Below are 172,397 nucleotides of genomic sequence, written 5' to 3'. Positions count from 1 at the left end.
CGAAGTACATTTCGGCGTGATGAGGCGGGTGTGCTCTGGGGGTTTCTGAGGCGCGAAAAAGTTACAGGCTTTTGCGCACTATAGAATCCTATTAGAACGCCCGCTTTCTGCTAACCACCAGGCGTTGAAGATCGTGAATATTTTTTACAATAATTCTGTCGTGCATGATTTCGATCCGATGCTGACTAGAGAAGTGATTCAACACCTCTTGGGTTTTATCGGGGGACATTCCGGCCCAGTGGGCAATATCCTCAGGACTTGTTTGAAATGTCCGGGTCTCGGACAGGGCCTGCTCAGCACTTTGCCCCTCGGCGAGCATGCAGAATACATCGGCGACCTTGGCATGTGGATCATCCAGGGTTAGGATTTGAAACCTCCTACGCTGGTCATAAATCCGCTTGGTGAAGAGTTTGAGCAGTTTCATAGCAATCTGGGGATTCCCCTGCATGAGTAGCTCAAAATTTGCCCGGTTAAATGCCAGAGCCTTTACCTTGTCCAGGGCCTGGGCATTGGCGGATCGGGGTGCCTCCTCGAGGATGGCCATCTCACCGAAAATTTCCCCGGGATATAGAACATCAATAGTTTTTTCCAGGCCGCTCATAATCTTTGAAATCCGAACCCTTCCTTCTTGAATAAGGTAAAAACTATCGCCAGGCTCGAACTCCACAAAGAGCAGATCCCCCTTCTGATAGGTAACTGCGAAGCGCTCAAAGGCAGGGTTATTCATGAGGGTGAGCTTGTCATCTGATTTCATTCAACGCCTTCCTTGCCTTCCGTCGTGTTACTTCATCAAGTTCATTGGATTGGACAATTTTCTGAAACACCGCACTAGCCTTTGCCGTATTCCCACTCTTCTCATAGCTCTGCCCGATAAGCAGCAAGGCCTCGGCGAAATCATCCATCTTTGGATACTTCTGAATGGTCCCTGTTAGGTGTTTAATAGCCTTATCGTACAGCTCCTGGCCGAAAAAACACCGGCCAATCTGGAACAGGGCCGGCACATAGTACTCTCCCGATTCACCCTTATCAATCATCGGCTTCAGTAGCCCCAAAGCTTCGGAATAGGAGCCGGTTCCCACCAGATTTAGTACCTGGTAATAACTCTGATCATCGGGACTCTCCTCCGGCAGGTCAGCTGAGGTTGAGCTTACCGCTACACCGCCCTTGGGCGCCCGAGGGCTGGCGGGTTCAGGGTGATTCTCATGCCCGGACATCCCCGAGGTAAAGGCCGGACCCCTACCCTGGCCGTATTTCTGAGCGTACTGCTCTGCCTGAGCCTGGTACTTTCGAACCGAATCAATAAAGCGGCCCTGGGGGTAGTACTGAATATAGCGGTTTATGGTGTACAACGCTTCCTTGTAGCTCTTCCGCCCCAGATAGTACTCGATGATATTGTATAAACCATCTTCCGGATTGACCGCCTCACCCTCACCGATGAGGTTACGAACCTTTCCATGGATGCGGCGAAGCTGGTTGGAGAAGACCTTGAGCATCTTCATAATAACCCTGGTATTATTACTGACCACCTGCTCAAATTCAGGAACCGTGAATACCACGACCAGAGAATCGGAGATTACCATGGCGTCATCCTCCCGGGGATACCGTCCCAGAGCAGACTTAACGCCGAAGAATTCACCGGTTTGTATGAGATCGGACACCTCCTCGCCGGTCTCAATATCTCTGGTGCGAAGTACCACCTTGCCCTGCTGGAGAATAAAAATCTTATCGCCTGTATCACCAGCAAAATAGATGACTGAGTCTGCCTTATATTGAACTGCACGGGGCACTGATGTTCTCCTTCTGGCTGGTTATCTACCAATACGTAGTATTCTAATGGACAGAACACATTCTGTACAATAGTACTTTTTTCTTGACCTTGTAATTCCTCACCGTTAATGTCAAATTTATGATGATTGATCTGCACAGCCATACTACCGCATCGGATGGAAGTCTCAGTCCCGGAGAGTTGGTCAGCCTCGCAAAGGAACTGGGCATTACCCACCTGGCTGTTACCGACCACGATACCGTTGCAGGGTTACCCGAGGCTATGAGGGAGGCCGAACGCCTGGGAATCACCCTCATACCCGGTATAGAAATAGAAATTGCATACGCGAAGGGAGCGTTCCACCTCCTGGGGCTGGGAATCTATGACTATCACCATACCATGGAACTCCTGATCGACCAGGCTCAGGCCGAGCGCACCAGACGAAATCTTCGGATCGTCAAAAGAATGAACGCCGCCGGAATTCCCGGGGATTATGGGAGTATTCAGGCCCAGACCCAAGGCACCGTAATCGGCAGGCCCCACTTCGCCCAGTACCTGGTGCAAAAGGGATGGGCAAAAACCGTTCAGGATGCCTTTGACAGGTTTCTTGGCCAGGGGAAACCGCTCTTTGAACCGCGCCAGGGAATTGATCTGGCTGCGGGTATCCAAGCCATCCACATGGCAGGAGGAAAAGCTATCATCGCCCATCCGCTATCCCTGCATCTAAACTGGTCACCTCTCAAGCGTTCTCTCCAGGAGTGGAAGGAACTGGGCTTGGACGGAATCGAGGCCTACCATTCACGGATGTCCTCCCGGGATTCCGGGAAGGTTCTCAGGATTGCCCGGGAGCTCGGGTTATTAGTCTCCGGGGGTTCAGACTTTCATACCCCCGACGACCCGCTGCGACGACTCGGGTTTACCAGCCTGGAGAACAAACGGGTTCCCCCGGAACTTGCAGCTCCCTTCATGGTACCAATGCTATGAACGTACGGGTTCGAAGCCGAGGGGATGCAGGCATGGCGGCTCTGGTTTGGTTCCTCGCGATAGGGATATCCCTTTCCTATTCCCAGGAACCTCCGAGTTTTCCCCGCCTTTCCCTGCAGCCCGGATCGGGGAGTTATACCTTTCTCCAGGAAAGTATATCCCGGTTTTACCAGGCGGAGGTAAGTGTCCAGGATCCCCCGGAACTCTCCCTCCTGCTCTATAATCCCCAGTGGGCAGACATCCCAAATCCTCCCTCTACCCTTCTTGCCATCGCCTCCCGGACCAATATCCCTGTAGATACCTTGGCCAGTTTGAACCGACTAGAATCGATCAATCAGCCGGTGGCCTTCCCTATCCTCATTCCGAACCAACCGGGACTGTTCGTATCTCCTTCGCCAAAAAATGACTTGGAGGACATGATCCATGGGCGTTTAGCGGGTGACGATCGGAGGAGCGAAGGTGTGGAGCTCCATATCGGGCCGGGTACGAATTCCGATTACGAGGGTGCTTGGCTTTTTTTCCCTGGTGCAAGACTGACATCCTCGGAACGGCTGTTGCTATATCAGGTATATTTTTCCATCCCCCTTCGTAATTACCGTATAACCGCTCCCTTCGGCATGGATGTAAATCCCTTCGGGGAGGGAACACGGTACCACCATGGCATCGATTTGGCTTCGGATACCGATGATTTATATGTTCGGGCCAGTGCGGGCGGCCGGGTTTCCCATGTGGGGGTTGATCCGATTTATGGGTTGTACCTGGAGATTGAGCATGATGGGGTCTTTACAACCCGGTACGCCCACTTAGAACAGGTTCTGGTTAAAAAAGGCCAGGATGTCCGTACAGGAGATGGTGTAGGGATTATGGGAAATACCGGATTATCCACGGGACGGCATCTTCATTTTGAAATTCATAAGAATGGAGAGGTTGTCAACCCTGCACACTTCATCAGAGCTCTGCGGTACTAGGATTCTACCGGTTTTTACCTCCTCAACCCCAGCATAATCGCCAGCATAATCAAGGGATCTGTAACATTGCAGCATTTCAGTGGTTTTTTCTAGGAATTTCGGTAAGAAAGTGTTAACGGATCCTCCGGAATTTACGATAATAGGGTTGTCGGGTAAATATAGTTCCCCTCCCAGTTTACTATATTTACTTCGGCACCCTTCGGGGTAAAGGCCGGTTCTGCAGACCGGCCTTTTTTTATATTTGGAAGTGCAGCGGTCGGAAACTCCGGCTCCGGGCATCGGGACATACGCCCCTCGATGTCCCTGGGTGGGGGTCGATGAGCATAGTAACCGTAGATAATAAGGAGACGAGAAAAGCGTTAGGCAGATCCCTGGGATAAACCTTCAACGGGGTTGCGCCCTGGATTGACAAAGGCATGGGCATTGCCTAATCTTGGCAGTTATGGGTACTTGGACAAACCGCATGATTCTAGGGTTACGAATTGTCGCCGCTCTAGTGATTTTTTTTACAGTAACTATAGGAATCCTCCTGGGCATCAGCATTTCAGAGATGCGGAATCTCGGTTCGATTGAATCCATTAATCAGACCCAAGCCGCCCTACCGACACGGTTGTTGGACAGAAATGGACGATTAATCACCCAGTTTTTCTCCGATGAAAAGCGGGAGCTTATTTCTATTGAGGAGCTGCCCAAGGCCTTGATCTACGCCATTCTCAGTCGGGAAGACAAGGAATTTTTCTCCCACAACGGTTTCAGCATAACCGGCATCGGTCGTGCGGCAATCGGAATACTCACAAACAACTACCAGGGAGGCGGTTCGACCATTACTCAGCAGTTGGCTGGGTTGATTTTTGCGGATCGAAGTGATTTCTCCCTCAGAAGAAAACTCATTGAGCTCTGGTACGCCTTTCAATTGGAGCGGAAGTGGACCAAAAATGAAATACTCCAGGAATACCTGAATTATTCGTATTTCGGGCACGGGACCTACGGCGTTGAGGCTGCGAGTAAACTCTACTTCGGTCACTCCGCTCGGGACCTGACCCTGGCAGAATCAGCGATTTTGGTCATTCAACTTGCAAGCCCCGGAGGGCGTTATTCTCCAATCCTCAATCCTAACACTGCCCAAGGGCTGCAGAGAACTGTTCTCAATGAAATGGTAACCAACGGATTTGCAACCCAGGAGGAAGTTGATCAATCCTTTGAGGAGTACTGGGCCAACTATGATTACAGTAGGAGCAACCGACCGAGTGCGTACCTTCAACGGGATGATCAGGCTCCCTACTTCAGCGATTATGTTTTTCAAACCCTACAAAATGAGATTCTTCTGGGCAGCTATGACATCTACCGTGACGGCTTTACGGTGTATACCACCCTGGATCTCGATTTTCAGAGAGAGGCCGAATCTCGGCTCTACTCCGGACTTTCCAGTGCAAATGCAATCTATGAGAATAATGTCGCCCAGCGCAGCAGTTACGCCGCGGAGATTTTCGCCCCGACGGTGGATGCACTCTCCCTAGCATTTAATATTCCCCAGTTACGTGTTGCAGGACAGAAACAGCTTCAGCTAGCTAAACAGTATTTTCTGCAGATGCTAAATCCCGGTCTCAACGCCCTTCTGTATCAATTCCAACCCACAGCCCAGGATCCCCTAAGGCGCAGCTCGTTGACCGCTTTGTTGGATAGCCAAGGGAAATCCGATACTACCACCGTTGAGGGAGCACTCATCACCCTGCAGAACGATACCGGTCATATTGTGGCAATGGTAGGAGGTTCCCCCTTTGATCCCGAGACTAACAGCTTCAACCGGGCCACACGGGCGCGAAAGCAACCAGGATCCTCGTTCAAACCGCTGTACTATGCCGCAGCCATTGAGACAGAGGCAATAACACCCGCTACCATGATCTACGATTCACCGGTAGTATTCTGGAACGATGACGGCACCCCCTACAGACCGGAAAACTACCGTGGTGAATGGGTAGGACCAGTGCTGGCCCGTACAGCCCTGGCCCGTTCGATGAACGTACCCTCAATCAGAATCCTAAGCCGTTTGGGGTTCGATGCCGCAATCGACTATTCCTCCAGAATGTTGGGAATACCCGAACGGGAGCTCATCCAAAGAAATTTCGCCCGTTCCTATCCCCTCGGTCTAGGAATCATTTCAACCTCACCAATTGAAATGGCAAAGGCCTTCGCCGTTTTCCCGAATCAAGGGCGGGAGGTAGTTCCAATAGCCATTCAGTACGTTGAGGATAGATTTGGAAGGGTCATTGCGGAGCCGGAAAAAGAGATCAGACTCGCTCAGTCAAGAAAGGGACAGGCTGCCCAGATCATCAGTCCGCAGACCGCCTATATAATGACTGACATCCTCCAGGATACCGTCGAATACGGTACCCTGCGCTATCCTCGTACTTTGGTTGGCGACTTTGATCTACCGACCGCAGGAAAAACCGGAACAACCCAGAACTGGACTAATGCTTGGACCCTGGGATTTACCCCCTACTATACTACCGCCATTTGGATTGGATTTGATAGTGGAAACCAGAGTTTAGGTGTTAATCAAACCGGCGCCATCACCTCCGGCCCTATCTGGGCGCGATACATGAAGGCCATTCATGAGGGCCTTCCGTGGCGCGATTTTGTAAAGCCGGGATCCGGCATTACTGAAATGGAGGTTACCTCCGCCAACGGGCTTATTCCCCCGGCGGGCTACACGGGTTCCACCTACACGGAGGTTTTCCGTACCGGTACCCAACCAACCGCATTTGATTTCTCTCAGGAATACCAGGCCGAACAGCAGGAGGCCGTAGTCACCCAGCTGCAGAGTAAATTGATTGGCGGATCCGCAGGAACCAGTCCCCTGGTTACATATACCAGTACCTCAGGATCTACCCTTATCGGTACGGTCGATGTTTCACTGACCCTTGATCCGGAATTGGACAGACTCCTTGATGACATCACCACCGGTACGGTAACCTCCGGGGATGATTCAGCCGGGAATACCGAATCTTCCCAATCAACCCCTGGCAGCTCCGATGATCCCACTATGTTTGACGGAAATCCATTATTGAATGATGATACCAGTGGGAGTATTCTAGGTAATCCATACCTGGATTAATGCGGGAGGTAAATTACTATGCAGCTACAAGTCTCAGAGATAATAATTCGTGATCGAATAAGAAAGAACCTCGGCGACCTCTCCGGACTAATGGAAAGCATCAGCAAACACGGATTGATGAATCCCATCGTGGTGAATAGTAAAAAAGAGCTTATCGCTGGCCACCGGCGGCTGGAATCTGTCCGCCGTCTAGGATGGGAAACCATTCAGGTTCGAGTAATTACCAACCTCGATTCTGCCACTAACCTTGAAATGGAGATCGAAGAGAATCTCCACAGAAAAAGTCTTGCCCCCGAGGAACTCGCCGATGCATATGTTCTTCTGGATAAGCTTAAGCGGCCTTCCTTGGTCACCCGGATTCTCCTGTGGGTAAAAAACCTGTTTTCCCGTCTGTTTAAGAAACATCCCCGTTGAGGGTAGGTTCCAACGCCCACCCATGTATTGCGTACGGATAGCGGTGCAGTCCTGAAGCATTCTCGGGGGGGGGTGCCGGCTTGGATGGTGACATTTTGGATGGTGACTTTGCTTCACCCCGGCTGGGAGATTGTCCTTGATACCCCCGAAATGCAGTACTGCATGAACCCGTTAGGACGGGTTTGGTATCCCCTTACCCGTCTCAGAACTGCTCACCAGCCCAACTACTACCCCAGATCTCGTTGAAGGAGTGGGGTGTTTCACAGAATCGGCAGATGAGTAGATTCTCACCGGATCGGTAGAAATCGGGTAAGATCGGCTCATGTAGTTCAGGAGAAGAAACACAGTCCTCGTTTTTACACCGGGTTCCGGTTAGTCCTTGCACCCTGGGCGGCAAGCCGATGCGAAGCTTTTGCACAACCTGAGCAACCTGAATTCGGTTGAGGGTACATCCCGGAGCCGCCGCCCCCAAGGTCTCCATGGCCTGCTGTTCAAAATCCCGCTGACCGGGAAGAGAAATGATACCCTTAAATACCCCTTCTCCCTCGGATCGGTATACCCCGTGGCTACTAACCACATTGAGATTCAATAACCTTCGAATCGTACTAATATGTTCCCATATCACTTGAGGACTCTTGCCCTTGCCAATATGATCGATAACCATGCCGTTCTCTACCGGCCTGATACCGATCTTATACTCCCGCTTCTTCCTGTGTACCACCGGAGCCTCAAAAATGAAACTGCCGTCGAAACTCTGGGGTACAATGCTGGTGCCGGAGAAATCTGCGCCAAGCGTCCCGCCTAGGAGCCCAATCTCGATTATCCGGGTGAGGTAGCCATTCCTGCTCTGAGCATCCCAACCGTTGAGGGGTGTGGTATCCAAAAAACTCGGGATGGTCGGTGTCTCGCTATGTCGGGGAAGGGGATGGAAGAAGCGGGTTCCGGGGGGCAGGCGGTTCATCCAATCATGTTGGAATGTAACGGCCTTTCGCAATTCTCCTGCCCTGTTTTGCAACCGTTCCCCCATACGCTCTAATTGGAGCCTGGTAAAATACCAGATCGACGCGACCTGATGCTGATCAAGATACTCCTGTATGGATTCAAAGATCCTCACCTCGAATCCTCGCTCCTTCATGGCGTTGATATAGTACCCGGGCATCATAATGTCCGGGGGGGCGATCAAATCAACCCGAACCTCGGAAAAGATTCCCAACCCGTCAACCTTGGAGTGAATAGTGCGTCCATGGAAGAGATCTCCTACCAGGGCAATATGGATCTGTGAGCGGTCCCAGGACAGATGTTCCAGAAAACTAAACTCATCAAGAAATTCCTGGGTGGGGTGTTCATGCCGGCCATCCCCAGCATTGATAAAAGATGGTTTTGGAAACCCCATGGTCTCAGCATACTGGCCCATAGCAGTTTCCAACCACCGGCATACCCCCTCTATCCTGCTGCGAATAATGAAGAGGCTCGCGGGGTTATATCCCAGGAGCATTTTAACGGTATCGGTGATGCTTTCCTTCTTTTGGAAGGATGAGCTTTTTGCGTCAAAGTCATTTACCGTTATGCCATGGAATTTTGCTGCGTTCCGGAAACTCTCCTTGGTTCGGGTGGAATCCTCCATGAAGAAAAGATACGCAGCTAGATCGGGATCCTTTATACGGAAATCCTCTCCCCTGCCTCCCTGGGACAGTTCATCCTTCAAGCGCCTGGTTTGTTCGTATAGGTAGATTTGCTCATCCGTGCTGAGGTCCCGCACTAACTGGATCGTCCGCCCGTGGAATTTGTTCACCTCACCGACCCTCCCCAGAAGGACTATTTACTCGCAAATCATCCAATAAAAGCCGTGAAATACGGCCGTCCTTCCGGGATACCAGGAGTACCGAATCCTTTATAATAAGGCTTGTTTCCGGACGCACCGTTACCACTGAGATCATCTGTAGGCTCAGAGCTTCGTCAAAACCACCCACATACCAGTCGCCGTCCCGATACACCACCGCATAGAGGACCGCACCTTCTTGATGGTATGCCAAGTCGCTGTAGGTGTAGATGATGTTCTCCGACTCTTGGACAACCTGCCCCTCTTCCAGATTTACAAGAAGCAGCCTGGCGAAATCCCCGGAGAGACTGAGGCCAAGATATCCAGCTGGGGTGCTCACTAACCGGCGGCCAAGAAATTCGGTATCCAACCCCCGGTGCATCGTCTCTCCCGTATTGGCATCCAGGATGCTGTACCGTGAACGCAGGCTCCCGTCTACCATCCTGGTGTCGCTGAAAACCACCGGCACCGGAGGAACCTGTCTGGCGGGTTGTTCCAAATCCGCGATATCCTGGGCGGTCTCCTGCCGGATCTCATCGCTCCGCTCCTGGGCTTGCCGAAGCTCCTCCTCGCGCTGATCAAGTTGTTCCTGGGTAACCGGTGTTTGGGTTTCAGGCTCGGGGCTCTCCTCGGAGGGCTGCTCGGAAGGCGTTACTTCAGGGGCCGCGGGGCTGTCTGCGGGAGAATCGGTCTGGGGCTGTTGTTCCGGACTTGACGGGGATTGGGCTTCCGGTGTTTCCCGCGGCTGAGCTGCATCACCCGGTGTTTGAGCTGGCGATCTTGCATCCTCCGAGGCTGCCGAGGGTTCGGAGCCCGGGGTTTCTTCTGCAGGTTGGGCTGGTTCCTGCTGAGTTGATTCCAGGATTCTGCGTTGCTCTTGAATCTGATCGGTTTCCTGTTCCACCGATCGGTCAATGAGATCAACTACCTGCTGACGCTCCTCAATCCCACGATCGGGCTGATCTCTGAGGGTCTCCACGACCTCGGGTGAGGCTAGTTCATCCGCAGGAACGGTAGATAGCTGCCCGGGCGGACTATCTACGGCCAAGGGGATGACAAGCTGGGTAGCTCCCGGCCATTCACGGTAGGAAAGGGCAATTCCAAGATGTTCGGGCCTTAGAATCCCCATGACCTCCCCATTGTACCGCTCCTGAAACCGGGGATAGGCTCCCCGGTGTATGGCGTTATACAGGGTTACAAATACTCCCAGGGTTTGGGCATCCTCAGGGGAGTATCCGTAGGCTGACTCGAGATATGCAGATAGTATCCGACGCAGGTTATCAATATGATCGACCTGGGCGTTGGGAAGGAGTTCCAGGATATCCGCACCCCGACCCGGTTGCCCTGGAACAGGGGGAATGTGGAATAGCCGGTACTTTCCGAAATAGCCGGCATTCCCTGCGGCCAAGCGTCCATCCTCGGTACGACCCAACTGGTTCACGAAGGCAGTTCCGATGGAACGAATCTCCTGAGCCGTCTCAAACTTTTCTACCGGGCCCGCGTAGTTTTCAAATTGTATTGTACGATCCAGACTGGAAGTTAATTCTTCCTCATCAACTTCTAAAGAAATAACCGGAGCACCCAAGACACCGAGGAATCCAAGTAGTAACCACAACTTCTTCATACTGCCACTCCTGATCGTGTATACTCTCTACTATACTCTAGGTGGAAAAAATTATACACCTAGTTTCACCGTTCCATTACCATCCTACGTGTACTATTCAGTCGGGCGACCATGATACTCAGTTCCCAGAACTCCCGGGGAAAGAGACGGTTCAGGACCTGGGCAGCGAGTTTACTTCTCATAATACCGTACACCCCTACAATACTGCGGATCTCGGAATCCAGGCTTAAATTCTCATTCCGGATGCCTTGAGCCACAAAACTATGGAGTCTTTCCGTGAAAGACTCCTGATAAAGTGCAATCAGGGGCCACCAATCCCTGGAAAGCTCCTCCAACAACCGTATAAACACGATGAAATCATATTCATAGGCCACCATATTCACCAGCCCTTCCACTGTCCTCCAGTCAGCCCTCCTGAGCAGTTCCCCAAGCACTTCCAGCCGTGCTGAGGAATCCAGCCCGGGACTTCCTGATACTATCCCGTACCAGAACACTGGCAATGCGAGATCAACAAAGCGCTGCATGTCTATCCTGCCGGCATCCGCCTCCTGGCCACGCGTAACGATCGTCCTCAGTACGGCTTCACCCGAGGGATCCTCTTGTATTAAGGATTCAAGATAACGCCATCCCGTGGAACGCCGATCAACCGAGGCCCCCATCCCTTGAGAAGTTCCGGGGATTTTTCCGGGGACCATACCCCTGGGCCCATTCTGCAGCAGAATTATTCTCCAGCCCCGGTGGATGACAGCCAGAATTTGCTTATTAATCTGATAACCGATTATATTACCCCGGACATCCAATGGCAGTTCCGCTGACCCAAGGACTTCCTCAAGGGTCTCGCCATCCACGGGATTTGCAGGATCCTCATCCAAGTCCTGATGAAATTCTCTCCAATTCGTCCCTGGCTCTCCAGAACGCCGCTGGGAAATAACACCTCTGTTACCTACCAGATACCAGGTTCTGTCACTAAGCTCCAACAATGCCAGTTGGGAATTTAATTTCATCAGACCCGCACCTCGCCGGGGCAAGGCTATCGGTTCATCGAGGTTCCACTCCCCGGGTGTCTGAAAGAACCGGTGGAGCTGTCTGTCTCCGGTGAGTACGTAGAGGGAATCCCCGACCAGGATGGGCTGCCCCACCACCTGGCCGGTAAACACCTCATCACTCATGACCCTCCAGTCCTGGGCAGTCCCGGGAGTGAATAGTCCCGTTCCGAGGAGGGCACAAATCCCTACTACCAACCGGATATGCGTCATCCCAGCGACTGAGCTGAATGAATAAAAGAAAGTCAGGACTACCTGCCGGATTTGCGTCATTCCTGTCTCCGAGAGAGAAATGCGAGAGTCTCAAAGTGGCTTGTTTGGGGGTAGAAATCAAATAGTTGAAGGTGTTCTATGCGATACCCCAGTTTCCTCATACCTGCAATATCTCTCGCAGCACTTACGGGATCACAGAACACCAGCAGGGCATAGGGGGGGGGGGACTGTATCTCTGCCAGGGTATTCATCAGACTCTTGTCCAGCCCTCTACGGGAGGGATCTGCAACGAGAAGATCTCGACGGTTGAGGGCTTCTCTCCCCTCAGGGCTTAGACAGAAGTTCTTTACACTCTTCCGTACAACCCTGCCACGAGGCTCAAGATTTCCTCTTGCCATCGCCACAGTCTCGGTATCTATTTCGACCCCCAACATATCTGTAATACTCTCGGGTAGCATGGTCCCGATAACCCCAATCCCACAATACAACTCGAGGGCTGAGGAGATTCCTTCCCGATCTGCCAACAATTCTTGGATAACCCTAAGCATGGCCTCCAGTCCCTGATGGTTACTCTGGAAGAACCCCGCAGCATCGGCATCCAGCCCCCTGCCAAGGATGTCTACCGATCCGGTTCTGGGGGCCAGGATCCCCCTGGTACGGAGAGCGGCTGCCCCTGATTCCTCAGAACGTTTACCGGGCTGATTTTGGTGAAGCAACCCTTCCAAACAGCCTCCACCAGCCTGGCTATCTACAATCTGCAACAAGAATTCCGACTCAGGGTTATTTTCTGAGAATTCGATTACCCCGTTTCCGGTTTGCCGATGATACTCTAACCGATCCTGTATCTCCTGGGAGGCAACCTCGCAGGCTTTTATGGGCAATACGGTCTTGCCCCCTCTTTCCCGAAAACCCAGGGCTCCGTTTACAAGATGGAACTGTACTCTAGTTCGGTACCGAAACGCCGAACCGGACCACGTCTGTATTTCCGGCAAGTCTTCCTTGGGCCATTTGCCGACGCGAAGAAGTGAGTCCCTGAGAATGGCTGTTTTAATCCCTATCTGATGCCGGGACTGGATGTGCATAAGATCACATCCCCCGCAAACCCCGAAATAGTCACACCGCGGACCTTCTTCACGTTGGGGAGAAGGGGTTTGAATCAGGATGTTCCTTGCCCACTTGGTTCCTCCAGAACCTGACTCGATGCTGAATTCAACCGATTCCCCGGGTAATACCCCCTGGGCAAACACCACGCCTTGGTCTGTCCGGATGATTCCGAATCCGCCGGCGACAATTTTTTCTACTGTTCCAGTTACTTGTTGTTTCATATATATATAAATATACTGATAAGATTCCCAAAAACCTTCTTACAAGGTATACTGCTTAACGAGCTTGTTCAATGTCTTTTCCAAGGAGTAGCCATGGCTGGTGTTAAACTTTCTAGTCTACCAACAATTAAGAGACTTCCCTCGTATCTCCATATTATAGAAGCCGCACAACGAGAAGGTAAGGAATACATATCCGGTACCGTTATCGCGGATGAACTCGAATTGGAACCTATACAGGTGAGAAAAGATCTCGCGATAACCGGTATTGTTGGCAAACCCCGAATTGGTTTCCCCGTTGGTGAATTGATTGATGCAATTACACATTTTCTGGATTGGCATCATAACCATAGGGCTGTCCTTATAGGCGCGGGAAATCTTGGTACGGCCCTCATGGGCTACTCTGAGTTTACCCGCCACGGACTCACTATTCTTGCAGCCTTCGATGTGGACACCGCAAAATTCGACAAGAGCATCAACGACATCACGGTTCACCCCTTCGATGATATTCCGAAGATGATCCCTGAACTCGGGGTGGAGTTAGCCATCCTAACCGTTCCAAGTGATTTTGCTCAGCAGACCGCTGAGATCCTGATACAATCCGGTATAAAAGCAATTTGGAATTTCACCAATGTAAAATTAAAGGTTCCATCAGGAATTATTGTTCAGAAAGAAGATCTTTCATCCGGATATGCGGTGTTATCGGTGAAAATGGCTCGCAGCAGGTCCTAGGCATCATGGTTTCAGATCAATTAACCTCAGAAGAACACCTCCCAGAAAAATGGGTTGAACAACAAACCATTTTTATGAACCGAATCAAAAAGCGTCATGCCCATTTGCGTAAGTGGGCTAAGCGCTCAGGGGTTCAGTGTTTCAGAATATATGATCGAGACATTCCAGAATTGCCCTTTACCGTAGATCTCTATGATAAGTACCTTCATATTACTGAGATTTTGAGATTTAACGAAATGGATGATGACGAGCATGATCGATGGACTAACCTTATGGCCTACACCGCAGGTCGAGCCCTGGGACTTCCGATAGAATACATCTTTGTAAAGTACCGCCGTCGGCAGAAAAAAAGCGAACAGTATGAACGGATTTCCCAGGAGGGTACGATCCATGTCGTGCAAGAGGGTGGACTACAATTTGAGGTCAATCTTTCTGATTATCTGGACACCGGTCTTTTTTTAGATCACCGAGTAACCCGTCAAATGGTAGGGGATATCGCTCTCCATGCCAGAATGCTGAATCTCTTCAGCTACACAGGCTCTTTTTCGGTATATGCTGCGGCCGGGGGTGCCCAGAGCACGCTCTCCATTGATCTTTCCAACACCTACACCGCCTGGGCTCAGCGAAACCTAGAGCAAAACGGTTTTTTCGGAGAAACCCATCAATGCGTCGCCATGGATGTTTTTCAATTTCTACACAAGGCGCAAAAAGATGGAAGACAGTTCGATCTCATAGTCCTAGATCCCCCGACCTTTTCGAACAGCAAGAAGATGGACCGGGTACTGGATATACAACGTGACCATCCCGAGCTTATTCGGAAGGCGCTGGCTATATTGGCAAAAAACGGCATAATACTTTTTTCCAATAACTTTAAAAAGTTCAAATTAGCAGAGAAGGACCTGGCAAGCTCTTGTACAATAAAAGAGATTACAAACCAGACAATTCCTGAGGATTTCCAGAAAAAACGACCCCACCGAAGCTACATAATCCAGCATCGGTAATTTGCCTCTCGGGACAGCGCACCGCACCCCGCAAGATTGACAGCGCACCGGGAGCACACATCAGTTTGACTACATACGGGTTGATTTCATGCGAAACCGCCGCGCGAATCGAGAGAACACCCCTTGTTTTTACAGCGTAGCACCGGGTCGGTAGTTCAGTCTCCTAGGGTACCAGGATGATTCTGAAAAAACGCTTTTTTCCGGCCTTTAAAATAAGCTGTCCGTCCTGGATGAACTGCTCTTGAACAATAGTTTCAGGGTCGTGTATCACCTGATCTTGGATTCTGGCTCCACCCTGGGTAACCAACCGACGTGCTTCGCTGCGGCTGGCACATAACGATGTCCTGGCAAAAAGATCAAGGACACCGATACCCTTCTGGAATTCCTCCCTGGAAATCTCCAAAGATGGCATGGCCGAGATGTCAGCCCCCGCGGATGAACCGAAGGCGGAACGAGCGGTTTCCAGTGCTTTCTGGGCTTCCACTTCACCGTGGATCAACCGTGTAAACTCCAACGCCAGACGTTCCTTTGCCTCGTTTATGGCTTGTCCCTCTAGGTGACTCAGTTGCTCAATCTCAGCCAAATCCATAAATGTAAACACCTTGAGAAAGGATCCAACATCCTGATCAGGAATATTTCGCCAATATTGGAAAAAATCATAGGGCGAGGTTAGAGCAGGATCCAGGAACACTGCCCCCTTCTCGGTTTTTCCCATTTTTTTACCATCGGTACGGGTAATGAGGGGATAGGTTAGCCCGAAACACTGCTTACCCCCGGTTCGCCGGATGAGATCAATTCCCGCTACAATATTCCCCCATTGATCATCTCCTCCTGCCTGAAGTTGAACCCCATGATCCCGGTTTAACACCATAAAATCATAGCTCTGCAGCAGCTGGTAGTTGAATTCAATAAAGGAGAGACCGGTCTCCATGCGCATTTTATAGGTTTCAAAACTGAGCATCCGGTTAACCGAAAAGTGTTTCCCGATATCCCGGAGGAACTCAATGTACCGCAGTCCGTCAAGCCATTCTGAGTTATTTACGATCCGCACCCGGTCGGGAGATACCCCAGCTTTTTGAAAAAACTGCATGATCTGTCGCCCGATACTCTCCCCATTGCTCGCAATTTGTTCAGGGGTAAGCATCTTTCGCATCTCTGATTTACCAGAAGGATCGCCGATCTTTGCTGTACCGCCGCCAATAAGGGCATATACAGTATGACCACAACGGGCCATGTGCGCCATGGCAAAGAGAGGAACCACGTGGCCAACATGTAAGCTCGGCCCCGTGGGGTCAAACCCGGTGTACATCCCAACAGATCCCTTATTGAACAGCTCATCAAGTATCTGAATATCCGTACACTGTTGCAGGAATCCACGCTCCTGAAGTACCCCAAGGGCAGAACTTGTTACTGCCGCGTTGGTGACTTGGGTAGGTGAATCATTCATGAGCTCACCCGCTTGTAAGATTTAATATGACTACGGATCAATGCGCTGAGTTCCGATCGGGAAACCCGAATCTGCTCCATACTATCCCGGAATCGCAGGGTCACCGTATTATCATCCTTTGTCTGATAGTCTATGGTTACGCAGAAGGGGGTACCGATCTCATCCTGCCGGCGGTACCGTCGGCCGATTGCCCCGCTTTGATCGTAGAAGGTTGCATAATCCTCCCGCAACTCCATCTCAATTTCTTTCGCTAATTCGGCGAGTCCATCCTTCTTAACCAGGGGAAATACACCGACGGTGATGGGAGCCAGTTCTGGATGGAAACGCAGGACCGTTCTTACATCCCCCTCTCCTACCTGTTCTTCTTCATAAGCATCACAGAGTACCATGAGGAGGCTACGGGTTAAGCCTGCACTAGTTTCTACGATGTACGGGAGAAAACGCTCCCGGGTTTCTTCGTCAAGGTAGGTTAAATCTTTTTTGCTGTATTCACTATGGCGCGAAAGGTCGAAGTCGGTACGGTTATGGATTCCTTCCAATTCCTTCCAGCCGAAGGGGAACTTGTATTCAATGTCGTAGGCATCCTTTGCGTAATGCGCAAGTTCATCGGGACCATGCTGGTGAAAATGAAGGTTTTCCATGCGAATACCGATTTTTTCATAGTACGCCATCCGCTTTTTCATCCAGTACTCAAACCAGGTCTCATCATCCCCGGGTTTTACAAAGAATTGCATCTCCATCTGTTCAAATTCACAGGTTCTGAAAATGAAGTTTTTTGTTACAATCTCATTCCGGAAGGCTTTACCAACCTGGGCGATACCAAAGGGAATTTTAACTCGGCTGGTTTGCACGACATTCTTGTAGTTAACATAGATGCCCTGGGCTGTCTCTGGACGCAGGTACACCACCGAATTTTCATCATGGATGGGACCCATATTGGTCTTAAACATGAGATTAAACTCCCGGGGCTCAGTAAACTGTCCACTCACACCGCAGACAGGACAACCGGCGTCCAAATCAATATGATCCGCTCTAAACCTATTCTTACAGTTTTTACAATCCACCATGGGATCATGAAAGTTTTCTACATGGCCGGAGGCCTCCCAGACCCTGGGATGCATCATAATTGCGGCGTCGAGACCGACAATATTGTCGTGAAGCTGAGTCATCTCCCTCCACCAGAACCGTTGTATCCGGTTCTTCAGTTCAACACCCATGGGACCGTAATCCCATGCTGAGGAGAGGCCCCCGTATATCTCGGAAGATTGAAAGATGAATCCCCGACGCTTCGCTAAAGAAACAATTTTATCCATTGTTTTGTCTTGATTGTTATCAGCCATGTGATTTACTCCATGTATTACTACGCAGTTTCAGTAGTTACGTTATGATTATCTCAGGCGATCTGTTCTAACAGAATGATCGCTCTGGCAATACGTTCCTCAGTTTTCTTCTGTCCCAGAAGATGTAGGGAGGGAATCAGGGGAGGCGAAGCCTTCGTACCGGTTACGGCGATCCGAATCGGCATCATAACCTGACCAACCTTTTTCCCTAGGTCCTCTGCGAGACGATGCAAGAGATCCTCCCCCTCCTCGGTCCCTTCGCCTGAAAAGATTGACTCCAACTTGGGTTGTACTGCCTCAAGTACCTCCTTGGTCTGAGCAGCATCTAAGCCCTTGGGAACCAACATCAGCGGATCAAAACTCAATTCGTCTCGGAATAAAAATCCCAGAACATCAGGCGCATCCGATAAGAGCCGCAGACGTTCCTGAGCCAGGGGAATGGCTCCGTGGAGAATAGTCTTCTCTCCTTCAGAAATAGGATCTTCAACGAGACATGCTTCCTGAAGATAGGGAATCACCATCCTCTCAAGGGATTCTCCATCCAGCTCACGAATGTACTGCCCGTTAAACCATTCCAATTTTTTATAATCAAAGACTGCTGGAGATTTATTAATTCTGGTAATGTCAAATAGGGCTTCCAGATCCTGACGAGAAAAGAACTCCCTGCTGTCATCCAAGCTCCAACCTAGCAAGCTGATATAGTTCATCAAGGCCTCGGGCAGATACCCAAGGCGCCGAAACTCGGCTACCGCCGTGGACCCATGCCGCTTTGATAGCTTCTGACCATCCTTACCCATTACCATGGGTAGATGTACATAAACCGGAGGCTCCCACCCAAAAGCATTGTATAATAGGACGTGTAGGGGCCCCGAGGGAATCCATTCCTGAGCTCGAAGAATATGACTAATTCCCATCAGATGGTCATCAACAACATTCGCTAAGTGATAGGTTGGAAATCCGTCTGACTTTAACAGCACCGGGTCTGGACTAATATCCTCGTTTTTTCTCCGAACTGGACCCAATACCAAATCCTCTACAATCGTATCACCTTCCAGGGGTATTTTGAACCGGATGACCGAGGTCTCCCCTCTTTCCAAACGCTCCTGAACCATCTGAGGAGAGAGGCTTCGACAATGACGGTCGTACCCTTGAGCCCCCTGTTTTGTCTGTGTCTGCTCATGTCGAAGCTGCTCCAGACGCTCAGATGTACAAAAACAGTGGTAGGCACACCCTGTATCAATCAGCTGTTGGGCGTATTGTTGATACAACCCTTTGCGCTCGCTCTGAATATAGGGGCCGTAGCTACCGCCGTTCCGTGGTCCCTCATCCTCTTGAATCCCAAGCCAGTCAAAGGTTCGATAGATATCCTCCAGCGCTTCCGGAGTGAATCGCTCCTGATCGGTATCCTCGACGCGGAGGATGAAGCGTCCCCCCTGGGATCGCGCGAAAAAGTAGTTAAAGAGAGCTGTTCGTAAACCGCCGATATGCTGTAACCCCGTCGGCGAAGGGGCATAGCGTACTCGTACACTCATAGATTATCCTTTTATTAGGCTGGAGGGCCATTATAATCATGGCTATGAATACGGGTCAAGCAAGGGGAAGATCGTTCCACCCTACTCTGCAATATCCGGTGTCGCTTACAACCCTTTACGCACTATGGAACTATTTCATAGCTCATTGACACCCGGGAGTGCCTGCTCGATGAACATCCCGCCCTATCCCTATTGTTTGTACCAGGAAAAAAAATCTCTCATGCGCGCCACCGACTCCCGGATAGTCTCCACATCCGGAAGAAACACCACGCGGAAGTGATTTTTATCAATCCAGTTAAATCCCGAGCCCTGTACAATGAGCATCTTCTTATCCAACAACAGATCCAGCACCATCCTCTGGTCATCAATAATAGAAAATCGTTTCGGATCCAACCGCGGAAATAAATACAAAGCCCCTTCTGGCTTAACACAGCTTACCCCGGGGATGTCGTTAATCCCCTGCCACGCCGCATCACGCTGCTCCCTCAGCCGTCCCCCGGGGAGCACCAGATCATGGATACTCTGATACCCACCCAAGGCGGCTTGTACAGCGAACTGTGCCGGAACATTCGCACATAGCCGCATATTCGCCAGCATGTTTATCCCATCCCGGTAGCCGGCTGCCAGCTGTTTTCTACCGGTAATAACCATCCATCCGCTTCTAAACCCTGCCGCCCTATACGCCTTGGAGAGGCCATTAAAGGTAATACAGACCACATTGGCAGCAAGCCCCGCCAGGGGCACATGAACCGCCTCATCGTATACGATTTTCTCATAAATCTCATCGGCAAACAGAATAAGCCCGTGTTTCTCCGCTAATTCAACAATTTGTTCAAGAATCTCCCGGGGATACACGGCACCTGTCGGATTATTTGGATTGATAACCACTATTCCTTTGGTTTTCGGGGTGATTTTATTGGCCATGTCCTCCAAATCCGGATACCACCCTGACTGTTCATCACAGATGTAGTGAACTGGTTTCCCCCCTGCGAGAGTCACGGCTGCTGTCCACAGAGGATAATCAGGCGCCGGGACGAGAATTTCATCACCAGAATTTAACAGCCCTTGCATGGCCATAACAATGAGCTCGCTCACCCCGTTACCCATATAGATATCATCTATATCAATCCCCATGATTTGTTTGGTCTGGTAGTACTGCATGATAGCCTTCCGGGCAGAGAACAGCCCTTGACTATCGCAATACCCTTGGGCATCTCGGAGGTTCACAATGACATCATGGATCAATTCGTCAGGGGCATCAAACCCGAAGGGTGCAGGATTTCCGATATTCAACTTTAAGATCTTAAATCCTTCCTCCTCTAGCCGTTTCGATTCCTGCATCACCGGTCCACGTATGTCGTAGCAAACATCATCCAGTTTGTGGGATTTAAGAAACTGGCGCCCCAGGCTCATGGGCTCAAGTCGTTCATTCACGCGATGCTCCTTCATCGATCCTTCCCGTTTGATCTTCGAAAGCCCAACGGGAAGCCTCGGTTACAATCCGTTGTATGATAAATAACTGGAGGTTGTCTCTGGTCTTTTTGGTCTTTTCTATCCACTGCTCCAGGGAATACCGTCCGGTTAACCAGTCAAGAAAATCCCCTACCAAGGTATTCACCTCCGGATCGTCCTGCCGGAAGGAATCAAGCATGTAGACAGAGAGGAGTTTTAAGACAGCGTCCCGGCCTGCCTGTTGATAGGCCCTACGCAGATGCGCCTTGGCCTGATCTCGCTCTCCCTTCATCAATAATCCAAAAGAATAGTTCCACAAGATCCAAGGGTCGCTTACATCCCCTGAATCAGAAATAAACTGCCCATAGTAGTGAATGATCTCATCTGTCTTATTACGCAACAGCACTGGTAATCCCAGAGATACCGCATTTTTATTCAGATACCGGGGATGGTGTTCGGTGATGTGTTTGGCCAAAACCTGGACATCATCAAGGCGATTTTGCATTAAATAGCTATTTATAAGCAGGGTTATGCCTTGATGAGAAACCTTCCCCTGGCGAATAATGCGGTTCTCTAGGTGGTCGGATAAATTTTTCCAATCTTCGGATTCAAGGTACTGGAAAACCTTCCAATTCTTTATAAAGTAGAAATCCAAAGCGGATAGGACACCGAGAAACAGGATCAATAGGTACCAACTCTGGGCCCAAAAACTGCGGGCGTACTCAACCCCCAAGACAAATAGCGGCATAAAGAAGATCAGGAGGAAAGAAAGAACAATAATTGTGTTAAAGATGATAAAAATTGACTTAAATTTCATAGCAAATCCTCCTATAATCTATACAGGGAGTTTACACGATAGCGATAGATTCGACCAGATAGATCGCATGGAGCCGAGAGGTATGATGACATCATGAAAGAACACCTAATAACCACTTTGCAGCCTGGGAAGCACTTTTCTCAACCGGCTTATCTCGATGAAAAATATATCCTTCTAAGTCCCGAGGTTCCTATAACCGACGATCTTATTTCTCTGCTTGCCGAGTGGGACTACGACTATGTGTACTGTGACGGCGACCAAACCGATAAAGACAGCATCAACACAGCGAATGCCGGTGAAGGCTTAGCCGGGAATACCCTGGAGCACAAGCTAAAAGACCAGGCACTATTTGAGGAAGCAGCGCAGGAGTTCCGTAGCCTTGCCGATTTTACCGAAAAGCTCTTTACAAGTTTTGTAACCAGGAACGAACTCCCCGTAAAGGATGTCAGCTCTCGGGTGCGCGATGCCATTGAGGTTATCCGGGAGAACCGTTCATACATTGTACGAATTACCGAGATGGACTACCCTGGGAAAAATTACCTGGTACTCCACTCAGTAAAATCCCTTATTATCGGGACGACCATCGGCTTGAGTCTAAAACTGCCAAACCATCGTCTCATCGAACTGGGCTCCGCTCTCCTGCTACATGAAATCGGTATGGTAAAACTTCCCCCGAAAATATACATGTCCGATAAGCCCCTGACTCCAGAGGAACGTAAGGCTATCACGGCTCACACGCTTCTGGGTTTTAAGGTGCTCAAGGCTGAGGGCTACCCCATGAGCGTCTGCCTCGGTGTTCTGGAAAGTCATGAGAATATGGATGGAAGCGGATATCCCCGGGGCCTCACAGGAGATAAAATCTCCCTGTATGCTAAAATCATCGGGGTGGTCAGCTCCTATGCCGCCCTCAGCTCCGAACGGCCCTTCCGTCAGGCCGTTGATGGACATAGCAGCATTCTCGAGTTGTTAAAAAACCGTGGCAAACGCTACGATGAGCTTGTTCTCCGGGCACTCATTCAGAATCTATCTATCTATCCCCTCGGCACCTTCGTGGAAATAAACGGCGGAGCAAAGGGAATGGTTGTTCAGACCAATCCTGAACGACCTAAGGCACCGGTGGTCAAGCTGCTCATCTCCGGAAGCAACGAGGTATTCGCAGAAATGCCCCTGGTAGACACAGCAAAGGAGGGGGCTGGAATAGTCCGCTCCTTAAATGTCGAAGAAGCGCGTGTTCTGAAAACCAAAATTTCCTAGTGTCATGGATAGTGTTACTCACACCCTTCGTTGGCAGGATACTGATGTTCAGGTGCCTCACGGCACCACCCTGGATGAGTTTATAACCTCTCAAACCGCAGCTATACCCACACCGGCCCCACCGATCCTGGCAGCAAAATACGACAGCGAGCTTGTCGATCTTCGAACCCATGTTGATCATTCGGGTGTGGTTGAAGGAATCTCTATTCTCCATGATGATGGATATCGGATCAATCAACAGGCTTCCAGCTTCTTGGTATTTCATTGCTTAGATACTCATTACCCTCGTGCTAAGTACCGGCTTAGCCATAGCATAGGAAGCAGTCTTTTTTTCACTGCGGTACAACACCCCCTGTCTGTACAAGAAATCAAAGACCTGGAAGGTCAGGTACACCGACTCATTGGGGAACAACGACCATTTCAAAAAAAGGATCTTCCCTACCAGCAAGCCATCAAAGAGTTTAAAACCAGGGGCAGGGATGAAACAGTACTCCTGTTGGATTATATCAATGAGCCTTCGGTGAGTATCATGGTCTTGGGTGATTATCTTGAACTCTCCTTAGGTCCAATCCCCTTACACACCGGACAAGTAAGCGCTGTCAGTCTGTCTCCGTATAATAACGGATTTCTCCTTCACCTCCCTCCTCAGGAATCTCCCGGTCGGCTTCCTCGGTTCGAGGATATCCCGTTTCTCACCGATATTTTCACAGAATATCAACAGTGGGGTCGTATCCTGGAGGTACATACTGCCGGACGGCTGAACGCATTAATTAAAAAACGGGGGATAAAGGAATTTATTTGGGTTGTCGAAACTCTTCAGAATAATAAGATTGCCGCTATTGCCCGGGACATAGCCCAGGCACAAGATGGGGTGCGGGTAGTACTCATCGCTGGCCCATCCTCCTCGGGCAAAACCACCTTTGCGAAAAAACTCTTCATTCAACTACGGTCCCAAGGACTGCAGCCCCAGACCATTGGTCTTGATGACTTTTTTGTGAATCGGGAGGATACCCCCCTGGATAGCCATGGGAACCCTGACTTTGAAAGTGTACATGCTATTGATCTACCGCTGTTAAATACCTCTCTACTGGCATTACTTGCAGGGGAACAAGTCTTTTTACCAACCTTCGATTTCAAGGTAGGAAAGCAAATCCTCAAACAGCGTCCGCTGCAACTTTCTGAATCCGGGATCCTCATTATCGAAGGGATCCATGGACTCAATGATGAGCTCACTTCCCAGATTCCACGGGATCAGAAGTTCAAAATCTATGTCTCAGCCCTCACGCAGATTAATCTAGATGAGGAACATCGTATTTCCACCACCGATAATCGCTTGATTAGACGGCTCGTCCGTGACTACCGCTATAGGTCTCATGATGCAGAGGCCACCCTTGGGATGTGGCCTTCAGTCAGGCGGGGCGAAAATAGGAATATTTTTCCCTTTCAAAACTCTGCAGATCGTGTTTTTAACTCTGCAGCCGATTATGAATTAGGGGCGCTCAAACCTATGGCCGAGGCCCTGCTCCGTGAGGTGAAACCAGGATCCGTACACTATGCCCAAGCGCGACGTCTGTTGGCAATTCTCGCATTTTTCCTGCCTGTTCAACGGGAGTTCGTACCCGATCAAGCCATCCTTCGGGAGTTCATCGGTGGATCGGTATTCAAATACTGATTAATAGAGAGCGCAAAAGATTGTAACCTGCACCAGATATAGTGTAGCAACCAAGAATTCCACCCATGGGTGGTGTCGCCCGGGTGCAATGTTACAATCTTTTGCGCACTAAGTTAACAGTTCAGGAACAGTAATTTCTCGATCCTCCCAGTATGACCAATCCTCCCCGGGTAATTCAGCTGATCTATTGATAGCCCCCCCGCTGCCATGGACAGTAGATTCGGTATGGACCAATCCCAAGAACGTTTTCCTAGAAATATACTCCCCCCCCAGGGCTCGTATATGGGGTGTTTCCATTTGGGCGTCTATCACTACACCTCCCAATCTTGGGAGGATTCTGGTTAGGTATACCAGGGAAAACTTTGAACTGTTCGGTTTCAACGAGACCATAGACTCTCCAGAGAAAACCCTTCCGGTATGAACCCCGTATAAACCTCCCACCAGGCTACCACCCTCCCAAACCTCAATACTATGCGCAACCCCGAGGGTATGTAGATGAACGTAGGCATCGAGCATCTCATCGGTTATCCATGTACCGGTATGGGTACGCGTACTCCGACAAAGACGTATGATCTGCTCGAAGCTATGATCCACGGTAATTCGCCAGGAAGATGACTTCATGTAACGCCTTAGTCTGGATGAGATTCGAAGACTCTCCGGGAAGAGGACAAACCGTGGGTCAGGGCACCACCATAGGAGAGGATCCCCCTGAGAAAACCACGGAAATAATCCTTGTTCGTAGGCAGACAAGAGCACCCCGGGAGAGAGGTTAGCGCCGTAACAAACCGGTGCATCCCTGGACGCAGGCCCGGGATCCGGGAACTGAATTCGTTGATCGGCGGTGAGATAGGGGAAACTATTGTCCATTATAGTCTGCTACCAGGCTATTCTCCCTCACAGATATGGTCACACTTCCGCCATTTTGAAGGTCGCCGTATAAAATCTCATCAATAAACTTTCCACGGATTTCTTCGTCCACTAACCTCTCAACTTCCCGGGCACCGTATTCCCTACTTTTTGTCTTATCAGCGAGAAAATCAAATACCTCATCATCTACGGTTAGAGCAATTTCTTTTGATGCAAGGAGATCGGAGAATTCCTGAACCTCTTTTCGTATAATCCGCAGTAAAATATCGCGATTCAAGTGGGAAAACTGTACAATCTTGTCCAGACGGTTCCTGAATTCCGGACTAAAGGTTAGCTGTACGGCCGAATCAATAGCCTGGGAATCAACCTGCCTATCGCCGAAGCCGATGAGATTCTTACCAATATCCCGGGCTCCGGCATTGGAGGTAAATATGATTGTAATATTTCTAAAATCCGCTTTATGCCCACTGTTATCTGTAAGGGTAGCGTAATCCATTACCTGAAGAAGGACATTAAATATGTCCGGGTGGGCTTTTTCAATCTCATCCAGAAGTAATACTGCATGGGGGTTCCGGCGTATACTCTCGGTTAGCAGGCCGCCCTCATCGTATCCGACATATCCCGGGGGAGAACCAATGAGCCTGCTCACGGTGTGTTTTTCCTGATATTCACTCATATCGAAGCGGATGAGTTCTACGCCCATCTCACCAGCAAGGGCTCGTGCCAACTCGGTTTTTCCGACACCCGTAGGCCCTACAAATAAGAAATTTCCTACCGGTTTGCTTCCCTTTCTAAACCCTGCACGTGACCGCTTCACAGCCTCTGCGACCTGGTGCACTGCATTATCCTGTCCGAAAACCCGTGACAAAAGTCGAGACTCGAGGGTTTTCAACTGTTGCTTTTCAGCTACTGTGACCGATTTTTGTGGGACCTTGGCAATTCTGGCCACTACTTCTTCAACGTCTCCGGTAGAAACCTCAACCCGTCCCAGGCGCTCCCGGGCATTCTCGGATGCTATGGAGTCTTCGGAGTCTGTATCTGCCCCGGGTTCATCTTGACCCTCCGAGGCATTCTTCTTGAAATGCAGTAGGTTTATCCGCGCACCGCATTCATCAATCACATCAATTGCTTTATCCGGCAGATACCGTTCGTTAATGAACTGAGCTGATAGCCGGACTGCCAATTCAAGAGACTGATCCGGATAGGTAACATTATGGTAGTCTTCATATTTTTCACGCAGCCCCTTTAGAATCTCGATGGTCTCCGCTTGGCTTGGTTCTAGCACCTCTATGGCTTGAAATCGCCGGGCAAGAGCATGATCCTTTTCGATGAACTTACGGTACTCCTCCCGGGTTGTAGCGCCAATGATTCGAACCTGCCCGGACGCCAGGGCCGGTTTTAGGAGGTTCCCTGCATCCATTGCACCGCCGCTACCCGCTCCGGCTCCAACAAGCATATGCAACTCATCAATAAACAGTATGACCTTCTTTTTTTTCTCAACAGCCTGCAATACCTTCTTTATTCTCTCCTCAAAATCTCCTCGGTAGCGTGTTCCCGCCACCAATGCTCCAAGATCCAAGGACCAGAGTTCATATTCTTTTAACAGGTCCGGCACCATCTCTCCAGCTATCGCCTGGGCCAACCCCTCGGTTATTGCCGTTTTACCAACCCCAGGGGGGCCAACATGTACCGGGTTATTCTTTAACCGGCGGCACAGCACCTGCATTGTTCGTTCTAAAATATCCGATCTGCCGATGAGGGGTTCATAGGTGCCTTCCGAGGCCCTGTGAACCATATCGGTTGCATACTTACGCAATAATTTCTCAGCTTTGGAAGGGGTGGTTGTGGTCGTCTGACCAGCGTCAAGATCATCCTCCCCGTTCTCGGAGAATTCATCGTCATCACCCTCCAAGAAGTCCTCTTCGGATTCCAAATCATCACCGATTTCACCCGAGTCCCGGTCCTCCATCTCCTGTTCGCTTCTTCCGAGGATATGGGAAATTACATCCAATAAATCTACCCGCTTCACCCCTACCTTTTTCATGTAATACGAGGCGTAACTCTCCTCTTCCTCGAAGAGCGACACGAGGATATCTCCAGTCTCGATGGAATCCTTAGCGCTATGATCAACCCGGAGGAGTGTCCGGTTCATAACCCGTTGGAACGAGAAGGACTGTTCCGGATCGGCACCCTCGGCAATAGGCACCTCTTTCTCAAGGTAATCTTTCAGCAGAATGAGCAACTCGTCAGAATTGCCCCCCGAATAGGTAATTACCTTCCGTGCATAGGGGAAGTGCACCGCAGCATAAAGAATATGCTCCGGGGTCATATACTCATGTTTTTTAATTTTTGCTTCCTGGTAGGCAGCCAGGAGGATATCATTAACTTCTTTGCTAATCTGCATTCCTAAACCTTCTCCACCCTGCATCTCAGGGGGTATTCATGTTCTCGTGCTAACTCTTCAACCTTCTTGGCTCGGCTATAGGCAACATCGTAACTATAGATGCCCACCACACCCTGGCCCTGTTCATGAACAGCTAGCATAATTTTGGTGGCTTCCACTGCATTTTTTTGGAATATCTGTACTAAAACCTGGATTACAAATTCCATGGTAGTAAAATCATCGTTTAATAGAATCACCCGGTATTGATCAGGCGTTTTAATGCGATGTTCTGTTTTCTCTTTTGTTATGTGTTGATCCTGATGCTCCGTACTCACCAAATTCTCCTAAAAAATCAGAGGCGAGAAATACCCAGCCTCATCCCGCCCGGATTTTGTAAGATACCGCACCTCCACCTCAACAGGAAGATACCTTCGTCCGAAATCACTATTCAACCGGCTCCTGTATTCATAAATGTATCGCCCTGGATAGTCATCGGCAAGGATATTTCTAACTCGATTTGCATCCATTATCTCACTCGGCGTAAAAAAGGATCCTCCGGTCTCCCGAACAAGGTAGGCTAATGCGGGGTCGATAGCATTTTCATCACCACTGACCACGGAGAAGGCGACCTCATTGTTGACCATGTATCCTCGGAGTTCTTCGATACCGTAGGTTGAAAAAGCATCCTCCGGGAAGGCTGTGTCCGTGTTCAGATATATGAGGTGGCGAATCCCATCCTGTCGTATGAGGCGGTTTACAGCTAACCGTACCCCAAGATCGAAGGCATCTCGCCCCTGGTATACCAGGGAATCGATCCTTTGCAGCCGGGCTGACCGATCAGAATCCGAGGACTCTAAAACAACCGTAGGTGTTTCTCCTCCGAGAATGAGATCCATGGAGTCCGATCCCTGGAGTGTGGAGAATAAAGACTGTACCTGGCTTTCTATATAGGATTTTACAGGCTCACCCTGGGGATCTTGAAGGGGGGGAAGGATTATTTGAGTACTGATGTACGGCAATTGATACCCCCGACTGATTAATTCCGGATTCTCCACCGGTGAATCGGCCTCGGTTAGGAAAAAGTTGGCTGTATCCAAACCTAACACAGGCCTACCGAGACGATCTTGCACAGAAAAATCAATGGTCACCCTAGGAAAATTATCAGCATTGATCTTATTAATCTGTACATGAATCCCCGAGTAGAGGCCGGAAAGCCGGCTTACAATAGAGACCTGCCGGGAATATGAGTCAGTTATCAGAATATTACCATTGGGATCTATTCCCGACTTAAAAAAGCGTGCATCCTCATCCTGAGCACGGTACACCTCCGAGAGCAGCCGGTTTACCGGATCCCAGCGGTAGATGGTGGTCCTCGTTGTTATTAAAAAGGCAGGTTCCTCTCCAGGGAAGACGGATAATCCCTCCCCATGCTGTAGCCGATCGTCCCGGAAGGTACTTAACACATTTCCGCTTCCGTCTATTTCATATAACACGCCGGTAGACCCTTCTCGGTCGAGGACCCATAACGAATCCTCATACCATAATACGCCATGGAGGCGATTAAATCGTAAAGAAGAAACATCTAACCCGGGAACACCGCCTATACTGAATAAAAATTCACCTTCCAGGGAAAATTTTTGAATTCGTTGGTTTCCGTAGTCGCTTACAAAAATATACCCCTCAGGATCATAGGCTAAAAACTGGGGCCCCATGAGCTGACCCGGTCCGATACCCGGCTCTCCCATTCGCATGATCTCCGCCCCGGAATCGCTATTTATCAGCACAATCTCATCACTTCGAAAACTTGTCACACCAAGAATAGGTTCACTTAGGGAGATTATATCCAGCGGCCCTTGCAGCCCCTGTAGCCCCCCGGTGATACTTCTCCGCAAGGTGCCGTTTGCATCATAGAGCTGGATTGAATTACCGGTAACATTGGCAACCCAGTACCACCCATCGGTACGAATTGCTATCCCGCCAGGAAGCGGCAGCGTCCTTGGTTGTTGGGAGTCTCCCTGGGGTGAACCCAGCTGCGCCGTCCCCCCACCCCCGGGTAATCTAAGGGAAAAACTTGCCAAGGGAAAGAACGCCGTATCCTCGGGTACCTCCCGAACAAAACCTCTCCGTAACTCTAGGGTTTCAATAAGGGATTCTAACGCAATCCCACCGGAACCGGCATCTGAAACCTGTTGCAACTCCCTAAGGGCGGCTTCGTTATATCCTCCCAGGAGATATCCCCTCCCTAACCATGTCCGAGCTAAGGTATCAGCGGAATCAAAACTCAGTGCCTGCTGGAATGAGAGGATGGCGTCATTCACCCTTCCTCGGTGTAACCATAAAACGCCATCCCGGAAGGCACTATCTGCCTGGATTCGATCATAATTAAGATCGGGGAGATTTTGTTCACCTGGAGTATCCTGGGAATATCCGGGAAAGACCACAGCAGCCCATAGAAGGGAAATCTGGAGGAAGAGCATCCCCTTTCTTGAGTACGAAGACCTTGCCTTGGAGTTAACGTTGGGTTTCATTATTACGTTCCATCACTTTCCTAATGTGGTCCCTAATTTCCTGATTTTCCGGCCAAGCCTTCCTGGCGCGACGTAGATGCTCCAGAGCCTCCTTGAAATCACCCATCCGAAAGAGCACCCATCCCAGGGTATCCAGATACGCGGGGTGATCAGGTTTCGCTACCAAAGCCCTGCGAACATAACTGAGGGCGGCCCCAGGCCTAATATTCTCCTCGGCCATTATGAAAGCCAGGGTGTTTAGCACGGTGGGATTTGCGGGATCGATGGCCAACCCTGATTCAAGTTGTTTTATTGCAGCTGCATGTTTTTTTTCTCTATACAAAACATAGCCAAGGGCAGCATGTACCTGAACCGAATCATACCCGTCCTCTATGAGCCGTTGAAGCTCAAATTCAGCCAGTCTATGCCGTTCGGTTAGTGCATAGATATAGGCCAGTATCATCCTGGCTTGGTATACCTGGGCGAAGCCGAGTTCGGAGGTTACGACCTGTTCAAGATACAGCAGGGCTTCCTCGAACTGCTCTAGTTTTGTATAGCATAACCCCAGAAAATAAGAAAGTTCGGCATAATCCCGCTCAGCCACCTTAACGGACCGTAGATTTTCCAATGCCTCCCGGTATTTACCTAACTTGTAAAGCCGTATTCCTTCTCTCATGGAGCCTCCGGGGTTAGCCAATCACCTCTTTTTTTAATGCAAAGGTTGATTCGTAATCCTTATCAATTTCATTGTTGAGAGGATGAAGATGAATCGGACTTATAGAGAGAGCCCCCCGCTTTACCGCATCCCAATCCGAACCGGGATCATCAATATCCTCAATGGGAGAGCCATCAAGGAACCAGTACGTGTCCCCCCGAGGAGCCTTATAGCTTATCATCTTATCATTATACATTCTCCGACAGGGATGGGTTACCTCAAGGGAGGTGAACTCATGAGGAGTATTCGGTCCGTTGATATTCAAAAAATGCTGCTCATCGGCGTGTTTTATAAACACTTCCAGATTCTTCGCTGCGAATTCCGCAATCCCATCAAAATGAAAGGGTTCCCGGTAGCTTACTAACGATAATGCAACCCCGGGGATTCCCATGTAGGCCGCTTGCCGTGCTGCAGCTGCGGTCCCGCTGTAGGTAATGTCAGTACCTAGATTTGGTCCGAGATTTATTCCGGAGAATACGATATCGGGAGGTTGGGGCAATATTCCCAAAACTGCGGTAATTACACAGTCAGCAGGAGAACCCGAAATAGCATATTCCTGGAAAGAAAGTTCCTTTGCTTTGATCGGATCCTTCAGCGTAATGGAATGGGACATACCACTACGCTCTCCATCCGGAGCTATAATCCAAATATCAGATTCTGCTATTCCTGGCCGGGATAACAATGCCTGCTTCATTGCTTTTAGGCCGGGACTAAAGAACCCATCGTCGTTTGTTAATAAAATGGTCATTTCCCCTCCCTGAAATGGTCACTACGCCCCCGGGAATGGGCAGGTCCCACCCTAACCCCAAGGGGAGCATTCAGCGGTCACCCACCAGGAGACCGGTGCACTATCAGTCCCATACTCGGATAGATGGTATGTAATTCCGGATGAAAACCGAAAATACGCTCGTACTCCTCTAGTCTGGTGATAAGCTCCTGGTGAACCTTTGAATCGTAAATGGTTATTGCACAACTGGCAATACCGACCCCGGTCAACCGAGTACAATAGACACCGGGCAGTTCAATGGTATGCTTTGATATCCAGTCCACCTCCGGACAAGATACTTCAAACAGGTCCCGAAGGTCTTCTTGGGATCTGTTTAGAATCTTCCCAGCAAGAGTAAGATTCTGTTCACCGATCATGTGGGACAGTTCGACGAACCGAGCATGCTCATTACTGCCATGAATCGATACCCTTCGTACAGATTCTGAAACAGCCCCAAGGGAAACACGAAAGTCCCGGGTTGTCACGCTCCTCAAATCACCCCCGGGAATTCGTTCTTTTATTACCCGGGTTGCTTCCTGACAGACCTCTATTCTCTCTTCAAGATCCTCTTCGAAATCGCTTTGTGGCACCTGGGTATCTATGAGAAGCATCTGAGTTCCGTTGAACTCGTAGGGAACATAGGTTCTGCTAAAGTTCCGTTGATCAAGTACTAAAAGTTCATGATTTTTTGCGTATAAACTTGTATAGATCTCCAACGGTGAAACATAATTCGAGGAAAAGTTTTTTTGGGCAAATACGACAGCCTGGATCAATTGCTGGTCGGAGATATCAAACCCCATAGCATCAGAAACGGCCCTAGCCAGTGATAGGCAAAGCGCTCCGGAACTAAACAGCCCCTTGTTCTGGGGAATTGTACCCAAAAAGGATATGTTTAGACCCTGAATCGGGCAGCCTGCATTGCTTAACCCCAGCAGCACACCCTTCAGATGATTAGCCCAACGATCCTCTCGCTTGTATTTGAGATTGCTGGTGCTGCTTCTTTTTCGTTCTCCGGGTCCCGGAGAATAAAAACGCAAACTGGAATCATTCCTCAGGCTCACCGCCACCCATGAACGCAGAGGCAGTCCGAACCCAATTGCCATACCAGAGCAAAACTCGGTATGCTCACCTAAGAGAAAGGCGACCCCCGGCGCAGATGCCACAGCAGATGGCTCCTCTCCGAATTCCTCGCGATGTAACTCTATCAACTGGCGCTCCAAAGCGGTCCCCCTGGGAATTTCCTTTCAACTATACTATCTGAAAAGGATCAAGTTAGCAATAAAAACCCTTTTTTCTCATCATCTCTCAGTGTATGATTAGCCAATGCATAGACACATCCTTTCTATTGTTGCATCAGTTATCGTATATGCAGCTTCGATGCCGAATCCGTTGCTACCCTATGGATCTACCCTTATCGGACTCGTCTCCTTAATCCCACTCTTTTTTTCTATACAGGAAATTGATTCGGAACATCTTCCGGGTATGGGAGCTGTTTTCGGTTTTTTATGGAGTATAACCCATTATTATTGGCTCTCGAATTTTGGAAGTTTCAGTATTTGGACCCTCGGCGGAGTCTCGTTGGTGTATACCGCCTATTATGCCGTTTTTTTTCCTCTTCTTGGGAATGCTATAAAGACCAAATCACCCTTTAGAATTTTCTTCATTCCCGCTGTATGGGTATCCTTCGAGTTCCTCCGCTCTATCGGGTACCTTGCGTTTCCTTGGAATCTTACTGGATATTCATTAGCTCCAATCCTTCCCATCATCCAAATAGCCGATGTAGGCGGGGTATTTTTAGTAAGTTATTTCATTGTTCTACTTCAGAGCCTGATATTCTCCACTCTTGATTCATATTATACAAAGCAGGTTGTATCCACCGTGGCCGCACATACCTCAAATCAGAATTCAAGAGCACTACATCTTCGCACATGGATTTTCTGGGTAATACTAGGGGTACTGTTTTGGGGGTACGGTCTGTATCGTATCAATCAACAAAGGGGTATAGAATCAACACAGTTTCTTGATGCAGTACTCATTCAACAGAATCAAGACTCATGGCAACGAGGAAGCGGGGCTGCTGCACTGGAGGATATTCAGAATCTTACCCTCGAATCCCTCCAAAAGCGACCCATGAATTTTTCGTCCTTCCCCTTCCCTGAATACCCATGGAATCCCCATGTTATCACCTGGAGTGAAACGAGCATCCCCTATGTCCTCAACACACTGCTTCGTCATGCGGATGATATCCCCGCTTCAAAACCCTTCAGCCAATTTATCCAGGAGCTCCCCGCCCCATTATTGACCGGAGCACCCCTCAATGCTCCTAATAGCCTAACTGGTCCAAGATACATGAACGGCGCAACCATTCTCTCCACTACGAATGATAAAGGCATAGTATCAGAGGGGCAATACGGCAAACGCCGGCTTATTCCTTTTGCAGAGCATATTCCCTTGGCCGAACTACCTTTCATTTCCAATTTCCTGAAGGACGTAGTAGGCCTTCCATCCTCGGGGTGGGCACACGGCCCGGATTATCAGCCCCTTTCCATCAGGCACAGCAGCGGCCGGATCCTGGCTGGTACACCCATCTGTTTTGAAGATTCATTTTCTCCTGTTACTCGAATACAGACCATTCTCGGCGCGGACTTGTTTATTAATCTAACCAATAATAGTTGGTCAAAAACGATAGCCGCACAAACGCAACACCTAGCCGCCGCCCGGTTCCGCACTATTGAAACACGACGGCCGATGCTCCGCTCCACCAATTCGGGGGTCACAAGCTACATCGATACCACAGGTGACATCAGGTTCACGGCCCCTATGTTTGAGGCACGAGGTGATTCTCTGCGTATAGATATTCAGGACGACCCTGTCATGACATTGCACACCAGATACGGGGATGTATTCTCCATGGTACTCATCTATGTCGTCTGGATTAGCATCCTTCTGCGAAGAGAGCCCACCGTCTCCGTAGATAACCCTTGAGATGCAGTCCTCCACCGCCCACCCCATCTCAGGGCAATAAAAAAACCGCCGGTTTTTCCCGACGGTTTCCCTGAATCCCAGTGATTCTTGTACGGCGTATGACTGAGTAACTCAGCCGTACCGCTGGTATTATTTGATATTGTATTTTTTCTTAAATCGCTCTACACGTCCAGCGGTGTCTACCAGCTGTTGCTTCCCGGTAAAGAATGGGTGGGAAGCACTGGAGATTTCCACCTCAAAAACAGGGTATTCGTTTCCATCTTCGTACTTAACTGTCTTATTACTTGGTACGGTGGACTTGGTTAAAAACATATGTCCTGACGCAAGATCCTTAAATACAACAAAACGATACTCGGGATGTATTCCTTCTTTCATACTCTTCTCCTTGCTCCCCTCCGTACTCGATGAAACCATGCCGGGAAAGAGCGTTTTTTTCATTACTCTCCTGCACCAGTATTCATGGAACGCAGGAAGGCCTCATTATTCTTAGTTTTTTTCATTCTGTCAATCAGAAGTTCCAGTATTTCTATATCGTCCATGGGGTTAATTGCCTTACGGAGAACCCACATTTTGTTAATCTCTTCTTCGGTTAAGAGAAGATCCTCACGTCTGGTACCGGATCGCTTAATATTAATTGCGGGGAACAATCGCCGTTCGGCAAGTTTCCTATCCAAATTAATCTCCATATTACCGGTACCCTTGAACTCTTCAAAAATGACCTCGTCCATTCTACTTCCGGTTTCCACCAGGGCGGTTGCCATTATCGTTAAACTCCCGCCGCCCTCGATATTACGAGCAGCACCAAAAAACCGTTTTGGTTTATGTAAGGCGTTGGAATCAACCCCTCCGGAGAGGATCTTTCCTGATGTGGGAACGGTCTGGTTGTAGGCACGTGCTAATCGGGTAATAGAATCAAGTAATATTACAACATCCCGTCCATGCTCAACCAAACGCCTTGCTTTCTCCAGTACCATCTCTGCTACTTGTACGTGACGTGTTGCCTGCTCATCAAAGGTTGAAGAAATCACCTCGGCATTTACGTTCCGTTGCATATCGGTAACTTCTTCAGGCCGTTCATCGATAAGTAATACGATTAAATAAACTTCGGGCTGATTTTCGGTTATCGCGTTGGCGATTTTTTGCAGAAGAACGGTCTTTCCTGTTCTTGGAGGTGCAACAATTAATCCACGTTGCCCCTTACCGATGGGGCAGAACAGGTTAATCATGCGTGTTGAAGGTTCACCTGATTTTGTTTCCATGTTCAATCTAACATCCGGGTATAGGGGTGTTAGGTTATCAAAGGGGATCCGGCTCTGTGCCACCGAGGGATTATCGTAGTTTACCGATTCCACCCGGAGCATGGCGAAGAATCGTTCGCCCTCCTTCGGAGGCCTTATCTGGCCATACACCGTGTCACCGGTTTTAAGATTAAATAACCGAATCTGACTTGGAGAAATATAAATATCATCCTGGCCGGGTAAGTAGCTGTTCTGGGGCGAGCGCAAAAACCCATATCCATCGGGAAGTATTTCTAAGGAACCATAGGCATAAATAGTGCCGTTTCGTTCCGTATGAGCCTTGAGGATGGCAAAAACAATTTCTTGTTTCTTCAGTATCATCAGGTTATCGTGGCTTATTCCCATCTGGGTAGCTACATTCCTGAGTTCCTTCATACTCATCCAAATCAGCTCATTGATACTAATGGCCTTGCTGTTCGAGGAACCTTGATCTTGATCGAAACCGCCATATTCATTAGCCGTACCGCTAATAATCTGTGAAGCATCGGGGCCCTCATTGGCAGATTCAGATGACTCTTTTAATTCTACCTTTATCTTCTTTTTCCGGCTTTTCTTTCTATGCGAGTCGGAGCCCCTGTTTTGCTTATTGTCATGGTTACCATTGTTCCCATTATCAGAACTAGACTCTGATGAATCAGAACCTTCAGTTGAAGTGTTCCTCTTGGTTGCATAAATCCGTTTCTTGGCAGGTTTTTCCTGATCCTCATCGGATTGCCGATTATTCTGAATATCTTGGTTTCCGGTTAGTTCATCTCCTGATGAAGTATCCTGCTCTTCAGAATCATTCACTACTTCCCCCTCCGGGTCTTTTTCTTGTTGTTCGTCAACATTTCGCTTTCTGCGAATTATAGGCATGGGCTAACTCCACTGAAGTAATTTGCTGATTTGTATTTGGAAGCTTTGATTAGGACTCTCATGTGAGTGGTTTCCTAATACTACTCCTACGGGAACTCCAGGTCAAGATCACCTTTCTACAGCATGGTGAGTAGCTGCTTCATCCCTTCAATTACGGCTTGAGCTTGAATTTCCACTCGTTCTCCCTCAAACCTACAGCGTTGTATGTATTTTTTTTCATCGAGCCACCGGCAGATGGACCCGATATAAACCGTGCCAACAGGTTTTTCCGGCGTTCCGCCGCCAGGACCTGCAATTCCGCTAACAGCCAAGGCTGCATCAATAGGGAATCGCTGTAACAGTCCATGTAATAAAGCATCCACAGTCTCCTCAGAGACAGCACCAGATCCTTGAATAATTTCTGGATCCACTCCTGCAAGAATCTGCTTAGCTGAATTCGAATATACGATCAATCCACCCCAAAAGATTTTTGATGCCCCAGGGGTCCTGGCAATACTGTGCCCGAGAAGTCCGGCAGTACAGGATTCGGCTACCATTAGGGATTTATCAATCTGGCCAAGCCGAATCACTACATCCCTTGAAAGCTCATCAATCTGTTTTTCAAATCGAGCCTTCATACCTACCTGATTATTCTCTTGGTTTTAATGACTGCTTTAAATCTTCCACAGGTGTAGCGAAAATATCAACCGAATCACTACGGTCGATCATCTCACACCTACCTTCAAACACCACTCCATCCAAGATTCGGATTTTGGCAGCCCTAATATTTCCCTGCATGGATGCGGTCTCCAGCAATTCTACCCTTTCAGTAGCTGAAATATTTCCTCGGACCGTACCCGCGACTACTATATTCGTCCCTAGGATTTCTGCCTCAACAACAGCTCCCTGGGCGATATACAAAAAGCCATCAGCCACCACAGTACCGCTTACAGTACCCTCAATTCTCATGGAAGAAGAAAATCGTAGGGTGCCGGATAACACGGCATTTTTTCCAATTCTCGTGACGGTATGTTGTAATGCTGAAGTATCAAAGGATGTTGCCATAAAATTCCATATGTTTTAGTACTCTAAGGGCTTTCATAACGCGTAATTATAGGGAAGCACAGCTATTTTGTTTTCATAACAAACACACCATCCCAATCTTCAGGTGGTGGATTATCAATATAATGCTTACAGCGGGCATAATACACCTTGGAAGGCCCATCCTCCGGGTCAACCTCCAGGGCGCGTGCAAACAATTTTTTTGCATCCTCGAATTGCATAAGCTTATAAAAACGCCTGCCTTGTGCGAAAAAATCTAAAACCTGGCGCTTTTCTTCGCTTATCATTTAGTAACCTCGTTGAGATTCCTCGCTTTTTCTTTGTAGGCTTTGAAATGCTTTTCGTATTTCCGCTCGAGACTCTCTACGCTCAACTCATCTTCTTTCATCTGGTCACCCTGAGCCAATAAATCACTAATTTGTTCCTCAAGGCCGCTGATGGTAGCAAGAGTCTCCTCAGATTCTGATTTTACCATATCGACAAAGGCTTCAACCGCCTTCTCATCATCAGTCTTAAGGGTTTTTGCTGCGTCAAGCAGGTCCTGCACCGGCTGTTTAACATGTTTGGTAAAAAACACCAGGGACTTGTTCAAACTTTCAACCAGAGAAATTCTCTTTTCCCGCTTCAACACCTGCTGGGTTAGGTCTCTACTGCGCAAAACAGCCTTAATCCGGGCTAATACCTCAGAGAAGTTAAAGGGCTTGGTGATGTAATCCTCAACCCCGAGTTCGAACCCCTCGATCTTGTCTTTGACATCATCCATGGCAGAAAACATAATAACCGGTACATCTCTGAAATCCTCGTATCCCGGATCAGTTTTCAATGCTTTGGTTACTTCCCATCCCGAAAGTCGGGGCATGATATTGTCCAAAATTATCAGATCGGGATGAACGGTTTTTACCATCTGTAAGGCTTCTTCACCGTCCTCGGCTCGCTCAACCTGGAACCCAAGCTTAGAAAGCATAACATCAAAAAAATCGAGGTTTATCTGTTCATCGTCAACAATTAAGATTTTTTCTTTTTGCACCCGTATATCCCTCAGATTTTATTTTCACCCACATCCGTACGGATGTCAACGTGGTTATTGTAACTCGGAGTATAATCCTCCGACTAGTTAGGAGTTCCTGTATAATCGCTACAATACCTTATAGCATCATAGAGCTTAATCTCTCAGGCTCCATACGGCATCCTTCAGATCTTTACCGGGGCGGAAATTTACAACACCATGGTTTTCTACACTCACTGTTTGTCCGGTCTTTGGATTTCGAGCCCTATCACGGCCTTTTCTGGTTTTCACTTCAAAGGTTCCGAAACCGCGAAATTCTATTATTTTATCTTGTCCCAATGAATCTTTTAGCTGTTGGAGAAAAAGGTCGATTATGGAGTGTATTTGCTTTTTTGTCAGACCTGAGGTCTCCGAAATTGATTCAACTATTTCTGCTTTGGTTAGCTTACCGCCATGCACCGAGCACCTCCTTAGCGAAAGAAACGTACGATATCACCGCCACTGGCACGCATAATACGCACCAGTGGTGATACCATTACGCTAAAGAGTTCAGCTTTTTTGCTAAACGCGACTTTTTCCGAGCGACAGTATTTTTATGGAGAATACCGCGCTGACATGCTGTATCGAGAAATTTTTTGACTGAATCGAATTCTTTTTCAGCCTCATCCTTCTTTTTCGAATCTACCAATGAAGTAAATCTCCGGACAACAGTACGGATTTCACTTTTTGCCTTTCTGTTACGCATCCGCCGTTCAATACTCTGGCGATGCCGTTTCTCAGCTGATTTTTTGTTAGCCAAGGATCAACCTCCGTGGTCATTTGATCTAAGATAGTGGCCAACGCTACCAGATAAGTCTTTTACTGTCAATACTTAAGAGACTTAACTAGGGGTACCTACTTTTCATTTTTTACAAGAATGTTTAGAGTAGTCGTCATTCTAATCTCTTTCAAAGGAGCCAATCGTGGGTGTTTTATTTCTGACACTGGTGGTGTTCCGTCTTTGTATTTGGCAGCTTCAACTCATGGTGCTAAAGGTATTTGCTAACCGTTCGCTCAAAAAAAATATACATAATCTAACCGTAGGCTACGCCCAAAATTTGTTAAAACTCGCTGAATGTTATCTCGGATTAAAACTTGTATTCAACTACAATGGACATAGACGAAATTTGAATTCCTTTGTAGCTGATCATGAATCAGAAATCGGAACACAATTCATGGTGATTTCAAATCACCAAAGTCTCATAGACATTATAGCAGTAATCGTAGCCTTCCCGAGAATTCAAACCCGCTTCGTGGCAAAAAAGGAGCTGGGCAAATGGTTTCCCGCTGCGAGCTTCGTGTTACGGGAAGGGGGACATGCCCTTATCGATCGGAAAAAAAATCTTCAGAAGACTGCTGCAGATCTTAAATCCTTCGCCCGTAGATCATACACCCAAGGGTATTCCCCTATTATCTTCCCTGAAGGGACCCGAAGCACGACCGGAGAACTTGGGGCATTTAATGCAGGCGCCGCGCGGATACTCATGAACAGTATTTCACTTCCCGTGGTTGTGCTCGCGGTAGATGGTGGCAGCCAGGCTTCCCATCTCCTCAAATTACGGCGCGGTTCCAAGATTATTTACACCGTTACCCCGGTATCAACCCATCCCCCCGTGTCCGGAAAAAAAGAGATTACAAGGCTGCTAACCTCAGCCAGAGACAAGATCAGTGAACAGCTCTCCAGCAGGACTCATGGATGCTAAAGACCTATTCTGCCCTTGCCCCCTATCTAAAGCGTCATCGACTCAGCTACCTCTTCGGCCTCATAAGCCTCATCATTACCAGTGGGGGCCAACTTTTTATTCCTCAGTACATAAAGCGCATGGTTGATACAATAGCCCAGGGCTCATTCTCACCCGCCGACCTCATGAGGCCCCTGGTGTTCATGGTACTACTTGCCTTAGTTATCGGTATCGGCCGGTTTGGCTGGAGGTTCTGGCTTCATGGTGCAGCCCGTCGTATTGAAACCGAACTACGTGCCGACCTTTTCTCACACATGACGCTGTTGGGCGATTCTTATTACCAAAATCATAACACCGGCGACTTGATGGCCCGGGGCACCCATGATCTTCACCAGATCAGAATGGCTACCAGTATGGGTTTGGTTGCGTTTTTCGACGGGGTATTCATGACCATTGCGATTCTCGTGATCATGCTTGAGCAGAACAGCGAATTGGCATTATTTACCATCATTCCGCTTCCTTTTATAACGGTTTTAGTTCTCGGACTAGGCAAGGCTATTGGTTCTCTATTCAGAGCAGTACAAGAGAGTTTTTCTCGACTAAGCGGTCAAAGTCAGGAGACCTTTGCAAACCTCAAGCTGATTCAAGGCTTTGTAAAAGAGCAGTACTTTATAAAACGATTTGCCGATGCAAACGATCAATACCAGATTCAGAATCTCCGTCTTATTCAGGTATGGGGATTCTTATTCCCCTTGGTAACATTTTTATCCGGGTTAACTACCCTCATCCTCCTTTGGGTAGGTGGAGGAAAGGTGATTTCCGGCTCCCTGTCACCAGGAGAATTTGTCGCCACCCTGAATTACCTTCAGATGCTCATCTGGCCGATGTTAGGGGCTGGTTTTACCGTTAATCTTCTTCAAAGGGGGAAGACAAGCCTCATACGAGTGCAAGAAATCATGAATGCAGCCCCCGAGTTCACAACCGATGAGGGATTGCTTGACGAATGCAAACCATTTTCCCAGAGCATGGTGTTGTCCAAGGTCTGTGCAGAGTACAACGAGACGCGGGTACTCTCGGATATTTCAGTGTCGATTAACGCTGGTGAAACCCTCGGGGTTCTCGGACCGACAGGATCTGGAAAGACCACCCTCATCCGCCTGCTTCTCAGATTGGTAGAACCATGTGATGGCGAGATTACGATAGATTCGACTCCTTACGGCAATGTTGAGCCCCGCTCCCTCCGAAAACGCTTTGGGTATGTTTCCCAGGATAGTTTTTTATTCTCAGATAGCATTCGCAATAATATACTCTTTTCCCTGGGTGAAGAACGTGGTTCGGTGAGTGAAGAGCATATCAATAAGATCATAGCGATCTCCGGGCTTCAACAGGATCTTGACCAGTTTCCGGAGGGTATTGAAACCCAAATCGGTGAACGCGGCATTTCCGTCTCCGGGGGGCAAAAACAACGCATAGCCATAGCCCGAGGGCTCATGAGCAACCCCGACATCCTCATACTAGATGATAGCCTCAGTGCGGTAGACGCCCAGACAGAAGAACATATTCTTTCCCACATAATGGCTATCCGCAGAGGAAAAACAACCATTATGATCAGTCATCGTGTAAACGCCTTGCGCCTCAGCGATACAATCATCGTGCTTGAGCAGGGTACCATTACTCACCAGGGGTCACATGCTGAACTCCTCAGGAAGGATTGTTACTATCGAGATATTTATAATCTCCAGCAGTCAGAAGATGATACCGAGGCTCAGCTATGAAGGATTCCGCTCTCTTTACCCGACTACTATCCTATCTTAGGCCCTACTGGAAGATAGCTACTCTAGCTCTTGTTTCATTGATCATCGCGACCGTGGCGGAACTGTTTATCCCGGTCCTCCTTCAGTCCGCTATTGATGAGGATTTATATCCACAATACGATGCTCTTACGGTACCCAGTGAAAGAAATGCCGAAGATATTCTTAGAAAAATAGAGAATGCCGGTCGTACTTCTCAACAGAAAATGTACAATCTAGGGTCCCACATCCTTATACCCAGAAAAGATGTAGAATTACTGGCCGGTTGGGGTGATTTTTCTCTGGCCCCAGACCTCTCAGATGGCGACCAAATTCTGCGGCAGGTAATTCCTATTACATTATCCGAGGAAACCGAGGAAATAATAGAGCTGTATGGGTTACAAACAATTGGAACCGTCTCAGATAACCGTGGAATCTTGCTTGAAGCATTGGAATCCCTTCCGGAAGAAGCTGTAACACTATTACGGCGTCAGGACCATATAAATCTGAGGTCAAAGGTCTTCCTGTTATTGGGATTATTGGTAATCAATTTACTATTTACCTTCGGGCAGGTCTATTTTACCGCAAAGTCCGGGCAGTACGTCATGAAAGACCTCCGGATTCAGCTCTTTTCACATGTTACTAAACAACGCCTGGGGGCACTTCAAACCATCCCTGTGGGCACTCTTGTCAGCCGGGTTACCAATGATGTCGAGACGATCAATGAATTATTCACCTCGGTCCTGACCAGTCTGCTAAAGGATATTTCGTTGATGGTGGGGGTTGTTACGACCCTACTCCTTATGGACCGAGAGCTTGGCCTTATTACAATTGCTACTCTGCCACCGGTTCTGGTATTAACCCTACTTTTTCGTCGGAAGGCTCGATCCGCCTACCGGAATGTTCGACATTGGGTCTCCGAGGTCACCCGGTTTTTATCGGAGCATATCGCCGGAATGTCCGTAATTCACGCGTTCGTACAGGAGCAATGGGCACGGTCAATCTTTAATAAAAAGAACAACTCCCTGCTTGGTGCAAACCTGTCAGAGATGTATGTATTTTCAGTATTCCGTCCATCGGTAGATTTTCTTTCAACCCTCTCCACTGGTGCCAGCATCTTTTTTGGAGCGCTGCTATTTCTCAACGGCATGGTCAGCCTGGGAATATTAGTCGCCTTTGTTAATCTTGTTGGCCGGTTTTACCAGCCCGTGATGGATATGTCAGAAAAATTCACCATTCTTCAATCAGCGTTATCCGGGGGAGAACGGGTATTCAGCTTCCTGGATCAAAAAGATGAGATTCAGGACTCCGGTACACCCATAAACCCTTCAGGAATCGCGGGGGCAATACGCTTCGAAAACGTCTGCTTCTCCTATAAGCCTGATGAACCTGTGCTGAAAAACCTAAGCTTTTCCGTATCCCCCGGTCAACGGATTGCAGTGGTGGGGCACACCGGTGCGGGAAAAACCACCATTGCAAACCTGATGACCAGGATGTGGGATATAGATTCCGGAACAATCTGGCTTGACGGTGTTCCTCTGCAAAACTACCAACTTTCATCGCTACGCAGAGCCATCCAGCCGATTCAGCAAGATATCAGCCTGTTTAACGATACCATTAGAAATAATCTCCTACTGGGAAATACGGTGGACGACGCGACCCTCTGGAACATCCTTGAGACGGTACAAGCAAAGGATTTCATCGAAAGGCTCCCTCATGGACTCGACACGGTTCTCAGCGAAGGAGCAACAAATCTCTCAACCGGTCAGCGGCAACTCCTGGCATTCGGCCGTATCCTGGTTCAGGATCCACGAGTGATTATCCTAGACGAAGCCACTGCTAACATTGATTCAGAGACCGAACTCCGCATCCAACAGGCCCTGAACTCCCTTTTGCAGAACCGAACCAGCATACTCATCGCTCACCGGCTATCAACTATTAAGGATGCTGATCATATTCTTGTTCTCGCCAAGGGCTCCATAGCCGAGGAAGGAACGCATGAGTCGCTTCTGAACCAAAAAGGCCTATACAGTAATTTGTATAAACTACAGTTTAAGGAGTAACTAGTGGGCAAAAGCGTTGTACCCTTGCCCATTGGTATGCCAGATCCGGTGCCGCCCCAGGGTAACCCCGCCATATCGGTGTAGTTTGCAGCATATTCCAGACTATCTCAGGAGTAACCATCCTCATGCTACTCCAATAAACCGATGCTCATCCATTGTCTCTTTTGTGTATCATACTTCACCTCCGAAGTTGGTACAGAAATACATCTTCCATCTCCGCTAAATACGAGTAATCGTTTTGCAAGGATGTTCACCTCACCTATTCGGTAACGAAACTCCCCGGAGTATAACCACTGCCCTTCATTCGGCAATCCTCGACGCTCTTCTTGATAAACATCGTATTCGTAGGCTAGACAGCATAACAATCTGCCACAGGGGCCGGAAATTTTGGTTGAGTTGAGGGACAAGCTTTGAATCTTTGCCATCTTGATAGATACAGGCTGCAAATTATCCGAGACCTGATTACAGCAGAGACAGCGCCCGCACACTCCGCGCCCCCCCACCATCCTGGACTCATCACGGACTCCAATCTGACGAAGTTCAATTCTCGCATGGAAAATACCAACGAGGTCACGCACCAAATTCCTGAAATCAACTCTCCGTTCAGAGGTAAAAAAGAATAAGATTTTATGCTCACCCAACAAATAATGCGCGGAGACGAGCTTCATTTCTAGATTATGTTCTTCAACCTTCTTTCGAAATACCTCTTCTGCATTCTCCTCTTTCTCTTGGAAAGACTCATACTCTTTAATATCCTGTTCACTAGCAATCCGTACAAAGGTTAGGGATTCTTCGTTGTTTCGGTCACAGTAAGCCGGGCCGAGAATCGTACCGATATCTAGACCATATTTACTTTGCACAACTATTCTAACACCCCGGGAAAACTCTATCCCATCCTCGGGGCGCAATACGAACCCTTCACTTGTATGATCAAGCTTTGCAAGCCAACAGTTGACTGCTTTTTGCTGATTCTCTGATAGTGAAGCACATGGACCACATCGTTCTTCCATCCGCTTCTCCTGGTTTGGTTTCTGTAAATTTGATTATAGAGGATTGTTGATAAAAATCAATGTTTCACTGGAGAAGATCAAAGAGCATTCCGTTTATCTCTTCGATCTGAGCTAATATCTGAAGATTCCCACGCTGTTCTTGGAGAATACCAAGTGCAAGTTTTTCTAGCCTCTGATCAACGAGCTTAATAACGGTGTATTTTTTTTGGTCGACCAAGGATCGATGACCAAGATTATCTTCCGCACGGTAGGTACGTTTTGCAATTACCTTCAAAAAATCGGAGACTGCCCTCCGGTACAGGGCGAGATTTTCTCTGCTTGGATATTTTGCCAAGGCATCGCCATGGGTATGAATGGTATCGATTGTCCCAGAAAGCCAAGCATCAAGAGAAGGAGCTGCCTGTATGGAAGCTTTTAATTCCGAAGGTAATAAATCAAAGGATTCTAATTCATGCTCGTCCGGACGAGAAACGAGGGAAAAAAAACCCGACTTTTTCCGCGTCTCACCCTTCTTTTTTGTCTTCTTTTCCGTCTCATGGGGTACATCTGGCCGGAATAAAAACTGCCCAGGACCCCCATCAATTCTCTCCATGACAAACACCCTCCCGGAAAACCGGTTATAGCACGCAAAAGGTTGTAACTCTTCACCCCGACGACACCACCCATGGGTCGAATTCTCGGTTGCTCCGCTATATCTGGCGTAGTTTACAACCTTTTGCGCACTAAGAAAAGTTTTTGATCACTAAGCCAATTGAAAATTTATATGCAAGTGGAATGCGCAAGAGTGGGAAAAGTACGCCCCCCAGAACCCGTCGGCTCAATCGATGCATGGTTACATCTTTCGACCGCGGGACCCGGTTGAACGCGGAACCCCTTACCAGACTTGGTAATTACTTCTACTCCCGGGGTGAAAAAACCTTCCACCGCCGTTTTTCAGCATGCTTTTTTTCTTCAGATGTTGCCATTGACCGGCTTTTTTTATTGGCATCGGATTGAGCCTTGCTTTTAGGATACGCCGGTGTATCAGACCTACGGACACCCGAGATGACCAAATGACCATGCAGTATGCCTGTCTCTTCCACAACGATTCTGGGGGAATGGATATTTCCGATCACTACAGAGTCAGCGAGAATAATTACCTTCCCTTCAGCGTAAATATTACCCCGTACTATACCACCAACCACCACAATACGTCCCGACAGGGCGCCATCCACTCTCCCGTACTGGCCCACCAGAATCTTACCCTTGGTTTTTATGGTACCGCTAAAATCACCATCAATCCGTATGAGTCCATGGACAACTATATCGCCCTTGAACTTACTACCGGGTCCGATAATCGAATTTACAATCTGTTCTTCGGGAATAACATCAGACATGTGGGGGACTTACCTGTTACCGAGCCATCGGGCAAAATCATTTTTAATACTAAGGAAGGTTGTGGGATCTAGAACCTCAGTTCCAAGCATAACCTGAAAGTCCAGATGCGGTCCCGAAGATAATCCCGTGTTGCCAAGCAGACCAATCTGCTGCCCCTGGTACACCTCCTGACCTTCACTTACCAACCTTCTACTCATATGGCTATACCGGGTACGGAACCCGTACTTATGTTCAATGATTATCATATTTCCGTAACCGGAAATCTGATCCAATCTAGACTCCACGACCTTGCCGTTTGCCGCTGCCACGATGGGAAGACCTATTGGTCCCGCAATATCCGCCCCCTTATGAAGGTACCATTCATCACGGATGGGATGCTCATTTGGACCGAATTCCATGGTAAGTGCGTTTCTACCACCGACCACCGGCCAAAGGGTAGGAATATCTGAGAGGAGTTGCTTCTCGGCAGACAAAATATCCGCGATCTGATTGACAGGCTCAATGGCATCGGAGAGTGAACTTCTGAGGCGTCGTACATCAAACACCTCCCGAGGGGTGCTACCCTGCACCTCTTCTAAATCCAGAATACTCGAAATATCACCGGATCCAGAAAAACCTTCATCCTCTCGGGTTGCGATGTTTAATTCCCCTAGGGTTGACTGCATTGCATTTTCAAAAACCCTATATACCTTTATCAACTCTGAAACCTCATCTACCACAGAATCCAGGTTAGCTTGAGCAGTTTCAAAGTTCACGGTTTCCACCAGGGTCTCCTGCTGAGATGCCGCGTAATCTGTAGAAAGAACTACGAATCCGATGATGAGGGATACAAGGGTCAGGCAGGAAAAAGTAAAGAAGAGGGTATTAATCTGAAGATTTACAACCTTTTTTTCTGAGTGGGGAATGACCATCACGGTAAATTTATGAGAAAACAGCTTTCCCAGTGCCTCCTTGAGGCTGAGAAATACGTGTCGTTTCTTACTGGAAGATTTCCCTCTTTTTCCGGCCATTCTGTAAAACCCTACCATGAATAAATTAAAATTGTCAAATGGAACATTCTGTTGACGTTATAGTATCGGCATGCTAATGTCTTTTGTATATCCTTTCAGATTTGGAAAAAGCCATGAAACTATTTGATACTCACGCCCATATCGGGTTGATTCACGAAGACCCGATTGAACAGTTAATTATTACTCAAGAAGCCCGGCAGCAAGGGGTAGAGGGTATAATAAGCATTTGCAATAACCTCCACGATTTCTTCGTGGTGTATGAAAATCTACGTACTGCGACGCATGTCTATCACGCCGTGGGAGTCTCTCCTTCGGAGGTTCAAAATCCCGGGATTGACTGGGAAGCGAAAATTGATTCCGGTGTGAAGCAGGAACGTGTTGTTGCCATCGGTGAAACAGGCCTGGACTACTACCGTAAGTTTGGTAATAAAAACTCCCAGATCGAATTATTTATTCGCCAACTCGAAATTGCTGATAAGTACAATCTGCCTGTTATTATCCATAACCGTGATGCAGGCAAGGATATCTTGGATATTCTTTCCACCCGGAGACCGACTAGAGGTGGGGTTCTGCACTGTTATTCCGAGGACTGGGAGTTTGCGAAGAAAGCAATTGATCTTGGTATGTACATTTCTTTTGCCGGAAATGCCACCTATAGAAATGCTAGAAATCTCCACGAAACTGCTAAGAACATTCCCATTGAACAGCTTGTTATTGAGTCCGAGAGCCCCTTCATGGTACCGGCTGAGTACCGGGGCAAGAGAAACCGGCCGAGCTATCTTCATTCCACCGCAGAATACCTAGCATCCCTTCGCGGGCTGGATCCCGAGGAATTCGCTGAACAGACCTTCCTCAACGCAAAACGGCTCTTCCAACTCTAGCAGAGCTTAGATCGGTACCAGCTCTGGGGTCGTCATGGGACAGCACACCATGCCCAAGCAGTACGGTTCCGACAAGTTAATCCCTCGGAGCTCCATCTGGCATCCCCTGAGGGTAGTTACATTCCTGGGGTGCCGGTCCTTTTCCTGATCAACTTGGGTAAACACTCCCGAGATAGCCTTGACCTCTGGCTATCTCGGGTGCTATACACTCCCCGAGACCTATTAACCAGGAAATCCAAATCATGATACATGAAGAAAAGCTTGGCCATTACTGCGGTGTAGCGGGTGTTTTTTCGGAATCCCTTACAAATATACCGGTTAAACTCTTTTTTCCCCTGTTTAGTCTACAACACCGGGGCCAGGAGAGTGCCGGCATCGCATACCGCAAGGAAGATAAAACCGTTTCTTATAGAGATTTAGGGATGGTATCTCAGGTCCTATCAAAATACCTTGACGGAGAACGGATGAGTCATTGTGGTATCGGGCATGTGCGCTATTCCACCCATGGGGGAAATAAACTTGAAAATGCTCAGCCGCTCCTTGTTTCCTGCAATAAGGGGGATATTGCCCTGGCGCACAACGGCAATCTGACCAATACGCAACCCTTGAAAGAGGAACTGGTCTCAGCCGGAGCGATTTTTCAAACGACTTCTGACTCTGAACTCATTTTGCATATGATCAGCCACTCCCGGAAACCCACCTTTCAGGAAGCGTTGGTTGAGTCGTTACAAAAAATTGAGGGTGCATATTCCTTGGTGCTCCTCCACGATGACACTATGATAACGGTGAGGGATCCCTGGGGTTTCCGGCCGTTGTACATAGGGAAAAAGGATGGAATGACCGTAGTTGGCTCTGAAACCTGTGCATTGGATATTTTACAAATCACTGATTACCGTGAGGTTGAACCCGGAGAGATAATAATCACCGATCAATACGGGAGCAGGAGTAGTTTTCTGACCCCGAAAAAACGGAACCACTGTGCATTCGAGTTAATCTATTTTGCCAGACCGGATTCAGATGTGTATAACATCAATGTGTATCACCAGCGCAAAAAACTAGGGAAAGAACTTGCTATTCGGGACGAAGAATTTTTTGCCCAAACAGGGAAGGAAGACACCATCGTCGTACCCGTACCTGATTCAGGAAATTCCGCCGCCCTCGGCTATGCAGAGCAAGCTGGACTCCCCTTTGAACTCGGTATGACGAGGAATCACTACACCGGGAGAAGCTTTATCATGCCAACCACCGCTGAACGTGAATTAGTTGTACGCATGAAGCTACATCCGGTTAGAAAGACAATTGCCGGAAAACGAATTATTTTAGTAGATGATTCTCTTGTACGGGGAACAACCGCAAAGATCCTTGTAAAACTAATGAAGGAAGCTGGGGCACGGGAGGTCCATCTCCGATTGTCATCCCCAGAAATTCGATGGCCCTGTTTCTTCGGTATCGATATCCCGACCAGACAGGAACTCATTTCAAATACCCTTACCCCCGATGAAATAGCGAATTTCATCGATGCTGATAGCGTAACATTTCTTACCATCGAAGATTTGCAGCATAGCCTCGATAGCCCCGAAAGCTATTGTTTCGCCTGTTTTACCGGGGAGTACCCCATCCGCGTCCCCTTGAAACAAACAGAAAGAGAACGTACCCTACGAGACACAAAGGAACATCAATGAAACCAAAAAGTTACCAAGAAGCCGGTGTTGATATCGAGAAGGGCGATGCCTTTGCACGGTACATTGGCTCCGTTAAGTCCCCTGCTGTATCCCGGGGTATTGGCGGGTTTGCCGGCGGCATTGAAATTGATACCACGAAATATAAACGACCGGTACTTCTTTCGGCCACGGATGGTGTAGGAACAAAACTGCTGGTCGCCCAGCGGCTCAATCGCTTCGACACCCTTGGAATTGACCTTGTGGCTATGTGTGTGAACGATCTTATCGTGTGCGGTGCAGAACCCCTGGTATTTCTCGACTACATCGCAACCGGTGCAATACAAGAGGACCAATTAAAGCAAATAATTGACGGTATCATTAAGGGCTGCGAGGATGCGCAATGCGTTCTCGCCGGGGGTGAGACAGCCGAGATGCCGGATCTTTACCAGCATAGTGATTTTGACCTAGCAGGATTTTCAACCGGTATAGTTGATGCAGATAAGATGCTTCCTAACCTCAATGCAATGAATCCTGGAGACAGTCTCTTTTCACTCCCCTCTTCGGGAATTCATTCCAATGGCCTTTCCCTGGCAAGGAAGATTATCCCTGAATCGCGGGATGACCTGTGGGAACAGCTTCTTGTACCAACCATCATCTACGTTCGCCAACTCAAAAAAATTATCTCCGAAGGTTTAATTTCTGGAGCCGCCCACATCACTGGCGGCGGTTTGGTAGCCAACACCCAACGGATTCTTCCCCAAGGACTAATACCATCCTTTTTATGGGATTGGCCGGTGCCGCACATATTCTCTGAATTGCAGAACCTGGGCAACATTGAAACGACAGAAATGCGGAAAGTCTTTAATATGGGGATTGGAATGGTTCTGGTCGTACCCAAAGCGAAGACCCAGGATTTTCAGAGCTTTTGCGAACGCACCCAGATAGAAACACGTTGTATTGGGGAACTGGTACATGGCTAAATTAGCAGTATTTGCTTCAGGTCGCGGGAGCAATCTTAATGCTATATATGATTACTTAGACTCATACCGCCATGAACTCGCTCTCATCGTTACTGATATCCCGAATTCCGGAGCTGCCCAACTGGCCCATGAATGGGACGTTCCACTTCATGTCGTAGATTATAGTAAGCTCTCAAAATCCCAGGCAGAGGCGCAGCTTCAAACTGCATTATCATCCCAAGGTATACAGTTTATTGCCTTAGCAGGGTTCATGCGGATTTTAAGTCCCGGATTTACTAAGTCCTGGGAGGGTAAACTCATAAATATCCATCCGAGTCTGTTGCCTAAATATCCCGGCGCCCACGGTATCCGAGACAGCTATGCGTCGACTGACTCAGAACTTGGCATCACAATTCACTTTGTAGATGCCGGAATTGATACCGGCGCCATCATCTTCCAAGAACGTTTTACGCGCCGGGGGACAGAGTCCAGGGAAGATATAGAATCACGCATTCACCAGATAGAGCATGCATCATATCCGGTCATTATAAAATCATTTTTAGACCGAATTGACCCAGAGGAGGAACAGAGTTGAAGGTACTTGTGGTTGGCAACGGAGCGAGAGAGCATGCCATAGCCTGGCAATTTGCCAGAAGTAAACGTAATACTGGTCTTTTTGTGGCTCCAGGAAACGCAGGAACGGAAAGCTTCGCGATGAACCTACCGGAAGTGTCCGGAGAGGATTCATCAGCGGTCATTCAGGCCTGTAAGAAACATGAAATTGATCTTGTCTTTGTTGGACCGGAGGTTCCCCTATCGAATGGGCTTGTCGATGATCTCCAGGTGGAGGGGATTCCCGCGGTGGGTCCTCGAAAATTAGCCGCCCAGCTCGAGTCTAGTAAAGCCTTCAGTAAGCGGTTCATGGAGAAGTACGGAATCCCCACAGCAAAGGCGGAAATTGTAGAAAACGAACAGGATCTTCGTTCTATTATTAATGGGATTGATTCGAAGGTAGTACTAAAAAAGAGCGGATTAGCGGCAGGAAAGGGCGTTTTTGAATCCGAAAACAAGGAAGCACTGTTAGAATTCGGCATTCCTGCCCTGGAGGACGGCCCCCTGCTGGTAGAAGAGTTTCTTTCAGGATATGAGGTTTCGGTATTCGCCCTTACCGACGGCGTCTCATATAAGCTCCTCCCTCCCTGCACCGATTATAAAAAAGCAGGGGATGGAAATACTGGTTTAAACACCGGCGGCATGGGAGCCATCTGCCCGGTACCCTGGATCGAACCCGGAGGCATGGATGCTATACAGGAACAGCTTGTAGAGCCCACCTTTCATGGTTTTACCCAGGAAGGCTTTGATTACCGGGGCGTGGTGTATTTTGGGGTCATGATGACCCAAGATGGGCCAAAACTCCTGGAGTACAACGTCCGATTCGGCGATCCCGAGGCCCAGGTACTCTTACCACTCATAGAGAATGATTTTTGCAATCTAGCAGAGGCGATGGTTGAACAGAACCTGGATCAGCTGGATCTGCGGTTGTCCGATAAAACAGCCCTCTGCGTTGTTGTAGCGAGTCCCGGCTATCCCGAATCGTATAAAAAGGATCTCCCTGTGAGCCTTCCAAAGATCAATCAGCAACAGTTAATCTTCCATGCATCAACCTATAAAGCGAATGAAACGGTGTATACCAAGGGAGGAAGGTGTTTTTCAGCCGTCGGCCTCGGAAGAGAACTATTAGAAGCACGGTCTACAGCATACCCGGCGGCAGCGGGCATCACCTTTCCCGGCGCATGGTTTCGGCACGATATTGGAGATCGAATTTTCGGCACCGTGTGATTCGGCTTTGGGATATATACAACCTACCAATCAGCACCGGCAACTCTATCCCTGGGGTTGCCGGGGTACTATCCTCTTCTAACCGTATTTTCCACAGTTACACACCCAGACTGGTTCTCTGACCTTAGGTGGTGCGTAAAAACCTAGTAACAGTTGAACCTGACAACCCTGCCCGTGGTTTCGTTTTAGACGGAAACACTTATCCGGTGTTCTTCTGCTATTTACGCCCTACCCGGTTATTTCGGTTCCAGCAAAAAACGGTTATACCCGTTTTTGCTGGAACCTGTCCTAGGTACCCCGAAGGTATTAGCGCTTATCCTTGACGAATGGCTCTCCAACAGCCTTAGGAGCCTGGGATGACCGAGAGAAGATGATGAGCGCAATTAACGTTGCAACATAAGGAAAGGTCTTTAGGAGAACCGGCGGAATAACGGCCAAGGAAGGGATAACCTGACTGACATTTGCCATGGTTGTGGCAAACCCAAAAAACAGGGTTGCCCCGAGAATCCCCAGGGGCTTCCACTGACCGAATATCAGGGATGCCAGGGCAAGAAAGCCGAGTCCGGCAACAGAACCGTTAAATTGCCCGGAATAGGTTACAATCATAACCCCTCCACCTAGTCCTGCGAAGGTTCCAGACAATCCAACACCGATGTATCTAGTCCGCTGGACATTGATCCCAGCAGCATCGGCAGCATGGGGGTGTTCGCCGCATGAACGTAGCCGGAGACCAGAGGGCGTGTAATAGAGAACAAAGTATGCTGCCCCAAGAATTGCAAGTACAAACCAAGTGGTTGCATAGGTATTTGTAAAAAACAAGGGGCCGATTATCGGGATGCGGCTGAGAAGCGGTACATTGAATCGGCTTAACGTATTGATTATCTGAATATTTCCGCTGCCTAACAGGTTGCGGGCAAAGAATACCGTTACAGCTGTGGCAATCATATTTATAGCAGTTCCGGAGATTACCTGATTGGCATGGAGGGAAACGCTGGCTATGGCGTGAAGCATAGAAAATAACGCACCACCGATCATGGCCGCCAACAAGCCGAACCATATGGCATTCGCTCCCATGGTTGGTTCCAGAAAATTAATCACCAGGGCAGTAAAAAAAGAACCAACAACCATAAGTCCTTCAAGTCCGATATTCACCACCCCGGAACGCTCGCTAAACAATCCCCCCAGGGAGGTAATGAGAAGGGGAATAGTGTAGGCTACCGCATAGGGAAAAATCTGTACAATGGTATTCATTTCTTATTCCTCCCTCGCTGAAAGTAGGTCAACAATCTGTCAAAAAGTACACTGGTGGCGGAACCATAGATAATTACACCTATGATTATGTCTCCAATCTCAGGAGGAACCCCCGTCACCGATTGCATGAACCCCTTCCCATTCAGTAACAACCCAAAGAAAACCGCCGAGAGTAGCACGCCAATAGGGGTATTCGCACCTAATAAGGCTACAGCGATACCGTCAAATCCTTGGGTTGGAAGTTTTCCGATCTCTAAATGACTTGAGTATCCGGCGTAGTAGGTGAACCCGGCTATTCCCGCCAACATGCCGGCAATCACCATAGAGAGCACGATGTTCCGATTCACGTTCATACCCGCATACTCTGAGGCGAACCTATTGTAACCTGCAGCCTTTAACTCATAGCCCAATACCGATTTATTAATGATCACACCGATAATGACCACGAGAATTAGGGCGAGAAACAGCCCGAGGTTTAAAAAAGACCGGTCAGTAATCTGCCTAAGCCAATCCACCTGAAGACTCGCTCCACTTGGCAAGGTGGCTGATTGGGTTTCCTGCTCTGCAGTGAAGTAGTTCTGAATGGTATAGTAGGTGGTCCACAGGGCAACGAAGTTCATCATAATGGTTGCTACAACCTCATGAACATTAAACCTCGCCTTGAGAATACCGGGAATAAACCCCCAGAGGGCGCCGGCAGCAGCAGCCCCCACCAGCATCACTGTCAGTAACAAGGGCTTCGGCAGATCCAGGCTGAGCCCAAGGACTGTGGCTACCATTCCGCCGATGAGCATCTGGCCGGATGCTCCGATATTGAACAGCCCGGTTCTGAACGCAAAGGCCACCGAAAGCCCGGTGAGGATCAGGGTTGTGCTGTTGGCCAGGGTGTTGGCGATGCGCCGGATACTCATGAGCCCGCCTTGGAACAAGGCTGTGTAGGCTGCAAAGGGGTTATACCCCGTGAACAGGATCAACAATGCTCCGATGAGCAAACCAAAGGCTATGGCCATAAGAGCAAGTTTCAATTGATGTGGAATGCGTATCTTCACCCTATGCTCCTTGTTTGATGCCAGCCATCATGAGGCCGACTTCATTTTCGTTTGTCTCCGCTGCATTCACCTCTCCTACACAAACCCCGGAGTTGATTATAGCAATTCGGTCCGACAGGTCTAGTATTTCATCCAATTCAAGGCTCACCAGTAGTACAGCCTTTCCCTTATCCCGCTGCTCTACCAAGCGTTTATGAATGTACTCGATTGAACCGACGTCAAGCCCCCGGGTAGGTTGAACGGCAATGAGAACCTCGGGGTCGTGGCTGATCTCTCGGCCGACAATCGCCTTCTGTTGATTCCCCCCTGATAATGCCCGGGCCTTTGCTTTGGCGCCTTCCCCGGATCGAACATCGAATTCCTGGATCAGGCGCTCTGTATAAGAAGCGATTGCGGGAAATTGGAGCAGTCCCCGTTTCGAAAACGGCGGATTACTTACGATCTCCAGCACCATATTCTCGGCTATGGAATAGTCCAGCACCAATCCGCGTTTTTGCCGATCCTCCGGAATATGGGCAATCCCTGCATGAAACCGGTCTTTTATACTAAATTTACTGACATCCGTACCGTTGAGCAGAATGGCTCCGGATTCCACATTCCGCAACCCAGTGATAGCCTCTACCAGCTCACTCTGACCGTTTCCATCTACCCCGGCAATTCCGAGAATCTCCCCCTTTCGAAGGGAAATACTGAAGGAGTTAACCGCTGGCAGTCCCCGATTATCTTTTACAACCAGATCCTTCACCTCCAAGACAGTCTCTCCCGGAGGATTATCAGCCTTGTCCACGTTAAAGGAAACCTCACGTCCCACCATCATTTTAGCCATCTCTGCTTCAGAGGTCTCATTCACCTGCACGGTACCTATGACCTTTCCGCGCCTGATTACCGTACACCGATCAGCAACCTCCTTAATCTCCTTTAGTTTATGGGTGATTAGGATGATGGATTTACCCTCTTCGAGGAGATTTCGCATGATCTTCATCAACTCACGAATCTCCTGGGGGGTTAATACGGCGGTAGGTTCATCAAAAATTAACACCTCGGCATCCCGGTAGAGCATTTTCAAGATCTCTACCCGTTGCTGCATTCCCACCGAAATATCCTCGATTTTCGCATAGGGATCTACGTTTAATCCGTAGTATTCAGAGAGTTCCTTAATCTTCTTGGCTGCACCGTCCCGGTTAATGATGAGTCCTTTCTTGGGCTCCATGCCGAGGATAATATTTTCAGTAACCGTAAAATTATGTACAAGTTTGAAGTGCTGGTGGACCATCCCAATCCCGAGGTTATTCGCCTGGGTCGGATTTTTAATCTCGACCTCCTGATTTCTTACCCTGATTGTGCCGGCATCAGGATTATACAGGCCGAATAGTATACTCATGAGGGTTGATTTACCGGCGCCGTTTTCTCCGAGGAGGGCTAGAACCTCGCCCTTTCGCAGAGAAATCGAGACATCGTCATTGGCGACGATCCCCGGGAATTCCTTCCGTATATTCAGCATTTCTATGATATGGTCCATGGCTCTTCCTTCTCTTAGCAAAGGTATTACGGGTGAGGTTCGATCAAAACGCCGTTTTAAACGAACCATGCGCTGGACGGATAAAAATAATTCATTTCTTTGAAATGATTTATTTTTATTCATTATTACGCACGCCAATTGCAGGCTTCTTATGCAATCGGATCGGGTGTCAGAAAAAAAAACAGGGGCACGATGCCCCTGCTTATACAATACCCTGATTATTTGATGAGGTTACCCTGAACATCGTTAACGGTTACCGAGCCGCTTACGATGGAGTCAAACACTTCTGCTACCTGGGTTTCAACAGCATCACTCAGGTTGGGATTCTCTTCAGGAATGCCAACCCCGTTATTGCTGGCATCAAAGGTCAGAATCTGTCCACCGGGGAAGCTATCATTCAGATAGGCCTTGATCATATCATAGGATGCCTGATCAATCCTTTTCACTGCACTGGTAAGAATGACAGATTTCTCACCCTCGTAGATGCCGTCTGCATATTGATCTACATCAACACCCACAACCCAGACTTCTTCACCTGCCCTGGCTCGGCTCTTGGCTTCATTTATAACCCCAACACCTACACCACCGGCAGCGGCGAAAATAGCATCTACACCCTTCTCATACATCTGGGCGGCAATCTGCTGACCCGCTGCAACATTATCGAAGGAGCCTTGATAGATAACATTCTCTGCATTAATGGCAATCTCGGTACCGAAATTGGCATTAGCATAGGCGATTCCCTGTTGGAATCCCCAGTTGAATTTCTGTACAGCGGGGATCTCCATTCCGCCGATAAATCCGACCTCTCCCTCATTGAGCTGTAAAGCAGTGGCAACACCGGCAAGGAATCCGGACTCGTGCTCAGCAAAAAAGATGGAAACGGTTTTGGGACCGACTACCGGATTGAAATCTCCAGCATGGGGGGATCCGTCGAGCAATACAAAATAGGCATCCTCATACTCATCCTGAGCTTTGAAGATGGTGGTTTCAAATTTGAATCCCGGGGTAACAATGAACTTGTATCCAGCATCATAGAGGTTGCTGATTTCTTGGATATAATCGGCTTCTGTGGTGCCTACAGGTTTAAGGTAGCGTACATCAAGATCAAAGTCCTCCTGAGCCGCTAAAATTCCTTCCCATGTTCCCTGGTTAAAGGACTTGTCATCAATGGTACCGGCATCAGTTACCATTCCGACCTTCGTTTTGGATTCTTCCTGGGCGCACCCTACAAGCGCAAGCCCGGCAATGAGAATCACAACTGTGATTAATGCAATCTTCCTCACCTTAACTCTCCTTCTCGTTTAAACGAATTGGTGTTGTCTATCTTCAAAGTATTACACAAAATTCCCTTGAATGGAACAGAAATTTGATCTCAAATTATCTGCCCTCCTGGGTTTAACCGGAAATCTGTAAAGAAATGCTTCGGCCGTTATCGGCTATGGTACGTTTCATGTAATCCTTGTCCAGATCGAGCTCTTCGATGAGAGAACGTACCTGTTGTTCGGAGACCAGGTTTTGCTCAATAAATAGGTACATGAGAGCCTTTTCCGCAATACAGGGTACCTTGAGGGCATTCATACAAGTGGCATTACCCGAGGAATCCTCCCTTCCGAATTTTTCCTGAAAGTGGTTCGCCAGGGCCGAGGATGTAATATCCTCGTTCATAAGCCTAAGCTCACCCTTCAAGGGTTCGGTGTTACCCTTTGCGGCTTCGATCCCCAGGGGCTTGAGGATGAGGAAGGTGTACTCTTTTCCAGGCAAGTAGTGATGCGCCTCGCATCGGGTAGCATAGTTGGGTTGACGAGGATCGTCCTTTATTCGGTCCCCGCCTACTACTATAAGGGGATCAAAAAACAGGGCCGGACATTCTTGACCGTGGATACGGTAGTAGCGGTAGGTGTAAAAGCTATCCTCCATACAATCGGAATGCTCACAGTACGCAGTTAGGGGAAAGACATCGGTGGCGGTTTCGAGAAGTAACCGGGCTGTGGGGTTAAAAATATCCTTTCGGAAGTTTAGGATGAGGGTCGGAAAAATAAACACCCTGCCATGCTGTTTTGATTCCCGGGAAATCACATAGGCGATCCGTTCATCGTAGAAGCTTGCTTCGTCAATTATCCAGGTGCCGCATTCTGGATGGTCGGCAATCACGGTTTCCAACTCGAAGCTGTCGCGGATCCTGGCGATGCGATCTCCCAGTAGTTCATACCCTCCTCGGTAGGCCAGGGCATTGTCCGGATAGTCTGGAAACCGCTCAGCATCCAGGATGGAGCGGATGAAAAATACATTTCTTCTGTCACTGATACCTGTCTTCGTCTGCCGGGCGAATTGGGTGCTTTTCTGCATGGCGATCTTGGCATCCCGCCACACCCTGGCCGAATACTCGGTCTTACCGCTTCCCATGGGGCCAATAACAAGAATCCGCCGGTCCGGTCGGGTAAAATCGAAATGGCTCACAGCATGATGAATGGTAACATCGGGCATCCCAAGACTTTTAAACAACTCCGCTGCATCCGAACTATGGCTATTAGTTAACATTCGACCTCGATTGAATGGTACGTATTTTCCAGGAACTGTAGCCCCTTTCATACGCGGTGTAAAGCAGAAACCTCATCAAACTGCTGTGAAAGACCTATCCTACTGGGAATGGTCTGCCCTCAGGGGATACCACCGTAAGATGCCGCTGCATGCAACCGCCCCGGGTTTCGCCTGGCCTCCTGGGTTTTCCGAATCAGTGCGGTGGAGGATCTGGAAATAATCCTCTAAAACAGGCCCGTCCTGCTCGGTACAGGCATTCGAATCCCCTCCGGGACAACACATCTGAGTGATCAACCGATCGCCCCAGCCTGCCTCGGCGGTATAATTTATCGTCCACTCTCTCAGAGCATACTGCTCAAACCGGGTCCGGGGATAACTTTGGAGAAACCACTCCATGTACCTGACATTGTTTACATGCTTATGTAGATCTACCTCGTTATATCCACAAATATGTTCCGCCAGGCTCTCCCAACACAGATCGTTCGGTTGGGTGATTTTCTTAGCAGTTTCTTGAAAGAGGGGTGCCACATCGGGCAATACGATATCCTTAATGAGGGGCTGCGGTTTTTGAATGCGCCTTGTGTCCGCATCGATAATTACCCAGCTGGAAGTTGCTCGGGCAAATTCGCGCCCATCTTGGGTGGTCAGCAGGTACTCCCGGATGGCAAACAGCCTGTCAACTCCCGTCGGTTGGGTATGGACCAACACTAAATCCTCCCAGACCGGCAGGGGACCGGTGATTTGCACGTAGAGTCTGGTGAGCACCCAGTGGATGGAGGCAAATTGGGGATTGGAGTAGTCTATTTTCAGGTGTTTTGCGTGGTTCCAGGCGGTTTCCTGGAGAAGCCGCGGTATTGCCCCAGGGCGGAGGGTCTGCCAACAATCGACATCGGCCGAAAGCAGCCGATACTGGTCGACCCAGGGGAAGGTATAGGATTCTGGTGGTACTGTCATGAAGGGGATTTTAATCATTTCTAGCAATATTGCCAAGGCAGTGAGATTCTAATGATTCACCTTCGCTGGACTACCAGGGCTTGTACGACAGAATCCTTTTCAATCCTTCCCCGGGAATAATCACCGAAGCGGTGTTCCACCTGAAAACCATTTGTCCTGAGAATGTATTCCAGATCCTGGGGAAAGAACATCCGTAACTGGAGGTGTTGAATGACCGGATCATCCTGACCCTCCCGGAAAAAATACCAGGTAATGTGGTTAATCTGGTTCCATGGATCGTAGCGCATGGACTCAAACAACTCCACAGGAACACCTTCCTGGCTATCCCGAAAGGTCCCCAGGGGATAGAGGGCTTGGGGATCCCTGGTTAACAGCCCCAGAAGGGGGAGAAATACCGAAAAGACAAAGCGCCCCCGGGGTTCCAGGTGCTGCAATACCCCTTGAAGACATCGGTCCAGATCTTCATTCGATACCAGGTGACTGAGGGAGTTATAGGGAAAGATGATCAATGGGAAGGTAGTATGTAAACGAAAGTCTCTGATGTCAGCTCTGTGAAATTCGCAGGTTCCGGCCTCGGAGCCGAGGCCCTGGGCAATCTTTTTTTTTGCCAGGGCGATCATATGAGGACTTAGATCCAATCCTATGGTGGAGTATCCGAGTTCTGCAAGATTAATGCTGACCCTTCCGGAACCGGATCCCAGCTCCAGGATCGGATAGCCGGGTCTCCCATAACTGCGAGCAGCCCAGGCCCAGAATTCGAGATCCTCAGTTACATCGCTGTTTTGGTCATCATAGAGCTGTGCATCCCGGTAGAGTTCCTCAATTTTTTCAATCATCCTGCCGTACCCCCGTTTTGAAGTAGAACATATCCTGCCTAGTAGTTTATGATGATTCTTGGAGAAGGAGTATACACCATGAATTCGGATTTGGAGTTGCAAAAGAATAATTTATTGGATCGATTAAGCTCACTGTACGCAGAAGATCAAATCTCCCTGGAGGAATATGAACAGTGGACTGAGCAGGTTACCGCCCTGCAGACCCTGGGTGATTTGCAGGGTGTTCAACGAAACATGCCCGGACTTCCTTCACTGGCAAGAGGCAATCAGGCCATGGAGGTGTACCAGGGATCTCCGAGTCAGACCAGTGTAGCGATTTTTTCGGGAACATCGGTGGCTGGCCGGTTTCATGCCGCCCAATCCCACCAGGCTATCGCTGTTTTCGGAGGGGTGGATATCGACCTCCGCCAGGCAGTAATTCCCCCCGAGGGCATGACCATCCATGTTGTGGCTGTGTTCGGGGGAGTGGACGTTATTATTCCCGAAGATGTGAATCTCGAAATATCCGGAATCGGCATTTTTGGCGGTTTTTCTGGCAAACGCCACCGGGCCCACAATCCGGATGCACCCACCGTGCGTATTGATGGAATCGCCCTGTTCGGCGGTATGGATGTAAAGGTACGGTAGGTATTTCAGGCTAGAGGGGCGGTTTTTCCGTGCGGAGAAATGAACTCCCCGCCCCCTCCTTTCTGGCGATCAGGGTGTAGGCAAGAATTGACCCGCTAAAAAAGAAACTGGAAAAGCCGGTTTGCGCAAGTTTCCGCCGTGGAATCTGGGGAAGGTTGAAAAAACGATTGGGCAGATAGTCGTTCACTGAGAGTATCCCCCCTTTTTTAAGCACCCGGTAGGAGTCAATGAGAAAATGCTCAGATCTGCGAATAGATGACAGACTCTTAAGGATAAAAACCACATCGAAGGACTCCGGAGGAAAGGGAAGATCACTGGTATCTTGAACATGGTAGATCTCCCAGGATGCACAGCTACTCGGGTCAACCCTCTCTGTGAGAGCGGATTCAAGGGACCGAATCGTCTGGTGATTGCCTTCAATTCCCACAAAGACCCCATCCCTGCCGAGATGCTTTAGGATGGTGTGGACCTGATCGCCGGTTTCAAGCCCAAGGGCCAGAACTGTTAATCCCGGTTCGATGTGGCTAAGGGTTAGGCATTGAGTCAATGGCTGAATGGTATTCCGGGCCTTGGGTTGATTCAGAGGGCAGAACCACGGTGTGGGATCAGTACCGGTTTTTTTCGTAAAGAACCGTAGAAGGCATTCCACTAAAAAGAGAGAAGCACATACCGCGGTAACTATCCATAGGGGCGTCATAGAGGCCAGGGCTCCTTTATACTCAACCGGTCCCACCATACCAGTAGCTGTTGAAGTACCTCTCCGGGCACATCCAGGGTTTGAGAATCCGGGGTTTGTCGGCTTCCGGGATATCGAACCCCCGGTGAGGCATCTGCAAGGGATTCCATCATAGATGAAAAGCGTTGGGGAGCCTGCTTCATTGAGGAGTTTGCCCCAAGGGAAACCGCAATGACCGTCTGGCTATGTCCCGAGATACCCCCCCCCTGGGGAATATCCAGTCCCATATGTCCTCCGGAAAGGCCACCGGTTACCATTTCCACTAACAGCGCCAAACCGAATCCTTTATGGCCGGCCATGGGGGATAATGCTCCGCCTTCCAGGATCTCCTGGGGACTCGAGGTTGGTTCCCCCTGGGCGTTATAGCCGTAGGAAGAGGGCACCTGTTCCCCGTATTTTACCTTCTTATGCAGGGTACCCAAACTCGCATACGCCATACACATATCTAGTATAAAGGGCTGGGCCGTCGTTGGAAAGCCGGCTGCGAATGGATTATTCCCAATGACAGGTTGGGTGTCCCCCCTCCCCGGTGGGCCGGCCATAGTGGCATCGGTGGACGAAAAAACCAGGAGTAGGCATTGATTCTCACTACCCATCTCCGCGTAGGGCGCACCAGCCAAGAAATGATTGCTGTTCTTCACCGTCGAGAGGGCGATCCCATACTTCTGTGCATCCGTGATAGCCCGGGATGCAATGGAAGAGCAGCACAATTCACCCAGGGCATTATGCCCATCATACCAGGAAAGACTTCCCTGGCTCCCCAGGAGCTCGGGCTGGGCATTCCCTGCAACCTTCCCCTGGAACAGCCAATCAAGGCGGCCGGGCAGGTAGCTCAGGTCATGGTGTTCCATTCCCCGACGCTGGGATCGAATAAACACATCGCCAGCCTGCCTGGCATGAGCTTTTGTGAGCCCGGATGCGGACAACAGTGTTTCTGTTATATATCGAATGTCGGTAGTTTTATAATCCATGGGCTTAGGTTATACCATCTTGATAACTCATTGCACAGGGTATATCGTCCTGGGTGTGGTACGGCGTAAACGTTTTTCAGCGTTCATCAAATTATTGTTAACCGGTCTTGTCGGATTGGGCATCGGCTTGTTTATTGCGAGGGGTACCCAGGAATCCGCGCCTGCGGCGGGGAGGGCCTCCGGGGTTGAGCAGAATGGGTACCTAGATCTGGAGACCATCGGTTTTGTGACACCCCAGCATAATGGACTTGAGGCGGTAGATTCTCATCCCATTGATGTCTTTCTACCCCGAGAAGATGAACCGGAATTACTGACCCGAATACGTGAACGGGCGACCCTGGGATTTATAATCCATGACCTCAGCCCCGTTTGGTCGAATCAACAAAACAAAACCCTGGTGACCCGATTAAACCAGGGAGAATTAGTAACCATAATCCAACTTCTACCCTGGTCGAGGGAGGGAAATGAGATGATCCGGTATATCCAAATCGAAGACAGATTTGGAAACCGCGGCATCATCACGAGCTCTTCAGTGGTGCTTCTTGAAGAGGGGGCGGAGAACACCTACCTTGGGGTGCGGGAGGTGGCTCAGCTTACCCGGGTGCAGAACCTCCCAGAAACATCCCGTGTACTAATGGGCAGACCAACATCGCAACCGGTGCTGATCATTAATTCCGTTCCCTATTTATTTGATCCCAGGGTTGTTGTAGAAGATATCAACGCCCAATCCTGGAAATACACGGTAGACCTCATCGCCCATGATGTTTGGGAGGGTACTGAGATCCGGTTATCCCTCACCGCACCTCTGGAGCCCGACACCGGGGCTGATATGAATCATACCTTTGCCCTCTGGGCTGTTATAGGACTTTCGGAAGACGGTGTTACCATCAGGTTTCAACGGCAAGAACTCCTCCCGGGAAAAGCAGTTCAAACCAGATTCAGCAACTCCTTGGAAATACTCCCCCAACAATCCGCAGGATTACCTATAATGGAGACTTCCATGATAATAACTACCCCAGAGAACAGTCAGCGCCTCTTCGGTTATTACCAGCCCTTGGCACCCTCAGATGAGGGAACCTACCTACCCCGGGAACGCCAGGACTGGTCAATACCCTTCGGTGTTCCCCTGGCGGTATTACAGCATAATGCGGCCCTCCGGCGGACACCGAGCCTCCAGGGTGGACTCATACAGCGGCTTCCCAGGGGTACGCTGGTGATTCCAAAGCAAATGTCTCTTCCCCGGGGTACGGTAGCAAGACAGCCAGGGTACTGGATTGCCGTGGAACTATATGAAGAGCCGGAGACCCAAGGCTGGATCTGGGGTGAGTTCCTACCCCGCAGGAATGGTTGATAGAACCGGTGAGTATGAAGCCTTCTTTCACCAAGAGCATCAGAAAGAGTATCAGAATCAGAACCATCCCGGGCACCGAGACCTTTGTATCCAGAGAAATATTCGGGGTACTTCCAGGGAAATCAAGCCGGGAGGTCTCCATCCACTGGCAAAAGAACCGCCTGGGAGAAAACGGTCTATTCCTAACCTGGCAGGATCATTCCTGGGTGGAGATTTTCGACTATACCCGAAGGCTGAGCCGGCTTCGGTCCATCCAGGGAGTAGGAATCCATCTGGCAAGCAGGCAGTTTTGCAATACCGAACCGAGTCTTGACGCGGTACTTTCATTTCTCGACTCCCAGATAAGGAAAGCTGTGACTCGCGGTTTGTTTTCTGCTCTGGGAGACCGGAGCTTTGCATGCCGGTCTAGTCGGAAGGGAAATCACCCCTTTCGGAGTCCGAAACTCGAGGGAGCGGCAGGTGCATTAATCGGGCGACACCTTCCCCGGTGGAAGGTTGACCTTAAACAACCCGATGTGGTCGTCCACCTGGAGCTTAAGAACCAACGACTCCATGCGGATATTGAACCCCACCCCAAAGACCTGAGTAAGCGGTTGGGTAAGGTATTCAATCCCCGGATTTCTCTGCGCCCCACGGCTGCATACATCATGGTGCGAACGGCTCTGGACTGCTTCGCCCATCCAGCCCTCCCTCAGACCCCCACCCTTCTCGACTGTTTTGCCGGCAGCGGGACTATTCTGATGGAAGCCCACACTCTACTGCCTGATGCAAGCCTCCTGGGCATAGAGAAAAACGGCAATGTATTTCCCGGCTTGGTTCAAAATTGCCAGGGAACCTCCAGGACGGACCTGCGGTTCGGGGATTGCTTTGATCTGGCACCCACCATGCCCCCAGAATCGGTCGACCTGGTAATTACTAATCCGCCCCTGGGAGTAAGGCTCAACCGACTCCAGGGTGCAGCGGCCTTCCACCGCAGACTATTTGCCCTCGGCAGCCACCTCCTAAAAGAAGGGGGTATTTTAGGATTTTTATCCCTAATTCGACCGGATGCCATGGCTGGGCTCCTGACCCAATCCCATCAGCACCCTTCATGCTTCACTCAGGTTGGACGGATGACCATGATCCTCAACACCCTGGAGGTACACTTCTACCTGCTCCGAAAAGGAATCCAGGAGTGAGTACTCTCCGGGCTGCCTCCCCCGGCGATGTGGCGGAGGGATACCCTGAAAGTAGAGAGTACCGGTACCCGGTTAGGATTTCCATAACCAGGTCAGCACCTCTCCCAATTTCTTCTTTGAGCCGGTTAATAGGATTCCGGTCCGGAATATTTTCCCGCCACCCAGGATCACCAGGGCTATAGTACAAAGAAGCACTGCGATACTGCCAAGGATCTCCCACATGGCAGGAGTCTCGATGACTACCCGGGCAAGCATAATGATGGGACTCGTTAATGGAAACCATGATAACCCCACCGCCAAACCCGTTGAGGGATTCATGATGATGGAACTCAGAAGCATAATGGGAATAATGAGAAACAGGATCAGGGGCAAAGACATTTGTCCCATCTGCTGTTCATCCTGGCTGGCAGCACCGATGGCAGCGTAGGCCGAGCCAAAAAGGAAATATCCAAGCAAGAAGAATACCATCAGGGCGGCCAAATTCCCCGGATTAATCTGGCTCAGCATCCCGGGGCCGATGACCGGTTCGAGAAGGGTGGATGCGATTACCGTGGTTACAATCCAGATACCGTATTGAAGGACCCCCGCCAACCCGATACCGAGAATCTTTCCGCCCATTAATTCCCCTGGCTTCAGAGATGACAATAGTATTTCAACGGTTTTAGATGTTTTCTCCTGAACCACCGAGCGGCCGATCATCTGGCCGTACAACAAAATAGTCATATAGAGCAGCATTGCCATGGTAAACACGGTAAAAAATCCGCTGCCAAAGCCGCCGGAATCCGAGGATTCCTCACCCTGTTCTGAGAGGGTAATGTGACTAAACTGGGGTGCCTTGGTGAGAGCCAGTATGGTTTGGGGATCGTATCCCTGCCCGGCCAGACGGTCCCGTACTATGGCCTTGCCAAGAACATCCTGCACCCGACCAACCAGGGTAAAATCCACCGCTTCCTTCGAAAAGAGCACCGGTTCGCCCTGGGCCTGGCTGGCAATACCCAACCGGATGGCACCTTCTCGCACCGCTTCCCGGATCTGATCTTCACCGGAATACTCTTTTAGGGTGATTTGCATGTCCGTCAAAACACCCCGGAGATCTCCAACCTGCTGGGATGAGAGTCCCGCGTGCCCCACCGAAACGCTACCCTGAATCACCTGGGGATTCATAGCCAGCAAGCTTGGTAACACGGTGATCGCTAAAATGAGAAATGGCCCGAGAATGGTGAGGATGATGAAGGCCTTCGTACCAGTCATCTGTTTGAACTCATACTGGGCAACGGTTAGAAGTTTATTGGTTTTCATGGGTGTTTTCCTTTGTCTTTTTGCCGACCAACTGGAGAAAAATAGAATGCAGGGATGGCTGCTCTAAACTGAAATGGGTAACAGTCACCCGCTCCATGGCATACACTAACAGCTCCTGGGCGGCTACCCCATCCTGCAATTCAAATTCGGCCCAACGGGGATAGACCACCGATGCCGATGTCAGAGGACAATCTGAAAGATCGGATGAATTTCCCTCAAATTCCAGACGCACGGAACGGGTGCCGTACTGTTCCTTTATCTTCTCCAGGCTTCCGGAAACCACCGTTTTGCCATGATTCATGAGCAAAATATCTGAACAGATCTTTTCCGCATGCTCCATGATATGGGTGGAAAACAGGATAGTCTTCCCCTGAGAACCAAGCTCCTGGATCGCCTCCAGGAGGGTATTCTGGCTGACCGGATCCATTCCGGAAAAGGGCTCGTCCAGGAATACCACATCAGGATCATGAACCAGGGCTGCGGCGAACTGGACCTTCTGACTCATGCCCTTGGAGAGTTCCTCGACTTTTCTATGCTTCCATTCCTGAAGATCAAACCGTTCAAGCCATCGGTCAATGTTTTTCTGGAGCTGGTCCTTCGGGGCATTTTTCAGGGTGCCGAGATAGGTTAAAAGCTGCCCTACCTTTGCCTGTTTATACAACCCCCGCTCCTCGGGTAAATACCCTATCCGGTCCTGATGGAGGGTGGTAAAGGGCTCTCCGTTAAAGAGAATCTCACCGCCATCCGGAGCAAGGATATTCATGATCATGCGGATTGTTGTTGATTTACCAGCCCCGTTTGGACCTAATAAGCCGAAAATGCGACCCGGGGCGGCCTCTAATGAAATAGAATCCACCGCCCGTAGATCACCGTAGTTCTTTTGCAGGTTTTGTATCTTGATCATGTCTTAGATTACACGGGGTTTGGAAATTTATTCAATTAATTTTTCGATTACCTAGGCTGTACGAGCAATTTCTGGTAACTATTGTATACTAGTACCTTAGGAGGATCATATGAAGACCATACTATCAGCCCTGGACTTTTCACCCATCAGCAAGGCGGTATTTAGTGCATCCCTCGACCTGGCGAAAACCTATGGGGCAAAGCTTTATCTATTACATGTGATTCACAATCTACAGGATGTTTACATCGGTTTTAGTTTAGCAAGCCAGGAGTATTATGGGTCCATGGGGCCTATGTATGTTCCGGATGAAGATCTGGTCAATCAACTCAGGGAACGTGCAAAGGCAGAGGAAGAAGAGCTAAGCGGTATGCAGAAACAGGCGGCGGCCCAGGGAGTCGACTGCGAGGCCCTATTGCTTCAAGGGGATGTGGCTAGGGTGATTAAGGATGAGATTTCCAGGTTATCCGTGGACACCTGCGTGATCGGCACCCACGGCCATGGCATCTTCTACAAGGCCTTGTTGGGATCAACCTCGGAGTCCATCATTGAGCACTGCGGCTGTCCTCTCATGCTCATCCCTGCCGGATACGGTGAAACCCGAAAGAACTCCGAGGACAAAACCTGAACCTCGGACATGAGAATCCCCCTAAAACACCGGGGGGATTCTTACAGGTTCTCCACAGAATCTGAGATTAGGCCCCCTTACGCTGGGAGATTACCCACAGTACCGCGAGGATCACCAGGTCCTTAGAGAATTCTGAAGCCCAGGTCAAGAAATCCGGTTCGAACACACCGTTTATAAAGTAGGTTACCACAATCTGGATGAGCCATAACCCGAAGAGGGTTAGCCCCATGATGAGCTGCCCGTTCCGGCCCAGGGCGACAAATAATCCGATGAGCATCAAAACCCCGGCGACAATCAGTACAATGGGTACAATGATGGCCATGGGTCCGTCATTGACGCCGAAAACCTGCCGCACGCCCCTGAAGATTTTCGCCGTATCGGAATTGTACGATTGGATATGCAGTATCCCGGAGACGGTGAAGTAGATTCCCGTTGCCAGCTGTAGTACAAAGCCGGTAAGACTTCCAGTTTTTGTTGCCATTATTCACTCCTTTTAAAGGTCATTTCGGGTATGGAAATTTGTTTTATTCCCTCGAGTCCGAGTTTTCTCATCTTCGGCTGTATGACGGCCTGGCAGTAGCCGTAATTGGGGTTGTTTGCGTAGAAATCCTGGTGGTAGGCTTCTGCCGGGAAGAACTGCTCCAGCCCTTTGATAACCGTTACAATGGGATCGCTAAAATCCGCCTGTGCCCTGTTTTTGGATTCTTCAATGGCCGCACGCTCCTGATCGTTCTGATAGAAGATGATGGACCGGTACTGGGTGCCGACATCAAAGCCCTGGCGGTTTTCCGTGGTGGGATCGTGGGCATACCAAAACAGGTCCACAAGCTCACGAAAACCTACCTGATCCGGATCATACTCAATCCGTACCACCTCGGCATGGTTGGTTTTCCCCGTTCCTACTTCCTGGTAGGTGGGATTTGGGGTATTGCCCCCCGAATAGCCGGCGACGACCGACAAGACGCCCTGTATGCGCTCGTAAACGGCCTCGACACACCAGAAGCATCCCCCGCCTAAGACGAGGTGCTGTGAATTTCCCATGGTTTTTCCTCCAAATGCCAGATTCAATCCTAAAGGATCGGCTCCCGAGAATGCTGCCCGGGGTCGCTGAACCTCCTGGCCTGTATCGGCCGGAAGGAGCAATGGTGACGGCTGACCAGCCCCCGTAGGAATCCCCGGATGCGAGTCTTCAAGGCTGGGGCTGCCAAAGGCTACTACCGCCAAACCAAAAAAAAGGATAATTCCAATCATCCGGATTGCTGACCGGGAGTTCCCATGCATAACCACCGTCCTTATGCATATAGTACTATTTGATATTCCGATAGTCCAATGGTACTATAAAGTGGTGAAAATCCCTGACTCACCCACAGCCCAACGGGAACTACTCAAGAAGCTATCTCAGATTCCCTGGCCCGATGAACAGGCCTATTTGGTTCGAACCATTCTCTCATCCCACTCAACCTTGGAAGAAAAGCTAACCGTCCTGACGGGACTTGCTGAGGATTTTCCGGATATCGCCGCCCCTGTGTTACAGGGTAGAGGTGATTCTAATAAACCTAGGCCCAAGGCAATGCAGGAAGCCACCCCACCCCCCGGCGAGAGAGCCCAACCCCCTGAAACCCATCAGGATTCCCATAAGGATGCCCCCCACCCTGCCAGTCCCGGCATACCCAACACTCCCCAAGGATCAGCGCCAGGGCGAGAACCGACGGATAATCCTCCCGATACCCCTGAATCGCCGCCGGGTATGGGGGAGGAACCGGAACCGCCCCCGGGTAGCGGGGACGAACCAGAGCTGCCCAACCCGGGGGATGAGGCCGGAACCCCCCGGGAGATTGCCAAGAACCGAAAAACGGTACTCACAGTCCATCAGAACAACGGGTTTCTGCAGTATATTTTTGAGGATATTTGGAAGATTATCCCCTTTGCCAGAGATACCGGTGTAATAGAAGGCCATTTTTTGTTCCTGACCATCCGGCTCAGCCCTACTATAGAACAGACCATGACGCTTTCCTTACAAAAGCGCACCCTCCAACCCCTGGACGAGACCCTCTCATTCATTCTCCGAAAGGGCTGGAAGGCCCTGTCTAAATCTCACTATAATCTGCTGAGGCTTATCCAGGATCTATCCAGGGCGATATTAGCCATTGATTTTACATCCCTGCCCTACCAATCCCGGGAGATTCATGGGGCGTTCCAGGAGGTTCTGGCCCTGTTCTGCGTGTATATCTACCTGGATCCCAGGTTAGACCACACCGCCGATGCCCTCCGAAGGGCATACCAGGCAATGCCGGAAATACCGGGAAGCATCGGAATGAGTATGTCCCTGGTAAAACGGATGGTTACCCGGGAGGGAACCACCCCCTCCCTCTGGAATATTCTCCGGGGAGTTCAGATGGTCCGCTATCGCCGATTTCTGGATATGGACGATCTTTTTTCCCCTCCCGGGGGCCCGGTTATCCCCGAAGACAATTTCGATGCGCCACTAGAGACCCAGGGCGAGATCCGCCGTTACCTCAAGGAATTGGAGAAGGCCTTGATTCCCCTGGTAAAAAAACGGGACAAACTCCGGCGAAGTAGTCTGAAGGGCAATTCCCAAACCCCCGATACCGTTGATGATCTTCAACTCTTCTACGATTTCTCCGATGATCTGTCCGAACAGGCCTCTAAAATTCTCAAGGGATCCCAGCAGGGAATACGCAGCAAACTCCCCGAGAAGGTAGATTTCAGTCATGATAAATCATTCCCTCTCATCCTGACGCTGCGCTTCAGTCAGCGCTGTGTTGAGTCCCTAGGGCCCCTGCTTTCAGGTACCGTTCCCAGCTCCGAGGGCATCATCCGCCTGTTCTCCCAGGATATGTTCGGATTCTACTTCGACAAAATTAGACCATTGATTCCCGAGCTTGTCGGGCTTACAGAGGAACGTGGTACGGATATTTCCATGGAACAGTGGATTGGCCTCAATAAACGGACCGCACAACAACTGTCTGAAGGAGACCGGACGGTAAAATCTACCCTGGAAACGATTCTTCAATCCCTCACCATGGTGCGGGATGTTCTTTCCAGGGTTCTACAGAGCCATAGCCCCCGGGACGGCGGAAATCCCCCGCCCCCGGTAGCTCCCCGAGATCTCAGCAGTCAGGGGGTGAGCATTCCGTATCTGGACGGGGTTATAGAACAACAGGATATTCTCCTGGGAAAATCGGTGTCAGAAGCCCTGTTTTTTGCCCATGAGGTCTTGAGCCAGTTTCTTTCTATCATGCAACCCTCAGCAGGGCAGCAGATCCAGGGCGGTCTGGATGATGTATCTGACCGTATAGCCAGCGTCGTTACGAATATTTCTCGTATGGGGCCAGAAGCGTATCTGCGCAGGGTGAGGAAAAAATTCGGGCTTTAACGAGATTGTATCCAGGGCTGTACCCTGGTACCTCCCCTAGGGGTCGACTGCCTCTGGGATGGATTCAGGGGTACTCGACGTAATTCGGCAAGAAATAATGGGCTCATCCACCCAAGAGGGCATGGATATGCGAAGGGTTCAACGGTTTGCAAAAGGTTGTTCCCGACCCCTCGGCGACGGCCCCGGAGCCGCCCCGCTGTATCCGGTGTAGGTTGCTGCCCTTTGTACACCTTCCATCGGTTTATTCGATGCATTGAGGGTAACAGTGGTATTCCTATTTCAGGGATTCCATGGCAGCGGCTCGGGGAACGATGGATGAACAGATGGAGGTTTTGTCTTTCAGAATCTTCGAACCCCGGGTAATTTTGCAAAGACTGATGCCCAGGGATTCCGCGATATTCCGTTGGGAGACCCCTTGGTCAAGCATCTTCATAAGCCGCCATCGAAGGCTGAGGTTGTGGAGCTCTGATTCGGTGTGCAGCTCTTGTAAGAGACTCAAGACCTCCCTGGTGCCCTCCAGGGAGTGCAGGTTTTCTGCAAGTTGTTCAAGGTCCTGAAGGTTCTCCCGGGTGAGCGTATTGTTCTTCTTCATAGAATCATGGTACCAAACCCCACAGCCCTGGTCAATGAATCTTCTCAGCGGCTTGGAAGCTGACCAATTGCTAAGAACCGGCTTGGTATTTCTTCTGGGAATTTGAAACATGCCTGCTTGTTAAGCCCTAGGCTTTCTGATAAAAACCAGGGAGAACCTATGATCGGAATTGAAAAAACCCAGGGGCTCAGACGCACCTACCTGCATTACATTCTCATCCTCTTTTTGAGTTTACTGTTTGTAACCCTGGCGGTGGTTCAAGTAAGCCTTGTGGCTACTACCTCCATCTACCGAGATCAGATCAGCGTCACCCTAGGACAGATCCACAATACCCTGGCTCTCCATACCGCGGATGGAGCTCTGACCCGGGCCAACATCCAAGAGCTCATTCACGGGATTGTTTCAAACACATCCACACGCGTAACCCTCATCGATTGGGATGGAACGGTGCTCGCGGATACCCAGGCAAACCCTCAGGATATGGACAACCACCGGTTTCGCCCGGAGATACAGGACGCCTATTCTACGGGTAACGGTTCTTCTATCCGGTTTTCGAATACCATTGAACTTGATCAACTGTATTACGCCGAGAGGATCAGCCTCGCTATAGCGAATATTGATTCGAAATACATCCTGCTCCGGGTAAGCATTCCTCTGTCAGGGGTTGTCCGTACCCGAAATGCCTTGATCCGGACCATTCTGCTCATTTCTATTCCCACAATGCTCCTGTCCCTATTTTTGGCCATACTGGAAATTCGTAGAATTAACAAACCCGTTGCCCAGATAGTGGAGGCTGCAAAATCCTACCAAGAGGGCAACCTTCAGGTTTCCCTTTCCATCCTCCGCCCTTGGGAATTCGCACAAATAGCCTGGTCTATGAAGAGTATGGCTACTGATCTTATAAAAAGCCTGGAGACAGCCCGGGCCCAGAGAGACGAAATAAACACCTTATTACAGGCCATCCAGGAGCCTGTTATCCTTGTGGATGACATGCAGCGAATACTCCAAGTAAACGAAAAGGCCCTCCAGCTGGCGGGTAAGTCGGATATCAGGGTCCAGGGAATTCAACTCCTCACTGTTCTCCGCAACTCCGAATTAGCCTCCCTTCTTGACCGGGCAATTGACACCGGATCGCCTCAGCTTGACTCCATCTCGTTTTTCTCCGATGAGGAACGCTGGTATCTCTGTAGGATCCTTCCCATTCCGGGAGCTGATCAGGAGAATCGCTTCTTGATTATGCTCTACGATGAAACAGACCGCCGTAGGAGTGAACAACAGCGCCGTGATTTTATTTCAAACGCTGCTCACGAGCTCCGCACCCCGTTAACGGTGCTGCGAGGCTACATTGAGGGACTCAATGACTCTTCCGGTAGCCCCCAAGAGCATGGAAACGACCTTGCCCCGGTGCTTTTATCGCAGACAAAACGGCTTGAGCATACCCTGGAGAATCTTTTTTCCCTGGTTCGGGTGTGGCAGTCCCCTATGGGATTCGACTGCATCCCGGTTCAACCGATTCTCCAGCGCGTCCTCATGAGCCAGAAAGCACGCAGTGATGAGCGCCAGGTTACCCTCAAGGGTCCGGAGACCAGTGGTTCTCTCCCTCAGAATTCTATTCAGGTCTTCGCCCAGGGGGAACTCATTGAACTTGCGCTGTCCCACCTGATACGCAATGCCATCGAGGCAAGTCCGCCCGGTGGAACCGTCCGAATCTGGACCGAAACCGGAACCCAGACCGTGGATATCGTTGTACATGATGAGGGTGCGGGCATTGAACCCCGCGATCAAGATTCCATTTTCCAGGAATTTTACCGGACCCCCCGGGATCGCCCCCGCTATCCCGGCAGCGGAATGGGATTGACAATAGTCCGTGAAATTGCTGCACTTCATAGGGGCCGGATATCGCTGCAATCCCATCCCGGCCACGGTAGTCAATTTGTTCTTACCTTACCGAAGGATAAACTAGGAAAGACCCAAGGTACGAATTCCGGAAGGGGCAAACAAACCTAGGGGATAAACCTGACCGTAGTTTTGAAACACAGGTGGTTACCACCCGTAACTACAACATATTTTTATAGGGGCGTAGGATGTTAACAGTCATTCATATTCTTGGAAGCCTGGGTTTGTTCCTGTACGGCATGAATTCCATGGGAAAAAACCTGCAGAAGGCTGCCGGATCAAGCCTGCAACGGATACTCGGAATTCTGACAAAGAACCGAGTTACCGGAGTCTTTACCGGGTTTCTTGCCACTGCCCTGATTCAGTCCTCTTCGGCCACCACGGTCATTGTGGTGGGCCTGGTACATGGGGGACTCATGACCCTCAACCAGTCGATTGGGGTCATTATGGGGGCAAATATCGGTACCACGGTTACCGGGTGGATTATTGCCCTCCTGGGATTCAAGGTGAACATTGTAGACCTGGCGTTTTTTGCGCTCCTAGTCGGGATGGTTCTCATTATTCTCCCGGAAAAATACCGCCGCCCCGTAGCTGGAGAGATCCTGGTGGGATTCGCGCTGTTATTCATCGGACTTGATTTTCTCAAGGGCTCTGTCCCCGATATCCGATCGAATCCTGAGATTTTCAGTTGGGTCCAGTCTCTTACCGGATTTGGTATCGGCAGCACTCTGCTGTTCATCCTTTTCGGGACGGCATTGACAATCCTGGTACAATCCAGCAGCGCCGCCATGGCCATTACCCTGACCCTGGCATTTTCGGGTTGGATAGATTTTCAGAATTCTGCAGCCATCATCCTTGGCGAGAATATCGGAACCACCGTAACCGCCTACCTAGCCAGCCTCGGCTCCAATGTTCATTCCCGCCGTGCAGCCCGGGCACACACCTTATTTAATATTTTCGGGGTTCTATGGATGCTCGTGGTGTTTGTTCCCTTCCTCAAGATGGTTGACGCCATAACTCCTGGGGCGATAACAACACCTGATGGAATAACCAGTAGTCTGGCGATGTTCCACACCCTCTTCAATATCTTGAATACCTTTATCTGTATCTGGTTTGTCCCTCAATTCTCCAGCCTGGTACAGAGGATTGTTAAGCCGCGGAAGATTGATTTCGAAGAGGTGTACCAACTAGAGTTTCTGGATACAGGTCTGCCTGGATCCCTCGGTATAAACCTCGACCGCGGAGCAAAAGAGATTCTCAATATGGCGCGTATTGTGGAACAGGCGTATGAAGAAACATCCCAGGAGATTCAGGGCCACCGAAGTTCCTCAAAAGGCCTTGTGGAAACCCTAAAACCCCTCCTGGACAGGCAGCGGTTGATGCACCATGAGATATCCCGGTTCCTGGTAGAATGTACCCGCCACGTAGATTCTGAAGAAGAAAGCCGGCGGACTACAGCATATTTGCAGGTTGTCCAAGAGCTAGATACCATGGCTGGGAGTATTGAAAAGCTTTCCCGGTACCTCTTGAAGTACCACGGGAAGGAGGTAAGCCTGGGCGAAAAGGAACAGAACCAGCTTCATTCCTATCTTGCCATTATTAGAGAGTTTCTTCAGTTCATCCTCGCCAGACTGAACCAGGGTATTGATCCGGAAGAGTTGGATATGGCCCGGGATATGGAGAATAAAATTGATAAACTGCGAGCCCAACTAAAAAAACGGAGCCGGAAACGAATGAAGTCCGGTACAACCGAGGTGAAGAGCGAATTACTCTACCTGGATATTCTGCGGCATGCGGAACACCTGGGTGACAGCTCTCTGCGGATTGCCCAGGCCTTGTGGAATGCGGTGGATGAGGGTGATGAGGATGCCGTTCCGAAAGATACGAAGAACAGCGGCCGGGCTCTGCGCTGAAGCGGTAGTTCGACGAAATACCTAAGAGCCCGACCGGAATTTTGTTACTCACTTAATAGTGCGCACCCTGGAAATCCACCGAAACCGCGCGAATCCAGTTCCCCTCGGCGGATATCCAGGGCTGCATGAAGACGTATAGCCACAGAGCAGATCGCTCAGTGGTCAGATCATGGAGTATGATCTGGAGAACTGGAGTAATCCTCCAGCTCCGGGTCACGGACGGTGTTTTTATAGCGGTTGAACCGTAACTTTCCCTTAACGTAGGTCATCTGGACGGTGAAATCATCATCAAATATCGCGATATCGGCGAAAGAAGTGGGAAGCAGGTACCCGTGCTGGCGCCGTTTCCCGAGAAGATCGCTGGGGTTTGACGCCGCCATTTGTATCGCAAGATCGAGGTCCACACCGAACTCAACCAGGTTTTTTACCCCCTTATTCATGGTTAGGGATGAGCCGGCAATACAATCATCCTTTTTTCGACGGAAGATTCCCGTCTGATCAAGGTATACCTCCTCCCCATTAGCAACCAGGGTGCCTTGTTTTTGTTCGGTAGGCTTAAGCGCATCGGTAACAAGGATTATTTTATCAGCGGGTTTGCTGCGAACCAGCAATTCGATGAGGGCCGGATGAACATGGTACCCGTCTGCAATAAGCTCCACCGAGACGTTGGTATGTAACAGGAGCGCACCCACAGCGCCTGGATTTCGGTGGTGCAGACTTCGCATGGCATTATACATATGGGTTGCATGGAGAATCCCCGCTTGAAATCCCTCCACCATCTGTTCGTAGTGGGCATCGGTGTGACCGGCGGATAACACCGTACCATGGCGATTACAGAATAATGCGAGTTCCCGCATATGCTTCAACTCGGGTGCCACGGTCATTATTGCGATGGACTCCTTCCCAATGGCATACAGTTCTTCCATTAGGGTAATATCCACGGGTTTAATGTATTCCTCCCGCTGCACTCCCTTCTTTTCCGGGCTGATAAATGGTCCCTCCAAGTGCATACCGAATATCGATGCCCCACTCTCCTTCCCCTGGGCCTCCATACAATGGCCGAGGGTCTCTTTGAACCTGGATATCTCCTGGGGATAGAGGGTCGGACAGAACCCGGTAACCCCGTAGTGGACCAAAGCATCCGACATAGCAATGATCTCCTCCGGTGAAGAATCGTCCGTCCCATGGCCGTGCAGCCCATGAATATGGGTGTCGATAAAACCAGGACTAACAAACAACCCTTCCAGATCAATGATGGTGGTTCCCTTGGGAAACCGCCGCTTATGGAATCTGGAATTACTCATCACCTCTGAAATTCGCTGGTCCTCAATCACCACAGTGCTCTGCTCCAATACAGTGATGCCGGTATAAACGGTGCCGTTATACAATACGGTCTGGCTCATGTGTACATCCCTCCGTTAGTTACCTCAACTTACCAACCCTTTCGCATAAAGTAAATAGGGCCAGCTTCGTTTTCAAGACAATTACGTGTATGGACATGTCGTCTCTGCCGGCTTTTATGGAAACGGTGGGTAACGGCCGATCGCCTGGTATGGGGCACCGGTGTTATATCCTGTAAGAACCAAGGGATAGCCTCAAGAATGGGGGAAGGCGGCGAACCCTACATGGTTCGCACAACCTGAAAGGCGGTCGGAGACGTCTTCCAAGCCCAGGGGGGACTACTCAATCCGTATTATCCTGGGAAGCCGAAAGACAGGCGAATCCCCCCTAAAGCTGATACTTCTCGGAGGTAAGCACACGTTGGGAATCGATATAGTCATTCAAATCCTCAACAACCTGTATCAGGTCACTATCCAGTGATGAAATACCATCGAAGAATGATGCAATATCCTGGCTCGTCAAAGAGTCGTCTTTCGGTCGGTAGGTCAAATGGGTAAAGAACACAAACCACTGTTGGCGCACGGTTCGAAAGGCTTGAATCCCCGCTGCGTTCCGTTCAAGGCCGAATTGTTTTGAATCCTTTAGAAGATCCCGGGCTGATTGGAGAAACCCACCGTATGACTCGATAATCAACAGCTGGTCATCTATGGTTCTAATAATCCGGGGAATATGTTCCGGTATCTCCGGGATTTCCGGCGGAGGCGGATTCAGGGGATCGTAACCCTGATCAGCCTCCGAAGAACCCCCAGCATACAGCCCTGCTCCAAGGGTGATAAGGAACATCAGGAGAAGCAGTACTACTTTGAATGAACGTTGATGCACGGAATCCTCCCTGGGAAAACCCTCGTATTAGACTGAGTAGCGGGGCCACCCACTACACAATAGTATCCCGTTTTTTACCGCTTGTCCAAGTGCTCGTCATATTGGGTGACACGATTTCTCCCATGTTCCTTCGAGAAATACAGGGCTTTATCCGCAAGGGAGATGCTCACACCAAAACCCTGCTCTTGCCTTTCGGGGGTATCTGTGCTCGAGGGGTATTGGCTTACACCAATGGAGACAGTCACCCGTCCCTTAAAATTCCAGGCAAGGGTTTCACAGCTTTTCCTCATGGTCTCAGCGACATGGAGGCCCTGATCTATTCCTGTTTCAGGTAGGGCAATGAGAAACTCCTCACCTCCCCAGCGTGCAACGATATCCTGTTTTCTCACCCCCTGTTTGAGGAGCACAGAAATTCGCTTTAGCACCTCGTCTCCGGTCTCGTGTCCGTGGGAATCGTTTATGGATTTAAAATTATCAATGTCTAGTAATAAGAAGGTTATTACGCGGTTATACCGGGTACTCCGCTGGATTTCATACTCCAGGAGTTCCCAGGCCCTTCGCCTGTTTAGCAAGCCCGTCAGACTATCATGACTCGCCAATTCCTTTAACTTTAGGTTTGCGGCAACGATATCCCGTTGATACGCCTGGGATTCCTCCTCGGCCTTCATGGCCTTAAGCACCTGCAAATTCAATTCTGCATTTATCTGTTCCGTCTCACCCAGCAACCGGCGATACTCCAAGTGGATCTGCACCCGCTTCATTAACTCTGGTCCGAAAAACGGTTTTGTAATATAATCCGAGGCACCGGCATCATACGCCTGCATAAGCGTCTCTTTATCCACCCTGGCTGTCAGGAAAATCACAGGAATATCACGGTACTCCCTCCGTTCCTTGAGTTGTCTGCAAAGGCTGATGCCGTCCACAACAGGCATCATGATGTCGAGGAGTATGATATCCGGCCTATGGTTTTCTATCCGTGCCAGGGCTTCCTCTGCAGAAAGCGCATAGGTGATCGCCAACCCCTGTCCGCGAAGATGCGAAGCGGCTACCTGGATATTGGTACTATCATCATCTACGATGAGGACGGTGGCGGCAGTTTTGGGATCATCCTTCATTCCCTAAACCCCAATCATGGAATAGTACATTCCATTCTCGTTCTATGGCTTCGATATTCCAATCCACAGCAGCATTATGGAGGCTCAGAATTCTGTTCCGGAACCCTGGAATACCCTGCATCTCCTCAGAATCCAGAATCTGGGAGGTCCTGGTAATAATTTCATCAATAATCCCTCGGCTCCTAAGTTCCTTGAGACTCTGAAGTATATCCGGGGGAAGGACTTCATTTTGTTGTATAGTCCTTGATTCCACCCCCTTCAACCCAGGATCCAGCACATTCGGCTCCCCTTCAATCTCGGGGAAGTCTTCTGTGACGATGGCCCCTTCAGGGGCGGTTACAGGCGAACTCGATTTACGCAGCGGGAAGGTAGGAACCTGGAGACGTACGGTGGTACCCTCTCCCGCCCTACTGTACACCCGAAGTGAACCCTCCATCTGCTGGGTAAGCCGGTAAGAAATGGTTAATCCTAACCCGGCACCGTTAAATTTTCGTTGGGAGACATTATCCACCTGGTTAAATGCCGTGTAGATCTGCTCAATCTTTTCCGGGGGGATTCCAATGCCTGTGTCCGCAACCTCAAAAATAAGGGTATTACCGTTATCCGCAAGATCGCATGTGAGGGTAACTCCGCCGTGTTCCGTAAACTTAATGGCATTCCCCAGCAGATTCACGAGAATCTGACGCAGCCTAAGGGGATCAAATAGGTAATTCATTGTGTCTAATTCCAGAAGGGCCTGACTCAGGTCTAGTCTCAGATCTATTCCCTTATTCTTCGATGCACCCTGAAACAACTGAACCAACTCCTCTAAAAATACACGGATATTCGTTTCTTCCGGCCGAATAACCATCATTCCGGCCTCAATTTTTGAGAGGTCCAGGATATCATTGATCAGGTCTAGGAGATGGTTCCCTGACCGCTCAATGGTACGGGCGTACTCAGCCATGGCTGGATCCTTGGAGTCCTGATGAATTAACGAGGCAAAGCCAATAATTCCATTCAGGGGCGTACGTATTTCATGACTCATATTCGCAAGGAAGGCGCTCTTTGCCCGGTCAGCGGCTTCAGCGCGCTCCTTTTCTTGGATGAGTTCCCGGTTACGCTGCTGTCGTTCGGAAACATCCCGGGTAATGGCAATAATTTCTGTAACATCCCCATGGGCGTCCACGACCATTTTACTGGTGGTCTCCACCCACCTCCATGATCCGTTTTTATGGTGGATTCGGTAGGTAACTTGGGAGCTTTGGTGCATATCGTAGATCTGTTTATGGCTCAGGCGTATATCAGGAACATCCTCGGGATGAAACAGGGTGTATGGATCCCTGCCTATCAGCTCCTGAGGGTCGTACCCGATGAGATCTCGGGAAGCTGGAGAAGCATAGAGGTAGGCTCCATCCGGCGCATGCCGGGATATCATATCGGTGGCGTTTTCTGCTAAAAGCCGGTAATGTATTTCGCTGTTGCGGAGAGCCTCTTCCATCCGGCGCTGCTCCGTCACGTCCCGCTGAACGGCAATAAATCCCTCCAGGAGTGAGCCCCGGCTCAGGACCGGGTGGATGGTTTGCGCGGCCGTATAGAGTGATCCATCCCGTCGCCGGTTGATGATCTGCTCAGACCAGATGGTGTGATTCCCCAGGGTGCGCCATAGCTGTTCATAATACTCTCTGGATTGAAGACCCGACTTGAATAAACGCGGGGTCTGCCCTAGGAGTTCATCCTTTGAATAGCCGCTGATGGTGGACATGGCGTTATTCGCATAAATGATTCTCCCCAAGGGGTCAGTAATGTACACACCCAAATCTATGGTATGAAGGGCCTTCTCGATGGTTACCAATAACTGTACTGCTTTTTTCCTTCGGAAACCCCAGAGAAGCAACACAACCGCGCCGATCCCTAGGACGGCGATACTGAGTACCCATGGAAAGGCCGTACCCAATCCTACAGACTGATTCTCAAGCGCACCGGGAGCGGAGGTCGGTTCGAAATCTATAAACACCGTATTATCGGGTAACGCCTCCCTGGATAGGGAAAACCGTTCCATGGGTTCGGTGTTGATTAAGAACGGATTGTCACTGTAGAGCAGCTGGGGCTCTCCCAGGGGTTCGGCGAATCGCTGAACCATGAGTGTGCCGGCCATGGTGCCGACCTGGTTCGCATTAACCATGTATCCGCCCAGGGCACCGAACTGCAGGGTATCCTCCCAAAAACTGTATATGGGAAAGGAACCTAGGGATTCTATGAGTTGGAAGGACTCCTCCAGAGTCAGTAACTCACCTGTTTTAGTGACAAAGTATGATAAATACAAGATTGGGGTGGAAGCCGGGGCTTGCAGCAGTTGTTTTCTCAGCTGGTCAGTAGATGGACTAGGGAGCAGGGTTAGCGGTGGAATCTGTTCTCCCTGAGCCTGCAGGTCCGCCGCAGCCATGGTTATCTGGTTCGCGTAACTTTGACCCAATTCTGTCTCATCGGTTAGTACCATGATAGTGGAAGCGCCAGGGTGGAGTCGTGCTATGGCCCGAAGATTTCTGGAAAAATCGAGGCTCTCAATCACTCCGGAGCCGGTATACCCGGGAATCTGGTCATGCAATCCGGCAGCCACCACCGAGGAGCCAATATGCTTGAGGACATCGAGCTGATCCTGGTACTCTAGGTAAAAATAGAGGGCATTATCGTCCGTGAGGTATAAACCGTCCAGGTGCTGACCCCGGTATTTTTTGGATACGAAGTCAGCTGTAATGGGCGCAACCTGTTGGTAGGGAAACTGTTTTGTCTGGAGAAATTCACTGAAAAAAACTGCTTTGGGATAGGATTCCCTGACCGTCGCTTGAAAAACCTCACCCAGCTCAGCTGTCCAAGGAAAATCGCTGCTGTAGGAATGGAGGATCAGGATAGCGGGTTCCTGGGCGAATGCCAGGACGAAGGGCGATAACCAGAATACTGCGATAATGATCATTAGGGAACGAACCCGTTTTTCCATACCTAAAGCTTAGGAATTGCGGAGATTGAAAGCAAGGTTTTTCGACCTAGGGAGAAGATGAAGGAACAAGATTCTGAGGTTTTCCAGATAGAAACCCGCGAATATTGTCTGCGGCAATCTGGATGAGGTGCTGCCGGGCCCGGACGCTGCTCCACGCCCGGTGGGGACTAACGATGACCCGGGGATGGTCAAATAACCGGGGATGCGGTTCGGGCGGTTCAAGGGAGTACACATCGGTGTAATAATAGCGGGGCCCATGGGTCCGGCTGTCCAGGGCTAGGATCAGATCCGCTTCTGCAACGATTCCCCCCCGGGCCGTATTGATTAGAATCTGATCCGAGGGCGAGCGGGATAGGAGTTCACCCCCGATCATCTCGAGGGTGCGTGCTGCCAGGGGGACATGCAGAGTGATGACGCTACTCTGGAGGAAAAGCTCTTGAAGAGGAAGAATATCCCGTTCTTCCAACAGGGGATCCTCCCCGCAGCCCCGGGGAATGGTACCATCAGGATGTCTGCCGGCGAGAACCTTCATTCCAAAGGACCGTGCAATGGACGCAACCTTCCTTCCGATACGACCGTATCCGACTATCCCCATGGTCTTGCCGGCTAATTCTTCCATAGGGACCAGTGAATAGGAAAAATCCAGGCATGAACTCCAATCACCCTGACGTACCGAGTCGGCATGCATTTGTATTTGATTAAACGCATGGAGGAGAAAGGCGAACACATGTTGGGCGACCGAATCTGTGCTGTAATCGGGAATGTTGCTGACAGGAATACCCAGGCGGGCAGCATAATCCACATCCACGGTATTCCACCCTGTGGCCAGGATTTGAATAAACCTAAGACGGGTGAGAACATCCAGAACATCTCTGGTAAGCGGTACCTTATTTGTCAGGATGATTTGGGCGTCCTTGGCACGGGAAAGAAGTTCCCGACTCGCTGTCCTGGGATACACGGTGAGGTTTCCCAAATCGGCGACGGGCTGCCAGGAGAGATCCCCCGGGTTGTTGGTCTGCCCATCCAAAACAAGAATGTTCATAGCTGAAGTCTAAGAAAAATGGTACACCGCTGCAACACCTCCCGGATTCCGAATGATCTGTACGGGATTTTTATACACCCTGGACAATCGCTCTTCCTGTAACACCAAATCCGGCGGTCCCTGTAACAATTCCGGCCGAGAATAGGACGGGTCGCCATGAGCACCCGCCTCAGCACTCCCCGGTCCTAGAAGGACAACCTCATCCGCCACCTGTAGGGCAACCGTCAAATCATGGAGTACCATGAGAATCCCCTGGCCGCGGTTGGCAAGGTTTTTAAGAACCCGCATGGCTAATACCTGGTGATGTATATCCAGGTGTGCCCCGGGTTCGTCCAGGATAAGAAATCTGGGGTCCTGAATAACAGCCCGGGCAATCATGACCCGCTGCAATTCCCCTCCACTAAGGGTATCAAGGGTATGGTCTAGGAGCGGCTGGAGTTCAAACTGCCCTATACCGAATTCCCAGAGCTCGGATGGGCATTCCAGTGCGTTGATCCCCCGGCGGTAGGGATAGCGCCCCATGATGAGCGCATCCCGGACGGTGGTGCCCGGGGGAGGTGTATGGAGCTGCGGGACAAGGGCAATGTACTGAGCACGTCTCCTCGGTGAGTAGGATCGAATATCCTCCCCTCCAAGGAAGACTGCACCTGCCTGGGGTTTGATGAGACCCGACAGGAGATGGATAATAGTGGATTTCCCCGAACCGTTGGGTCCCAACAGCACGATAATTTTTCCGGGTTCAAACCGCAGATTTAGGTTGTGTATCAATTCCTGTTGAGGGGTGTAGGAGAATTTGAGATCCCGCAGTTCGAGGGAGTTCCTTGTATCACCACTCATAACCTGCATCCTTTCCCGAACCCTGGGGCATGAGAATCCTCCAGATAAAAATGGGACCGCCTAAGAGAGCCGTAAGGACCCCTACGGGTATCTCTCGTGGACTGACCAGGGTTCTGGCGAGGGTATCAGCTAGTATGAGAAAGATGCCACCGCCGAGGGCAGAGAGCGGCAGGACCCTTCGATGATCCACCCCGACCCAGCTCCGCAGAATATGAGGTACAACCAGCCCCACGAACCCTATAACGCCGGCCGAGGCAACGGAGAAGGCAGTGAGCAGGCTCGTGATCACCAGTAACGTCCGCCGGACCGCATCGACACGCATTCCGAGTATATGCCCGGTACCGCCTCCCCATGAAAGTATGGTTACCTCCCTGTGTAGAAAGAAGATGATCAAGGATGCCAATACTACCACCGGAGCTACTAAGGCCACTCTGTCCCAGTTTGCCGCAGAAAAACTCCCCATGGTCCAAAAGACGATCTGTTCCAGATGCCTGCTGTACAGAAACATGAGAACCGAAATCCCCGCCGACCCCATAACGCCAAGCCCGACCCCCGCCAAGAGAATGGCTTGACTGCGGTTCGGTGAGATAACCCTGGCCAGCAGATAGACAATCAGGGTGAATCCCAGGGCTCCCAAAAAGGCCGATAGGCCGATGATCCCGAAGCCTGAAAGCAGGGGGAACACGCCTATTACGGGGGTCAGGATAATACCGATACTCGCCCCCAGGCCTGCCCCCGAACTAATCCCCAGCAGATAGGGTTCCGCCAGGGGATTTCTGAACACCGCCTGGAGCACTGCCCCGCTCAAGGATAGGGCCATGCCCACCAGGCCGGAAAGCACAACCCGGGGCAATCTGACCTGGAGTATGATCATCCTCACCGAAGCGCTGTCAGCCCCGCCATCCGTACCCCGGAATGGCAGGAGAGACAGAAGGATCCGCATGGACTGGTTGAACCCAATCTCGGCAGCCCCGAAAGAAACGGCCCCAAGGCTGACCACGATATAAGTCAAGATCCCCAAGAAAATCCAGCCTACAAACCGCTTCAGGGGAAGACGGTCGTGCATACCTAGTCCCGGGCCTGTTCAGGGGATTGTATAGTGTCCTGGCTTTGGGGTGATCCCGATGTCAGAGCCTGGCGAACCTCAGGACTAAGATCCGGATGAAAGATAGAGGCCAACATGACCAAACCGTCTATGGACCGCGGTCCCTGGCGGTCAATGAGATCGTTATTTATAGTATACAGTCTATCTTCAGTGACGGCGGTGAGGGAGCTATAGCCCGGGGTAACCTTGAAGGCATCCTCAGCAGGCCAGGATCCCGGCAGGAGAACTAGCTCGGGATCATGTTCCAGGAGCTTCTCCAGGGAGTAGGACCACCCCGATACATCTGCAGCGATGTTTTCGCCGCCGGCGAGGGTGATCATTTGGTGAATGTAGGTATCACCCCCAGCCGTCCAATCTCCCCCGTCTCCGAAGCCGACGGCATAGTACACCCTGGGACGCGGTGAGGATAGGGTCTCCAATTCCGTCTGGAGAATCTGCAGCCGCTCTTTCATGGACTGCACCAGAGCATCCCCCCGGTTGGGGACTCCCGCCGCCTGGGCAATTCCGGAAATAGACTCGAATACCCCACTGAGTTCGGTTACTGTATCAAGGATGAGAACCGGTATGGACAGATCCTGGAGTTTTTCCACTGAAGCAGTGAAATAATCCCGGGGTGCGATGACAAGATCAGGCTTCAATGCGAGGATGCCCTCAACACCAGCATCCATTCCGCCGCCGATGCTCGGAATCTCCGAAACCCCAGCAGGATAATCGCAGAAGTCGGTGCGTCCCACCAGCCGATTCTGAATTCCAAGAGCAAATAGTATTTCAGTAACATTTGGAGCCAGGCTCACAATACGCTGGGGGCTCTGTTGCGGGGTGGAAACTTCGCTAGCGGCATCGGGTAACTCAGAGGACTGACCCTGGATCGATTCCTGGGTTGGCGGACTGCCGGCTGTCTCCTGATTACCAGCTGCCAGAACGAGTGTCGGTGAAAGGGTTACCCCTAGGATCAAACAGAGGGAAAGGATAGTACGGGAAAACGACCTACGGAATTGCATAACAACCTCCTACCTGTCCGCGCAGGTATTTGTATGTTCATAAGGCAGGTCTCCTGACTCGTTCCGACCCTAACCGCCTTCCCGGAAAAATCCAGTGGCATACAGGTTAGGTAGTAAAACTCACAGTGGCGGGACCGTGGAGGAATTTCACCCCCTTCCCTTTTCACCGCACCATGGTTACACCATGGTTCTGACCGTAAAGGCCAGATTGCGGAACCTTATGTACAGGCTTTATACCCCTTGGCGAGGCTCATGGTCAACGACTACAATACCGGTATGCCGAAGATTCATGACCGTATCCAGATTGCCATGGAGGAGCTGGGAACCAGGGCTGGTATTGATCTTCCCCGGACCTTTGAACTGGTTTGGCCGTTCTTATTAGGATGGTTCTCCGATAACACCGTAGCACCGCCGATGTCCCGGCAACTTCCTGATACCCAGGCTCAGGTATCAGGGCCCGTCCATCCGGCCCATTCCGGTCTGGGCGGGGCTCCAAACCACTCCCTCATCGATCCCCAGGAGGCCTGGGAAATCGACTCCCCCATCAACCCCCAGGAGGCCTGGGATGTTGCTTGCCTGCTTGCGGAATCCGGATTGCCCCCGGGTTTACCCATGCTGGTCTGTTTTTTTGAGACGGCCCAGGCAGCGGGATGTGGGCTTTCATGGAAGCAATAACCCACTTTGAGTACCCGAGGCTCGAACCGATGGGGCGGAATCGACCAGCCATCAGGTGTTTGTCACACCGAGGAGGGTGAATCAGCGGGGACCTCCCTTGAGACCCGGGCTGTTTTTTTGTACCATCCATTCCAAGATTAGTATCGTTTACGAAGGAGGGGGTATGCCCCGATTAAGAAGTCTCACAAATACGGCCGGCAGAAATATGGCTGGTGCCAGGGCGCTCTGGCGGGCCAACGGTATGACGAAAGAGCAGTTTGGAAAACCAATTATTGCCATCGCTAATAGTTTTACCCAGTTCGTCCCGGGACATGCCCATCTCCACACCATCGGTCAAGAAGTGAAACAGTACATCGAAGACCAGGGTTGTTTTGCTGCCGAGTTTAATACCATTGCAGTGGATGACGGAATCGCCATGGGCCACGGCGGGATGCTCTACAGCCTGCCCAGCCGCGATCTGATTGCAGATAGTATTGAGTACATGGTCAACGCCCACTGTGCAGATGCCCTGGTATGTATATCAAACTGCGATAAAATCACCCCGGGCATGCTCATGGCAGCCATGAGACTGAATATCCCAACGATTTTTGTTTCCGGGGGCCCCATGGAGGCGGGCCGGGTGGGAGACCGTAAATACGATTTGGTGGACGCCATGGTAATGGCTGCCGACCCGGAGGTTGACGATAGCCTTCTAGCTGCTGTGGAGGAACACGCCTGCCCTACCTGCGGAAGTTGTTCGGGAATGTTTACCGCTAACTCCATGAACTGCCTGAACGAGGCTCTCGGCTTGGCGTTGCCGGGAAACGGTACCGTAGTGGCAACCCACGCAAAACGGCTCGATCTCTTTAAAACCGCCGCAACCCGGATCGTTGAAATGGCCAGGGAATTCTACGAGGAAGATAATCACCAGGTTCTTCCCCGGTCCATTGCCACCAAGGCCGCCTTAATGAATTCCATGAGCCTGGACATTGCCATGGGCGGAAGCACTAATACCGTTCTCCATCTGCTCGCCATTGCCAGGGAAGCCGGGGTGGATTTCACCATGGCGGATATTGATGCCCTGAGCCGAAAGGTTCCTTGTATCTGTAAGGTAAGTCCCAATAGCCAGTACCATATTGAGGATGTCCACCGGGCCGGGGGAATTATGGCCATTCTAGCAGAGTTACACCGGGGAGGCTTGATTGATCCGAATGTGCCCCGGGTGGATTCACCGAGCCTGGGGCAGATCCTGGAACGCTATGACCTTACAAGGAATCCCGATACCCGGATTGTGGAATTTTACCGTGCTGCTCCGGGAGGTACTCGGAATCTCGTTATGGGTAGTCAGCATAACTACTACCGAGAAGGGGATACAGACCGCACCGAAGGCTGTATTCGAGATGTGGAACATGCATATTATCCAGACGGGGGTTTGGCCGTCTTGTTCGGAAATATCGCAGAAAAGGGTTGTATCGTGAAAACCGCCGGCGTGGATGAAAGCATCTTCCGGTTCACCGGAACAGCCCGGGTTTATGAAAGCCAGGAGGACGCCATTGAGGGAATCCTCGGGGGTAAGGTTCGGGAAGGCAACGTGGTTATCATCCGGTATGAGGGACCGAAGGGCGGTCCTGGTATGCAGGAGATGCTCTACCCGACCAGTTACCTTAAATCCATGAAACTGGGAAAATCCTGCGCCCTACTAACCGACGGAAGATTCTCCGGTGGAACCAGCGGCCTCTCTATCGGCCATGCGAGCCCTGAGGCGGCGGCCGGAGGGGCTATAGCCCTGGTAAAAGATAACGACACCATCACCATTGATATTCCTAACCGCACTATTGCCCTGGAGATTTCTCCTGAGGAGTTGGCTGAACGGAGAAATCAGGAGGAAGCCCGAGGGGAAGAAGCGTATACCCCCCGAAACCGCGAACGGGTGGTTTCAAAGGCCCTTCGTGCCTACGCCCTGATGGCTACCAGCGCCGACCAGGGAGCCTACCGGAAGTTACCGGGAGAATAACCTGCCAATCGATTGATTTTATTGTGCGTAAAAGGTTGTACCATTGCACCCCGGCGACACCACCCCTGGGTGGAGATAGAGGCTGCTCAGCCATATCTAGGGTCGTTTACAACCTTTTGCGCGCTAGAAATTGATTTCCAGATGATAGACACACCACCATCGGCTGATCGAATACCTCAAGTACTGCACATCCGATGGTGGCATTCTGTTCTCTTTGGGGCGGGATGTTTGGGCTGCTTCCGGAACCCGGAGCAGTGGATACCGGAGTACCCCGCTATTCAACCGGGCGAAGTCGATACAGGGCGGCCCTGTTGCCGTCCGTAAGAATGTAGAGTTCGCCATCCCTACCAGCATGTACGTCTCGTATCCGTCCCAACCGGTTCTCCAGGAGTATTTCCTGGCCGGTAATCTCTCCGGCAGATAGCATCACCCTTCGCAGGTGTTGCCCGGCCAAGGCACCCAGAAAGAGCGAGCCCTGCCACTGGGGATACCGGTCAGCCGAGTAAAACGCCATACCCGAAGGTGCAATACTCGGTGTCCAGTGAAGAACCGGGGGAGTGATTCCCGTAGCATGGGTATTTCTGCTGATTACAGTACCGTTATAATTGCGTCCGAAGGTCACCAGGGGCCACCCGTAATTGTCTCCGGCTTGGAGGATATTAAGCTCATCCCCCCCTCGAGGACCATGCTCGTGGAGCCAGATTTCATCCCGCTGGGGATGAACAGCCATTCCCTGGGGATTTCTATGCCCGTAGGTATAGAGCTCCGGGCGCACATCCTGTGCTCCCCCGTCCAGCTCCGAGAGCATAAAGCGTTGTACCGACCCCGCTGGATCCTGACGAAGCTGGGCCCGGTTCATCTCTCCCCGATCACCGATGGTAAGGTAGAGATATCCCTGGTGAATCACAATCCTGGAGCCAAAATGCTGTCCTCGGGAGGTTTTAAATCTGTCCGGCATCTGCCAAAGAAGGATCGGCGGATCGAAGGTAAGCGGGCTTGTATCGTTTTCTCGTATATTGAGACTCGTCAGTCCCAAGGCCGTTCCGTATCCCCTGGAAGCGTCTCCCACCGACAGGGTAAAAAATATACGCGGGTCCTCGGGAAAGCCGGGTGAGGGCTCAATATCCAGAAGTCCACCCTGTCCGACATTTATGGCTTGGGGAACCTTGAGAACCGCTTCCTGGTTGCCCTCCCGGTAATACAGTATTCTGCCGGGCTTCTCGGTTATAAGAAAGCCGCCACCATCCAGGCTCTCTACCGCCCAAGGATTATCGAGCCCGCTGATAACCACCTGGGAATCAACCCCCGGAGCCCCCTGGCTAAAACCAACAACCTGGAACAATACTCCAAGCGCTCCTGCCAAAAACAGCCATCTTCGCCTTCGTATTCGGTTCTTTTTCATACTGATATAGTAATAAATACCCGGTCGCTAATCCAGGGGATCGAATAAATCCTTACTCACATAACAGATGGGGCAGGTCCAATCCTCGGGTAGATCATCGAAGGCAGTACCTTCCTCTATACCGTTTTCCAAATCCCCCTCCTCGGGATCATAAATATACCCGCAGTTTGAGCAAATGTATTTCATTCAATCCTCCTATATTTCACTGCTTTCCGGAAAGCGGCCCCTGACCCTCACCACACCGGGACGCCCAGCACCGCCGGTTGGCATCGAAGGGAATTGCCGCCGCTAATTCCGACTCACCTCACCAGGTGTGGGGTTCGTTGCTAGCATTTTAGTGCGCACGCCAATAGCAGAAGCCAGTTGCAATTGCCTCAGGTATTGAAGTATTTCGCCTGGGGATGATGAACAATAAAGGCGCTGGTGGTCTGCTCCGGAGCCATTTGGTCCTCTTCCGTCATGGTAACCCCGATCCGCGGACTATCCAGGAGATCACAGAGTATCCGGTTCTGGGAGAGCTCGGGACAAGCCGGATATCCGAAGGAATACCTGCTGCCTCGGTACTTTTGAACAACAAAATCATCGATGCCCTGCCCGTCTTCCTCGGTAATACCCAGCTTCTGGCGTACCACCAGATGCCAATACTCTGCCAAGGCTTCGGCTGCCTCCACCGAAAGACCGTGGAACAGAAGGTAATCCTTATACGACCCTGCCTCGTACAGCCCCTGACTATGTATCTGTGCCTGATGCCCCACAGTGGCAATCTGCAGTGCAATAATATCCCGTCTTCCGGATTCCTGTGGATAGAAGTAATCTGCAATACATTGGAAGGGAGCATCAGCCTGTCGAGGGAAGGACAGCCTGGCCAATTCATCCTCCGTACCGGGCCTATACAGTATGACATCCTGCCCCAGAGAATTACACTCCCAAAATCCGTAGGCAATACTTGGCTGGAGTAGTTTTTCTTTTTTACAGAGGGATTTTAATGCCTCAAATTGTGGACGGACCGTTTGGGAAATAAGGTCCTCATACTCCTCCTTGGACAGTTTTCCCCGTCGGTACCCCCATCGTCCCCGGAACAAGACCTCTTCAGTTAGAAAGGGGTACACAGCATCCAGATCAACATCCTCCACAATTCGTGACCCCAAAAATGGTGCCGTGGGAACCTCAACTGTCCGGTCAACAACGATGGGCTCAACCCGCGTTAGGTTCTTCCGCGGTTTGGGAGCGGGACGGGATGCCCTTCGTTCGGCTTGCGCCGAAAGGTAATCTTCCAACATCCCATCCTGGATGAGACTCATGGCCCGCAATCCCTCAAAGGCATCTGAACAATAGACCACCGGACCATCGGGAATGGGAGCGCAGATGTCCCAGACGAAACTTGGGGTCAGGGCAGCCCCCCCCAGCAGCACGGGGATAGAAACCCCCCTGCGCTTTATTTCTTCGAGATTATCCTTCATAACCACCGTTGATTTGACTAACAACCCACTCATTCCGATAGCATCAGCCCCAACCTCTTGGGCCGTAGAGAGAATGGTATCGATCTCACATTTAATCCCGAGGTTATGCACCCGATACCCATTGTTGGTCAGGATAATATCCACGAGGTTTTTACCAATATCATGGACGTCGCCGCGGACCGTTGCGAGTACAATACTCTTCTGCTCCTGGGCATCTACCTTCTCCATGTAAGGCTGGAGAATATCCACCGCAAACTTCATGGTTTCCGCAGATTGTAATACGAAGGGCAGCTGCATCCTCCCCTCTCCAAAGAGATTTCCCACAACCTTCATGGCGGGAATCAGCATTGTATTAATAATGTCCAGGGCTGAGTGCCCAGCCTGCATCGCTTCAAGGAGCCAGCCATCAAGTTTACTCTTGGATCCCTGGATGATTTTTTTGGGTATGCGTTCCTCCAGGGGAAGTTCTTCCATAGCAGGACCGGCATCTTCCTGGCTCTCTCCGGATTTACTATCGAAGTACCCTATGAAATCAAAAAGCGGATTCTCCGACCCTCGATTATAGATCAAATTCCGTGCATACCTAATATCATCTTCAGAGAGCTGGGCCAGGGGTACGATATGCCTGAGATTCACGATCGCCATATCGAGTCCTTCCCGGACTGCATCCGCCAAAAACACAGAGTTCAGTACACGGCGGCTCTTGGGATTCAAACCGAAACTTATATTTGAAAGCCCTAGAACCGTCCGAACTCCAGGTAGTTCTTCCTTAATCCGGCGGATCCCTTCCAGGGTTTTGATCCCGGCATCCTTCATGGCCTCATCACCACTCCCCAGGGTAAAGGTGAGGGGATCATAGATGAGATCTTGAGGGCGCATTCCATGGCGCTCCACGGCGATGGAGTATAAGCGTTTAGCCACCTCAACCTTTCGGGGTACATCCTTCGCCATCCCCTGTTCGTCGATGGTCAAGGCAATGAGAGCCGCCCCATAGCGTTTTGCAAGCCTACAAATGGCATCAGCCCGATCCTCGCCATCCTCTAGATTTATGGAGTTAATGATCCCGCGACCCCCGTACATTTGAAGAGCGGCTTCCAACACGGGGATTTCAGTAGAATCGATAACCAGCGGAAGGGTGATTTGGGTAACAAGTCGGGACAGGACGTTTCTCATATCCTGTACCTCATCCCTGCCTGTGTACGCCACACAGAGATCCAAGGCATGCACTCCCGTTAGCTGCTGTTCACGAGCTATATCTATAAGTCCGTCTATATCATCTGCTAATAGGGATTCCCGGAATAACCGGCTTCCATTGGTATTTGTCCTCTCACCGATATAAAACGGCGGAGGATCTTGTTCTAGGGTTTGTGCTGAGAAGATACTTGCAACAGCGGGCTCATAGGAAGACTCCCGGGATGCACCCTGTTCCGGCAGCTGCTCGGCTAGGGCCTGGATAAAGGACGGGGTGGTTCCGCAGCAACCGCCGACAATCTGTACCCCTTCCTCGGTGATAAACCCTCTCATGGCCTGAACATACTCATCCACCGAAAGGGTGTACACCATTTGTCCGTCTACGTTCTGTGGGAGCCCGGCATTAGGCTGAACAATTAACGGCAGTGACACAGTCTGGGATAGTTCCCGAACATAGGTCTTCATCGCATCCGGCCCCGTGGCACAATTCATACCCAGGGCGGTGAGATTATAGGGTTCGAGGGCAGCAATCACCGCCTGAAGCTCGCTCCCCACGAGGAGGGTTCCGGTGGTCTCCACCGTGACTGATACGATGAGCGGGAGATCTACCCCCTGAACCTCCATTTCATCCTGACATGCCAAAATAGCACATTTTATTTGGAGAAGGTCTTGGCAGGTTTCAATAATAAAGAGGTCTACGCCCCCCTCAATGAGCCCACCGGCATGCTCCCGGTAACTCCTGTACATAGTGGGCCAATCTGTCTGTCCGAGACTGATCAGCTTTGTTCCTGGACCCATGGACCCGGCTACAAACCTGGGTTTGTCTTCACGCTCTAGGGTACCCACAGCCCTTCGGGCTATTTGGGCAGATATTCGACTGATCTCTCTGGCTTGACTCTCTAACCCGTATTCAGCCAGGACAATCTCGTTCGATCCAAAACTATTAGTTTCTATCACGTCTGCACCAGCCCGAAGGTAGGCCTGATGTATCTCCTGAATCTTATCCGGGATTGTGAGATTCAGAATCTCGCTGCATCCGAGGTGACCCCGGTAATCCTCATCGCTGGGATTGATTTCATGAATCTGGGTACCCATGGCACCATCAAAAAGTACTATACCCCGGCTCAGCCGCTGGTTAAATGTCATAGCAACTCCCCTGAACTATACCTATCTAGATGCTGTTCAAACCGGTTCGCACCGGTGCATACCGACGCTCCTACCCCTGGGTTGATAAATCTTACACTATTCCACCACAACCGGGGTACATCTCAAACCTGATCTTTCCCATTTTCAGAGTCGTCATGATTTCCCGCTGGCTCCAGGCTCTTGCTTCTGCAAGAGTATGGGGGGGATGTACGATTGTACAATCGTTCCTCCATGACTATGGAAAAACTACTCCCTATTTGAGGTGTCCCCCGGTGAAATATCAGGGTTTTACGCCGATGTAATATGGTTTTATCCGATTCTCCAGATCCCATCAACCCTGGGAGGGTCTCTCAGACGATTCTCTCTAAAGAAACAGTCTCTCTATGATGAGCCCAATGGATTCTATCACCCTCCATGGGCGACTCTACCCCCGGGGCGGTACCGCTCATAATCCGGCTCTATGCGGTGTAGTTTGCTACCGCTACTGCAGAATCAATCAGTCTTGGTGGATACAGAAATTACCCTAGGGTGGGGAAAACAGAATCTCACACTAATTCGGAACCTGGAACACTGAATCGGTCAAGAACATACTCCCAATCCACTCCCATTTCATACCGTGACCGTCCGATTCGCGGCTGATCAAAGAGGGTTTCCAGAAGCCGGCCCGCAGCACCGATGGCAACATTATGTTGAGCATGGATGGAGGGCTGGAACAGTCCACGTTGGGCCGCGAGTCCAATAAACCGGTCGCTTAACCGGCTTTCCAGAAGGTAGGAAATCCGAGGAAGCAGGTTTCTGCCGTCACCGCAGAGTACAACCCGCTGAGGGCTCATTACTGAAACAATGGGGGAGAGATTCATCAACAGTTCCGTCAAATAATCATCGAGAATATCTTGGTTTTCCCGAATACCGAGAAGTTGTTCATCGGGAATACCAACCTGGCTCTTATTGTTCCGGGTCCACAATGCGCTCTTAAACTCACCGGAATTGAAGGCCTGACCGTAATACAGGCTTCCGTTAATCACGACCCCGAATCCGGTTGATATCCCGATATCCTGTTGGAGTCTCGGATTCTCCTCCTGAAACTCCATCAGTACGCTGAGGAAATCAACGGCCCCGGAGTTGGGATGAACCATTAGTTCTCCCCAGGCACAGCAATTGGCGTCATTTTCAACATATACAGGAACATCCCAGGGTTGTGCCCGGGGGGAAACCCGCCAGTTTTCTAAACCATGGGGGATTGAGTATAGGATTGTACCATCCGCAGGATGAACATACCCGGGAACACCGAGACATATGCCAGCCACAGGTAATCCGGTCTGCTCCGCCAGGGGCGCAAGTTCCTCGTAGATCTTCTCCAGGGAAGGCTCAAATCCATCCCGGTAGGTGCTGACCTTCCCCTCGCGCTGAAACAGAACCCTCCCTGCCAAATCCAGAAAAACAGCATTATACCGATTCGGCTGGACCTCAATCCCCAGAAATCCGCAGAACTGCCTGTTAACTTCTAGGAAGATGGGTTTTCGGCCACCCGATGCCGAGGATTCACCTTGTTCTCGCTCGCTGATGATCCCAGCTTCTAATAGCTCGGCGACGATATTCGATATGGACGACTTCTTAAGTCCCAGAGCCCTGGACAAATCCACCCGACTGATTCGTTCATTTCGCCGGACATGTCGAAGTACCAGGGCCCGATTATACATTTTCTGAAAGGTTTGGTTTGTAGCCTGCACGAGTCCTCCGACGGATGGTTATTCTATAACGGAACCTCCTCCTCTGTCAGCACGTAATAATAATCAAATAACCCCATAGCAAGCCAACTGACCGTTGAGGTCAACCATGGGATCCCTCCCCGACCGGCCTTCTCAGGATAGAAGCCGCCGTTGTAATAGTTCACCAGCACGTAGGGTTCACTATGGGACTGTTCTGGATTCTTCTTAAAGGGAAGAAGTCGCTGAATGAAGCGTTGGGCATCCCCCAGCCGCCCCGCCTTGAGCAGTGCATAGATCCCAAAGGCGGAGGCATGGTTGTACACGGCAAAGTTCTCAGCCATTCCCGGGGCTAGGGCAGAAAGATTTCCCACCAGAGGATTAAACTCCGGAAACCCGGGATCACAGATTAGTAACCCCGATTCATTATCACAGCGGCTGAGCATGGAATCCAAGGCAACACCGGCGATTTCCGGATTCCGTTTATCCATCCCGCTAATGGTAAACCATGCCTGGGGTAGAAGAAAGATCCGATCATCCTCTGCTCCCCCCAGAACAGTACCGTTCTCATGTATCCCGCGGAAAAACCATGTACCGGTCCACCCGTTCAATACCCCCCGATAAAGCCGGTCCGTCAGAGCCTCTACCTCAAGACCGTGGCTGTATCCCCAGCGGGAACACATATCATCCAGGGTCTGGAGAGACAGGTAGGCAATCTGATTCAGCCAAAGGCTCTCACCCTTCGAGCCCATTCCGGACAAGGCATCATTCCAATCACCCTTCCCCATACAGAGAAGATCATGAGGGCCGAACTCAAGACCGTATCGAAGACCCCGAACCATGTGCTGGACCAGGGTTTCTTCCTCAGGGTCATCGTGATACCCGAAGGTACTCCCCAGGATTGACGGATCCCCCCCCTTTTCAATATAGCGGCCCACCGCCAAGGGGAGCCAAAATGGAAGATCTCGAAAATCTCGCTCATCATGGTACCCGCCCCCGGTATTCCACTGGCGCAGGCATCTTCCGCTCTTACACTGCTTATCCGGAAGAGATTCAATAAGCGCCCGAGCCAGGTCTAAATCGTAGTAACTCATCCCCATGGCATCCTGGGCAACATCCCTGAAACCCCTGAAGGTGGAGCGTACCAACCCCTCTGACTGCTGGTACATCTGGTACGGCATGAAGGTGTTCAGGTAATTGCGAAACTGTGAATCCGTGATTCGGTTATGCTCTTTCCGGAATAATCGTTTTTCCCATGTGGCATGAACTTCCTGGAGCTCATCCTTCACCTCATCAAGACTCGAGAAGCGTTTCCGGGCATCCTCGCAGTGGGCCCGGCCCTCCCCGATGAAGAGGGCATTCTCCCAGACCTGCCCGGGTTCCAGCTCGAGGATAAATTGGAACGCTGCGATGTAGGGATCTCCGGCACTGGGTCTTCCCGTGAACTGCCGGCTCATAACCCCCTGAGGACGCTGAACATCGCCATTTCCTCGGAAATTGACCAGACTCGACTCCCAGCCCTGGGGAGCGGAAATACTCGAGCAAAAGCCGTACACCACCGAGGTATCGGTCTTAAAAATCGTTATCGTATGGCCGCCATCCTCAATCCCGGAATTAGTATACCAACTGTAATACACCGGATCGACGGCGAAGGTATCGTACAGCAAAAACTCCAATTGAGGGACGACTTGAATCTGTTTTACCCTGTCGGAATTATTCTGAATCTTCATATACCAGATCTCAAAGCTACCGGTCCGGGGAAGAAAATGAATACTCTCACCGAGTACACCGGCATTTTCGCTGGAGAAGCCGGTACTCCCGGGGCGGTGGGTGCAGGAATAGGAGTCCAAGGACTGCTTGACTGGGTAAAAACTCGGAGTCCATAGACTCTCACCGTCCTGGATGTATAAAAACCTGCCCTTATTCGGGGTAAAGAAATCGTAATTGGTAATGACCTTCCTGGGTTCCCTCAGGGTGGTTGCATACCCATCTCCAAGATGGCTTATCCGGAGGCCATATTCGCCATTCCCAAGATAATTTAACCAAGGCCGGTACTCCAGGGGTTGATTAATAGTGAATCCCCCTTCACCAAGGCTCCACATACTCATCGAATCCTCCTCCCGAATATGGTTTCAACCAAGGCTGTCATTTGGTTTGGGGTGATTCCGCCGGTGGTAAGTACCACATCGGAATAGGGTTCCAATAGCGCCGCATCATCCGGGCTGCGGGTTGCTACCGAAATTATATAGGGTTTGGTTCTCCCATCCCTACGAAGACCGTGAATCTGTTTGAGGATTTCCAACTGCCTGGTGAATCGATAGGCATTTACTGTAGTGAAGATTAACAAATCGGAAATAAACCCTATATCAAAGTTCGACAGCATCTCCTCATCAGTCGGATTCCAGGGCATCACTGCTTCCTTCACATAGGGATGAATGCCGGCACCCTCAATAATTGCCTTAAGGCTTATATCGTAAAAATTTACGGTATCAGACATCACCAGCCGAGCAGGGTTTCCGAGAATAACCCCGAGCTTATCCATAGGCTCCAGGCTGGTAATCCCAGGAAGCAGCTCCCTGCCGGAAACAACGTGCACAGCTTTTCGGGAAATTTCCAAAGACAGGGCATCACCGTGATCCTTAGCGGGAGGAACCTCCCCTCCCCCTTGTACAGCAGAAGCAGCGGATGGGTCTCCGCCAATACCCTGCTTGGAAAAGATGTTCTCTTTTGCAGTAAGAATGCGCCTGAGTGAGGCATCAATAGTCGCCTCTTGAATTCTTCCGGCTTCCACCGCTTCAACTAAGGAATCGATCAGATGTTCATCAGCACCTGTAATGATTATCTGGTCGACTCCAGCATTTATAGCCATCTCGCAAGCAACCGGACCGGGATACTGGTCCTGAACCGCCTTCATGATGAGATCATCAGTAATGATCAATCCATCAAACCCCAGCTCATGGCGGAGATATCCCAATAGCACCGGCGAAAGAGTGGCTGGCTTATCGTCGAAGGCGGGGTAAACCCCGTGGTGGGTCATGATGGCACCAACGCCGGCTTCTACGGCCTCCCGGAAGGGAGGGAAGTAGATAGACTCCATCTCATCCCTGGAGTACTCAATGATATCCATCTGATGGTGGGTGTCTTTTTCGCTGATTCTCATCCCTGGAAAATGCTTCGCACAGGCAAGAACTCCCCCGGCTTGCATTCCTCGGATGATCCCTTTTCCATGACGTCCCACCACATTGGTCTCCGAACTGATCATTCGATTATCGACAATATGAACGCCATTCCGTGCCTCGTAAGCCACATCTAAAACCGGAGCAAAGTTTATAGAAATATTCCCGTACTTAAGCAACCTGCCGGTGTATTCGGCGTATTCTTCACTCAGACGAAGATCGTCAGCATCACCCAGAGCCATGTTGCCCGGAAACACTGAAACTCCCCGGTGGAGGGCTGAAAGCTGCCCCCCCTCCTGATCCAGGGTAATAAAGGGAGGAATGCCATGGGGACTTTCATGTTTCAGATCCTGGATCCTAGCCCCCAGTTTACGAAGCTGTTCTAAATCTTCAACATTACTCCCGCTGAAGTAAATAATCCCGCCTAACAAGCCGTCCCGGTTTAGTTGCTTAATATGGTCCGGAACCTCATATTTGCCAACAAAATTGAATAAAAACATCTGCCCGATTTTTTGGCGCAGACTCAGCGCTTTTACTGTTTCTTCGATCTTGGTTGAGTTCATGGTTTCGTATCCTTGATTTATTCTATGTATGTTTTCTTGAGATTACTGCGCAAAACCCATCCTGCCTCGCCCCCGGGTAATCCTGGGGGCGTAAACAGGTTTCACTCCACTACCCCTTTATCGCACCGGCAACAACACCCTTAGTAATCCGGGTGTTGAACAGTGAGTACACAACCAAGATCGGTATGGTACCGATCATCAGGGCGGCAAACTGAAGGCCGTATTCGGTATTCATGGCGTTAGAGAAGGAATAAATACCTACGGGAAGGGTTCTTGTACTTGGACCGGTGTATATAAACCCGAGAAGAAATTCATTCCACACAGCCAGAGTTGTTAATATGCCGGCGGTAATCATCACCGGTGTGCACATGGGTAGTATAATACTGATAAACATCCGCGTATTTGATGCCCCATCCATAAATGCTGATTCCACCAAAGAATCAGGAAGCCCCTTCATATACTCGCTTCCAATAAAAATCGCCAATGGTAGATTTACCGCAAGATAGACAAGGGTTATCCCGAACCTGGTATCAATGAGACCAAGATTACGCATGAGCATGAACAGCGGGATCAGAATGGAATGGGTCGAAATGAGGATTCCTAAGCCGAAAAATCCCTTCAGCAGGGCCGACACCTTCCTATATCGCATCTTTGAGAACGCGTAGCTTGTCATCATGGCAAACAATAAGACCAAGGTTACACTAACGGTGGTGTATATAAGCGAGTTGATCGCATAGAGGCCCAGTTTTCCGAATTCCCATGCCTCGGCATAATTTTCGATAGCCAGCCCCTGGGGTAAGGCGAGGGCGTTTCTAACGAATTCTGCATCCGTCTTAAAAGATGAATAGGTAAGCCAAACCAGGGGATACACCGTAAGGATGGTAAACAGGACAAACACGGCATATGACACGACCTTGCTAAAGTAGAACCCAGGGCCCTTGGTACCTGCGACTTGCATTGTTGTTGTAGCTGTGGCTGCCATTTTACACCTCCTGGGGGCTAAGTTTCTTAACAAGCCAATTTGATAAAGTAATGAGTATGATACTGATAAGGACGATGACGTTCGAAATCGCGCTTCCAAAGCTGTATGCATCACTAGCCCGGGTAGTAAATGCATAACGATACATGTAAATAGGGAGTACTATAGTTTTATTCGCCGGACCGCCCCCGGTCATGGCAAAAATCAAATCAAAGCCCTTTAATGAACCGGCAATCGCCAGGATGGTATTTACCAGAATCACTCCCGCGAGAGGCGGAACGACAATCCGAAAGAAAATATTGAACTCACTAGCACCGTCTATTTGTGCCGCTTCAATGATTCCGGAATCCAATTTCTGGAGGTTCGCCAGAAAGTTAATCATATAAAACCCGGTGTACATCCAAATGAGTACCAACCCAATAGGGATCATGGCCGTATCTGTGCTCAGGCTCCAGGTAAAATTGAACTCGGGGTTTCCCGATATCCACTGAATAAAGCTAGTAACCGCACCATAAGGACTGAACATATTTCGCCAAAGCAATCCTATTACAATGGTGGAAATAGCCATGGGTAAAAATACCATCGCTTGAAAAAAGTTTTGAAACCGGACTAGTTTTCGGTACAGCAAATACGCTAGAATGAATGATAGGGGTATCTGCCCAAACACGGAGACGGCTACCACAAACATATTATTCCTGAAGGCAAGCCAAAATGTTGAGTCAGAAAACATTCTTGTATAATTCTTAAAGCCGATAAAAACGGTATTTTCAGGTTTAAAGATATTGTATTCGGTAAAACCGAGGCCAATAGAAAATATCACTGGGTATGCAATAACAATGATATACGACAACAGGGCTGGGGCAACCATGGCTATATAGAACATGATGTCCCGGGGATTTCTTTTTAACGAATTCACAACAGATTCTCCTACTATTTTGGTTGTTGTCCCGGTTTCATTCATCAAAGGGTTATGATCCATGAAAAAAACCGGCACAGAACCAAGCCTTGGGGGGTATATCCCCCCAAGGTAGAGGGTTATTACCCTAGCGGTTCATCGCTTCTTCAAGACTTGCTGCAACTTCGGCTGCAGTTCGTTCCCCAAGGAGGATTTCCTGCATACCGGTGTTAAGAACATCATTCGCAGCTGCCGGAATAAAGGCGTCGGGTACATCGGTAAGCAACGGTACATTATTGTACAAGTCAGCCTTCTCCTGTCCGGTAATTCTCGCTGCTTCACTGTCTACCACACTCCAATCCAGATCCATCTTGTAAGCAGGCAGCCAACCCATGGCAGCAAACCGGACTGCTGAGCCCTGTTCGCCAGCAATGAACATGAGGAGCTTCTTGGCAGCATCAAGAACCTTGGGATCCCCTTCAACCGCTGCGGTGGTAAGGGCGTAACCAGGAGATACAACACCGGAAGCTGAGCCGGCATACCGGGTATTTTCACCGGGTATTGCAGGGAGTACAGCCATACCAACATTCGAAGCAAAGGCAGCATCTTCAATGGCTCCGCTTCTCCAATGGCCATCCAACATAAACAGAGCCTTCCCATTCACAAAATTGGAAAGTGCGGTACCGTAGTCGGTCTGTACGGTAGTTCTAGGGAGCACACCATCCTGAACCATGGTTCCCAGGAATTCCAGGGCTTTTACGAAGGCAGGATCAGTGAAGGATTTTTCACCCCGTACTGCTGCATCAATGAAACCAGGTCCGGCGAACCGGCCAACCGCAGTACCGAGGTAACAACTGTTGTTCACCCAGGCTTCCCCACCAGCAAGACTGAGAACGATTTTTCCAGCAGCCTTGGCCGGTTCTACCATAGCCTTCAGATCTGCATAGGTTTTAGGCATCTCGAGACCAAGTTCCGCAAGTGCTGCTTTGTTTACAAAAAGCACACTGGTAATTCCCACATTCAGGGGTACTTCCCAGATTTCCCCATTGGCCCCCTGAGGCGCCATAGCCGCTTCAGTGAACTTGTTGGTGTCAATGTAATCACGCTGGTCAACTACCACCTCTGCATCAAAGGCGTAGGAACTCCGGGGTCCGGGCCAGAGATACATGATGTGGGGTACTTCACCAGCAACTAATGATGCAGTTGCCTTTTGATGGTAGGCTTCATCATAGAGGGTTTCTGACTGTACCTGTATCTCAGGATAGGCTTCAGCAAACTGCTCCATGAGAGTCTCCCAGCTCTGTCCCTCTGCTGTTGCCATATCGCCATAGTTCAGCACATTAAGGGTTACAGGCCCGTCAGCAGCGGCTGCAGATTCACCCTGCCCGCCGGCAAATACCATTCCTGCTACAAAGAAAAGAATCAGCAGAAATCCTGCCCATTTTTTACCGTACATAAAATACCTCCTCATACGGTTTTTGGTTAGGTCATCGAACTAACTTAATTGCATTATCACCCTCATCAATGAATACGTCAAGTAATTTTTATCCCATAAATTTTCTTGAATGCAGGCAGCACCATGGCTGAATGCCATGGTGTAAAAAACCGACGAGATCCCCCGGAAAACCTTGATTTGCTAAGACAGACTAAGTAATTATTGCTACATGGAAAATAGCAAACCTTCCCCCCAACAAACGCCCATAATTCTGGTGCACGGATTTGGTGTTCGCAGCCAATTTTGGAGGACCTTCAAACCTATGGTAGAATTAGTTGGCAGGGCCATTACCCCGGACTTTCACCAGCCTTCCATCCAAATGCGGGTGGATGCCCTGGTACACACGATCCATACCACCTACGAACAAACCCAAAAGCCGTGCATTCTTCTGGGGCATTCCCTGGGAAGCGTCATTACCGGGTTGGCTGCCTTACAGGTCCCCGACCATCAAATAAGTCATATCATCCTACTAGCTGTACCCTTCGGCAAAAAGAAATCCCGAACCTCCAATCGATTCGTGTATTGGCTGATTAAACACCGCCTCCTACCCGGCTTTTTGATTCGTAATCAATTCTTTGGACCTAGTACGCCAGACCGTCTTAAAAAGGAAGTTTTTTCTCATGCAGTTAAGGAACCAGCTCATTTGATCGAAGAGGTAGCTCAAAACACCTGGTCGCATACCGCCCAGGTTTCTGACAAGCTATCGACGCCAACTCTCTGCATCACCAGTAAAATTGATCATATCGTTCCCTGGGAACAAACCATGGAATATGCACAAGCCATTGGAGCGGACTTCCTTTGCTTTGAAGAATCCACAGGAATTGGGCACGATGACTATCCCGTCCTACCAAAGGCACAATCCCTCCTCATACAAGAAATCAAAAAATTTATCGAGTACGAAGAACGGTAGCCCCTGGTCCCGCTCCCCTCGCCGAGAATGAATTGGAAGCATGTACGATAATCCAAAACATCACTCCCGGAACAGCCCAGGAGGCCTCCACCGGACTGCTCTCCCATGATCGGGAACTACTGTTGTAGTTTAAAGAAACCACGAGCGCCTAAACCGTAATACCGTTTCACCCTGAATACAGTATCCTAGGAGTGGTTTTTGTTTTGGACACCTTCAAATCGGGTAGACTACAATTTATTATGTAGTGCGTAAAAGGTTGTAAACGACACCAGATATAACGGAGAAACCTATAAGTCCACCCATGGGTGGTATTGCCAGGGTGCAATGGTACAACCTTCTGCGCACTATAAATCTTTCGTGCCAATGAACTCGCAACCCTGTTCACTCCCCCTGGCAAAAAAAAACAGGGATATGTAGCTGCTTAGCACATATCCCTGCATTGTGATTAACAATTACCAAACCTTCCCTGGCCTCAGATAGTAACCTATCCAGAAACCAAGGCAAGACTGAACCATGGAACATACGTTATCAACAACACCACCCCAAGCTGTATTATAAAGAAGGGCATCACACTCTTGTATACGTGGCTCAACCGTTGTTCAAACCGGTACGATGCCAAGAACAGGTTAAGACCGACCGGGGGCGTAATAAACCCAAGACCGAGGTTAGCTAAGAAAATCATACCGAGGTGGATGGGCGCGATACCAAACTCTGCTCCAAGAGGCAAAATGAGAGGCACTACAACAAAAATGGCAGAAAAGAGATCCATGAAACACCCTACAATGAGCAGAGCAAGATTCAGTAACAGTAAAAATACCAGGGGGCTTTTCACCGCACCGGTAACCCAGGAGGTGAGCATCTGGGGAATACCCGCATCTACAATGTAGGAGGACAGCCCCCGAGCAACCATCAGGATAATCAGTACTCCGCCTATTATAGACAGGCTCCGTTCTGCGGTTTTAACCAATAGTTTCCATTCGATTTCCTTCCTGATCAGCACCTCAACAATAAAAACATACACCACAGCTGCAGCGGAGGTTTCTACCAAGGTTGCCAGGCCGGAAAAGTATAGAGCGATGATTACCACCGGTAGGGCGAGTTCCCATAAAGAAAGACGGATAGCCTGCAGCGCGCGACGCCACTTAAAACTATCTATGGGCACCTTGTGTTTAATGGAATACACAACCCCATATCCGGCCATGGCTGCAATGAATACCAGCCCAGGACCGACACCTGCAGCAAACAATTGGTTCACGGGAATCTGGGAGATGGAAGCGTAGAGAATAATAGCCAAACTGGGCGGAAACAGGAGTCCAATATTTGAACTGGAGGTAATAACACCAAGTGAGGCTTCCGGGGTAAGTCTACCGCTACGCTGCAAAATAATATGAAGCAATCCGCCCAAGGCTAGAATTGTCACCCCCGAAGCCCCGGTAAAGGTAGTAAAAAAGGCAGACACCAGTACCGCAGCGAGAACCATGCCACCAGGAACCCACCCGAAGAGACTTTTAAAAACAAGCACAAGCCGCTTCCCTGCTTTGCTCTCACTCAACAAATATCCGGCCAGGGTAAATAACGCAATCGCCGGAACAGAGGTATCCCGAAGCATGGAAATCCCTTCCAGGGCGATGATCTCCGGCCCCATCCAGTCCTTCGCAAAAAGCAGTACCGCCGTTCCACCCAAGGCTATGAATATCGGTGTCCCGAGGAAAACCGACACAATCAGTATCACCACCAGGAAGGGAGCCACCCCGGGAACCAGTTGATACCAGAAATCTTCAAGGACAAAATACCCGTCTCCCAGGGGAACCTCGGCGGCATACAGAAGATTCGTTATGGCTGGTAAGGCAAGAAAAATTCCAATACCTACCGCAACGCCCCCCACTACCCAGGTTGACCGATACTCAAATCGCTTAAACCAATAGAATAGTACCAGGAGAAATGCCGGTGGCAAAAACCAGGTGTAAAACCGCATCGGGAGAAAACCGCCCATCTCCTCAGCCCCTACTGCAACGTAGATAAACGAGATGCTCCCCACAAGGAAGAGTACGGTTATTATCACCTCCATGAATCCCCGCACCGCTTCAGTCAGCTCCCGTACAATGGGAATTCGTCCATGGAACTCAAGCCCCATGGAAAGATGCTCCTTGCGCTTAGACGTAATTACGGCTGCGATTGCAGTAAGGGTCAATAAAACCAGGGGAATGTATCCGTATAAGCCAGGAATTGACCCCCCAGTTAAGAAACGGAATACCATATCCACAAAGGGTATAGAAACGAGGAGAACAAACAGGATCACCCCGAGCCCAAGCGGAATTCTGTCAAATCGAAGCTTCATCGCATTTCCTCGACAATCCCCTCGATTTCCCTGTACAGGTCAGCATCAAAAATAGTTCCGAGAGAGAGCTCTAACCCCTGGGTAAACACATCGTACCATAACTCTCGCTGGGCTTCGCTAATGGTGGTTCGCTTCAAACCAAAGCGTTCCATGGTTTGAATCGCAGTATTTTCCAAACCTCGAATCTGAGATCCGATTTCTTCACCGATTCGTGCAGCGACAGCCCTCATCTCATCACGGAATTGGTTCGGAATCCTATTCCAGGTTCGAGAATCAATGATAATGGCTCCTAGAAAGGGGGCGAAATCAAGTTCTAACATATATGGCGCAACAGCAAACCATTGGTAGCCCGCAGCACCGATGGGAGAGTACATGAACGCGTCTACCAGACCACTATTCAATCCCGTCAGAATTTCTCCGGTAGAGAGTCCGACCCCCCGGAACCCTAACCTGGTTAACATACTGTTCATGGAATCCTCACCAGCACCGAATGCCAGATTTATTGCCATCAGATCTTCTGGAGTTTCCACCGGTTCGTTGGAAAAGAGCTTCATCCATCCGCCCTGGGACCATGAAAGCACCTCAACGTTCTGCTCTGATAGAATAGTATTGAGTTTTCCCTGGATACGGGAAAGCACGTGAGTCAGCTCCTCATCAGTCCGGATAAGCATGGGGGCACTCAAGGTGAACACACTATTAGATAAGAGATTCAAGCCCGCAGAAGTTAGTGCAAGCCCCTGGAGCTGGCCGATACGCATCTTACGTATGCTATCATCCTCATTTCCAGCGATTCCGTTAAAGAACAGGTTCACTCGAACCCTGCCCCCGGAAATCCGCGACCATTCCTGGGCGAGCTCCTTTAGTCCATCACCCCACGGAGAATTTTCGGGTGCAATGGTAGCAATCTTCACCACCTGCCCGAAGGCAGAAAAACCAAGCAACAAACAACAAATTACCGCAATCAGCGTTTTCTTTTTCATCTACGTATCCTTATTGGTGTTTTTCTCAAGTACCGAAACTCCCAGATTCGTCTCTGTTAGTTTCATACTATAAACCCTTAAATGTCAAAAAATAAATCCATTCGATTATCCCAGAGATACTGGGCCTTACGCCTCTGAATAGTGTTCAAGAGTAAGGACTCGGGGTATTCCTCAATGGGAATTTCCAGAGCTTTGGTTATCAGATCCGTAAAGAGCTCACCGTCTTGAATTGATATGGCGTACTGTGCATATGCCAGATAGGGTCCCACCGATCTGTCTCCTCGTACTTCTACTACCCGGTTAAAATGGTAGAGAATTTTGCTGGGATCTCCCCCCAATCCCTGGGGGGCAGCGGCGTGAAAGCTAATTAAGAACTCATCGAGGGTACGCTCATTGTATTCGGGATCAAGTTCATATGCGAACAACAAAATCTTTGCTGCCGAAGCCGCGCTAATCCCCAATTCAACGTCAAAGGCATCCAGACTGAAAGCACCGAACCACGAGGCGCCTAGCCAATACAGAGCATTCACATCCTCAGCGGTCATCTGCTCAAAGTACGGATCCGGGTTACCCGCCAATGCCTGCTCGGCAAAACCAGGATACTGTAGATCCAATCCGGATAGAACATAATCCCGACCACGAAGATAAAAGTTTTTCGCACGTTGTTTAGCGAGACGCTGCTCATCCCACTGCTCCAGAGGGAGCAGCTCCGCCGGCGCCCAGACAAAGGCATTGGCATACATAGCATACAAACTTCCTGTAGTAATCTGCAAACCCTGGTGCTCAGGATTTTGTTCTAAGAGAAGCTCATACAGTTTGATGGTGAATGGCAAGGCGTCAGCCACGAAGCGGGGATCGTTATCTGTCATGAAGACAGAAGCAGAACCCCCATCCCCTGCCAGGGTATCGGCCAACATGTTTACTGCCAGTTTCTGTACAGAACAACTCGAAACGCTAATAAGGAACATCAGGAGAATCCCTACCAGGGTCCATGGTTGATTTCGCTTTTTCTCTTTCATTATAACCAGCCTTAATTGGATTTCTTATTTCTACGGGACGAGTAAATGTGATACGGCATACGGATTCGCCTCCATGAGAGATGACGAGGAACCGGATCATACCCCCCCAAAAATAGACTATTGCAACGGATGATGCGGGCAGCACCAAGGAAAAGCCCCGGAAAAACTCCAAAGCGCATAATTGCATCATGAGTATACCGAGAACATGAAGGATAATAAATACATCGCGACGGTAAAAGGGGAGAAATAATCTTCCGATATACTCGAATCGGAACTACCGCGAGGGTCCGGAGGATGTGTTTTATCTTTCCCATTTACCTGATACCCTCTCGACTATGTTTACCCATGAACCACTCATCTCCATCGTTTTAGATAACCCTCAAGCACGGGCAGTCATCATCGCCCTTCACGGATTTGGGGCCAACGCCCGGGACCTCTCCTCTTTTTCCCGATTCGGCACCTACCCCTTTTCTTGGCGCTTTGTCCAGGCTCCGATCCACCTCGGGGGTCAGGGCTTCGCATGGTTTCCCCAGGATATATCCAAAATTCCCCTGGAAGATCCCCTCTCCTATTTCCACCATCTCCCGGAAACCGAGGAACCCGATATTCACACCGCATCTGAGCGGGTGATTTCAACAATCAAACAACTCAGGATCCCAGAAAACCTTCCGATTATTCTTGCGGGGTTCAGCCAAGGGGCGATGGTGACCCTAGATATCCTACTTCGGAAACAGATCCCGCTTCACTCAGCGATCCTCTTTTCTGGGATGCCCTTTCATATCCCAACCCTTACAAAGCTCCTTGAGCAATCCGTTGAATCCGGGTCGCCTACCCCCTTGCCGCCAATATTCCAATCCCATGGAGTGGCAGATCCCATACTCCCCATCTCATACGGGACTCAACTCAGCAACCATCTCAAATCCTATTGTCTCGACTACGATTACCAAACCTTTCAGGGGTATCACGAGATCCCCGACTACATACTAAACCGTGCCTTGGAATTTGTCTGGGAACGGCTGTAAATCTCCGTACCGTCCGGAAATGTTAATGAATATCATCCTCAGATAGTTCTAAATAGACTGTTTCTTGGTCTGGGGTGATTTCAACGCGCTTAACCACAGCCCTATCCACCTCATCGAAGCCAAGAATGTCGTACTCACCTCCAGCCTCGGGTACCAGGAGGTAATACACCCGACTCGCCCCCACCGGAAGGGTACTTATATCATCCAATATATCTACACCCCACATCTTACTCTCCCGAGGAGAGAAGAACAGGTACCACAGCTCTCTGATGACAGAATTCGTTAGCACCACTCGTACCACCGAAGCGCCTGCCCATAGGGCTCCCCGATCATCCACCCCATCCGCTTGAGATACCATCACCAGAGACTCATCACCGTTACAAATCTGGACATCTTCAACGAGATACATGCCCCCGCTGATATCCTCAGCTAAAAAAGAGAACCGGGCACAAGCACTGGAATAATGGACAAAAAAGCTTCGCATTTCACCGTAATCCAGGGTATCCAATCCGGTAATCAGGTCAGGCCCCCAGAGATCGCTGTCTGCTGGGGATGAGTACAGGTGCCGGATAGCCATTCCCGTTTCATTCGCCACCGTAACCCTGTTTAATTCCTGAGGGATCCCCCCGAATACCGCGCCAGAACAAAGAACAATATACGCCAATGCATGAATGCAGGATCTTCTCATACCGCTACTTCCCCTTCTCTTGTTAGTGAGCGAACAAGTATACCCTAATCTGGGTAGGGACTGTAACTCCAGACACGGTATGAACCAATGCTAAAAAACCCGCGCAGCAGCCCCGGCAACGGGACCCAGATCGCGGGCCTTTGTAAAATCCTTACCTAGGGTTTATTCAACTCCTATTCTCGGAGACTGGAGATTAAATCCACCGCCTTCAACTTAACGACATCAATGTAATTACCCGATACAACCTCAATCAGCCCCTGGAGAACATTGGGTTTGGATATTCCCTCACCAGCAGCCCGTAACCGATCCAAAGCCAACAGGGTGGCAAAGGCAAAATTGTTATCCGGGGTTACCTTCAGGGTATTTCTCCGCAGGGCAGCAATCATAGTATCAAGTACCTCCGGATTATTGATGCCGATTCGTCCCAGAGAAAAAACCGCCTCGGCCAAAACCATTGGCTCATTATCATTGGTGAGCATTTTCAGGAGTACTGTTTTGGAGCTCTCGCCTCCGACCTCTCCTAAGAGATTTGCAGCCTGACGCCGCACCTCAGGAAAATTATTGACCACCGCGCCGCCCTGACGGGTTATCCGGTACACGCCCTCACCGCCAAGGGATTCTAACACCGCTACCACAGCCTCAGGATCCGCAGCCTGCTGTCCGGATTCTACAATACTGCGGATAGTCTGCAACGCTAATAGTTTTGATTCCCGATCATCAGCTAGGGCTTGAGATCGCATTATTTGAATTTCCACATCCTGACTCAGGTACAGTTCCTCAATGGACAATCTTCCAGCACTTTCATCTCCCTGCTGGGCAAACAAGACCCCGATGGAACCTAGTAATAATGCGATAAGCCAAACAGCTTTGTTGTGCCTCATGTAAAACTCCTTACCAAATCAAACCGTAGGACAAAGTGTAGGTTAAAATGCACCAATTTTCCAGCCCTCTTGGGTCTTAACCAACCGATACACGGTAATTCTTGTTTCCCCGATAACCATAATCGCTTCAATTTCTTGATCGCTTAAAAACACCAAATCATCTAGTCGAATATTCGCTCTACTCGGAACCACGACATGGGTAAAATAATCCCGTAACGAATCAACCTGTACATTACGGTTTTTAAGAACCGGCCGTTCAGAGATATCAGCCAAAAAAGCGGGATCACTCAGACTTTCTTTATATTTCGTTGTTAGAAACTGGACCCACTGTTCATAATCCTTGTTACGAATAATACTATTAAGCTCCGAAATATAATCATCAATATCCTGGAAGGTTTCCCGGTACACCTCCTCGGTAGGAACGAATTCACCGGCAGCTTCGAGGGGTTCCTGGACCTCAGGTTCAGCGGGGGGCTCTTCTGGTACCTCAGGCACCTCAGGTTCAGGCTCATCGGCCGGCTCCTGGGAATCAGGCTGTACGGGGGTCTCAGGAACCTGAGGCTCCTCATGGACTACTTCCTCGGACGGCAATTCAGGTTCGGAGGAGATCTGCTCTTCCGCTGGACTCACACACCCCGGAATTACGGCAATTACATACATAACTAAGAATAGACACTGGTATTGCCGGAATCCCTTGGTACTTTTCATACTACAACATTACTTGCAAATAGATTTACCTGTCAAACCATTTTATTTCAAATCAACTCATGCTATAAATGATACAAGCCTATTAGGAAAAGGACGGCCCATGGCGCTGGAACAAGAGGTTATTCGTCTACTCACCGCATACATGCACCGAAACGAAACCGGTTCGGTTAGCTACAGTCAATTTCTCTCCTTTTTAGAACGACACCTCACCCAGAATGATTTAGATAAACCCGAACTCAACACCCTGAGAAACGACACCCACCGCGTGCTTTCCGGGGTGCTGCGCAAGCTCGACAAGAATGGAGTAATCCAGCTTGAACGACCGAATAATCAACCCCTGCTCATTGTTATGCCGGGGTTTTTTCGGACATATCTGGAACGCCAGTACACTCAGGTGCTCCAACAACCTGAAACACCCTTCCTCACCGAAGACCGCATTTCTCTCAGCATACCCGAGGAACTTATCCAGGCAGTAAATATAAAGACAGATTTCATTGCCCTGGTAGAAGAAGCCCGAGCCTCCTCCTTATCCGAAGAAAACGGCGAGGTCCGTGACAATGACCAGAACAGCAAGGGCAGACCGTTGGTTCGACTCTTATTCCCTGACGGACTTCCGAGCATCATCGCAAGTAAGAACCTCATTGCCAGTCAAATGGTGGTTGCCTGTGTTCAAAAAATACGGCACTACCTCATAAGTCAAAAAAATCTGGCGTACATCAAACAAAAAATCACCCCCATTTTCCATGGTCGAGAGATTGCCGTAAAAGATTTCCTCCAGCAGATTCTCACAAGCCCCGACCAGTCTGCCAAGACAGTCCTTCAAGCTACGGATTTTAGCTTTCAGTTCTGGACCCACCTATCCACGAACATCATTAAGGAATTTGCTCAAAAACAAGACAAGTTGGTGGAAGAGCAGAACTACTGCCAAGCAGCCTACCTAATCGGCTATTACAGCGTGTATTGCAAAGGCATAGAACAAAAAAAGAAGGACACCCAAACCGCCCTGAAACAGATCTCCTTAGCACTACGGAAGCCACCCTACGCCTTCACAATATCAGAGATTCATGCTCTGACTGACGAAAAAGGGCTTCCCCTGGTTGGACGATGTTCCAAAGAAGAAATCAATGCCTTCATTGCCTCCCAACTAAAAAGCAGGGACGGAAAGCAGCTTCCTAATCTTATGAGAACCAAGCTGCCCTCAGGTAAGGAATACTATGTAGCCTACGAGTCTGTCCCGACCATCATCATGCAACAACTCCCCAAGGCGCAGAAAGGGTTCAGGGATTTTTACCTCTACTCGTGGCAAAGTGCCATGTTAGCCGATATGGAACTTGAAACGATTAAAGAAGAGCAGGCCCTTTACAATCACCTAGAAGAGCGGTTGAAGGAGCGATTCCCCCTGCTTTACAGCGTCCTTACGTACCAACATGTGTACCTTATCAGTCAAGAACCCACCACCAGCGCTGACATCAGGCACTACCTGCTCTCCCTGATTAATATCAAAGAACAGAACCTCAAGCCCTATAATGAGCTCCTGGGAATCGATCATAAAAAACTGCTCCACGACGTGCACATGCTGCTGCCCTTCTGGATGGTAGTTCCGGTGGTTAAGCAGATCGTATCCTTCTTTCGGCGCCTGTTCCTGGGTAAGGAGTACCTTAAAAACACTATCGGAAATTCCTTCGATCATGAGGGTCAACAGAGTATTTCCAAGGGTGATCTTAAGGTCTCTGACTCCCGATCCCCCGTAAAAACCAGAAAGCGTATCGGCTCAGAGCCCTCTTCCCAGCGTGGAAGGGACTCTGATCCCCAATCCCCTGCCAAAACTGTTAAACACCAACAGCAGGCCTTCAAGGACAGTATTAAACAACTCGAACAGGACTTCCTGATACCCGGAAAAAATTTGGACCAGAGCATGAAAACCCTCATCGAACGATGGAATCCCCTCATCGATCCCGGCGCCAAGAAAAACCTGGTAGAGGATGTGAACAGTATGTGTCGGGACTTCCTGCGTGGCCTAAAGATCAGTTACCGGAAGGCTCCTCCCACGGGAGCCGATATAAAGGAGATGGCTGCCCGATTAGCCGGCAATCCGACCTTCGACCGCATCCGGGATCGAGACTCACTGCGAGACTACATCGAATTGTACGTCATTAAACTCCTCAGCCGCTGAGGTCAGTCGGCTGGTGGGGTTGAACAAGGTATCGGGTAGAACCTTCATCATAATCGTGATGCCCCAAGGCCTAGGCTAGGACCTCAGCGAGACTGATCTCACCCATAAAACTGAGTTGGTCCGCACAGGCATTAAACAGCCGCATACACATCACCGAATCATCCACGGCTCTGTGGGCGGTGTTCGGCGGGAATTTTAGAACGGTCGCCAAGTTTTGCAGGCTGTAGCTCTTCTGTCCCGGAAAGGCCTTTTTCGCCAGCTGTTGAGTATCGATTACCAGGTTCTCGATATCGGGTACATCACAGATCTGAAGGGCCGCCCGCAAGAAGCCTAGATCAAAACCGGCATTATGAGCCACCAAAACCGAGCCCTGAATAAACTCAAGAAAGGCGGGGAGCACGGTCTGAATACTCGGCTTACCCCTCACCATCTCATCAGTAATCCCGCTGATCTTCGAGGCATCCTCGGGAATCGCCCGTCCCGGATCAATCAGATGCCCGAACTCCCCCAAGACGGTAGCACCCTGAAATTTCACCGCCCCGACCTCCACAATCCGATCCGAGGTGGAGTAAAGCCCGGTGGTTTCAAAATCGAAGGCAACAAAGGTGGTATCTAAAACTGACTGCTGTAAATTCATGATGAAATACCTACCATGTACGGCCGATGCTGTAAAGCACTTTGACAGTCCCCGGGTAATCCGCTACCTTCTTCCCATGAACACCATGGAAGCCCTCCTAGAAGAATACGACCTCGAAATAGATGACATCCGATGGCATCTATCGGTTCGTCTTGCCGAAGAAATCTTATCCTTGCATCAAACCCCTCGCCGGCTCATTGAAATGATTTGGTCGGGAACCCTGGGAGACAGACTTTTCAATATGGAAGACCGACTCCTGGAACAATTAGAGGCAGATTTACATTCAGGCAGAACCGATGAGGCGAAAATCCGGGAGTTCCTCACCCAGGCGAAAAAAGCAAAACGTAATCGATGGGTTCATTCACCCCGGACCAGATCCCCAGAAAACTACGAGTAATGACGATATCGGTTCCCTAACCGATTACTCCGTCCCCAATAGAAAAGCCCGGGCTTCATACCCGGGCTCCGACTTCTGAGAGGTACACCCCCTAGTGTGAAACCTTGGCAATCTGATCGTTAATAAATCCTTCTATCCCCTGGATTTTCGCGCCAACCCGGAGTTTCGCTTCCGCTAGTGGGATCCCGGGGGCTTCAGCAACCGAGGCATAGAACTTTATCTTCGGTTCCGTCCCCGACGGGCGGGCAGAGATTATCGAACCATCAGCCAAGATCCACTGAAGAACGTTACTGGAAGGCAAATCAATATCCGCGGTTTTCTTGCCGGACTTAACATCCAGGGTACTCCCGTCTAGGATATCCCGCATAGCCGTAACCTCTATTCCGGCAATCTCTGTTGCAGGCTCAGACCGCAAATTGTCCATCAGCCGGCTCATAATCGTGGTGCCGTTGGATCCCTCAAAGTATCGTGCGACCAGGGTCTCTTGATAATACCCAAACTCCTGATAGATCTCCTCAAGTCGTTCCAATAGATTTTTTCCTTGAGTTTTGTGATACAAGGTCATTTCTATGGTCAAAATTGTGGCAGAAACAGAGTCCTTATCCCGGACCTGGTCACCGATCATAAATCCATAGGATTCTTCACAACCGAACACATACCTTGGGCCTTTGGTTTGTTCGAATTCCCGGATCTTCGATGCAATCCACTTAAAACCAGTGAGGGTTTCGAATACCTTCGCCCCGTACTTTTTGGCAACCTTCCGCTGCAAATCGGTAGTAACAATGGTGTTCACAAAGGCGGAATCCCCAGGCAAGCTGCCTTCAGCCTTGCGACCCGAGAAAATGTAATCCGCCAGGAGCACCCCGTGTTGGTTCCCCGACAGAAGGGTGTACTCACCACCGTTTCGAACAGCCAACCCAACCCTATCAGCGTCCGGATCGGTACCGATAACTAGATCAGCGGACTCCTTTTTTGCCAGATCAATGGCCATTTTTAGCGCTGAGGCTTCTTCGGGATTGGGATACTGAACGGTAGGAAAATCTCCGTTCGGTTCGCGCTGTTCCGGAACCGTAATAACCGGTACTCCGTAGCGTTTAAGAGCCCGCTCCACCAAATAGGCACCGGTTCCGTGAAGGGGGGTAAAAACCACCGAAAGATCCTTGCCCTTATTCCGAAGCAACTCGGGACGAATAATCTGACCATCCACCATATCAAGGTACGCAGCATCCAGCTGCTCATCCACAAGCTCGATTAATCCTTGGCTCAGAGCAGCCTCGTAGTCCATGGACTTGATGTCCCCCCGGACCGACCGGACATTCTCGATTATACCGGCATCATGGGGTTCAACAATCTGGGCTCCATCAGCCCAGTACACCTTGAATCCATTGTATTGCTTAGGGTTATGACTAGCCGTACATACGATTCCGCTCGTAGCACCGAGATACCGTACTGCAAAGGAGAGCTCCGGAGTAGGCCGAAGAGCGCTGAAGAGGTATACATGAATCCCATGGGCCGCTAATACGCTTGCTGCAGTTTTGGCAAAAAGTGGGGAGTTATTCCTCGAGTCGTATGCGATGGCTACTGACTTTCTCCCCGCCTTATCCTCGGTGCCATGCTCTACCACATATCGGGCGAGCCCCTCGGTGGCCCGCTGGATCATGAGGGGATTCATCCGGTTATATCCGCCGCCCATGATCCCACGAATTCCACCGGTTCCAAAACTCAGCTCAGCATAAAACCGCTCGTGCAATTCTTCAAACTGCTCCTGAGCTAGCAGTTTTTCTACCTCGGTTCTGAAATCCTCATGCTGTTCTAGTGAAACATATTCCTGTGCTTTGTGTACAAGCTCCGCCCGATCCATACCGGCCTCCTGATTTATTATCACCCCCATCATAGGCAAGCTGGGCCTTGAAGTCAATCAAAGCAATAGGTATGATTTGCCCTCCTATGGCAAAACAATCCAAAACACTGCGCGGCATTGAGGGGTTCAAGCAGTACTACACCACAATCTTCCAGGACCGCTGGCCCGGTCTGCTTTCCGCCCTAGAATCTGAGCATCAGTACTGTGCATTGCGGGCTCTCTCACCTGATTGTTCACCCTATTACCTCGATTTAGCCTCGGCCCTTCCGCCCCTCCTGCTCAATATCGAACCGGGCCACCAGGTACTGGACCTATGCGCAGCCCCGGGAGGTAAAACCCTGGTGATTCTGAGGAGACTGTTCCCAGACTTCTTTACCCATCCGGATTTTGAAGAACTGACCTCAGTGCTCCAAGCACTCTCTCCCTTCACCTCCCCCTCGGGGATATCTCCAGGATCCCAAACCGCATTGCTGAATCCAGGTCGATTAGTTGCCAACGAACGGTCGGCCTCCCGACGGGCGCGGCTACACAATAATCTTGCAAACCATACAACCCCAGCCCTGAATCAATACATTTCCGTTACGGGCCATGATGCAACCAAATGGGGTCTCTACGAACAAAACCGCTACCATCGGGTATTAGTGGATGTTCCCTGTTCAAGTGAGCGCCATCTTGTAGAAAACCCTAAGCATCTCCAGAACTGGTCGCCGAACCGAACCAAACAGTTGTCGATCCAAGGGGGTGCGATGGTGCTGGGGGGATTTGACGCTCTCATGCCCGGAGGAATCCTAGTATACTCAACCTGTGCACTGTCTCCCTTGGAGAATGACGCTGTTGTACAGAAACTACTTAAAAAACGGCCCGCTTCCCGGCTCTTATCCTTGGATGAAACACAGCTTCCCCCATGGATGGAACCCACCCAAACTGGATACCACATCCTCCCCGACCGTAGCAGCGGGTTGGGCCCCATTTTTCTATCCGGACTTACCAAGGAGGAGTCTCTCCATGATTGATCACCTACGTCGGGCGCTAAACCCCGAACAGTTCACTGCTGTTACTACCATCGAAGGCCCGGTCCTCATCATTGCCGGTGCAGGATCCGGTAAAACCCGGGTAATCACCTACCGTATTGCCTATATGCTCTCCGAAGGGATCAATCAGAGCAACATTCTTGCCCTTACCTTCACGAACAAGGCAGCCCGCGAGATGGAGGAGCGAGTGAAGGAACTTACCGGAAAAAAACTCCGCCAACTCACCGTCTCCACCTTCCATGCCTTTGGAGTACAAATCTTAAAAAAGCACATTACCCGTCTCGGGTATCGGGAGAACTTTTCCATCTACGATACCGGGGATCAAATCAGCCTCATCAAAGAAACGGCACGGGAACTCAAGATACCCGAAGAAAAAATGGATTATTCAAAAATTCTCTCTCTCTTTTCGCGAATAAAAACCAGACGGGTCACTTGGCGGGAGGTAGATGACAGCTTCCGGCCCCTCTACAAAGAGTATTTGAGCCACCTCCGGTTGTATAACGCCCTTGATTTTGATGATCTGATTGCGTTGCCGATCCAGCTCTTTGAAGAACATCCCGATGTCTTGGAGGAATACCGCTCACAGTACCGCTACATCATGGTGGACGAGTTTCAAGATACCTCACTACTGCAATACCGATTCATGAAACTCATTGCTGATGGATCCCGCAATATCTGCGTGGTAGGGGACGATGACCAGAGCATTTACTCATGGCGCGGGGCAAATTTTGAAAACATCCTCAATTTTGAAAAGGATTTTTCTGAGTTACGGGAAATCAAACTCGAACAGAACTACCGGTCCACAGGAACCATCCTTGATGCTGCCAACTCCGTCATCGCGAATAATAAGAACCGAAAGATTAAACAGCTATGGTCCGGAACACAGGGTGGTAAACCCATAGAACTGTATCAGCCGGTGGATGAAAAAGCAGAGGCGGAGTTTATATGCGATATGATAAAAACCCTCGCGGTTAAGGAGGGGATAAAATACCACGATGTCGGGGTACTCATTCGCACCAACGCCCTTTCACGGAGCCTGGAAGAGAGCTTCCTCGCGGCAAACATACCGTATAAGATGAGCGGCGGCACGAGTTTCTTTCAACGCCAAGAGATCAAGGACATAATCTGTTACCTGCGGACCATCACCAATCCCGATGATGATATTAGCCTACTCCGTATTCTCAATACCCCACGCCGGGGCATCGGCAAAAAAACCCTGGAGGTTATCACCACCCATGCGATAGAACTAGGGAGCTCCCTTTACGGCGCGATGATTGCCCTTCTAGAGGATGCTCAGAACCCCCTGGGCACTAAGACCCGATCGGATATCCAAGACTTTCTTTCTCTTATTGATGAGTATCGGCCAAAACTCTTGTCGGGCAAACGCCTAGCAGACAGTACTCGCCAGCTGATTCAAGAGATTGATTATTGGTCCCATCTGGTCCAGGAGTTTCAAAAAAATGACAAGGTAGCGAAATGGCGGATGCGGAATATAGAAATCTTTACCAATTCCATCGAGGACTACGAGAAGGACCCGGACAATCTTAATCCAAGTATTTTTTCTTATCTCAATAGAATCACCCTAAGCAACAGAGATGACGAGGATGATGATCAGGGCAAGGTCAATCTTATGACCATCCATTCCGCCAAGGGCCTTGAGCATGAAATCGTGTTTCTTGTAGGGGTCGAAGATAATATCATCCCACATCAACGCAGTCTCACAGAGAATGAAGAGGGAGATTTTGATGCCAATATGGAGGAGGAGCGGCGTTTGTTTTATGTGGCTATTACCAGGGCCAAACAAAAACTGTTTATGACAGCTTGTCAGCAGCGACGGGTTATGCGAGAGAGTATATCTTGTCAGATTTCGCCCTTTGTTCAAGAAATTCCAAGTCAACTCATCGAAATTAAAGAACCCCAAGCCCTCCCCGAGTTTACCGAGGAGGATGCAGATTCGGTTTTTAGCATGATGCAGAAACGCTTCGGCCCTCCGGCCCAGACAGCGGAGTAGAGCCCATTGCAGGGACTATATTGTGGGCAGATAGAATGTGCCGAAGACGGGACTTGAACCCGTACAGCCCGTTAAGGCCGGGGGATTTTAAGTCCCCTGTGTCTACCAATTCCACCACTTCGGCAATCGCCTGCCCATAGTACACAAGACACCAACACAGGTCAAGAAGGAAGGTTCAGATGATTATAGACAGCCATTTTCATAGCCAAGAGATGAAACGAAAGGGTATGCCTGTGGGAGCCCTCCTAGAGGAGGCTCACTCCCAGGGTTTGGCCGCCGCCGTAGACATTGCAACCCATATCCATGACTGGGGTACTCGACTTAAGGAACTATCAAAATATCCCTTTGTGTTTTTCTCCCTGGGTTTGTATCCCTCTGTTGCCGAGGAGCAGGATCTTGAGAAAACCCTGGAAGCTCTGGAATCCCTCCTGCTATCTGAAACCGCTATCAATCCCCGGCTTATAGCCATAGGAGAGATCGGTCTTGATTTCCATTGGCACTACGCGACCCCCGAACTTCAGACAGAGTTATTAGTTCAACAACTGGAATTAGCCCAGCGGTTTGATCTTCCCGTAGTAATACATAATCGAAATGCGGACAAAGTACTAGCTGAGATCCTAAAACAACACGGTCCCGCCAGGGGAGGAATAATGCACTGCTACTCCTCGGGACCGGAATGGATAGATATGTTCCTGGACCAGGGGATGTATATTTCGTTTGCAGGAAATCTAACCTTCAAAAAAAACAACTCCCTTCGGGAGGCCTGTGCCCTGGTTCCCCCAGATCGTCTTCTCCTCGAAACGGATGCGCCATACTTAGCGCCTGAACCCAAACGGGGCAAGGCCAACCATCCTGGACAGGTTGCCTTCACCTACGAGGTTGCCGCAGAAATACGAACCATGAGCAAACCGGATCTGGAATCTCAGATAGCTAAAAACTTCAGGACGCTTTTTCCTGGCGCATGGGCAGATCCAAGATCACCCGAGTCCCCCGGGTGAGTTCAGAGTCAACCTCAATAGATCCCTGGTGGGCCTCTACAATGTTTTTAACGCTCACCATTCCGAGGCCGGTTCCACCCCGCTCGCTGGATGAGAAGAACGGTTCAAAAATCTTCTCCCGAATTTCAGGGGGCATACCCCGACCCCGGTCTTCTACCACAATCTGAATTCGATTTTTTGCCATAGACTTGCCGGTTACCAGTATCTCTCCTCCGGTTTCTGAGGCCTTTCTCGCATTATCAACCAAATTTACCAGGACCCTGATCAGTCGCTCCTCGTCGGCTACCAATGACAACCCCTGAGAGGTTAAAAATCGTCCGCGTATTCCAGACTTTCCTAGTTGTGTTGAGACCCGTGCCTTTATTTGTTGAAATAACCGCGGTACAGACACCGGACCGAGACGGAGACGGATCTGACCCCGGGAATAATCAAGAAGCTCATTTGCAAACGAATTGAGCCGATCAGATTCCTGGACAATCTTGGTGGAATACTCCTGTACGCGCTCGGGTTCATCACAGACAAAGCCTAGGAGCTCCGCATACCCTCGGATAACCGAAATAGGATTCCGAAGGTCATGGATGATAAGCGAGGAGAACTTCCCTAGGTTCGAAAAACGCTCTGCTCGTATCAACTCATTTTGAGCAGCGGTAAGCTGCCGGTTTGCCCGCTCAAGCTCAATATTCCGACGGCTAAGATCTTCAATAAAACTTTCATTGCTCTTCCGAATCATGCCAGAAAGAGATCGCAGAACCGAGATCAAGACCCCCTGTCGGTCGTGCATAATCCTAGTGAAGTCCTCCCTGCTGATATACAGCACCCGGATATCGGACAACGCCTTAATTGTTGCAGATCTGGGTAGGTCATCCACTAGGGCCATTTCACCGAAGATGTGGCCTTTGCCTTCAGTGGCGAGGAGCACATCCTGACCGGTGACGCTTTTTTTCCAAACCTCGATGGTTCCATCCATAAGAATGTAGAAACGGTCCGCCTCATCTCCCTCACGGAACACAACTGTGCCTTGGGCCAGATCCTGCTCATGACTAAGGTCGGCAACAGCCTGTACGTCGTCATCGCTGAGTTCCCTGAAAAAATACACCTGACGAAGAAATCCAATAAAGTCTTCCATGCCCCGAGTATACCATAGGACGGCTTGATTGGTTAAAAAAAAGCATAGTGCGCAAACGGTTGTAACATTGAACAGCGGCGACACCACCCATGGGCGGACTTATAGCTTGTTCCGCATAATCTGCTGTGGTTTACAGCCTTTTGCGTTAAAAAAAGACCCGGCCAGGTGGACCGGGTCTTTGTGCTATCAGATTACCAGCTGTATAAGCCTACCAATTATCAACCATGTCATCTGGATCACGATTTTCTTCAGCAAACAAGTCAGTGGTCACCCGAAGGTCATCAAAATAAACGTAATAGGTACCATAGGTTTCGGTTAATGCTGGTTCTACAACAAATCCGAGTATCTTGATTCCGCCGACCCCATTGTAGTAGGGGCTTCGTTGCTGAACGCTGGGAGGAACCGCCACTGTGAGCTGCTTCCAACCGGAGAAATTAAGCTTCCCCATGTCCAGGGTGGCACGGTTCCCAAAGAAATCCTCGATCACAACCTTTAACCGGTGATTGAAATTCCGACCAACCACCCAAACCTGAATAGTCTTAGCGATACCAGGTACAGCGAGAGGCCTGCTGGGCATTACCGAGATTGAGGTTGATCCTCTTCGCAGATATTCAACCTTCACCCCTAGAACATACTGATCTTCCTCAGTTATCCCCGCGGCTTCTTCCTCCGGAAGAGGATCCTTATCACTGGGGCCACCCTCGAACCGTCGATGGCTTGCGATACCGTGGTCTAAGGGCATGGTAACCGCCCAAAACCCGGGATCTTCAAACTTAGATATGGATACCTCTTTCAACCGCTGCTGTGCCGTATCAACGCCGATATTCGCAGCCTCGGGTGTGGACTCTTGTGCGCCGATCAATCCAGGGACAAGAAGTAACAGTAGCCAGATTGCATTCAATTTACGTTTCATTACTGCTGCCCTCCCTGATTTGATTCAGCCGAGCCCCACAATTCCTCCACTCTTCGCGGATTGGCCAAACCTTCTCCGTCAAAGGGTGATTCAAACAGGTCAGTGAAAACCTTAATCTCATCCAAATAGAAATAGAAACCATCAACCTTCTCTTCTGGTTCGGTCCAAAGGACAATCTTGACCAATTCCAATCCCTTCCTCTGAGGTACGTACACCACATCCTGAGGGATGAAGCTTGGAATATTTACCCGAAGATTCTGCCAACCTTTGTAATTGATATGTCCTAATCGGAGCACATGAATAATCCCACGATAGTCCCGTAAATGGACATCCAAATAATAGTTATAGTTAGATCCCCACGCCCAGAGGTCAAGGTTCTTCACCCTACCCGGGATCGGTATTCCTTTGGGAATAGGATTTCCGTCCTGATCAGCCTCATCCTCCACCGGAAGAAACTCAAGATAGTTGTATCCAAGTCGATCAAACGAAGCCTGCACACCGAGAGATCGAACATCTCTACCCTCCGGTATCTCTCTATATAGCGCTTCTGGCCAAGCCTGAACCCAGGCAAACTTTGGAAACCCTTCCGTAACAAACTTGCTTCCCCGTACAATCCAACGATGATTTTGACGATAGTCATATAAATCAGTACCATCGGGATTATCAAAGCGTTCAATGATCCGCGACTGAAGATTCTCAGTCTGCCTATCACTAAAGCCAGCGGGCACTATGAGCAGCACACTTGTTACCAGGAAAAACGTGAGCAGTAAGCCTCGTTTCATCCTTCACTCCTTTTTATGCATAGTCGTCTGAGCCGCAATGTACTCAGAATTATATTTCCGTGGTATCCCTTTGTCAAATGGAATACCCTAGTATATCGGTAGCTTCATTTCATTCCCGAGCAGAAAATACTGCAGGAATATAGACAGGGCCTTGGACCTCCGGGAGACTACCCCCGTTGAAGTGCTCAGCGATATAGGCTAGCATTCCTTGAACATCCGGACCTATAGCACCCTGAATCCTTGTATCATACTGAGCCATAACCGCACCATGGGTGAGAAAAAGCGCTATCTCCTGATCGGTAATCGCAGAAAACAGGGCTTCAAACCCCGTATCGGTCAGAGCGACGATGTAGGCCCAGTCTCCTTGGGTAAAATCTATTCGATCCACGATATCCTCTATCCCCTCGTCTCCTCGCACCTGCTGCTGTATAGTAACAGTCAATCCGGCATCGAGAAACCCCTTACGGATAACCTCCTGAAGGTTCTCAACCTCCCCAGACTTCACAGCCGATAGTACCAACCCCTTTTTATCTCCTAATCCGGAATCGATAATATACGCATATAGCTGCTCCAAAGCCGGAAGCAGCCCGGGTCTGAGAACCACCTTCCCTTGCCGAATCATTACTTGATCCAGAGACTGTTTTTCCGCTGTCTCAGAAAAGGTCAAATCAACCACCCCGCCGGGGACATTAGGTTCTCTAAGCAGCTCGGGATACCGCTCTATAACACGGTAGATCATAGCTCTGGGAGCCCCCTCCCCCTCGCCGGGAATAATCATCACCCCCCCTTCAGGGGATAGCAGTTCCAGGCTGATCTCCGGGGATCCGGGTGGAGTCGAGGTACCAACCTGCTCAAGGTACAGCTTCGCCCCCTGGTCCACGAGAAGTACCGAAGCAGGTGAGCACCCCAGAAACCAAAGAGAAGAGAACACTAACAACGCCACGAAAAGCACCCGGCAACCCTGTGGTCCATAGCTTCTGAACCGGTTCTTCGATGTGCCGATTGGCGCTGGCGTCTGGGCTGAGTCCATACCACCCTCGTACGATTCTATTGCTGTATCCCCGTTGTGTTGGACTGAATCGGAGGATTGCCGTCTTCTCATGAGCTACCTACGGACCAATACGGCCCACCGGTGCCTGAGAACACCCATACCTAATCTGAGAAACTTCTGTATAGGAGCCACAAGGTTCGGCAGAATCCGCGGAATCTCAACCCCAAACAGAGCAACCCCGATTAGGAAAAATACCGATATCACTCCAGCCCCTTCCAGCCGAAGAAATTCCAGAAGAACCGGCACGGGGCCAATAAACATGGCGGCCCCGGTGCAAACCAAGAGAAGCATCCGATGTACCGGTTGCCATGAAAACCATTTTTTTACCGTGAGGGGTACCAAGAAAATCATTGTCATACGGTAGATTGGTAAAAAGAAGTCCCTACTCATCACGCCTGGATAGGGAAACACCAGCAAATCTAAAAAACTATTCAGGAAGAAAAAACTCGCATACATGCCAGCCAAAAAGGGAAACAACCCCCTGCTCCGCCGGTACTTTAAATCATTCCGAAACCGGATAAGGGTCCAACCCAGCATAACCACCATAGGAACGAGGGTATGAACAATCCCAGCCTGACTGTAAACAGCCGTATTATAAAGGGTCGGAGTAAAAAGTCCGGGAAATACGATCCGGAGTAGTAGCCACAGGCCGAACCATAGGGCCCCAAAAAAAATCGGTCCCCGCACATACCTGTTCGGGAACAAGGAAAATTGGTATCGGATAAAGAGAAATGCGTACCAAAGGGGGATAGCAAGAAAGGCAAAGAGTGTCATAGTAAAAAAACGCTACCACAAGGACGGTGATTTTGCAATATCGGTTATTGACACAGCCCCCGGCCCATCCTAGGATTTCCCTACTATGATTGTACACTACTCAGATACGCTCCTCATTCCTCAGAAAGACGGATTGAAATTGGAAAACGGTCAAGGGTTCGGTCCTGTCTCTGTTCGGTACGAGACCTATGGAACCCTGAACTCAGACAAGACGAATGCGATTCTCATACTCCATGCCTTCTCGGGAGATGCCCACGCCGCGGGCCGTTACCACCCTGAAGATAAAAATCCAGGATGGTGGGATACCATGATCGGCCCCGGAAAGGCCTTCGATACAAATCGGTTTTTTATCATCTGCTCCAATACCCTAGGGGGCTGTATGGGAACCACCGGACCGGGTTCCATCAATCCCCAGACCGAAAAACCCTACGGACTTTCATTTCCGGTCATCACCATCCGGGATATGGTTGCTGTACAAAAATTGCTTCTTGACCATTTGGGTATTAGCACCCTGTATGCTGTTGCTGGAGGAAGCATGGGAGGGATGCAGGCTCTGGAATGGAGTGTAGCCTACCCCGACATTGTACGGAGGGCGATCATAATTGCCTCAACTGGACAACTATCAGCCCAGGGTATCGCGTTTAATGCGGTGGGACGCAATGCCATTATGAGCGACCCGGAGTGGCGCCAGGGGGATTACTACGAACACAGCAATCCCCACAGAGGTCTCTCAATAGCCAGAATGGTGGGCCACATTACCTACCTTTCCGATGAATCCATGCATGCCAAATTCGGCAGACGCCTCCAAGAGCGGGAGCATTTCGGTTTCGATTTCAATGACCAATTTGAGGTAGAAAGCTATTTGAATCACCAGGGAGATAAATTTGTTGATCGCTTTGATGCCAATTCCTATATCTACCTATCAAAGGCCATGGATTACTATGACCTTGGCGCAACATACGGAGGACTCGATAAGGCCTTTGAGCGTGCTTCATGCTCTTACCTCGTTATCTCGTATACCACGGATTGGTTGTTCCCATCCTACCAATCCAAGGAGCTGGTGTATTCCATGATGAAGGTGGGAAGGGATGTTAGTTATTCAGAACTAGCCAGTCCCTACGGACACGACTCCTTCTTATTAGAAACCCAGCGTCAGGAAGTTCTCATTTCTTCATATTTGGCGTCCCGTCGCTCCATAGCCGGAGAATCCCAGGGAGGTGATGCGCATGTCTGAACGATTCAGTTACAATGAAATAGCTCGATTTATACAACCCGGCACAAAGGTTCTGGACCTCGGTTGCGGAGACGGCGAACTGTTGGAGCTGTTGATTTCCACGAAACAGGTCCAAGGCCGCGGGGTAGACATCGAAGAGGCTATGATAATTACCTGCATTTCCCGGGGGCTCTCGGTGTTCCAAGGCAATCTCGAGGAGGGGTTAAAGGACTACCCTTCGAAGACCTATGATTATGTTATCCTCAATCAAACCCTTCAAATGATTCACAATCCGGTATTCTTACTGAAGGAAATGACCCGGGTCGGAAAACAGATTATTGTAAATTTCCCGAATTTCGGCCATATTCAGAACCGGCTTCAGCTTGCCCTCCTAGGTAAGATGCCGGTTAATAAGAACATTCCATATCAATGGTATGATACCCCAAATATCCATTTTTGTACCCGAAGTGATTTTATCCGGCTTGCCACAGAATTAGGATTGCGAATCGTAGATGAAATCGCCATTGCCGGAAATAGGAAAATCTCCTTAGGAAAAGACCTCTTTGCAACTCAGATCTGTATGCTCCTGGAGGATAATGTAGACAAGTCTTGAATACTTTTGGTATAGTTGGCGGGTATATACATCACAACAACAAGAATACAATGTGGTAGATCCAAGAAGGAGGAAGATTGGCTGCGAAAGATTTACGAATAAACGAATTAATTCGAGTGCGGGAAGTACGGCTCATTGACGAGGCAGGAGAGCAATTGGGGGTTGTCCCGACCAATCAGGCCTTGGCTCAAGCGAAGGAAAAAGGTCTGGACCTCGTAGAGGTTTCACCCAATGCAAATCCGCCGGTCTGCAAGTTAATTGACTACGGAAAGTATAAGTTCGAGACCGAAAAGAAAAACCGAGAGTCGAAGAAGAAGCAGAAACAGGTGAAACTCAAAGAAATTCGTATGCAGCCAAAAATTGAAAGTCATGATTTGGCTTTCAAAACAAAGCATATCTTGGAATTTCTTGAAGAAGGAAACAAGGTCAAGGTAACTATTCGCTTCCGCGGACGCGAGTTAGCACACACCGAAATCGGACGTGACGTGTTACTGAAGGTACTGGAAAACCTCGGAGAGGAAACCCATTCAGTTGACCGAGCCCCTACCATGGAAGGCCGGTTTATGTATATGCTGCTGAGTCCGAAATCTAAGAAATAAGTACGGTGTCAATAATTGGGCAGTAATCCAGTGATAATCTGGTATACACTCAATTAGAAACCATCGAATCCAAAAATAGAAAGAGGTACATCATGCCTAAGATGAAAACCCGGAGAGCCGCAGCAAAACGGTACTCTTTTACCGGTACCGGTAAGGTCAAATATAAGAAGCAAGGACTTCGCCATATTCTGACCAAAAAGAGTACGAAACGTAAGCGGAACCTCCGTAAAACCGGCATCCTCAGTGATGCGGAGACGGAACGGGTAAAAAAGCTTCTTCCCTACGGATAAGTTTCCGGGGAAGAAGGTCGATCAAATCCCAAAGGGGAAAGCCAGGTTCGAGGTTAATGGCTACCGAAGAACCGGCAATCACGGGTACAAATACCCATCTTTTTTAAGGAGATAAAATGCCAAGAGCAGTTGACGGCACACGCCGAAAGGACCGACGGAAGAAGATTCTCGGTCTTGCCAAGGGATACTGGGGCCGACGGAGTACCAACTTCCGTACCGCCAAGGATGCTGTAGCCAAGAGCCTTACCTACGCATATCGCGACCGAAAGGCCAAAAAACGGGATTTTCGTCAGCTATGGATTGCCCGTATCTCCGCAGCAGTGCGGGAGGAAGGCATCAACTACAGCAGATTCATTGCAGGACTGCATAAGGCAGGGGTAGAGGTGAACCGAAAATCACTCTCAAACCTCGCTATTGAAGACCGGGATGCATTTAAAGCTCTCGTAGACACTGCAAAAAAGGCCCTCTAATTATGATTAGCGTTGAGCAAATTCGGTTACTTGAAACCAAGGTACAGCAGGCTGTAAGCCTGCTGGCCAACCTCCAAGAAGAAAACAAGACCCTCAGAACTCGGTTGTCCAAATACGAGGAGCGTATCGATGAGCTGGAATTTCTCATTGAAGAATTCAAGGAGGAGCAGAGCGAAATTGAGCAGGGCATAATTTCTGCCCTTAATCAACTCAATGAACTCAGCGCTGGCCATTCTACCTCGGAACCCGCCGCCCCTGAGGAGAAAACCCGCAACACTGCGGAAACACCAACCCCTCCTCCAGTACAGCACCAGACTGACCAGCAGGAGGCTGAAGTAGAAGAGCAAGGGGATTCGAATGCCGGAGCAACCCTCCAACCCGAGGAAACCCAAGATACCCTGGGTTCTCCTGAGGAAGCCGGGGATGCCTACCATGAGGAACCTGCCCAAGAGCCGGATGACGATGACCAAGAACTGGATTTGTTTTAATGTTAGCCAGAAAGCCGGATACCCTGTGTCCGGCTATTTTATCCGGCCCCGTGCAAGAAGCCTATGACCATTAACCTACTGGGTACCAGCTTTACAATCCAATCCGATGAGGATCCCGCCTACCTCCGGGAGATCCTCTCCTATCTAGAGGCAAAGATCTCTGAGGTTACCACAGGGGTAAAAACCACGGATCCTCTCAAGATCAGCATCCTCGCGAGCCTGCTTTTAGCCGATGAGCTGCATAAACTAAAGAACTCCCAAGAAATGCTCAAACAACAGGCACAATCGTCCCTCAGCAGCCAGGAGTATGAACGCGAGGTCGATGAGATCACCAAACGGCTTATACGAACGATCGACGAGTGTCTCTCCTAACAATCCGGCAGGCATACCACACCTCACAGAAACAGAAAATGATGTGGTAAATCTGCCCTTGAATTGACTTTGTTGCCCCAGGCAATTACTATTCCCCCAGATAGTATGTCAGTAATAACAAGCCAACAAATAGCAAAATACTACAGCGATTTTCAGAACGTAGATGTAACCTTTACAAAGGATGTCATCCGGGCAACGCTTCTGTATGCAAAAAATGTGCAAATACGATGCCTTGGATACCAATGGCCGGTTCTTCTCTACTCAAGCTCCATGAGCTCGGCCAAGGTTATTGCAAATATTAAGGGACCCCTGAAGGAAGTAACCAGCAAGGCGAAGAATATGGTTCAACTTCGCTTTAGTTTCATCCAGAAGGAGAAGACCGATCCAATTACCTTTTTTATTAACTCGAAAATTGTCTCCTTCGTTCCCTACAATAAGGATCAGCCGGACCTTAATTTTATTAACCTGGTCTATACTAACCGCCCGCCCGATGAGCTGATTTACCGCCTGGGAACCCTGCTCGAAGCAAATGCTAGTTTCCAGCAGCGTCGGGAAGAGCGGATCCCAGCAACCCCGGAGACCCTTTCTGCCCTGGGCATTGATCCTAAAAATGTCTTACTAACCATTGAGCACATACCCCGGCGGTGTATTATTCGGGATCTATCCTTCTCCGGTATGAAAGTAATCATTATGGGATTCGCACAATTTCTTGTTAATAAACCTGCAACTATCAAACTCGGACTAACCGAGCAGGACGGCTCTGTGAGCCTTTCGGGAAAGGTGATTCGGTTTGAACAGGTTCAGGGACGGAAGGATCTGGCGGCCTTTGCAATTCAGTTTGATGAAAAGGCAATACCCGCTGAGTATAAATTACGTATAAGCAATTTTTTAAAGACAATTAAAAAGAGCAAACCACAGGAGTAGTATGCACGATTCACGAATCGATCTCGTTCGAGACGAAAAACTTAAAAATATTCTATATATTTCGATACCCGAGGGGATGAATGTCTCCCTGCCCTCCTTCTCCTTAGATCCAGAAAAGATGCTCCCCATCGAGACCGCGGGAGAACAGGATAGCTGGTCTATTGACGAACTTTCGTGGGAAATGATCCTGTCGGGCATGCTTAAGGTATTAGCGTATCACCCGGAACACGAGGATGCGGATTATTACCGGCAATTCATAGTCTCTGCCCGACCCGACATCATCGCGGAGCTCACCCAAACTGCGATCCTGAAGGCAGACAACAAAGACTTCGACATTGCGGAGGAAATTTTTTTAGCGCTTTTAGGACTCCAACCCGAGAGCAATCGGGCTCAACTCAACCTTGCCCTACTCTACGAGAAGCGAGCAGAGGCTTACCGAATGTTGGGCAAAGAAGCCCTGACCCAGGAATTCGAAGATGAGGCCTACCATTGGTATAGGGTTTGTACTGACCATTCCGAGCCTCTACCGGAGACCTACCTCTACTCTGGCTATTTCTTTATGAAGATTCGAAACTACGGCCGTTCCCGGGCTTCGTTTCACGCCTACCTTGATAGCTCAGAAAATCCAGACCACAAAAATGAAGTAGAGGAAATCCTCGCAGAGTTTGAGAAACAGAATCTAAATGATATCCTGTTTAAAGAAGCCTACGATTTTATTAGGTTAAATAAGGAAACCGAGGGTCTAGAGAAGATTGAGCAGTTCCTGTCTGCAAATCCAGGGGTTTGGAATGCCTGGTTTATAAAGGGATGGGCGTTACGACGTCTTAGCCGGTATGAGGAGGCATTACAGGCCTTTGAAAAGACACTGGAGCTCGGCGGACAGAACCCAGACACCCTCAATGAGCATGCCATCTGCTGTATGGAGACAGGGAATCTTGGCCAAGCGCAGGAAAGTCTACTGGGAGCTATGGAATTAGAACCCGAGAACACCAAGATACTCTCGAACCTAGGCGTATTGCACATGAAGGCAGAGGAGTACGAGGAAGCCCGGGGATTCTTCGAGACCGTACTTGTTATTGATCCGGATGACCCGTTAGCCCCTGAATACATCACCGAGATTGATAAACGGCTGAATGAATCCTAGGTGCTAACCCCGACGGCCGCCCTTACCTTACGCCTCCCCCTGCATTCGTGAAGACGGTATACGCTTTCCTATATACAGGGGTGGGGTACATCACTCTGACTACTGTACAGAAATCACCGAGAAGCCCTACAAACCAAGGTCAACCGTGGGCCATCGGAGCGGCCCGGGGGCTGGTAATTAACCATGGTACGGAACCTAAACGATATTCATAAAAAAAACGTTAAAGTTTCCTCCCCGGAATGCCGATAGTCAGCACAGGGAAGGGTTTTATTTCAAGATCGTTCTTGGATATGCCCACTAACCCCTATTCTGTTTATCGGCTGCTGAGCTAAACACTTAAGCAGTTTATAAAAAAAAGGGCACGGATGCCCGAACCACACTATCAAGGAGGATAGGATGATTATTAATCACAACATGAGCGCCCAGTTCGCTCAACGTCAGCTTGGTGTGAATAACGCCAATGTCAGCAAAAGCATGGAGAAACTATCATCAGGTCTGCGTATTAACAAAGCAGGTGATGATGCTTCAGGCTTGGCTGTATCTGAGAAGATGCGGAGTCAGATCCGGGGATTGAACCAGGCTTCACGGAATGCTGCTGATGGAATTTCTATGATCCAAACCACCGAGGGGTACCTCCAGGAAGGACAGGATATTCTTCAGAGAATTCGTGAACTCGCTGTACAATCCTCCAATGGTATCTACACCGCTGAAGACCGGATGCAGATCCAGGTTGAGGTTTCTCAGCTGGTTGATGAAGTTGATCGTATTGCATCCCATGCTCAGTTCAACGGCATGAACCTGCTGACCGGCCGGTTCTCCGGTGCGCAGGATATGGGCGGCGCAGGTCAGGATCTGTTCTTCCATATTGGGGCAAATATGGATCAGCGGGAACAGGTTGTCATCGGGACCATGACCGCAGCGGCTCTCGGCTTGAGGAATCAAGGGGATAACGGGATTGTTACCCTTTCCAACGCTGAAAGTGCCAATGCAACCATTGGAATTGTGGACACCGCTTTACGGACTGTGAACAAACAGCGGGCTGATCTGGGTGCATACCAAAACCGGCTAGAGATGGCAGTTAAGGGAATTGACATCGGCGCGGAAAATCTCCAAGCCGCTGAATCAAGAATTCGCGATGCTGATATGGCTAAGGAAATGGTGGAATTCACAAAGAACCAGATTCTTGTCCAGGCCGGGAATGCAATGCTTGCCCAAGCGAATATGAAGACCCAATCGGTACTTCAGCTTCTGGGTTAATTCCTAAGGGAAATTCATAAAGCGTAAGCATTTCACCCCGGTTTGAACGTTTCCGTTCAGGCCGGGGTGCTTTTATTTATTGCATTGGTTCCTAGGGCAACACGGATACCCCTAACCTTCCATCACGGTGGTGAGACTATTGGCAGAACCGGGGGCACCTGTGTTATACTGTAGTTTGGATGAATCTATGGGCAAATAGATCTCAACCAATGATCTTTGAAAAACATCATCCCTTCTTGAGACTGCTTGGATTGATCGATTCCTCCGACTGAAGTGGAGGGACCTGTTGACTCATACTTGTGCTTTACATCAGGTCCTGCACCCTTTGATTTACCTCCCAGCATCGATACCGAGTCAAGTTGGTCTCTCCACTAATGGTTTTCTAAAATGCGGGTTCAGCGCGATGAGTACCCCGGAAACCGGCAGTTGGAGATAAAAGGCACGGACGGCCTTTTACTATATTTCAAGGAGGGTTATATGATCATTAACCACAACATGAGCGCAGCCTATGCGAACCGCGTACTCGGTGAACGAAACGTAGAATTGCAGGGCAACATTGAAAAACTCAGCTCTGGAATGCGGATTAACCGGGCGTCTGATGATGCATCCGGCCTGGCTGTTAGTGAAAAGCTACGGTCTCAGGTACGGGGCTTGAATCAGGCCAGCCGGAATATTCAGAACGCGGTTTCATTCATTCAAACCACCGAAGGCTACCTTCAAAATACCCAGGATATGCTGCACCGGGTTCGTGAGCTGTCGGTTCAGTCAGCTAACGGAATCTATACCAGTGAAGATCGAATGCAGATCCAGGTGGAGGTATCTCAGCTGGTCGATGAAATCAACAGGATTGCAAGCCACGCCCAGTTCAATGGAATGAACATGCTGACAGGCGCCTTCGCCCAGGATTCGGTTTCTGGCGGAGTAATGCAATTCCAGGTTGGTGCTAATATGGATCAGAATGAGAGAGTGTTCGTTGGAACAATGACTGCAGAAGCTCTAGGGCTTACAAATATGCAGGGCAGCGGAGAAACCATCAATCTTAATGATCCTGAGTCTGCTAACAGCGCCATCGGTGCAGTAGATGCAGCGCTTCGGGTTGTAAGCCAGCAGCGCGCGGATCTTGGTGCCTACCAGAACCGGTTCGAAATGGCCCAAAAAGGTGTTGATGTAGCCGCTGAAAACCTTCAGGCATCCGAGTCCCGGATTCGGGACGTAGATATGGCCGGAGAGATGGTTGATTTTGTAAAAAATCAAATTCTCACTCAAGCCAATACTGCCATGCTTGCCCAGGCCAACATGCAGACCCAGTCTGCGCTCCAACTCATTGGTTAAAACCAAGCAGGAACATTGTCACGAAAGAGAACACTGGACGTCTTCTCTTTCAAACCATCATTGGGGGGAGAGTCGCGCTCTCTCCCCCTATTTTCTTACAGGGAGGTAAGAACTATGTCCATGGAAATATTGGGAATGCGCGGTAGTCCCCAGGGAAACCCGGGAGTACAACAGTCTGTGGAGCTAACCCAGCGTATGGCAGAACGGCGAACGGAAAACCAGCGGCAACGGGTTGAAAGCCAGCAAAAAGTTGCCCAAGGTATTGCCTCAAGCCGTGATGAAATTCATAAAAAAATTCAGGAAGCAGTTGACCGGATGGATACCTATTCGGGAAGTCTTCAGAAGAAGTTTAAATACACTATCAATGACGACATAGACCAGGTGGTGGTTAAGATCATCGATCCTGACACCGATAAAGTAATCAAGGAACTGCCCGCAGCCGAATTACAGAAGTTGCAGGCCCGGATTCAAGAATACCTAGGCTTACTGATAGACGAAACGATTTGAGAGGTCCGGGTTCCGGGCCTCGGTAAGGGCCGTTCATGAGGAACCTGCATGTCTGATATTTCAATACCCGGCGTTTCTAGCCGTTTCAACACAGGACAAATGGTTGAGGAACTGGTCAAGGCAGAGCGCGTCCCTCTGGACCGTCTGGAGACCAGAAAAACCGATCTTGAGACTCAACGCTCTACATGGCAGTCGTTTAACCGGCAGCTTACAGTACTCCGGGATGCTGCCCGTTCCCTTTTCAGCTTTGAAAACCCCTTCAACGACCGGTCGGCCGTTTCCAGTAACGAGTCTGTCCTTACAGCCTCATCCGACCGAAACACCCCTGAGGGTATCAGCTCGATCGTTGTTAACAAGGTAGCTAAACCTGATAAGTTTATTTCTGAACCCGTACCCAATGATTTTGAGGTTCCCCAGGGGATATATGAATTTTCAGTCGGCTCGACTCCGATAACCCTTCGGTTTCGGGGTGGTAATCTGGAGGAATTCTCCGCCGCGCTAAATCAGAGAAATCCTGAACTACTGGGATCGGCGGTTATTCGTAACAGAAGGGATAGCTATGTATTAACCCTGGAATCGAAACTTCCGGGAACCGAGAATGCGCTTGGGTTCTCCGGGGATGCTCAAGAACTTGCCCTTGATCTTGGTTTGATCGCACCTGCGGAAGAACCAGGGTTCTCACCGGATCTCGCTTCCCTGGCAAACAACGAATCTGTTTCCTTTCAGGATGGCGTTTTATCACTTAAACCCGGGTCTAACCTTCGGATCCCGCTACCTAAGGATGGGTTCAATCCAAATATGATGCTTTCGTACCAGGCGGTGCTGCATCCCCTGGATGAGAGTACATCGGTTATACCTCCTCCCGAGGGACCGCAGATTACCAGCCCGGGAGCGGCTGAGTTTCAGGGTATACGGTTACCGGATCTTCCCAGCACCGCCCCCCTACCGGAGTATCAAGCTCCAGCCCCGCCGCCTCGCCAGGATACTCAGAGGGTTCTCCAGGTGAATGTGGACGGCCAGGTTGTGGATCTACCTCAGGTACCACTGAGGACTCCCCAAAATTTCACCCTGGCCTTCTCGGAGTTGGGGATCCCCTCCGAATTGGTCATAACCAACTCAAATACCCACCGCAATCTGGAACTCAGTGCATTGGAGATATCCGATCCCACCGTGCGGGGTGATTATCAGCCGCTAAATCCGGTAAGCGTAGCCAGCGATGCAGAAATCGAATTAGAAGGTGTACGCATTGAACGGCCAACAAACACTATGGATGACGTTATTCCCGGTGTTACGCTAACCATTAAGAGAGAATCCCCCGAGCCGGTTACTCTGAGCATTGAACCTGACAGAGAGCGTATAAAGGACGTGCTCATTGAGTTCGTAGCAACCTATAACCAGGTCATCCGGGATATAAACATTTTGACCAGGAATCAGCCCGAGATTGTGGAAGAAATCTCCTACTTTACTCCCGAGGAAAAAGAAGAGGCCATGGAGCGATTAGGGAGTCTTCAGGGTAATTCAACCCTTAATACCATCAAAAATAGGTTACAGACCATTACCATGTCACCCTACGATACCAGGGCGGGTAACGATATGCGTCTTTTGGCCCAGGTCGGTATAGCAACCAACGCCTCAAGCCAGGGGGGGGCCGGCATCAACGCAAGCCGATTGCGCGGATATTTGGAGATTAATGAATCGGCCCTTGATCAGGCCCTATTACAAAACCTACCGGCGGTGAAGGAGCTCTTCGGTACCGATAGTGACGGTGATTTGCTCGTGGATTCTGGAGTGGCTTTTAAAATTGATGAACTTATGAGACCCTTCGTTCAGACCGGCGGGATAATCACCACAAATACCCAGTCCATAGACCGCCAGATTGACCGGACAGACGAGGAAATTTCAAGCTACGAAGATTACTTGGCAGGGTATGAACAACGCATGAAGGAACAATTCGGCAGGATGGAGTCCGCCATAAACAGTTTGGAGACCCAATCCCGAGACATCCAGGGGTTGAATCCCCAAAACCAAAATTAGCACCATAAGGATTTAAACGTGAAGGTATTTATCAACGATGAACAGGTCGACATCACCTGGCAGGACGAAAAAAATCTCGGAGACGCATACCTAGGGGTACAACAATGGCTCCAGGATTCCGGCCTCGCGGTTCAGTCGGTAAGCGCCGACGGTGATCATAAATCCCTGGGGGAGTTTGACCAGTGGGAGCATATTCCCATGGACGAGATAGAGGAGCTCCGGATAACCGCTCTCCATCCCCTGATATTGGAACAGCAGCAATTAGTCGTTGTACTGGAATACTTCGACCTATTGAGTGCGGCTTTGGAGCAGAGTGTGGAGGAGAATGCCCTGAGAAAGGAACTCGGCGAGATCCTTCAGGAGTGGCCCCATGTACTTTCAGGGCTCAGACATCTTTTGGGTGAAACCTCGGATATTCCTGGCTTTTTACAAGATCAGATGGCTGACTGGATTGGGGGAAATAGGGATGTGTCGGGTATACCGGAACTTCTCTCCCGGCTCACCCTGGTTCACCAGGTTGTTACAACCAGGATCCAGGAATACCAGAACCCGCTGAACGAAAGCGTCTCCACCCTTTCGGTTCTTCAGGAACTGCAGCCTCAGCTGGCCAAGGTGAGCCACCAGTATCGCGAGGGACATCCTGAGGAGGCACAGAATACCATGTACCGGCTCATTGATCTTCTGTCCAAACTTGCCAGGACCCTGCGGCTCGCCACGATTATTTCGCTTCAGACCGAGGAGGGTACCATTGACCATGATGAACTGGATGCGGCGGGAAATCAGCTCAATAGCCTGCTTGATGAATTAGCAGAGGGAATTGAGAATCAGGATCTCATTCTCCTGGGTGATATCCTCGAATACGAGCTCCCCGAACAGTTCGAACGCCTGTCCTCATTGCTCCAGGGGGCCTAGGCATGGGGCAGTACATGCTATTACAGTTCATTGCGAAAGCGGATAATTCTTCAGCCTTGGTAGTGGGCGGGTTTATACTCCTGATCATACTGATTTTTTCCATAGGCGCCCTTCGCAACGGGCGCCGTTCCGGGGGTGGCCCCAAACGGGTTGGGAGTTTTAAAAAACAGGCGAAGAACCTAGGGCTTTCCAAGGAACAGATTCAAATCTTAGAGAAGGCCATCAAACAGCAGAATATAACAAATCCGGAGCGCCTACTCAGCAATAGCGGTTTTTTGAATAAGGTCATAAAGCGGTTGATTGATGATCTATCTGCAGCCACCATGTCTGAAACCCAACGGGATGCCATCATCGGCAGAATCTTTGCTATAAAACGAATTGTTTCAAACCAAGCCCGGGTTGCAAAGGGGCCGGGGTCTACGGTACTGAGACAGGGACAACCCGTCACCCTGTATACCAAGGGCAACCCTCCCATAGAAACTATGGTAACCGGAAGTATTCAGAGCTTTTTAGCGATCGAAAATCCGAAACACGGCGGAACTGTCTACCGGTTTTCAAAAAATGCCGAGGCACGGATCAGGTGTGTATTTGAAAACGGGAAGGTCTACCGGTTTGATACGAAGATTAAGCAATTATCCCAGGTTGAGGGACTAGACATCCTACTGGTGGATCATGTATCGGCTATGCAGGAGGTTCAGATGCGGCGCTACCCCCGCCGGGAGATGAACCGCCCTACCTACTTTCAGCAGGTAGAAATCATTACTGAGGGATCCGGGCGTAAGGCAACGCGCCGGGCGGTGGTTCGCAGTAACCGTAACTTTCTCGGCCAGATTGAGGATATCTCGGCCGGCGGTTGTGCTGTCTTTTCCCGGAATCCCCTTAAAAAGGGAACCTTGCTGAAACTGACATTCGATGTGGGAGAGACCCAGGGGATTATCGCCTTCGGGAAGGTCTTGCACATGAATGCGGTAAAACCCCTGGGAGGTACCATGCATATTGCGTTCACCCGGGTGAGTACCAAACACCTGAATGAAATTCAGGCCTTCGTATACGGTATATCTGATTCAAATTTAGTGTACTGAGGCACCAATCCGATTTACCATGGCAGCTTCTTCGGATACTATAGGAACATCAATGGTCATACGAACGTTAACAGATATTACCAGAAAACAAATGTACATTTCCTACCGAAAGGAATACCGCGCCCATGTCGTTATGGAAGCGAAGAACCTTAATACTCTGGAGTTTTCCGTGGAGTTTTCCATAGAGATGACACCCCTGGGGGAAAAAGAGGTAAAGGTGATTGTCCCCGATTCGGTAAACTATCCGGTTATTCCCATCCTGCGGGCCCTGAAGCCCTACATCCACGATCTTGAACGCAACGGACACCTGCCGTGAGTACTGAGCGTAGGTATTTTTCCGTTGTGTCAAACCTGGAGGAGGATACAGCAGGGCTTGGCGAAACCCTCGCACGCCGGTGCGCCGGGGGTACCATCATTGCCCTGGATGGGGGGCTGGGAGCAGGTAAAACGGTGTTTACCAAGGGATTTGCCCGGGGGTTGGGGATTCAGCAGGAAATAACCAGTCCGAGTTATGCCATCATCCAGGAATACGAGGGAAGCCCGGGCTTGGTTCACATGGATTGGTACCGTATGGGAGGAGAGGATGAACTACTGCAGATCGGGGTTGAGGAGTATTTTACTGAAGATTCTATCGTACTGATAGAATGGGCAAGTCGTGCACCCGAATTACTCCCTGATAGAAGCATTACAATCACCCTAGAAATACAAAAAGAATCTACCCAGCGGCAGCTTACACTTTCCATCCCCGTCACCGCACCGGAACGCATCCTCTCATGGGCAGGGGAACCCCTGGGGGAAGTACGGGACGCCGACGCTTAGAGCGAGGAATTACCATGCAATCTATTTTAGCCTTCGATACCACAGCAGAGTTTCTTTCGGTCGCCGTATTCCATGGCGGTTTGCTGTACAGCAGTTACCTAGAGATCGGCTTGACTCATGGAGAGGTCCTGCCCCAGGAGGTTGACCGGCTCCTGTCCAAGGCGGGGATTACTCCCAAGGACCTTACCGGAATCGTCTGCTCCCGGGGACCCGGATCCTTCACTGGGCTGAGGATCGGCATGTCCTTTGCCAAGGGGTTTCAAGGGGCGGTAGGCACCCCCATGGCGAGTGTTTCCCTTCTGGAGGTATACGGCTGGATCTACGGCTTTTTTCCGGGAGTGGTCCTCCCGGTTATCGATGGAAGAAAACAGCGGTACTATGCCCAGGCGTTCTCCCGGGGGATGGCGTGTTCTCCTGCCTGGGATAAAGAACCGGCGGAGCTCGTTTCAGCTATTCAGTCCCTGGTTAGGGAACCATTAGGGGATAACCCAGGAAGGGTACTGCTCACCGGCCCCCATGCGGACCGGTTTATTACTAACCAGGATCTTCCGGAGGGCTGGGTGTTGGATTCTGCTCCCCGGCCCAACATCGCCGCCGGGATGATCCGCCTTGGATTGGAGCGGTTTGCCCGGGGTGAAACCGATGCTCCTGATTTTGGTCCGGAGTACCTGAGGGAAAGCCAGGCGGTGGAAGATAACAGCCGGGGTTATTCCTCCTTTTGAGGATTTTCCTTATCGGTGTTCCGGGTATCTGAAGGGGGCGACGTTGGGGTATTTGTATGTCCCTTCTGTTGAAATGCCGGGGTATTCCGGAATTGGGGTAAGTCGGGTATCTCGGTACTTGTTTTAGCTGCTAAGCGGTTTTCCTCTTGGATGGCATCGTAGACTTCTCTCCGAAATACCTTTACAGACTGCGGGGCTTTTATACCCAGTTTTACCTGGTCCCCCCTGATATCTACAATGGAAATCTCAATCGAATCTCCGATAACGATGGCTTCATGAACCCTTCTTGCTAGGACAAGCATCTAGGCACCCCCCTTTCCAGAGAGTTCCTCGATGATGTTATGCCGGGTGCGCCATTGGCTTCCCAGCTGGATCCCCTGTTTTCCTATACGTTTTTGTCTGTTTATAATCACCGGGCCCTGGAGATTCGCTGTCATGGGACCGCCTTCCGGGGGGATGGTCACAATGGCCAGAACTAATAGCTCCTCATCCTGCTCCCAGTGTAGGTCCTCATACTCGCTTTTCGGAATATCCAGTACGAAATCCGGACGAAAAACCAGGGGTGAAATGACCACGAAGGCAACCGTCTGATCTTCTACACTCTGGAGCCATAAAAAGGGTGGTTGCTTGGAATCGATTAGCGCATATTCTTTGAGAGCCTCGAAGCCGAGTATTCCCGAGGGGAATTGTATGAACTGTCTGTCGTCAACTTCCAAGGGGCCGTAGGCTTTGGTTACAATCTTCCTCATAGGTTGCTCATCCTTTTTGTCTGTTATCTCAGGAAGTCCAGTAGGGTTGTGGGTACGATCCGTGCTAATGCCGAGAGAGCTGCTTGGTGGGCTATCTCTAGGGTTTTTAGGTCAGTGATTGCCTTGGTCATCTCTACATCGGTCTCCTTACTCAAACGCCCCGTCATATCCAAGGTCTCCCGCTCGATTCCCCGGTAGGATATTTCCATCCGCTCGGTTCTGGCACCTGCCTTGGCTACATTGGAGAGTAGGTTATCCATGGCGGCATCAATCCCCCGTAATCCCCCTCCCCCAATGTCAATCACATCGCCCTGATACAGTTCATTTCTCAGCCGGATGACAGAATCAAAGAGGGAGCCCCCGTACACCCGGGCATCTCCCGCGAGATTCTGGGGTGGTTTACTCTCTGGGTTCCGTATGACGCCGAGATCGCTGAGTACGCTTCCCTCCTGATCGGTCAGCCAAAGCTGGTGGGGGGTTGTGGTTTCGAGTACCAGAGAGTTCTGCACGGGATCCAATCGAGCCTTTACCGGGGCATCTGCACGGTTAATGGCTGCTATGATGGAGTAGATATTATCGCCCTGGGAGATAGGGATTTCCTTCCCGTCAATTGAGATGGCGCTATCCTGGGTAGCAACGTATCCGGAAGCGTCGGTCTGAGAGAAGACCTGCTGATTATCCGCCCAGAATACCTGATTACCAGGGATTGTTAGTTCCATGTAGGTCCCGTCGGCTATTTCGGTTTGTTTGGTACCAAGAGAACCAGTATACTCTACACCGGTTATAACCGATCCTCCAAAGCCGGGCACCCTGCCTTCCACCGGTCTGAACGGGAGGGTTTTTGATCGATCCCCCCCGAATACCGCTGTTCCATCACCACTCTGGGCGTTTGCCGTGGCAACTAATTGTCCGAGGAGTTCATCCACCCTCCGTGCCATCTGGATTGTATCCTCCTGGGAGTAGGTACCGGTGGAGCCTTGTACGGCAATCTGACGAATTTCCTGCAACACGTCCACGGCCTGGCGCATATGCCCCTCAGCCGTTTTGTATTGGGAGATTCCTGTTTCCAGGTTATCACTGAACCGTTCTAACCGGGTTATGTAGGATGAGTACCTGGTTGCGTGGGCCGCAGAAGCCGGGTCGTTACGCAGCTTATTTAACCGCGACTGACTGGAAATCTGATCCTGAACATCGTTCATCTCCACGCTTCGTCTTCTGGTCTGATACTGGAGATTGTCATTAATCATGTTTGTACTAATTCTATTCATACCTTACCCCGCTTATACGCCTAACCTGTTTATGATCGTTTCCAGCATTTGATCGATCTTGGTTACAAAGCGGGCTGCCGCATTATATCCATGCTGGAATTTGATCATTTGGGCCAACTCTTCATCGATGCTCACCCCGCTGATACTGGACCGCAGGTCACGAAGATCCTTCATAATCGCCTCCTGAGTTCTCAAAGCACTCTGGGCCTGTTGCCCCTTAAGCCCCACAGAGGCAACACTATCAGCAAAATAATCATCAAAGGTTGAGATTTGCCCCACCATAACCGGAGAATTCCTTATGGATGCTATCTCCAGAGCAACTCGGCCGTCCCCTACGTCCCCGGGACGGTTTTGTACTGCTAAACTGGTGGCAATGCTGGCGGGATCCTCCAGTATTTCGGGATTAACGGAAAGCCAGGCTGAGGCATGGGAAAGGGGGGCGACTGCAAAATCGGCTCCTGCCCGTAGGCTGGTAATGGCGTCCGGTTGATCCCAGCGGTAGGCGCCGGCATCACCGGATTCCAATAGAAGCCCGGCGTATCCGGCAAGGAACTGTCCCGAGTCTGATACCTCGCGAATGACAAAGTCGGGATTATCCTTGTTTTGTGAGGGGGCACCCTTTAGGGTAAGCTTGTTTTGAAAATCTAACCGGGCAACCACCTCAGCACCGGAGTTATTAATCCGCACCAGGACATCCTGTACGGTATCATCGCTCCGGTATGGGACCTCCACCAAACCATTGGGACCTGAGAGCGAGATGGTCCCCTCTAACCCGATTTGATCCTGGGCGGTGAGCTGGTTGGTCCCCCCGATTCGGAAGATGTAGGATGAATCCACCACTCCGTCTCCGGACCGGTCATAGTTCCCTTGGGTATTGGTGACCATGGGATGGTGTTCAAAAAATTCTTCACCAGTTCGGCCGTTTATCCCGAATCCGACGGAATGAACCTCGTTAACAATGTCCGCCATATTCACTGCCAGGTTATCCAGATTTTGAATCTCTTGGCAGATATCCTGGTCTCGAAGCTCTATATGAGCACCGAGGCTACCTGACTCTGGACGAAATTCCGCTCCTGAATCCGCCCATACCACCATGGAGTAGCCGTCGTTTTGGGGATCCGTTTGAGTGGAAAAGGTTCGAGAAATTGCTCCCTGAACCAGGTGAATTCCGTTGGTATAGATGGAGTACTCATCAGGGTCCTTGGTTTCTATGGTGACGGGAATGATTCCACTGAGCTCTTCAACCAATAGATCCCGTTTATCCAAGAGGTCGTTGGGTTCGTCACCTTCGGCCTGTACCTTCGCAATCTCCGCATTCAAATCGCTAATTTGGTCGGTCAGGGTATTGATCCGGGAAACCTCCACGTGCACCTCATCATTCAGGACCGATCTGAGTTGATTAAGGCTGTTGTACCGATTCTGGATTCCCTCCGCCAATGCCTCACCGCGCTGCGCCACCTGCTGGCGCGCCGACATCTGCTCAGGATAGATGGACAACTCCTGCCAGCCATCCCAGAATTTATCCATGAGATTCCTGACCGAAGACTCACTCGGTTCGTTATAAATCTGTTCCAGCTGGAGTACATACTTATCCCGTTGGGACCAGTAGCCCTCATCAGCCGCATTTGCGACAATCCGGCCTTCGAGCAACATATCCTTGACCCGAGAAATCCGGGTCGTTTCGACCCCCTGACCGATCTGGCCCGGGGTCATGGCCCGATTAAGCTGGGGCCTGTACAGAGGATCCACCGTACCCAGCTCTACCCGTTGCCGGCTGTACCCCTGGGTTGAGGCATTACTCAGGTTATGACCGATGGTCTGCAGGCCCTGATTATGGGTGAGTAACGATCGTTTACCAATTTCTATTCCTGAGAATGTGGATTGCATGGGATCCTTCCTTCGCTTTTACAGACTATGGTCCAGAACCATTGGGCTGGCTAGTTCTTGATGCATTCCCCGGGCGGTGTAGGTTCTGCTCTTTCGATCGGGATATAATTCATCTAAAACACTTCGCAGGGTTTGGACCTGATGTCGGGAAAACATATCGATGCCCGAGGCCAAAAACTGAACCTCCATAACCGCAACCTTAAACTCACGGTACACCCTGGCGAGTTGTTCCCTGTGGTTGTCCGGTAGCAGGGTAAAAAGATCGCCAAGGCCCTCCTGGTCGGTCAGGCGATGACTGGCCCTGAGAAATTGATATTCTTTCTCCCGCTCATCATCCAGAGCCTGGATTGTCTGAGCCACAATATCGATCTCAGCAATTACATCTTCAACCTCTGAAAAGTTTTTATCCATCAAGCTGTCCTGAAGTTTTTTCTCCAAGGCGGCAATGGTATGAAGGGCAGTGGCTTCTGCCTGAATTATCTGAATGAGATTGGAAATAACCATCGAATCCTCCTTTAACGATACGTCCATCTAGAGTGTCGGCATCCCTGGACAAGAATTAAGGGGATTTGAACCATAGAAACTCCTGTAAAACTCAGGTATAATTTCGGCCTATGATCTACGATGTACTTATTGTGGGCGGGGGCGCCGCAGGCCTTTCTGCGGCTCAGTACTGCCGGTGGCATAACCTATCAGTGGCCGTGGTTGAACAATTAGCTCCTGGCGGACAGGCCCTGAATATTGTAGAGATTGAAAACATTCCGGGCCAAATACCCATCCCGGGGATCCAGTGGGCGGAGGCCATGGAACGCCGGACCGAGGAATTAGGGGCCCACTTTATATTCACCCGGGGAGTGTCCCTGAGAAACCAAGCTGGGCTATTTACCCTCGAAACCGATGATGAACCGGTTCAAGCAACTCAGGTTATCGTGGCGACGGGCGTCAAGGAGCGAACACCGGATTTTTCCGGCGCCAGTGAACTCGCCGGCCGGGGAATTTCTTACTGCGCCCCCTGCGATGGTCCGTTCTTCCGGGGAAAACCCGTGGCCGTACTCGGCGGCGGGGATGCTGCTTGTGAAGAGGCCCTGTTCCTCGCGGGGATCTGCAGCCATGTCACCATGATCGTTTCCGGGGATGCCCTGACGGGCCAACCCCGATACCAGGAAATGGTCAGAACTAATACCGCTATTTCTATGTTGACCCATACCAAGATCCTTAGAGCCGATACCAAAAACAATCCCATGGGTGTACCGAGCCTCACCGGCTTGACCCTACTTCGTGAAGAATCGGGTTCCCCAAGGGAAACACAGATCGCCGTGAGCGGCCTATTCGTCCTCATCGGGGGTGAGCCCCGCAACGGGATTATCGCCGGTCTGCCCGGGGTAGAGCTGGATGATGGGGGATTTGTAAAAACTGACAGCTGGTGCGAGACTGGACATCCCGGCCTATTCGCCGTGGGAGCCCTTCGGAACACCCCCTTTTCCCAGATAGCCGTACATATCAGCGACGGTGTCCTGGCGGCACGGAAGGCATATCTCAATCATCAGAACAGCGGTGGCGAGATTCATGGGGACGGTACCCCTTGAAAAAACGCGGCCTTTTATTAACCGGAATTCTCCTGACGGTTCTATTGATAGGGGGACTCATCGGCGCACTGGTGGCCAGTGACACCGGTACCTCCACGCAACCCGCTGTGGATTTAATGGCCTCGTTACCAACCACACCCCTCTCACCCCAGGGGTTAGAGATTCCCCGGGATCTGCCTGCCCTCTCGCAACAGGATCTACCCAAGAGCGGCCTGTTCTGGCAGGATAAACCCGATCAGCAGATAATTGACGAGCTCATGGAGGCCATGTCTCCAGAGCAGATCCTCGGTCAGGTTTTTCTCCTCGGGTGGCCCAGTGAACGTCCCGATGAACGGATTATTTCCTGGGTACGGGAACGAAACCTGGGGGGCGTGAAGATATTCGGGTGGAATGGAAACCGGTTGGATCGGTTGGCCGGCACCCTGGCGGAGCTGCAGGCCAACGCCATGGATGATGGGCTTGGTATTCCCCTATTCACAGCCACGGATCAGGAGGGGGGCTGGGTTCGTCATGTTAAGGATGCCACCAGTATCACCCCGGGGAATATGTCTTTGGGAGCAAGCGGACTTCCCATCGACAGCTTTCTTTCCGGTTATTACATTGGTCTAGAAATGCGTGCCCTGGGCATAAACATGAACTTCGCTCCAACGGTGGATGTGTATGTTAATCCTGAGGCCCATGTAATAGGGCCCAGAGCATTCTCCAGCGATCCCAACCTAACTGCGGCCCTTGGATTGGCCTTCTTCAAGGGTATGGAGATGACCCGGGTTATCGCCACGGCCAAACATTTTCCCGGACATGGAAATGCAACGGGAGACAGCCACGGGGAGATGCCTGTCATATTAGATCCCATTGAAACCCTCTGGAACCGGGACCTACTACCCTATCGGGTGCTTATAAACGAGGGATTGCCGGCTGTGTTGAGCGGACACCTGAGCTTTCCAACTATCACAGGAAATCGTAAACCGGCCAGCTTAAATCCATATTTCAAAAGCACTGTCCTGCGCCAGGAACTTCATTTTGAGGGATTGGCTATTACCGACGACCTGTTTATGGAGGGAGCTTGGGTATACGGCGCCGAGGAGCAGTGGGGTATCGAAACCATCGCATTAGAAGCGCTGAAAGCCGGCAATGATATTATCATGCTCAGCAAAACCCCGGAGTTATCAGCCCCGGTATGGAACACCATCTATGATGAGTACACCACCAATCCGGAATTTCGCCGGAACATTAGGCAGGCGGTTCGCCGAATCCTGAAAATCAAACTCAGATATCTGAAGGATCCCCAGGCTGTACCCCTCTTTCCAAACCCTTCAGAGGTATACAATGTTATACCAGCGAAACAAGGACCTCAGTTTTTTGCCGATCAGGCCGGCAGGGGAACCCATATCATCAGGTCGGAAAACATTCCCCTTCACGGAACATTCAATTCTGAGACAGTACTCCTAGCTGGTCAGGACTGGGATTTTCTTACCATCGGTAGGCAATACTTTCCTAACGCCGAGATCTATCACTTCAACTACGAGCCCTTCTACTGGGCTGACGCTGGGGTTATTTCGGACCTAACGGATCGGATCGAACATGTTGACAGGATTATATTCAATCTGGCAAACCCGAACAGTTTGGAGGTACTTAAAAACCTCGAATCCGTCCCCGGCATCGCCAGCAAATTAACAGTATTCTCGATTCTAACCCCGGTGTATCTCAATCAGACCCCATGGGTGCGGTCAGCCTTGGCCGTGTACGGTTGGGGTAAAGAAAGTTTTCATGCCGGATACTCCCTGCTGCTCGGAAAAACCTCCCTGGATGGAAATAATCCAATTCCCGCGCTGCTTAGTGATGAGTAGCTGACCCCATGCCCTGGTTTAGGATTAAAGAAAAAGACGAGGAACAGTGGTGCCGATTCCTCCTTGACCGGGAGGTCATGGCTGCGGGGTTAACCCAACGCATCCATGTTAACGGAAAATGCATCATCCCCCACCGCCGCCAGGCATGTGTGTATGGACTGTCCCGATCCCGGTCTTCAGAATTAGAAGGGATTCTCGCCCTCTTTACCGATGGATTCACCTATGTTCTTATTGATGGTCATCTTCCCCTCACTCCCAGACAGATTGCAGATGGGCTACCCTCACAACTGCTCTGGAAACGTAACGGAATCAGGACTCTCATGGGTAACAGGTTAGGTGTCTCCGTCATAGAACTGTACATGGGGCGTCCGCCTACCCACCGAGAAGATTACACAATGATGTACAAGGAACCCCAAAACCCCAACCTGCCTGGACTGAAGGTACCTATCCCCGGAAGACCCCGGATTCTCTCACCCCATGTAAGCATTTACCGCACTACCCCGGAGGATCACCTAACATTATTGCCCCTCCAGATGCAGTATGAACAGGAAGAGGTTGCCTTACCCGGTCATCCTATCAACCCCCAGGTAACCCGGCGGTTTTTTTACCGAAGTCTTAAGACCCAGCTAGCCTTTCACCTCTGCGTGGACGGACGGGCTGTATCAAAGGCGTCTAGTAACGCCCGGGGAATAGGGGTCGTACAGGTCGGGGGTGTATTCACCCTTCCTGCCTACCGGGGCCATGGATATGCCGAGATTGTAATGGAGACCCTGATCAGGGAAATCCACAGCCGGGGCAAAACCGTCAGTTTGTTCGTAAAAAATCGGAACCACCCAGCCCAGGGGCTTTATAAAAAACTCGCATTTACCGCTCAAGAGGAGGTTTCTATTGTATACTACACCGGGAGTTAAGATGGAAAAACGATTGAACATCCTAATGGTTACCAGTGAAGCCTATCCCTATGCTAAGTCAGGCGGATTGGCTGATGTTATTCCAAATCTTGCCCAAGAATTAGCCAGTCTGGGCCATAGTGTTAAGATCGTGATGCCTCGCTATTACGGCATCACCCGGGATCTCCTGGAAAAACACCCGGCACCCCTGGGAATTCCTATGGGCTCAACAGAGCTTTGGGCCGGGGTGTTCCACACCCACATCCCGGAAACCTCGGTGGAGGTATACTTCATTGAGCATGAAGAGCTCTACGGCCGGGATGGAATCTACGGCGATTCTCAGGTTCCGGTGTACCCCGACAACGCCAAGCGTTTTGCAGTGCTCTGCCGTGCTTCGTTTCAATTATGCAAACTGCTGCAATGGTTCCCAGACATCATCCACGGTCATGATTGGACCGCCGGACCGGCGATGGCATATCTAAAAACCATAGAGAGTGCCGGCCCCTTCCGTCACACCCGGGGGGTATTCACCATCCACAACATTGGATACCAGGGTATCTTCCCTCCCGAGGACTTCCCGCAGCTTGGATTGAGTCCCGAAGATTTTACCCGTCGTGGTTTTTCATACCATAACAACATGTGCTACCTGCAAGCCGGATTGGTAAATGCCGACCTGGTAACCACCGTATCGCCAGGGTACGCCCAAGAGGTCTTAGAACCCGAATTAGGCTTCGGGATGGATGGGATCCTCCGGAAAAAGGGAACGTACTTTCAGGGCATCCTCAATGGGATGGATTATAACATTTGGAACCCCGGACACGACCAACTTATTCCCTACCCCTATGATTTCCGGACCCTGGAGAATAAAGGGCTCAACAAAAACCTGATTCAAGAGGAAGCAGGGCTGCCAATCTCTGCTAAAACACCCCTGATAGGCATTGTAAGCAGGTTGGTGACCCAGAAGGGATTTAAAACCATGGTGGAAGAGGACGGCAGGGTATTGCGTGAAATATGCAACCTACCCGCCCAGGTTCTTGTCTTGGGCACAGGGGAGCCCTGGATTGAAAAAGCCCTGGTGGCACTCGCTGATGAAATACCGAACCTGCGGGTGTACATACGGTACAATGAAAAAATGAGCCATCTCATCCAGGCTGCCTCCGATTTTTTCCTCATGCCATCCCTGTATGAGCCCTGCGGTCTAACCCAAATGTATGCCCTGCGATATGGAACCGTACCCATCGTATCTCCCACCGGCGGCCTGAAAGATACCGTGGTTGATGTACCCCAGAACCCGACCACGCTGTCGGACCAGGACCAGGAAGCAACCGGATTTTATCTCCCGGAACCCCTAACTGCCCAGGGTATGATCGACGGAATTCAACGGGCGATAGGGTACTACACCTCAAACCCTGCAATGATCCGGGAGATGCAAATCCGCGGCATGAAGCTTCGCTTCGACTGGAAGGCTGCAGCCAGGGAATATTTAGATTTTTATACACTGGCCTAGCACCACTTTTTTTCAGGACTTTTTCAGGGGACAGCTCACAGATCTCATCAGCGGGCTGGTTCTTTTCCAGTCACGGCGGTCCTTACAGCAGGCTGGTTCTTCACTGCCCTATCTGGTTTTTCACCAGGCTGTTTCTTTTACTGTCCTGGCAATCCCTCTAGCAGACCGGTTCCTAACTGCCTCTTGGTTCATTTCAGCAGTCAGATGATGGAGAATTATCAGGAGTCTGCTCATCCGTACGTTTTTTTGTGAGCCGTTCAATCCGTGTACGCATGGTAACGACCTGCCGTTCGGTCCAACCGACTTCCGTCCGGAGCATGATTCTCGCAAAACAAATCCCGAGTTTCCTTCCGTCGTTCCCTCCTCCGGTATGTTCGAGATGTACCATAACCCGGGTACAGGAATCCCAGGTCCCCCATACCAGAGCATCCCACAGAAAAAAACCAAAGGCTGCGGTACCATCACCCCTCATTCGTAACCCCTCTGCAATCCAGCGAAGGTGTAAACTCGGAGGCCGTTGAGCCCCTGACGGCTCAAACCCGTCTCTGATGCCCAGGGCCCGGGAACGTTTCAAGCCTTGGACCGTATCGACCCGAGTTTTTTTTCCAGTCACCAACTCAGAAAGCTGCTTGCGGAAGGGTTGTCCCGGCTCCTGATCCTCCCGCTGACAAAGCCGTCTCAACACCCCCACCCAGTCCTGGTAGTCTAGGACGGCCCAGGGATGTTTCCGGATATAGTATGCACGGGTGAGCAGAGGAACCTCTGGAGAATCGGATCCCGCCCCCCTCCACCCGGCAGCAAGTACCATCTCAAGCCCCCGGGGATCCATGGCAAGGTCTTCCAAAGCCCCAAGCAGCCCCTCGGTCCAGGCATCTTCCCTGGGTAGCCCGGGGCTTTCACCAGGATCGGAGGCATCCGGTTTTGGGGGTATGGGGATTCGACTGCCGAGGGTCTCGGCAATTTTTACCATGCTAACCAAATCACTGCGGTGATGGGCAAGGATCGACGCCATCCTAGGATGAAGATCCGGCCGACCTCCCGTCACCTGATACTCAAAATAGAACTCGGGAATGAGACTTCCTGGAACATCACCCAGACGGTGAATTCCGCAGACCTCCCGCTCGACTGTGGAGAGACTACAGGAAGGAAGGGTCTTGCTCCACAACCGCCGGACGGCAGCAAGCAGGTCAATATGATCGGGGTACACCGGGACACTTCCCCCCAGAATGAGCCTGGTATTGAGCAGTGGTAAATCATAGGCCTTCCCGTTATAGGAAACCAGGGTTCTGCTGGCCTGCAACAGCTGCAGCAGCATATCCAGAAACCCTGCCTCGTAGGGGAAATCCTCAACCAACACCTGATGCAAACGCAGATTCATCCCCCCAATCTCCCGGGCACCCCCCTGACGGGGGATCACCTGAATCAATCCGAAGAGAAAAAGAAAGGTGCCGGCGCCGCTGGATAGCCCGGTTGTTTCTGTATCGAACCAGCCCAGGGTGAAGAGTTCTTGCGGGGTAATCTGCCGCCGGGCCAAAAGGGATATTCCCCTGGCAAGGGCAGTCAAATCACCCTCTAGAAGAATATCAACAGAGTAGTACCAAACCCCCTGGGTAGGATTTATCCAGGTTCCGGGATGGCTGTCCGTCGGGACCACCGTACTCGGATCGGGCTTTGGAGGAACTGTCCCTTGGCCGCCGGAATGGACCTGATGCGGATCGTTCTTGGCTTGCGTCTGGGAATCCCGAATCTGTTTTAACCGGTTATACAGGTTAGCCTTCATACATACCGGGTGTTATACCACCTCCATCATGGTCTTTAGGAGTTTGATCGTCCAGGGTTTGGGGTTTTCCAGGATCTCCTCCTCGGCGTTTCTCGGCCCTAAACACGATGGACATCCTTCCTTACAGCCGCATCCCGAAACAAGATCCAAGGACGCCTGGAGAACCGCCTGAGCATGGACCGCGAATGACTCGGACAGGCCGCTGCCCCCGGGATATTGATCGTACACATAGATTACCGGAATCTGAAAATGCGGATCCTTCAACCGCTCGCTGACTCCGATATCTGCAGTATCACAAAGAAGCAGGGCCGGCGCCACCTGCTTAATGATATGCCCTACCCTGCTTAATACGCTGGTAGCTTCCTGCTGATCCATCCCGGTAATAACCGCTCCCGCTGTACTCTCCGGAGACAGCAGTATGGCTAATGCCCGGGTGTGCATCTCCTCTTCGGGAAGCTGCACCTCCCCGTAGCCTATATTTTCGTGGGTATTGAATTTGAGCTTCTTGAACTTCGAAACCTGGCTTCTAACGAGAATATCCCCAAGGCTTGCCCGGAAGGTCGGGTAGTTGAAAAGCTGGTCCTCCTGAAGCACCTTGATATCCCGTTTAACCACCGCATCGGTGTAGTAGTTGAGGGTCGATTCCTGGATATAACACCGCCTCTGTTCCAGGTCCAGTTCTTGAACTGTGTACTGGGTACCCCGGTGCAGATACACCGCCCGGGGAAAGATCAGCTCCTTTGCACTCGGACGGTCCATCTCACCAATAACCTGATTCTTGCCATGGGTCGTATCAATAATGACGATATTTTCGTTTGTAGCACTACGCAGGCTAATGGACTCAGCAGGATAGCCCCGATCCGCCCAGTAGTACCGCCCCTGGGTATGCCGGAGCATTCCCTCCTCGGTTAGGTACTCCAGATAGGTCTGGGCATCGGGGAACCAGTCTTCGGTACTGGTAAAAGGAAGCTCAAAGGCTGCGCAGCGGATATGGTCAGTGAGTATGAAGGGGTTTTCGGGGTTGATAAATCCGTATTCCGGGGCGCGACCTTCGAAATACTCGGGGTGCTCAACCATATATTGATCCAAGGGGCTTGCTGAAGCGATAATAACCGCCACGGAACTCTCGTTGCTTCGCCCCGCCCTGCCGGCCTGCTGCCAAACCGAAGCAATGGAGCCTGGGAATCCAGCGAGCACCGCGGCATCCAATCCGCCAATATCAATACCCAGCTCCAGGGCGTTGGTGGAAACCACCCCCTGTACACTGCCGTTTCGAAGGCCAGCTTCAATCTCCCGGCGTTCCTGAGGAAGGTATCCGCCACGATAACTTTCCACCCGGATGTCCCGGTTTTGGGTAAAGTGATTTGCAAGGCTCTGACGCACATACGAGGCAATGAGTTCCACCCTGACCCGGCTCCGGGCAAAGGTAATGGTCTTGATCCCCCTGCGTAGAAACCGGCTCATTATCTCCTGGGCTTCCTTAACGGAACTACGGCGAATACCCTGAACCCGGTCTACCAGGGGGGGATTATACAGCACTACATGCTTCTCCCCTGCCGGTGCACCGTTCTCGTCGATGAGAATACACTCCCTCCCGGTGATCTGCTGAGCTAACTCCCCGGGATTCCCTATGGTCGCCGAACAACAAATAAACACGGGGTCAACCCCGTAAAAATCCAGTATTCTGCGAAGCCGCCGGATGAGATTACTGAGGTGACTGCCGAAAATCCCCCGATAGGCGTGGAGCTCATCTATGACAACGTATTTCAAATTTTTCAGGAATTTTATCCATTTGGGATGGTTTGGGAGTATTCCAGAGTGCAGCATGTCGGGATTACTGATAATGATCTGCCCAGTCTGTCTCGCACTGGCCCGTAGACTGGTAGGGGTGTCCCCGTCGTAGGTGGCGATTTTGACTGGAACGCCGGTCAGAGCAATCTCATTGAGCCCGGCCTGTTGATCCTGGCTCAAAGCCTTGGTCGGAAACAGGTAGAGAGCCCGGGACTCGGGCTGGGTTAAAATTCCCTGGATAACCGGCAGGTTATAACTGAGGGTTTTACCCGATGCGGTGGGCGTCACAATACAGACCGAACGACCCTGATTCACCAGGTCGTAGCTTTTCCGCTGGTGGGAATACAGCTCATTGATTCCCCTGTCTTGTAGGGCGCGAATAATTCTCTGATCCAGATTCTCAGGCAGGTTTTCATACACGCCGGATTTTGCCGGAATGGTTATCCACCGGCTCACCTGTTGCATAAAGACATCATCGTGGTGTAATTCTTCCAGGGCACGGGAGAGTAAACTCATAAAAAAATCATATCAAAGAAGTGGTAATTCGCCTATAATACACCACAGGGGGCATGGAATTTTCTTAGAGGGAGACTGTTATGACACAAGTATTGACCATCATCCTGGGAGGCGGAAAGGGAACCAGACTGTATCCGCTTACAAAAAATAGAGCAAAACCCGCAGTACCCTTCGGGGCCAAATACCGCCTGGTTGATATTCCTATTTCCAATTCAATTAACGCCGGATTTAAAAAGATTTATGTGCTCACCCAGTTTAATTCAGCAAGCCTCCATCTGCACCTTGCAAATACCTACATTTTTGATTCATTTACCAGGGGATTCGTAGAAATACTGGCAGCAGAACAGACCTTCGACCATGCCAGCTGGTATGAGGGCACCGCCGACGCCGTCCGGAAAAACATTCACCACTTCAAAACCCAGAAACCAAGCCATTACCTGATCCTCTCGGGGGATCAACTGTATCGAATGAACATGGCCGACTTCTTTGAAAAACACGTACAAAGCAACGCAGATATCACCATAGCTGCCACACCCGTGGACCGGGAGGCGGCAGAGGGCTTTGGGATAATGAAGGCCGATAAAAAGGGTCGGGTGACCAGTTTTCTGGAGAAACCCGAGCTTGGTCTGGATATCAATGAGATGAAAATACCCGAGTCCATTCATCCCGATGAGGAGATGAAACGCTTCGGCAGGGAATACCTGGGATCCATGGGAATCTACTTTTTCAAGGCAGAAGCCCTAGAAGAGGCATTAGAGAGCAATTTTACGGATTTCGGAAAGGAAATCATTCCCCAGATGATCAAGAATAAGCGGGTTCAAGCCTATATCGAGACGGGATTCTGGGAGGATATCGGTACCATTAAAAACTTCTATGAGACGAACCTGAATCTCGCAAGCATAAATCCGAAGTTCAACTTTTATGATGAGCGCATGCCGATTTACACCCATAAACGGGACCTACCGGCATCAAAGTTTAACTACTGCTCCATCAGCCAGACCCTGACCGGGGACGGATGTGTCATTACGAATGCCTCGATTCAAAACTCGGTCATCGGTATCCGTACATTCATCGAATCCGGCTCAAGTCTGGATGGGGTTGTCTGCATGGGAGCTGACTGGTATGAAACCCCAGCCGACCGGATGGAGAATAAGGAAAAAAGAATTCCTGATATCGGGATCGGGCGGGGAACCCTGGTTAAGCGGGCCATTATCGATAAGAATGCCCGAATCGGCGAGGGCTGTCGAATCGGTGTGGACTCCATTACCCGGGAGGACGGGGACCATGGCATGTACTACATGCAGGACGGTATTATTATTATCCCCAAAAACGCCGTCATTCCGCCGGGCACGGTCATCTAGGCTTCATCTTGCTGGGGTGCGTATCCGAAGCTGCGTACCCCATTTTACGGTTTTAAGGTGTGCAAAGAGTAGTTACCAGGAAAAAAGATTGAGCCAAACGTAAACGTCTGTTGCATTTGGCACGCGCAAAAATAATCTATACCAGGAAGGTGCGTTCCGGAAGCTGACCCAGGAATAGTTTCGTGGAAGCGAACCCTTCCAACCTTTGCGCCCTTCCCTTGCCAGGCCTTCATTCAAAGGGTCTCGCTCCTGGTGCGGACTTCCGAACAACGGTATTCGAATAACACAATAGAGCGATGTAGCGAATAGGTATCTACACGCTGCCTATTGGTTGAAGGCTGAGATTACCACTGGCTTTGTAGTAAGCAGGTTTTCTATTAGACTACGATCGGAATCGACAAGATCAAGGTCAAGGGAACCAGCCAGGGGGAACCAATCCACCCGAGAATGCTCAGGAGTCCGAACCGGATCTGCGGGGAGCATAACCTGGTACGCGTAGACAATAAACTCTCTGCCCTTGTGCAGAAATCCCGCCTGGGTCAATAATGGGCCGATGGACACATCCAGGGAGAACTCCTCATCCAGTTCCCGTTCCAGGGCCACGTGATCAGATTCTCCCTCCTCCACCTTACCGCCGGGAATCTCCCATCTTCCGCCCATGGCTCCGCCGCTCTTCCGTTTCCCGAGCAACAGCGAAACCGTGTTCCATGGAATCGGGAGGCCGAGTTCTACACCGGAGAGACAGACACCGGCTACGGATCGACGGGGAGTTTGCTCCCGCAGATGCATTAGAGGAACAGCACCCCGGGGAAGAGGGCATGGATGAAGGTAAATACAAGACCGAGGATGCCGAATACTCCGGCGTTCTCGATAAAAATATGCTCCAATCGAAGCACGGTATCGCTCTTCACGGTAGCACGATCAAGATAGAAATGAAAAATCAGAATAAAACCCAGGACAAGTCCGGTGATTGCTGGGATAAAATCACCCAAAACAGGAATACCACCCCCAGCTACGACGATAAACTTTAGTATTCCGAATACCAGAGTAAGTAGTCCCCAGAGCAACCGAAAGCGCGGCGAGGTGAACCCCTCTTCGGCAAAAAATCTCCCCGCAGAGAGCCGCTCCTGGAGGAGGGGATAGGCCACAGAAATCCCGGCAATTAGATTCACTAGTACAGAAAAGGCATAGAGCTGATACATATAATCCCCCTTTAACAACGCTGCGCTGGTAATAGGATACTTCAAAGGCGTATCCAGGTCAATAATATTAGGATACCCTATTATCCCTTCATGCTGTCCCCGGCATACAGGTGGTTAGGGTGTTACCTGGCGCAGCACCACAGAACTCGGATAGTTTTCAGCCTGGGAGTCCGAAACAATGGGCTGTACATACCCGACAACCACAAATACCCCGTCTTCTTCCGGGTTATCGCCCGTCCAGGGGAGTCTGCCCCGTAAACTACCCTCCCTCTGACCGGCAAAGCCTAGAACATCCCGGACTTCTAGGGCAGAAACCACCGACAGGCCCGGGATTGGCAGGGCACGCTGAATGCCGGTCTGCCATTGGGCAAGATCCAAATCAGGCGTGGTTAACCCTGCCGCCACCGTTTCCCGAATACGCCGAATGTATCCAGGCTGCAAGGAGGGCAGGGAAAGCAGGAGGAATCCACCCCGGATAGACAGGCTGGTGAGGTTTTCATCGACCGGGGTCAGGATCAATTGGTTTAGGAGCTCTGGGCCGAATTCGTGGGTCTCCAGACTCAGGGTGTAGCCAGGCGTGCTGGTTTTCCAGGGTTTCGGCGCCAATACCGTGTTGAACAGAACAGCGATAATCACCAGAAATACAATATCCAGGAGGGTAATAATGAGAACCCTGTTCCGCTTGAACCAGCTTTGTTTCTGTTCCTCTCCACGGTTTCGAGCCATCATCCCAAGCCGTTCCTCCCGGGAATAGTGGAACCCATGACCGAGGCTGGGATCTTGATCGTAAATCTGAGCATTCTTCTGTACGGTTATCCGAGGCCGGTGGTCACCGGGGTGGTTTGTATTATCCTTCATGGGCGCTCAATCCGTGGGCAGTAATTTTCACAGCCTCCAGGAGGTCTTCTGCATCAATGTATCCCCGCCCCTGGTCTACCAGCCATCGTCCGGCGGTTCCATGGGCGATAACCCCACTTGCAGCAGCATGGCCTGGCTCTCTAAGGGCGCCCCGGGATAGAAAGGCGCCGATAATGCCTGCAAGAATATCTCCCGATCCCCCGAACCCAAGCTCTGGGGTAACCCCGTCAAATACAAAATCCTTCCCCGGCTGAGGGCCGCATATCCAGGTAATATGGCTTTTAACAACCAGATGAAGGTTTAAGCCCTGGGCAATGAGGCGAGCTTTATCCGGCAGAAGCCGGGGCGTACCTAGGAGTTGTCGGTGAAGCTGGCCTAGATTCTCCGGTGTCTTCTGGGAATCGGAGCCGCCGGGGAAGTGTATATCCTCCCGGAGGGTCCAGGTTTCCAGGGCTTGGACCAGGCGGCGGAACTCCCCCAGGTGGGGAGTCAGGATTATGGGAGCCCGGCGGGGTATCCGGCAGCAAATCTCGTCAAGAAGGGGGATATCTTCGATCAGGCTTTGGATACCCCCCGCATCGATTACCAGGGGGATACCCAGCTCACAAGCCGCCACCATCAGCTCTTGGTTTCCCACGGCTTGAAGGTTGGTGTTTGGGGGTCTTCCGGGGCCGATAACCAGGGCGTCCAAACCAAGCTCCCCGAGAACAGTCCGGATAGCCGCTTCTGAGACATGAGCATCCAGGGGAACCGGAATAATCTGCTCACTAAGCCGGGGATCCCGTCCGTGAGGGGATGATGTCAGTGAATAAACAAGCCCGGCGCCCCCGGCTAAGGACCCCCTGCAGGCCAACACCCCTGCTCCAGGATACCGGACCGATCCAGCGGCTACCCCTACCCTGCCGCGGCGGTTCTTGAAGTCATCCCTGCGGAGCCCGGTGGTCATGGCTGGTCCATCATCACGGGATATTTGATGGGCCTGTGCCAGATTTTGAATCTCCTGCCTCGGAAAGCCAATGGGCAAAACAGTGATCCTGCCATGGGCGCTCCGGTTTTGAGGATGGAAGGTCTCTTCCTTGAGGCAGCCCAAGACGTAGGTGCGGGTTGCCCGGATGGTGGGCCAGGAATCCTGTTCCTCGCCCGTCGCTGTCCCGGAAGGTGTTTCTGTTTCTCCGCTCCAAGTTGGGCTGCCAACCCCGGATGGAATATCCAGGGAAAGGATGATGGAACAGTACCGCTGCAGGGTCTGTATCCCATCCCTTAATACACCCCGAGGCTCACCCTTCAGCCCGATACCAGCCAATGCATCGATCGCCAAAACGCCCGCCCCTTGTGCTTTACAGTATTCCAGGATGGCAGAGGCGGACTGGAGGGGTTCTAGGGTGATTCCCATGCGTTTACAAATCGTCAAATTCCGCTGGAACAGTTCAGTCCCCTTCTCCTTGAGAAGAACCACCCGGACTGCCCATCCTGCATTATGCGCATACCGCCCTAGAACAAGTCCATCGGCCCCGTTATTTCCCGATCCGGAAAAAATAACCAGGCTTCTCATTGTAGGATAATCATTCGCAATTGCATGGAACAGGGCCTGCCCTGCGGACTCCATGAGGGCATCCCCGGTGATACCCCAATCCTCCTGGGTACGCCGTTCTAATTTCGTGATTTCGGAAAACGTAAGAAGGGGTTCCATGTGTTCCTCCCGGTTATGAATCCAGTGCCTGATCGGATCTCCACCAAACAACCTCGGTTCGGTCATTGTACACCTGAAGACTTATGAGAATCCCGCGAGGTGTTACCGAAAGATCGCGAAAAAGAATCCGGTCATCGCTCATGGCAATAAAACTCCGGTATACAACCCTACCTTGGCTGTCCATAACAATAACCCGGTGCTGATCCTGCAGACTCGGGGAAATAAAGAAGAACCGTCCCTGTGCATCAAGGCCTACCAGGTGAAAAAGAAACTGAACCTCAGTTCCGGAGAGGCTCAAGGTACCCGGGGGCTGCACCAGGTTTAAGGGCAGCGGAAAGGATCTGTCATACTGTTCCTGGGCGATATTAAACCGATACACAATACTCTGAACATATTCTTGATCACCCTCTGACCCCTCCCGAGACTCGGGGTAGTAATTTATGTGAAGAAATAAAAATGGTCCGGATGCGGCGGGTACAATCCTATCAATGGTCGGAATAAGACCCTGATCACCGAGTCCCGGCAGGGTCTGGGTTGTAAACTCTAGGGAATATAGCCGGTCTCCTTGCTGGTTGAACCAGAAAACCTGGTGGGCGTCGGGAGTTTTTGAGATGACAATGCTGTGGTCATCTCGATTTACCTGAATATCCTCAATTACCGGAAAGGGCGTACCGCCGATGCCTTCCTGACCCAGGTAATCACGGTACCGGCCTGATTCATCAAAGCGGACCACCACATGCCGTAGATTTACCCCGGCCTGTTCATCGTAGAACCGTCTGGAATCAGGCACATGATCCTCCACCAAGAGGGTATTACTGCTGGTGTAGGCTATTTCGCCGATCTCCTGAAACGTATAGGGGTGAGCCTTCTTATTAATGAGCCGGCGTTGCTGTTGTTCCGGAGAATCCTCCAGCAGAGTAATAGGCTTAGGATTCTGTTGGGGATGATAATACATGGAGAGCAGGTCCCCGTAGGAGGTAAACTCCATGATCTTGTTTCGTACGCCGTTGGAAATTCCGATGATATCGTTGCGCATAACGATTCGATTTTTATTTCGCGGGGCGGCAGTGCCGTACCCAAGGGAATCAAACTGAGTTTCCAGCATTCCGACAGGAAGAGAAAAAAGAACCTGGCGCTCTAAAACGGTCTGATCTTCGGCGCAGCCTGAAAGCAGGAAAAGGGTGAAGACAGCCGGTAACAGCCAGAAACCCGGCCTTCCAGAGCCGGTGCTGGGGAGTGAATCTCTCATGGTTCGATACTACTGGGGCCCCCGATTCATGTCAATCTTGACCCCCGGAAGACCAGGGTATACACTCCCGGTTATGATAGCTTCTGTGATGAAACGATTGTTCGGATCCAAGGCGGAATCGGACCTAAAAGAACTGCTTCCCATCCTTCATAGCGTGAACGCCGAAGAGCCCTGGGCACTGTCCCTCAGTGATGAGGATTTTCCCAGACTTACCCGGGAATGGCGTGAACAGGTTACCGGTGGAACCCCCTTAGACAGTCTGTTACCCAAGGCCTTTGCATTGGCCAGGGAGGCTGCTCGTCGGACCCTGGGGGAACGACTCTACGATGTCCAACTTTTAGGAGCTATCGTTCTTCACCAGGGCCGAATCATGGAAATGAAGACCGGTGAGGGAAAGACTGTATCCTGTGTTCCTGCAGCCTATTTAAACAGCCTTACCGGCAAGGGTGTACACGTTATTACCGTGAATGATTACCTGGCTGAACGGGATGCGAACTGGATGAAACCCGTCTACGAACTTCTCGGCATAGAAGTTGGGTACATTGTCTCCAGCCTGGGGCCCGAGAAACGCCGGCCCATGTATGAAGCGGACATAACCTACGGCACCAATAATGAATTCGGGTTCGATTATCTTCGGGACAACATGCGATATTCAGCCCAGGGTAAAATGCAAAAGCTGCATCACTACTGCATTATAGATGAGATTGACTCCATCCTTATCGATGAAGCCCGTACTCCCCTTATCATCTCCGGCAGTGCAGACGATGATACACAAAAGTATGTGAATGCAAATCGGGTGGCTCCAGCCTTAAAGGAATGCGAAAAAGATCCCACCACCGGTGAGTATCCTGAGGAGCCGGTGGGTGATTATAAGGTGGATGAAAAAAGTAAAAAAATATCCTTCACGGATCAGGGGTTTACTCACCTGGAGCAGTTGCTGCTGCAGAAAGGGGTGATATCCGGCTCCCTCTACGATGGAGAGAATTTCGAGTACATCCACCATGTGACTCAGGCGCTTCGGGCTCACCGGCTATTTCAACGGGACACCCAGTATGTGGTCGACAATGGCCAAGTCCAAATTGTTGACGAATTTACCGGCCGTATCCTCCATGGCCGCCGATACTCCGAGGGGCTTCATCAGGCGATTGAGGCGAAGGAGGGCATTCAGATTGCCCACCGGAACCGGACCCTGGCTACCATCACCTTCCAGAATTTTTTTAGGATGTACGACAAGCTTTCGGGTATGACCGGGACAGCAGAAACCGAGGCTAAGGAATTCGGTAAAATATACAGCCTTGATGTGGCCGTTATTCCCACCAACCGTCCTGTCGCCCGGATGGATGAAGATGATTTAATCTTTCTCGACGAGGCAGATAAGTTTGATGCCATCTGCGACGAGATTCAGCGGGTGCAAAAACTGGGTCAACCGATCCTGGTAGGCACGGTCTCCATTGAAAAATCAGAACTCCTATCCACCATTTTACGCAAACGCGGAGTTCCTCATGAGGTTCTGAACGCAAAAAATCACGCCAGGGAAGCCCTGATAGTTGCAGAGGCCGGGGCAAAGGGTTCTGTGACCATTGCAACCAATATGGCAGGCCGCGGTACCGACATTAAACTGGGCGGCAATATTGATTTCAGGGCTCGAAAACGGGCTGGGTCCGAAGCAAGTCCCCAAGAATACGATGCTGCGTTTCAAAAGGAACTAGAACCATGGAAACAAGAGTCCTCTCTAGTCAAAGAACTCGGGGGACTGTACATCATCGGTACTGAACGACATGAAAGCCGCCGTATAGACAACCAGTTACGGGGGCGCTCGGGGCGTCAGGGTGATCCGGGAAAAAGCAGATTCTTCTTGAGTATGGATGACGACCTCATGCGGTTATTCGGAGGGAACGCTCAGAACCTTAAGAATATGATGGGCCGAGTGGGTATGCAGAGGGGTGAAGCCCTGAACCATCCCCTACTGAACCGGGCTATCGAGCGTGCTCAAAACAAGGTTGAAGAACGTAACTTCGATATTCGTAAACATCTCCTCGAATTTGATGATGTTTTAAATGAACAGCGAAAGTTCATTTACCAGCAGCGGGAGGATTTGCTCCGGGATGAACACATCAGTCAGCGAATCCTGCAAACCAGTGATGATGTCATACAAGATATCTTTGAACCCTGGGTAAAGGCCCGTGGGAAGGACAGGGTTCTATTATCCGAGTGCCTTGAGCAGGTTAAAAGCCAGCTATTCTACCAGGTGCAAACCGAAGAGGATGAGTTGCTTTCCCTACCCTCGGAAACCCTTCCCCAGACAATCCTTGATGAAATCCGACAAGACATTCAAACAAAGGCCAAGGCCCTGGGAGAACAGCAACTCAATCTCGGACTCCGTGGTGAATATCTTCGAAACATAGATCTGCGATGGCAGGAGCATCTGGAAAATCTTGAGGCGTTGCGGGAGGCGGTGTACCTCCGAAGTTACGCCCAAAAGAATCCCTTGTTAGAGTATAAGCTGGAAGGATTCCAGATATTCGATGAGCTTCTCCATAAAATCCGGGTGACTGTTGCCCAGAAGCTATTCCTGGTCAAAATTGAAACCCTACGGCAGCCTACTGCCCTTCCACGAATACAGGGCCAAACCCAACATTCCTCGGTTAATCTGCTTGGCTCCCAGGGGAATGCTCTTGGGCAGGCGTCACCGGGTCCGAGAGTACAGGGCCGGCCCATGCCTGGTCAAACCAAGGCTCAACCGGTAACGAGAGACACCCCGAAGGTGGGACGAAACGACCCTTGCCCCTGCGGAAGTGGGAAAAAATATAAAAATTGCCATGGCCGTTAGTACCGCCGGGTTGTTGATATCACCCGGATTGTACATCTGTACCTGAGCAGGGAGGCTGGTGGCAATAATTCGGTAGGTGGGACAAAGCCCTATGTCCAGTAGTACCGTTCAATGCTATGAGATGAGAACTTCCTGGGGCACAGGGTGCCCCTAGAGAACTATAAGCCCTTACATACTTACGTACCGTTTACGTTATTGGTGCGCAAAAGGCTGTAAACTACACCAGGCTTAGCGACGCATTCCAGACACTAACCCAGGGACAGTGGTGCGAAGGCCAAACGGTACAACCTTTTGCCACACTACGGTTACTGTCCCGGCGAGACCTGAAGCGAAGGCGCCTCAGCCGGGACAAATTCATTGCCGGGATTTGATGAATACACATTGATTAACGTGATAACTGCAAAGATCAGAACAACCATCACCACGAGCTTACGCATGATCCCCTCCTGCGGGCCATTTTAGTGAAGATACCCCATGGGGTCTACCGGGATGTTATCTTTGAATACGGAAAAATGAAGATGGGATCCTGTGGACCTCCCGGTGTTTCCCATCCGCCCGATGACTTGGCCTTGAGAAATATACTGCCCTACCTTAACGCTGAAGGAGTCTAGATGGGCATAGAGGGTTTTAAACCCCCTGGGATGCTGAATAATTATGAACTTGCCGTAGTTGCCCACCTGGCTCTCAATATGCACCACCCGTCCAGCAATGGATGCCCAAACCGGTGTTCCTTGGTCATTGGCAATATCAAGACCGTTATGGAAGCGCCGTTGACCGGTGAAGGGATCTGCCCGGTAGCCGAAGGGTGATGAATAGTATCCTCGGGTCGGCAGGATAAACAATTCACCCAGAGCAAGTTTTAAATCCACCTCATCCATTCGTACATTGGGGATAAACAAATTCATTCCCGGGACTATAGTGGCATCCTTGAGATCATTTGCATCCAGGAGGGCGTTTACGGTTGTACCCTTAGCCGTAGCGATGGATGAGAGGGAATCTCCGGTACGAACGGTATAGGAAAGGCCGTCGCGGTTGGGTATTCTCAGGGTTTTTCCAATCTGCATGCGACGTACATCGCCAATTTGATTAAAACTTATGAGGGTGTCCATGTTCAGACCGAATTTCAAGGCAATTTCTGAGAGGGTATCACCCGGTTGAATACGGTACTCCCCTACCTTTAACGCAAGGAATTGACTCGCATCCACTGAGTCGGTGCTCACACCGGGAAGGTTCTGGTCGCCGACAAATGCTGAATAGCGTTTGAGCACCTGTTCGGAAATGACCCCTGATCCCAATTCGATGACCTCGGGGCGTGGAGAAAACCAGGTTTCCCAGGTAGTGTTTGTTGAAAGGACCATAAAGACAATGAGGGAAAAGTACAACGCTGCAATGAGAGGAATGGTCTGCCCGGGGGTGACGCGGTTCTGAAGCTGCAGCCAGAAAGGCAGGGCATTTCTTCGGCTAGTATGCTGGGATTGCAGGGCAGGGACCCCGGGGGCATCCATTAAAATCCTCTCCGCCCGGGCCCGCAGGCCGCGGAAATCTTCAGAAACCAGTTCCGGCACCGCGGTTCGGCGAGGGGATTTACGGCGCCCCTGTTTTTTACGGGGTGCAATACGTTGCTCTTTTATGAGAGTGGTCATGGTAACCCTATCGTCCATAAAGGGACTGTTTTTAAGAGCAATTTCATGGTATTTTTCTTTAGTTATGAGTCGACCCCGACATACCCTACGGTACACCATCGTTTTTGTACTCACGGGTATCCTAGCAGTTTCTATTCTCATTCGCTACGGCCAGATTATGCTCGGTGGGACAGGACCGGTACGTCAAGATTCCGGGGGTACTACCCGGATCGAACGAGGACCTATTCTTGACAGAAACGGCAGAATCCTCGCAATTCAAACCGACCAGCCGATTCTCAGCGCTTGGATTCCTAGTGTTGCATCCCTGGAAAACACCGCCGGACTTTTAGGAAATATTCTCGGGGTGCCTGAGGAGGAGTTGCTCCAGCGGCTTCAGTCCAGCGATGGCTATGTGGTACTATCCCGATCCCTCAGCCATGATCAAGCGGAAGCAATTGCATTACTGGTGCAACAGGGGGAACTCCGGGGCCTCTCTCTAGAAGAGGGGTATCGCCGGATGTACCCGGAAGAATCCCTGGCAGCCCACGTAATAGGATTTACCGGATATGATAACCAGGGTCTCGAGGGCATCGAGCTGACCATGAACGACGAACTCAGTCCGGAGCAACCCTCTCCCGGCTTCGGGAACCAGGTCTTCCTTACCCTGGATACCGAAATTCAATTTGAAATGGAACAAATTGCCCAACAAGCCTATGAAGAACATGGGGCTGAATCCGTCTCAATCCTCGTAGGCTCAGGGAAGACCGGTGAAATTTATGCCTGGGCCACAAGACCGACCTTTAATCTGAATCAGCTCTCCCAATCCACCCCGGAGCAACGGAGAAACCGAATAATTCAAAACAGCTTCGAGCCCGGATCAGTCTTCAAGATTTTCTCTATTTCAGGAATCATGCACCTGGGCGGAATAGATGACCGGACCCGATTCCATACCGCCGGAGGTTACCAACCCCCAGGGCTGGACCGGCCCATTACCGATTTGAGCAACTATGGAACGATTTCACCCCAGGGGATCATTCAATACAGCTCGAATGTCGGCGCTGCATATGCCAGCGATACCATCTCCAAGGATGATTTTTACTATCTCCTCCGGCAATTCGGTTTCGGCCAGCCCACGGGAATTCCCCTGAACGGCGAACATACCGGAATCCTCCGCAGTCCAACCCAATGGTCGATCCGATCGAAACCTACCATGGCCATAGGTCAGGAACTGGGGGTAACGGCTCTCCAGATGTTTCAAGCAGCGACTGCCTTCGCAAATCAGGGGATTATCGTAACCCCTCGGATCGTATCCCAGGTTGTCAGCCCTGACGGGGCGGTAGTTCGGAAAACAACCCGTAATCCTATCCGCCGGGTTTTGAGTTCATCCAGTACCCAGTCCATGTTGGAGTACATGAACACCGCCACGGATGACACCGGAACCGGCCGCAGAGCTCGGATCGAAGGGATCGACATTTCAATAAAAACCGGAACGGCTGAGGTGGTGGATCCGGAAACCGGCCGATACTCCAATGAACGGTTCTTGGCATCCAGTCTCGCATTGTTTCCCACCGAGGATCCCCAGCTCATTGTATACATTGTGATTGATTATCCAAAGGGAGAAACCTACGGCGGCAGAATTGCAGCCCCTTTGGTGCGCCAGGCGGCAGAATTTCTCATTCCCTATTTCGGAATTCATCGAACCGGGGACGTTCGAATCACCCAGAAACCCAGCCTGCAGATAATCGAACCGCAGTTGCCAGTTCTCGAAGAAACCATTCCTGATTATCACGGTATAAGCCTGAAGACCCTCATGCCCCTGCTAAACCAAGATACCATACCCGTGACCATTAACGGCCACGGATGGGTCTTGTCTCAGGATCCCAGCCCCGGGACGGCCCTGGATTCTGTGGAGGGGCTCACCCTCTGGCTCTCTTCCGATCCTGGGGATTTCCTCGCCCCGGCAGACGGATCGGTCCCTTCCCCGGGTGAGCAGGACGCTGGGAGCCCTGAGTCGTGAATAGCCCTACCCTGCTGCAACTAGTAGAGACTGCCGTGGAAAACCTTCCTGCACGTACCAGGGAGCCCCAGGCTGATGATTATCAATTCTTGCCTACCCGGGATGGCGGCCTGAGCCTCAAGGTTCGAGGACGTTGGCTGCATAGCCGGCGGGATCCATGGGGAGAAACCGCTCGACGCGTTCAGGCCCTGGGGCCGGTTCCACCGGATGCGCCGATACTCTGCTTGGGCATTGGCATCGGGTATGAGGTGATTCAACTGCGGAGAACCTACCCGGAAAACCCCCTGATCATCCTCTGCCCCTACCACCCATACCTCCTCGCCTTGGGGACCCACCGGGCCGCCTTGGCTGAGATACTAGAGGTTCCCCTGGAAAATATCAGCTTTCATCTGATCGCCCCGGATATTTCACAGCAACAGCTATCCGACCTCGTACAGACCGTTCTATCCGATTACACCCACCGGGTTATAACCCATTTTGAGACCTCCGGGTTCTTCTTCTACGGCGAGTCCTGGAGGGCTGCCGTCCTTGGAACCCTAGAACGCATCAGCTCTCGGAGACAGGTTAATTCCGCCACCATTAAGCGGTTTGCGCGGTTGTGGGTGAGGAACACCATGCTGAACCTCCCCCTCTATGGACGCGCCGGACGGGTTGAATCATTACAACAGCGGTTCTCGGGGATCCCTAGCCTGCTGGTAGCCGCCGGGCCTACCCTGGAGGAGTTTCTGCCCCGGTTAGCAGAACTTTCCGTACGGTTTCTCATCGTGGCGGTAGATACCGCCCTGCCAGCCCTGGAGCGTGCCGGGGTGACACCGGATATCGTGATTGTGGTGGATCCCCAGTATTGGAATACCCGGCACCTGGATTATTCCAGCCTGGATCGAACCCTGGTTATCAGCGAGATATCCAGCCATCCCCGGGCTCTACGGAGCTGTAAACACCTGGTTTTGACCGGAAGTTTATTACCCCTTGGCTCGAGTTTTGAACAGAAGCTGGAGGGTTTTACGCAACTTGGGGCCGGCGGAAGTGTGGCAACCACTGCATGGGATCTCTGCAGGCATCTTGGCTGTTCATCCATTACCCTCCTGGGGTTGGATCTCGGCTTTCCAAACATGCAAACCCACATTCTCGGCAGCCTGAGCGAGGAGCTCATGGTCCAGGGGGGAACCCGATTGAACCCCACCGAAACCCAATCCTATGGTTTTTTACTGGGCGGAGCACCTGGTCTGGTTTCTGACCATGCGGGCCGCCCCCTACTTTCAGACAAGCGCATGGATATCTATGCTGGCTGGTTTGAAAACCGTATTTCTGAGATGCAAAACAAACCCGGTTTCGAGGTGATGCGTCTCGGTTCCCGAGGCAGATTCATCGGTAAATTTCCCTCGAGAACAGTCCCTGAGCTCCTAGAGTACCCGATCATTCGTTCGAGTATTGATGAGAGGATGCAGGAGATTAAAGCCTATCTGCACAGCCATGCATCTCCTCAACGGAAGGACGGCGCTCTCTTTGATTCATCAACCGCGTCGGATATCCCTAGGGCTATCATGGCGGATATTTATGTTAATGCAGAAGGGTTAATGGCCCTAACGCGCCGGGCAATAGCAGCCCTTATTCCCCTGCTTCAGGGGGATTCAGGGAGTTCGACCCCGGAACACGATCCGAGAACCCAGGAGGTCTTAGCCAGCCTGGAAGAAGCGGATCAGGCCATCACGTCCCTTTCCCATACCAGGGTTGTGGGAATGCTTATGCAGGAAATTTTGGAGTCCACGGTCAATCAGCCCCCTGCTCGGACATTCCGTGAATCCCTGGAACGCAGCCGGGACCTGTATGAAGGCTTACACGATGCCGCCCAGTGGCTGCTGAGTATCATAGAAAAAAGCCGAAACCAAACACCCTAACGGTTCCGCATTCCTCATGGCAACATCCCGAGAATCCCCTCAGGGTTTAACACGATTGTGCAGCCTTCGGGGCCCGTCTTGTATACACCGGGGCGGCGGGTATCCGTAGTGGCTTTGGTAAGCCGCAGGCTTGACCGAGACATTGTTGATACCAGCCAGTTGTCCGAAGTTGCGAAGCAACCGAGGACAGCTGGCGGGCTTGCCCGCCGCCCCGTTTTCCAAAATTGTGTAGCGATTTTGGAAAACCTTTGTATGGACGCAAATCAGAAGAACTTCCTAGGATTTCTGTTAAAGTTTCGGCCCTTCCCGCCCGATCCTTATTAGTATGGGAGGGTTGCCCCTCTCCCTAACGGTATGCACCCAGACGTCCAGGCATACCGTTTTTTTATGCCCAAATCATTATCCTGTAAGCACTTAATTTCCATGCAGCCGGTTTTAAAGCCAATTCTATGCCCAATTGGATAGTTAGTGTGCAAAAGTTTTGACTCTTCACCCCGGCGGCACCATCCAAGGGTAGAAATCCTGGTTGCGTCACTACATCTAGTGTAGCTTACAATCCTATGCGCACTAAGAATTGAATACCCGATGCTTAACCTGGGGGCTTGAATTGAGGCCTAACCATAACCCTTTCTAATTGCTTCAATGATCTCATCCAATGTAACCCCAAGAGATTTGTAGTAGGTAATATCCTTTGCGATCTTTTCTTCCATGAGAATACTTCGCTTGTCTTTGATCTCTCTGGTTGATAGGTTTGCCACGAAGCAACCCCGCCCTACCATGGTATAGATGAACCCCAGGTGTTCGAGCTCCTCCCAAGCCTTTTTAATGGTGATTACACTGATTCGCAACTCCTTTGCCACAGTGCGGATGGGTGGTAACATGGTTCCCGGCTCAAGCTCCCCCCGGACAATCTGTCCGCTCAACTGGTCAACTATCTGTTGGTATATGGGCTTATCCGAGGCGCCGGAGATGACAAGATCAATCATAGATCAATGTTCGTAAACCGCCGAGCAGAGATCCGGTACGCCACCATATTGATGATCACAAAGAACAAAATCCCCGCCGATAGGAGCCAGAGCTGTGGTGCAAGATGTCCGAATCCATCCAGAACCTTTAAGGCCGGTACAAATAGTATCGCAAACTCCACAGTGGTGGCAAAAAGAACGGCAGCAGCAATGCCTGCCATGGAGGGGATTCCGATCTTATACCCGGTTTTGTAGAAGAGTGGAAAGAAAACCACATTGTGAACGGCATACATGGCGAATACAAACCCAAAAAATGAAAAATTGGGATCCAGCAAAAAATTCTCTGCCTGGTAGAGTTTGATATTGAGGATCGCGAATGGGACCGCAACAAGAATTTGCAGGATCTGAAGTATGGCTATGGATAGGATGCGTGATTTTACCACGTCCCGCTTACGCACTGGCAACATTACCGAAAAAACCAGATCGTTCTGAGCCTTCCCGGTGATAAAGATGTTCGGCACGGCGATAAACAATAGGTACATCATGGCCACAAAAAATACCCATTGAGGTATCAGCAGCAAGGTACCGCAGAGAAGGATGAGGAAAAAGAGGGGATGAATGGAAAGGCGGAATTCTTTATACAGCAGATGTAACATGTTCTGCCTCCTTTTTCGCGTAGTAAATCATGATGTCCTCAAGGGATGGGGCCTCCACGGCTAGGTCGGTGTGGTTGCCTAGATCGGCGGTATGGATAAGGCCGGTAAACCCAAAGGCGTTACTCTTATAGGCGATCAGACCTGGGACCAACCCCTGGAGATGAGCCTGGGTGCCCTTCACCAGACGGTAGGAGGCGATGAGATCATCTTTTGTCCGGCTCTCTATAATCCGACCGTTTTCAATATAAGTGATGTAGTCGGCACATTTCTCTAAGTCGCTGGTAATGTGGGTGGAGAAGAGAATACTGCGCTCCCCGTCTTCGATGAGCTCTTGGAATAATTCCAGGAGATTGTCCCGGGCCACAGGATCAAGGCCACTGGTGGGCTCATCCAGGAGAAGCAGTTTGGCATGATGTGATAGAGCCAGGGTCAGGGAATATTTGATACGCATTCCGCTGCTTAGTTCTGATACCTTCTTGCTCTCGTCAAGAGAAAACCGGTTCATGTACTCCCGGTAGAGCCGCTCATCCCAGTTGACGTAGAAACGACGCACCACGTCGGTGATGGTTTTAATTTTTGTCTTGGCATAGTAATCAACACCGCCAAACATGTACCCGAGCTCCTGCTTAAGCTCAATTTCGTTCTTGGCGAAGTCTTTTCCCAGTATGGAAACCCTACCACTGTCCTTCTTAACCAGATTCACAATGGACTTCAGTGTGGTGGTTTTACCTGCGCCGTTGGCCCCGATGAATCCCATAATGTATCCAGGTTCCAGGGTAAACGACACATCCTTTAGGTGAAATGCCGGGTACCGCTTGTGAAGCCCCTCTACATGTAGTATAGCCATTTCAATCTCCCCGATGTAATATTGTGTATATTCAATATGCACAGTTTTGCACCGGGTGTCAACAGAATTTTTATTGCCAGGGTTGCCTATCAGGCACACCTAAAAACCTAGTGCTCGTACAAGGGCTAAAAACAATACTTGAGACAGTCATTGACTGATTAACATGCCCACCAACGGTAATGACAGTAGTCTGTTCCTCGAGCGTAAAGGTTTTATAGTGCGCAAAAGGTTGTAACTTTGCACCCCGGCGACACCGCCCATGGGTGGAATCATTGATTGCTCCCCTATATCCGGTGTAGTGTACAACCTTCTGCGCGCGATCTAGCTGTTTGAGGTATCCAATTATACCGCACGGTACCTAGGCACTAGAACTCGCTTTTGGAATTAGAATTAGGAATCAGGAATTTAGGAATCCAGCAATTACCGGAATCCACGAAC

152 protein-coding genes, 1 tRNA gene and 1 riboswitch (1 of these 154 only partly in view) are annotated in these 172,397 nt (G+C 50.4%); of the genes, 59 read left to right on the top strand and 94 right to left on the bottom strand.

All coding sequences use genetic code 11. The features are described 5' to 3' along the window. Nucleotides 1-91: 91 nt before the first annotated feature. Nucleotides 92-754 carry a Crp/Fnr family transcriptional regulator gene (locus DC28_RS03160; RefSeq protein WP_408020225.1) on the bottom strand — a complete coding sequence of 221 codons (663 nt, stop codon included), beginning with the start codon at nucleotides 752-754 and terminating at the stop codon, nucleotides 92-94. Next, a complete protein-coding gene (locus DC28_RS03155) occupies nucleotides 741-1,787 on the bottom strand; it encodes a cyclic nucleotide-binding domain-containing protein (RefSeq protein ID WP_037545678.1) in 1,047 nt (348 codons plus the stop codon). The genes DC28_RS03160 and DC28_RS03155 overlap by 14 nt, the downstream gene beginning before the upstream one ends. 119 nt (nucleotides 1,788-1,906) lie before the next feature. On the opposite strand from DC28_RS03155, the gene DC28_RS03150 reads away from it, so the two are divergent. The 4 genes from DC28_RS03150 to DC28_RS03135 all read left to right on the top strand — a co-directional run bounded on the left by DC28_RS03150 (nucleotide 1,907) and on the right by DC28_RS03135 (nucleotide 7,246). Beyond that, nucleotides 1,907-2,749, top strand: a complete 843-nt coding sequence (locus DC28_RS03150) for a PHP domain-containing protein (protein ID WP_052078383.1) — start codon at nucleotides 1,907-1,909, stop codon at nucleotides 2,747-2,749. Further along, nucleotides 2,746-3,717 (top strand): M23 family metallopeptidase, encoded by a 972-nt coding sequence (locus DC28_RS03145; RefSeq protein WP_081941853.1) that lies wholly within the window; start codon nucleotides 2,746-2,748, stop codon nucleotides 3,715-3,717. The genes DC28_RS03150 and DC28_RS03145 overlap by 4 nt, the downstream gene beginning before the upstream one ends. Before the next feature lie 442 nt (nucleotides 3,718-4,159). After that, a complete protein-coding gene (locus tag DC28_RS03140; protein ID WP_037545675.1) occupies nucleotides 4,160-6,832 on the top strand; it encodes a penicillin-binding protein 1A in 2,673 nt (890 codons plus the stop codon). An 18-nt stretch (nucleotides 6,833-6,850) separates the two neighbouring features. Beyond that, complete coding sequence (locus DC28_RS03135; protein ID WP_037545673.1) at nucleotides 6,851-7,246, top strand: ParB N-terminal domain-containing protein; 396 nt, start codon at nucleotides 6,851-6,853, stop codon at nucleotides 7,244-7,246. A gap of 202 nt (nucleotides 7,247-7,448) precedes the next feature. On the opposite strand, the gene pyrB is transcribed toward DC28_RS03135, so the two are convergent. From pyrB to DC28_RS03115, 4 genes are all read right to left on the bottom strand, one after another. Beyond that, a complete protein-coding gene (gene pyrB / locus DC28_RS03130) occupies nucleotides 7,449-9,038 on the bottom strand; it encodes an aspartate carbamoyltransferase (RefSeq protein WP_037545670.1) in 1,590 nt (529 codons plus the stop codon). A 1-nt stretch (nucleotide 9,039) separates the two neighbouring features. Further along, nucleotides 9,040-10,689 (bottom strand): P83/100 family protein, encoded by a 1,650-nt coding sequence (locus DC28_RS03125; protein WP_037545665.1) that lies wholly within the window; start codon nucleotides 10,687-10,689, stop codon nucleotides 9,040-9,042. Nucleotides 10,690-10,754: 65 nt separating this feature from the next. Further along, complete coding sequence (locus tag DC28_RS03120; protein ID WP_037545662.1) at nucleotides 10,755-12,005, bottom strand: hypothetical protein; 1,251 nt, start codon at nucleotides 12,003-12,005, stop codon at nucleotides 10,755-10,757. After that, nucleotides 12,002-13,270, bottom strand: coding sequence for a class I SAM-dependent RNA methyltransferase (locus DC28_RS03115; protein ID WP_037545659.1), 1,269 nt, complete (start codon nucleotides 13,268-13,270; stop codon nucleotides 12,002-12,004). The genes DC28_RS03120 and DC28_RS03115 overlap by 4 nt, the downstream gene beginning before the upstream one ends. A gap of 93 nt (nucleotides 13,271-13,363) precedes the next feature. On the opposite strand from DC28_RS03115, the gene DC28_RS03110 reads away from it, so the two are divergent. Both DC28_RS03110 and DC28_RS03105 read left to right on the top strand, forming a co-directional pair. Next, entirely contained in the window at nucleotides 13,364-13,999 is a 636-nt protein-coding gene (locus DC28_RS03110) for a redox-sensing transcriptional repressor Rex (RefSeq protein WP_037545655.1), read from the top strand. A 5-nt stretch (nucleotides 14,000-14,004) separates the two neighbouring features. Continuing rightward, on the top strand, nucleotides 14,005-15,000 hold the full coding sequence (locus DC28_RS03105) for a class I SAM-dependent methyltransferase (protein ID WP_052078380.1): 996 nt from the start codon (nucleotides 14,005-14,007) through the stop codon (nucleotides 14,998-15,000). A 163-nt stretch (nucleotides 15,001-15,163) separates the two neighbouring features. On the opposite strand, the gene tyrS is transcribed toward DC28_RS03105, so the two are convergent. From tyrS to DC28_RS03080, 5 genes are all read right to left on the bottom strand, one after another. Further along, nucleotides 15,164-16,447: a tyrosine--tRNA ligase gene (gene tyrS / locus DC28_RS03100; protein ID WP_037545653.1), complete on the bottom strand. Its 1,284-nt coding sequence runs from the start codon at nucleotides 16,445-16,447 to the stop codon at nucleotides 15,164-15,166. Next, complete coding sequence (locus DC28_RS03095; protein ID WP_037545650.1) at nucleotides 16,444-17,787, bottom strand: glycine--tRNA ligase; 1,344 nt, start codon at nucleotides 17,785-17,787, stop codon at nucleotides 16,444-16,446. Before DC28_RS03095 ends, tyrS begins: the two co-directional genes overlap by 4 nt. Before the next feature lie 53 nt (nucleotides 17,788-17,840). Beyond that, nucleotides 17,841-19,319 (bottom strand): glutamate--tRNA ligase, encoded by a 1,479-nt coding sequence (gene gltX, locus DC28_RS03090; protein ID WP_037545647.1) that lies wholly within the window; start codon nucleotides 19,317-19,319, stop codon nucleotides 17,841-17,843. 189 nt (nucleotides 19,320-19,508) lie between these two features. Continuing rightward, entirely contained in the window at nucleotides 19,509-20,753 is a 1,245-nt protein-coding gene (locus DC28_RS03085; protein WP_280938002.1) for a pyridoxal phosphate-dependent aminotransferase, read from the bottom strand. After that, complete coding sequence (locus DC28_RS03080) at nucleotides 20,746-21,588, bottom strand: hypothetical protein (RefSeq protein ID WP_037545644.1); 843 nt, start codon at nucleotides 21,586-21,588, stop codon at nucleotides 20,746-20,748. The genes DC28_RS03085 and DC28_RS03080 overlap by 8 nt, the downstream gene beginning before the upstream one ends. Before the next feature lie 93 nt (nucleotides 21,589-21,681). Here DC28_RS03080 and DC28_RS03075 point away from each other — a divergent pair, with 93 nt between their 5' ends. Continuing rightward, the gene (locus tag DC28_RS03075; protein WP_052078379.1) at nucleotides 21,682-22,842 is read left to right on the top strand and encodes an HD-GYP domain-containing protein; all 1,161 of its coding nucleotides are present in this window, start codon (nucleotides 21,682-21,684) and stop codon (nucleotides 22,840-22,842) included. 4 nt (nucleotides 22,843-22,846) lie between these two features. Next, nucleotides 22,847-24,514, top strand: coding sequence for a nucleoside kinase (locus tag DC28_RS03070; RefSeq protein ID WP_037545641.1), 1,668 nt, complete (start codon nucleotides 22,847-22,849; stop codon nucleotides 24,512-24,514). A gap of 108 nt (nucleotides 24,515-24,622) precedes the next feature. On the opposite strand, the gene aat is transcribed toward DC28_RS03070, so the two are convergent. The 7 genes from aat to DC28_RS03035 form a co-directional block, all read right to left on the bottom strand. Further along, nucleotides 24,623-25,381, bottom strand: coding sequence for a leucyl/phenylalanyl-tRNA--protein transferase (gene aat / locus DC28_RS15140; RefSeq protein WP_081941849.1), 759 nt, complete (start codon nucleotides 25,379-25,381; stop codon nucleotides 24,623-24,625). Beyond that, entirely contained in the window at nucleotides 25,371-27,785 is a 2,415-nt protein-coding gene (clpA, locus tag DC28_RS03060; protein ID WP_037545638.1) for an ATP-dependent Clp protease ATP-binding subunit ClpA, read from the bottom strand. The genes aat and clpA overlap by 11 nt, the downstream gene beginning before the upstream one ends. A gap of 2 nt (nucleotides 27,786-27,787) precedes the next feature. After that, the gene (gene clpS / locus DC28_RS03055; RefSeq protein WP_037545635.1) at nucleotides 27,788-28,099 is read right to left on the bottom strand and encodes an ATP-dependent Clp protease adapter ClpS; all 312 of its coding nucleotides are present in this window, start codon (nucleotides 28,097-28,099) and stop codon (nucleotides 27,788-27,790) included. Between the two features lie 9 nt (nucleotides 28,100-28,108). Beyond that, on the bottom strand, nucleotides 28,109-30,292 hold the full coding sequence (locus tag DC28_RS03050; RefSeq protein ID WP_156104553.1) for an NHL repeat-containing protein: 2,184 nt from the start codon (nucleotides 30,290-30,292) through the stop codon (nucleotides 28,109-28,111). Continuing rightward, nucleotides 30,276-30,947, bottom strand: a complete 672-nt coding sequence (locus tag DC28_RS03045) for a tetratricopeptide repeat protein (RefSeq protein ID WP_037545632.1) — start codon at nucleotides 30,945-30,947, stop codon at nucleotides 30,276-30,278. The genes DC28_RS03050 and DC28_RS03045 overlap by 17 nt, the downstream gene beginning before the upstream one ends. Before the next feature lie 13 nt (nucleotides 30,948-30,960). Further along, nucleotides 30,961-31,734 (bottom strand): 5'/3'-nucleotidase SurE, encoded by a 774-nt coding sequence (surE, locus tag DC28_RS03040; protein WP_037545630.1) that lies wholly within the window; start codon nucleotides 31,732-31,734, stop codon nucleotides 30,961-30,963. Nucleotides 31,735-31,811: 77 nt separating this feature from the next. Continuing rightward, nucleotides 31,812-32,972, bottom strand: coding sequence for a galactokinase (locus DC28_RS03035; RefSeq protein WP_052078376.1), 1,161 nt, complete (start codon nucleotides 32,970-32,972; stop codon nucleotides 31,812-31,814). A gap of 103 nt (nucleotides 32,973-33,075) precedes the next feature. Here DC28_RS03035 and lnt point away from each other — a divergent pair, with 103 nt between their 5' ends. After that, complete coding sequence (lnt, locus tag DC28_RS03030; protein WP_081941846.1) at nucleotides 33,076-34,737, top strand: apolipoprotein N-acyltransferase; 1,662 nt, start codon at nucleotides 33,076-33,078, stop codon at nucleotides 34,735-34,737. Between the two features lie 129 nt (nucleotides 34,738-34,866). On the opposite strand, the gene DC28_RS03025 is transcribed toward lnt, so the two are convergent. From DC28_RS03025 to rpsT, 8 genes are all read right to left on the bottom strand, one after another. Beyond that, nucleotides 34,867-35,112: a type B 50S ribosomal protein L31 gene (locus DC28_RS03025; RefSeq protein WP_037545801.1), complete on the bottom strand. Its 246-nt coding sequence runs from the start codon at nucleotides 35,110-35,112 to the stop codon at nucleotides 34,867-34,869. 62 nt (nucleotides 35,113-35,174) lie between these two features. Further along, nucleotides 35,175-36,824, bottom strand: a complete 1,650-nt coding sequence (rho, locus tag DC28_RS03020; RefSeq protein WP_408020224.1) for a transcription termination factor Rho — start codon at nucleotides 36,822-36,824, stop codon at nucleotides 35,175-35,177. A 182-nt stretch (nucleotides 36,825-37,006) separates the two neighbouring features. Then, nucleotides 37,007-37,507 (bottom strand): CinA family protein, encoded by a 501-nt coding sequence (locus DC28_RS03015; protein WP_052078375.1) that lies wholly within the window; start codon nucleotides 37,505-37,507, stop codon nucleotides 37,007-37,009. Nucleotides 37,508-37,517: 10 nt separating this feature from the next. Further along, complete coding sequence (locus tag DC28_RS03010) at nucleotides 37,518-37,934, bottom strand: bactofilin family protein (RefSeq protein WP_037545623.1); 417 nt, start codon at nucleotides 37,932-37,934, stop codon at nucleotides 37,518-37,520. Between the two features lie 62 nt (nucleotides 37,935-37,996). After that, nucleotides 37,997-38,218: a tetratricopeptide repeat protein gene (locus DC28_RS03005; RefSeq protein ID WP_037545621.1), complete on the bottom strand. Its 222-nt coding sequence runs from the start codon at nucleotides 38,216-38,218 to the stop codon at nucleotides 37,997-37,999. Then, on the bottom strand, nucleotides 38,215-38,958 hold the full coding sequence (locus DC28_RS03000) for a response regulator transcription factor (protein ID WP_037545619.1): 744 nt from the start codon (nucleotides 38,956-38,958) through the stop codon (nucleotides 38,215-38,217). The genes DC28_RS03005 and DC28_RS03000 overlap by 4 nt, the downstream gene beginning before the upstream one ends. 135 nt (nucleotides 38,959-39,093) lie before the next feature. Further along, nucleotides 39,094-39,396: an HU family DNA-binding protein gene (locus DC28_RS02995; protein ID WP_037545616.1), complete on the bottom strand. Its 303-nt coding sequence runs from the start codon at nucleotides 39,394-39,396 to the stop codon at nucleotides 39,094-39,096. Between the two features lie 76 nt (nucleotides 39,397-39,472). Next, on the bottom strand, nucleotides 39,473-39,736 hold the full coding sequence (rpsT, locus tag DC28_RS02990) for a 30S ribosomal protein S20 (RefSeq protein ID WP_037545607.1): 264 nt from the start codon (nucleotides 39,734-39,736) through the stop codon (nucleotides 39,473-39,475). A 163-nt stretch (nucleotides 39,737-39,899) separates the two neighbouring features. Here rpsT and DC28_RS15135 point away from each other — a divergent pair, with 163 nt between their 5' ends. The 3 genes from DC28_RS15135 to DC28_RS02975 are packed head-to-tail and all read left to right on the top strand — an operon-like array spanning nucleotide 39,900 to nucleotide 44,511. Continuing rightward, a complete protein-coding gene (locus DC28_RS15135; protein WP_052078374.1) occupies nucleotides 39,900-40,679 on the top strand; it encodes a lysophospholipid acyltransferase family protein in 780 nt (259 codons plus the stop codon). After that, the gene (locus DC28_RS02980) at nucleotides 40,673-42,433 is read left to right on the top strand and encodes an ABC transporter ATP-binding protein (RefSeq protein ID WP_037545605.1); all 1,761 of its coding nucleotides are present in this window, start codon (nucleotides 40,673-40,675) and stop codon (nucleotides 42,431-42,433) included. The genes DC28_RS15135 and DC28_RS02980 overlap by 7 nt, the downstream gene beginning before the upstream one ends. After that, entirely contained in the window at nucleotides 42,430-44,511 is a 2,082-nt protein-coding gene (locus tag DC28_RS02975) for an ABC transporter ATP-binding protein (RefSeq protein ID WP_037545603.1), read from the top strand. Before DC28_RS02980 ends, DC28_RS02975 begins: the two co-directional genes overlap by 4 nt. A gap of 128 nt (nucleotides 44,512-44,639) precedes the next feature. On the opposite strand, the gene DC28_RS02970 is transcribed toward DC28_RS02975, so the two are convergent. The 4 genes from DC28_RS02970 to DC28_RS02955 form a co-directional block, all read right to left on the bottom strand. Beyond that, nucleotides 44,640-45,521 carry a PSP1 domain-containing protein gene (locus DC28_RS02970; protein ID WP_037545600.1) on the bottom strand — a complete coding sequence of 294 codons (882 nt, stop codon included), beginning with the start codon at nucleotides 45,519-45,521 and terminating at the stop codon, nucleotides 44,640-44,642. A 64-nt stretch (nucleotides 45,522-45,585) separates the two neighbouring features. Beyond that, nucleotides 45,586-46,113 carry a YaaR family protein gene (locus tag DC28_RS02965; RefSeq protein WP_037545598.1) on the bottom strand — a complete coding sequence of 176 codons (528 nt, stop codon included), beginning with the start codon at nucleotides 46,111-46,113 and terminating at the stop codon, nucleotides 45,586-45,588. Nucleotides 46,114-46,417: 304 nt separating this feature from the next. After that, nucleotides 46,418-46,897: a bactofilin family protein gene (locus DC28_RS16130; RefSeq protein ID WP_081941842.1), complete on the bottom strand. Its 480-nt coding sequence runs from the start codon at nucleotides 46,895-46,897 to the stop codon at nucleotides 46,418-46,420. Nucleotides 46,898-46,906: 9 nt separating this feature from the next. After that, entirely contained in the window at nucleotides 46,907-47,908 is a 1,002-nt protein-coding gene (locus DC28_RS02955) for a M23 family metallopeptidase (RefSeq protein WP_052078373.1), read from the bottom strand. Between the two features lie 113 nt (nucleotides 47,909-48,021). Here DC28_RS02955 and DC28_RS02950 point away from each other — a divergent pair, with 113 nt between their 5' ends. The 5 genes from DC28_RS02950 to purD all read left to right on the top strand — a co-directional run bounded on the left by DC28_RS02950 (nucleotide 48,022) and on the right by purD (nucleotide 53,248). Continuing rightward, a complete protein-coding gene (locus DC28_RS02950) occupies nucleotides 48,022-48,789 on the top strand; it encodes a TatD family hydrolase (protein ID WP_037545596.1) in 768 nt (255 codons plus the stop codon). A 242-nt stretch (nucleotides 48,790-49,031) separates the two neighbouring features. Next, complete coding sequence (gene purF, locus DC28_RS02945; protein ID WP_037545594.1) at nucleotides 49,032-50,471, top strand: amidophosphoribosyltransferase; 1,440 nt, start codon at nucleotides 49,032-49,034, stop codon at nucleotides 50,469-50,471. Next, entirely contained in the window at nucleotides 50,468-51,430 is a 963-nt protein-coding gene (gene purM, locus DC28_RS02940; RefSeq protein WP_037545592.1) for a phosphoribosylformylglycinamidine cyclo-ligase, read from the top strand. The genes purF and purM overlap by 4 nt, the downstream gene beginning before the upstream one ends. Next, nucleotides 51,423-52,004 carry a phosphoribosylglycinamide formyltransferase gene (gene purN / locus DC28_RS02935; protein ID WP_037545589.1) on the top strand — a complete coding sequence of 194 codons (582 nt, stop codon included), beginning with the start codon at nucleotides 51,423-51,425 and terminating at the stop codon, nucleotides 52,002-52,004. Before purM ends, purN begins: the two co-directional genes overlap by 8 nt. Then, on the top strand, nucleotides 52,001-53,248 hold the full coding sequence (gene purD, locus DC28_RS02930; protein ID WP_037545586.1) for a phosphoribosylamine--glycine ligase: 1,248 nt from the start codon (nucleotides 52,001-52,003) through the stop codon (nucleotides 53,246-53,248). Before purN ends, purD begins: the two co-directional genes overlap by 4 nt. 306 nt (nucleotides 53,249-53,554) lie before the next feature. Here purD and DC28_RS02925 read toward each other — a convergent pair whose 3' ends face one another. The 7 genes from DC28_RS02925 to DC28_RS02895 form a co-directional block, all read right to left on the bottom strand. After that, a complete protein-coding gene (locus DC28_RS02925; protein WP_037545582.1) occupies nucleotides 53,555-54,499 on the bottom strand; it encodes an ABC transporter permease in 945 nt (314 codons plus the stop codon). Next, entirely contained in the window at nucleotides 54,496-55,548 is a 1,053-nt protein-coding gene (locus DC28_RS02920) for an ABC transporter permease (protein ID WP_202962950.1), read from the bottom strand. The genes DC28_RS02925 and DC28_RS02920 overlap by 4 nt, the downstream gene beginning before the upstream one ends. Nucleotide 55,549: 1 nt before the next feature. Further along, a complete protein-coding gene (locus DC28_RS02915) occupies nucleotides 55,550-57,067 on the bottom strand; it encodes an ABC transporter ATP-binding protein (protein WP_037545580.1) in 1,518 nt (505 codons plus the stop codon). Between the two features lie 218 nt (nucleotides 57,068-57,285). Continuing rightward, nucleotides 57,286-58,350, bottom strand: coding sequence for a BMP family lipoprotein (locus DC28_RS02910; protein ID WP_037545578.1), 1,065 nt, complete (start codon nucleotides 58,348-58,350; stop codon nucleotides 57,286-57,288). 112 nt (nucleotides 58,351-58,462) lie between these two features. Continuing rightward, entirely contained in the window at nucleotides 58,463-59,605 is a 1,143-nt protein-coding gene (locus DC28_RS02905; protein WP_037545576.1) for a thymidine kinase, read from the bottom strand. Nucleotides 59,606-59,704: 99 nt separating this feature from the next. After that, nucleotides 59,705-60,559 (bottom strand): acyl-[acyl-carrier-protein] thioesterase, encoded by an 855-nt coding sequence (locus tag DC28_RS02900; RefSeq protein WP_037545574.1) that lies wholly within the window; start codon nucleotides 60,557-60,559, stop codon nucleotides 59,705-59,707. A gap of 56 nt (nucleotides 60,560-60,615) precedes the next feature. Next, nucleotides 60,616-61,395, bottom strand: coding sequence for a class I SAM-dependent DNA methyltransferase (locus tag DC28_RS02895; protein WP_037545572.1), 780 nt, complete (start codon nucleotides 61,393-61,395; stop codon nucleotides 60,616-60,618). 78 nt (nucleotides 61,396-61,473) lie between these two features. Here DC28_RS02895 and DC28_RS02890 point away from each other — a divergent pair, with 78 nt between their 5' ends. Then, a complete protein-coding gene (locus tag DC28_RS02890; RefSeq protein WP_037545569.1) occupies nucleotides 61,474-62,022 on the top strand; it encodes a LiaF domain-containing protein in 549 nt (182 codons plus the stop codon). Between the two features lie 10 nt (nucleotides 62,023-62,032). Here the strand turns inward: DC28_RS02890 and DC28_RS02885 are convergent, their stop codons facing one another. Next, nucleotides 62,033-62,719: a class I SAM-dependent methyltransferase gene (locus tag DC28_RS02885; protein WP_037545566.1), complete on the bottom strand. Its 687-nt coding sequence runs from the start codon at nucleotides 62,717-62,719 to the stop codon at nucleotides 62,033-62,035. Then, the gene (locus DC28_RS02880) at nucleotides 62,716-63,729 is read right to left on the bottom strand and encodes an Ldh family oxidoreductase (RefSeq protein WP_052078372.1); all 1,014 of its coding nucleotides are present in this window, start codon (nucleotides 63,727-63,729) and stop codon (nucleotides 62,716-62,718) included. Before DC28_RS02880 ends, DC28_RS02885 begins: the two co-directional genes overlap by 4 nt. A gap of 55 nt (nucleotides 63,730-63,784) precedes the next feature. Between DC28_RS02880 and DC28_RS02875 the strand changes: the two genes are divergently transcribed. Together DC28_RS02875 and DC28_RS02870 are read left to right on the top strand one after the other, a co-directional pair. Further along, the gene (locus DC28_RS02875) at nucleotides 63,785-65,080 is read left to right on the top strand and encodes a hypothetical protein (protein ID WP_156104551.1); all 1,296 of its coding nucleotides are present in this window, start codon (nucleotides 63,785-63,787) and stop codon (nucleotides 65,078-65,080) included. Between the two features lie 14 nt (nucleotides 65,081-65,094). Then, nucleotides 65,095-66,258: a THUMP domain-containing protein gene (locus DC28_RS02870; RefSeq protein ID WP_037545559.1), complete on the top strand. Its 1,164-nt coding sequence runs from the start codon at nucleotides 65,095-65,097 to the stop codon at nucleotides 66,256-66,258. A 72-nt stretch (nucleotides 66,259-66,330) separates the two neighbouring features. Here DC28_RS02870 and DC28_RS02865 read toward each other — a convergent pair whose 3' ends face one another. Further along, complete coding sequence (locus DC28_RS02865; RefSeq protein ID WP_037545555.1) at nucleotides 66,331-67,557, bottom strand: ABC transporter permease; 1,227 nt, start codon at nucleotides 67,555-67,557, stop codon at nucleotides 66,331-66,333. After that, nucleotides 67,544-68,461, bottom strand: coding sequence for an ABC transporter ATP-binding protein (locus DC28_RS02860; RefSeq protein ID WP_037545552.1), 918 nt, complete (start codon nucleotides 68,459-68,461; stop codon nucleotides 67,544-67,546). The genes DC28_RS02865 and DC28_RS02860 overlap by 14 nt, the downstream gene beginning before the upstream one ends. Nucleotides 68,462-68,570: 109 nt before the next feature. On the opposite strand from DC28_RS02860, the gene DC28_RS02855 reads away from it, so the two are divergent. Then, nucleotides 68,571-69,086 carry a universal stress protein gene (locus DC28_RS02855; RefSeq protein WP_037545549.1) on the top strand — a complete coding sequence of 172 codons (516 nt, stop codon included), beginning with the start codon at nucleotides 68,571-68,573 and terminating at the stop codon, nucleotides 69,084-69,086. A gap of 67 nt (nucleotides 69,087-69,153) precedes the next feature. Here the strand turns inward: DC28_RS02855 and DC28_RS02850 are convergent, their stop codons facing one another. Together DC28_RS02850 and msrA are read right to left on the bottom strand one after the other, a co-directional pair. Beyond that, complete coding sequence (locus DC28_RS02850) at nucleotides 69,154-69,567, bottom strand: hypothetical protein (RefSeq protein WP_037545546.1); 414 nt, start codon at nucleotides 69,565-69,567, stop codon at nucleotides 69,154-69,156. Beyond that, the gene (gene msrA, locus DC28_RS02845; protein WP_037545778.1) at nucleotides 69,567-70,127 is read right to left on the bottom strand and encodes a peptide-methionine (S)-S-oxide reductase MsrA; all 561 of its coding nucleotides are present in this window, start codon (nucleotides 70,125-70,127) and stop codon (nucleotides 69,567-69,569) included. Before msrA ends, DC28_RS02850 begins: the two co-directional genes overlap by 1 nt. 304 nt (nucleotides 70,128-70,431) lie before the next feature. Between msrA and DC28_RS02840 the strand changes: the two genes are divergently transcribed. Beyond that, complete coding sequence (locus DC28_RS02840; RefSeq protein ID WP_156104550.1) at nucleotides 70,432-72,483, top strand: hypothetical protein; 2,052 nt, start codon at nucleotides 70,432-70,434, stop codon at nucleotides 72,481-72,483. 274 nt (nucleotides 72,484-72,757) lie between these two features. On the opposite strand, the gene DC28_RS02835 is transcribed toward DC28_RS02840, so the two are convergent. Then, nucleotides 72,758-73,075: a Trp family transcriptional regulator gene (locus DC28_RS02835; protein WP_081941864.1), complete on the bottom strand. Its 318-nt coding sequence runs from the start codon at nucleotides 73,073-73,075 to the stop codon at nucleotides 72,758-72,760. A gap of 159 nt (nucleotides 73,076-73,234) precedes the next feature. On the opposite strand from DC28_RS02835, the gene DC28_RS02830 reads away from it, so the two are divergent. Both DC28_RS02830 and DC28_RS02825 read left to right on the top strand, forming a co-directional pair. Continuing rightward, the gene (locus DC28_RS02830) at nucleotides 73,235-75,082 is read left to right on the top strand and encodes an ATP-binding protein (RefSeq protein ID WP_037545539.1); all 1,848 of its coding nucleotides are present in this window, start codon (nucleotides 73,235-73,237) and stop codon (nucleotides 75,080-75,082) included. A gap of 77 nt (nucleotides 75,083-75,159) precedes the next feature. After that, the gene (locus DC28_RS02825; RefSeq protein ID WP_052078371.1) at nucleotides 75,160-76,884 is read left to right on the top strand and encodes a Na/Pi cotransporter family protein; all 1,725 of its coding nucleotides are present in this window, start codon (nucleotides 75,160-75,162) and stop codon (nucleotides 76,882-76,884) included. Nucleotides 76,885-77,051: 167 nt separating this feature from the next. Here DC28_RS02825 and nagA read toward each other — a convergent pair whose 3' ends face one another. The 8 genes from nagA to DC28_RS02785 form a co-directional block, all read right to left on the bottom strand. Next, entirely contained in the window at nucleotides 77,052-78,287 is a 1,236-nt protein-coding gene (nagA, locus tag DC28_RS02820; protein ID WP_081941834.1) for an N-acetylglucosamine-6-phosphate deacetylase, read from the bottom strand. 325 nt (nucleotides 78,288-78,612) lie between these two features. Then, a complete protein-coding gene (locus DC28_RS02815) occupies nucleotides 78,613-79,107 on the bottom strand; it encodes a hypothetical protein (protein WP_037545536.1) in 495 nt (164 codons plus the stop codon). Between the two features lie 74 nt (nucleotides 79,108-79,181). Then, nucleotides 79,182-80,222 (bottom strand): GGDEF domain-containing response regulator, encoded by a 1,041-nt coding sequence (locus DC28_RS02810; RefSeq protein ID WP_037545533.1) that lies wholly within the window; start codon nucleotides 80,220-80,222, stop codon nucleotides 79,182-79,184. Next, nucleotides 80,212-83,199: a PAS domain-containing hybrid sensor histidine kinase/response regulator gene (locus DC28_RS02805; RefSeq protein WP_081941832.1), complete on the bottom strand. Its 2,988-nt coding sequence runs from the start codon at nucleotides 83,197-83,199 to the stop codon at nucleotides 80,212-80,214. The genes DC28_RS02810 and DC28_RS02805 overlap by 11 nt, the downstream gene beginning before the upstream one ends. A gap of 46 nt (nucleotides 83,200-83,245) precedes the next feature. Further along, nucleotides 83,246-84,241: a D-2-hydroxyacid dehydrogenase gene (locus DC28_RS02800; RefSeq protein WP_037545525.1), complete on the bottom strand. Its 996-nt coding sequence runs from the start codon at nucleotides 84,239-84,241 to the stop codon at nucleotides 83,246-83,248. A 9-nt stretch (nucleotides 84,242-84,250) separates the two neighbouring features. Next, a complete protein-coding gene (locus DC28_RS02795; protein WP_052078370.1) occupies nucleotides 84,251-85,078 on the bottom strand; it encodes an ABC transporter ATP-binding protein in 828 nt (275 codons plus the stop codon). Then, nucleotides 85,068-86,144, bottom strand: a complete 1,077-nt coding sequence (locus DC28_RS02790; RefSeq protein ID WP_052078369.1) for a FecCD family ABC transporter permease — start codon at nucleotides 86,142-86,144, stop codon at nucleotides 85,068-85,070. Before DC28_RS02790 ends, DC28_RS02795 begins: the two co-directional genes overlap by 11 nt. Before the next feature lie 2 nt (nucleotides 86,145-86,146). Beyond that, nucleotides 86,147-87,184 carry an ABC transporter substrate-binding protein gene (locus DC28_RS02785; RefSeq protein ID WP_052078368.1) on the bottom strand — a complete coding sequence of 346 codons (1,038 nt, stop codon included), beginning with the start codon at nucleotides 87,182-87,184 and terminating at the stop codon, nucleotides 86,147-86,149. Between the two features lie 26 nt (nucleotides 87,185-87,210). Further along, nucleotides 87,211-87,398: riboswitch (cobalamin riboswitch) on the bottom strand. A gap of 62 nt (nucleotides 87,399-87,460) precedes the next feature. On the opposite strand from DC28_RS02785, the gene DC28_RS16355 reads away from it, so the two are divergent. Both DC28_RS16355 and ilvD read left to right on the top strand, forming a co-directional pair. Then, nucleotides 87,461-87,859 carry a hypothetical protein gene (locus DC28_RS16355; protein WP_156104549.1) on the top strand — a complete coding sequence of 133 codons (399 nt, stop codon included), beginning with the start codon at nucleotides 87,461-87,463 and terminating at the stop codon, nucleotides 87,857-87,859. A 163-nt stretch (nucleotides 87,860-88,022) separates the two neighbouring features. Continuing rightward, nucleotides 88,023-89,852, top strand: coding sequence for a dihydroxy-acid dehydratase (ilvD, locus tag DC28_RS02775; protein WP_037545518.1), 1,830 nt, complete (start codon nucleotides 88,023-88,025; stop codon nucleotides 89,850-89,852). 274 nt (nucleotides 89,853-90,126) lie between these two features. Here the strand turns inward: ilvD and DC28_RS02770 are convergent, their stop codons facing one another. The 9 genes from DC28_RS02770 to DC28_RS02735 all read right to left on the bottom strand — a co-directional run bounded on the left by DC28_RS02770 (nucleotide 90,127) and on the right by DC28_RS02735 (nucleotide 103,826). Further along, the gene (locus tag DC28_RS02770; RefSeq protein WP_037545516.1) at nucleotides 90,127-91,254 is read right to left on the bottom strand and encodes a PQQ-dependent sugar dehydrogenase; all 1,128 of its coding nucleotides are present in this window, start codon (nucleotides 91,252-91,254) and stop codon (nucleotides 90,127-90,129) included. A gap of 27 nt (nucleotides 91,255-91,281) precedes the next feature. Continuing rightward, nucleotides 91,282-91,440, bottom strand: coding sequence for a rubredoxin (locus DC28_RS16005; protein ID WP_063135612.1), 159 nt, complete (start codon nucleotides 91,438-91,440; stop codon nucleotides 91,282-91,284). Between the two features lie 188 nt (nucleotides 91,441-91,628). Continuing rightward, on the bottom strand, nucleotides 91,629-95,051 hold the full coding sequence (gene metH, locus DC28_RS02765; RefSeq protein ID WP_037545514.1) for a methionine synthase: 3,423 nt from the start codon (nucleotides 95,049-95,051) through the stop codon (nucleotides 91,629-91,631). 545 nt (nucleotides 95,052-95,596) lie between these two features. Continuing rightward, on the bottom strand, nucleotides 95,597-96,781 hold the full coding sequence (locus DC28_RS02760; protein ID WP_037545512.1) for an ROK family transcriptional regulator: 1,185 nt from the start codon (nucleotides 96,779-96,781) through the stop codon (nucleotides 95,597-95,599). 23 nt (nucleotides 96,782-96,804) lie between these two features. Further along, nucleotides 96,805-98,865, bottom strand: a complete 2,061-nt coding sequence (locus tag DC28_RS02755) for a GH36-type glycosyl hydrolase domain-containing protein (RefSeq protein ID WP_037545511.1) — start codon at nucleotides 98,863-98,865, stop codon at nucleotides 96,805-96,807. Further along, entirely contained in the window at nucleotides 98,862-100,496 is a 1,635-nt protein-coding gene (locus DC28_RS15130) for a glycoside hydrolase family 3 protein (RefSeq protein ID WP_052078366.1), read from the bottom strand. The genes DC28_RS02755 and DC28_RS15130 overlap by 4 nt, the downstream gene beginning before the upstream one ends. Before the next feature lie 109 nt (nucleotides 100,497-100,605). Next, complete coding sequence (locus tag DC28_RS02745; protein ID WP_202962949.1) at nucleotides 100,606-101,478, bottom strand: carbohydrate ABC transporter permease; 873 nt, start codon at nucleotides 101,476-101,478, stop codon at nucleotides 100,606-100,608. 1 nt (nucleotide 101,479) lies between these two features. Continuing rightward, nucleotides 101,480-102,391: a carbohydrate ABC transporter permease gene (locus tag DC28_RS02740; protein WP_238565755.1), complete on the bottom strand. Its 912-nt coding sequence runs from the start codon at nucleotides 102,389-102,391 to the stop codon at nucleotides 101,480-101,482. A gap of 127 nt (nucleotides 102,392-102,518) precedes the next feature. After that, the gene (locus tag DC28_RS02735) at nucleotides 102,519-103,826 is read right to left on the bottom strand and encodes an ABC transporter substrate-binding protein (RefSeq protein ID WP_037545509.1); all 1,308 of its coding nucleotides are present in this window, start codon (nucleotides 103,824-103,826) and stop codon (nucleotides 102,519-102,521) included. Nucleotides 103,827-104,034: 208 nt separating this feature from the next. On the opposite strand from DC28_RS02735, the gene DC28_RS02730 reads away from it, so the two are divergent. Next, complete coding sequence (locus DC28_RS02730) at nucleotides 104,035-104,775, top strand: alpha/beta fold hydrolase (protein WP_081941827.1); 741 nt, start codon at nucleotides 104,035-104,037, stop codon at nucleotides 104,773-104,775. Nucleotides 104,776-105,259: 484 nt separating this feature from the next. On the opposite strand, the gene DC28_RS02725 is transcribed toward DC28_RS02730, so the two are convergent. The 4 genes from DC28_RS02725 to yidD all read right to left on the bottom strand — a co-directional run bounded on the left by DC28_RS02725 (nucleotide 105,260) and on the right by yidD (nucleotide 109,426). Then, complete coding sequence (locus DC28_RS02725; RefSeq protein ID WP_037545502.1) at nucleotides 105,260-107,113, bottom strand: TRAP transporter large permease subunit; 1,854 nt, start codon at nucleotides 107,111-107,113, stop codon at nucleotides 105,260-105,262. Further along, nucleotides 107,110-108,093 (bottom strand): TRAP transporter substrate-binding protein DctP, encoded by a 984-nt coding sequence (gene dctP, locus DC28_RS02720; protein WP_037545499.1) that lies wholly within the window; start codon nucleotides 108,091-108,093, stop codon nucleotides 107,110-107,112. The genes DC28_RS02725 and dctP overlap by 4 nt, the downstream gene beginning before the upstream one ends. Before the next feature lie 77 nt (nucleotides 108,094-108,170). Next, nucleotides 108,171-109,112: a TRAP transporter TatT component family protein gene (locus tag DC28_RS02715; RefSeq protein WP_037545495.1), complete on the bottom strand. Its 942-nt coding sequence runs from the start codon at nucleotides 109,110-109,112 to the stop codon at nucleotides 108,171-108,173. Nucleotides 109,113-109,123: 11 nt separating this feature from the next. Beyond that, nucleotides 109,124-109,426, bottom strand: coding sequence for a membrane protein insertion efficiency factor YidD (gene yidD, locus DC28_RS16125; protein ID WP_081941825.1), 303 nt, complete (start codon nucleotides 109,424-109,426; stop codon nucleotides 109,124-109,126). Between the two features lie 21 nt (nucleotides 109,427-109,447). Between yidD and DC28_RS02710 the strand changes: the two genes are divergently transcribed. Then, nucleotides 109,448-110,134 carry an alpha/beta hydrolase gene (locus DC28_RS02710; RefSeq protein ID WP_156104548.1) on the top strand — a complete coding sequence of 229 codons (687 nt, stop codon included), beginning with the start codon at nucleotides 109,448-109,450 and terminating at the stop codon, nucleotides 110,132-110,134. 22 nt (nucleotides 110,135-110,156) lie between these two features. Here the strand turns inward: DC28_RS02710 and DC28_RS02705 are convergent, their stop codons facing one another. The 3 genes from DC28_RS02705 to DC28_RS15125 all read right to left on the bottom strand — a co-directional run bounded on the left by DC28_RS02705 (nucleotide 110,157) and on the right by DC28_RS15125 (nucleotide 112,411). Beyond that, nucleotides 110,157-110,822 carry a hypothetical protein gene (locus tag DC28_RS02705; protein WP_037545491.1) on the bottom strand — a complete coding sequence of 222 codons (666 nt, stop codon included), beginning with the start codon at nucleotides 110,820-110,822 and terminating at the stop codon, nucleotides 110,157-110,159. A gap of 173 nt (nucleotides 110,823-110,995) precedes the next feature. Continuing rightward, nucleotides 110,996-111,703 (bottom strand): HEAT repeat domain-containing protein, encoded by a 708-nt coding sequence (locus tag DC28_RS02700; protein WP_037545488.1) that lies wholly within the window; start codon nucleotides 111,701-111,703, stop codon nucleotides 110,996-110,998. 42 nt (nucleotides 111,704-111,745) lie between these two features. Beyond that, the gene (locus DC28_RS15125; RefSeq protein ID WP_156104547.1) at nucleotides 111,746-112,411 is read right to left on the bottom strand and encodes a hypothetical protein; all 666 of its coding nucleotides are present in this window, start codon (nucleotides 112,409-112,411) and stop codon (nucleotides 111,746-111,748) included. A gap of 100 nt (nucleotides 112,412-112,511) precedes the next feature. Here DC28_RS15125 and DC28_RS02690 point away from each other — a divergent pair, with 100 nt between their 5' ends. Beyond that, nucleotides 112,512-114,584, top strand: a complete 2,073-nt coding sequence (locus DC28_RS02690; protein ID WP_037545484.1) for a hypothetical protein — start codon at nucleotides 112,512-112,514, stop codon at nucleotides 114,582-114,584. A 70-nt stretch (nucleotides 114,585-114,654) separates the two neighbouring features. On the opposite strand, the gene DC28_RS02685 is transcribed toward DC28_RS02690, so the two are convergent. Further along, complete coding sequence (locus DC28_RS02685) at nucleotides 114,655-115,221, bottom strand: 3'-5' exonuclease (protein ID WP_037545481.1); 567 nt, start codon at nucleotides 115,219-115,221, stop codon at nucleotides 114,655-114,657. A 76-nt stretch (nucleotides 115,222-115,297) separates the two neighbouring features. On the opposite strand from DC28_RS02685, the gene DC28_RS15120 reads away from it, so the two are divergent. Then, a complete protein-coding gene (locus DC28_RS15120) occupies nucleotides 115,298-115,618 on the top strand; it encodes a hypothetical protein (protein ID WP_238565754.1) in 321 nt (106 codons plus the stop codon). A 91-nt stretch (nucleotides 115,619-115,709) separates the two neighbouring features. Here the strand turns inward: DC28_RS15120 and DC28_RS02675 are convergent, their stop codons facing one another. Continuing rightward, nucleotides 115,710-117,479, bottom strand: coding sequence for a phospho-sugar mutase (locus DC28_RS02675; RefSeq protein ID WP_156104546.1), 1,770 nt, complete (start codon nucleotides 117,477-117,479; stop codon nucleotides 115,710-115,712). An 86-nt stretch (nucleotides 117,480-117,565) separates the two neighbouring features. On the opposite strand from DC28_RS02675, the gene DC28_RS02670 reads away from it, so the two are divergent. Further along, nucleotides 117,566-118,492, top strand: coding sequence for an RsmB/NOP family class I SAM-dependent RNA methyltransferase (locus DC28_RS02670; protein ID WP_052078363.1), 927 nt, complete (start codon nucleotides 117,566-117,568; stop codon nucleotides 118,490-118,492). Beyond that, the gene (locus tag DC28_RS02665) at nucleotides 118,488-120,521 is read left to right on the top strand and encodes an ATP-dependent helicase (RefSeq protein WP_408020226.1); all 2,034 of its coding nucleotides are present in this window, start codon (nucleotides 118,488-118,490) and stop codon (nucleotides 120,519-120,521) included. The genes DC28_RS02670 and DC28_RS02665 overlap by 5 nt, the downstream gene beginning before the upstream one ends. A gap of 38 nt (nucleotides 120,522-120,559) precedes the next feature. On the opposite strand, the gene DC28_RS02660 is transcribed toward DC28_RS02665, so the two are convergent. Next, nucleotides 120,560-120,645: transfer RNA gene (locus DC28_RS02660), tRNA-Leu, on the bottom strand. Between the two features lie 55 nt (nucleotides 120,646-120,700). On the opposite strand from DC28_RS02660, the gene DC28_RS02655 reads away from it, so the two are divergent. Next, nucleotides 120,701-121,519 carry a TatD family hydrolase gene (locus DC28_RS02655; protein ID WP_052078362.1) on the top strand — a complete coding sequence of 273 codons (819 nt, stop codon included), beginning with the start codon at nucleotides 120,701-120,703 and terminating at the stop codon, nucleotides 121,517-121,519. Here DC28_RS02655 and DC28_RS02650 read toward each other — a convergent pair. The 5 genes from DC28_RS02650 to DC28_RS02630 form a co-directional block, all read right to left on the bottom strand. Beyond that, nucleotides 121,461-122,645 (bottom strand): ATP-binding protein, encoded by a 1,185-nt coding sequence (locus DC28_RS02650; RefSeq protein ID WP_037545475.1) that lies wholly within the window; start codon nucleotides 122,643-122,645, stop codon nucleotides 121,461-121,463. The genes DC28_RS02655 and DC28_RS02650 overlap by 59 nt on opposite strands. A gap of 208 nt (nucleotides 122,646-122,853) precedes the next feature. Further along, nucleotides 122,854-123,558: a flagellar filament outer layer protein FlaA gene (locus tag DC28_RS02645; protein WP_037545473.1), complete on the bottom strand. Its 705-nt coding sequence runs from the start codon at nucleotides 123,556-123,558 to the stop codon at nucleotides 122,854-122,856. Beyond that, entirely contained in the window at nucleotides 123,558-124,340 is a 783-nt protein-coding gene (locus tag DC28_RS02640) for a flagellar filament outer layer protein FlaA (protein WP_037545470.1), read from the bottom strand. Before DC28_RS02640 ends, DC28_RS02645 begins: the two co-directional genes overlap by 1 nt. 109 nt (nucleotides 124,341-124,449) lie before the next feature. Then, complete coding sequence (locus DC28_RS02635) at nucleotides 124,450-125,283, bottom strand: hypothetical protein (protein WP_156104545.1); 834 nt, start codon at nucleotides 125,281-125,283, stop codon at nucleotides 124,450-124,452. 162 nt (nucleotides 125,284-125,445) lie between these two features. Then, nucleotides 125,446-125,937 (bottom strand): hypothetical protein, encoded by a 492-nt coding sequence (locus tag DC28_RS02630; protein ID WP_156104544.1) that lies wholly within the window; start codon nucleotides 125,935-125,937, stop codon nucleotides 125,446-125,448. Between the two features lie 313 nt (nucleotides 125,938-126,250). On the opposite strand from DC28_RS02630, the gene metX reads away from it, so the two are divergent. The 18 genes from metX (at nucleotide 126,251) to tsaB (ending at nucleotide 140,943) form a co-directional block, all read left to right on the top strand. Then, complete coding sequence (gene metX / locus DC28_RS02625) at nucleotides 126,251-127,399, top strand: homoserine O-acetyltransferase MetX (RefSeq protein ID WP_052078361.1); 1,149 nt, start codon at nucleotides 126,251-126,253, stop codon at nucleotides 127,397-127,399. Further along, complete coding sequence (gene metW, locus DC28_RS02620) at nucleotides 127,392-127,991, top strand: methionine biosynthesis protein MetW (RefSeq protein WP_238565753.1); 600 nt, start codon at nucleotides 127,392-127,394, stop codon at nucleotides 127,989-127,991. The genes metX and metW overlap by 8 nt, the downstream gene beginning before the upstream one ends. Nucleotides 127,992-128,068: 77 nt before the next feature. After that, a complete protein-coding gene (infC, locus tag DC28_RS02615; RefSeq protein WP_037545458.1) occupies nucleotides 128,069-128,590 on the top strand; it encodes a translation initiation factor IF-3 in 522 nt (173 codons plus the stop codon). A 92-nt stretch (nucleotides 128,591-128,682) separates the two neighbouring features. After that, complete coding sequence (rpmI, locus tag DC28_RS02610) at nucleotides 128,683-128,880, top strand: 50S ribosomal protein L35 (RefSeq protein WP_037545454.1); 198 nt, start codon at nucleotides 128,683-128,685, stop codon at nucleotides 128,878-128,880. A 116-nt stretch (nucleotides 128,881-128,996) separates the two neighbouring features. After that, nucleotides 128,997-129,350: a 50S ribosomal protein L20 gene (rplT, locus tag DC28_RS02605; protein WP_037545451.1), complete on the top strand. Its 354-nt coding sequence runs from the start codon at nucleotides 128,997-128,999 to the stop codon at nucleotides 129,348-129,350. A 2-nt stretch (nucleotides 129,351-129,352) separates the two neighbouring features. After that, nucleotides 129,353-129,838 carry a cell division protein ZapB gene (locus DC28_RS15115; protein WP_052078360.1) on the top strand — a complete coding sequence of 162 codons (486 nt, stop codon included), beginning with the start codon at nucleotides 129,353-129,355 and terminating at the stop codon, nucleotides 129,836-129,838. Nucleotides 129,839-129,901: 63 nt separating this feature from the next. Beyond that, the gene (locus DC28_RS02595; RefSeq protein WP_037545448.1) at nucleotides 129,902-130,210 is read left to right on the top strand and encodes a cell division protein ZapA; all 309 of its coding nucleotides are present in this window, start codon (nucleotides 129,902-129,904) and stop codon (nucleotides 130,208-130,210) included. A gap of 105 nt (nucleotides 130,211-130,315) precedes the next feature. Continuing rightward, the gene (locus tag DC28_RS02590) at nucleotides 130,316-131,134 is read left to right on the top strand and encodes a PilZ domain-containing protein (RefSeq protein ID WP_037545446.1); all 819 of its coding nucleotides are present in this window, start codon (nucleotides 130,316-130,318) and stop codon (nucleotides 131,132-131,134) included. 1 nt (nucleotide 131,135) lies between these two features. After that, nucleotides 131,136-132,278 (top strand): tetratricopeptide repeat protein, encoded by a 1,143-nt coding sequence (locus DC28_RS02585; RefSeq protein WP_037545444.1) that lies wholly within the window; start codon nucleotides 131,136-131,138, stop codon nucleotides 132,276-132,278. 396 nt (nucleotides 132,279-132,674) lie between these two features. Further along, nucleotides 132,675-133,535: a flagellin N-terminal helical domain-containing protein gene (locus DC28_RS02580; RefSeq protein WP_037545441.1), complete on the top strand. Its 861-nt coding sequence runs from the start codon at nucleotides 132,675-132,677 to the stop codon at nucleotides 133,533-133,535. A gap of 477 nt (nucleotides 133,536-134,012) precedes the next feature. Next, on the top strand, nucleotides 134,013-134,867 hold the full coding sequence (locus DC28_RS02575) for a flagellin N-terminal helical domain-containing protein (RefSeq protein WP_037545735.1): 855 nt from the start codon (nucleotides 134,013-134,015) through the stop codon (nucleotides 134,865-134,867). A 114-nt stretch (nucleotides 134,868-134,981) separates the two neighbouring features. After that, on the top strand, nucleotides 134,982-135,374 hold the full coding sequence (locus DC28_RS15110) for a flagellar protein FlaG (protein WP_052078359.1): 393 nt from the start codon (nucleotides 134,982-134,984) through the stop codon (nucleotides 135,372-135,374). 48 nt (nucleotides 135,375-135,422) lie between these two features. After that, nucleotides 135,423-137,408, top strand: coding sequence for a flagellar filament capping protein FliD (gene fliD, locus DC28_RS02565; protein ID WP_037545439.1), 1,986 nt, complete (start codon nucleotides 135,423-135,425; stop codon nucleotides 137,406-137,408). An 18-nt stretch (nucleotides 137,409-137,426) separates the two neighbouring features. Continuing rightward, on the top strand, nucleotides 137,427-138,320 hold the full coding sequence (locus tag DC28_RS02560) for a hypothetical protein (protein ID WP_037545437.1): 894 nt from the start codon (nucleotides 137,427-137,429) through the stop codon (nucleotides 138,318-138,320). 2 nt (nucleotides 138,321-138,322) lie between these two features. Then, on the top strand, nucleotides 138,323-139,402 hold the full coding sequence (locus tag DC28_RS15105) for a PilZ domain-containing protein (protein ID WP_052078358.1): 1,080 nt from the start codon (nucleotides 138,323-138,325) through the stop codon (nucleotides 139,400-139,402). A 52-nt stretch (nucleotides 139,403-139,454) separates the two neighbouring features. Further along, entirely contained in the window at nucleotides 139,455-139,718 is a 264-nt protein-coding gene (locus tag DC28_RS02550) for a hypothetical protein (RefSeq protein WP_037545434.1), read from the top strand. A gap of 26 nt (nucleotides 139,719-139,744) precedes the next feature. Further along, nucleotides 139,745-140,221, top strand: coding sequence for a tRNA (adenosine(37)-N6)-threonylcarbamoyltransferase complex ATPase subunit type 1 TsaE (tsaE, locus tag DC28_RS02545; RefSeq protein ID WP_037545432.1), 477 nt, complete (start codon nucleotides 139,745-139,747; stop codon nucleotides 140,219-140,221). Between the two features lie 14 nt (nucleotides 140,222-140,235). Next, entirely contained in the window at nucleotides 140,236-140,943 is a 708-nt protein-coding gene (gene tsaB / locus DC28_RS15100; RefSeq protein ID WP_052078357.1) for a tRNA (adenosine(37)-N6)-threonylcarbamoyltransferase complex dimerization subunit type 1 TsaB, read from the top strand. On the opposite strand, the gene csrA is transcribed toward tsaB, so the two are convergent. From csrA to flgN, 5 genes are read right to left on the bottom strand one after another with little or no spacing between them, the layout of a single operon-like run. Further along, nucleotides 140,928-141,245, bottom strand: coding sequence for a carbon storage regulator CsrA (gene csrA, locus DC28_RS16905; RefSeq protein WP_081941817.1), 318 nt, complete (start codon nucleotides 141,243-141,245; stop codon nucleotides 140,928-140,930). The two genes, tsaB and csrA, sit on opposite strands and share 16 nt — an antisense overlap. Then, a complete protein-coding gene (gene fliW, locus DC28_RS02530; protein ID WP_037545431.1) occupies nucleotides 141,246-141,692 on the bottom strand; it encodes a flagellar assembly protein FliW in 447 nt (148 codons plus the stop codon). 23 nt (nucleotides 141,693-141,715) lie between these two features. Next, entirely contained in the window at nucleotides 141,716-142,960 is a 1,245-nt protein-coding gene (locus tag DC28_RS02525) for a flagellar hook-associated protein 3 (protein WP_037545429.1), read from the bottom strand. A 12-nt stretch (nucleotides 142,961-142,972) separates the two neighbouring features. Next, nucleotides 142,973-144,847 (bottom strand): flagellar hook-associated protein FlgK, encoded by a 1,875-nt coding sequence (flgK, locus tag DC28_RS02520; protein ID WP_037545427.1) that lies wholly within the window; start codon nucleotides 144,845-144,847, stop codon nucleotides 142,973-142,975. Nucleotides 144,848-144,865: 18 nt separating this feature from the next. Continuing rightward, nucleotides 144,866-145,351, bottom strand: a complete 486-nt coding sequence (gene flgN, locus DC28_RS02515) for a flagellar export chaperone FlgN (RefSeq protein ID WP_037545425.1) — start codon at nucleotides 145,349-145,351, stop codon at nucleotides 144,866-144,868. A 110-nt stretch (nucleotides 145,352-145,461) separates the two neighbouring features. On the opposite strand from flgN, the gene DC28_RS02510 reads away from it, so the two are divergent. From DC28_RS02510 to DC28_RS02495, 4 genes are read left to right on the top strand one after another with little or no spacing between them, the layout of a single operon-like run. Then, on the top strand, nucleotides 145,462-146,433 hold the full coding sequence (locus DC28_RS02510; RefSeq protein WP_052078356.1) for an NAD(P)/FAD-dependent oxidoreductase: 972 nt from the start codon (nucleotides 145,462-145,464) through the stop codon (nucleotides 146,431-146,433). Continuing rightward, the gene (locus DC28_RS02505) at nucleotides 146,430-148,280 is read left to right on the top strand and encodes a glycoside hydrolase family 3 N-terminal domain-containing protein (protein WP_052078355.1); all 1,851 of its coding nucleotides are present in this window, start codon (nucleotides 146,430-146,432) and stop codon (nucleotides 148,278-148,280) included. Before DC28_RS02510 ends, DC28_RS02505 begins: the two co-directional genes overlap by 4 nt. An 8-nt stretch (nucleotides 148,281-148,288) precedes the next feature. Beyond that, nucleotides 148,289-149,191 carry a GNAT family N-acetyltransferase gene (locus tag DC28_RS15095; protein WP_052078354.1) on the top strand — a complete coding sequence of 301 codons (903 nt, stop codon included), beginning with the start codon at nucleotides 148,289-148,291 and terminating at the stop codon, nucleotides 149,189-149,191. A gap of 1 nt (nucleotide 149,192) precedes the next feature. Then, nucleotides 149,193-150,677 (top strand): glycogen synthase, encoded by a 1,485-nt coding sequence (locus tag DC28_RS02495; protein ID WP_052078353.1) that lies wholly within the window; start codon nucleotides 149,193-149,195, stop codon nucleotides 150,675-150,677. Nucleotides 150,678-150,870: 193 nt separating this feature from the next. Here DC28_RS02495 and DC28_RS15090 read toward each other — a convergent pair whose 3' ends face one another. Beyond that, a complete protein-coding gene (locus tag DC28_RS15090; RefSeq protein ID WP_052078352.1) occupies nucleotides 150,871-152,457 on the bottom strand; it encodes a ribonuclease H-like domain-containing protein in 1,587 nt (528 codons plus the stop codon). A gap of 12 nt (nucleotides 152,458-152,469) precedes the next feature. Continuing rightward, entirely contained in the window at nucleotides 152,470-154,764 is a 2,295-nt protein-coding gene (locus DC28_RS02485) for a DEAD/DEAH box helicase (RefSeq protein WP_037545422.1), read from the bottom strand. A gap of 80 nt (nucleotides 154,765-154,844) precedes the next feature. On the opposite strand from DC28_RS02485, the gene DC28_RS02480 reads away from it, so the two are divergent. Continuing rightward, nucleotides 154,845-156,125 carry a glucose-1-phosphate adenylyltransferase gene (locus DC28_RS02480; protein ID WP_037545420.1) on the top strand — a complete coding sequence of 427 codons (1,281 nt, stop codon included), beginning with the start codon at nucleotides 154,845-154,847 and terminating at the stop codon, nucleotides 156,123-156,125. Between the two features lie 324 nt (nucleotides 156,126-156,449). Here the strand turns inward: DC28_RS02480 and DC28_RS02475 are convergent, their stop codons facing one another. From DC28_RS02475 to DC28_RS02455, 5 genes are all read right to left on the bottom strand, one after another. Next, nucleotides 156,450-156,914, bottom strand: a complete 465-nt coding sequence (locus tag DC28_RS02475) for an NUDIX domain-containing protein (RefSeq protein WP_081941813.1) — start codon at nucleotides 156,912-156,914, stop codon at nucleotides 156,450-156,452. Next, nucleotides 156,914-157,327 carry a hypothetical protein gene (locus tag DC28_RS02470; protein WP_037545419.1) on the bottom strand — a complete coding sequence of 138 codons (414 nt, stop codon included), beginning with the start codon at nucleotides 157,325-157,327 and terminating at the stop codon, nucleotides 156,914-156,916. Before DC28_RS02470 ends, DC28_RS02475 begins: the two co-directional genes overlap by 1 nt. Before the next feature lie 114 nt (nucleotides 157,328-157,441). Then, complete coding sequence (locus tag DC28_RS02465; protein ID WP_037545418.1) at nucleotides 157,442-158,185, bottom strand: hypothetical protein; 744 nt, start codon at nucleotides 158,183-158,185, stop codon at nucleotides 157,442-157,444. After that, nucleotides 158,175-159,875 (bottom strand): NAD(P)H-hydrate epimerase, encoded by a 1,701-nt coding sequence (locus tag DC28_RS02460; RefSeq protein ID WP_037545415.1) that lies wholly within the window; start codon nucleotides 159,873-159,875, stop codon nucleotides 158,175-158,177. Before DC28_RS02460 ends, DC28_RS02465 begins: the two co-directional genes overlap by 11 nt. 13 nt (nucleotides 159,876-159,888) lie before the next feature. Further along, nucleotides 159,889-161,124, bottom strand: coding sequence for an LIC_12708 family protein (locus DC28_RS02455; protein ID WP_037545413.1), 1,236 nt, complete (start codon nucleotides 161,122-161,124; stop codon nucleotides 159,889-159,891). A gap of 73 nt (nucleotides 161,125-161,197) precedes the next feature. Here DC28_RS02455 and secA point away from each other — a divergent pair, with 73 nt between their 5' ends. Next, entirely contained in the window at nucleotides 161,198-163,954 is a 2,757-nt protein-coding gene (gene secA / locus DC28_RS02450; RefSeq protein WP_037545411.1) for a preprotein translocase subunit SecA, read from the top strand. Between the two features lie 305 nt (nucleotides 163,955-164,259). Here secA and DC28_RS16825 read toward each other — a convergent pair whose 3' ends face one another. Then, a complete protein-coding gene (locus tag DC28_RS16825) occupies nucleotides 164,260-164,391 on the bottom strand; it encodes a hypothetical protein (RefSeq protein ID WP_280937943.1) in 132 nt (43 codons plus the stop codon). 21 nt (nucleotides 164,392-164,412) lie between these two features. Beyond that, nucleotides 164,413-165,711 carry a M23 family metallopeptidase gene (locus tag DC28_RS16350; RefSeq protein ID WP_238565752.1) on the bottom strand — a complete coding sequence of 433 codons (1,299 nt, stop codon included), beginning with the start codon at nucleotides 165,709-165,711 and terminating at the stop codon, nucleotides 164,413-164,415. On the opposite strand from DC28_RS16350, the gene DC28_RS02440 reads away from it, so the two are divergent. Next, on the top strand, nucleotides 165,662-167,593 hold the full coding sequence (locus tag DC28_RS02440; RefSeq protein ID WP_162180177.1) for a penicillin-binding transpeptidase domain-containing protein: 1,932 nt from the start codon (nucleotides 165,662-165,664) through the stop codon (nucleotides 167,591-167,593). The two genes, DC28_RS16350 and DC28_RS02440, sit on opposite strands and share 50 nt — an antisense overlap. Further along, entirely contained in the window at nucleotides 167,590-169,491 is a 1,902-nt protein-coding gene (locus tag DC28_RS02435; protein WP_037545409.1) for a motility associated factor glycosyltransferase family protein, read from the top strand. Before DC28_RS02440 ends, DC28_RS02435 begins: the two co-directional genes overlap by 4 nt. 614 nt (nucleotides 169,492-170,105) lie before the next feature. Here DC28_RS02435 and DC28_RS02430 read toward each other — a convergent pair. From DC28_RS02430 to DC28_RS02415, 4 genes are all read right to left on the bottom strand, one after another. Continuing rightward, nucleotides 170,106-170,477 carry a GntR family transcriptional regulator gene (locus tag DC28_RS02430; RefSeq protein WP_202962948.1) on the bottom strand — a complete coding sequence of 124 codons (372 nt, stop codon included), beginning with the start codon at nucleotides 170,475-170,477 and terminating at the stop codon, nucleotides 170,106-170,108. Beyond that, on the bottom strand, nucleotides 170,474-171,112 hold the full coding sequence (locus tag DC28_RS02425) for an ABC-2 transporter permease (protein WP_037545407.1): 639 nt from the start codon (nucleotides 171,110-171,112) through the stop codon (nucleotides 170,474-170,476). The genes DC28_RS02430 and DC28_RS02425 overlap by 4 nt, the downstream gene beginning before the upstream one ends. Next, a complete protein-coding gene (locus tag DC28_RS02420; protein WP_037545405.1) occupies nucleotides 171,093-171,959 on the bottom strand; it encodes an ABC transporter ATP-binding protein in 867 nt (288 codons plus the stop codon). Before DC28_RS02420 ends, DC28_RS02425 begins: the two co-directional genes overlap by 20 nt. 397 nt (nucleotides 171,960-172,356) lie before the next feature. Next, nucleotides 172,357-172,397 carry the 3' portion of a hypothetical protein gene (locus DC28_RS02415; protein WP_037545401.1) on the bottom strand. Its footprint extends 1,855 nt past the window's final position, so only the last 41 of its 1,896 coding nucleotides appear in the window; its start codon lies off the right edge, out of view; the stop codon is at nucleotides 172,357-172,359.

The sequence above is a fragment of the Spirochaeta lutea genome (assembly GCF_000758165.1).
In the GTDB taxonomy this organism is placed as follows: domain Bacteria; phylum Spirochaetota; class Spirochaetia; order DSM-27196; family Salinispiraceae; genus Spirochaeta_D; species Spirochaeta_D lutea.
The sequence above is the reverse complement of the archived record's forward strand: the minus strand, read 5'-3'. Positions and strand labels throughout refer to the sequence as shown.

Bases quoted from the DNA above. Each gene is read 5' to 3' on its own strand.
- DC28_RS03160 (WP_408020225.1), bottom strand. From the start codon at position 754: ATGAAATCAGATGACAAGCTCACCCTCATGAATAACCCTGCCTTTGAG.
- DC28_RS03150 (WP_052078383.1), top strand. From the start codon at position 1,907: ATGATGATTGATCTGCACAGCCATACTACCGCATCGGATGGAAGTCTC.
- DC28_RS03145 (WP_081941853.1), top strand. From the start codon at position 2,746: ATGAACGTACGGGTTCGAAGCCGAGGGGATGCAGGCATGGCGGCTCTG.
- DC28_RS03140 (WP_037545675.1), top strand. From the start codon at position 4,160: ATGGGTACTTGGACAAACCGCATGATTCTAGGGTTACGAATTGTCGCC.
- DC28_RS03135 (WP_037545673.1), top strand. From the start codon at position 6,851: ATGCAGCTACAAGTCTCAGAGATAATAATTCGTGATCGAATAAGAAAG.
- DC28_RS03125 (WP_037545665.1), bottom strand. From the start codon at position 10,689: ATGAAGAAGTTGTGGTTACTACTTGGATTCCTCGGTGTCTTGGGTGCT.
- DC28_RS03120 (WP_037545662.1), bottom strand. From the start codon at position 12,005: ATGACGCAAATCCGGCAGGTAGTCCTGACTTTCTTTTATTCATTCAGC.
- DC28_RS03115 (WP_037545659.1), bottom strand. From the start codon at position 13,270: ATGAAACAACAAGTAACTGGAACAGTAGAAAAAATTGTCGCCGGCGGA.
- DC28_RS03110 (WP_037545655.1), top strand. From the start codon at position 13,364: ATGGCTGGTGTTAAACTTTCTAGTCTACCAACAATTAAGAGACTTCCC.
- DC28_RS03105 (WP_052078380.1), top strand. From the start codon at position 14,005: ATGGTTTCAGATCAATTAACCTCAGAAGAACACCTCCCAGAAAAATGG.
- tyrS (WP_037545653.1), bottom strand. From the start codon at position 16,447: ATGAATGATTCACCTACCCAAGTCACCAACGCGGCAGTAACAAGTTCT.
- DC28_RS03095 (WP_037545650.1), bottom strand. From the start codon at position 17,787: ATGGCTGATAACAATCAAGACAAAACAATGGATAAAATTGTTTCTTTA.
- gltX (WP_037545647.1), bottom strand. From the start codon at position 19,319: ATGAGTGTACGAGTACGCTATGCCCCTTCGCCGACGGGGTTACAGCAT.
- DC28_RS03080 (WP_037545644.1), bottom strand. From the start codon at position 21,588: ATGAAATTTAAGTCAATTTTTATCATCTTTAACACAATTATTGTTCTT.
- DC28_RS03075 (WP_052078379.1), top strand. From the start codon at position 21,682: ATGAAAGAACACCTAATAACCACTTTGCAGCCTGGGAAGCACTTTTCT.
- DC28_RS03070 (WP_037545641.1), top strand. From the start codon at position 22,847: ATGGATAGTGTTACTCACACCCTTCGTTGGCAGGATACTGATGTTCAG.
- aat (WP_081941849.1), bottom strand. From the start codon at position 25,381: ATGGACAATAGTTTCCCCTATCTCACCGCCGATCAACGAATTCAGTTC.
- clpA (WP_037545638.1), bottom strand. From the start codon at position 27,785: ATGCAGATTAGCAAAGAAGTTAATGATATCCTCCTGGCTGCCTACCAG.
- DC28_RS03050 (WP_156104553.1), bottom strand. From the start codon at position 30,292: ATGAAACCCAACGTTAACTCCAAGGCAAGGTCTTCGTACTCAAGAAAG.
- DC28_RS03045 (WP_037545632.1), bottom strand. From the start codon at position 30,947: ATGAGAGAAGGAATACGGCTTTACAAGTTAGGTAAATACCGGGAGGCA.
- surE (WP_037545630.1), bottom strand. From the start codon at position 31,734: ATGACCATTTTATTAACAAACGACGATGGGTTCTTTAGTCCCGGCCTA.
- lnt (WP_081941846.1), top strand. From the start codon at position 33,076: ATGCATAGACACATCCTTTCTATTGTTGCATCAGTTATCGTATATGCA.
- DC28_RS03025 (WP_037545801.1), bottom strand. From the start codon at position 35,112: ATGAAAGAAGGAATACATCCCGAGTATCGTTTTGTTGTATTTAAGGAT.
- DC28_RS03015 (WP_052078375.1), bottom strand. From the start codon at position 37,507: ATGAAGGCTCGATTTGAAAAACAGATTGATGAGCTTTCAAGGGATGTA.
- DC28_RS03010 (WP_037545623.1), bottom strand. From the start codon at position 37,934: ATGGCAACATCCTTTGATACTTCAGCATTACAACATACCGTCACGAGA.
- DC28_RS03005 (WP_037545621.1), bottom strand. From the start codon at position 38,218: ATGATAAGCGAAGAAAAGCGCCAGGTTTTAGATTTTTTCGCACAAGGC.
- DC28_RS02980 (WP_037545605.1), top strand. From the start codon at position 40,673: ATGCTAAAGACCTATTCTGCCCTTGCCCCCTATCTAAAGCGTCATCGA.
- DC28_RS02975 (WP_037545603.1), top strand. From the start codon at position 42,430: ATGAAGGATTCCGCTCTCTTTACCCGACTACTATCCTATCTTAGGCCC.
- DC28_RS02970 (WP_037545600.1), bottom strand. From the start codon at position 45,521: ATGGAAGAACGATGTGGTCCATGTGCTTCACTATCAGAGAATCAGCAA.
- DC28_RS02965 (WP_037545598.1), bottom strand. From the start codon at position 46,113: ATGGAGAGAATTGATGGGGGTCCTGGGCAGTTTTTATTCCGGCCAGAT.
- DC28_RS16130 (WP_081941842.1), bottom strand. From the start codon at position 46,897: ATGTCTGATGTTATTCCCGAAGAACAGATTGTAAATTCGATTATCGGA.
- DC28_RS02955 (WP_052078373.1), bottom strand. From the start codon at position 47,908: ATGGCCGGAAAAAGAGGGAAATCTTCCAGTAAGAAACGACACGTATTT.
- DC28_RS02950 (WP_037545596.1), top strand. From the start codon at position 48,022: ATGAAACTATTTGATACTCACGCCCATATCGGGTTGATTCACGAAGAC.
- purF (WP_037545594.1), top strand. From the start codon at position 49,032: ATGATACATGAAGAAAAGCTTGGCCATTACTGCGGTGTAGCGGGTGTT.
- purM (WP_037545592.1), top strand. From the start codon at position 50,468: ATGAAACCAAAAAGTTACCAAGAAGCCGGTGTTGATATCGAGAAGGGC.
- purN (WP_037545589.1), top strand. From the start codon at position 51,423: ATGGCTAAATTAGCAGTATTTGCTTCAGGTCGCGGGAGCAATCTTAAT.
- DC28_RS02925 (WP_037545582.1), bottom strand. From the start codon at position 54,499: ATGAATACCATTGTACAGATTTTTCCCTATGCGGTAGCCTACACTATT.
- DC28_RS02915 (WP_037545580.1), bottom strand. From the start codon at position 57,067: ATGGACCATATCATAGAAATGCTGAATATACGGAAGGAATTCCCGGGG.
- DC28_RS02905 (WP_037545576.1), bottom strand. From the start codon at position 59,605: ATGTTAACTAATAGCCATAGTTCGGATGCAGCGGAGTTGTTTAAAAGT.
- DC28_RS02900 (WP_037545574.1), bottom strand. From the start codon at position 60,559: ATGACAGTACCACCAGAATCCTATACCTTCCCCTGGGTCGACCAGTAT.
- DC28_RS02895 (WP_037545572.1), bottom strand. From the start codon at position 61,395: ATGATTGAAAAAATTGAGGAACTCTACCGGGATGCACAGCTCTATGAT.
- DC28_RS02890 (WP_037545569.1), top strand. From the start codon at position 61,474: ATGAATTCGGATTTGGAGTTGCAAAAGAATAATTTATTGGATCGATTA.
- DC28_RS02885 (WP_037545566.1), bottom strand. From the start codon at position 62,719: ATGACGCCCCTATGGATAGTTACCGCGGTATGTGCTTCTCTCTTTTTA.
- DC28_RS02880 (WP_052078372.1), bottom strand. From the start codon at position 63,729: ATGGATTATAAAACTACCGACATTCGATATATAACAGAAACACTGTTG.
- DC28_RS02870 (WP_037545559.1), top strand. From the start codon at position 65,095: ATGAAGCCTTCTTTCACCAAGAGCATCAGAAAGAGTATCAGAATCAGA.
- DC28_RS02865 (WP_037545555.1), bottom strand. From the start codon at position 67,557: ATGAAAACCAATAAACTTCTAACCGTTGCCCAGTATGAGTTCAAACAG.
- DC28_RS02860 (WP_037545552.1), bottom strand. From the start codon at position 68,461: ATGATCAAGATACAAAACCTGCAAAAGAACTACGGTGATCTACGGGCG.
- DC28_RS02855 (WP_037545549.1), top strand. From the start codon at position 68,571: ATGAAGACCATACTATCAGCCCTGGACTTTTCACCCATCAGCAAGGCG.
- DC28_RS02850 (WP_037545546.1), bottom strand. From the start codon at position 69,567: ATGGCAACAAAAACTGGAAGTCTTACCGGCTTTGTACTACAGCTGGCA.
- msrA (WP_037545778.1), bottom strand. From the start codon at position 70,127: ATGGGAAATTCACAGCACCTCGTCTTAGGCGGGGGATGCTTCTGGTGT.
- DC28_RS02835 (WP_081941864.1), bottom strand. From the start codon at position 73,075: ATGAAGAAGAACAATACGCTCACCCGGGAGAACCTTCAGGACCTTGAA.
- DC28_RS02830 (WP_037545539.1), top strand. From the start codon at position 73,235: ATGATCGGAATTGAAAAAACCCAGGGGCTCAGACGCACCTACCTGCAT.
- DC28_RS02825 (WP_052078371.1), top strand. From the start codon at position 75,160: ATGTTAACAGTCATTCATATTCTTGGAAGCCTGGGTTTGTTCCTGTAC.
- nagA (WP_081941834.1), bottom strand. From the start codon at position 78,287: ATGAGCCAGACCGTATTGTATAACGGCACCGTTTATACCGGCATCACT.
- DC28_RS02810 (WP_037545533.1), bottom strand. From the start codon at position 80,222: ATGAAGGATGATCCCAAAACTGCCGCCACCGTCCTCATCGTAGATGAT.
- DC28_RS02805 (WP_081941832.1), bottom strand. From the start codon at position 83,199: ATGGAAAAACGGGTTCGTTCCCTAATGATCATTATCGCAGTATTCTGG.
- DC28_RS02800 (WP_037545525.1), bottom strand. From the start codon at position 84,241: ATGAACATTCTTGTTTTGGATGGGCAGACCAACAACCCGGGGGATCTC.
- DC28_RS02795 (WP_052078370.1), bottom strand. From the start codon at position 85,078: ATGAGTGGTGATACAAGGAACTCCCTCGAACTGCGGGATCTCAAATTC.
- DC28_RS02790 (WP_052078369.1), bottom strand. From the start codon at position 86,144: ATGCACGACCGTCTTCCCCTGAAGCGGTTTGTAGGCTGGATTTTCTTG.
- DC28_RS02785 (WP_052078368.1), bottom strand. From the start codon at position 87,184: ATGCAATTCCGTAGGTCGTTTTCCCGTACTATCCTTTCCCTCTGTTTG.
- DC28_RS16355 (WP_156104549.1), top strand. From the start codon at position 87,461: ATGCCGAAGATTCATGACCGTATCCAGATTGCCATGGAGGAGCTGGGA.
- ilvD (WP_037545518.1), top strand. From the start codon at position 88,023: ATGCCCCGATTAAGAAGTCTCACAAATACGGCCGGCAGAAATATGGCT.
- DC28_RS02770 (WP_037545516.1), bottom strand. From the start codon at position 91,254: ATGAAAAAGAACCGAATACGAAGGCGAAGATGGCTGTTTTTGGCAGGA.
- DC28_RS16005 (WP_063135612.1), bottom strand. From the start codon at position 91,440: ATGAAATACATTTGCTCAAACTGCGGGTATATTTATGATCCCGAGGAG.
- metH (WP_037545514.1), bottom strand. From the start codon at position 95,051: ATGACATTTAACCAGCGGCTGAGCCGGGGTATAGTACTTTTTGATGGT.
- DC28_RS02755 (WP_037545511.1), bottom strand. From the start codon at position 98,865: ATGAGTATGTGGAGCCTTGGTGAAGGGGGATTCACTATTAATCAACCC.
- DC28_RS15130 (WP_052078366.1), bottom strand. From the start codon at position 100,496: ATGAACTCAACCAAGATCGAAGAAACAGTAAAAGCGCTGAGTCTGCGC.
- DC28_RS02745 (WP_202962949.1), bottom strand. From the start codon at position 101,478: ATGGCAGCCACAGCTACAACAACAATGCAAGTCGCAGGTACCAAGGGC.
- DC28_RS02735 (WP_037545509.1), bottom strand. From the start codon at position 103,826: ATGTACGGTAAAAAATGGGCAGGATTTCTGCTGATTCTTTTCTTTGTA.
- DC28_RS02730 (WP_081941827.1), top strand. From the start codon at position 104,035: ATGGAAAATAGCAAACCTTCCCCCCAACAAACGCCCATAATTCTGGTG.
- DC28_RS02725 (WP_037545502.1), bottom strand. From the start codon at position 107,113: ATGAAGCTTCGATTTGACAGAATTCCGCTTGGGCTCGGGGTGATCCTG.
- dctP (WP_037545499.1), bottom strand. From the start codon at position 108,093: ATGAAAAAGAAAACGCTGATTGCGGTAATTTGTTGTTTGTTGCTTGGT.
- DC28_RS02715 (WP_037545495.1), bottom strand. From the start codon at position 109,112: ATGAAAGAGAAAAAGCGAAATCAACCATGGACCCTGGTAGGGATTCTC.
- yidD (WP_081941825.1), bottom strand. From the start codon at position 109,426: ATGGGAAAGATAAAACACATCCTCCGGACCCTCGCGGTAGTTCCGATT.
- DC28_RS02710 (WP_156104548.1), top strand. From the start codon at position 109,448: ATGTTTACCCATGAACCACTCATCTCCATCGTTTTAGATAACCCTCAA.
- DC28_RS02705 (WP_037545491.1), bottom strand. From the start codon at position 110,822: ATGAGAAGATCCTGCATTCATGCATTGGCGTATATTGTTCTTTGTTCT.
- DC28_RS02700 (WP_037545488.1), bottom strand. From the start codon at position 111,703: ATGAGGCACAACAAAGCTGTTTGGCTTATCGCATTATTACTAGGTTCC.
- DC28_RS15125 (WP_156104547.1), bottom strand. From the start codon at position 112,411: ATGAAAAGTACCAAGGGATTCCGGCAATACCAGTGTCTATTCTTAGTT.
- DC28_RS02690 (WP_037545484.1), top strand. From the start codon at position 112,512: ATGGCGCTGGAACAAGAGGTTATTCGTCTACTCACCGCATACATGCAC.
- DC28_RS02685 (WP_037545481.1), bottom strand. From the start codon at position 115,221: ATGAATTTACAGCAGTCAGTTTTAGATACCACCTTTGTTGCCTTCGAT.
- DC28_RS15120 (WP_238565754.1), top strand. From the start codon at position 115,298: ATGAACACCATGGAAGCCCTCCTAGAAGAATACGACCTCGAAATAGAT.
- DC28_RS02675 (WP_156104546.1), bottom strand. From the start codon at position 117,479: ATGGATCGGGCGGAGCTTGTACACAAAGCACAGGAATATGTTTCACTA.
- DC28_RS02670 (WP_052078363.1), top strand. From the start codon at position 117,566: ATGGCAAAACAATCCAAAACACTGCGCGGCATTGAGGGGTTCAAGCAG.
- DC28_RS02655 (WP_052078362.1), top strand. From the start codon at position 120,701: ATGATTATAGACAGCCATTTTCATAGCCAAGAGATGAAACGAAAGGGT.
- DC28_RS02650 (WP_037545475.1), bottom strand. From the start codon at position 122,645: ATGGAAGACTTTATTGGATTTCTTCGTCAGGTGTATTTTTTCAGGGAA.
- DC28_RS02645 (WP_037545473.1), bottom strand. From the start codon at position 123,558: ATGAAACGTAAATTGAATGCAATCTGGCTACTGTTACTTCTTGTCCCT.
- DC28_RS02640 (WP_037545470.1), bottom strand. From the start codon at position 124,340: ATGAAACGAGGCTTACTGCTCACGTTTTTCCTGGTAACAAGTGTGCTG.
- DC28_RS02630 (WP_156104544.1), bottom strand. From the start codon at position 125,937: ATGGTGGTTATGCTGGGTTGGACCCTTATCCGGTTTCGGAATGATTTA.
- metX (WP_052078361.1), top strand. From the start codon at position 126,251: ATGATTGTACACTACTCAGATACGCTCCTCATTCCTCAGAAAGACGGA.
- metW (WP_238565753.1), top strand. From the start codon at position 127,392: ATGTCTGAACGATTCAGTTACAATGAAATAGCTCGATTTATACAACCC.
- rpmI (WP_037545454.1), top strand. From the start codon at position 128,683: ATGCCTAAGATGAAAACCCGGAGAGCCGCAGCAAAACGGTACTCTTTT.
- rplT (WP_037545451.1), top strand. From the start codon at position 128,997: ATGCCAAGAGCAGTTGACGGCACACGCCGAAAGGACCGACGGAAGAAG.
- DC28_RS15115 (WP_052078360.1), top strand. From the start codon at position 129,353: ATGATTAGCGTTGAGCAAATTCGGTTACTTGAAACCAAGGTACAGCAG.
- DC28_RS02595 (WP_037545448.1), top strand. From the start codon at position 129,902: ATGACCATTAACCTACTGGGTACCAGCTTTACAATCCAATCCGATGAG.
- DC28_RS02590 (WP_037545446.1), top strand. From the start codon at position 130,316: ATGTCAGTAATAACAAGCCAACAAATAGCAAAATACTACAGCGATTTT.
- DC28_RS02585 (WP_037545444.1), top strand. From the start codon at position 131,136: ATGCACGATTCACGAATCGATCTCGTTCGAGACGAAAAACTTAAAAAT.
- DC28_RS02580 (WP_037545441.1), top strand. From the start codon at position 132,675: ATGATTATTAATCACAACATGAGCGCCCAGTTCGCTCAACGTCAGCTT.
- DC28_RS02575 (WP_037545735.1), top strand. From the start codon at position 134,013: ATGATCATTAACCACAACATGAGCGCAGCCTATGCGAACCGCGTACTC.
- DC28_RS15110 (WP_052078359.1), top strand. From the start codon at position 134,982: ATGTCCATGGAAATATTGGGAATGCGCGGTAGTCCCCAGGGAAACCCG.
- fliD (WP_037545439.1), top strand. From the start codon at position 135,423: ATGTCTGATATTTCAATACCCGGCGTTTCTAGCCGTTTCAACACAGGA.
- DC28_RS15105 (WP_052078358.1), top strand. From the start codon at position 138,323: ATGGGGCAGTACATGCTATTACAGTTCATTGCGAAAGCGGATAATTCT.
- DC28_RS02550 (WP_037545434.1), top strand. From the start codon at position 139,455: ATGGTCATACGAACGTTAACAGATATTACCAGAAAACAAATGTACATT.
- tsaB (WP_052078357.1), top strand. From the start codon at position 140,236: ATGCAATCTATTTTAGCCTTCGATACCACAGCAGAGTTTCTTTCGGTC.
- csrA (WP_081941817.1), bottom strand. From the start codon at position 141,245: ATGCTTGTCCTAGCAAGAAGGGTTCATGAAGCCATCGTTATCGGAGAT.
- fliW (WP_037545431.1), bottom strand. From the start codon at position 141,692: ATGAGGAAGATTGTAACCAAAGCCTACGGCCCCTTGGAAGTTGACGAC.
- DC28_RS02525 (WP_037545429.1), bottom strand. From the start codon at position 142,960: ATGAATAGAATTAGTACAAACATGATTAATGACAATCTCCAGTATCAG.
- flgK (WP_037545427.1), bottom strand. From the start codon at position 144,847: ATGCAATCCACATTCTCAGGAATAGAAATTGGTAAACGATCGTTACTC.
- flgN (WP_037545425.1), bottom strand. From the start codon at position 145,351: ATGGTTATTTCCAATCTCATTCAGATAATTCAGGCAGAAGCCACTGCC.
- DC28_RS02510 (WP_052078356.1), top strand. From the start codon at position 145,462: ATGATCTACGATGTACTTATTGTGGGCGGGGGCGCCGCAGGCCTTTCT.
- DC28_RS15095 (WP_052078354.1), top strand. From the start codon at position 148,289: ATGCCCTGGTTTAGGATTAAAGAAAAAGACGAGGAACAGTGGTGCCGA.
- DC28_RS02495 (WP_052078353.1), top strand. From the start codon at position 149,193: ATGGAAAAACGATTGAACATCCTAATGGTTACCAGTGAAGCCTATCCC.
- DC28_RS15090 (WP_052078352.1), bottom strand. From the start codon at position 152,457: ATGAAGGCTAACCTGTATAACCGGTTAAAACAGATTCGGGATTCCCAG.
- DC28_RS02485 (WP_037545422.1), bottom strand. From the start codon at position 154,764: ATGAGTTTACTCTCCCGTGCCCTGGAAGAATTACACCACGATGATGTC.
- DC28_RS02480 (WP_037545420.1), top strand. From the start codon at position 154,845: ATGACACAAGTATTGACCATCATCCTGGGAGGCGGAAAGGGAACCAGA.
- DC28_RS02475 (WP_081941813.1), bottom strand. From the start codon at position 156,914: ATGCATCTGCGGGAGCAAACTCCCCGTCGATCCGTAGCCGGTGTCTGT.
- DC28_RS02470 (WP_037545419.1), bottom strand. From the start codon at position 157,327: ATGTATCAGCTCTATGCCTTTTCTGTACTAGTGAATCTAATTGCCGGG.
- DC28_RS02465 (WP_037545418.1), bottom strand. From the start codon at position 158,185: ATGAAGGATAATACAAACCACCCCGGTGACCACCGGCCTCGGATAACC.
- DC28_RS02460 (WP_037545415.1), bottom strand. From the start codon at position 159,875: ATGGAACCCCTTCTTACGTTTTCCGAAATCACGAAATTAGAACGGCGT.
- DC28_RS02455 (WP_037545413.1), bottom strand. From the start codon at position 161,124: ATGAGAGATTCACTCCCCAGCACCGGCTCTGGAAGGCCGGGTTTCTGG.
- secA (WP_037545411.1), top strand. From the start codon at position 161,198: ATGATAGCTTCTGTGATGAAACGATTGTTCGGATCCAAGGCGGAATCG.
- DC28_RS16825 (WP_280937943.1), bottom strand. From the start codon at position 164,391: ATGCGTAAGCTCGTGGTGATGGTTGTTCTGATCTTTGCAGTTATCACG.
- DC28_RS02440 (WP_162180177.1), top strand. From the start codon at position 165,662: ATGAGTCGACCCCGACATACCCTACGGTACACCATCGTTTTTGTACTC.
- DC28_RS02430 (WP_202962948.1), bottom strand. From the start codon at position 170,477: ATGATTGATCTTGTCATCTCCGGCGCCTCGGATAAGCCCATATACCAA.
- DC28_RS02425 (WP_037545407.1), bottom strand. From the start codon at position 171,112: ATGTTACATCTGCTGTATAAAGAATTCCGCCTTTCCATTCATCCCCTC.
- DC28_RS02420 (WP_037545405.1), bottom strand. From the start codon at position 171,959: ATGGCTATACTACATGTAGAGGGGCTTCACAAGCGGTACCCGGCATTT.